Raw genomic sequence first — 230686 nt, 5'->3', positions numbered from 1 at the left:
AGGTCACCAATGATTTCCATCAGTACCAGGATGCTGGCAGGCGTCTGCTCGGCAGGCTTCAGCACGGTGCAGTTACCCGCAGCCAGACAGGGGCCCAGTTTCCAGGCCGCCATCAGAATCGGGAAGTTCCATGGAATGATCTGGCCAACGACACCCAGCGGCTCATGGAAATGGTACGCCACGGTATTGTGGTCGATCTCGCCCATGTGGCCTTCCTGGGCACGAAGACAACCCGCGAAGTAGCGGAAGTGATCAGCCGCGAGGGGAATGTCGGCGTTCAGGGTTTCGCGCACGGCCTTGCCGTTGTCCCAGGTTTCAGCGACTGCGAGCTTCTCGAGGTTGGCCTCGATGCGGTCCGCAATTTTCAGCAGGATGTTGGAACGCTCGGTGGGAGAGGTCCTGCCCCACGCAGGTGCCGCCTTGTGCGCTGCGTCCAGGGCCAGATCAATATCTTCGGCACTGGAGCGCGGAATTTCACAGATCACATTGCCAGTGACCGGTGTGATGTTCTCGAAATACTGGCCTTTTACCGGGGCAACCCACTCCCCACCGATGTAGTTCTCGTAACGGGATTTGAAAGAAACGACGGAGCCATCCTTTCCTGGTTGTGCGTAGATCATGATCTCGACCTCTTGTTGTGTTTGTCGCAGGGCAACGCGGCCTTTCGCGTTTACCCATTCAATGTAGACGCCAAACCCGGAAAGTTGAATGGTGCGATGGAGGCGAAAAACTCCTCCCTTGGTAGTAGATGGCTCGAAGGCCATGCCACCATTGGCGCGGCTCCGAAATCACTCTCCGAAAATAAATGCACAGGAAAGGCACTGCTCGATGCACAAAAACAGTGCGCTCGCCCAGGCAAGAAGCAGACCTGTCAGACACCTCAAATCCCACCACAATAAAAAACAGTAATTTAGCGATTGGCATGGACTCTGCAGAGTATCCATTACGCAGCGAGAAGTCGGTTACTGAAACCACAATCAACGCGCCACAATCTGACCAATGGTCAACTAGGGTTCCGGTCTGCCATCAATCCGTGCAGACGGCTGGTCCGAGAGTTGACGACCTTTTCCAAGGTTACACGGCGGGACAAAAGCCCGGGAGGATCGCTCAGTTACTGACGCCTCTCGCTTTTTAAATGCCCTAACCAGGAGGAAAAGGCCATGTTGCAAACCGCAACCCCCCTCTACGACGATCTGATTCCCGGCGGATCCCACTGGTCCTTTATCATGCGCCGCGGCCACGTGCTGCGCCTGATTGACGAAACCGGCGGTGCCAACGTCGGCATGTTGATGTACAACCCCGAGAACCCGCTCGAGCGGTACAACATGCCGGACACCCTGAAAAACCAGCACACCTTCCTGCTCACCAAGGGCCACGTGTTGCTCTCGGACATGGGCCGGGTATTTGCCTCCATCATCCGCGATGACCTGGGCTGGCACGACACCGTCGCCGGCACCTGCAATGCCGATCTGGTGGAAAAGCGCTGGGGCAAAAAGACCTATCAGGAAGCCCATAACCACTACCACCGAAACGGTTTCAACAGCTTTCTGAACGAACTGGCCAAGTACGGCCTTGGCAAGAAAGACCTGACCGCCAACCTGAACTGGTTCAGCAAAGTAAAAACAGATGACGACGGCAACATGGCCTTCTCCGAGGGCCACTCCCACGCCGGCGCCACAGTGGACCTTCGATTCGAGATGGACACCATCGTGGTGCTGCACACCTGCCCGCATCCGATGAATCCGGCCAGCGAATACCCCAGCCATCCGCTGCGGTACCAGTTGTTCAAGGCGGCCCCGGTGACCGATGCCGATCCGTGCAAAACCTCGTCGCCCGAGGCGACACGGGCATTTGCCAACACCGCTCTTTATCACCTGATGCAGTAATGGGAGGCCGGAGATGATCAAGCAAAGCACATTGAAGCCCGAAAATGCCGCCTTCCGTGAAACCGTACCGGCAGGCGAGTATTTCCTGAAAGTGGTGAACGCCGGCGAAACCATCCGGATTCTGGATCTGGAGGGCAACCAGGCCGCCGACACCCTGTTCTACAACGCCCATAATCCGACCGAACGCTACAGCGCCGTCGACACCATCCGCGAGCAGGGCAACGTCTACCTGACGGCTGGCTCGAAGCTGATGTCTTCTGAAAACAACGTGATGCTGGAAATCACCGCCGACACCTGCGGCCGTCACGACACCCTGGGCGGTGCATGTGCGGCCGAGAGCAACACAACCCGTTATGCCCTTGAGAAAAAGTGCATGCACGCCTGCCGGGACAGCTGGCTGGTGGCCGTCACCGAACACGAAGAACTGGGCATGAGCAAACGGGACATCACCCACAACATCAACTTCTTCATGAATGTCCCGGTCACGGCCGACGGCGGACTCACCTTCGCGGACGGGATTTCCGATGCCGGCAAATACGTGGAGCTGGAAGCGAAGATGGACGTTCTGGTGATGATCTCCAACTGCCCGCAGCTCAACAATCCGTGCAACGGCTGGAACCCGACACCGATTGAGGTGCTGGTATGGAGCTGAGCGGCAGATTCTCAAAGGTCCTGATCGCCAACCGCGGCGCCATCGCCTGCCGGGTTATTCGCACGCTGCGTGACATGGGGCTGACCTCGGTTGCCGTCTACGCCGAAGCGGATTCCGATTCGCTTCACGTACGGCAGGCGGACGAGGCGTATTCCCTGGGAGACGGCCCGGCAGCGACCACTTACCTGGATCAGGACAAACTGTTCGAGGTAATCCGCAAGAGCGGTGCCGGCGCCATCCACCCCGGCTACGGCTTCCTGAGCGAAAACGCCGATTTTGCCCGACGCTGTGACGCCGAAGGCGTGGTCTTCCTGGGCCCGACACCCGAGCAGATGGAGCAATTCGGTCTCAAGCATACGGCACGGTCACTGGCTGAAAGCGCCGGCGTACCACTGCTACCAGGCACCGGCTTGCTGACCAATCTGGAGGAAGCGCTAAAAGCCGCCGACACCATCGGCTACCCGGTGATGCTGAAAAGCACCGCCGGCGGTGGCGGCATTGGCATGTCCCGCTGCTACGGCCCGGACGATCTGGGCAAAAGCTTCGAGTCGGTCCAGCGCCTGAGCCAGAACAATTTCAGCAATAGCGGCGTGTTCCTGGAAAAATTCGTGGAACATGCCCGCCATGTGGAAGTACAGCTTTTCGGCGATGGCGGAGGGCAGGTGTTGGCCCTGGGCGAGCGTGACTGCTCGGCCCAGCGTCGCAACCAAAAAGTGATCGAGGAAGCTCCGGCGCCAGGGCTATCCGACGACGTCCGCTCCCGCATGCACGCGACAGCCCGTCAGCTGGGTGAAAGCATTGGCTACCGCAGCGCCGGCACCGTGGAGTTTATCTACGACCCGGACACCACCGAGTTCTACTTCCTGGAAGTGAATACCCGCTTACAGGTGGAGCACGGTGTGACCGAGCAGGTTTATGGCGTAGACCTGGTCCGATGGATGGTGGAACTGGGCGCAGGCACCCTGCCCGACCTGGCGAAACTGGGCAGCAACCTTGTGCCTTCCGGCCACGCCATCCAGGCCCGGATCTATGCGGAAGACCCCAACAAGGATTTCCAGCCCGGCGCCGGTCTGCTCACCAACGTGGCCTGGCCCGACGAGGATGGCCTGCGAATCGATACCTGGATTCAGCCGGGCACAGAGGTGTCGCCGCTCTATGATCCCATGCTCGCCAAGGTGATTGTGCATGAGGCCGATCGCGAGTCTGCCCGTCAGCGGTTGATGCAGGCACTCGACGACAGTCAGCTCTATGGCATCGAGACCAACCTGAAATACGTGCACCAGGTGCTGGACGACCCACGCTTTGCCGAGGGCAGACTGTTTACTCGAACCCTGAACGAATTCGATTACCAGCCGGCCACCGTGGATGTGCTCAGTGGCGGCACCCTGACCACCATCCAGGACTACCCCGGGCGCATCGGCTACTGGGAAATTGGCGTACCACCGTCGGGTCCTTTCGACAATTATTCGTTCCGGCTTGGCAATCGACTGCTGGGTAATCCGGAAGGGGCTCCAGGCCTGGAAATCACCCTTAAGGGGCCGGTGCTCACTTTCAACCGCGCCACCCAGATTGCGCTGACGGGCGCCCAGCTGGACGCCACACTGGATGATCAGCCCATGGCTTCCTGGCAGGTGATCGACGTGCCCGCTGGCGCCACCCTGAAGCTGGGCGCCACCACGGCGGACGGCGCCCGGGCCTACGTGCTGTTCCGCGGAGGGCTGGACTGCCCCGAATACCTGACCTCCTGCAGCACCTTTACGCTCGGCCAGTTCGGCGGCCATTGCGGCCGCGCCTTGCGGGCCGGCGATGTGCTGGCCCTGGCGGAGTCTGAGCCAACCGGCCTGACCACTCTCCCTGCCGACCTCAAACCGACCATCGGCAAGACCTGGAAACTGCACGTTACCTATGGGCCTCATGGCGCGCCGGACTACTTCACTGGAGAAGATATAGACACCTTCTTCGCCAGCGACTGGGAGATTCACTACAACTCGAGCCGCACCGGCGTTCGCCTGATTGGCCCGAAACCGGAATGGGCGCGCAGCGATGGCGGCGAGGCCGGTATGCATCCGTCCAACATTCACGACAACGCTTACGCCGTGGGCACCGTGGATTTCACCGGCGACATGCCGGTGATTCTCGGTCCTGATGGCCCCAGCCTGGGCGGCTTTGTCTGCCCGGTGACGGTCATCAGCGCTGACCTGTGGAAACTGGGCCAACTGAAAGCCGGTGACAAGGTCCAATTTGTTCCGGTCAGTCAGGACCAGGCCGTGGCCCTGCGGGAAGCCCTCGACGAGTCCATCGCCACCCTGACCGCAGCGACCGCCCATATCAAACCGATCACACCAACCTCCCCGGTTCTGGCGGCACTCAGTGACGATGAACACGAAACCGGCGTGGTTTATCGGGCCGCCGGCGACAACTACGTGTTGGTGGAATACGGCCCAATGGAGCTGGATATCCGCCTGCGCTTCCGCGCCCACGCGCTGATGCTGTGGCTGCGTGAGCAGAATCACGATGCCATTCTGGAGCTGACCCCCGGCATCCGATCCCTGCAGGTGCATTACGACAGCCAGAAACTGAACCAGCGCACGCTGCTGGATCTGCTGATCGGCGCCGAAAAGGAACTGGAAAAACAGCCCGAATGGGATGTGCCCGCGCGCATCGTTCATTTGCCCCTGTCCTGGGATGACGAAGCCTGCCAGACCGCCATCGCGAAATACATGCAGTCGGTGCGGAAGGATGCCCCCTGGTGCCCGAGCAACCTGGAGTTCATCCGCCGCATCAACGGACTGGACAGCATCGATGAGGTAAAAAAGACGCTTTTCGAGGCAACCTATCTGGTGATGGGCCTGGGCGACGTCTATCTGGGCGCCCCGGTCGCTACCCCGCTGGATCCCCGGCACCGGCTGGTGACCACCAAATACAACCCGGCCCGTACCTGGACCGCGGAGAACTCCGTTGGCATCGGCGGCGCCTACCTGTGCATCTACGGCATGGAAGGGCCAGGCGGCTACCAGTTTGTCGGTCGTACCCTGCAGATGTGGAATCGCTACCGCACCACCGATTTCTTCGAGCCCGGCAAGCCCTGGCTGCTCCGGTTCTTTGACCAGGTGCGCTTCTACGAGGTCAGTGCCGAAGAACTGCAGCAAATCCGACGGGACTTTCCCAATGGCGACTACCCGATAAAGGTCGAGGAAACCCGCTTCAATCTGAAGGACTACGAGCAGTTTCTGGCGAACAACGACGACGAAATTCAGACCTTCACAGCCAAGCGCAAACAGGCCTTCGATGAGGAGCTGCAGCGCTGGATCGAGTCGGGCCAGATTAACTTCAGTTCCGAAGCACCGATCGAGGACACCGGCGAAGACGACATTGCCAACCTGCCAGCAGGCCAGCACGCGGTGGAAAGCCACGTAGCCGGTAACCTCTGGGAGTGCCTGGTCAAGCCAGGCGACACCATCGATGCCCAGCGGCCGGTGGCGGTTATTGAATCCATGAAAATGGAAATCGAATTACTGAGCCCCGTAACCGGACGCGTGGTAGACGTGCGCCGGGAAGCGGGACAGGCGGTCTCGCCCGGAACGCCGGTCGTGATCGTTGAAGAGATTACCGAGTAATGCCAGCAACCCCAAAAAACTGAAGAAAGACCAAACCTGCAAACACGGGCAAGGCCCGAGGAGAGACACCATGAAAACACGCGACATCACCAAAGGTCTGGCGGCCGGTCTGTTCACGGCCTCCCTGTCCATGGGTGCAATGGCCGAGGAAAAGGACTCCTTCAGCATCGCATGGACCATCTATGCCGGCTGGGTGCCCTGGCAGTATGCCGAGGACTACGGAATCATGAAAAAGTGGGCGGACAAGTACGATATCGAAGTGGATATCGTGCAGGTGAACGACTACATCGAGTCCATTAACCAGTATACCGCCGGCCAGTTCGATGGTGTGACAGCTACCAGCATGGACGGCCTATCGATTCCCGCAGCCTCTGGTGTGGATACCACCGCGCTGATCGTCGGTGATTACTCCAACGGCAACGACGGCCTGGTTTCAAAAGATGCGTCCAGCATCGAAGAGCTGGAAGGCGAAACCGTTCATTTGGTTGAGTTGTCCGTCTCCCACTACCTCCTGGCCCGCGCCCTGGCCAGCGTTGGCCTGGAAGAACGTGACTTGAGCGTGGTCAACATTTCTGACGCTGATCTGGTCTCTGCATTCCAGACCGACGATGTTCGCCATGTGGCAACCTGGAATCCGTTGCTGAGCGAAGTGGAAGCCTATCCCGGTGCTACAAAGCTGTTTGATTCCAGCCAGATTCCGGGCCACATCAAGGATCTGACTCTGGTAAACACCGAGACCCTGGCCGACAATCCCAAGCTGGGCAAGGCATTGGTCGGAGCCTGGTACGAGACCATGAGTATTCTTGAGTCCGATACCCCAGAGGGTGCGGAGGCGCGGGCATACCTGGGCGAGCTTTCCGGCACGGACCAGGGCGGCTACGAAGCACAGCTGGCAGGCATGAAGATGTTCTGGGAGCCGCAGATGTCGGTGGACTTCATCAACAGCGACGAGGCGTCTGAAGCGATGGACAGCGTACGTGAGTTCTCCTTCGAGAAGGGCCTGCTGGGCCAGGGGGCCATGAGCCCGGACTTCGTAGGCATTGAGTTCCCCGATGGGTCGATCATGGGTGACTCTGGCAACGTGAAGCTGCGGTTTAATGATAGCTACATGGAGATGGCGGCTGACGGAGAGATCTGAACAAGCCGCACTACTGACATTGAAGCTACGGGCACGAACATTCGTGCCCGTTTTTGTTTAGACTTCGCGGGAGGGGTGGTGTGGGGGTGCCTTTCCAAAACTGTGCGGAGCCATGGATGGCGGAGCCCAAGCGTCACATGGATGTGCCGCAAGGAGCGTGTTTTGGAAAGGCACCCTCATACCACCCCGAAACTCCCAAGCCAAGTTAAGTAGACGAATCAGATGCGCCGTACCAAGGAAGATGCCGAGAAAACCCGCCAGACTGTGCTTGAGGCCGCGCTCAAGTTGTTTAGCCGGGACGGTTACTCACTAACGACTTTGAGCCGTATTGCCAAAGAAGCCGGTTGTAGCCGTGGGCCGATCTACTGGCATTTCGAGAACAAGGATGATCTGTACGAAGCTGTACTTGCCTACTCCCAGGAACCGCTGGAAGCCCTGGTCGCGGAGTGTTCTGGCATGCGGGAAACGCCCATTGAGGCCATGGATCATTTTATTGAACGCTGGCTGAGCTTGTTGGCCAATGACCGGAAGTATCGTCAGTCGTTCGAGATTCTGTTGAACAAGACCGAACTAACCGATGCCATGAGCCGAACGCTGAAGCGGGAACGGGCGTTGACCCGGTCGATTATTGCGATGTTCCGGCACCTGGTTGCCCAGGCAGCTGAGCAGGGTCTGATTTCTACACAGGAAGACCCGGAGGATCTGGGACTGCTGAGTTACACCTATCTGATGGGCATTACCCAGACCTGGCTGTTTGCGCCGAAGCTGTTTTCGTTGAAACAGGAAACGGCGTTTTTCCAGCGACAGTTCTGGGTGCTACTGGGTCGAGGCTGAGCGCTCTTTCTCCAGCAATTGCTGTTTTCGGTCGAGGCCCCAGCGGTAACCACCGAGGGAACCGTCACTGCGCAACACCCGATGGCAGGGAATCAGCACGGCGATGCGGTTCCGCCCGCAGGCGGAGGCCACCGCCCGAACGGCTCTGGGCTCACCCAGTCGCTTTGCCAACTCTGTGTAACTCACCACCTCACCTTCGCGGACGCTCAGCAGGAGTTTCCAGACGCGTGTCTGGAATGCGGTGCCACGGATATCCAGAGGGACATCCGGTCTGGGCATGTTCTGGCTCAAATGCTCATCCAGAGCCAACATCCACGCATCCAGCTCCGGCGATCCCTTTGCCCCAGACGGAGCCAGTCGAGCCTTCGGAAACTCCTTCTGTAACTGATCTCCCAGTGCCGTCTCATCATCCCCGAATTCGGCAAAACACACACCCTGATCGGTGGCGGCCATCATCAGCAGGCCGAGAGCCGTTTCCCGGCAGGCATAGGCAATGGTTTCACCTTCCCCACCCTTGCCGTAGCGGGAAGGCGGCATGCCGACCTGTCGGTCTGCCTTGCCATAGACGCGACTGACCGAACCAAAGCCGGCATCGTAGATTGCATCGGTCACGGTCCGGCCTGTTCTCAACGCCCGCTTGTAGTGGTTCAGGCGCAGTGCATCCTGATAAGCCTTTGGTGAGACACCGAAGGTTTCCTTGAACACCCGCTGTACGCGGGATGGCGACAACCCAACCACAGCGCCGAGGTCGGCAAGGCTCAACGGTTCATCTGGCCGGCTCTCGATGTACCTGGCCAGTGCGACCATTCGATCGGCAACGGGCATGGATGCTTTCGCGTCACTATCCTTCTCGTCCTGCATCGGGGTTCGGAAACTTTCCATGCTTCGGCTCCTTCATGTGCGCACAACCCATCATCCATATGATGCGCGTTTGCTTCGCCCCCTTCCATCCGATTCTTGCGGGCGCTACATTGACCGTCAATCAACAATAAAACCAACCGATTCCGAGGGGTCAGCACTATGTCCGAGCAATTGGCAATTCCATCCAAAAAGGGTGAAGTCAGTGAGGAGGAGTGGCAGCTTCGCATTGACCTTGCCGCCGCCTACCGACTGATTGCTCTCTACGGCTGGGACGACCTTATCTTCACCCATCTCTCGGTGCGAATTCCCGGTGACGAGCATCATTTCCTGATCAACCCCTACGGAATGATGTTCGAGGAAATTACGGCTTCCAGCCTGGTGCGCATTGATCAGGAAGGCAACAAGATCAATCCAGACGATTTCGACATCAACCCTGCCGGTTTCACCATTCACAGCGCCATCCATGCGGTTCGTGAGGATGCTGCCTGTGTCATGCACACCCACACGACCGCCGGTGTCGCTGTGTCAGCGCAGAAGGAAGGCTTGCTGCCCTTGTCCCAGCAAAGTCTTTTTCCGCTATCCGGACTCGCGTACCACGATTACGAAGGCGTGGCGCTGCGCGAAGACGAGAAAGCGCGCCTGCAGGCAGATCTGGGCCACGCCCGTTTCATGATCCTGCGCAACCACGGCCTGCTGACCACGGGACCCAGCGTCGCCGAGGCCTTCCTGAACATGTACATCCTGCAGCGCGCCTGCGAGGTCCAGATTCAGGCCATGTCCGGAGGCCAGCCGCTGGTACGTATTCCCGATACCATTCTCAGCTCCATTCGGGAGCAGGCCAAAAAGGTCACCAAGGGCATGGGTGGCAACCTTGCCTGGCCAGGACTTCTCCGGAAGTTGGACCGCATCGATCCAGGCTTCCGAAGCTGACATCAGGCCCTGTAGCTATCAGAACATTTTCAGATAACGGTCCACTTCCCAGGCCGACACGTGGTTCTGATAGCTCTCCCACTCCCCTTTCTTGTATTCGATGAAGCTGTTGAACATGGCTTCACCGAAGACTTCTTTCGCCAGCGGATCGGCCTCAAAAGCCTCCACGGCCTCGCCCAGGTTCCGGGGCAGATACTCGATGCCCTGCTCGGTGATCTCGGCATCGCTGTAGTTGTACATGTTCTCGTGGTGGGGTACGCCCGCGTCCAGACCTTCACGGATGCCTTCCAACCCTGCAGCGAGAATCAGCGCGCTGCCAAGATAGGGATTGCAGGCAATGTCTGCGGCACGGCATTCGATACGCCCGCCCATGCCGGGGATCCGGATCATATTCGTGCGGTTGTTGGAGCCATAACACATGAATACCGGTGCCCAGGTGGAACCGGACATGCTGCCCTGGCGAACGAGCCGTTTGTAGCTGTTCACTGTCGGTGCAATCACGGCACTGATGGCCGCGCTGTGTTTCAGCACACCGGCAGTGAAGTGATAGGCGATCTTGCTGATGCCGCAGTTGTGCAGATCGTCGCCCTTGGGCTCGAACAGGTTTTCGCCGGTTTTCAGATCCGCCAGCGACATATTGTAGTGGGCGCCACTGCCAGTGCGGTCGGCAAAGGGCTTGGGCATGAAGCTGGCGAAAGCGCCATGTTTGCGGGCAATCTCGTTGGCCATCATCCGGAAGAACACCAGGCGATCAGACATCGTCAGGGCGTCAGCGTATTTGAAGTCGGTTTCGAACTGGCCGTTGGCGTCTTCGTGATCAAACGAGTACACATCCCAGCCCAGCTCGTTCATGGCGTCTACCAGCTCATCCATGATGGGCAGGTTATCCATGAGCGTGCGGGGGTCATAACAGGGCTTGCCCAGGTTGTCGCGATCACTCAGCGGGGCAAAGCCGCCATCCTCGGTATCCCGGAACAGGAAGAACTCGGTTTCAATACCGAGATTGAAGCGATACCCCATATCGGCCGCCGCACTCAGCTGACGACGTAGAATATTCCGGGAACAGGCTTCGAAAGGCGCGCCGTTCAGGAACAGATTGCCCGGGAACCAGGCCAGCTGGCGATTCCAGGGGCAGATGGCCAGCCCATCGGCATCCGGCATGGAGGCGACCTCGTCGTCGGAGATATCCTGGGGCACGCCATCCAGGGCGGCGCCTGTGTAAAGCTCCGAGCCTTCCATCATTTGCCCCAAGTGAGCCACGGGCACGAACTTGCCTTTGGTCACACCGTGGATGTCCACGTAGCTGGCAATGGCGTATTTCACACCTTCCTCTGTGAGCTTCTCTTTCAGGGCCTGGGTGTTGGTCAATTCCGTCATCCTGTTTTTCTCCGGCCCGTCATGCGGGCAATCAGTTTGGGTTCTGGCACGTTTCTTTCTTTGTTTTTGCCATTCAACTTACATGCCAGCGTGTATATATAAGAGCGAAGGCGAGAGACTTCAGGCAAACAGTCAGCCTGAAAGAGAGGGGAAAATGGCGTCGAAGCAATGGCTTGTAGAAGATTACGAAGCAGGTGACCTGCCTCTGACTTCCGGCGAAACGTTGCACTCCGCGAGATTGCGGTACCACCGCATCGGCGAGCTGAACGCACCAAAAGACAACCTGATTATGCTGCCCACGTACTACGGTGGTGCAGCCGCGGGTAATCACCCGTGGGTTGGAGGCAACAGCCCCCTCGATCCAGACCGTTACTGCATCGTTATTCCCGCTTTGTTAGGCGCAGGCGAATCATCCTCACCCTCGAACACCGCCGGAGCGCAGCGCGGCCCGGGCTTTCCTGCCGTGTCCCTGAATGACAACGTGATGCTACAAAAGCGGTTGGTGGAGGACATCTTCGGAGACGCCCGGATCGCGCTGGTAATGGGCTGGTCCATGGGCGGGATGCAGGCACTGCAGTGGGGCTGTTTGTTTCCGACGCAGGTGCGCGCGGTGCTGGCTACCTGCTGCACCGCACGGTGCTATCCCCACAACCGGGTATTTCTTGAGGGCGTAAAGGCGGCACTGACCTGTGACCACGCCTTCGAGAATGGCCGTTACCGGAGTCCACCCGAACGCGGACTCCGGGCCTTCGGCCGGGTTTATGCGGGCTGGGCTTATTCCCAGGCGTTTTTCCGTCACGAGCTCTGGCGCGAACAGGGTTTTGGCTCCATTGAAGAGCTGCTTCGATTCTGGGAGCAGGATCATCTGGGCCAGGACGCCAATGATCTGCTCACCGTACTGAACACCTGGCAGAACGGTGATATCAGCGACAACCCCGTATTTGGCATGGATTACGAAGCGGCGCTCTCTGCCATTGCCATGCCTACCCGAATGATGCCCTGCACCACCGATCTCTACTTTACCGAGGAGGACGCCAGTGAGGATGGCCGCCGGATGCCCGGCGCAACCGTGGAATCGCTGGAATCGGACTGGGGCCACGTTGCCGGTGGTGCGGGCCGGGAGGCTGCAAGCCACAATCGCATCCTTGCGGCCGCCCGGGCCTTGCTCTCGGGAAAGGCGTCATGATCGAGCATCCGAACCTATGCCGCACCAACCCGGTGCATATTTTTGCCGATGCTTTTGCCGGGATGACCCGTTTTCGCCCGCTCTTCGGATCTGGCATGCCATCTGCACTGTTTCCGACTGACGGTTTTCAAAAACCCGATCCGTTCAAAGCACTGTTCACAACACCGCAGACAGAGCGACGGACAAAATGGGTGACTAGGGTTCCGGTCCGGGCAGTCAAGATTCCCGGATGGCTGGTCCGAGAGTTACCGACCTCTGGGGAGGTTACACGGCGGGACAAAAGCCCGGGAGACTGAATCGCAAGGGACGCTGTTACCCGCGATGACCTTGCCGTGTTGTGTAACCAGAGGAGACGATTCATGCGAATGATCAACCATCACCCCGGGCGTGTTTCCGCTACCCTCTTGGGCCTGCTGCCCTTTCTGTTGATCATGCTCATCTACAGCCTGGCCTCCCAGGAGCGCCTGGCAGACAACCCCAACGACAAACTCCTTCCCGGCCTGGAGCAGATGACCGCGGCCGTGGATCGCATGGCTTTTCAGGAGGACCGTCGCAGCGGCGACTACCTGATGTGGCAGGACACGACCGCCAGTCTGGCGCGCCTTGGAATGGGCGTCGGTATCGCCGCGTCGCTGGCGCTGGTGGTCGGTATTCTCAATGGAGTGCTGCCACTGGTCAGGGCCAACCTTGCTCCTCTGGTTTCTGCCCTTTCCATGGTGCCGCCGCTGGCCATACTACCGATTCTCTTCATTGTGTTCGGGCTGGGCGAGCTTTCCAAAGTCATGCTGATCGTAATCGGAACCGCGCCCATCATGATGCGGGATGTGGCCCAGCGGGTCCGCGAACTTCCCGGCGAGCAACTGATCAAGATCCAGACTCTGGGCGCGAATTCCTGGCAAGTAATCACCCGCATGGCCCTGCCCCAGGTGCTGCCCCGCCTGATCGACGCCGTGCGCCTGAGCCTTGGCCCCGCCTGGCTGTTCCTGATTGCTGCCGAGGCGATTGCCTCCACCGAAGGCCTCGGCTACCGGATCTTCCTGGTGCGGCGCTACCTGGCCATGGACGTGATCCTGCCCTATGTCATCTGGATCACCATTCTCGCCATTGTTATCGACCAGTGCCTGCGCCTGGCAAACCGCAGGCTGTTCCCCTGGTACAACGCAGGAGGCCACTGATGAGCTTCATTACCGTCAACAATCTCTGGAAAGAATACGGTGACCAGGTGATCCTGGAGAACCTGAACCTGAGCGTGAAACAGGGCGAATTCTGCACTCTGGTGGGCGCCTCCGGTTGTGGCAAATCCACCTTCCTGAAAATGCTGTTGGGCCAGGAAACCCAGACCCGCGGCGAACTCTTACTGGAGGGCGAGGCCTTCCCCGGCGAGCCGGACCGAAACCGGGGTATCGTATTCCAGCGCTACTCGGTGTTCCCTCACCTGACAGTGCGCCAGAACGTGCTGATGGGTCTGGAACTGGAACAGAAGCCCTGGCTGGGCAAACTGTTCGGCAGCGCCCGCCGCGAAGCCCTGGAGAAAGTGGGTGCCATGCTGGAGTCTGTGGGCCTGAGCCCATCAGCCAACAAATGGCCCCACGAACTCTCCGGCGGCATGCAACAACGCCTCGCCATCGCCCAGTCGCTGATCATGCGCCCACGAGTACTCCTGCTGGACGAGCCATTCGGCGCATTGGACCCCGGCATTCGGGGCGACATGCACGATCTGCTGTTGAAACTCTGGCAGGAAACCGGCACCACCATCTTCATGGTGACCCACGATCTGAAGGAAGGTTTTTACCTGGGTACCCGGCTGCTGGTGTTCGACAAGGTACGAAACGATCCCCACGATCCGCAGGCGTTCGGGGCCACCATCACCTACGACTTGCCGATCGGGCAGACGGATCGAAAACTGTTCGAGGACATTCATCAGTCGGTCAGTGAGACAGCCCGGAATCAGGCAGCCTGATATTTTAGAGACCAAAAAAAGACCGAATACGCGCCTTAATCGCCGGGGAACTGGGCCAGTTCCTGCAGGCAGTCGTTGAGAAAGTCTTCGGGATCGGCCATCACCGCCTCATCGGCAACGACGCCAAACTGCACCTGGCCGGCGTAGCTGACAATGCTGATACCCAGACCGATATCCCCGGCCTGGGGCACCCAGAACATCTGCTCGGTAATCCGGCAACCGGCAATGTAGCGAGGCTCCGGGGTGCCGGGCACGTTGGACACCACGGCACTGGCCTTGCGATAGAACACATCGGCCAGAGGCTCCCGCCAGGGCTCCGGAACGACCGTGGCACTGGCCGCCAGCCCCCAGGCAATGCCGGGCTGCCAGCTTTTCTTCAGGCGGCGGGTTTCATGCTTGATACGGTACAGGCGTTCCAGGGGGCTTTCGCCATCCACCGGCAATGGTACAAACACGGTGCCGAAATAGTTGCCCAGGGCGCCAGGGGCCGGCTTCAGCTCGTCGGGCAAACGGCTGCGGATATCGACGGGCACGGCCGCATGCAGCACCGCTTCATCCAGGTCCGCACCGTCAATTCCAAGTCGGGTGCGCACCGCAGCCGCGACACAGCTCAGCAGCACATCGTTGATCGTCACATTGGTGACCTGGGCAATGGCCCTGAAGCGCTCCAGGGGCACCGGTTCAGACCAGCGACAATGCCGTCGCCCCAGCAGTGGCCGCCGGAGATCGGTGTCTGAATCCTCCGGCTCCACCAGGAATTCCGAAAACTCATGGACCAGCTTGAGACTTTTCTGGGCAACCCGCTCCAGCAGGCGTCCGGCATCCTGCCACTGGTTGCCATCAGACTCGTCTACTCCGGCAACGCCATGCGCTTCTTCCGCTGACTCTCCAGAGGCCAACAGTTGCCCGAGCCAGACTTTTGCTGCAGCGGTCCACCGTGAAAGCTCCGCGGTTTCAGGTGCGCCGTATATGGCAGGATGCTGCTGGGGCGACGGTGGGCAGAGGCGTTCAAAAATGCCCAGCAGGGACAGACCATCGGCGTAACAGTGGTGAATCCGCAGCAACAGGACCGCCCCGCCCTCGGCATTGGGCGCCAACCAGAACTTCCAGCGCGGGCGATACATGGGCAGAGGCTGGTTCAGCCGCACCGACACCCACTCCTGCAGGCTTTCCGGAGTGAAGCGATCTACCACCACATCCAGGTGGTGGCGGACATCAAACATCGGGTCCTGCTCCCACCACCAGGCGGGCGAGCGCTTGACCGGCATGTACCGGAAACGCTCCCAGGCCATCCAGTACACCCGGAGGAACTCCCGGAAACGAGGCGCGGTGAGGCCATCAACCCGCAGCATCACGGTGATGGTCATGGGGTTTTCCGGGCGTTCCAGGGCCAGCCAGGCCGAATCCGCAGGTAGCAGGAGATGCGATTGTTCGTGACTCAAACCCGAACGTCCCTGGAAAAGTGGTGAAGGTAAGTAAAAACCGAACTCCGCATTGTGCCAGACAAGCCCTTCCGGCTCCATATGCGGCACCAGCGCACGCTGTTACAAAAAATTACACGTGAGTAACTGTTCAGTCCTATACTGGTTATAAGCCGTAGTGCAATGGTTATTACGCGCTGTCGATCCGTGATCGATTGGCCCTGAGGGATCAAAAATTCTTTATTCAGGGCCAGTAACACAGCGAGATGATCAGGGTACAAAAGGCTTACCAGCACACCCTAATTCCAATAACAGGTCATTGCCGTGCTGGACGGGAGAGCAGTTATGAAAGCGAGCCACGTTCGCAAACTGATAAAACCGATTGAGAGCGCCTACTCGGAAATGTTCTCCGGGCGGGTGTATCGCGTTGGCAAAGGCGCTGTGTCCGTTCGCAACCACAGCGGCAAGGCCGAGCAGACCGTTGTCGGCGTGCACGGCTTTCTGGAGAACCACTGCTACTTCACCCAGGCCTATGAAGCGCCCACCACCGAATTGATCCTGCTCACCTGTAGCAATTACCACATTCCGGTGAACGGCGTGACCCCGGAGACCCCGGACTGGGAAGTGCCGATCAAGCACCTGGAAGGCACCATCGAATACGACGCCTGCATTCTCAATCAGGCGCTTTCCAGCCTGCCAACCACTGACAACATTCGGGTTCATGGTCATTCCCGTGGCGGGGCGGTGATCCTGGAGGCCATCAAGCAATGGCCAGAGCTGTATGACGACGTGGAAGTGGTACTGGAAGCACCCGTGCTCCCCAACGGCAGGCTGTCGGCGCTGGTGACCACCATTCTGGAACCTGTAAGCCACGGTATGTGGCCCTGGCTGATACGCCTGATCAACAGCGCTCCGTCGTCCGCCTACGGTCAGACCTTCTTTGGCAAGATGAACCCGCGCAAGAAGCAACTACTGAGCAAACTGTTTTCCGCCACCAAGGATCATCTGACCATTGTTCGTAACATCGAGAACATCATGGACTGGATGGCACGGACAGACACCAGCGTCTACAGCCATGTACGCCACGGCACCTTCCTGATCCCTGCGGTCGACCGTATTCTGGATCGTTCCTCCATGCTGGCTAGCGCCCGCCAGAGCCCGACCACCATGCGAATCGTCGAAACTGAGGCGCCGAGCCACTTCATCACCCTCGACAGCAAGGAATGGGTCCCGGGGTTCGAAACGCTGCCCGCCGCCGCACAGGGTTAATGCCCGGGCATTGCCCTACTGCAAGACCGCCGTAGCTCCGCTAAACTACGCTCTTTTCCTCAGGTTTAGTGGAGCCATCGCCCATGTACCGTGAGCGCCTCGTCGCTACCGAAGCCCGCTCCGAAAGCGCTCGCCGGCTGCAACAACTGCTGCTGGACTACCATGATTTTCGGCATCTGAAGGCGGAGCACCCATTATTGGAGAACGCTTTTCACGTTGCTGACTGGCAGGCGGAGCGGCTGAAGGCGACCCATGAAGACCTCTACCATCACCCCGGCTACCATCATGGCCTGGAGTTCCTGCTGACCGATCTGTACGCGCCCGCAGGAATGACACACCGGGACGACAATATTGATCGGGTCTTCCCCAAAATGGTGAAGTGGCTGCCGGATAACCTGCTGGACACGTTTGCTGGTCTGGTGGAGCTGAACCTGATCACCCAGCGGCTGGATCTTGAGCTGGCCGAGCTGTTCCACCAGCAGGGCGTGCCCGCCGACGCAATAACCACTGAGGACTACTGCGCCGCCTTCAGGGAAAGCCGACAGCTGGACCAGAGGGAGAAGCAGATCACCCTGGTGGCTGACGTGGGCCAGCAGCTTGATCGCTATGTCCGCAACCGCACCCTTGGATGGCTGTTGTCGATGACCCGGGGTCCGGCGGAAATGGCCGATCTGAGCGACCTGCACAGTTTCCTGCACCGGGGCTATTCGGCCTTCCGGAAGATGGACGATGTGGAGTTACTGATCGACCGCCTGGTTTCCCGGGAACAACAAGTGATGCGCAATATACTCGACGGTCGTCCGGACCCGTTCAGCCTGCCGGACAATCTCTGAGTCGACGACAACCCGGCTGATCAGACCTTGATGATCTGGTCCAGCTGGGAGTGGATTTCCTGCTCGATCCGGGATTTGAAGGGCCGCAACATCATGCCCAGTTCCAGATGAATGTGCAGATCCGTCGGGGTAATGTTCAGGTGCCCCTTGACGCCGCTGCGCTTGAATTTCAGCTGGTCGCCTTGCCACTGGTAATCCACGTCGAACTGACTGGAAAGGTCTTTGGCCAGGGTTTCGGCAGCCTGTATGGCGTGTTCTTTATCCAGGGTGTGCGGGCGGTGTACATCAATAACGGACATGAAAACAATTTCTCTCGGAATTGGACGAATTTACAGTTTAGGGCGCTATTTAACGCACCGCCACCCTTGTAGCAACCCCGTCAGCGGTTAGAATACGGGGTTCAGATTCTGACAGGACATCTCCCATGAGCGAGCAGCAAACGCCAGCCAACCAGGCCGCAAACAATTCCGGCCAGGATGACGTCACCCACTTTGGCTTTCGCAATGTGCCAAAAAGCCAGAAGGCGAGCCAAGTGGCCGAGGTATTCCACAGCGTGGCGGGCAAATACGACCTCATGAACGACCTGATGTCCATGGGGATCCACCGGCTCTGGAAGCGCTTCACCATCGAGCTTTCCGGCGTGCGTCCCGGCCACCAGGTACTGGATATTGCCGGCGGCACTGGCGACCTCACCATGAAGTTTTCGGATCTGGTGGGTCCGTCCGGCAAGGTGGTGCTGGCCGACATCAATGCCTCCATGCTGCAGGTGGGCCGCAGCCGGCTGACGGATCGCGGCTACGCCGGCAACATCGAATACGTGCAGGCGGACGCCGAGCACTTGCCGTTCCCGGACAACAACTTCAATGCGGTTTCCATCGCCTTCGGCCTGCGCAATGTCACCGATAAAGATCAGGCTCTGCGCGACATGGCCCGGGTTCTCAAGCCCGGTGGCAAACTGATGATCCTGGAATTCTCCAAGCCGACCAATCCTTTGCTGAGCAAGGCCTACGACACCTACTCGTTTTCCGCTCTGCCATTGATGGGCCAGCTTATCGCCGGCGACAGCGAAAGCTACAAGTACCTGGCCGAATCCATCCGCATGCATCCGGACCAGGACACCCTCAAGGGCATGATGGAAAACGCCGGCCTGGTGAACTGCAAGTACTACAACATGACCGGCGGCATTGTCGCCCTGCATGTGGGAATCAAGCCCTGATGTTTCCCGGCCCCACCCTGCTTTCCGCTGTCTCCGCGATCCTGGAAAGCGCCCTGAACCGGGCGCTGGAACTGGATCCGGCGGGGCATCATGCCCTGATGGAAGCACTGGCGGGCCCGGTGCAGTTCAACATTACCGATCCTTTCCCCCTGACCTACACCCTGGACCGCGCCGGAAACCGCGTTCGGGTTGGCAGCCAGCCGGTCGACCAGCCTGCTCTTGAGGTTACCGGCAAACCCATCGCCTTTGCGGCACTGGCCACCGGTGATGACCGGGTCTTTGCCGATGGCCGCCTCGAAGTTACCGGCGACACGGCCCTGGCCCACCAGCTGCAACGAGCCCTGAACCAGCTTGAACCGGATTGGGAAGCCGCCATGGCCCGGCACATCGGCGATGTGCCCGCACACTTCCTCGGCCAACGGGTTCGCGGCGCTATCCGATGGAGTCGACAGGCCTTTCAGTCCCTGAATGCCAACATCGAGGAGTATGTGCACGAGGAAAGTCGCGCCCTGCCCGGTCGGCGGGAGCTGGAAGCTACGTTCGAGGATATCGACGAACTGAACCTGCGCACGGAAAGACTGGAAGCGCGGCTTAATCTGATTGAAAACCGCGGCAAGACTGACGAATCGGAGAACCTGTGACCCGCCTGCAACGCCTGTTCCGAATTGCCTGGGTATTCTGCCGTTACCGGCTGGACACGTTCCTGCCTATCGCAGAGCTGCCCGCGCCCCTGAAGGTGTTTTTCCTGCTGGCGCCCTGGCACCTGTTCCCGCAACCGAAGCTCGATCGTGGCGACCGCCTTCGGCTGGCGCTGGAGGAACTGGGCCCCGTGTTCGTAAAGTTCGGCCAGATCCTCTCTACCCGAAGGGATCTTCTGCCGGACGACATGGCGGAATCCCTGAAGAATCTCCAGGACCGGGTACCGCCGTTCCCGAGCAATGAAGCCCGGAGCATTATCGAAACCTCCCTCGGTGCCCCGGTTTCGGACCTGTTTGCCGAATTCAGTCCGGACCCGCTTGCCTCGGCATCGGTTGCCCAGGTGCATGCAGCCACCCTGCGCAACGGCCAGAAGGTAGTCGTGAAAGTTCTGCGACCGGGCATAGAGAAGGTAATCCGTCAGGATCTGGCCCTGATGTACCTGATGGCTGGCCTGCTGGAAAAATACTGGTCCGAAGGCAAGCGCCTGCACCCGGTGGAAGTGGTAGCCGACTACGATTCCACCATTCACGATGAGCTGGATCTCCAGCGCGAGGCCGCCAACGCCAGCCAGCTGCGCCGGAATTTCGAAAACTCCTCGCTGATCTACATTCCCTTTATCGACTGGGACTACACCCGCAAATCCGTGCTGGTGATGGAGCGGATTCACGGCATCCCCATTGCCGATACTGCGGCTCTGAAGGCCGCCGGCGTCGACATGAAGGTACTGGCTGAAAAAGGCGTGGAAATTTTCTTTACCCAGGTGTTCCGGGACAGCTTCTTCCATGCCGACATGCATCCGGGCAACATCTTTGTGGACACCTCGAACCCGGCGGATCCCCGATATATCGCCATCGATTTCGGCATCGTTGGCACCCTGGCACCGGATGACCAGAGCTATCTTGCCCGAAACCTTCTGGCCTTTTTCCGCCGGGATTATCGGCAGGTTGCGCAGCTGCATATTCAGTCCGGCTGGGTACCGCCCGACACGCCAGTGAACCAGTTTGAGGCGGCCATACGTACTGTTTGCGAGCCCATCTTCGAGAAGCCGTTGAAGGATATCTCGTTCGGCCACTTCCTGTTGCGCCTGTTCCAGACGGCACGGCGGTTCAATATGGAAGTGCAGCCCCAGCTCGTTCTGCTGCAGAAAACCCTCCTGAACGTTGAAGGTCTGGGCCGACAGCTGTATCCGGATCTGGATTTGTGGAGCACCGCGCAACCCTACCTCGAGACCTGGATGCGCAAACGCATTGGCCCTTCGGGGCTGATCAAGTCGCTGCAGTCGCACCTTCCCTCCTGGCTGGAACAGTCGCCGGAAATGCCCCAGCTGGTGCACGATGCGCTCTTGCAACTGCGGCAGGCGGGGCCCACCGAGCCCCAGAACCGGGCAACACTGGCGTTGCTCCGGGAGCAGCAGATCCGTACCGAGCGGCGTTGGCGGCGGGCGACATTGGCGGTACTGCTCATTGCCGGCGGCTTTCTGGGCACTCAGCCCGAGAGCCGGCAGTGGATTGAAAGCGTGCCTGCCTGGAGCTGGGCCCTGTTTGCCGTCGCCGGCGGGCTCATGCTCCGGGGCAGCCGATAACCGATAAAGATTTCAGGATTCACAAAAATGCAAAATAGCTCGGATAACGTCGAGACCCCTGACTGGCTGGATGCCATTCGCTGGACAGAGGACGGCCTGGTTCCGGCCATCGCCCAGGACGCCGACACCGGCGACATCCTGATGATGGCCTGGATGAACCGCGAGTCGCTCAGGCTGACCGCCGAAGAAGGCCACGCCGTATACTGGTCGCGCTCCCGGGGCAAGCTCTGGCGCAAAGGGGAAACCTCGGGGCACCAACAGGTCATCCGGGACATTCGACTGGACTGCGACGAGGACGTCATCCTGCTGAAAGTAGAACAAAAAGGCGGCATAGCCTGCCATACTGGCAGACGCAGCTGCTTCTACCGGACCCTGAAAGACGGTCAGTGGGTCAGTGTTGACCCGGTGATCAAGGATCCCGGCACTATCTACGGCAGCAACTGAGCTACGGCAGCAACTGAGGAGCACGGACAGTGAGCAATGTACTGGAAAACCTGGCACAGGTTCTGGAAGCCCGGAAGGAAGCAGACCCGGAAACCTCTTACGTAGCCAGTCTCCACGCCAAGGGTCTGAACAAGATTCTGGAAAAAGTCGGGGAAGAGTGCACGGAAACCCTGCTGGCCGCCAAGGACGCAGAACACTCGGGTGAAACCCGGGACGTGGTTTATGAAACCGCCGACCTGTGGTTTCACAGCATGGTGATGCTGTCGAGACTGGGCCTTGGCCCGAAAGACATCCTGGACGAGCTGGCCAGCCGGTTCGACCTGTCAGGCCTGGAAGAAAAAGCGTCGCGGGACAAGTGAGCGGTAGTACCTCCAAAGGGGTTTCCGCGTAACCGTTCTGATAACGTACAATGTCATTGAACAGAAACATTAAAACGAGGACCCCGTAATGGGTATCAGCATCTGGCAATTACTTATCGTACTCGGCATTGTCATTCTGTTGTTCGGAACCAAGAAACTCCGCAACATCGGCAGCGACCTCGGTGGCGCCATTCGCGGCTTCAAGAAGTCCATGAGCGATGAGGACTCCAAGGCCGAGAACCAGGACTCCCTGGAAGGCAAGGAAGAGGAGCAGCCGCAACAACAGGCTGCGGCCGAAGACAAGCCCCGGGACAAGTCCCACAGCTGAGACCAGGCTGAATGTTCGATATCGGCTTTCTTGAGCTGCTGATCTGCGGCGTCATCGCGCTGTTGGTACTCGGCCCCGAGCGTCTGCCCACGGCTGCCCGTGCTGCGGGCCGCTGGGTGGGTGGTGCCCGGCGCATGGTCAGCCAGTTCACCTCGGAACTGGACCGGCAGCTGAAAGCCGATGAGCTCCGTGAGGAGCTTCGCAAGGCGGGGGATGTTGGCCTGGACGACGTTCAGAAAACCGTGCGCGGCGCCCTGGACGAGGCTAAAAAATACGAGCACATGATCCTGCCCGAGAACGAGACCCAAAAGCCAAGGTCAGCACCGGCAACACGGCGTGTGTCGGGCCAGACAAAGGCCTCCGAGGCTCCGGCACAGGATCAGGCTGATACCAGTGACGCCCCGCAGACGCCAGATACAGGCGCTGCCGGGAACGAACAACCCAAAAACGAAACCCCGCAAAGTCCGCCGGATAACCGTTCATGAATGCAAAACCCGACGGCAACCAGCTGCCTCCGGAACAGCAGGAAATGCCACTGATCGAGCACCTGCTCGAGCTGCGTAATCGCCTACTGAAGATGGTTCTCGCGGTGCTGGTCTGCTTCGCGGCCATTTACCCGTTTGCCAACGAGCTGTACCTGTGGCTGTCTGAACCTATCCGTTCCCTGTTGCCCGTTGGTCAGACCATGATCGCAACGGATGTTACCTCGCCCTTCTTCGCACCACTGAAGCTGGCCCTGGTTCTGGCCGTGTTTGCCGCCATCCCGATCATTCTCTACCAACTCTGGAGTTTCATCGCCCCGGGCCTGTACGCCCATGAAAAACGACTGGCCTTTCCGCTGCTGTTTACCTCGGTAATCCTGTTCTACGCGGGGGCGGCATTCGCCTATTACGTGGTTTTCCCGCTGGTGTTCGGCTTCTTTACCGCGATAGGACCGGAAGGCATCGTCGAATTACCGGACATCACCAGCTACCTCAATTTCGTGCTCAAGATGTTCTTTGCCTTCGGTGTCGCATTTGAGATTCCCATCGCCACCGTGCTGTTGATCCTCACCGGCGCCACCACGCCGGCGGATCTGGCGGCCAAGCGCCCCTACGTGGTGGTTGGCTGCTTTATCATCGGCATGCTGCTAACGCCGCCCGACATCATCTCCCAGACCCTGCTTGCAGTACCCATGTGGATCCTGTTCGAGATCGGCATCCTGTTCGGGCGACTGGCGAAACGGGAAGTCGCAGACCCGGACAGCGATGAGCCTGCCGGCGAATGAACCTGGCGTTACTGTTTGACGAGGATTTCGTAGCGCCTGACCGGGCGGTCCTGCGTGGCCGACGTCTGGCCCACCTGCAGTCCGTGATCAAAGTGGTTGCTGGCGACACCGTGCCCGTCGGCCGCGCGGATGGCCAGTTGGGAACCGGCGAAGTGATCCGGCTTACCGATACCGAGGCGGAGCTGCGGGTGACGCTGGACCAGTCTCCCCCTCCACCACTGCCGCTCACCCTGGTGCTGGCCATGCCCCGGCCGAAGATGTTCCGCCGTATCCTGCAAACCTGCGCCGCCCTCGGCGTGAAAGACCTCTGGTTGATCAACAGCTACAAGGTAGAGAAAAGCTTCTGGCAGACGCCGTGGCTGTCAGAGGAGCAGCTCCGGGAGAACCTCACCCTGGGACTGGAGCAGGCAAAAGACACCCTGATGCCCCGGGTGCAGATCCGCAAGCTGTTCAAACCCTTTGTTGAGGACGAGTTGCCAGCTCTTATCGAGGGAAAGCAAGCGCTTGTCGCTCATCCGGGAACCAGCACGCCCTGCCCGGTGCACCTGAACCGCCCATCACTTCTGTGCATCGGCCCGGAAGGGGGGTTTATCCCCTACGAAGTTGAAAAACTGGAGGAAGCCGGATGCCAGAGCGTCCATCTGGGCCCCCGCATCCTGCGAATGGAAACCGCGGTTCCGGTTCTGGTCAGCCGGCTATTCGACGCCTGTCTCTGATAGCGGAGCTCAAGAATTCAGACCCATGGCCTCCGCAGCAATTCGGTTCTTGATCGGCCCTAACTGATTGAACCAACGCAGGCCGGTATTGCGCAGCCAGCGAACCGGCAGCTCATCACGGCCAAACAACTGCTTGAAACCCTCCATGGCGGCCATCATGGTCAGATTTTCGCCTTTGCGGCGGCGCTGGTAGCGTTGCAGAACCAGGTCATTGGCCGGTGAAAGACCGGCCTTGCGCGCCCGCGACAGCTCGTCCAGCAGGGCACGGACATCGCCGTAGCCGAGATTGGCACCCTGCCCGGCTAGCGGGTGAATCGTGTGCGCCGCATCTCCCACCAGGGCGAAGCCAGGGGCAACATAGTCCTTGGCATGGCGCTGGCGAAGCGGGAAAGCAAACCGGTCGGAAACCGCTTCAACCGACCCCAGCTCGCGCTCAATGGCACGTTCCAGCTCCGCAGCAAATTCCTGGTCGCCCAAAGACATCAGGCGCCTGGCTTCATCGGTATCCTGGGACCAGACAATGGAACAGAAATGCTCACTGCCGGACTCGGGTAACAAAGGCAGGAACGCCAGTGGTCCGGTCGTTGAAAACCGTTGCCAGGCAGTAAAGCGGTGGCTCTGGGTGGTTCGCACCGAGCTCACGATGGCTTGTTGGTCGTAGTCCCACTCGCGGGTTGGCAGCCCCACCCACTGACGCAGGCGGGAATTGGCTCCGTCACATCCCACCACCAATCCGGCAGACAAGGATCGGCCATCCTCCAGCTCAACCGTGAAGTCCTGAGACAACCGTTTGCAGCCAGTAATCCTCGCACCCTCAATCATTTCAACCGGGCTTTGTTCCAGCGCCCTGAACAGGGCACGCACGATGCTGCGGTTTTCGACAATAGTGCCAAGGGCGCGCGCCTGAAGCTCGGCTGCCTCGAACTGTATGCGCCCCGTGCCGTCACCATCCCAGACGGTCATGGTCTGATAAGGACAGTGTCGACCCGCGGTAACCTCGGACCAGACTCCGAGCTGCTCCAGCAACTGCTGGCTGGCGGCCGAAATGGCACTGACCCGCGGCTCGAAATCTGCAACGGTGGTGGCGGAGTCCGGCGCCTCAACCAGAGACTCATGGCCGGAATCTTCCACCAGCCCCACATGCCAACCCTGTCGTGACAGCCCGAGAGCCAGGGCGGAACCGATCATGCCACCGCCAGCCACAAGAATATCGAACGTTTGCGCCTCACTCATTAGCCGGCGCCTCCCGGTTCAGGTTTCCGGGCCGTTCAATCACGGCCCTGCGGCCGCCCAGGCCCATGGCCTTGCGGGCAAACCAGCGTTTTGCCCCAGGCAACAGATCAAGACCCACCAGGCCGGCATCGCGGGCCGCCGCAACCGGCAGCATGGAATGCCCGAACAAACGAACAAGCGAATCGGAGAAGCGCACCGTCTGTTGCCAGTCTTCCCGATGCAGAGCCTGGTAGCGCTTCAGGACCTCGAGATCGCCAATCGACCTGCCATGCTCTTCAGCCAGGCGGAACTGTTCGACCAGCGTCATGAGCCCTCTCAGCGCGAGATTGAAGCCCTGCCCGGCGACCGGATGCAGGGCATGGGCCGCATTGCCCACCAGGGCAACCCCAGGGCGTACCGGCTCGTCCACCGTCGTCAGGGTCAGCGGGTAATGGTGACAGGCGCCGATGCGGGTAAACCGGCCCAGACGCCAGCCAAACCGGTCCTGAAGCCAACGGCATTTCTCGTCGTCGGGCAGCGCCAGAACCTGCTGCAGAACCTCATCGGATAGCGTCCAGACCAGTGCCGATTGATGTCCGGCTCTGGTCGGTGATCCATGGGGCAAGAGAGCCATGGGACCGGCATCGGTAAATCGTTCAAAGGCAGTGAATCCGTGGCTGTCACTGGTAGAGACATTTGCGATCAGTGCGTTCTGGCCGTAGCTGTGACGATCCGGCCGGAACCCGAGCCTTTCCCGCAGACCGGAACGACCGCCATCTGCAACGACGAGGCAACGGGCCTTCAGTTCCGCGGTCTCTTCACCTTCTTCTGAGAGCTGAACACGGACGCCGCCGGGAATGGGCGTCATGTCCGTTACTTCTGCCGGCGCCCGCCACTGGACGTTGGTATCCAGAAGCTCACGCATCAGACACAGCCCCATCCAGCGATTGTCAGCCACGTACCCGAGCGCCGCCTGGCCATGCTCGGCAGCATGCAACCGTGTGGCGCCGAAATGCCCCCGATCTGAAACATGGATATGTTCGATGGGTGTGGCATGTTCGGCCAGCCTTTGCCACAGCCCCAGCTCCTCAAAGATTAACCGGGAGCCCCACGCCAGTGCGGTTGAACGGGCATCGTAACTCGGCTGGTAACTCTCCGGCAGGGCGTCGGGCGAGAGCGGGAAGGCCTCGACCACCGTCACACGGAGCGACGGCACCATCCGTGCCAACGCCAGGGCCAGGGTTGCTCCGGCAAGGCCACCACCGGCAATGATCAGATCAGTATCTGTCTTGGTCACAGGGTGTCAATCCGCCATCAGGGCTTCGATTTCGGCAATGGTTTTCGGGACCGCTTCGGTCAGCACACGGCAGCCGTCTTTAGTCACCACCACGTCGTCTTCGATGCGAATGCCGATGCCACGCCACTTCTCATCCACGTCGGTATTATCCGGCGCAATGTACAGCCCCGGTTCAACCGTCAGGGCCATTCCGGGTTCCAGCTGGCGCCAGGCATCACCGACCTTGTAATCGCCCACATCGTGCACATCCAGCCCCAGCCAGTGGCCGGTTCGGTGCATGAAGAAGGGTTTGTAGGCTTCGTTGGCAATGGCGTCTTCGAGGGTTCCGGACAATAGCCCCAGATCAATCAACCCCTGGGTCAGCACTTCCAGCGCCGCCTCATGGGGCCGGTTCCAGTGATTTTCCGGCGACACGGCCTCAATGGCCTGGTACTGGGCTGCCAGCACCACCTCATACAGGGCCCGCTGCTCATTGCTGAACTTTCCACTCACCGGGAAGGTGCGGGTAATGTCAGAGGCGTAGCACTGGTATTCACAGCCGGCATCGATCAGTACCAGATCGCCGTCTTTCAACGGTGCACTGTTCTCGATGTAATGCAGGATGCAGCCATTGGCGCCCCCGCCCACGATGGAGGGATAGGCCGTAGACCGTGCGCCATGCTCCATGAAGGTGTGGATAAGCTCGGCCTCGAGGTTGTATTCGAAGCCGCCCTTGCGGGCCCGTTTCATGGCCCGGCAATGGGCCTCGGCACTGATCTGGCCGGCCTTGGCCATGATCTTGATCTCATTGGCGCTCTTGTATAGCCGCAGGTCATGAAGCAGGTGCTCGAGGGCTACGAACTCGCCCGGCGGGTGGGCGCCATTGCGAACCTTGCTGCGAATCATCTTCACCCAGTCCATGACACGGGCGTCAAAATGATCATCCTTGCCGAGGGGATAATACACCCGGCTGCGACCCTCGATCATGCCCGGCAGGATATCGTCGATGTCTGCAATCGGAAACGCATCGTCCAGGCCGTAGCGTTCGATGGCGCCTTCCGGGCCAACCAGGAAACCGTCCCAGAGCTCCTTCTGCGGATTGCGCTCTTTGCAGAACAGTACCGATTCCCCGTGTTCACGGCCCGGAATCAGCGCCAGGACGGCCTCCGGCTCACCAAAACCGGACAGGTAATGAAAATCGCTGTCCTGGCGGAACGGATGCAGCACGTCCCGATTACGAACGCGCTCCGGGGCGGCCGGAATAATCGCAATGCTGTCTGGCGCCATACGCTCCATCAGCTTGCGACGGCGCTCGGCAAACTCCTTTACGGGAATCATGGAGTTCATAGTCTCTCCTGCAATCAGGACCCGGCTCAGTGCAGGGTCGGCGAATCAGACTTCGGTGGTTCAGGGGCGTTGAATTCAGTGAACACGGCGAACGCCCCCAGCCGGATGTATTCGGTAATCTCCAGCAACTGCTGCTCGCTTTCGTCGTCCGCTTCTTCCTCTTCGGATAGCTGGCTGATGGCCACCATATCCTCGATCAGCTCCCGGATCTCGTCCGGCGCCTGGCCGAGTGACTCGCCGGCCGAAAGTGCCATACCCTCGAGAAATCCCCGCACCCAGGAAACCAGGGCTTCCAGCCGCTGCTCAATGGCATAGTCGTCATCCGGCAGTAAAGGATGGAAACTCATGTCTGCTGATTTCAAGAGCTCGAGGGTCTGTTCATAGGCTTTGTTCATGAACGGAGCGAGATCATCGGACTCTTCGGCCGCGTTCTCGGCCAGCCCCATGTGTTCGCACACCATGGCCAGCCACTCCGGCTCTTCGATACGCGATCCGGCCGCCAGGCGACCACAGAGCGCGCCGTGCAATTCGGATGGGTGGCTGAATGCCTTGTGAGCTGTAAAAACGTTGGCCCAGCGCTCGAATTCTGCGGCGCGGGCAGCACCGGAAGTGTCGGTTTCTGACATGAAACAGGCGGATCCTGTGTTAATGGATTAGGGGTCTATCCTAGCATTCAGGCGGTGCCAAGGCACTGCCTGTTGATTTTTATCCGGCAAGCGAACAATATGTTATAATGTATCATTTCTGCCGAGAGATAAAGCCATGTCCTTACGAGCCAAAACCTGCTTCTTCCTGGCTGGCGCCGCGATTGCAAGCGCTGGCCCTGTGCTTGCCAGCGACAATCCAGGTGCGCACCAGCACGGTCATGCCGAACTACAACTGGCCATCAAGGGAGAGCAGATTGATCTCCTGTTCACATCGCCGGCCTACAACCTGGTGGGGTTCGAGCATCGTGCCCGTTCGGACGACCAGAAAGCACTGGTTAACGAAGTAACCAACTGGCTTGGACAGACTCCCCTTGCGGACACCAGTGAGGGGGGCTGCGCCGTCATGAATGCGGTAGTGCATCATCAGGCAGGTGGCGATGATCACGGACACAGCCATGGGCATGATCATCCGGACGAATCATCCCACTCGGATTTCGAAGTCACCCAGACCCTGAGCTGTCCGGGCCTGGGCTCATCCCAGGCGCTTGCAACACCCATTACAACCCGGTTTTCCGGAATAGAGCATCTCGGCGTTCAGTGGGTAAGGCCACAAGGTCAGGGATCAGCCCGTCTGGGCCACGGAGAAAGCAGGTTTGAACTCCGCAGCCGATGACAGCGTCTATTCTTCGTACGGCTCAACCCCGGTTGCGACCATAGAATAGGAAGACGTTCCGATGTCGTTTTCGGTGCGGTCAATGACCAGCTTGCCTTCGACCCACACCGGATCGTACAGGGCTTCGAGCGTGAAACCTTCCTTGTACTTGACGTGAATGATCTGATTGGGGGGCGGTGGCGGCACATGAATACAGGCGCCGTAGTAGGGCACCAGGAAGAACTCCAGGATGCGCATGTCCTCGGTTGTCTTGAGGGGCACCACGAAGCCGGGAATGCGGCCTTCAACATTGCCCATTTCCGGCACAACCCGACCGGTCATGATCTCATCCGGCAGCAGCGGCGGGCCATCGCCCTCGTGCTCAATCTCTGGCATATTCTCCAGCAGCGCCAGATCCTCGGCGGGCATCAGTTCAAGCCAGTCGATCTCCCGGGTTTCAGTCCGGCCTGTTGATGGAAGTACACACACCAGGGTAAGCGCGATGAAAAAAGGCAGCGCAAAGCGCGAACGTGCCGGGGCAGACATCATTGGACCAAAGACTCCTGAGATTACTATCCGGAAACCGCCATCATACACCGGGCCGACGGCAACCAACATGACCAGCAAGACAGACTCAGCCAGCAACAGTTCCCGAAGCACAGAAACTGCGATGGAAGTCAGCGGGCTCGCCTTTTCCTGGGATCCTGTCCAGCCCCGCCTCAGCTTTCCGGACATCATACTGAAACGCGGCGAACACCTTTTCCTCCACGGCCCGAGCGGCAGTGGCAAAAGCACGCTGCTCAGCCTGTTGGCAGGCATGCTTCGGCCGGCCTCTGGCACTGTCCGCGTACTCGGAACCGATATCCACCGGCTCGGTGCCGGCGCCCGCGACCAGTTCCGGGCCGACCACATGGGCGTGATCTTCCAGCAGTTCAATCTGGTGCCCTACCTGAGCACACGAGCCAACGTCACCCTGCCCTGCGGACTTTCTGAACTGCGCAGAGAGCGCACCGAACCGACCGTCGAAGACGAGGCTGAGAGATTGCTTGCCGCCCTGTCCATCCCCGCGGACCACTGGCAGAGGAAAGTCACCAGGCTGAGTATTGGCCAGCAGCAACGTATCGCAGCCGCCCGGGCGCTGATTGGCGCGCCCGGCCTGATTCTCGCGGACGAGCCGACTTCCGCACTGGATGCCGACAACCGGGACCGTTTCCTGGAACTGCTTCTAACTCTTGCGCACCGGCACAACACCTCGGTTCTGTTCGTCAGTCACGACCAGTCCCTGGCCCGCCATTTCGATAATCAGCTGGAACTGCAGGGTGACCGGACATGAAAGCACGCCTGGCCCTGACACTCGCCCTGGCCAGCCTCTGGCACCGGAAAAAAGTACTGGCCCTGGTGTGCCTGACCCTGACCCTGAGCGTTTCCCTGTTGCTGGGCATCCAATACCTCCGCACGGAGGTCAAGCAGTCCTTCACCAGCACCATCAGCGGTACAGACCTGATCATCGGCGCCCGAAGTGGCCAGTTGAACCTGCTGTTGTACACCGTGTTTCATATTGGCGATGCCACCAACAACATTCGCTGGTCGACCTATCAGGGCCTGAAACAGGATAACCGCCTGGCCTGGCTGATTCCGATTTCCCTGGGAGACAGCTACCGGGGTAATCGTGTGGTCGCCACAGATGAGAACTTTTTCAAGCACTTCCGCTACGGCCGCGACCTGCCCCTCGAACTGGATGAAGGCCAGTGGTTTGAAGGCGTCTTTGATGTAGTGTTGGGTGCCGGCGTTGCCCGCTCGCTGGCGCATCAGGTGGGCGAGCAGATCGTGCTATCCCATGGCGGTGGACGCACCAGTTTCTCCAACCACGAAGACACGCCGTTTACCGTCACCGGCATACTGGCGCCCACTGGCACGCCGGTGGACCAGGCCGTGTATATCAGCCTGGATGGCATGGAGGCCATGCACGTAGGCTGGGAATCCGGGGTCGCCATCCCCGGACGGACAATCACACCGGAGCAGGCAAAGGGCCGAGATTTCACACCCGATGCCATTACCGCCGTGTTCGTTGGTATCGACCGGCAAATCCTGACCTTCCGCATACAGCGGGAAATCAACCAGTTTGCCGGCGAGCCGCTCTCGGCCATACTTCCGGGAGTCGCCCTCAGTGAACTCTGGCGGCTGATGGGCCAGTTTGAGCGAGCACTGCTGGGCATAACCGGTTTTGTCGTGGTAACCAGCCTGATCGGGCTGATTGCCGTACTTCTGACCCTCCAGGCCCAGCGGGCCCATGAAATTGCGGTGCTGCGGGCAACCGGTGCCTCTCCGGCGCTGATTGCCTCACTTTACATCCTCGAGTGCGTGGTTCTTGCCCTTGCCGCCTGCGTGATGGCTTTGGCCCTTGGCATGGCGGGCCTTGCACTGGCGAGCCCATGGTTACTGGCCAACTATGGCCTGCAGATTGAGCTTCGCCCATTAACGCCCGAGGAATGGACTTTAATGGCCCTGGTTCCGGTTGCCGCCTTCACCGTGGCGCTGATACCCGCCTTCAACACATGGCGCCAGAGCCGCCGGCTGGGCTTTGGCGAGGCAGCAGATCAGTGATGGGCATCACGCAGGGAACGCAATGACAAGCCTGTAAATTGACCGACTTAGCGTCCACACTTATAGTTGAGCTTAATATCATAAAACCACTGCTGGGCACGTCATGGAACAGTCCGAAGTACAGGCATTAGCGGACAAGCTGGACAGGCTGATTGAACGCTGTCAGAAACTTGAGCGGGACAACGCCACATTGCGGGAACTGCAGGACGACTGGAACCGGGAACGGGCCCAGCTGGTGCAGAAGAACGATCACGCGAAGCACAAGATCGAAGCCATGATCAGCCGCCTTAGGGCCCTGGAGCATCACTGATGGCACAGCAATCCACCACGGTTGAGGTGAAAATCCTCGACAAGGAATACCTGGTCGCCTGCCCCGAGGAAGAACAGGAGGCACTGCTGCGTGCCGCCCGGCATCTGGACAGCAAAATGCGGGAAATCCGCGCCGGCGGCAAGGTTTTTGGTACCGAGCGCATTGCTGTAATGGCCGCTCTCAACATAACCCACGAACTGCTCGAGCGCGACACCATGTCCGATGCCACCAGCACCTTGCTGCGAGCCATGGACAACAAACTGGACGGAGCGCTGGGTGATGGCTCCGGTCGTTAAATCCCCGGAGAATCTCAGACAGGTGTTGCAATCGGCCCCGACACTGCCCGTATAATGAGAACAACTTCCTGGGCTGTTCGGGATAGTCGGATACGTCCTCGAGCCGATGCGCACTACCCAGGTGGCTACTTCAGGGCATTGTGAGCACGTCCCCGACAGGGGAAAGCCTAATATGTCACAGCGGCCACCGACCTTGAACTTTGGGTTCAAGGGCCACATCCGATAACGGCAGCCCGGGAAGCTTTATTTTGAGCCAGTTTATCGAGCCTCAACCGTTCCAGTCCCACCCTGATACCCTGTCGCGCAGTGAACTTCGCAAACGCCTGCGGCAGAATCGTCGCGACCTGAGCGCTGAAAAACAGCAACAGGCCGCCGAGCACCTGGCCCTCAATCTGCTGAAGAATCCAGACCTGCACCGGGCCCGGCACATTGCCATCTATCTGCCCAACGACGGCGAAATTGATCCCCACGTATACCTGGACATCGCCCGGCGCAAGGGCATCCGCTTCTACCTGCCGGTACTCCATCCGATTCATGAAGGCAGGCTGGTGTTCAGCCCCTACTACGATGGCGTGGAACTCACCGCCAACCGGTTTGGCATTCCCGAGCCAGGGTTCAGCAAAGGCCTGCGGCGCCCGGCCTGGGCACTGGATGCAGTACTGTTTCCGTTAGTGGGGTTTGACGAACAGGGCGGAAGACTGGGGATGGGAGGAGGCTTTTACGACAGAACATTTGCCTTCAGCCGGATACGGCCAAGGCTGGCGCCGAAGCTGATTGGCCTGGCCCACGATTTCCAGAAAGTTAAGAAGCTGCCAATAGAGCCCTGGGACGTGCCCCTTCACAGCGTAGTGACCGATAAGCGACGTTACCGGTTCAGCGGCTGATTCATGACTTGAACGGAGCCAACCAGATTGGCCGCTCGTGCGTCTTTATCTTCGGAGGCGTGGATGGATGTGAAACCAGTAATCACAAGGCCGATGGCAAAAATCAGCACAATGGCTTTGATGATGTCAGGCTTGCCGCCCATGGCTTCAGTTCCTCAAAATGCGGTTTTAAAAGTGTCGGGAAATCAGATAGCTATTCTTGACTTCAAGAATCAGAAGAAAGACTAACACCTATCTGTACTTTTACAATTTTTCACAGATTAAAATTCAGTAAGCTTTGCATTCGGGGACCGGCCAGGGTCTGGCAGGGCTTTCCAAAACACGCTGTGGATACATCCCTGTACGCTTGGCTCCGCCATCCATGGCTCCGCACAGTTTTGGAAAGCCCTGCCAGACCCTGCCCTACCCAGAGTTAACTTGAACGCGCGTTGCCCTGCCCAAGAAACAGCTGATAGGCCTCGTTGTCCGTCATGTTGTCATAGCGGAAGCCAACCTTATCCAGCATTTTCTCGAAATCCTGCACTTCATCGTCGTCCACCTGGGCGCCCAGCAGAACACGGCTGTAGGCTGCACCGTGGTTGCGGTAGTGGAACATGGAGATATTCCAGCGGGTACCAAGAGACATCAGGAACTTCAGCAACGCCCCCGGACGCTCCGGGAACTCGAACTGGAACACCTTTTCGTTGGTGATGGTCGGCGCGTGGCCGCCCACCATGTGACGGATGTGCTGCTTGGCCAGATCGCTGTCGGTTAAATCGACCACCGAGTATCCGCTCTCCCGAAGATCCTGAACCAGATCCTCGCGGCCGTGACCACCCGCGGCAATCTGGATGCCAACGAAAATCGTGGCATTGGTAGCATCGGCGTAGCGGTAATTGAACTCGGTGATGCTGCGCTTGTGCAGGGCGTTGATGAAGGTCTTGAACGCGCCCGGTTTCTCCGGAATGGTCACCGCCAGGATGGCCTCGCGTTTCTCGCCCACTTCCGTGCGTTCGGAGATGTAGCGCAGACGGTCGAAGTTCATGTTGGCACCGCTCAGGGTGGCAATCAGGTTCTCGCCCTCGACTTTCTCGCGCTCGATGTATTTCTTGATGCCGGCCACACCCAGGGCACCGGCCGGCTCGGCAATGGAGCGGGTATCCTCGAACACATCCTTGATGGCCGCGCAGATTTCGTCGGTGGATACGGTGATCACCTCGTCCACGTGGTCCTTGCAGATCTCCCAGGGGTACTTACCAATCTGCTTGACTGCCACACCATCAGCAAAGATGCCCACTTCATCGAGCACCACGCGTTTGCCCGCTTTCATGGCGGCCTGGAGGCAGTTGGAGTCCTCCGGTTCGACACCAATCACCTTGATCTCGGGGCGCAGATACTTGATGTAAGCGGCCATGCCGGCAATCAGCCCGCCGCCACCAACACAGATGAAGATGGCGTGGATCGGCTTGCTGAACTGCCACATGATTTCCATGGCCACCGTGCCCTGGCCGGCGATCACATCGGGATCATCGTACGGCGGAATGTAGGTGTAGCCGTGCTTTGCGATCAACTCCTGAGCGTGGGCCGCCGCCTCGTCGAAGGCATCGCCCTTGAGAACCACCTTGGCACCGTGATCCCGTACCGAACGCACCTTGATCTCCGGCGTGGTCTGCGGCATCACAATTACCGCCTTGATCCCGAGATTCTTGGCAGCCAGCGCCACACCCTGGGCATGATTTCCGGCCGACGCACAAATGACACCCTTGGCCTTCTGCTCCTCGGAAAGCTGCGCAATCCGGTTATAGGCACCACGAATCTTGAAGGAAAACACCGGCTGAAGGTCTTCACGCTTGAGCAGAATATTGTTGCCAAAGCGCTTGGACAGACTGCGGGCTTCAGTCAGGGGTGTTTCGATGGCCACGTCATAGACGCGCGCATCGAGAATCTTCTTGATGTAGCGTTGCGGCATAGCAGTTCCGGCTTTTGGTCGATGTGTGAGTGATGACTGGCTGAGAAAAACCCACAGTGTAGAAAGTTTGCACGGCAGCCGTCTATAAGCAGAGGGCTCTTAAGCGCTATAATGCCGGCAAAGCCAACCTGATTTACAGCCGGAGCCAATGATGAACCAGGACGAACTGAAAAAAGCCGTCGCCAAAGCCGCCATTGATTACATTGCTCCTCGTCTTGATAGCGAGAGCGTGATCGGTGTGGGCACTGGTAGCACGGCCAATTTCTTCATCGACATGCTCGCGGAACTCAAGACCGAGTTTGACGGCGCCGTTGCCAGCTCGGAGGCCACCGCCGAGCGTCTGAAAAGCCACGGCATCCCGGTTTACGACCTTAACAGTGCCGGAGAACTGGAGTTCTATGTGGACGGCGCTGACGAAACCAACGACCGCCTGGAACTGATCAAAGGCGGCGGTGCCGCGCTGACCCGGGAAAAAATCGTGGCCGCGGTTGCCAAGACCTTCATCTGCATTGCCGATGACTCCAAGATGGTCGGCGTATTGGGCAAATTCCCGCTTCCGGTCGAAGTCATTCCCATGGCCCGGAGCCATGTTGGCCGGGAAATCGTGAAACTGGGCGGTGATCCGGTCTATCGGGAAGGGGTAGTGACCGACAACGGCAACATTATCATCGACGTCCACAACATGGACATTTCCCAACCGATCCGAGTCGAAGAAAAGCTTAACAACATCGTCGGCGTGGTCACCAATGGCCTGTTCGCCCGCCGCCGCGCTGATCTCCTGCTGCTGGGAACAAAGGACGGCGTGAAAAGCATCTCCAGCGAAGGCGCCTGACCGACTTCTGTCGCTCCTCGATGTCGAAGCTGGCCTTTCGGGCCAGCTTTTTTATTGCCTGAATGAACGAACAACCAAGCGCTTGCTTGGTAATAATATTTAGGCGACACTGCTTCCCATTGATTCCGATCAGGGAGAGCCAGACCGTGTCCGAATACTTCAACGAAACCCATCAGCAGGTCCGCGCGACCGCCCGCAAGTTCATCGAAACCCACGTGTTGCCGCACATCGACGACTGGGAAGAAGCGGGTGAATTTCCCCGGGATCTCTACAAAAAAGCCGGGGATGCAGGTTTGTTGGGCATTGGCTTTCCGGAAGCATTGGGGGGCATCGGAGAGGGCGACATTTTCCTGAAAGTAGCCGTTTCTGAAGAGCTTATGCGCTCCACATCAGGCGGTCTCGTCGCTGGCCTGGGGTCTCTGGATATCGGGCTGCCGCCAGTCGCCAGATGGGCAAAAAAGGACATCCGTGAACAGATCGTGCCGCCGGTGCTGCGGGGCGAAAAAATTGCCGCCCTGGCAGTGACCGAACCCGGCGGAGGTTCCGATGTCGCCAACCTCAAAACCCGGGCCGTCCGCGATGGCGACCATTACTTTGTAAACGGCAGCAAAACCTTCATCACCAGCGGCATCCGCGCCGACCACTATACGGTTGCTGTACGCACCGGTGGAGAAGGCCACGGCGGTATCAGCCTGTTGTTGATCGACCGGGACATGCCCGGATTCTCCACCGGCAAGAAACTGCGAAAAATGGGCTGGTGGGCCAGCGATACCGCCGAGCTGTTTTTCGAGGACTGCCGCGTGCCGGCCGACCGCCTGATCGGCGCCGAAAACGCCGGCTTCATCGCCATCATGAGCAATTTCCTGTTCGAGCGTCTCAGCTTGGCCATCATGGCCTACATGACCGCCCAACTGGCCTACGAAGCGGCGCTGGAATACACCCAACAACGCACGGCGTTCGGCCGCAATATCACGGGCTTCCAGGTGACCCGCCACAAGCTTGTGGATATGGCGACCCAGATCGACGTAGCCCGGGAATACACCTACCGCTGCGCCGCCCTGATGCAGGCGGGCAAAAACCCCATCAAGGAAGTGGCGATGGCCAAGAACTTCTCGGTGGATGTCTGCGAAAAGGTCACCCGGGAAGCGGTGCAGCTGTTCGGTGGCATGGGGTATATGCGGGAAACCGTCGTCGAGCGCCTCTATCGGGATGCCAAGATTCTCTCCATCGGCGGCGGCACCACCGAGATCATGAAGGAACTCATTGCCAAGCAGATCAAGCTCTGAGCTGTGGGTTCCGCGTTCGCCCTCTTGTCCTGACCCAGCTTGCTGGGTTTTGGTGGCGGGGCATGTCAGTGGCTGTTCCAAAACACGCTACGAGCACCCGCAAGCGGGTCCAGCCAGCAATCACAGATTGCTGTCGTTCGGCTGTCGCATGAAGCTTCGCTTCATAAACGCTCGGCCTCACCCATGTGCGCTTGTTTCGGGCCATCCATGGCCCTCTACAGTTTTGGAACAGCCACTGACACGCCCCGTTCGAACACTTTGCAATCCTCGTGTTGAATATTGCGTTCTTTGTTTCGGGTTTACTTCAACGGTTTTCCTCAAAGGTTCGGGCGGGTATCTGGCGGGGCTTTCCGAAAACGTGGAGCGCCAGGGATGGCGCGACCGAGCCCTACAGGGACGTATTCACGGGCGTTTTTCGGAAAGCCCCGCCAGATAGCCGCGTGCACCCAACTCAACGACCAAGGTTTAGTTTCGAACTGCAGGATACTCCCGTATAATTGCGCCCACTTTTTAACCGCAGTTAAACGTACCTTTAACGTACCAGGAAGGATCGCACATGCAATTCGACAACATCCCCGCAGGCAAGAACCCGCCTGAAGACATCTACGTTGCTATCGAAATCCCGGCCAACAGCTCCCCGGTGAAGTACGAACTGGACAAAGACATGGGCGCCCTGCTGGTAGACCGCTTCATGGCGACCCCCATGTTCTACCCGGCCAACTACGGTTTCATCCCGCACACCCTGGCCGACGACGGTGACCCCCTGGACGTACTGGTTGTAACCCCCTACCCGATCCAGGCCGGTTCCGTGATTCGCTGCCGCCCCGTGGGTGTGCTGAACATGGAAGACGAAGCCGGTGGCGACGCCAAGCTGGTTGCAGTTCCCCATGACAAGCTGACCACCACTTACCATGACGTGAAGGAAATTGACGATCTGCCCGAGCTGCTGCGCGACCAGATCAAGCATTTCTTCGAGAACTACAAGACGCTCGAGCCCGGCAAGTGGGTAAAAGTGCAAGGCTGGGACAACGCCGACGCCGCCAGGAAAGCCATCGTGGATTCCGTTAACGCCTACAAAGGCTAAGCCGGACTCTTCTTGGTTTGATGGCATAAAAAAACCGGGCTTAGCGCCCGGTTTTTTTGTTTCTGGATCGAACTCTCCTGTCATCAGCCCCGGGACAGCAGGTCCCGCATGTCACTGATCGCCGAGTTGGCGCGGGAAAGGTAGGCGGCCATGGTCAGCGAGTGGTTGGCCAGTACGCCAAAGCCGCTGCCATTGAGAATCACCGGGCTCCACATTTCGCCCTGAGCGCCCTCAAGCTCGATGATCACCTGCCGTACGCTGGCCATGGCGTTCTTGTCCTGCAGCACTTTCCGGAAATCCACTTCAATTGCCCGGAAGATGTGCAGAAGCGCCCAGGAGCTGCCGCGGGCCTCATAGAAAACGTCATCAATTTTGGTCCAGGGTGTTTTCACATCTTCTCCGGTCGCCTCCTCGGCAAGAGGATCACCGGAGTCCATGGTAATCACCGAGTCTGATACCGAGGCCTTGCCAACGCTCTCACCAAGTGTACGGGACAGACTTCCCAGGCGAGTCTCCAGGTCCGCCAACCAGTTGCTCAGGTTATCCGCTCGGGCGAAAAACTGGGCGTCGGCCTGTTCCGGGCTCGACAGCCGGTCAAGGTAACGCTTCAGAGCGGTAATACCCCGACGGTACTCGGCCTCGGTAGACGGGATTGCCCAGCTCTCGCTGTCGAAATGGAACTGGGGCTCGGCGATCGTCAGATCCCGATCTTCCGCGGACTGACTTTGCGAGCGGCTGATGTCTTTGCGCATGGCGCGCGAAAGATCCCGAAGCTGAACCAGAACGCCGTACTCCCAGTTCGGCATGTTATCCAGCCAGAGTCCAGGCGGGAAAATGTCGTTGGAAATATAGCCACCAGGCTTGTCTAACAGGGTTTCTGCGATACGAATCATGGTGACCGTGGTGGCAAAGCCGGTAATGGGCTCCCTTTCCATCGTGTTGGCCACCGACCTCGTGTGCTCGCGCACCGAGAAGGTGTCCGGCTCGCTGCTCCAGATCATGCCGAGCACCAGCGCCACCAGCAGGTAGACCACAACCAACGCCAGAATCAGTTTGCCAATTACGCCGCTGCCGCCGGCATAATCCTGAACATCGTCTTTCTTGTCCTTGAAGTACTGTCTGATTTTGCCTGGCATATGACTTTTAATCCCCTGTCTGTTGATTGTCAGCGGCAAACGGCCTGCCCAGATGGTAACCCATGGCCCCGTCGATACCCAGTTTACAGAGTACCGAGTATTCCGCGGCAGTTTCCACTCCTGTGGCGAAGACTTTCACGCCACGACTGTGAGCGATGGCCACCACAGACTCAAGGTAGAAGCGGTTATCTTCATGGGTGTCGATATTGTGGATGAAGCTGTTGTCGATACGCAGGGCCTGAAACCTCAGATTTCTCAGGTAACTGAACGGTACGCCTCCCACCCCGAAGCGGTCGACCAGTACCGGAACACCGAGTCGCCCCAACGCCCGGACCAGTAGGCCCACCGCGGTCCGGTGGTGATGGATTGCCTGTTCTGAAATACCGATCCAGAGATTCCTTGCCGGCGAACCAGCCTGCCGCAGCTGGTCCAGCAAATCCGTGCGAAATGCCTCGCTGGCCACGGAGGCATTACCAAGCGAGACCGCCAGCGGCTGATCCGGGCTCTGTTTCAGGCAATCGAGCACCCGCTGGACCAGCAGACGATCAAGTTCCGAGATCAGCCCGAAACGCTCAGCCATTGGTACAAAAGTGCCTGCCTTCAAGGCCCCTTCGGCGGAATCGATCCGGGAAAACACCTGATGATAGACCGGCATGAGCCGGCCCTCGTTCACCATAGGCTGGAGCCACAGCGACAGGGCCTGCCGGCGGATCGCCTGACTGATAATCACCCGCCAGGTTTCGAGGTTGTGATGGCCGTCTTTCTCAGGGTCAGCCAGATGGCAGCCACTCTCGGCCCTGCTCTGGGCAGCGCGCAATGCTTCGTCCGCGGCCGCCATCAGATCCCGGGCACCACGCCCCTCAAGGGTTCTCGCCAGCCCGGCATGAACAGAGGTGTCCATCGGCGAAGCAAGATCTGCATAGACCCCATCGAGGTCCGTGACCAACTGACGACACCAGACACCGGCATCAGCCGGCATCGCACCGGGCAGAAAAATGGCAAATTCGGCGCCCGTTCGGCGCCCGGCAAACGACCCGGCATGCTGCATGACGAATTCGCCAATCCAGGTTGCTACCCTCAGCAGCAACCGGTCGGCCTCGCTCCGGCCATAGGCCTGGTTATATCCCGAAAAGTCGGCCAGTTGAATCAGCATGAGAATTCCGGGTGCCGCCTTTTCCTCGGACTCCACCTCCACCTTCAGGCGCTGGTCGAAGGCACTCCGGCTGGCCAGCCCGGTGACCGAATCCTCGTTGTTTACCCGGCGCAGGTGCTGAATGAGTTTCGCCTGGCCTTCGAAGAGCTGGCCGAGGTCATCCGCCATCCGGTTCATGGCGTCGGTCACCTGATTGATCTCGCGGGTCGACTTGATAGAGACCCGCCTCCTGAAATCCCGCTGCCCGAGGGCCTTTGCCTGATCCTCCAGTGCATGAAGCGGGCGCAGGGTACGACGAAGCAGAAGGAAAACCGCAAACAGTCCAATCCCCCCGATGACGGCAGTACTGGCAGTCAACCCGACGGTGATTCGCCAGAGGTCCTCATAGGCGCGACCGGGATGGCTGATTACCTGCACGGTTCCCAGACGGCTCCAGCCACGGACGACTTCTGCCTCGGCAACTGGCAGCGGAAGATCTGCGAGGTCGCGGAACCAGGCGGGGACAGCCACTTTATTGAGCGTCATGGCCCGACCGGCAACCTGCTCGCCCTGATGATTCAGATAGCTGACTGACAGGTAGCGGCCACTATCAAACACCGCATCAATGAGGGAGGCGGAGGCGACCGGATCGCGGCCGTCGATGGCATTGGACAGGGACAACCCGATGGCCGTGGCCCCGTCACGGGCATGACCTGCCAGCTGATCCGAGACATAGTCCCGGAAATAACCGTAGCTGGTGATAAACACCGCAACCAACAGGGTAACCAGCAGACTTCCGGTCAACACCAGAAGCAGGGTTCGCAATGTGACCGCACCCTGTTGCGTCTGCTTCAGGGGGATGTGCTTCCGTGCCATGGGGAGCTTCTCCGCATTGGCTGTGAGCCAGCCGGCCAGGTGTTTGTGACCTGCACCGCAGAGTTGACAAACATTTACATAGCGCAACCTACGCCGACAACATTAAACACTATAGACTCTGCAAAAGGACTAAGGTTGAAAAATCGTCCACACCGGGAAAGGACGACCAATAATGAAAAAGAGACAGGCCCGAGCAACATGAACGACGAAAGCCAGAAAGAAAAACTCAGGCAGCATTTCGCACGCCGTGTGACAACCCAGGCCCGGGTTGTTCTGGATACCTGGCAGAAAATTCACGAGGACCGGGACAAGGCTTCGGCCCACCGCAACGAGTTCGCCGCGGCTACGGACAAACTGGTGCGCTACGCCCAGCGGTTTGAAATGGACAGCCACGCCCGGGCCGGTCAGACCACGCTGGCGCTGATCAACCAGTGGGAACCCGGATCTGCCCTGAACGAGAGCCTCGAGCGACAACTGCAGGATGCCATCGAGACCTTGTCCCAGAGCACTCTGCGCAGGACCGACCTCAACAGTTCTGAAGCGCCCCACCAATTTCGTCGAACCCCGGTTTACATTGCCCTGGCCAACCAGGAAATGGCAGCCCGCCTGATCCGGCAGCTGGAATTCTTCGGCTTCCGGGCATCCGCTTTTGCCAATGCCGATGAACTGACCGAGGCCTGCGCACTGCACAAGCCGGAAACCATCCTGGTAGACGTCAATTTTGGCGGCTCGCCCAATGCCGGCATTACCACCATCGAACGCCTGCAGGAACGACACGATACGCCGATTCCGATTATTTTCATGAGTGACGAGGACGGTTCTATCGAGACCCGTCTGCAGGCTTCCCGCTGCGGCGGGGAAGAGTTCTTCTACCCTGCTGTCGATCCGGGGCAACTGATCGAAAAGATCGAGACCTACACCCACGGCAACACCGTGGAGCCCTACAAGGTCCTGGTTCTGGATGATTCCCGGGCCCAGGCGAAATATATGGAAACGGTTTTGAAGAAAGCGGGTATGACCGCCCACATCATCACCGACCCGATGCAGATCATCCACGCCCTGGAGGAGTTCTCGCCGGAGATCATCATCCTGGACATGTATATGCCGGGCTGTACGGGCATGGAAATCGCCCGGGTGATCCGCCAGCAGGACCGTTTTCACAGCGTGCCCATCATTTACCTCTCGGCCGAGGAAGACGTGACGAAACAGCTCCATGCCATGAGCCTGGGCGGCGACGACTTCCTGACCAAACCGATCGACCCGAAACACCTGATTGCCACGATCCACAATCGCGGGCGACGCGCCCGCTCGTTGCTGGCCCTGATGATTCGCGACAGCCTGACGGGCCTGTTCAACCACACCCACACCCTCCACCTGCTGGACCAGGAGATCGTGCGGGCGCGCCAGAAACAACAGCCGCTGTGCTTTGCGATGATCGACATCGACTATTTCAAGAAGGTGAACGATACCTTTGGCCACCCGATCGGCGACCGGGTACTGCGCAGCCTGTCGATGTTCCTCAAACAACGCCTGCGCAAGACCGACCACATCGGACGCTACGGTGGTGAGGAATTTGCCATCATCCTGCCCAACACCCGTCCGAGCGATGCCCGGAACGTTCTCAATGAAATCCGGGAGCGATTCTCCGAGTTGCAGCAACCGGCCGGCGACCGGGAATTCAATGTCACCTTCAGTTGTGGCATCGCAGCCTGGGACGACGACACTTCCCAGGCACTGTGCGAGCGGGCCGACCGTGCGCTGTACAGCTCCAAGGAGCTTGGCCGCAACTGCGTAACCCTGGCAGATTCCTGAATCCGGGCCGTGCCGCGGCCCGAATCCCTCCCCCCAGACTTTTCAGACAATTTTCGGTCGGGCATGGCTCAGTCACTGCCCGGCTGCTACCTTTTATGAAACCAACGTCGTATGGAAGTTCGTTCCGCCGTTCACGACAATGATTGTCATCAGCGGAAAGATCCCGTTTCGATTCATTTGCCGGCTTTTTACGACCAATGGACAACAGGAACGATTGTCAAAAAGTGTTGATCTGAACAAAACAAGCACGCACCATTGGGGGAACATGCCGTTAAAATCGGCGATCCTGTAAAAAGACATCAAGGCAGACAGAACCATGTCGACAATTCTCGTGCTCCACGGACCCAACCTCAACATGCTCGGTACCCGCGAGCCGGAGGTCTATGGTTACGAGACACTGGCAGACATCGACGACCGGTTGCGCTCACTGGCAGCAGAGCATGGGCATCATCTGCTGCACCTGCAATCAAATGCCGAATACGAACTGATTGAGCGGGTTCACGAGGCCCGGGCGGAAGGCGTGGACTTCATCATCATCAACCCCGCCGCCTTCACCCATACCAGCGTTGCCCTGCGCGACGCCATGCTGGCCTCGGGAATTCCATTTATAGAAGTGCATCTTTCGAACGTGCATGCCCGGGAACCGTTCCGGCATCACTCCTATTTCTCGGATATCGCCGAAGGCGTTATCTGTGGGCTGGGTAGCCAGGGGTACGACCTCGCACTCCAGGCAGCCCTGAAACGCATTCACCGATAGACCTGACAAAACGGGACTGGACTGACTATGGATATTCGTAAAATCAAGAAACTGATTGAGCTGCTCGAGGAATCTGACGTCGAGGAGCTGGAGATTCACGAGGCCGACGATTCGGTACGCATCTCCCGCCGGCGTGAACCGGCTGCCGGCACCCAGTACGTGAGCCACTACCCTGCGCCAGCGCCTGCCCAGCAGCCAGCTCCGGCGCCGGCAGCGTCCGCTCCGGCTTCGGAAGAGTCCTCTGCGCCAGCGGCCCCGGCCGGACACAGCGTGAAGTCTCCCATGGTAGGCACTTTCTATCGCTCACCCTCGCCCACCGCCAAGGCGTTTGTGGAAGTTGGCCAGACCGTCAATGTGGGTGATGTCATCTGCATCGTGGAAGCCATGAAGATGATGAACCAGATTGAGGCCGACAAGAGCGGCACCATCCAGGACATCCTGGTCGAGAATGGCCAGCCGGTTGAGTTTGACCAGCCCCTGGTCGTCATTTCCTGAACGCGGTGATAGCTACTCATGGCCATGTTAGAAAAAGTTCTGATCGCAAACCGGGGTGAAATTGCCCTCCGGATTCTGCGCGCCTGCAAGGAGCTGGGCATCAAGACAGTGGCAGTGCATTCCCAGGTCGATCGCGACCTGATGCACGTACGGCTTGCCGACGAGTCTGTCTGTATTGGCCCGAACAGCGCGACCGACAGCTACCTGAACATCCCTACCATCATCAGCGCCGCCGAGGTAACCGATTCCGTGGGTATTCACCCCGGCTACGGCTTCCTTGCCGAGAACGCCGATTTTGCCGAACAGGTGGAAAAGAGCGGGTTCCGCTTCATCGGCCCCAAGGCCGAGACTATCCGGCTGATGGGCAACAAGGTGTCCGCCATCAACGCCATGATCAAGGCCGGCGTTCCGACCGTGCCGGGCTCCGATGGCCCGCTGGACGACGATGAAGAGCGGACCCTGAGGATTGCCAAGGAAATTGGCTACCCCGTCATGATCAAGGCGGCTTCCGGTGGCGGCGGCCGCGGGATGCAGGTGGTCCATTCTGAAGCGGCCCTGCTCAAGGGTGTCCAGATCACCCAGAGCGAGGCCAAAAATGCCTTCGGCGACCCGACGGTTTACCTCGAGAAGTTCCTGGAAGCCCCGCGTCACGTGGAAGTGCAGGTACTTGCCGACATGCATGGCAACTGCATTCACCTGGGCGATCGCGACTGCTCCATGCAGCGCCGGAACCAGAAGGTAATAGAGGAAGCACCGGCTCCGAACATCAATCCGGAATCCCGGGAACGCACCCTGAAAGCCTGTACCGATGCCTGTAAGGAAATCGGTTATGTGGGCGCCGGTACGTTCGAGTTCCTGTATCAGGACGGCGAGTTCTATTTCATCGAAATGAACACCCGTGTCCAGGTAGAACATCCGGTCTCCGAGATGGTCACCGGTGTTGATATCGTCCGCGAACAGCTCCGCATTGCCAGCGGCCTTCCGCTGCAATACACCCAGGACGACATCCGGATTTCCGGCCACGCCATGGAGTGCCGGATCAACGCCGAGGATCCGAAAACCTTTATCCCCAGCCCCGGCAAGGTTAAACACTTCCATGCCCCGGGCGGTAATGGTGTGCGGGTGGATTCTCACCTGTACAGCGGTTACACGGTTCCCCCCTACTACGATTCCCTGGTGGCCAAACTGATCACCTGGGGCGACGACAGGGACATTGCCCGGCGCCGGATGAAGAACGCGCTGGACGAACTGGTGGTCGAGGGCATCAAGACCAATCAACCACTGCATCGGAAACTGGTACGCGATGGTGGCTTTAAACAGGTAGACTTCACCATCCACTACCTTGAGAAACTGATGCGGGATTAATCATGCCCTGGATACAACTCCAGATCCCGGCTGATCCGGACAACGCGGATCAGCTGGAGGATCTGCTCATGGAGATGGGCTCTGACGCCGTCTCCATGGAAGATGCCGCCGACCAGCCCCTCTATGAGCCGGACCCCGGCACCACCCCTTTATGGAGCCAGACAACGGTGACCGGGCTGTTCGATTCCGGCCGGGATATCGAGCAGCTCTGCGCCGATATCCGGGATGCCTGGCACCAGCAAACCCAGCAGGCCCTTCCGGAAATCGACGTCACTCTGGTTGAGGACAAGGATTGGGAACGGGCCTGGATGGACGATTTCCAGCCCCTGAAATTCGGCGAGCGGCTCTGGATCGTCCCGAGCTGGCATGACGCACCTGACCCGGATGCGGCGAATCTGATGCTGGACCCCGGTCTGGCCTTCGGTACCGGCACCCATCCAACCACGGCCCTCTGCCTCGAATGGCTTGATGGCCAGGATCCCCATGGCAAGCAGGTGATCGATTACGGCTGTGGCTCCGGCATTCTCGGCCTTGCGGCCCTGCTCCTTGGCGCAGACCATGTGATTGGTGTCGATACCGACCCGCAGGCCCTCGAAGCCAGCCGGGAAAACGCCCGCCGCAACGGTGTCGAAGACAGCAAGCTGGACCTGTTCCTGCCAGACAACGAGCCCGAGACCAAAGCCGACATCATGCTTGCCAACATCCTGGCCCAGCCCCTGATCGGCCTTGCTCCCCATCTTGCCTCGCGGACCAGGCCCGGCGGCGATCTGGTGCTGTCCGGCATCCTGTCTAACCAGGCCCGGGAAGTAATGGCCGCCTATGAGCCATGGTTCGTCATGGACGAGCCCGAGCAGCGGGAAGAGTGGATACGCCTCACAGGACGGCGCCACGACAGATGACGAAACCGGTCTTAACGACTAAACTCCGAAACTCGTAGCCTAGTCGCTTTCAGGAAGAAGCATGACCCAGAGCAGCCTGCAGACACAGTGCCCGAATTGCCAGACCCGCTTCCGGGTAACCGAAGAACAGCTTGGCATTGCCAAGGGCAAAGTGCGCTGCGGGAACTGCATGAAGGTGTTCAATGCCATTGAGCACCAGGTTATCCCAGGCGGTGGCGAGAAACCACGAACCCCCGCCACCCCGGCACAACCCGCAGGTGCATCATCGCCTGCCGGCTCTACCTCCGGCTCCGGCGTCAGCGAGGAGGATTTTGTCTTCGCCGATAACCCGGAAGAAGATGCGGCGGAAGGGCCTTACGCCGGCACCAAGCTGACCTTCTCCGATGACGAGTTAAGCGATAGTTTCCGCAGCTTTGATGAGCGCGACGAAACAGATTACAAAGACGCTGACACCGACGGCCCCGATGAGCAAGTCGATGAGAGCTGGGCCGAAGCCATTCTTCAGGATGACGAGCCAGCATCCCGAAAACCTTCTGCCCCCCAGCGCCCCGAGCCTGCCCCCGAACCGGAACCTGAAGACACCTCTCCCGAACCGGAGCCGAGGCCAGCACCTCGCCCTGAGCTGAGCCTGGAGGAAGAACCGGTGTTTGAGCAGACCGGAACACCCTCCTCCGCGGCGACCGGGCCGGCCAAAGATTCTGATCCGTTCGATGACTTTGTGGACGAATCCGGTTTCGATTTTGATGAGCCGGAGCGACCGGCCGACGCGTTCCATGCCGACCCGCCCTTCCGGGATCTACGCCGGGAGCCGGTTGCTGTCGATTCCGGTGGAAGTGGCGTCCGCACGATCGTGTGGAGCGTGATTGTACTGGGTCTGATCGGTGTTCTGATCGCCCAGGTAACCTGGTTCCAGTTCGATCGACTGTCGGCCATCCCCGAGCTGCGCCCCTTCTATGAGAAAGGCTGTGAACTGGCCGGCTGCGAACTCAAACCGCTGATCAATGTGGAAGCCATCCAGAGCCGGAAACTGGTGGTGCGAACCGATCCGGATAATCGCTCGCAACTGGTGGTCGATGCCGTGATCATTAACCGGGCCGACTTCGAGCAACCCTTTCCCGCCATTGCCCTCACCTTTTCCAACCTGAATGGCGATGTGGTGGCACAGAGTCTGTTCACGCCTGAGGAGTACCTGGCCGGCGAAGGTCGGGAGCTGGACGCCATGCCCACGGATACTCCCGTTCGCATTGCCATCAACATTCGGGATCCGGGCCGTGACGCGGTGAATTACAACATCCTCTTCCGCCCCCACGCACCCTGATGCCGTAAGCAAGTATTCACTCGACAGCCATTCCCGACGGTCATCGTACAGAACAAAAGTCAACCAGAAAGGGCGAAAAATAATCAGTTTTTTCACCGCCCAGCCCCTTCAATCATTGTCCACCCGGCGGTATCATTACCGCCCTTCGGATGCTGGATCGGTTACTTATTGAACAACCGCTCAGCCCGACCTTTGCTTAACCCGCTGTGACACGGACTCAGATCATGCTGCCAACGGCAAAAATCGGGCCGTACACTTTGCCCAACCCCTTGATTGTTGCGCCCATGGCTGGCGTGACAGACCGCCCTTTCCGTCTTTTGTGCCGGAGGTTGGGCGCGGGTCTGGCGGTGTCGGAGATGGTCATAGCGGACAGCAAACTCTGGCATACGCGCAAATCACAGACCCGCCTGAACCATGAAGGCGAGCCTGAGCCCCGCTCGGTGCAGATTGCCGGCGGCGATCCGCAAATGCTGGCCGATGCCGCCCGTCAGAATGCGGAATTCGGCGCCCAGATCATCGACATTAATATGGGCTGCCCGGCCAAGAAGGTCTGTAACAAGGCCGCCGGTTCCGCCCTGATGAAAGATGAAGCCCTGGTTCGCGACATTCTGGAGTCGGTGGTTCAGGCGGTTGATGTCCCAGTCACCCTCAAGATGCGAACCGGATGGGACCGGGAAAACCGCAATGCACTGGTTATTGCCCGAATGGCGGAGGATGCCGGCATTCAGGCAGTGGCCATTCACGGTCGGACCCGTGCGGACAAATACGAGGGCAATGCCGAGTACGACACCATCGCCGATGTGAAATCCCGCATCAGCATTCCGGTGTTTGCCAACGGGGATGTTACATCGCCTGAGAAAGCCCGGGACGTCCTTCGCCATACCGGCGCCGACGGCCTGCTGATTGGCCGCGCTGCCCAGGGCAGCCCCTGGATTTTCCGGGAAATCCGGCATTTCCTGGAAACCGGTAGCCACATGGCCGCACCGGAGCTTGATGAGGTCGAGGAAATTCTGACCGAGCATCTCCAGGCGTTGCATGCTTTCTATGGTGAGACCATGGGCGTGCGTATTGCCAGAAAACACGTGGGCTGGTACCTGCAGTCCCACGATCCGGGTAAACAGTTCCGCAAACGCTTCAACGCGATCGACGATGCGCTGGAGCAGAGAGACACGATTCAACGGTATTTTGCAGGCTTACGAAATGGAGAGGTATTCGCAGCATGAGCGCTGAGACTTTGGCAAACGACAACCTGAGCACCCCGGCCAACGATGATATCCATCAGTTGCAGACGGTGAACAGCAGCGGCAACACCGTCACCCTGCGCGACAGCGTTGAGGTCGCCCTGAAAAACTACTTCGCCCAACTGGACGGCGCTCCGGTGACCGAGGTCTACCAGCTGGTGCTTTCCGAAGTGGAAGCCCCGCTGCTTGAACAGGTGATGAAATACACCCGCAACAACCAGACCAAGGCCTCCACCATGCTGGGCCTGAACCGCGGGACCCTGCGCAAAAAGCTGAAGCAGTACGGTCTGCTATAATCCAGACACCCTGATTTGAAGAGGGCCTCCCGGACACCATTCGCGAGGCCCTTATTCGTTCATCTCCAGCGAAGAAAGTGACCCATGGCAAACCAGGCTAACACCTCCGTCCGTCGCGCTTTGATCAGCGTGAGTGATAAAACCGGCATCGTCGATTTCGGCCGTGCCCTGACCGAACGCGGCGTTGAGCTGCTCTCCACCGGTGGCACTTACCGGCTCCTGAAAGAAAACAGCATCCCGGTAACCGAAGTCTCCGACTACACCGGCTTTCCCGAGATGATGGATGGCCGTGTAAAAACCCTGCACCCGAAGATTCATGGCGGGATTCTCGGGCGCCGGGGCACTGACGATGCGGTGATGTCCGAGCATGGCATTAGCCCTATCGATATGGTTGTGGTCAATCTCTACCCCTTCGAGGAGACCGTTGCAAAGCCGGACTGTGATCTGGCGACCGCTATCGAGAACATTGATATCGGCGGTCCGACCATGGTTCGCGCTGCTGCCAAGAACCACAACGACGTCGCCATCGTGGTCAACGCCAGTGATTACAGCCGGGTCCTCAAGGAACTGGAGGCCAACGATGGCCAACTGACCTACAGCACCCGGTTCGATCTGGCCGTAAAAGCGTTTGAGCACACTGCTGGCTACGATGGCGCCATCGCCAACTATCTGGGCGGCCGCACGCCGGATAACGACAACGCTGATTTCCCCCGCACCTTCAACGCCCAGTACGTGAAGGTCCAGGACATGCGTTATGGCGAAAACCCGCATCAGCGCGCCGCATTCTACGCCGAGCGCAACCCCAAGGAAGCCTGCGTGGCCACGGCCAAACAGCTTCAGGGCAAGGAGCTCAGCTACAACAACGTGGCCGATACCGATGCCGCCCTGGAATGCGTGAAGCCTTTCGCGGATCCGGCCTGCGTGATCGTCAAACATGCCAATCCCTGTGGTGTGGCGATCGGCGCCGATATCCGTCAGGCCTACGACCTGGCGTTCGCCACGGACCCCACATCGGCTTTTGGTGGCATCATCGCCTTCAACCGTGAGCTGGATGCGGAAACTGCCAAAGCCATCATTGATCGCCAGTTTGTGGAAGTGATCATCGCGCCGACCGTTGCTCCGGAAGCAGTGGAACTGGTAGCCGCAAAGAAGAACGTGCGTCTGCTTGCGTGCGGCGAGTTTGACGGCGACCGTGCCCGTTCCATGGATTACAAGCGTGTAACCGGTGGTCTGCTCGTTCAGGACCGGGACCTGGGCATGGTGGCCATGGAGGACGTCAAGGTGGTCACTGAGCGCCAGCCCTCCGAGCAGGAACTCAACGACCTGTTGTTTGCCTGGGAAGTGGCTAAATACGTCAAATCCAACGCCATTGTCTATGCCAAGGCGGGTCGCACCATCGGCGTCGGCGCTGGCCAGATGAGCCGTGTTTACAGCGCGAAGATTGCCGGTATCAAGGCCGCCGACGAGGGCCTGGAAGTGAAAGGGTCGGTCATGGCGTCCGATGCCTTCTTCCCGTTCCGCGACGGCATTGACGCTGCTGCGGCGGCTGGTATCACCGCTGTCATCCAGCCTGGTGGCTCCATGCGCGATCAGGAAGTGATTGATGCGGCCAACGAACACGGCATCGCGATGGTCTTCACCGGCATGCGCCACTTCCGGCACTGAGGGGTTATCACCATGAATATTCTCGTTATTGGCTCCGGCGGCCGCGAACACGCCCTGGCCTGGAAAGCCGCGCAATCCCCCAAGGCAGACCGTGTTTTCGTGGCGCCCGGCAACGCCGGCACGGCACGGGAAACCGGCCTGGAAAATGTCGACATCGACGTGATGGACCTGGACGGTCTCGCCAACTTCGCCGCCACCAATCATGTCGGGCTTACCATCGTCGGCCCGGAGGCGCCGTTGGTTGCAGGCATCGTCGACAAATTTGAGCAGCGTGGCCTGAGGGTTTTCGGCCCGAGTGCCGGCGCTGCCCAGCTTGAGGGCTCCAAGGCTTTCACCAAGGATTTTCTGGCGCGCCACAAAATCCCGACAGCCGGCTACGGCAACTTCACTGATGTGGACGAAGCCCTGGCCTATGTTCGCCAGCAGGGCGCTCCAATCGTCGTCAAAGCCGATGGCCTGGCTGCCGGCAAAGGCGTGATCGTTGCGATGACCCTGGAAGAAGCCGAAGATGCCATCCGCGACATGCTGGCCGGGAACGCGTTTGGTGATGCCGGTAGCCGTGTCGTCATCGAAGAGTTTCTGGAAGGCGAAGAAGCCAGCTTTATCGTGATGGTGGATGGCGAGCACGTTCTGGCCATGGCCACCTCCCAGGATCACAAACGCGTGGGCGACGGCGACACCGGTCTCAATACCGGTGGCATGGGCGCCTACTCGCCGGCCCCGGTGGTGACCGCGGATGTTCATCAGCGCATCATGGATGAAGTGATCTATCCGACCGTGCGCGGCATGGCGGCCGAGGGCCATCCCTATAAGGGGTTCCTCTACGCCGGCCTGATGATTGACAACAGCGGCACCCCCAAGGTGATCGAGTTCAACTGCCGTTTTGGCGACCCGGAAACCCAGCCGATCATGCTGCGGATGAAGTCGGACCTTGTGGAACTCTGCGACGCGGCCATCGACGGCAAGCTCGACCAGTGCGATTCCGAATGGGATGACCGCGCCTCCGTCGGTATCGTGCTGGCAGCCGGGGGTTACCCGGGCAGCTATAACAAGGGCGACGCCATTTCCGGCCTGCCGGACACCGAGACCGAAGGCGAGAAAGTGTTTCACGCCGGCACCCGTCTCAACGGAGACCAGGTGGTTACCAACGGCGGTCGGGTGCTCTGCGCCACGGCTCTGGGCAATACCGTCACCGAAGCACAGAAGCGTGCGTATGAGCTGGCCTCCCGGATCCGGTGGGATGGCGTGTTTTATCGCAAGGACATCGGCCACCGCGCCATCGGCCGCGAGACCCACTGAGCCTGGCCGACCGATCCGATCCTATTCTCAATCCCCGGCCGACCGGGGATTTCTTCGCCTGACCTGACACCTGCCTGCGTCATAAGCACTGACTATTGACTTTATAGTTACGGAACCGTAAAGTTTCGCCCGAACGTAATAGTAATGATTGTCACTTACATTTCGAAAAACAAATGGTAATGGAGATTAACCACATGTTTAAACCTTCCCGCTTATCACTGGCCGTGGCTGTCAGCCTTGCCCCGGGCGCCAGTTGGGCAGTCGGCGATGATCAGCCCCAGATGCTTGAACCCATGGAAATCATTGGCGATGCGTCCGCAGCCCAGACCTTGCCAGGGTCAGGCTACGTCGTTGGTGAGGCGCAGTTGAAAACCGAGGTTGAGACCGACATCAACCAGGTGCTGAAAACCGTCCCGGGCGTCTATGTGCGGGAAGAAGAAGGCCTGGGCCTGCGCCCCAATATCGGCATCCGCGGCGCCACGGCCGAGCGCAGCAGTAATATTACCCTGATGGAAGATGGCATTCTGATCGCACCGGCGCCCTACTCCAATCCGGCCGCCTATTATTTTCCGACACTGAAGCGCATGTCCTCGCTGGAAGTACTCAAGGGTGCCCCGCTGCTGCGCTATGGCCCGCAAACCACCGGTGGTGTCATCAACCTGATTTCCACACCCATTCCCGATCAGCGGCAGGGCTATGTTGAGACAGTCACCAACGACCGCGGCTCCACCGACGTTCATGTAACCTATGGTGACACGGCCGGCGACTGGGGCTACCTGCTTGAGACCGTCCAGCGCTCCGCGAAAGGCTTCAAGGAGATTGACCGCAGTAACCGCGATACCGGCTTTGATATCGAAGACTATGTCGGCAAGCTGCGCTGGCAGGGAGAGCGCCAGAGCGTGACAGCCAAGCTGCAATACTCCGAGGAAACCTCCAACTCCAGTTACCTCGGCCTGACCGATGCGGACTTCAGCCAGGATCCGAACCGGCGTTACGGGTTGTCCAGCATCGACCAGATGAACAATACCCACTCCGGTATCAGCCTGACCCATCAGTTCGACTGGAGTAATACCGTAAGCAGCACGGCCACCCTCTATCGCAACGACTTCAAGCGGAACTGGTTCAAGCTCAGCGGCGGCGGAAGCATCATCGACTCGGCAAACGGCGGCGACGCCAATGCCCAGGGTATTCTGGACGGCACAGTTGACGCCAGCGGCCTGGATTACAAAAACAACGCCAGGGACTACCTGTCCGAGGGCGTGCAGGTAAACTTTGATGTCGACATGGGCAGCCACCAGTTTGATTTCGGCGCCCGCTACCACGAAGATGAAATGGATCGTTTCCAGCCGGTCGATGTTTATGACCAGGTCAACGGCTCTCTGGTGTTCCAGAACACTGTCGCCCCCACGGGCAGCAATAATCGCTTTGAGACCGGCGAAGCCCTGAGCTTCTGGGCGCTCGACACCTGGCAGGCGACGGACAAGCTCAGCGTTAACCTCGCCCTGCGCTACGAGGATGTACAGACCAGCCGCACCCAATACGCGGATCCCGGCCGCACAACCGTCGACAGCACCCGCGCCAATGACAGTGCTGAACTCCTGCCCGGCGCTTCCTTTACCTATGACCTGTCCCAAAGCTGGCAGGTTCTGGGTGGCGTGCACCGGGGTTTCTCCCCTCTCGGAGGTGGTGCCAAGGCAAACGAAGATCCGGAAACCAGCAAGAACTGGGAGGCCGGCCTCCGGTACTTTGGCAATGCGTTCTTCGCGGAAATGATCGGCTTCTACAGCGACTTCTCCAACAAGGCCGAAAACTGTTCCGTGGGCTCGCCGTGCAGCAATGGCGCCACCTCTGGCAGTTTTGTAACCGGCGAGGCTGAAATTTCCGGTGTTGAGTTCCAGCTCCAGACCGGCACCCGGGCAGGCGAGTTCTACCTTCCGGTCAGCCTTACCTACACCTTTACCCAGGCGGAAATCAGCAAGGACAATGCCGCTTCGGGCCTGAAAAAAGGCGAGCAGCTCAAGGACGTACCTGAAAACCAGATGAGCTTCCGGACAGGCATGGAACACCCGAGTGGCTGGGACAACTACCTTGTGGCCACCTACGTCGATGAGATGTGTGTCAGCGCGGGATGCAACAACACCGCCACGAAACTGGACGAGACCGAGTCCCTGTTCCTGGTCGATTTCATCAGCCGCTACGCACTGACCGCCAGTGCCGATGTCTTCCTGAAAGTGGACAACCTGTTCGATGAACAGCAAATTGTCTCACGTTTGCCCGATGGCGCCATGGCGAACCTGCCGCGCACCGCTTCACTGGGGTTAAGCGTTAATTTCTGACGAATGACCGGGTTGGCCTGGTTTCCGGGCGAACCCGCTGTGAATGGCCCACTGATGAGACCCGGCCCGTTGGCCGGGTCTTTTTTTATGCCGGGCAGGGGAAGCAATTCCCATTCTCCGGCCCGAGAGTAAGGTAGACTGCGGACACAAAGTTCCGACCACATCGCCCAAAGGAGTCCCTTCGATGCGCCGCCCGTCACCGGTATACCTGCTGATCATACTGGCCGCTTCCCTGCTGTTCAGTGCCTGCTCTCGTCAGGACATCTACCAGACCGCGATTGATTTTGAACGATCATCGGCGGGTCTGGAGGCGGCGAGCGTGGCAGTGGGCAACCTTGACATCGCCTATCTCAGGAACCAGGAAATGAGCGCAGGCGACACCATCGTCATGATCCATGGCTTCGGGGCCAACAAGGACAACTGGACCCGTCTGGCCGGCCACCTGACCGACGACTTCAATGTCTATGCGATCGATCTGCCGGGGCATGGTGACAGCAGCAAGCCCCTCGACATCGGCTACCGCCTGGAAGATCAGGCAGGCTACGTCGCAAAGATTCTGGAGGCACTGTCGGTCGAGGATGCCCACATCATGGGAAATTCCATGGGAGGTGCGATTACCGCACTCTATGCAGCCAACTATCCCGGCAAAGTGAAATCAGCGGTGCTGTTCGACCCCGCGGGCATTCTCGAGTATGAAAGCGAACTGGTGGATCTTGTGATGGAGGGGGACAACCCCCTGATCCCCAAAAAGCCCGGTGACTTCGAGCGGCTCATGGAGTTCGCTCTCGAGAAAGAGCCCTTTGTGCCCTGGCCGATCATGGGCGTGATGGAAGAGCGGGCCATCGCCAATCGAGACATCAACGAGGTCATTTTTGCGGCGATTCGTGATGCCGGTTTCGAGTCGGACTTCCGCAATGCCATCACCAGGATTCAGGCCCCGGTCCTGATCATCTGGGGCAAGGAAGACCGGGTGATCAACTACCGAAACGGCGAGGTGTTCGCAGCAGCAATCCCGAATGCCAGGCTGGAACTGATGGACGGTATCGGCCACGCACCGATGGTGGAGGCCCCGGCGGAATCCGCAGAACTGTTCCGGACCTTTATCGGGCAGCCGGTCGAGTGAGGCTCATTTGAGCAATAGTTTCCGCATTCCACCTTCAGCGACTACAAGGGCACCGCAAAACAGGGTAGCCTAACAACCATTGTGCTTTTGACGTCCGAACTGATATCCCATGCCTGAAGCGATCTGGATTACCTTTGCCTTCGGCCTTGGCCTGCTGGTCAAGCTTGTTGGCCTCCCCCCTCTTGTTGGCTACCTGGCTGCCGGCTTTGTGCTCAGTGGCATCGCCGAAGCCACCGGTGTGGTGATCGAGGAGACCGACGTTCTCCAGCACATTGCGCATCTTGGCGTACTCCTGTTGCTGTTTACCGTGGGGCTGAAGCTGAAGCTCCGATCCATCGTCAGTCCGGAAGTGATTGGCGGCAGCCTTCTGCACTTTGGCATCACCTGCGCGGTATTTACCCCCGGTGTCTACCTGTTGATGGACCTCGATTGGTCGACCGCGCTGATGCTGGCCATCGCCTTGTCATTCTCGAGCACGGTGCTGGCCGCCAAGGTTCTTGAATCCAAACGGGAACTGCGGGCGTTCCATGGCCGGGTCGCCATCGGCATCCTGATCATGCAGGATCTGATCGCCCTGGTTGTCATGAGCCTGGCCGCTGGTAAAACGCCCTCCGAATGGGCCCTGATTGTATTCGGACTTCCCCTGCTTCGCCCTCTGCTGTTCCGGTTGCTCGATGCCAGCGGCCACGACGAACTGCTGGTGCTCCTGGGACTGCTTCTGGCACTCGTTGTCGGCGGGCTTGGCTTTGAGGCCGTCGGCCTCAGCTCGGAGCTCGGCGCGCTGGTTTTCGGTGCCATGCTGGCCAATCACCCCCGGTCGCAGGAACTCTCCAAGTCGCTCTGGAGCGTCAAGGAAGTGTTCCTGGTGGGTTTCTTCCTACAGATTGGCATTGGCGGTCTGCCCGACGGGGATGCGCTCATTTTCGCAATCATTGCGGGGCTGGTGCTGCCACTGAAAGGCATCCTGTTCTTCTTCCTGCTGCTGGCCTTCCGTTTACGGGCCCGCAGCGGCTTCCTGAGCGCCCTGGCACTGACCAACTACAGCGAATTCGGCCTGATTGTGGCAAGCGTTGCCTTGCCGGAGTGGTTGGTCCCTCTGGCAATTTCGGTGTCGCTGTCGTTCCTGGTTTCTGCCCCGATCAACCGGTTTGCGCACGGCCTTTATGAACGTTACTCCCAGGATCTCAGCCGCTTTGAAGGCAGCAAACATCATCCCGATGAACAACCGATTTCCCTCGGGGATACCCGCGTCCTGATCATGGGCATGGGGCGGACAGGGACCGCAGCCTACGACTGGCTCTGCGAGGATCAGCCCAAACTGATGGGGCTGGATTCCGACCCTGCAAAAGCCAGTCAACACCAGAAAGAAGGCCGCAACGTGGTTTTTGCTGATGCCGAGGATGCGTCCTTCTGGAACGGGTTGCACATGCCTGCAGTGCAGTCGGTGATCCTGGCAATGGGTGACATAGAAGGCAAACTGATCGCCGCCCGAATGCTGCGCAAACTGGGTTTCAAGGGTTTTATCGTGGCCCACACCATGTATGAAGATGAGGCAAAACAGATCCGGGAAGCCGGGGCCGATGAAGCCTACCTGACCATGAGTGAAACCGGCGTGGCCCTTGCCAGTCATCTGATCGATAAAAAGCCCGCCAAACCATCCCTGGTTGTCGGCAAACCTGATTAACTGTATCGGCGATTACAGTCGACGTTCAGGGCTTTTCGAGCGCGCAGGTTCGAAAACCAGTGTATACGTCGTTCCGAAGCGGAAGATAGGCCTGCCGATAGGTACCCCGGATAAGGCAGGATGACGTTGCACAACTGCCCCCCTTGGTGACTTTGTGATCACCGAACTGCAGGGTGGACATGAAAGGGTACATATCCACTTTGAAACCGTCGTAGGGCAGGAACTGATCGCCGGTCCACTCCCAGACCGTGCCAGTCATCTGCCGGCAGCCGAACGGACTGTCACCCGCAGGAAAGTCGAACACCGGGCTCTGCGCCATGGCGCGCCCGTTGAGATCCGCCAGCTGTTCGGTCGGCGCCGAGTTGCCCCAGGGAAAGCGCCGGAAGGGCTCGCCCGGGCGATTGCCCAGAGCCGCGACTTCCCACTCGTATTCCGTCGGCAGCCGACGCCCCGCCCAACGGCACCAGGCCTCCGCCTCCCAGAATGTCACGTGAGTGACCGGTGCATCCGGATTGAGCGGCTGCCAGCGATCGAACACCCGCTCCTGCCACTGCTCATCATGCCAGCGCCAGTAAAGCGGGTGGCGGGGCGTCCGTATAAAAGGCTCGTCACTGCCGTGAACCAGGGCAACATCGGTTTCGGTCTGAAGCCATTTCCGCCCGCCAAAAGACCAGAGCTCTGGCCGCCGGTAGCCACCGTCTTCCACAAACTGCATAAACTCCCGGTTGCTGACCAGGCATTTTGAAATCGCGAACGATTCCAGCTTCACGGTAAACCATGGCTTTTCATTGTCGAAGGCAAAATCGTCACTGGCGTACTGCCCGGACTCACCCGGCATCCCGATCAGCCACTCTCCTGCCGGAACACAGGCGTCTCCCTGATGCGAGTCACCTGGCGCCGGTCGGTAAAAATCAGTACCCGGCGGAGCCGGGTAGCCGACGGTCTGACGGCACCAGATCATAGACTCGATGTGCATGTTCTGGTGGTAGATTGCGTAGCGGTAGAGGTAACGGGCCTGGTCGGTTAACGGTTGCTTCTCGATCCGCTCGGCCACTCGATCATAGATGAGATTGAAGTAGTCGAGGGTTTTCTGCCGCCCCGGAAACAACTCGCGGTTCCATCGATCCCGGTGTTCGATGTGGAACGAATCCCACAGGTCGTCCATGGCAGGATCATGGCTCGGTGTGCCATCCAGCAGGTTGAAGACGAAGACTTCGTAAAAGAAGGCCGCATGCCCCATTTCCCAGAGCGGTGGATTGACGCCCGGATGGTAGGGAACGTCCAGCGCGGTCTCGGGAAGAGAACACACGAGGGTCTCGGTTCGCTTCCTTGTCCATTCAAGCTGCTCCAGCAATTCCGACTTTGCCAGATCGATTTGCTCAATCACTGCCATCGTGCCAGTCACCCATCAAAACAGATGAGTAACAGCATAACAGAGAGTACAGACACCGGTTAAACGGCGTCACGCCCAGACCGCCAGAATGACTGGCACAGCTACCACGGTTACGAGGAGAGACAGCGGCAGCCCCAGCCGCCAGTAGTCCCCAAAGCGATAACCTCCGGGCTCCATAACCAGAGCATTGGATTGATGCCCTACCGGGGTCAGAAAGGCGCAGGAGGCGCCAACCGCCACCGCCATCAACATGGCATCGGCGGCAATGCCAAGCTGCCCGGAAAGACTCAAGGCAATCGGCGCAACCAGGATGGCCGCTGCCGCGTTGTTCACAACGTTCGACAGCAGCATTGTGCCCGTAAGGATAATCGTAACAACCACCCAGGCATCGCCTCCGGAGCCCAGCATCAGCATCCAGGACGCGATCAATTCTGCCCCACCGGTAGTCTCGAGGGCCTGCCCCACAGGAATCATGGCGGCCAGCAGAACGATAACGGGCCAGTCAATCGCCCGGTAGGCTTCCTGGTTGCTGAGAACCTTGCTGAGAACCATGACCACGGCGCAGGCGACCAGCGCGACCGGGGGAGATAACCAGCCAACCACAATCAACGCAATGGCGGCGATAAAAAGGCCGCCAGCCAGAAGGGAGTTGCGCTCCCTGCCAAACCGGAGACCCCGCTCGGCCAGGGGCAGGCAGCCGAGCCCCTGAAGCGTGACACTCAAGGTTTCCTCCTCGCCCTGGACCAGAAGGATGTCGCCAGCCTGAAAACGAATATCACCCAGACGTCGCTGCAACCGCTGACCCTGACGCGCAATCGCAACGATGTTGAGACCGTTCTGCTCGCGAAGATTGAGCCTGTTGGCGGTTTTTCCGATCAGCCCCGATTCCGGCGTGATGACCGCTTCGATCAAACGCACGTCGCCCTCAGACAGGGACTTTTCGCCCGGCTTTCCCGACTCTGGTTCTTCCTGATCGGACGCTTCTGAAGAGGCTTCCTCCACTCTCGCCAACTCGAGCCCGGTGCTGTCCAGAAAGTCCTGCAAGGCATCGGTATCCGCTTCCACCAGGAGCAGATCATCGCCGCGCAGGACGGAGAACGTAGAGGGAGCCAGCGACCGCTTGTCATCCCGGATAAGCGCCAGAACCACGACGTCCTTCTCGGCATCGGCGCGCGTCAGAAGCCCATGAAGGGTTGCCCCAACGTGGGAGGAATCCTCCGGCACCCGAAGCTCGGTAACATAGTCGCCCACACTGAACAGCTTGCCACCGTCGTCGGGCTTACCCCGCCGCGGCGTCAGCCGCCACCCGACCAGCGTGATAAAGCCAATGCCTGCCAACGTAATGGCAAGGCCCACCGGTGCGAAGTCAAACATGCCGAACGAACCAGCTTCCCGATAACTGGCAATGATGATGTTCGGAGGCGTGCCAATCAGTGTCATGGTTCCCCCGAGCAGGGAACCAAATGCCAGGGGCATCAGCAGCAGCGAGGGCGACCGCCCGGCTTCCCTGGACATCCAGACCGCCACCGGCATCAACAGTGCGAGTGCACCAACGTTGTTGATAAACCCCGAGCAAAGGGCCACCACTGAAGTCAGCATCAGCACCTGCAGCGTCGGCCTGTGCCCGACCTTTCCAAGCAGCCTGGCCAGGCGGTCAACCACACCGCCATTGACCAGTCCCTGACTGATCACCAGAACCGCCGCCACAGTCACAACCGCCGGGTGGCCAAAGCCATCGAATAGCTGATCCGCCGGCACGATCCCGGCGACGGCAACGGCGAGAAGCGCCAGCAGGGCGACCAGATCGAACCGGATTCGGTTCCAGACGAACAGCACCAGGGCGATACCCAGTATCGAAAAAACAATGGCCTGATCCGTGTTCAACACCTTCCCTCCGGTTGGCACCGAGCTTGTTTCTCTTCAGGTTACAGTATCGAACACATCACGAGCGATACACCAAATATCCTCGCCTCAACGAAAAAACCCCGCCGAGGCGGGGTTTTTGTGGCTTCCGGATTACTCCGGAAGAGACAACTGAACTGTTCTATTAACCGAACTGGTTCATGGTGTTGTCTTTACCACCGGCCTTCAGGGCCGCTTCACCAGCGAAGAATTCCTTGTGGTCGTCACCGATGTTGGAACCAGCCATGTCCTGGTGCTTAACGGTAGCGATACCCTGACGGATTTCCTTGCGCTGTACACCAGCCACGTAGGCCAGCATGCCTTCGTCACCGAAGTAACCCTTGGCCAGGTTGTCGGTAGACAGGGCCGCGGTGTGGTAAGTCGGCAGCGTGATCAGGTGGTGGAAGATACCCGCTTCGCGTGAACCGTCACGCTGGAAGTTACGGCACCACTCGTCGGCCAGCTGACCCAGCTCGGTGTTGTCGTACTCTTCGCTCATCAGCTTGTCGCGGTCGTAGGCAGAAACGTCCTTGCCTTCTTCCTTCCATGCGTCGAATACCTGCTGACGGAAGTTCAGGGTCCAGTTGAAGGACGGGCTGTTGTTGTAGACCAGCTTGGCGTCGGGCACCACTTCCTTGATGCGGTTAACCATGGCAGCGATCTGACCAACGTGCGGCTTCTCGGTTTCGATCCACAGCAGGTCGGCACCATTCTGCAGGCTGGTGATGCAGTCCAGCACAACACGGTCTTCGCCAGTGCCCGGCTTGAACTGGAACAGGCCAGAAGCCAGACGCTTCGGACGAACCAGCTGGCCCTTCTGCTTGATGACAACGTCGCCGTTGTTGATGTCTTCAGCCTTCTCGATCACTTCACCGTCGATGAAGCTGTTGTACTGGTCACCCAGATCGCCCGGCTCTTCGGTTACGGCGATCTTCTGGGTCAGGCCAGCGCCCAGGGAGTCGGTACGGGCAACGATAACACCGTCGTCCACACCCAGCTCCAGGAACGCCAGACGAACGGCGTTAATCTTGGACAGGAAGTCGGCGTGGGGAACAGTTACCTTGCCGTCCTGGTGACCACACTGCTTCTCGTCAGACACCTGGTTCTCGATCTGGATGCAGCAGGCACCGGCTTCGATCATCTGCTTGGCCAGCAGGTAGGTCGCTTCGGCGTTACCGAAACCGGCGTCGATGTCGGCAATGATCGGCACAACATGAGTTTCGTGGTTATCGATCTGCCTGATCAGCTCGTCAGCCTTGGCGTTGTCGCCGGCGTTCTCGGCTTCTTCCAGGGCACGGAACAGGTGGTTCAGTTCCCAGGCATCTGCCTGACGCAGGAAGGTGTACAGCTCTTCGATCAGGCCGGATACGGCAGTCTTCTCGTGCATGGACTGGTCAGGCAGCGGACCGAACTCGGAACGCAGGGCAGCAACCATCCAGCCAGACAGGTACAGGTAGCGACGCTTGGTGGTGCCGAAGTGCTTCTTGATGGACAGCATCTTCTGCTGACCGATAAAGCCGTGCCAGCAGCCCAGGGACTGGGTGTACTGGGCGGTGTCCTGATCGTAGTTCGCCATGTCTTCGCGCATGATCCTGGCGGTGTACTTCGCGATATCCAGACCAGTCTTGAACTTGTTCTGGGCGCGCATGCGAGCGGCGTGCTTCGGGTTGATAGCATTCCAGGTCGGGTGCTGCTTCAACAGGGAAGCAATCTGGTCAACGTCTTGTGCGTAGGGCATTGTCTCAATCCTTTCTACGTTGGTTTTCTAAGTCGATGCGGAGAAGCGTACAGCAACTTCCGAAGCCAACAACCTGCTCACTTTTTGAGCGAAGCGCTGACATTGATGGTTACTTTAGTGGTTTCAAATTTATAATTGAAATTTATATAATCTATTTTCGGCATTTTTTTGGTGAATGAAGAACAGGATCGGCTTTTGAGATGGATCAACGCTGAAACAGTAGCTATTGTTATTGTGAACAATGATCATTTCCCATCAGAACCCATCAGGCGTGAACAGTGTTCTATATGCGAGCTTTCAGTCATTCCCTTCTGCACGCCCTGAAGAACCTGTTTCCAATCATCGCTGTCGTGGCCTTCTTTCAGCTCGTCATTCTCCAGCAAGTGCCGGAGAACACATTGGCGATGGCCATTGGCTTACTGATCGTGGCCGTGGGGGTTGCCCTGTTCCTCCAGGGCCTTGAATTAAGCATTTTTCCGGTCGGCAAGAGTCTCTCCAATCAGTTTGCCCGACGGGGTTCAGTGCCCATTCTGCTTTCGTTCGGCTTTGCCATGGGTTTCTCGGCGGTGGTGGCAGAACCCGCGCTGATTGCCGTAGCCCAGCAGGCCGAGGAAATCAGCGAAGGCAGGATCAAAGCCCTGACGCTCAGGATACTGGTAGCCGTCTCTGTCGGGCTGGTGGTTGCCCTGGGCGTGTTCCGGACCATCTTCGGTTACCCGCTGCACTGGTTCATGATCATCGGCTATATCGTGGTTGTCATCATCACTGGGTTTGCGCCGCCGGAGATTGTCGGACTCGCCTACGATTCCGGCGGTGTGACCACCAATATCGTCACCGTTCCCCTGATTGCAGCCCTGGGCATTGGTCTTGCTGCCTCCATCCGCGGGCGTAATCCGCTAATGGACGGGTTCGGACTGGTCGCGCTTGCAGTCATGGTGCCCATGATCACCGTTCAGCTGTACGGGATTGTTGTCTATTCCGGGGAAACCGCGGATCCGTCCGTTTTGCCGGCTCTGGTTGCCAATGCAAATGTGGAGGACGCCCCGCTTGTGCTCGCGATGTTGCTGGACCTGGCTGAAATGGTCCGTGATGTGCTCCCGATCATTATCACCATCCTGTTCTTCCAGTACCTGGTCCTGCGCCGGGGGCTGACCAATCCCCGCAGGATTCTGTCCGGATTTGCACTGGTTGTCCTGGGGCTCTATGCCTTCGTTGTCGGCCTGAAACTGGGCCTGTTTCCCATTGGCACCAGCATGGCCGAGCAGTTGATGAGCATGGAGGGTTTCGCCTTCGTCTACCTCTTTGCGTTCATGATCGGTTTTGCCACCACCATGGCCGAACCTGCGCTGATCGCTATCGGGCACCAGGCAGAACAGGCGGCGGCCGGAACCATCAATGGCAACGCCATCAGGATCATCGTGGCGGTCGGGGTGGCCGTGGGCATAACCCTCGGAGTACACCGGATTATCAGTGGCGATTCGATACACCAGTACATCATCGGCGGCTATATTCTGGTCATCTTTCTGACCGCGCTGGCACCCAGGTACATCATTCCCCTGGCCTACGATCTCGGTGGCGTCACCACCTCCGAGGTCACCGTGCCCCTGGTGACCGCACTGGGCATTGGCCTGGCTAGCAACATAGAGGGCCGTAACGTACTGATCGACGGTTTTGGCCTGATTGCCTTCGCGTCGATCTTTCCGATTGTCACGGTGATGGGCTATGCCATCATTGTTGAAATGCTTGCTAAGCAGAGGAAAACAGAGCCATGAAATTTTCCGTACTGGTTGCCATTGTTCCCGAGGATCGGGAGCAGGACTGTGTGGATGCGGCAAGAGACCTGGGCGCCGGGGGCATAACGGTGCTGTCGGGCCGGGGCATCAGTAACGCCGCCCGGAAGACCTTCTTCGGGCTGACCTACGACGGCAGCCAGAGCGTTTTGCTGATGGTACTGGAGAAGGGCCTTTCACTTGATATTCTGAAAGCCATCCAGAAAATTCTCATGCCCGACCACACCGATTCACAGGGACTTGTGTTCACCCTGCCCCTGGAACACCTGGGAGGGATCGATATGTCACAGGTCGAGAAATTCGAACAACACCTGAAATGTTCACTGTATCCGGAGAACAACGATGAAACTGGTTAAAGATGTGATGGTCCGGGACATTATCACCATTACTCCGTTTGCCACCATCCGTGAGGCGCTCTCTCTGATGAAGAGGCACTCGGTGAAATCACTGGTGGTGGAGAAACAGAGCGAGCACGATGCCTGGGGTCTGATCACCTATACCAACGTGCTGAAAACGGTTATTGCCGAAGACGGCGACATCGACCTTCTGAACGTTTACGACGCCTGCGCCAAGCCTGTCATCAGCGTTGGCGAGAATCTGAACGTCCGACACGCTGCCAGCCTGATGAGCAAATACCGGGTAAAGCGCCTTCTGGTGCTGGCCGACAATGATCTCAAAGGCTTTGTGGTCATGGACGACATCATGGCGGCCCTGCTCGACAGCATCGACTGACCGGCATTCAGGTCATGCAAAGCACCACCAACCGGTCACCCGGCTGTAACTCAAGGTAGTCCTTGCGGGGCGGGTTCAGCTGCAGGTGGCGCCCGCTTTCATTGGCACGGTGCCGAAATATCCCGAGTGCCAGTTCACCTTCGGCCGCCACCGTTTTTTCCAGCACCTGAAACGTCGCACTGGCGGGCAAAGGGTAATCCGCCGGATCCCGGAACTGGATCTCGGCACCGCCAACGGTGAACAGTTCATCCAGCACGATGCGAAGCTCGCGCCGCAACGCCACCTGCGCCAGAACATGACTGAGAATCATGGGGCTGATCATCATCTCGCTCTGATGCCCATCCAGCAGGTGCCGGTTGTCGGGGTCGCTCAACTCCATGATCAGTTGAGGCCTCCGGGCAAAATCGGCCAGGATGTCCTCAAGCTGCAGGTACCCCACCATCGCCCGGGCATCGGCCTCTTCACCAGAAGCCAGCCGGTCACTGCTCAGCAGGATCACGGTATCGTAGCCCGCCGGCCCTATCCGGCGGAGCTCCCCCTCCACCATGTAGTCCGCCTCGATATGCCGACAGGTCAGGCGGCCCGAATTGTCGACATAGCGTGCAATGGCCTGTTCCCGTTCGGCTTTGGGAACCACGGAGACCAGATCCACCTCAAAATGACGGTGGCCATAGCTGAGGAACTCCGCGATCAGGCTGGGCACGCGTCGGTTCCAGCCTAAGACCAGAACCCGGTGATTCATCTGGTCCACGGGCCGCTCAACCCGCACCGCCTGCCCTCTCACCAAGGCAGGCAAGGGCGCCTTTTTGGGATTCGGCTCGGTCTCGGAGTAATCCCGGGCCATGATGACCACCCGATCAGCCGATGCAATGGGTGAGTCTGAGGACGCCAGCAACTGGACGTCCCATCCTGAACCGCTGGGTTTCAACAGCCCCAGCACGATGACTTCGGGCCGGGCGGCCGCCAGCTCGCCCAGCGTCATGCCTGCCAGCGACTCGCCTCCGCGGATATAGATCTCGTTACCCTCACCGGCTGTCAGCAGCTCGTTGAACACTTCAGACAGGCCAGGATGAAGGATGTTCTGCACCATCAGGCGACTGATGGTGGCATCGCCTGCCACGACCTCCACGGCCCCGGGGTAGGCCCGCTCTATCACCGGGAGTTTGCGGACGTCCTGGATCTCGGCCACCACAAACGGCAACGAGGACTGAAAATGCCTTGCCTGCGCGGCTATGGACAGCAGCGCCTTGACCGTCTCCACGTCCGATGTGACCAGGCTGCCAGCTTCGTGGGCCGCGCTGGGCACGATAACCGCCGCTGCATCCAGGCAAGCCACCCGGTGCAGGGCATCCGGCTGGATTGCGGATCCCGATCGCAGGATGATCTGGCGGGCCCGGCGCCCGATACCAGGCTCGGTGCGCAACTCATGAACCTGGGCTGCAGACGCCTCCTCAGACAACACCACGAGGTTGAGCTTCTGGGCATCGTGCTTTTCCAGAAAACGGCGCACCCGGCCACTGGAGCCCAACAGCTCGGAGAGCAACGGGAGGGTCTGGCTGGTCCAGCCCAGCACCACCACATGATTCTTCAGCGTAACCGGCGTAAGGCCTCTCTCAAGATCCGCCATTTTAGCGATCAACCACCGTGTCAGGATCGCCACCAGAGTGCCCATGAAAACCACATAGCCGCTGATAGTCAGCAGGGTCGAGACAAAGCGCTGCCAGGTGCCAACGTCGTCACCCAGGTAACCTGGATCGGTCAACCGAAGAAACGCCCACCAGATTGCCGAGCCCGGATCCTCGAAGTCGCCGCCCTGGGGAACCACAAGCAGGCCACCGATTAACGAGATCAGGCCAATGAAAACACCGACCACGAGAAGCTGAAATCCCGCGCCTTTGACGAGCTGGCGTTCCAGTATGAATTTGACTCGGTCGATCAGCCGGAAAGGCAGCATGGCAGTCCTCTTGAAGAGAGTATTTTCGTCGCGTCAGGGTAGACCATCCGGAACCGGATGAAATCAGGTTTTTATCCGGAAACCCGATCAGTTTCAGACGCAGGGCAACTGATCAGACGCAAAGCTTCATCCAGGGAGGAAGTATAGCGGCTAACGCCAGCGATCGGCGCAACGCCGGCACGAGCGAGGGTGCGCAAAGGCTGAAACTGAAGGTCGGCAATCACAATCTGGGAACCGTCCCGTTCACAGGTGGCAATAAGCTTGTTCAGGGCGGACAGCCCGCCGGCATCGAGAATCGTCACGCCGTCCATGTACAGAATGAATCCGCGGGCGTTCCGGGCGAGCACTGCCAGTTCCCCGAAAATCCGGTCCGCAGCGGCAAAAAACAGGGGGCCGTTTATCTTGAACACCTGCCAGCCATCGGGCAGCCGGGATTCTGCAATCCGTTTGCTCTGGGTGATATCTGTAACCCGGGTCATCTGGGCCATTTCCCGCATGAACAGGACCGCCGCCAACAGGACGCCGGTGGTGATGGCAATGACCATGTCGAGCAATACCGTCAGTGAAAAGCAGGTGAGAAAAACCAGGATGTCGCTGCGCGGCGCGGTTTTCAGAAGATGCAGGGACTTGGGGGCCTCACTCATATTCCAGGCCACCATCACCAGCAGGGCGGCCATGGCCGGCATGGGAAGATACGCCAGCAGGCCCGCCAGCGAAACCAGCGCCAGCAGAACGACCAGCGAATGCACCATTGCGGAGACCGGCGACTCGGCGCCGGCCCGGTAGTTGGCCGCCGAGCGGGCGATGGCGGCCGTGGCGGTAATGCCGCCGAAAAACGGCGTGATGATGTTGCCAAGGCCCTGCCCCATGAGCTCGCTGTTGGCGCTGTGGCGTTTGCCAGTCATGCCATCAAGCACCACGGCGCACAGGAGAGACTCGATGGCCCCAAGCATGGCAATGGCAAAAGCTGCCGGCAGCAGATCCCGGACCAGCGACCATGACAGCCCGACGGGCTCGCCCGATGCCCCTGCCTGCTGCCACGGCCAGGCGAATTCCGGCAAGAACGGCGGAATACCCGCTCCCTCGGTGCCGTCCGGCAGGAGATAACTGAACCTTGAACCAATGGTATCGATAGCAGCACCCTGGGCATTCAACCAGAGCGCAAGCAGGCTTCCGATCACCACCGCTGGCAGATGCGGGGGCACCGGGGTTTTCAGGCGTGGCCAGAGCAACATGCAGGCAAGGGTGACACCGGCCACCAGGGTACTCATACCATCAAATTCCGGCAGCGCACCGGTCAGCAGGGCCAGCTTGTCCCAATAATGCTCGGGCATATCGCCAACCTGAAGGCCCAGAAAATCCCGGATCTGCAGGGTGGCAATCACCACGGCGATCCCCCCGGTAAACCCGAGGGTTACCGATTCTGGAATGTATTCGATAAAACGACCCAGTCGCATCAGAGCCATCAGAATCAGCAAAACGCCCGACATCAAGGTGGCCAAAAGCAGACCGCCCAGCCCATAGCTCTGGGCGATGGGGTACAGAATGACAACGAAAGCAGCGGTGGGGCCGGAGATGCTGAACCGGCTGCCACCGGTCAATGCGATCACAAACCCGGCAATAATGGCGGTGTAGAGGCCGTACTGGGGTGCAACACCACTGGCGATCGCCAATGCCATGGCCAGGGGTATGGCAATAATGCCCACCGTCAAACCCGCCATCACATCGCGCAGGAAACGGCGGCCCCGGTAGGGCTCATCAATACACGCTTCCCGGAATGCGTGGGCCATCCGGAGAGAAAAAAGGTGGGCTCGATGCGGCATGGGTGACTCGTTAATTGCAACTTTTAACGACTAATTATATGCTCATTATATCTACATTCAATGTTAATACGGTTAACATCATCGAAAGCCACCCGAGGTAAAGAAAAACCCAATGGAAAACCGCACTGCCCGCCTGACGTTGCTGATCGATCCCGAGAAAAAGGCCGCCTTTGAAGAACTGTGCAAGCAGGAAGATGTGACGCCATCCCAGAAAGTGCGCCAGTTCATTCGGGAATACGTGGAAGAAAGACTGGGATCGGACTGGCGCGAAGATCGTAAAAAGAAATCCTGACGGGGTTCATTACGTAAAGACTATGATGAAACCTATCGCGCCAATCCTGCTGTTTGCCACTTTGTCTGTTATGAACGGATGCACTGCCATGCCTTCATTGAAAGCCCCCGACACGCTGAATTCGGCACCGCAAACCCAGTACGATGCCCTGCTCGTAAACCCGGCAAACAAGACCGCGCTGACTCCGGAAGAACTGGCGCAGCAACTAGCCGACGTCGATGTTGTGGTTGTCGGGGAATACCACGGGCACCATGGCTCACACCTTCTGCAATCCCGGCTTCAGAGCGCCCTGTTTCGGCTGCGGCCGGAGCAGATTCTCAGCATGGAGCAGTTCAACCTGGATCGTCAGGACGAACTGAACCGTTATCTGCGGGGAGAGACGGGCGAAACCGAAATGATCGAAGACGCCGAAGCCTGGGACAATTACCGTGCCTCCTATCGTCCATTGGTGGAGTTTGCACGCCGGCACGACCTTCCGGTGATCGCGTCCAATGCGCCGGCCGACGTGGTCCGCTGCGTTGGCCGCAAGGGCCCGGGCTATCTCGACCGTATTTCAGACACCTTGAGACAGAAATTACCCGCCAAACCCTTCATGGACACCCCGGAATACCGGGAAAAGTTCATGGCGGCCATCGGTGCAAGCCACCAGGCAGACGACACCATGAGCGAGCGGATGGACAACACCTACAAGGCCCAGTTGCTCAGGGACAACGCCATGGCAACACGTATTCTTCAGGCGCGGACAGAGCACCCGGAGCACCAGGTACTGCACGTGACTGGCACCTTTCACAGTGAAAATGGCCTGGGCACCGTGGCGCTTCTGAAACAGCGCGCGCCTGAAATCTCGGTCGCCATCGTAAGCCCGGCTTTCTGGCCTTGGGACGTCAACGAAGCGCCCCTGGAGAATAATCGCGCCAAGGGTGATTTCATCTACTTTATCCAGCCTCTGCCCGACGAATTCCGGGACGCCCAGCGGGAACGTGAGGCGATGACAGCCCGCTTTCGCCGCTCGACCGACAAAAGCTGTGACTGAAACGGCCGGCTACCGGCCTGACAGGCCCGATTCCAACTCAAGTGCCTGTTCAAACACCTTCCGGTCCTCGTCGCTGAACAGCACAAACCGGACAAGGCGAACAGAGTTGAGCTCCGCCAGCGTGTCAGACACCGCCTTCATGGCCACTGCCGCCGCATCCTGCAGTGGATAGCCGAAAACCCCGGTGGAGATGGCAGGAAAAGCGATGGACGTCAGCTTATGCCGATCTGCCAGCAACAGGGCATTTCTGAAACACTCAGCCAGCAAACGGTCGGATGGCTCGTCGACCCCGTAAACCGGCCCCAGACAGTGGATTACGTGTTGGTTTGGCAGCTCGTGAGCCGAGCTGATGACTGCCTGCCCCGGCCTGATCGGCGCCAGAGCCCGGCACTCCTCTGCCAGCCCCGGTCCGGCGGCGCTGTGTATGGCGCCTGCCACGCCACTCCCTGGCAAAAGTTCGGCGTTGGCGGCATTGACGATCACATCCATATCCTGCTGTTCAGCAATGTTTCCTCTGATGCACTCAACTTTCACAACCGTCATGTTTCCTTCCTTTTCGCTTGGGGCGTGAAACGCTAATCTTGACCATGACCTCAGGATAGCAGCCAGACACCGGACGCTTTCCGGAACATTCCGGTGACGTAATACAGGGACACCCCATGAAACTTTTTGCCTCAGTGATTCTCGGCGTCAGTGCCATCATTTCTGCCGCCCTGATTGGCAATGGCCTGACCGATCTGCGCACAGGCGACCGCTACGTGACCGTTAAAGGTGTGGCTGAACGGGAAGTGAATGCCGATCTGGCCCTGTGGCCGATCCGCTTTCTCGCCACCGGTGCGTCCCTGAGTGAAGCCCAGGAAAGGGCCAGAAGCAGCCGGGACGCGATCATGGCGTTCCTCAAACTGCAGGCCATTGACCAGAATGCGGTCGAACTCCAGCGCCTGGATGTCACCGATACCCGGGCCAACCCTTACCAGGCCAACAACGGAGAGCAGAAGTTCATCATCAGCCAGACGCTGATGGTACGCAGTACTGACATCGACCGAATCCGGCAGGCAGCCCAGGGTGTCAGTGAACTGGTGGACTCCGGAGTGGTGCTGTCTTCGGACTACGGCCCGTCCGGCCCGACGTACGTATTTAACGGGCTCAACGACATCAAGCCGGAGATGATTGCCGAGGCCACGGCATCGGCCCGGGAAGCTGCCGACCAGTTCGCCCAGGATGCAAAAGCGGAACTCGGGGGGCTGCGACGTGCCAATCAGGGCGTTTTCCAGATTCTGGCCCGGGATCAGGCGCCGGGCATCATGGAACAGCAACAGCCGGTAAAAACCGTCCGGGTAGTCTCAACCGTCGAATATTACCTTCGCTAGCCCAACCGCCTACTGCGTGGCCACCATCTCATCGGTCACCTGATATTCACCCGCCAGCCAGCGCAGAATCTCGTTGGCTGCAGGGTGGTCAAAGGCATCGTAGGTATGCTGAAGGCTCTGGCGCTTTTCATCACTGATCCGGCCCAGGCCAGCGTCTTGCAGCACCAGTAAATCCGCATGCAGCTGCGCTGCCAACTCCCTGCCCAGCACCTCGCGGGCGACATGGCGGAATGCCTGGCCGTATTGATAGGAGGGTCCCAGGCGGTAGGACTCCGCCAGCGTGATAGCCGGGATGGCCGTCAGCGTTGGCTGCAGGGCCGGATTGATACCATGGCCGGCAAGGTGCGCCGCGTTGGCCGCCGGTCGCCCGGTGAAGGCTCGCAGGTGCAGATGTTGCGACATCCGGTCGCCGTCGTTGACCGGGTAGTTGTCCCAGAGCACCGGCTTGCGGCCAAGCAGGTCTCCGACACGTTTCAGATGGCCGGGTGACACTTCCCGGGAACACACTTCCTCTCCGGTCCAGAACACGTTCACCGAGTGGTCCAGCTTGCGCCCGAGCGTCTCCAGATAATCCGCCGGACGCTCCCCGAACACGCGGTCGAGAACCGGATCATCGGAATAATAGCTGGGACAGACACTCAGCTGTTTGATTGAAGTACGGTCACGGACCCAGTGCACAATGTCCGTCTGGGTACCGGCAAGGTCCGGAGTGTCTGACCGCATGTCATCGAACAGAATCGCCAGCTCATCTATCCCGATGCGCTCCAGCAGGGCGAGTTTTTCTGCCAGCGACGCCCTGGCTTCGTCGTCAAACCGGTTGAACACCTCGAACGGACTCAGGCCGACACCAAAACGAACGCCTTCGTTACGGCAAAAGCGCGAGAAATCGGCCAGCTCCGCGGCCATCGCCGGCGGGTGCGGCTGCTGCCACTTCCGACGCAGAAAAACATCCGCCTTCGGGGCATAGAGATAAAATCCGTAACCATGGGGCGCCAGGGTGCGAACCAGTTGCCGCCGCTCCTGCCAGGTCCACATGGGGCCGTAAAATCCTTCAATGATGCCGAGTGTCGTTGCCATGGCCGATTTCCGCTCCGCTGGTTCCCGGGCCCGGTTCAGGTACCCTGTAATCTCCAAGTTTGACTAGACTTACCGGTAAAGCCAACTACAACCGAACTGCCCGACAAGGAGCAACTCAATGGAAATAAAAACGTTCGAGGATCTCATCGAATGGACGAGGCAACTGCACGCGCATCTTGCAAGGTGCCTGAAAGAGTCCGCCAAGCTCAACAACGACGAGCGAGCCAGCGCCCTCCTCGACTACCTGTCCAGCCACGAAACCATTCTCGAGAAAGCCGTACGGGAATTCGAGAAACAGGCTGATCCGAAGGCTCTCAATACCCGCATGTACGACTACCTGAACCACAAACCAATTAGGGCCAGTGCTGACTCCTACACGCACTACGCGTCAATGAGCTTTCAGGATATTGCCAGGGAAATCTTCCAGTTCCACGACCAGGTGATGGATCTCTACGATTCCCTGATTGGCAAGGCAGAGATTCCCGAGGCCAAGGCCTTGCTTGAGGATCTGCTTTCCCTCGAAGAGCACGAGGCCATGCGACTGTCGAGCCAGATCAGCCGCATGGACGACATCTGATCCGCCGTACGACCAAGGTCGTACACCAAGCGGTTTTTGATTTCGTTTGTTAACGATAATTGCTAACGTGAACTAGCATTAAGAGTGATTTTCCCCAAAAGGGGAGACGCTCGACCCACAAAAAAGATAAGAGGATAGAAGAGCAATGAAGATCCGTTCTGTTCTTTCCGCGGCTGTGCTGGCTGTGGCAACAACCTTTGCCTCCTCGCAGGCGCTCGCCCAAGATACCTTCACACTCCGCCTTGCAGAAACCTGGGGGCCAAACTTCCCGATTTTCGGTGACACCACCAAGCGTTTTGCCGAAACCGTCGAGAAAATGTCTGACGGACGCCTGAAAGTCCGCATCGATTCCGCCAACAAGCACAAAGCCCCGCTGGGCGTGTTTGATATGGTCAAGGCTGGTCAGTACGACATGGGCCATTCCGCATCCTACTACTGGAAAGGCAAGGTTCCAGAGACCCTGTTCTTCACCAGTATGCCGTTTGGCATGAACGCCATGGAACAGTACGCCTGGTTCTACCACGGCGGTGGCATGGAGCTGATGCAGGAAGTCTACGAGCCGCACAACATGCTGTCGTTCCCGGGCGGTAACACCGGCGTTCAGATGGGCGGCTGGTTTCGCAAGGAAATTAACTCGCTGGAAGACCTTCAGGGTCTGAAAATGCGCATCCCTGGCTTCGCTGGTGAAGTGTTCGCAGAAGTTGGCGTTAACCCGACCAACATCGCCCCGGGCGAGCTTTACACTGCTCTGGAACGCAACACCATCGATGCTGTTGAGTGGGTAGGTCCTGCCCTGGACTTGCGTCTCGGCTTCCAGCAGATCGCCGACTACTACTATACCGGCTGGCACGAGCCTGCGACCGAACTCCAGTTCCTTGTGAACAAGCGGGTTTGGGACAAGCTGCCAGCGGACCTGCAGGAGATCATGCGTGTTGCCATGCGCACTGCGTCCTACGACATGCTGGTTCACTCCCAGCACGCCAACGCAGAAGCTTGGGCTAATATTCGCGAAGAGTACCCGAATGTCCAGATCAAGCGTTTCCCAGACGAAATCTTTGACGCCATGTACGAAGCCAACAACAAGCTGCTGAAAGAAGCAGCTGCTGAAAGCGATATGGCTGCCAAGATTATCGACTCCCAGCAGAACTATCTTGAGCAGAGCCGCGCTTACACCAACATTTCTGAGCGCGCCTACCTCAACACTATGGCTGAAGTCGAGTAAGATATAGGCTTTAACGGAGCCGGGATCGCTCTCTGAGTGATCCCGGTTTTGTCGTTTATAGCAACGGATAAAAGCGCCAGTCCGTCTGGCGGGGGATCATCAATGCGGTGGATTATCAAACTGGACGACGGGCTTGCCCGGCTGTCCATCTTCTGTGGCTGGGTTGCCTGTGTCGCGATGATACTGATGGCAGCCAACGTCTTTTACGACGTAGTGGCCCGATACGCTTTTAACAACGTTTCAATCGGCATGCAGGAAATGGAGTGGCACCTCTATTCTGTGGTGTTCCTGCTGGGTATTCCCTACGCATTGCGCACGGATGGTCATGTTCGGGTCGACGTTTTCTATACCAAATGGAGCAACAAGGCCAAGGCCTGGGTCAACCTTGTTGGCGCCTTCATTTTCGTCATTCCCTTCGCTTACCTGATCGGCATTTACGGCTACGATTTCGCCCTCGACTCTTACAGCATGGGTGAAGGTAGCGGTGATCCGGGCGGGCTGCCGCACCGCTGGATTATCAAATCCGTCATCCCTGTCAGTGCCGTCTTCATCGGTATTGCCGGCCTCAATATGGCGACTTACGCCGTACGAGTGATGGCGGGGGACAAGGAGTATGAAGGTGAACACAGCGGAGGAGGCCTCGCATGATCGGTATGATTATGTTCGGTGTGGCCCTGCTGATGCTGATGCTGGGCTTCCCGGTTGCATTCACCTTCGGTGGCGTTGCGCTGTTTTTCGGAATTTTCGCCGAGGGCATGGATCTCTTTGCCTTCATGCCCTATCGCATCATGAGCGTGATGCAGAACACCGTTCTGATGGCAGTACCGCTGTTTATCTTCATGGGCGTGGTGCTCCAACGCACCAGGCTGGCGGAACAACTTCTGACCTCCATGGGCCGTCTGTTCGGTGGCCTGCCCGGTGGCCTGGCTATCTCGACGATTCTGGTCGGTGCACTGCTGGCCGCCTCTACCGGTGTTGTAGGCGCCAGCGTGGTTGCCATGGGTCTGATCTCGCTGCCGGTCATGCTGGCGCATAAATACGACAAGAGACTGGCCACCGGTACCATCTGTGCGTCCGGCACCCTCGGTCAGATCGTGCCGCCATCCATCATCCTTATTATTCTGGGCGATGTCCTTGGCCTTCCGGTTGGGGATCTGTTCAAGGCCGCGGTCTGGCCCGGCGTTGTGTTGGTGGGGCTTTACATCATCTACATCCTGGTGCTGACCAGACTGAAACCTGAAACCGCGCCGGCCATGCCGGATGAGCCAGGCGTGTCCCGTAAAAAGGAAGTCTTCAATGCGCTGTTGGCGATCATCCCGCCGCTGGCACTGATTGTGGTGGTTCTGGGCTCGATCTTCACCGGCATTGCCACGCCAACCGAGTCATCCGCTCTTGGCGGGGTTGGCGCCGTGGTTCTGGCCATCATCTACCGCCAGTTTTCCTTCAAGATGGTATGGGATGCATCCAAGGATACTGTGAAGGTGACCGCCATGGTCTTCGCGATCCTGATCGGTGCAACAGCCTTCTCCATGGTGTTCAGCTACACCGGCGGCGACTATCTGCTGGAAGAGTGGCTGCTCCAGCTGCCCGGCGAAAAGTGGGGCTTCATCATTCTGGCCATGGTGGTCATTCTGGTACTGGGTTTCTTCATCGACTTCGTTGAAATCTCTTTCATCATCGTGCCGATCCTTGCCCCGGTGGCGGAAGCTATGGGCATCAACATGCTCTGGTTCGCCATCCTGATTGCCATGAACCTGCAAACGAGCTTCCTGACGCCACCGTTCGGGTTCTCGTTGTTCTACCTCAAAGGCGTCGCACCGCCGGGAGTGCGAACGACCGATATTTATAAAGGCGTACTGCCCTTCATCCTGATACAGATGTTCGTGTTGGCGCTGATTGTGATTTTCCCTGAGTGGTTTGGTATGAGCTCCTCATACTGACCCGAATAATGCCGGGCCCCTGGGCCCGGCATTTTTTTATCCGCCTATTTTCGCTCTTCGCTATCCTTCCAATAGTTTTCCTCTATTTTCAGCCAACCTGACAAAATCTCACTGTTTTCTATACTGAACGGACAACCGGCGATTCTCAGACTGGTATTCGGGAACCCTGGCGCGCGCGCATCGACAAAAACATTGATGTTGAGGTTATCAAGGGAGAGCGGAGTCCATGAACCAGAGCACTGCCCAGAAAACCCGTGACAACGGGCAAGAATCCAAAAGCCATGTTCTGACCCTGCCACTGGAAAATACCCACGTGGACCGGTCACCGCACACTTACGAGCGCTGGCTGATCGCCAAGCTCATGCGGATGGCGGGATCACCGCCGCTGCGCTTCCGGCTCTGGAACGGCGATGTGATCGAACCGGAGGGTCAACACGCGCAGTTCACCCTGCATCTGACCGACCCCAAAGCCCTTTACGCGCTGGTAACCAATCCCAACCTGGCGTTCGGAGACCTCTACAGCGCCGGTCGCCTGGAGGTGGAAGGTGACCTGCCGGACCTGATGGAAACCCTCTACCGGTCCGTTCACCAGGCGCGTCAGAAGTGGCCGAAATGGCTGGAGGCCCTGTGGCGCAACCACAACCCCCGATCCACCGGCATCCCGGAAGCCAAGGAAAACATTCACCATCACTATGATCTGGGCAACGAGTTCTATCAGCTCTGGCTGGACAGCGCCGAAATGCAGTACACCTGCGCCTACTACGAGACGCCGGATCTGAGCCTTGAACAGGCCCAGCTAGCCAAACTCGAGCACGTTTGCCGCAAACTCCGGTTAAAGCCCGGCATGACGGTGGTCGAGGCCGGCTGCGGCTGGGGTGGCCTGGCCCGCTACATGGCCCGCAATTACGGCGTGAAGGTCCACTCCTACAACATCTCCAGGGAACAACTCGCATTTGCCCGAGAAGAAGCTCGCAAGCAGGAACTCGATCATCTGGTGGAGTATATCGAGGACGATTACCGGAACATCAGGGGGCAATACGACGCCTTCGTATCCATCGGCATGCTCGAACATGTGGGCAAGGAGAATTACGAGGCCCTGTCCGAGTTGATCAAACGCAGCCTCAAGCCTGACGGCATTGCCCTGCTGCATAGCATTGGCCGCAACCGCCCGATGCTGATGAACGCATGGATCGAGAAACGCATCTTCCCGGGTGCCTATCCGCCGAGCATCGGCGAATTCATGCAAATCTGTGAGCACGGCGATTTTTCAGTCCTGGACGTCGAGAACCTGCGCCTGCATTACGCCCAGACCCTGAGTCACTGGATGGAGCGCTTCAACCAGAACGAGGACAAGGTCACTGCCATGTACGACGGCCACTTCACCCGGGCCTGGCGCATGTATCTGGCCGGTTCCATCGCCGCCTTCCGGGCAGGTTCTCTGCAGCTGTTCCAGGTGGTCTTCAGCCATGGCGACAATAACCAACTTCCCCGGAACAGACGGGATCTTTACGACTTTCCTGCGGCACCCGAGGAGGCCTGATGGACTACTACGACCTGATCATCGTTGGGGCCGGCCCTGCCGGATCCACCCTGGCCAGCGCCCTCGAAAACAGCGGCAAAAAAGTGCTGATCATTGATAAACAGAATTTCCCCAGGGACAAAACCTGCGCAGGCTGGGTTACGCCTGCCGTGATGGAGACCCTGAGCATTGACCCGGAGGAATACTCCCGCGGGCGAACCCTGCAACCCATCCGGCGGTTTCGCATCGGGATGATGGGCCAGCCGGCCGTGGAGAACGATCACGGCGACGTAGTCAGCTATGGTATTCGCCGGTGTGAATTTGACGACTACCTGCTCAGCCGCGTCAACGCTCCGAAACAGCTGGCCACGCCGGTCAAATCCATCGTTCGTAAAGACGGCAACTGGGTCGTCAATGACACCTGGGAAGCGCCTCTTATTGTCGGTGCCGGCGGTCACTTCTGCCCGGTTGCGCGATTGTTGGGGGATGGCCCCGGTGGCCATGAAACCGTTGTGGCGGCCAAAGAGGTTGAATTTGAAATGACACCGGACCAGGCTTCAGCCTGCCTGGCCCGGGGCGATACGCCCGAACTCTGGTTCTGTCGGGACCTGAAGGGCTATGCCTGGGTGTTCCGTAAGGGCAATTTCCTGAATATTGGCCTGGGCCGGGAAGACAACCACAAGCTGACAGGGCATCTGGAAGCGTTTGTCGAGGAAATGAAATCCACCGGCCGGATTCCACAAGACCTGCCCGGACGCTTCAAGGGCCACGCCTATCTGCTCTACGCCCATGCCGACAGACCCCTGGTGGACGACGGTGTGATGCTGATTGGCGACGCCGCTGGCCTTGCCTACACCCAGAGTGGCGAGGGTATACGGCCGGCGATCGAATCCGCCCTTCTGGCAGCCGATGTGATCGGCGAGGCCACCGACTACTCAGCCTCCTCCCTGCAGATTTACGGTGATGCCATTGCCGAACGCTTCGGCACTCGCGCCTCCGAGCCAGACCAGGGCTGGCAGGTTCCTGACTGGGTCAAGATGCCTCTGGCCAGCAGCCTGATGCGCTCCCACTGGTTTACCCGCAAGGTGGTTACAGAGAAGTGGTTCCTGCACCAGGAGGTGCCACCGTTGAAAGTTGCTGTCTGAGGCGAAAAGCAAAACCCGGGAGCACCTATCATGATGCTTCCGGGTTTATTTCAGGGTCAGAACTCAGTTTGCAGTCAGTTCAATTACGTCGATGCTGTACAGCGTCGTGGTGCCGCTCACTTCGTTGCCAACCGCCAGCATTGGCTTACCGCTGGGGCTGTCATTCGCAGAAATGAACGCCAGGCCTTCCGGTCCAAGATCACCGGCCATACCCGCCTCCAGATCCGCCTGGGATACCGAAAAATCTCGATTATTCAGATATTGGACAAACTCCGGATTCTGGGGATTAGTAACGTTGTAGACCATGATGCCGCCAACTCGCTCCAATCCAATAAACGCGAAAGTCTGGCCATTGATTATGCCTACGGCCACCGCCTCCGGCTCAGGGCCCTTGTCGTCCGATCGATTGTCGAAGGAATTTTCGTCATTGTTGCCGTTGAAGTTGTCGGGGATCAGGCTAGCGGTGACTCGTTCGAATTCGCTGCCGCTGTCGAAAACACGCTGGCCTTCAGCGCTCCAGATACTGAATGAGCGTGCCCCATAGCTGTACAGGGTGTCGTATTCGCAGCTGTTTTCCACGTAGAACTTGACGTCGTCCACGTCCACATTGGTGTCACCGTTCAGGTCGCCGAGTTCAGCGGGCAGCTGTGATGGGTCGCAGCCGTTGCTGATGCCCATGGTGGAAGTGGTGTTGAGACGACCCAGGTTTTCGTCTTCCAACAGATTGGTTATGGCCGCCAGCTCACCGGCTGGGTTCAAGGTCAGGTCGCCCATGCGGAATTCTTCGGTCCAGCCATCGTAATCCCGCGAATCGCCCTCGTTGGCGGTGATGTAGTAGGTTTTACCGTTGTAGCCGTAGCTTGCGATGGCGTCGGGCATGTACATGCCTTTCACTGGCCAGTTGCGAATGTTGATACCGCTGTCACGGTTGCTGGCGTCCAGTTCGTTGCCGATGATGCCGTGGTCCTTGAAGCCAAGCGGCACGATGGCCGTGATTTCACCGGCAGCGATGTCCAGTTCGGCCACGGCGTTATTTTCCTGCAGGGCTACCCAGGCTTTGGTGTTGTCGATAGATACGGCTATGTATTCCGGCTCCATGTCCTGGGCCAGTGTGGCGCCTGGGCCGAAGACCCGCAGGCCCGCGGTTACCAGGTCCGCCTGGTCAGCATTGAAACCGGTGAAATCGGCGGTGGTCACGGTGGCAGACGCTACGCCGTTGGACAGATCAATAATGCTGACTGAGCCTTCAGGATCGACGCTATAGTCGTCACTCGGCTCGCCTTCGTTGGCAACCAGCACTTTCATGCCATCCCGCGTGAAGGTCACCATGTCGGGCAGCGCGCCAACCACAACTTCACCAACTTTGTTGAGGTCCGTGCTGTTGTAGAACACAACCTTGCCATTTGCCTGCTTGTTCTCGGCTTCAATGGCTACGGCGACAAGATCACCATAAACCGCGACGCTATTTGCAGCAGCACCCTCAGCTGTGGCGTCAATCGTGCTCAGTTTCACAGGCATCGCTGGATCATTGATATCGAGCACATCGATCGTACTGGCGAGGGCATTCACTACGAATAGTCGCTGATTCGAGGGGTCGTGGGCGACAATCTCGGCAGCACTCTCGTCAAAAACCTCTCCTTCCGCCTGATAGGAGCCCACCACATTCAGCTCAATGAGCGTCTGACTGGTGCCAGGTGCACCGTCTGTGCCGTCGTCGCCGTCACAGCCGGCAAGGCCGAGAACTGTTGCCAGTATGGCGGTACCAAGGAGGGATTTACGCAGTTCCATATTCGCCTCGTCTTTTAAAGTGTGTTGGTTCACGACACACGTTATTGAGGCAAGGTGACATAACTGCGTCAGACAGAAGACAATCTGATGACAAACGCATTGCAGCGACAAAAAAATGGCGACCCCGCAGGGTCGCCATTCATTCAGCGCACTCGGCTCAGTGACCGAGGTAGCTGCGATACATCCACACCGTCTTCTCTTGCTGGGAGATATAGTCGCTCATCAGGGCAACGGTACCCTCGTCGTCCGCTTCACCGGCCAGACTGAGCAGTGTCCGCTGTTTGCCGATCAGCTTGGCAAAACTTTCGACAATGTTGTCCATCGCTTCCTTGCCGTCGGAAACATCTTTTCGCTCCGGCACTTCCGAACGCTCTATGTAGGTACTGTAGGCATGAGCCGGGCGATGGCCGAGCGTCAGAACCCGCTCTGCGATCTCGTCGATCTTGAGTAGCAGATCGTCGTAGAGCTCCTCGAACTTTACATGCAGCTCAAAGAAGTTGTCGCCTTTGATGTTCCAGTGGTAGCCGCGAACATTCATATAAAAGATCTGATAGTTGGACAGCAGATCATTCAGGGAATCAGCAAGCTTTGCCGTTTTCTCGGTATCAAGACCAATGAAATTCTTACCCATAACGCTTCTCCTTCGCGGTTATATAACAGGTTTATATCTGAATATACGCCTGATCGGCGGTCGTCAGGAAGTTTAGTTTGCTAATCTCGATAATAGGAGCGATGCATGACCCTATAGAAGAAGAAATTCAGATAGCTCTAACCTATCAATCATCTCAATACATTTCATTTAACAATCATTCTCACCCGGCGTCTAATGATCACATTAAAGAACGACACCGGAGACAACCATGAGCGCGTTAAAACTATTCGTACACAACCATGGCACGAATGGCGACCAGTCGCTGATAAAGACGGTAACGTTCGCCCTCACCCATTTTACCGTCGCTTTTACCGTGGCTTACCTGCTCACTGGTGACCTGCTCATCGGAAGCCTCATAGCCATGGTGGAACCGGCCATCAACACGGTTGCCTATTTCTTCCACGAAAAGATCTGGGCGCGGCGCCAGCGAAATACAAGGGTTCCAGAGGGAACGCTGAGCGAGGCGAGGCCTCATATCTGTTGATTCCTTTTAAGGGCCGGTTCAGACACCCGGCCCGCAATCGGTGCAACCCTCCTCTGGCGCCGGTCCGATGCTGAGGTTGCGGTTCAGGTCCTTGAGTGCGGTCCTCAGACCTTCTTCGATAACCGGATGATAAAAGGGCATTTCCAGCATCTCGGTGACGGTCAGCCTTCGCTGGGCAGACCATGCGAGCAGGTGGGCAATATGCTCCGCGGCCGGGCCAAACATCTCTGCGCCCATGAACAGGCCGCTTCCATGCTCTCCATAAACTCTGAGTAGGCCCCGGTTCTTGCCGATAACCCGACTGCGGCCCTGATCCTCGAAGGACACCTCTCCAACGGCAAAACAGCCGCGGCAGCGCTCATCAACCTGGTGAATCGTCAGCCCCACCGTCGCAATCTGCGGATCGGTGAAGACCACGGCCAACGGCGTGCGGCGAAGCCCGGTTCGCACATCCGGGTATGACCCGGCGTTATCGCCCGCGATCCGGCCCTCGTCGGCTGCCTCATGCAACAGCGGCAGACTGTTATTGGCATCGCCTGCGATAAATATGTGGCTCTGGCCACAGCGCAGGGTATGGGGATCAAACAGGGGCCCTCCCTTTTTATCCAGCTCAATACCGGCGTTCTGGATATCCAGCCCGTCGACGTTAGGACGACGCCCGGTAGCCGCCAGCAGGTAATCGAAGGTTTCCGTCGTTGCACCGGCGTTGCCACTCTCAAAGGTAATGGCAACGCCCTCTTCAACACGTTCAACCTTCTTTACATCCGAATCCGGATCCAGAGGAAATTCTTCATTAAACGTTTTCAGCGCGTAATTCCGGATGGTTTCATCCTGGATAGGACCAACCGAACCGCCAACCCCGAACATACGGACACGCACACCCAGCCTGCTCAGGGCCTGGCCCAACTCCAGACCAATCACCCCCGGGCCAAAGACTGCCACCGAATCGGGAAGATCCTGCCATTCGAAGATATCGTCGTTTACAACCAGCCGATCCTTGGCATCTTTCAGGAACCCGGGAACATTGGGTCGGGAGCCAGTGGCGATGATGATACGCCCCGCCTCAACCTCGACATTGCCGTCGACGACCAGACGATTCGGGCTGGCAAACCGGGCGTGGCCTTCCATTCGATGCGCATCCGGAAACTTCTCGACCGAATCAATCACCGAAGCAACAAAGCGGTCCCGTTCGCTTCGCACCCTTTCCATCACCCGCTTTCCGTCGATCCTGATATCCCCGGCAGACACGCCGAAAAGCTCACCAAGCTGCATCTGATGAGCGTTATCAGCGGCCGCGATCAACAACTTGCTCGGCATACACCCGACTCTGGCGCAGGTGGTTCCATAATGGCCGCCTTCGATCAGCACAACCTTGTCGGTTAGTTTGCGCACGCGCTGGTAAGCCACCATACCGGCGGTTCCAGCTCCGATAATGGCAACGTCTACGGTTCGCTTTTCCATACAAGGGTCTCCTGACAGGCATTCCCGGAATCGGGAACAGGGAAGATTGGGACGGCTGTGCCCCCAGTATAGAAGCCGTGACAAGTTTCACCCACACGATGAAAAACGCACCGATTCCGCCTATGCTGTCAGACTTTTCAGGCAACGGACGTCTCAACGGAGGAATTGGGAAGATGCAGAGTTACTGGCCGGAATTTCTGACGGTAGCCTTTGTCCACCTGCTGGCAGTGGCCAGTCCCGGGCCGGACTTTGCCGTGATGCTCAGACAGGCTCTGTGCCAGACCCGACGAAACGCGCTGCTAAGCGCCATTGGTATCGGCGGGGGCATTCTGGTGCATGTCTGTTATTCACTGCTGGGCATTGGCCTGCTGATCCAGCAATCGATCATGCTCTTCAATGTTCTCAAGGTGCTGGGGGCACTTTACCTTGCCTGGATTGCCGTCCAGTGCCTGCAGGCAAGGGCCGGCGGCATTCATGTGGAACAGGATCCGACGGGTGGACAGTCCGGTATTGCAGCCCTGCGATTGGGCTTTCTGACCAACGCGTTGAACCCCAAGGCAACGCTGTTCTTTGTGTCCCTTTTCTCTGTTGTGATCAGCCCAGGCACACCCATTGTGCTCCAGGCCGGCTATGGCATTTACATGGCCCTGGCCACGGCACTCTGGTTCGCCATGGTTGCCATTTTCTTTACCCTGCCCCGTGTCCGCCGCGGGTTTAACCGGTTCGGGCACTGGCTCGACCGGCTGATGGGCGGCGTTCTCCTGTTGCTCGCCGGACAGCTACTGCTGTCTACAGTGAGCGGATCAGAGCCTCCGTCTGCGCCCATCCCAGACACGGATCGGTGATCGAACAGCCGTAGCGCAGATCTTCGCCGTCGTCCTGACGCCCCGGCTCCAGAAAGCTTTCCAGCATCAGACCCCGGATATGGTGGTTGCCGGCGCGGCGCTGCGCCATCACGTCCTGGGCAATATCCAGCTGTCGCTCTGACTCCTTGCAGGCGTTGTCGTGACTGCAGTCCACCATGACGGCTGTGGACAATCCTGCCTCTGCCAGGGCGCCCACAGCCTGCTCAATGCTGGACGCATCGTAATTGGTGATACCGCGGCCACCGCGCAACACCAGATGGGTGTCGGGATTGCCCCGAGTAGTAATCATGACCGGCGCGCCTGTTGCCGAAACCCCAAGATGATGATGGGGATGGGAAGCCGATTTCATGGCATTGGTGGCGACGGCGACACCACCATCGGTGCCATTCTTGAAGCCGGTCGGCATGGGTAGCCCACTGACCATCTCCCGATGCACCTGCGACTCGGTAGTTCGGGCACCAATAGCCGTCCAGCTCACCAGATCGCCCAAGTAATCCATTGCGAACGGGCTCAGGGCTTCGGTGGCCAGCGGCAGCCCCATGGCCGCCAGGTTCAGCAACAAGCGACGGGAACGAAGCAGCCCCTCATTCAGATCGCCTGATCCGGTGCGCTCCGGATCGTACAACAGCCCTTTCCAACCCACCGTGGTCCGCGGCTTTTCCAGGTAGGCCCGCATAACGACAAGGAAGCGGTCACTGACTTCATCCGCCAGCGCTTTCAGCTTTTCCCCGTATTCCAGTGCCGCCACCTCATCGTGGATGGAGCAGGGCCCCATGACGATCAACGTTCTCGTGTCGCTGCCCTGCAGAATCTGCCGGATTGCCTGCCGGTGTTTGTCGACCTGCCGGACAATGTCGTCGCTGGCCGGCATCTGAAGTTTGAGCTCCGCCGGCGTTGGCAGAACCACTTCTTCCCGGTGGGTGGCCGGTGATCCGACTACCTGGTGTGTCAGTTCAGTGTTCAAGGACATATTCATGTCAGTGCTTCCGTTTCCCTGCGTCAGAATCAAAAAAGCCCCGGCTGGTGGGCTACCAGTCGGGGCTTTTCGAGTCCGGTGGCAGCCTGGGTTTTCTGCCGGGCTGCCTTCCTCGTTATTCGTTCGATGAAGATCCTATGGGCGGCCCCGGCTCTGGCTAAAATAAAAGCCATAACCAAACCACCAGAAAAACACAGCAGCGACTGCAGCCGCCGGCTTGGCGCCGAAAGCTTGCAAAACATTCAATTGACAGGTCGCGTGTGTCGTCTTCATGCTTTTCAATATATACCCACGGTTTTCACCTTGGCAACCCGCATGCCGGAGTTTTTTCACCACCGACATCAGGGTTGGGAGCAATCAATGGTCTATTTTGTCCGACGATATCCTCTGCAGCTGGCCCTGGCGTTCTTGCTTGGGCTGATCTCCAGCCAGGTTCTGGCCCAGGCCGAGTCCCGCACCTACCAGCTCAACAACAGGCCGGGCGACGATGTGGCGGTGCAGATCCGCGAGCTCTATCAGGGCTCGCCCGTAACCGTGACTGCAAGGGGGCAACAACTGGTGGTGCGCGGCGAACCGCCCTTGCTGGAGGAAATCGGACGGCTTGTCGAAACGCTGGATGTAGCGCCAGTCCAGGTTCGGATCACCGTTCGCTCCAGAACCGACAGCGGCGGCAAGCGCTCAGGTGCCGGCATCTCCGCGTCCAACGGGCAGGCAGGAATATCCGCAGAGCGTCGCGTTACCAGTACCGGCAGCGCTCAGGAACGATCAGTGATCATGCAGGATGGCCAGTCGGCACACATCACCTCGGGCCAGGTCCGGACAATCCCCGTCGCTGTTCGTGGTGGCCGAAATCCTGCTGCCTTTCTACAGCAGGTCGAAACGCGCAGTGGCTTTCTGGTCAGCCCCCAGGTTATTTCTGATCAGGCGGTCGAACTGAGCATTGTTTCCTTCGAGGAAGAACCGGCAAACCTGAACGGCTACGAAACGGAGGCTGTAGTCACCATCCGGCGTGTGGAGCCGGGACAGTGGGTAACACTGGGAAGCACCGCAACCCGATCAACCCAGGAGCGCAGTGGCATTACCTATCAGGTGAACAGCAGTCGGTCCGAGAACCGGAGTTTTGAAGTGCGGGTCGACGTTCTGCCCTGATATCAGGCGTGGCGCTTGCCCAGCAGGACCTGCTTGGCTTCGTTCAGTTTGGCCGCCAGGTAGTCGTTCCCGCCGCGATCCGGGTGCAGTTTCTGCATGAGCCGGCGGTGGGCCATCACGATGTCCTCCTCGGCACAACCGGCTTTCACGCCGAGGATATCGCAGGCTTCGCGCTCTGACATCTGGCCGACCAGATCAGCGCCCGGACCAGCGTGATCGTTCCCCTGCGCATGCCCGTCTTCCCGCTGTTTCGACCCCATGAACCGGTTGATTTCAGGGGCAAACTTCAACAAGGCGGGGAGTTTGCGCAACAGCGGAATAACGGCCGCCACCGCCGCTGTAAGCACATGGATCCGGCCCGTTAGCACCATAAACACCAGCAGTGCGCCGCCCACGACCAGGATAACTTTCCAGGTGGCCGCCTTCTTCTTTTCGGCGGACAACGCACCCCATTGTTTCAGAATCACAAACACGGCGGCTGCCAACGCGATTCCCAGAATCCACTGCATTGTTGATCCTCACCCTGAATACCGTCGTAATTCTGTCACTGTCGCCTGTTACATTACCAGTGCCCTGCGCGGAAAACCCCCCGCCAAGAAAACGACCATGATATCTGTCAAATCTGACCAATCCGAAGTCTAGATAGAAATACTTACAACCCGGTGACATTAGCGACCCTGTTTTGTAGGATGCTATGCTTCCCAAAATCTGACACAGATCCTCAGGACCCGAATCATGCGCACTGCTTCCCGCTTTCTGATCGTCATTATATTTCTCGGCGTAGTGCTCGGAGGCATCTTCGGCTACAAATTCTACCAGTTTGGCCAGATGCAAGAGCAGATGTCCCAGCCCCAACCGCCGGCGCAGATTTCCGCCGTTGAGGCTCAGAACGAAGCCTGGACACCGGCCATCAAGGCCGTGGGCAGTGTTGAAGCCATTAACGGCATCCGGGTTGCCAATGAGGTACCCGGTGTGATTGAGGCCATCAATTTCGAATCCGGCGACGTGGTCAAACAGGGCGATGTATTGATCCGCATTGACGCCGCCATTGATGAGGCTGCCCTTCGCACTCGCCGTGCCGAGGCGCAACTGGCCGAGCAGGAATTCAAACGGGTATCCGACCTGTTACCCAAGCGCGCAGTGTCGCAGTCCCAATACGATGAAGCCAAGGCCAATTTCGACGCCGCCCGCGCGCGGGTCAATGAAGCCGAGGCCCAGTTGAGCAAGAAAATTATCCGCGCGCCCTTCGATGGCACGCTCGGTATCCGGATGGTCGACCAGGGCGAATACATTGCCACCGGCACCCCAATTGTCGAGATCAACATGCTGGATCCGATTTATGTCGACTATACCCTGTCCGAGAAAAACCTGCCGAACGTAGCAACAGGCTATCCGGTGGTCGCCACCGTCGCAGCTGTTCCGGAGCAGGATTTCGAGGGTTCCGTCAGCGCAATCAACACCTCGGTTAACCCGGAGACCCGGACTGTCCGGGTTCGCGCCACGCTGTCTAACCCGGACAACCTCTTACGCCCTGGCATGTTTGCCACCGTATTGACGCAGCAACCGGAAGACAACGAGGTAGTCACGGTGCCGCGCACCGCCATCTCCTACAACACTTACGGCGACTTTGTGTTTGTCGTTGAAGAGAATGACGACGGGAATCTGGTGGTTAATCGTCGCACGGTAACCACCGGCGAAACCCGCAACACCCGCGTAGCCGTTCTGTCCGGGCTGGAAGCCGGTGAAACCGTTGTAGAGAAGGGGTTGCTGCGCCTGCGCGCAGGTCAGAAAGTTGCCATTCAGGACGAAGAGCAGAAGCAGGGGGCGTCTGAGTAATGCGCTTCACCGACATTTTTATCCACCGTCCCGTACTGGCGACGGTGGTCAGCCTGCTGATTCTGCTTCTGGGCGCCCGCGCTGCCATGGAAATGGAAATCCGGCAGTACCCTGAGCTTGAAAGCACCACGGTGACCGTGACAACGGCCTACCCCGGTGCCAGCTCCGACCTGATCAAAGGCTTTATTACCACGCCGCTGCAGCAGGCCATTGCCGAGGCGAGTGGCATTGACTATCTCACATCCACAAGCTCGCAGGGCACTTCCACCATTGAAGCCAAAATGGTGCTGAACTATGACGCCAACGCAGCCCTTGCTGAAATCCAGGCGAAGGTGGCGAGCCAGCGCAACGTTCTGCCGGCGGAGGCCCAGGACCCGGTCATCACCTCCACCACCGGTGACTCAACCGCCCTGATGTATATCGCCTTCTACAGTAACGAGCTGGCGGTGCCCGAGATCACCGACTACCTGACCCGCGTTGTCCAGCCCCGACTGCAGGCGCTTTCCGGTGTCGGCAAGGCCGAACTGCTGGGGCGTAAATTTGCCCTTCGGGTTTGGCTGGATCCGGAGCGCCTGGCGGCCGTCGACATGACACCGCAGGAGGTAGTCGCAAAGCTCCGCGCCAACAACTACCAGGCTGCCGTAGGTAACACCAAGGGCACCTACACCGAAATCAGCATGACCAGCGACACCGACGTCGCTGATCCGGATGCGTTCCGCAACCTTGTCGTCAAACAGTCCGAAGGCACCCAGATCCGACTGCAGGACATCGCCCGAGTCGAACTGGGCTCGGAGACCTACGATCAACTGGCTCTTTACAAGGGACAGCCTGCCACTTACGTGGCGATTGAACTGGCCCCCGGAGCCAACCCGCTGACCGTCGCCGGCCTGGTGAAGGGCGAGCTGCCGGACATCGAAAGCCAACTACCTTCGGGCCTGGATGTTCGCCTGGCTTACGACGCCTCAGACTTTATCGAAGATTCCATCAACGAGGTTATCCAGACACTGCTGGAAGCCATGATCATCGTTCTGGTGGTGGTGTTCCTCTGCCTCGGCTCGGTTCGGGCTTCGATTGTTCCGTCGGTTGCGGTGCCGCTGTCACTGATTGGCGGCGCCTTCATCATGTTGATGTTCGGTTTCTCGCTGAACCTGCTTACCCTGCTGTCGATGGTTCTCGCCATCGGTCTCGTTGTGGATGACGCCATTATCATGGTAGAGAACGTTCACCGGCACATTGAGCAGGGAGAATCCCGTTTTGACGCCGCAATCAACGGTGCGCGGGAAATGGCGGTTCCCATCATTGCCATGACCACCACCCTGGTGGCGGTGTACGCCCCGATCGGCTTCATGGGCGGGCTTGTTGGCTCCCTGTTTACGGAGTTCGCCTTCACGCTGGCCGGTACCGTGGTTATTTCCGGCATTGTTGCCCTGACGCTTTCTCCGATGCTGTCGGGCAAGGTTCTCAAACCCCACGGCAACCCGGGTAAATTCGAAAACCTGGTAGAGAAAACGTTCAACGGCCTCGCCGCCACCTACAAGTCGGCCCTGAGCTCACTGATGCAAACCAAGTCGGTCGTGGTTTTCTTCGCCGTCGTGGTGCTGGGCTCAATCTATTTCATGGTCTCCATGAGCCAGAACGAGCTGGCTCCCACCGAGGACCAGGGCATTCTGTTCTATCAGGGGCTTGGCCCACAGACGTCGACACTGGATTACCTGCTGGAGCACGGCGATGAAATCCAGGAGCGTATGTCGACGGTTCCGGGCTACAACGAAGACTTCATGATCATCGGGATCACCGGCCCGAATGCCGTATTCGGTGGTTTCAAGATGGCGCCCTGGAGCGAGCGGGAAATCAGCCAGTTTGAGGCCCAGCCCAAACTTGATGCCGAGCTCAAAAACGTCACCGGGCTGCAAACCGCAGTCTTCCCGCGCCCCTCACTGCCGGGCTCCGGCGGCGGTTTGCCGTTCCAGTTCGTAATCACCACCGGCAACAACTATGAACAGCTGGACCAGGTGGCTGACGAACTGCTCGGCAAAGCCATGGGCAGCGGTAACTTCATGTTCCTGCAGAAGTCCATCAACTTTGATCGTCCGATCACGCGTATCAACGTTGATCGGGACCGGGTGGCGGACCTTGGCCTGTCCATGCAGGACGTCGGCCAGAGCCTGTCGAGCATGCTCGGAGGCGGCTACATCAACCGGTTCAGCATGGAGGGCCGTTCCTACCAGGTCATTCCGCAGGTAGATCAGCAGTTCCGGCTGGACGCCCAGGCCCTCAATGAGTACTACATTCGGGCAGACAACGGCGAACTGGTGCCGCTGGGCAGCGTCGTCAGCTTCACCCAGGACGTTGAGCCATCCAACCGGACCCAGTTCAACCAGCAGAACTCGCTGACCCTTCAGGGTGTGGTTATGCCCGGGGTGGCCGCTGGCACTGCCATGGATTTCATGGAGCAGACCGCCGCCGAAGTGTTCCCGCAGGGTTACACCTACGACTATACCGGCCAGACAAGACAGTTGGCCACCCAGGGCAGCGCATTGATGGTGACCTTCTTCCTGTCGCTGCTGGTCATCTACCTGGTTCTGGCAGCCCAGTTCGAAAGCTGGCGGGACCCGTTCATCATCCTGGTTTCGGTACCCATGTCGGTAGCCGGGGCAATGGCGTTCATCGTGCTCGGATTTGCCACCATGAACATCTATACCCAGGTGGGTCTGATCACGCTGATCGGGGTGGTGTCCAAGAACGGTATCCTGATTGTCGAGTTCGCCAACCAGTTGCAGAAGGAGCGTGGGCTTAACAAAGTGGACGCGGTCATCGAGGCTGCCGCCATTCGTCTGCGGCCAATCATCATGACATCACTGGCGCTGATCTTTGCCATGGTGCCTCTGCTGATTGCCATCGGCCCGGGTGCAGAAAGCCGCTTTGCCATCGGCCTGACCATCAGCGCAGGTCTTGGTATCGGCACCCTGTTCACTATCTTTGTCTTACCGGCGTTCTATATCCTGCTGGGCCGTGATCATCACGGCTCAGCCTCCGAGGAATACGGTAACGGCTCCGGACCTGAGGAAAAGTCAGCTCCGGCCCACTGATAGGAAGAAAGGTATCGGGCCCGGCCACGGCAACGTGCGCCGGGCCTTTTTTTGCGTGAGACAATCACGTCTCTACAAGTTCCTCCGCGGACGCAACGCTGCGTCGCAGCAGGTTACGGCGCCATTGGACGGTTTCGCTGGGCAGCTCCCCAAAATGCTCACGGTACATGGCGGCAAATCGGCCAAGGTGGGAAAACCCCTCATCCGCGGCGTACCAGGAGATGTGTGGCACCTCACACTGACAGTCAACCAACCGCTCCCGAACCCGGGTCAAACGAGCCCTCTGATAGAACCGATAAGGCGTAATACCCGTTTCCCGCTTCATCAGGTAGTAGAGATTCCGCTCGCTGACCCCGGCGTAACTTGCCAGTTCCTTGAGGTCGAACTCCCAGGCAGGATCCTGCATGATTTTTTCGACCACTCGCTGCAAACGGCGGTCAAGGTTGCGTTCCGAACACACAGCTGCCTTCCGGGGTGTCCAGGGCGTCGCCAACGTATCGAAAAAGCGGTTCGTCAACTGCCTGGCCTGTTCATCCCCCCGAACAAATGGCAAACGTTCCAGGTAACAGTCAATTATTGCTTCAAGAACGGTAAGACATTGATCAGATGATTGCGCGATCCAGTCACCCAGAGCACCAACATCTGGCCTCAGGATCATAACCTTTGTTCCAGGTGCCAGACGAAGTTCGAACCTGTCTTGTGGAACAAGTACAAGCAGTCGGTCCAGAGGCCGCCAGAGGCCTCCCCGAATGGCGATTTCCGGCACCCCTTCCCGGGGTAACAACAGGACAGATTCGGTTGAACGAAAACCCGACACGTCTATCCCTTTGCTGGCTTTGAGCGAAATAACCCGACCGCGCGCACTATCAAGAGCAGAGAGAGAACCAATACTGCCGCCGCCCGAATGCGGGCGGCATTTTATATCGTCGCAGCCAGACAGCACGCGGAGAGCGGTGATCCACTCCTCAAATGAGGCGTTATTCAGCCTCAAATACGCGTCCAGATCCGGTTTTGGAGATGTCTTTCTCATTTGAGCCCTGAAACAAAATATTGGGCTACTTCTATAGGAGGCAACACTTTCCCACTAGCCATATCTTGCAAAACCCTGTGAATTTTAGGGTTATTTGCTCTTCTCTTGACTGTGGTCAATCAGATTGGCGCTCCATACTCTCCAGGGAGCCGGCCGCGCCATCAAATATCCCTGTCCTCTCTGGCATTTCAATTCTCTCAGTTTTGCGTGCTGCTCCGCGTTCTCGATTCCCTCAGCGACCACCTCCAGTTCAAGGGCATCTGCAATTGCCAAAATCGCGGAGACGATGCGTGAATCTCGCGATTCCCCACCCAGTCTTTGAGTAAACTGACGATCAATTTTCAGCACCTGAACTGGCAACGTGTGAAGGTAGGCAAGCGAAGAGTAACCTGTGCCAAAATCATCAATGGCGACGACAACCCCCTGCTCACAGAATTCCGCCAGCCTGTCGAGACATTGACGTGAAAGATTCATTAAATGGGTTTCGGTAATCTCGATTTCAGGGCGCCACCCCACTGCTCGAATTCTCTCGAACAGTGGATTCAAGAGGGCTTCAAGACGGGAGTCCGTGATCTGCCGGGCCGAAATATTGAGAGCAAGCCGCAGACCACGGAGAAATGAGGCGGGGAATTCGGAGAGATCCGACTCAATGCAACGGACCAAATGCTCTGTGAGCTCGTGGATATGGCCTCGTTGTTCGGCGATCGGCACAAAATCAGCGGGTGACACGGCACCGAATTCGGGGTGGGTCCAGCGTAGAAGTGCCTCCAGCCCGGCCATCTTGCCGGTATCGAGGTGGTACTGTGGCTGGTAAACAACCGTGAACTCCTCCGGTGCCGTTTTCAGTGAAACAATTAACGCCTCGGATAGCAGCTCGGCCTGCCGACCCTGTTCGGTGTCGACCGCATCGTAAATCCGGAAACAGGCCCGCCCCGCAAGCTTTGCTGCGTACATGGCCCGATCCGCGTTCTGCAGAAGCTCGGATGCCTGACTGCCATGGTCCGGATAGACGGCGGCGCCAACAGATGACGACAAAAAATACTCGCGATGATCGACAATCACTGGCGCCCTGAAGCTCTGAACCATCCGCTGACACACGCTCTCAAGGTCATCATCATTCCGCAGCTCGATGATAGCGGCGAATTCGTCACCCGACAGGCGGGCCACGACATCCCCGCGGCGAAGCACACTCTGGATACATAGAGCTGCCTGCTGCAAAACCCGGTCACCACAATCATGTCCATGCAAATCGTTTACGGACTTGAAGAAATCCAGGTCGATATAGAGCACCGCAAACGCCTGACCGTCCTTTACCCTCTGTGAGACACGCGCCTTGAGGAACTCCTGAAACAGCGCGCGATTGGGCAGCTCGGTCAACGGGTCGTAATAGGCCAGCGAGGCGAGGCGCTCATCGTCAGCCGTCATATCACCGACATCCATGAAAACGCCGGCGTAAAACCGATGGTTTTCATGCTCAACCGGATAGATCATCAACCACTGTGGATAGGTCTCGCCGTTCTTGCGCCGATTCCAGACCAGTCCCTCCCAGCGCCCCTTATGACCAATGGCCCTCCACATGGATTGATAGAACTCGCGGGAGTGAAATCCCGAGCTGAGCACAGAAGGGGGTTGGCCAAGCACCTCGTCCGACCGGTAGCCGGTGACTGAACGGAATTTCTCGTTCACGTAAAGAATTCTTGGCTCCCTGGTTGCCAGCATGATGGCTTTTGGGTGGTTGTCGACGAGAGCCCTGAAATCTTGTTGTTGTAATGCCTGCATGCACTGCTCACTCCTTTTTAGCAGCCCCTGAATCATGTCCGATCAGTTCCACCCACCAGCATAAGCAGTATCTGTCGCCAACCTAGCCACATATTGCAAAAGACGAGAAACCACCAGGGGAAACAGCAAATAGATGAACATATTTTCATTTATTGCAATAACCGGATATTCAGGACAAAAGAACGGGTTGATAGTAGGCCAACAACGAGAAAAACACTGACCCGTGCAAGGAAACGCCATGCGAGTCAACGAACCGGTCACTCAGAAAGAAAAGGTTTACCCGGACCACTACCACCTGATCACCACCACCGACCTTCGCGGCAAGATCACCGCCGCAAACGAAGAGTTTGCCGAAGTCGCTGGCTATACAATTGACGAACTGGTCGGCCAGCCCCACAACCTGATACGGCATCCGGACATGCCGCCGGGGGCATTCGAAAATCTCTGGCAAACCATTAAATCCGGCGAATCCTGGCGGGGTATGGTGAAGAACCGCTGCAAGAACGGCGATCATTACTGGGTGGACGCTTTTGTTACGCCAATTCGCAAAGACGGCGAGATTGTTGAGTTCCAGTCTGTTCGCACACGCCCCCGACCAGATCAGGTTGCCAGGGCGGAGAAACTCTATTCGGTCTGGAAACAAGGCAAAGTCCCCCGCAGATACCTTGCAGTCAGTCCGCCCCTGGCATTGAAACTGGGCTGCCTGTATGGACTGCTGGCGGTTGCCCTGCTCTGGTTCGGCCTTTCAGAGCTCGCCCTGTCCCATCTAGTGACATTGCAAGGGCTGCTGCTGGCAGTATTCGCGGTACTGGTCTGGCTTACCCTTCCTGTGATGCGCAGCGCCAGATCGGCCTGTACCGAGACCCACCCGGCCATGCCCTGGATCTATACCGGGCGCAGGGATGAAGGTGCCTGGATCGAATTTGATCGCCAGAAACGGGATGCCGTTCTTCGGGCCGTTTCCGCCCGCATGCACGCCAATGTGGGCAAGCTCCACGGCCGGAAACAGCGGACCGTCGAGTGGGTCGCAAACTCTGTGGCCAGCATCCGCAGCCAGCAGGGCGATATCCAGGACATAACCCGTGCTTTTGAGGAGCTGGCGGAAAGCGTGCGGCGGGTCAGCGAACTGACCGCACGGACCCACGACGCAACGGACGACGCGCGCCAGTCAGCCAACCAGTGTCGCGGGCAGATGACATCCATGAATCAGTCGCTGTCCGAGCTTGGCGGGCAGCTCTCTGTGGCCAATGACCGCATGCAGGCGCTGTCCGAAAAAAGCGATGCCATTGGCATGGTTCTGGATGTGATCTCCGACATCGCCGAGCAGACCAATTTGCTGGCTCTCAATGCCGCCATCGAAGCGGCGCGAGCCGGCGAATCAGGTCGCGGCTTCGCCGTGGTTGCCGATGAGGTTCGGGGACTGGCCCAGCGAACCCACGAATCCACCCGCAAGATCGATGAGATGATTGCTGCCCTGCAAAGCGAAACCCGTGAGGTGGTCGAGGTGATCAACAACGGCACCCACTGCTGTCAGCAAACGGCAGGCATCGCCAATGAGGCCAGCGAGACGCTGGAAGCGACCCTCAGAGATGTGGATCTCATTACTTCCTGCACCCATGAGGTAGCCGGCGCTACCGAACAACAGGCGGCCTTGAGCGTTCAGGTGGAACGTCAGGCAGCACGACTCCTGGAACTCGGTAACCGCTCTGTCGAGAGCAGCGAAAACGCCCGGGAAGAGTCGGAACACCTCGGCAATAACGTGGATCAGGCCCAGTTGCTGACCAGCCATTTCCTGCAGATGCTGTGTGACCGACTGTTGCCGGCGCCGGAATCCGGGAAGCGTCAGCGATTCCCCGAGCCGACGCAATAGGGTAGGCTGGCGATCATCCCTTTGAGCAACCGTGGAAGATCGCTGAGACCGTGACTCTTGGAACCCTGTTCTGGCTATTCGTGGCCGGATTCGCTGTCTGGTACTGGTGGCGCGCCAAAGCCATCAAGGATTTCGTGCTCCAGGCAGCGCGTCGCTATTGCAAAAGCATGGACGTGATGCTGCTGGATGATGCGGTATTCCTCCGTGGTCTATGGTTCAAACGCGACGATCAGGGGCGGATCCGAGTCTGGCGCCGCTTCCTGTTCGATTTCACATCCACCGGTGAGGAGCGCTACACCGGCCGTATCATCATGCTGGGCCAGCGCATCCAGCATATGGAGCTGGAACCCCACCGGTTTTCCTGAATACGCAGCCTTCCTGTCCTCACCCATTTGGGCGATTCCTGATCGCTCCTGACATACCAATAATCGACAACGCATCGACGACCGTCGGCTGCCTGATGCAGCCGTCAACAAAAACAACAGGAGTCACACATGCGTATTCGATTTACCACAGCAGTTGTGCTGGGGCTGGCCTTGCTGTCCGCCTCATTTTCAAGCCACGCCGGCTACACCCAGACCCGCCACCCGATTGTCCTGGTTCACGGCGTCACCGGGTTCAACACCATCGGCGGCCTGGTGAACTACTTCCATACCATTCCCTGGAATCTTGAGCGCAGTGGCGCACAGGTCTATTCCGCCAGCGTGTCCTTCGTCAACAGCAGTGAGCAGCGGGGCCAGCAACTGGCGAACTACGTCAACAGCCTCGGCCATTCCAAAGTCAACCTGATGGCCCACAGCCAGGGCGCGCCTACCTCCCGGGTGACTGCAGCCCTGATTCCTCACCGTATTGCCTCAATCACCTCCATCGACGGCGTTAACAAGGGCTCCAAAGTGGCCGATGTGGTCCGGGGAATCCTTCCGCCGGGTAGCTATGTCGAAGGCGGCGCCAACGCCATCGCCAACGCCCTGGGCGATCTGATCAATGCCTTGTCCGGAGCAGACAACCCTCAGAACGGGCTGGCGGCGCTGGAGACCCTCACCACACCTGGTACAACCAGCCTGAACGATGCCCTTGGCTGGAAAGGCGTGAACCGGAATAGCTGCGCCGGAACCAGCGAGGATGTCTGGATAGACGGCAATCGCATCAAGTTCTTTTCCTGGACCGGCCGGGGCGTGTGGACCAATGCGTTCGACATTACCGACCCGTTCCTGGGTATCACTTCACTGGCCTTTGGCAGCGAGCCCAATGACGGGCTGGTAGGCGTCTGCTCAACCATGATGGGCCGGGTGATCGGCACCCACTACGACATGAACCACGTGGACGCCATCAACCACCTTCTCGGAGCCCGTTCTCTGTGGACCAACCCTGTCACCCTTTACCGCACCCAGGCCAACCGGCTTAAAAACCGCGGTCTGTGAGGTGACCATGAAGCGGACATCCATCGAAGCGCGTCGGTGGCTGTTCCCGGGTGCACTGGCGGCCGTCCTGGTCGCCGGTGCTCTCTGGTATGGCCTTGCCGGAACAGCCCAGACAAACGCCGAAATTTCGGCTTCAATGCCACCATCATCCGCGGCCCCGGCGAAGTCGCCAACGCCAGCATCCGAGCACAGCGCCAAAGCGGTCCCGGAAGAGCCTTCTTCTGGACAGGAGCAATCCCGAACTCCTGATTCCCTCGGGCCGACCCCGTTTGCGGCGTCGCTATCAGGGACACAAATTGACGGCGCCCTGACAGCCGATGACAACGGCGAGCTGGTTATCAATCTCCGGGTGCGTGACTTTTTCGATTACTTCCTCAGCACGGTCGGCGAGGTGACTCCGGAAACAGCCATTCAACAGATCGAAACCATGGCCAGGAACCACTTGCCTGAGCCCGCTTCCACCCAGGCGCTGGCGCTCCTCGATGAGTATCTCGCCTATAAGCAGGCGTCACTGCAAGTCCTGCAAACCCGACTCGACCCAGCCCGAACGGAGGATCCGGGCTATCAGCTGACGGCGCTGGGCGATGCCCTGGCACAGCTGAAAGAACTGCGCGCCAGCACCTTCAGCCCTGATGCCCACCGGGCTTTCTTCGGGCTTGAGGAGGCTTACAGCGAATACACACTGGCGACACTGGCCATTCAGCAGCGCACAGACCTGAGCGAACAGGGCAAACAGGCACTCGTACAGTGGCACCGCAATCAGTTGCCCGAGGAATTGAGGACAACCGAAAAACACCTTCACGCGAGCAGCCGACAACAACAGGCCCGGACAGCAGCCATTGAATCTGCCTCGTCTCCGGAAGCCGCCGGCAGGCAACTGGAAGAGCTTGGCGTGGGTCCGGACGGTGTCGAGAGCGTCGTAAAGTATCTCAAGCAGCGTAAGCGCTTCGACCAGCGCTCCGATGCGTTCCGGGACGCGATGGAACGGGAGGAATCCTCGGGTCTGACCGAGGCCGACATCCAGGAACAGCAAGAAGCTCTGCTGGAACAGCATTTCCCGGATGAGCAGGACAGAACCTGGGCACGGCTGAAGATGCTCGGTAACGGCTGACCGGAATGTGCTCGGGTTCGCGAAGCCAGTCGGCCGGGGCGGATACAATCCAGAAACCTGCCCGACACTGGAAATGGCCATGACAACCGAGCAGATCAGACAACAACAGGCCGCCGGATTTCGGAACCTGCGCTTTGCGCCCGATCTGGAGGAAGCTTACCGGCGAACCCGGTCCGGACTGATCCGACAGCGAGCCCGGCCCGTTTCAGTGGCCGGCCTGTTCCTTTTTTTGATCTACGCGGTTATGGATGCACTGACCCTGCCGCCAGAACTGGCTCAGGTCACGGTCTCCATCCGGCTCGCCGTCACCTGCCCGGTGATTGCATCAGTTGTCTGGCTCGCCTACCGCGCGTCTCCCTCGGACAGGCTCTTCGAGCGCATCTATACCCTGGCCTACCTCGTAGGTGGCCTGAGCGTGGTCGCAATCATTGCCGCCGCGCGACAGGTTGCCTTTCCGCTGCCCTACGAGGGCATGATCCTGATGCTCATGTTCGGATACTTTGCCATGGGGCTGCCGTTCTTAAGCGCGTCCATGGTCTCGCTTGTTCTGATCGTCGGCTACCTTCTGACCGAACTCTGGAGCGGTATGTCCGGCTCCGACATAGCGACCAACCTGTTTTTCCTGACCACGGCCAACCTTATCGGCATGGTTGGCGCGTGGACCAGTGAATACCGCCACCGAGCGCACTTTCTGGACCGCAAGCTGCTGGATCACATGCATCAGGCGGCCCGCGACGAGAGCCGGCGAAAAACGGAACTGATCACCGCAGCCAGCCACGACCTGCGCCAGCCTCTGAACGTGATCGACATAACGCTGGAAAGCCTGTCGCCAAGCAAAGACGGCCCCGCAGCGCACCCGGCCACCCAACAGTTGCGGGACATGATTCGTCATCTCCGGCGCCTGCTGGGCACCGTATTCGACAGCGCACGGCTCAACGAGGGCATGGTGCAAGCCGTTGTCCGACCAACCACACTGGCACCGGTATTCCGGGATCTCAACGATTTGCTGGCGGACTCGCTTGGCAATAACAAGATAGAGGTTCGGATTGACCACCCGGGTAGTGATCTTCAGGTTATGGCGGATCCATCACTGTTGTCGCGGATCCTCCAGAACCTGATATTCAATGCGGTGCAACACAGCAGCGGCACGGCCGTTACCCTGTCAGCAAAAGCCATGGGCTCACATGTGTTGCTGGAGGTCGCGGATGACGGCATCGGCCTGCCACCCGGGCTGGTGGATAACCTGTTCTCACCCTACGTGAGGGGCGCAGGCCCCAGTGAGTATCCGGGTCTGGGACTTGGCCTGACCATTGTTCAGGAATTTGTTGCGCTGATGCGGGGAGAGTGCGGCGCCGAGTCGAGGTCTGGCGGGGGGTCTGTGTTCTGGGTCCGGCTTCCCGCGGCCGTCACAACCACCCACGAGCCCGCGCCAGATTCACGCATTCTGTCCGGTTGTGAACACCAAGCTGGGTAAAAATCGCCTTGAGATGGGTTTTCACCGTGTGCTCCGTCAAATTCAGGCTCTGGCAAATCCGTTTATTGGGAAAGCCCTGGGCCAACAACAGGAGCACGTCCATTTGCCTCGGGGTCAACGACAGCCCCGGTGCCACAGGATCGTTACCGCCAGGGAAATACCTCTCACCGCGGCTTACAGAGCGGACCATGCTCACCAGCGCCGACCGCCCGGCAGATTTCGCCAGAAAGCCACTGGCACCGGCTGCCTGCGCAGCTCTTACCGTAGCTTCGTCTTCACTGCTGGAAATGATCACCACCGGAGGTGGCTCCCTGTGGCTTGCCAGCCTGGGTAACAACGCCAATCCTGTTTCGCCCTGCAAAGCGATATCGAGCAGGATCAGCTGAAAATCGTCCTGACGGACCAACAAATCCGAGGCGCCCTCAACGGTGCTGGCGATCACAACGGATTCGGCCAAGCCTTCCTGACGGATCAGGCCCGCCAACCCCTGGGAAAAAAGGGCATGGTCATCGACCAGCAACACCTTCTTCATGGGAACTGGTCGTGCGCCCGCAGCAGGGGCCTGCCCGGCTTTCGATGTTATGGCATCCATGGATGTGCCTCTGCCCGCTGTGTTTATTTTTGTTACGGCGGATGCGTCACTATAGGCCAGCCGAACGCTGCGCTCCGCGCACTGCTTAACATTTTTTTACAGGGACCTGCGGCCTTGCGTCCCAATGTGTAGGCAGTGAAACACAAATGTCATATTTCTGAAGCATCCTTCCAGCTTCTCAACCAACTGTCTGGTAAGGGTTTTTCGAAAGATGCCGCGATTCACACGGATGACTGCAACACTCCCGGGACTGCTACTGCCCGCTCTTATGGCCTTTCAGGCCCAGGCCTATGACCTGGAAATCCACGGTTCCAATACCGTTGGCGCTACCCTGGCGCCAATGCTCGTTACCGGCTACCTGGAAGAGCATGGCGGCGGGCAGGTTGCAGCCAGGGGCACGGGAGTGGAAAACGAAAAGATCCTGCGAGCGCCTGTGAACAACCGGGCGGCCGAGGTGCTGGTTGCAGCGCACGGATCAAGCACCGGCTTCAAGGCGCTGGCCGCCGGCGAGGCCGACATCTGGGCCTCTTCCCGCCCGGTCAAACCACAAGAAGCGGAGCAATTCCAGGCCCGGGCGGATCTCACTGCGCCCGAGAGCGAACACGTGATTGCCATTGATGGACTGGCCATTCTGGTACATCCATCCAACCCCGTCAGCAAGATGAGTATCGAAACCCTGGGCCGTGTGTTCTCCGGCCAGATCCGGAACTGGTCAGAGCTGGGCGGCCCGGACCGGCCGATCCACCTCTATGCCAGGGATGACCGCTCCGGCACCTGGGACACCTTCAAATCCCTGGTGCTGGGGAAACAGTTCGAACTGGACAGCAATGCCAAACGCTATGAATCCAACGACCAGCTATCGGATGATGTTAGCCGGGATCCGTCGGGCATTGGCTTCTCCGGCCTGGCCTCAGTTCGGGACAGCAAACTCCTGGCTATTTCGGAAGGCAATGCACCAGCACTGCGCCCCAACCAGCTCACCGTCGCCAGCGAGGACTACCCGCTGTCACGGCGTTTGTTCATGTACACGCCGGGAAGCGATGTCCCAGCGCTTTCCGCCGGTCTGATCGGATTCGCCCTGGGCCAGCAAGGTCAGGCACTGGTGGCCGAGTCCGGCTTTATCTCTCAGAACCCCATCGCAGTAAAGCCGGAATTCGACGACGCGACGCCCGAGAGCTTTCGCCGCCTGACCGGCAACTACCATCGCCTGACGGTCAATTTCCGCTTCTCAGAAGGCCGGACCAAGCTCGATAACAAGGCCCGCAGGGACCTGCAGCGGGTTCAGCAGTACCTGATCCAGAACGGCCGGCCCGCTGACGACCTGCTATTGATCGGGTTTGCCGACACCCAGAGTCATGAATTACGTGCCCAGATGATCTCCGAGCTCCGGGCCCTGTCCGTCCGCAAGGCGCTTCAGGAAGTGGATGTTCCTGACGTGGCCTACACCGGCTACGGCCAGTACATGCCGGTTGGTGGCAGTGGCAGCCGGCGCAATGGTCGCGTGGAAGTCTGGATCAAATCCCGCTAGTCGAGACCAAAGTCTGACGAAAAACTGCGGCAATCACCTATCCGCCACGACATCACAGATATGTTTGGGTTTCCTATACTGACGGGGTCATTTCCAACCAACAGACAGGGACAATGGACATCCAAAACGACCACCGTTACGCGATCAACCTGAACGTCCGGGGTATTCAGCCCTCGGCCACCCTTCGAATCAATGAGCTGAGCAATCACCTCAAATCCGAGGGCAAGGACATTATCAAACTCGGGCTGGGGCAGTCCCCTTTCCCGGTTCCCGATCGCGTGGTGGAGGCGCTCAAGGAGCACGCCCACGAAAAGGACTATTTGCCGGTAAAAGGGCTCAAAGGCTTACGCGAGGCAATCGCCGGCTATATTCGCCGGAGTGAGCGCATGCACTGCACCTGGGAAGACGTGCTGATTGGCCCGGGCTCCAAGGAACTGCTGTTCATGCTGCAGCTGGCCTACTATGGTGATCTGCTGATCCCGCGTCCGAGCTGGGTCTCCTATGCCCCGCAAGCCCGGATCATCGGCCGCTCGGTTCACTGGCTGCCAACCCATGCCGAGAACAACTGGCAGCTTACCGCCGAAGAGCTGGATATCATCTGTCGGGATGATCCCTCGCGGCCCCGGATTTTGATCCTGAACTACCCGTCCAACCCCACCGGCTGCACCTACACCGACGACCAGCTACTGGCCATTGCCAATGTGGCCCGAAAATACCGGCTGATCCTGCTCTCCGATGAGATCTACGGTGAGGTGCATTTCGAGGGCAGGCACAAATCCATTGCCAGGTATTACCCGGAAGGCACCATCATCAGTACCGGCCTCAGTAAATGGGCCGGTGCCGGCGGCTGGCGCCTTGGCACATTCATTTTCCCCCGGGAACTGAGGCCCCTGCAGGACGCCATGGCCATCATCGCCAGTGAAACCTACACCGCGACGAGCGCGCCGATCCAACACGCGGCCATTGCAGCGTTCAATGGCGGTGACGACATCGACGAATACCTTAAACAGTCCCGTCGGGTGCTGAAGGTTGTTGGCGAGTACATGCACCGTCGACTGAGCGACATGGGCGCGGTAGTCCAGAAACCGGAAGGCGCGTTCTACCTGTTCCCGGACTTCTCCGGCTTCCGCGAACAACTGGCCAGTAAAGACATCAAGACCAGCCAGGCCCTCTGCCAGGCCCTGCTGGAAAACACCGGCGTGGCCATCCTGCCGGCCAGCGATTTTGGCTTCGTGCCGGATCATCTGGCGGCGCGCCTGGCCTTCGTCGACTTCGACGGCGCCGAATCCCTGGAGCTCGCCGGCGGCGACTATGCCGAACAGGAACTGGGCGACGACTTCGTGAAACAGGCTTGCCCGCGGCTGGTCACCGCCATGGACAAGATGGAGCAGTGGCTGAACAGCCTCTGATCCTGCCGTGTTAGACTGGCGCCCTCATTCTCTAACGGGATATCAACGGGGGCGCCATGTCTGATTCAGTTTCTCTGCTCGAGATTACCGACTTTGCCGAAAACCTGGCCCGCGAGGCCGGCGAACTGATTCGCCGCGAGCGGGACAACAACGCCCTGCGCACCGATTACAAGCATCAAACCGAGCTGGTAACCCACGCCGACGTGATGGCGGACGAATTCATCACAGGCGCCATCCGCAAACGCTTCCCCGGTCACCGGATTCTCTCGGAAGAGACCATGCCGGACCTTAGCCAGGCCGAGGAGCTGGATACCCCCCTCTGGATCGTCGACCCCATCGATGGCACCGTGAACTATGCCTATGGCCATCCCCAGGTAGCCGTCTCCATTGCCTATGCCGAAAAAGGTCGGGTTCAGGCCGGTGTGGTGCATGCGCCCTTCCCCGGCGAAACCTTCCGGGCGACCCGCTCAGAGGGCGCCACGCTGAACAACCATCCGATCCGCCACAGCGGCGCCACCGTGCCCCGGGATGCCCTGTTTGCAACCGGCTTCCCCTACACCAAGGACGCCCTGGAACCGCTGGTCAAACGCCTGGATGCAATGATTCACCAATGCCGCGACCTGCGGCGCATCGGTTCCGCGGCACTGGATATCTGCTGGGTGGCCTGTGGCCGACTGGATATCTACTATGAAAACGTCAGCCCATGGGACTTCGCCGCCGCCCGCCTGATCGCCCTGGAAGCAGGCGCCACCGCTGGCCATTTCAGTGAAGTGCCCGACGGTTATCCTGCCGACCTCTGGGGCCGCGATATCCTGATTTCGGCCCCGGCTCTTTGGGAGCCTGTTCGGTCTATCCTGCGGTCTGCCTCTGGGTACGACTGATTGTGCTTGTGATTGCCTTCGGGGGTTGTCACTAGCCTGTTAACTTCGGGGCGGGCACAGGATGGGAACCTGCTCCCCGAAACCGCTACGAGCACATTCATGTGCTCGTAGCGGTTTCGGGAAAGCCCTTCCTGCCTTCGCCTCACCACCGGATCTATCAGGCTACCAAAAGGAGGCCAACTCCAAGCTCAGCCCCAAACACCTTCTGCAACCAACCCCCAACTCTCGTCGAAGTCAGTAGAAGGCAACCGCGAGAACGAGGAGCGGATAAACCGCTGGATCCGCCCTTCAACAAAAACCAGTACAAAGTCCGCGCCGCGAGCAGACGTCGTCCGGGGCCGCAGGCCCTGGCGGATTTCGCCTTCTTTGAGGGTTTGCCGTACCTGGGTTTCCAGGCGCTCGAAGAACTGGGAGGCACGCTTGCGCAGGGTGTCGTTCTCGCCCATCAAAGCATCACCGGTCAGCACACAACACAGCCCCGGATTGCGTTCAGCAAAGACCAGCACCAGGTGCACCAATTGCTGGAGACGAACCCGCACGTCCTCCTGCTCCTGCAGGATCACCTGACAGCGAGAGAACACGGCCTCTTCAGCAAACTCGATAAGCGCCTCGAACATTTTCCGCTTGCTGGGAAAGTGCCGATACAAAGCCGCCTCGGTAACGCCCACGGATTTGGCGAGGCCGGCGGTGGTGATTCGGGCACCCGGATCGGTCTCCAGGAGTTCCACAAGAGCATGGAGAATCGCCTCGCGGCGACTGGGTTTCTGATCAGTCATGGCAGGACAGCAGCGCTCTGATTTATCGTTGTCGGGGCCGGTCGTTCAATGCCAGCCCTCGGTTATCGTTAGTCAGGATTGTGCCCGAGATCAGAAGAAGGTGCCATCAATGGGCGAGGATGCACTGGCATAGAGTTTCTTGGGCATCCGGCCTGCCAGGTAGGCTTCACGGCCCGCTTCGATGGCAAGGCGCATGGCATTGGCCATCTTGATGGGATCTCTGGCCTGGGCAATGGCGGTGTTCATCAATACGCCATCACAGCCCAGTTCCATGGCGATGGTGGCATCCGACGCTGTGCCGACGCCCGCATCCACAAGCACCGGCACCCTGGCGTTCTCGACAATCAGGCGGATGTTGTACCGGTTCTGGATCCCCAGGCCGGAACCTATTGGCGCACCGAGGGGCATGATGGCCACACAGCCCATCTCTTCCAGACGCTTGGCCAGCAATGGATCGTCGGAGCAGTAGACCATGACCTTGAAGCCATCCTTGATCAGCTCCTCGGCCGCCACCAGCGTCTCGGTCATGTTCGGATAAAGGGTTTTCTCCTCACCGAGGACTTCCAGCTTCACCAGATCATGGCCATCCAGGAGCTCCCGGGCCAGCTTGCAGGTGCGTACGGCGTCTTTGGCGGTATAGCAGCCGGCCGTGTTGGGCAGAATGGTATAACTGCTCGGGGAAACCACATCCAGCAGGTTCGGCTCATCCGGATTCTGGCCGAGATTGGTACGACGAACCGCAACGGTGACGATCTCCGCACCGCTGGACTCAATGGCATGTCCGGTTTCCATCATGTCACGATATTTGCCAGTACCGACGAGCAAACGGGACTGGTAAACCCGTCCGGCAATTTCGAGGGGTCTGTCTTCTGGAAGCTGGAGTTCGGATGTCTCTGTCATAGTGTTCCTGAATCGTTTGAATACGGGAGGATGGAAACCGACGTGATCGGTGGGTTAGGCGGAGCGGGCTGTTCAGCCGCCGCCAATAGCGTGAACGACTTCTACACGGTCGCCATCGCTCAGGGTAAATTCCGGGTGCCGGCTGCGTGGCACGATATCCTCGTTCACCTCAACCGCCAGCCGCTTGCCCGCGAGAGCCATCTTCTCAATCAGCGTGGCAATGGTTGCACCATTTGGCAGCTCCATTGCATCGCCATTTACCTGAACCTGCATCGTGACTCCTGACCCTCTGTATTCATCTACTTGTTCCGGCGGAGACCGGAGGTTATTAACAGCGCCCAGCCCACCATGAAACACACCCCGCCGATGGGCGTGATCGGGCCGATCCAGCGGATGTCTGTCAGCACCAGCAGGTAAAGACTGCCACTGAATAACAGGATGCCGGCCAGAAAGAATCCCGCCGACCAACCCAGCAATTTCCTGGGCAGGCCCTGTCCGGCCAGCAATGCCAACAGAACCAGCGCTATGGAATGATATATTTGATATGTGACGGCAGTCTGGAAAACTTCAAGGCCCCTTTCACTGACCAGGTTGCGCAACCCGTGTGCGCCAAAAGCGCCTGCCATCACCGCCAGGAGCGCCAGGAAGGCGCCCGCAACCAGCGGAAAGCCAAGAACCCGGCCAGAGCTGTGTTGTACGGACTCAGCAGTCACAATGGATCTTTTCTCCCGAATCCAGGTTCATCATGGTCAACGTGCCTCCCCAGACACACCCGGTATCCAGGCCGATAAACCGGTCACTGCCGGTTTTTCCTTCCAGCGCCGCCCAGTGGCCGAACACAACACGGACATCGTCATTGCGAGGGAAATGAAACCACGGCTCGAAGCCCTCCGGCGCACTGTCGACGGTTTCCTTGGCAGCCAGCTCAAGGGTGCCATCCTCGGCAATAAAGCGCATGCGGGTAAAATAATTGGTAATGACCCGCCAGCGGTCCATACCCTGCAGGGTTTCGTCCCAGCGCTCGGGCTCATTCCCGTACATGTGGGCAAAGTAGTCCGCGGCCGAATCGGCGCGAATAACCGCTTCCACTTCCCGAGCGCAGTCCAGGGCCTGGCTGACCGTCCAGATGTGGGGCAAACCCGCGTGAGTCATCACGATGTTGCGGATCGGATCGTGAACGCACAGATTCTGTTGGCGGAGCCAGCTCACCAGCCGGTCCTGATCCGGTGCTTCCAGAATATCGGCCAGGGTGTCTTTGCGGCGTGTCTGATGGCCGCCCAGGGCCACCGCCAGTAGATGCAGATCGTGATTGCCGAGCACCACGACTGCCGACTGCCCCAGGCTTTCGATATACCTCAGGGTTGCCAGTGAGGACGGGCCACGGTTGATCAGATCCCCCGCCACCCAAAGACGATCCCGGGAGGGGGAGAAATCCACTTTGGCCAGTACATCTCTCAGGCGTTCGTAACAGCCCTGGATATCACCAATGGCATAGTCAGTCATCACTTACCTCGTTTGCCGTGTTGACCCCGCCCTTCTCCTCCACCAGCAGGTCGGCAATAGCCACGTAATCCGTCAGAGCCAGATTTTCCGGGCGCAGGCCATCATTGATGCCCAGATTCTGCAGTTGCGCAACCGAGACCATGCCGCCAAGGGCCTTGCGGAGGGTTTTCCGGCGCGCATTGAAAGCGGTCCGTACCACCGCCTGAAGCGTTGCCAGATCCTTTGCTGTATGCGGCAGGGTCCTGTGGGGGACTAGTCGGACAATGGCCGAATCCACTTTCGGCGCCGGGCGGAAAGCGCCGGAACCCACTTCAAACAGCGGCTGCACCCTGCAGAAATACTGGGTCATGATGCCAAGGCGACCGTAATTGTTGTCACCGGGCACCGCTGCCATCCGCTGTACCACCTCTTTCTGCAGCATGAAGTGCATGTCCTGCACGACGTCCGCCTGCGCCAGCAGGTGGAAGATCAGGGGCGTGGATATATTGTACGGCAGGTTACCGATAATCCGCAGGGGACGATCCACCATAAGCTCACTGAAATCAAACTTGAGCGCGTCCGCCTCGTGAATCCGGAATTCGGGGTAGTTAAAGAACTTGGTGCGCAGCACCGGAATCAGGTCGCGATCCAGTTCCACCACCTGAAGCCTTGGGTTCACGGCCAGTATCTCTTCGGTCAGCGCGCCCAGGCCGGGACCAATCTCCACGATGGCGTCATCGGGTTTCGGATTGATCGCGCGGATGATCTGCTCGATGACCCCCGGATCATGAAGGAAATTCTGGCCAAACCGCTTTCTGGCCTGATGGCCGGCTTTGTTACTCACGAACGGGTCTCTTCAATTGCAGATTTGCGACAACGAGCCATTTGCTCGCCCACCTTCAGGGCCGTGCGCAGACTGCCGCCATCAGCCCGGCCGGTACCAGCCAGATCCAGGGCGGTGCCATGGTCCACGGAGGTGCGGACAATGGGCAGCCCCAGGGTAATGTTCACAGCACGCCCGAAGCCCTGAAACTTCAGTACCGGCAATCCCTGGTCGTGGTACATGGCCAGAACTGCGTCGGTCTGATCGAGCCAGTGCGGCGTAAACAGAGTGTCGGCGGGAAGGGGGCCTGTCAGCGAAATGCCTTCGGCACGAAGACTCTCGAGGGTTGGCTCGATGATGTCGATTTCCTCCCGACCGAGGTGGCCGCCTTCCCCGGCATGGGGGTTCAGGCCTGCCACCAGAATTCTGGGCCGGGCAATGCCGAAGAACTTTTTCAGGTCAGCATTGAGAATGCGGGTGACCTGGGTCAGGCGCGCCGGGGTAATGGCGGCGGAAACGTCCCTGAGCGGTAAGTGGGTGGTTACCAGCGCAACCCGCAGCTCTTCGGTCGCCAGCATCATGACCACCCGTTCAACTCCGCACAGTTCCTGAAGGAACTCGGTGTGGCCGCTGAACGATATGCCGGCATTATTGATCACGCCCTTGTGGACCGGCGCCGTCACCATGCCGTCAAAATCGCCGCTCAGGCAGCCATTGGCGGCAACTTCCAGTGTTCTGAGCACATAGGCACTGCTGCCAGTGTCCAGGGTTCCCGGCTGGTGATTGGCGCAACCGTCCACGTGCAGCACCGACAACAGACCTGCTTCCATCTCCGGCGCCTCTCCGGGCTGCCAGGAACGCAGTTCAACCGCCAGATTCAGTTGCTTCGCCCGGGCCTCCAGCAGTGGCCTGCTGGCAACCACCACCACACCCCCGGTCCTGGCCTCCAGCGCCAGCTGCAGGCACAGCTCCGGACCAATGCCGGCAGGTTCGCCGGCGGTAAGTGCCAGCACCACGGGATTACTCATCAGGAGACCGGCTCTTCTTCGGCCGTTTCGTCCTTGGCGTACTCGCCCTTGAACTCGATAAAGGCCTCATCGCGGATTTCCTGGAGCCAGTTCTGCAATTCGGTTTCGAATTTGCGGCGATAGATGGCCTGGCGAGCCTCGGCGTCGCGAACATCGCCGCTGATGTCTTTCTGGCGGCGTTCCTGAACCTGCAGGATGTGCCAGCCGAACTGGGAACGGAACGGCCCGCGGAATTCGCCGATATCGGCATTCAGCATTGCCTGTTCAAACGCCGGCACCATCTGGCCAGGACTTACCCAGCCAAGGTTACCGCCGTCGGAACCGGATACAGGGTCATCGGAGTATTCCCGGGCCAGGGCACTGAAGCTGGCTCCGTTTTCAAGCTGCTGGTACAGATCCCGGATCATGGTTTCAGCCTGGCTGTCGGTGGTTGCTTCGGAAGGCCGAACCAGAATATGACGGACGCGATGCTGCTGGATAACCTGCTGCTGTTCGCCACCACGCTTGTCCATCACCATCACCAGATGGAAGCCACTGTTGTTTTCCAGCACTTCCGAAGGCTCACCCACCGGCAGCTCCGGCACAACCGGGGCGACCAGAGATGGCAGCTGGCCTTCGGCACGCCAGCCCATATCACCGCCTTCGAGGGCATTGCTGGCATCGGATTCAGCGACAGCCACTTCACGGAAATCGCGGCCACTGGCGATCTCATTGCGCAGACGCTCGGCTTTTTCCCGGGCCGCCTCCACTTCCGCCTCGTCCGACGGATCGTCAACGCTGACAAAAATATACGCCAGCCGGTATTGGGCGTTATTGCCACCCCGGGCCTCCAGGCTTTCGAGGTAGTTCTCGACTTCCCGATCAGTTACCCGAACCCGGTTGCCTACCTGACGCTGCTGAACGCGGCTGGTCAGCATTTCCTTACGGATCTGCTCGCGGGCCTGGTTATAGCTCACGCCTTCGGCCGCCAGCTGGTTTTCAAACTGCGCCAGGCTCATACCGTTGCGCTCGGCAATGTTGGCCATGGTCTCGTTCAACTCGTTATCGCTGATACGCATGCCGGCCCGGTCCGCCATCTGCATCTGGATCGAGTCGGTGATCAGTTGGTCAAGAACCCGTTCTTCCAGCACCTGTCTCGGCGGCAGTCCGGTACCCTGGGCTCTGAGCCGGCTGGCGATGGTGTTGATCCGGGCCTCCAGCTCGGTCTGAAGAATGACATCCTCATCCACGATGGCCACCACCTGATCCAGCAGTTTTCGCTCTGCCTGCACGGTCAGCGGTGCCATGACGGCGAGAAAAACCAGTAACGCTTGAACACCATGGCGAAGAGTCGCCTTCATAATCACCTCTGCAAATAGAATATGAGCCTGCATGCCAGTACGGGGCTTAGTCCCACTCCTGGTCAGGGAGTTCCGTACCGGCGACGCTCCCTTTCGTCAAACCCGTAAATCGCCTCGGAAATCCGCGCCGAGGCACCACCACTGCCACCCAGTCCTTTCAGCTGAATCTGAAACAGTATGCGCCCCTGAAGCTCCCGGTCGTAAGTCAGGTAATTCTGGTGAACCACCTGAATGCTCCAGCAGCAGTTGTTGTATTCAAGGCCGGCCAGGGACCCCACCGTACGGTCAAGGCTTGAGTCGTAGACCCAGCGGCCGATCAGACTAACACGGTCCGTCACCGGGAAAACCGTCGCAATGTCTGACTGTTCCAGTTCATCCCGGCTATAGGTGTGCCCCAGACTGGCCAGGTAGCGGTAATCACTGGAATGGAAAGTCAGCTGACTTCGACCTTCCTCGGTATCACCGGTGTCGGGATCCCACAGGCCAGACGACCGGATCTCCAGAGTATCAAGCGGGTTGAGCACCACCTCACCCGCCAGCGGAGAGCGGCTCCGGGTTCCGCCCCCCTCACCAAACAGAGTTACCTCACGGTCGTCAAAGTACTGCACCTGGCCGATACTGAACCTGGCCCGCTCGGCACCGGTGAGCAGGTCATTGAAACGGCTGGTCAGGGCCACGGTCAACTGGTTGGCGTCACCTACCCGATCACCGCCGGTAAAGCGATCCGGCTGAAACAGCTGGTCAAACCGGAACGTCTGGAGGTCGGTGTCAAAGTCAGGAATGTCATTCTGATCCGCGTCCGCATTGGCCCATACATAGTACAGCCGGGGCTCAAGGGTCTGGTTGTAGGGCACATCAAACAGACTGCCCTGACGGTCGAAATAAAGCCCGTTATCCCACTCGGCAACCGGCACCGTGCGATCAAACGCGCCATCACCGAGATCGTAATCATCGAGATCGTAGCGGGTGTAATCCACACTCACCGAGGGGCGACTGAAGCCCCACAACGCCCGCAGTGGCAGAGCCAGTTCCGGCCGGGCCCGGAACCGCTGACCGTTGGCCTGGTCCAGACCAGTCAGTCCTTCGTTATCACGGTAAAAAACGGTGTACTGACTCTCCAGATTCGCTTCCAGAATACCCGCGCCTGCCTGTCCCGCGTAGATTATTTCAGGCAGCTGGGCATAGGGCTTATCCTCATTGGCAATACTTTCACTGATGGTCTGGTAATCGTTAAGGTAGGCATCAAAATACTGCTGGTCGCTCCGGTAAGTGACCCCACCCTTTCTTTGCAGGTGGGTTGCCTGGTTAATCTCCAGGTTACGGTTCAGGTCGCTGAAATAGTCCTCGTCACTCACTACGGAAAAATCACCGTAGCCGGACCAGCCACCGCCGAACACCGCCCTCGTGGTGGCATCCAGAGCCCAGCGCTCGCCCGATTCGCCGGGATTCTCGGCCGCGAACTCCGAATCGCTGCCGATGTAGCCCAACTGCAGCGTCGTCTCGCCCAGCGAACTGAGATAGCGGCCCTCGGCCTCGTTGAACAGGCCCCGGCCATTCATGTACTGAGGCGTGAGCGTGGCGTCATAATGGGGGGCAAGATTCAGATAATAAGGTAGCGCGAGAAAGCCTCCGCTACCGGCAGTGGAAGAACCGAACTGGGGATACAGGAAACCGGACTTGCGTCGGTCATCAATGGGAAAGCTGGCCCAGGGCCAGTAGAACACCGGCACATCCAGAATCTCCAGCCGAACATGCTTTGCGGTACCAAAACCCTCGGCCCGGTCCAGCTGGATATCCAAGGCAACAATGGCCCAGTCGTTCTGCTTCGGGCCACAGGTGGTCAGAAAGCCATCTTCAATGACCACCTGCTCTTCACTGATCCGCGCCAGACGGCCTGCACGACCGCGCATTTCGGGCCCGTGCAGCAGAAACGTCGCCGTGTTGATGTCCAGCCGCCCGGTATCCACATCGTAGTTCGCGTTCTCACCGGTCAGAAGGAAGCCATCACCTCGACTGACCAGTGGCCCCTGAACCGATACCGCGCCCTGTTGCTGGCTGTAGCGGGCTTCTGAACCGGTTACCTGGAAGCCCCCCTGGCGGATCCGGACATCGCCCTGGAGAAACAGCTCGCGGTCAATTTCATACCGGGCATTCAGGCCGCTGGCCTCCAATGGCTGTTCGGCATCGCTACCACCGGCAAAGGCACTGCCAACGCCGTCGTGACTGCCGGAAGGCAAATAGCCACCATCACAGAACAGGGGCAAAGATGACCGCACCTCGGAAGGCAGTTCTGCCCTGGGGCGCCAGTCAATTTCCGCCGCTGACGGCGGTGTCTGGGCATAACCGGTGGCACCCCCCAATCCTAGAAACGCGGCCAGCAACAAACGGCCATACCGGCTCTGCCACCGGATTTCCGGCGATTGCAGTGGGCGTTCGGGACATGGCACGGTGGCTGGATCCTGTTCCGGGTGAATTGGAGGACGGGCAATATTAACCGCCGCCTAGTTTACACGGGCCCTCCGGGGTTGTTAACGGAAACTCCGCTGCAAAACCGATTTACCCTCTTTATACTCGTCTGCTAACTTTCGCTGTCAGCGACAACTTTTTTTCAGGATCGCAACCCGAGCTATGGACACCCGCCTGCAGTTGCTGACCAACTGGGTCAGACAGTTTCCCGGCTTTGAACAGAGCGAAGCCGAACCGGTTTCCGGCGATGCCAGTTTTCGCCGCTATTTCCGGGTCTGGCAGCACGCCAACCAGGCGACGGCTCCCGGCAACGGCGTGCCGTTTATCGTTATGGATGCGCCCCCGGAACACGAAGACTGCGAGCCCTTCGTGGCCATCGCACGACACTGGCACCACCAGGGCATCGCCGTGCCTGAAATCATCCAGGCCGATCTGAAGCAGGGTTTCCTGCTGTTGGAGGATTTTGGTGACCAGCTGATGCTTGGCCAACTGACCGCCGACTCCGCAGACCAGCTCTACCGGAAGGCCCTGGAAGAACTGACCCTCATTGCCCGCCAGCCCTCCCCAGAGGATTACCCGCTGCGGCCCTACGACGCCACCCTGCTTGAGCGGGAAATGGCGCTGTTTCCGGACTGGCTGCTGGAGCGGCATCTGGGCATGCGCCTGGAAAACAGCGAGCGGGCTCTGCTGGACACCACCTTTTCCATACTGCGGGAGAGCGCCCTGGCGCAACCGGAAGTGACGGTTCATCGGGACTACCACTCCCGCAACCTGTTGGTTCGCCCCAATGAACCCCGCCCCGGCGTCATCGATTTCCAGGATGCCGTCATCGGGCCGGTCACCTACGACGTTGTGTCCCTGCTGAAGGATTGCTACATCCGTTGGCCGGAGGAGCGCATCTGCGACTGGCTGGAGGTGTTTCGCCAGAGCAGCCGGGACGCCGGCCTGCACCGGGCTGATCCGGAAACCTTCCGCCAGTGGTTTGAGCTAATGGGCATGCAGCGCCACCTGAAGGCCGCCGGGATTTTCGCCCGGCTGTCGATCCGCGATGGCAAGCACGGTTATCTCAATGACATTCCCCGAACCGTGCAGTACCTGATCGTTGCCAGCAGCCGGCAGCCAGCCCTGCGTCACTTCCACGAATGGCTCAGCGACACGGTCATGCCGCGAATCGAAGCGAGCATTGGCCCGGCCCCTGGTCAGGAGCATCCGCACCCGTGAAAGCCATGATTCTCGCCGCCGGCAAAGGTGAACGCATGCGGCCACTGACTCTGGCCACACCAAAGCCCCTGCTCCGGGCCGCCGGCAAGCCTCTGATCAGCTACCATCTGGAACACCTTCGCCGGGCGGGCATCAGGGACGTGGTGATCAACCATGCCTGGCTGGGTGACCAGATTGAAGAGACCCTGGGCAACGGCAAACAGTTCGGACTGTCCATTCAATACTCCCGGGAAGGCGAGCCCCTGGAAACCGCCGGTGGCATAGTGCGCGCCCTGCCCCTGCTTGCCAATGAAGAGTCTGACTGGTTTGTGGTTATCAATGGCGACATCTGGAGCGATTTTGATCTGTCACAACTGACACCGCCGGCTGACGCGGACGCCGTGCTCGTTGTCACCGAAAACCCGCCGCACCATCCTGAAGGGGATTTTCACCTGACCGATCAGGGATGGCTCACTGGTGACGGGCCGGAGAAATTGACCTTCACCGGCATCAGCCTGTTGCGCCGGCGACTGTTCGAAGGCCTGACCGACCGGTCCGGAAAGCTCGGGCCTGTGCTGCGCAACGCCATGGGCGAAGGCCGCGTGAAAGGCCTTTATCACCGGGGACAATGGGTGGACGTCGGCACCCCGGAACGCCTCCAGGCGCTGGACAGGCAACTGGGCAACAGGGAATCTGAAAGCCATGGCAGGGAGTAAACGACAACCGGTGCTGCCGGCACGGATGGACGCCGAGTTTTCCAGCCTGATGCGGGAACTCTCAGCCTGCGGCCATCAGGCACCCGCGCTTATCGAGCGCGCCCATCTGCCCCGCTGGTGCAGGCGCCCCCTGTTCTTCTTCCTCGGTTATATCGCCAAAGCAGAGGGGCGAGTGACCGAAGCCGACATTGGCTATGCAGAATCCCTGATCAAGGCCATGAGGCTGTCGAAGCGTCAGCGGCGGCGCGCCATTGGCTGGTTCCAGGACGGCAAGTCAGCCGGGCAACTGCCTTTCATCCGCGGGTTGGCCATGCGCCTGTCCCGCCGGCTATGGCCTTCCCCGGCCCTGAAAACCGCCATCTGTCTGTGCCACGCCAGTCAACTGAACGGCCGGCCCGCCAAACCCAGGCGCTATCGCTGCGAGGATGCCATTGACCAGATTGGCCTACCGGTTAGCATCAGCGAGGACATCTTCGACAGCTATGCCAGCAAGGTATGGACCCGGCATAGCGAGAATCTCTCAAGACCCACCAGTTATCAGCAGGCCTGCGAGCTGTTGGGGGTCACCCGGCGGGATTCACTGGAGGTGATCAAGCGGGCCTACCGCAAGAAGGTATCCGAGTGCCATCCGGACAAGCTGGCCCAACAGCAGGTCAGCCCCCGCGAGCATGCACTGGCCAAGGATCGTCTGCTTCACTATCAGCAGGCCTGGGAACTGATCAAGCGCCACAACACCGTCCGCTAGTCCTGGCGGGACTCCAGCCATGCAGCAACGCGGCTGGCAATCCCATCGCCCAGGGTTCCGGGCGCTGGCGTGAGCCAGGGAATCGGTTGTCGCTCAAAGCCACTCATCCCGGCCCGGCGCAACCTCATTCCCATACTCCATTTCGTTTGATCATCAGCGGCTCCGGACGGATAAAGCTCCAGCAATTTCGTGCTCAGCGACTCCAGACGTTCGGGCAGATCTGGACGGTCAACGGGGTAAAACTGGGAAGCCACCCAGATAAGCGCAGCGGCATCAGCCCCCTCCAGTACCTGGTTGGTCACGTGTATGCTGGCTCGCCCGACTCCCAGAACAGCCGGTGTTTCATAGCCCCGCTCAGCCAACTGGGCCAGCCCTGCCTGGAGCGTCTGGCTGATCCGGCTTCGGTAGCGCGCCTCAAGATCATCGGCACTCTCTGAAGCCATGATATCGATCATGACCGATTCCGGTGCTTCCTGCTCACCCGCCTCCGTTTCCGCCGATGGTTCTTCTACCACCGGCCGCATCAGGATTTCACTCAGAACCGGTGAGGGCGACTCCAGGCCAAGGGTGAGCACGGCCCAGCCCCTGGAAGCCAGCCCCGCTGCCAGTGAGCCGGTTACCCCGGAAGCGGCAGTTTCACCTTCTTCCGACAGAACCAGCACCGCACCGCGAGCCGGCAACCTGGCTTCCGGGTAGAACAGGCCCAGCGCCCTATCACCCTCCTCAAGCTCCAGCCATACCGCTGATTCGGGAAAACGCTGGATCAGGGAGCGTTCGCCGGTGCCTGTCCAGATCAGGGCCCGACTCGCAGACTCTGACGCCTCGACGCCTTCGGCCTCACCGGCCGTCCCGCTCTCTTCCTGCCCGAGGGTGATGGACGGTGCGACACACATCAGCGCCAGGACAAAAAACCAGAACACGCCGGGCCGGTAAATCTCGAATCTCTGCACAGATACTGATCCTTTGACTGCGAAAAAACGCCACTGAGCTGTTAGACTAGCAGCCATCCTGAATGTGCGGCAGGGACCGCTGACCAAGCCATTATCCATTGTTGTGAGAGAGCCGTCATGAACCCTTACCTGATTGCCCCATCCATCCTGTCCGCCGATTTTGCCCGTCTTGGCGAGGAAGTCGATAACGTGCTGGCCGCCGGCGCCGACGTGGTGCACTTCGATGTGATGGACAATCACTACGTACCCAACCTCACCATTGGCCCCATGGTCTGCGAGGCGCTGCGCAAGCACGGCGTGACCGCCCCCATCGATGTGCACCTGATGGTGTCGCCGGTGGACGACCTCATCCGTATGTTTATCGACGCCGGGGCCAGTTACATTACCTTCCACCCGGAAGCGACCAACCACATTGATCGCTCACTGCAGCTGATCCGCGACGGTGGCTGCCAGGCGGGCCTGGTGTTCAACCCGGCCACGCCGCTGCATTATATGGATCATGTGATGGACAAACTGGACATGGTGCTGATGATGTCGGTAAACCCCGGCTTCGGTGGCCAGAAGTTCATTCCCGGCACGCTCGACAAACTCCGGGAGGCCCGCAAGCGCATCGATGCCAGTAACTACAATATCCGCCTGGAAATCGACGGTGGCGTGAAGACCGAGAACATCCGGGAAATCGCCGAGGCCGGTGCCGACACCTTCGTGGCGGGATCTGCCATCTTTAACACCGACGACTATAAAACCACCATTGATGCCATGCGCGAAGAACTGGAGCAGGCCCGCAGGGTGATCAGCCAATGAGCCTGGCAGGGCTGTTCAATCCACGCTGGCCGGGGGTTGCCCTGTTTGATCTCGACGGCACCCTGGTGGACAGTGCACCGGATCTGGCGGCCGCCGTGGACCAGATGCTGGCGCATCTTGGGCGCTCACCAGCAGGCATTGACCGGGTACGGAACTGGGTAGGCAATGGCGCCAGCGTTCTGGTGCGCCGGGCCCTGGCCGGCCAGGTGGACTGGGAACTGGCGCGACCAAAAGACGAGGCCCTGTTCAAGGATGCCCTGGCGATTTTCTATCACGCCTACGGCACGCTCAACGGACAGCATTCGGTAGTCTACGCCGGAGTCGAGGCCTGTCTCACGCACCTGAAGAACCAGGGCTGCCGGCTGGGCATCGTCACCAACAAGCCGGAACAGTTTGTGGCACCGCTGCTTGAGCAAATGGGACTGGATCACTGGTTCGACCTGACCGTGGGTGGTGACACCCTGCCGGTCAAGAAACCGGACCCCGCTCCCCTGCTTCATGCCATGGAAACCCTGGGGGGCACCCGCGGAACCACAGTCATGGTAGGCGACTCCGCAGCGGATATTAACGCGGCGCTGGCCGCGGGCATTCCCTGTGTGGCGGTGCGGTACGGGTATAACTACGGGCCTGCGGTGGATACTCTGGGCGCCGACGCGGTTGTTGATTCGCTGGCCGAGCTTTTGTAATCTCACAAGGAACTTACATTGAGCACTTCTTTACGGGAGATTCCTGCCGTGCAGGGACTGAATCTGACTGCAGCGCGAGGCATCCTGACAACCCGCGCAACACGATGGTGGCGATGGCGCACCGGCTGAGCAAGCCCGGAGGCTGACTGGCGTCTGCTGGTCGAGCCCGCAGCACCTGATGGAAGCACAGGCTTTCATCCACAATGCAGATCAGATTTCAGGAAACCGTACCATGACACCCGAGCAATTCACCGAGCTCGCCGACGCCGGCTTTAACCGTATCCCTGTGTATCGTGAGGTACTGGCCGACCTCGACACGCCCCTGAGCACCTACCTCAAACTCGCCAGCGGACCCTATTCCTACCTGTTCGAATCCGTTCAGGGCGGAGAGAAATGGGGCCGGTATTCGATCATCGGCCTGCCCAGTCACGAAGTACTGAAGGTCTTCGACCACCGGGTGGAGATCAGCCGCGGCGGCGAGGTTGTTGAGACCGAGGAAGTGGACGATCCGCTCACCTTTGTCGAAGCCTATCAGAAACGCTTCCATGCACCGGATCTGGATGAGCTGCCCCGCTTTAATGGCGGCCTGGTGGGCTACTTCGGCTACGACACCGTGCGCTACATCGAAAAACGGCTGCGCAAGAGCTGTCCGCCGGACAAAATCGGCACGCCGGACATCCTGCTGATGGTGTCCAACGAGATCGTGGTATTCGACAACCTGCGGGGCAAGCTGCATCTGATTGTCCATGCCGATCCGGCCATTGAGGGCGCCTTCGAAAAGGCGCAGAGCCGCATTGATCAGCTGGAAAACCATCTGCACAGGCAGACCGCTGACGCGCCCCGCACCCCAGAACACCTGCGCGGAAAAGCCGTGGACGAGAGCGACTTTATTTCCGGCTTTACCCAGGACAAATTCGAAGCCGCGGTAGACAAGATCAAGGGCTACGTGCTCGACGGCGATGTCATGCAGACGGTGATATCACAGCGCATGTCGATTCCCTTCGAGGCGCCACCGCTGAACCTGTATCGCTCGCTCAGGGTACTGAATCCTTCCCCTTACATGTATTTCCTGGATTTGGGTGACTTCCACATCGTGGGCTCCTCCCCGGAAATCCTGGCCCGGGTGGAAGACGAGGAAGTGACGGTTCGGCCGATCGCCGGCACCCGCAAGCGCGGCGCCACCGATGCCGAGGACAAGGCGCTGGAAGCAGAACTGCTGGCTGATCCGAAAGAAATTGCCGAGCATCTGATGCTGATCGACCTGGGCCGTAACGATGCCGGCCGGGTGTCGGAAACCGGCACGGTCCGGCTGACCGACAAGATGATCGTGGAGCGCTACTCCCACGTGATGCATATCGTCTCCAACGTGACCGGCCGGCTGAAAGACAACACCAGCTGCCTGGACGTGCTGCGCGCCACCCTGCCCGCCGGCACCCTTAGCGGTGCGCCCAAGATCCGGGCCATGGAGATTATCGACGAACTGGAGCCGGTCAAGCGTGGGGTCTACGGAGGCGCCGTTGGCTATCTGTCGTTCAACGGCAACATGGACACAGCCATTGCCATCCGTACCGCCGTGATCAAGGACAACACCCTGCATATCCAGGCAGGCGCCGGCGTGGTGGCCGATTCGGTGCCCCGCCTCGAGTGGAAGGAAACCATGAACAAGGGCCGCGCCATTTTCCGCGCGGTGGCCATGACCTACAACGATTTCGACCACTGAGGCGGAGGAACAGATTATGTTGCTGATGATCGATAACTACGATTCCTTCACCTACAACGTGGTGCAGTATCTGGCCGAACTGGGTGCCGACGTGCAGGTGCACCGCAACGATGAAATTACCATCGAACAGATTGAAGCCCTGAACCCGGAGCGGCTGGTGATTTCCCCCGGCCCCTGCACCCCGAACGAGGCTGGCATCTCCATGGCGGCCATCCGGCATTTCGCCGGCAAGGTTCCGATCCTGGGCATTTGCCTGGGCCATCAAGCAATTGGCCAGGTCTACGGTGGTGACGTCATCCGCGCCGGCCGGGTCATGCATGGCAAGGTGTCCCCGGTATTCCACAAGGACACTGGCGTGTTCCGGGGCCTGAGCAACCCGCTGCAGGCGACCCGCTACCACAGCCTGGTGATCGACAAGGCCACCCTGCCCGACTGCCTGGAAGTGACCGCCTGGACCCGCAACGACGACGGTTCCATCGAGGAAATCATGGGGGTTCGCCACAAGACCCTGCCCATCGAAGGCGTGCAGTTCCATCCGGAGTCTATTATGACGGAACAGGGCCACGAGCTGCTGCGCAACTTTCTGAGAACACAATAAGAGGCCGACACATGGACATGAAAGAAGCTCTCAACCGCATTGCCTCCAACCTGGACCTTTCCCGGGAGGAAATGAAGGACGTGATGCGTATCGTCATGAACGGCGAGGCCACAGACGCCCAGATCGGCGCTTTTCTCATGGGGTTGCGTCTGAAGAGCGAAACCATTGACGAAATCACCGGCGCCACCGAGGTTATGCGCGAACTGGCCACCAAGGTTACGGTCAAGGCCGAACCCCTGGTGGACATCGTCGGCACCGGCGGCGATGGCGCCAACCTGTTCAACGTGTCTTCCGCCGCCTCCTTCGTGGTGGCAGCAGCCGGCGGCTTTGTGGCCAAGCACGGCAACCGGGCAGTTTCCTCAAAGAGCGGCAGTGCCGACCTGTTGGAAAAGCTGGGCATCAATCTGAGCATGAAACCGGAAGAGGTGGCCCGCTGCGTCGAGGAAATTGGTGTCGGCTTCATGTTCGCTCCGGCCCACCACGGTGCCATGAAACATGCCATCGGCCCCCGCAAGGAGCTGGGCTGCCGGACCATTTTCAACATCCTGGGCCCGATGACCAACCCGGCGGGCGTTAAACGCCAATTGGTGGGCGTGTTCAACCGGGAGCTGTGTCGCCCGATGGCGGAGGTGCTGCATCGCCTTGGGGCCGAGCACATCATGGTCGTTTGCTCCAAAGACGGCCTGGACGAAATCAGTCTTGCCAGCGCGACCCATGTAGCCGAACTGAAGAACGGCGAAGTCACCGAGTACGACATCACCCCCGAGGATCTCGGCATCAAGAGCCAGGCTCTGGTGGGCCTGACCGTGGACACCGCCGACGATTCCTTAAAGCTGATCAAGGCAGCCTTCGGTCGTGGCCACGATGAAATGGCCGAGAAAGCCCGGGACCTGATTGCCCTCAATGCTGGCGCAGCGATCTATGTCGCTGGTTTGGCCAAGACGCCGAAAGAAGGTGTGGATATGGCCCTCGACGCCATGGGCTCTGGCCTCGCTGCCGGCAAGATGTCGGAGCTGGCTGATTTTTCCCAGTGCTTTTGATCCCGGCCTGCTGATTTTGCAGCCGGACGAGCCGGAGGGGAGGGAGCTTCCAAAACACGCCCGTGAATACGTCCATGTAGGGCTTGGCTGCAGCCATCCGTGGCTGCAGACAGTTTTGGAAGCTCCCTCCCCTCCGGCTCTCGCTAACTTTTTACGAGCCTGATATGACTGACAGACATCTGGATAAAACACCGACAATCCTTCGGAAAATTGTTGATCGTAAGTGGGAAGAAATTGACGAGCGCAAGCGCCAAGTCTCGATTGCAGATCTGAAGGCCAAAGCTGGTGATCAACCGGCAGCCCGAGGTTTTGCTAATGCTCTGCGCAGCCGAATTGAACAGCAGACTCCCGCTGTTATCGCAGAAATCAAAAAAGCCTCACCAAGCAAGGGCATTCTGCGGGATCCGTTCGAACCAGCGGTCATTGCCGAGAGCTACGAGAAAGGCGGCGCCGCTTGTCTTTCGGTACTGACCGACCGCGACTTCTTCCAGGGCGACGAGGACTATCTGGTCGCCGCCCGCAATGCCTGCAGTCTGCCCGTGATCCGCAAGGACTTCATGGTCGCGCCCTATCAGGTCTACGAGAGCCGGGCCATTGGCGCCGACTGCATCCTTCTGATCGCCGCCTGCCTGACCAAAGACCAGATGCAAGAGCTGGAAGGTATTGCCCATGAAATCGGTCTGGATGTGTTGGTCGAAGTGCACGATGGTGAGGAACTGGATGATGCGTTGACGCTGACGACGCCTCTGGTCGGCATCAACAACCGGAACCTGCATACCTTTGATGTGTCGTTGGAAACCACGTTTGATCTGCACGAGCGGATCTCACAGGACCGACTAACCATTACGGAAAGTGGCATCATGACCCGCAATGACGTCGAGGCCATGACCAACCGTGGGATCTACGGTTTCCTGGTCGGTGAGTCGTTCATGCGGGCGGAAGAGCCTGGTTCGAAATTGAGGGAGCTGTTTTTCCCCGCAGGCTGACTCCTTCAGATGGGGCGAGTCGGCGGGTGGAGCTTTCCAAAATCGTGCGGAGCCAGGGATGGCGGAGCCGAGCGTACAAGGATGTATTCACAGCGTATTTTGGAAAGCTCCACCCGCCGATTCGCATGCTCCCATCAGACATCAGGCTCCGCCAAAGCCTCCTGCAACAACTCCAACAAGTGCGCCGGCATCCCCTCTGCCAGCTTGAGTGCCGCCTCGTGCCCACGGGGCGACATCTTGCCCCAGGTCCGGCGCACTATGCGTAGCCACTTCTCCCGATCGTAGTCCGCTTTTTCCTCATAGAAATCTGCGAAATATCGTTCCAGGAAGACCATGCAGGCCACGTCCTCCAGCAGTTGAGTGTCGGCATCCTGCCTCAGTTCGCGCTTGGTCAGGATGGTCTCCACCCGATCGCACTCCTCCTTCGGGTAGCCACAATCCGCCATGATTTCTGCAGCACGCCGGCCATGCATACGGCCACAGGCCTGACGCCACTGGTAATAGGCTTTACGACCTTCCGGATAGTCCTTCCGCGGCATCGTCCACCGCTCAATGTGCTGGGCGCGGCAGGCGATCTGCATGCGTTCGAAAGGGTCGGATTCAAGCTCGAACAGCCAGCGGGTCATGTGCAGGCTGTAGGCGTATTCCTTCGGGAGGCGTTCGTTGTCGAAAGACTCCTGATTGGGGTCGGCCTTATTGGCTGCGTCAATAGACGCCAGCGCGCACTGGAGTCTTGAATCCGTTGTGGTCATTAAGATCTCTCTTCTGGTTTCTGACTGGCCTGTGGCTCAGACCTGGGCAGAGGGGCGTTCCTTGATGCGGTCGTACCAGGCCTGCAGATTGGCCTGCTCAGGTTTGATCCGGATGCCCACCACCCGCGCGAATGCCACTGTTGTGAAAGCGTTGATATCGGCGGCCGTAAAGCGGTCGCAGCAGATGTATTCCTTGCCTTCGAGCTGCTTGTCGAGGAAGTGCATGAACTTCTCAACGCTCTTGCCGCATTCCTCACCCCACTCCTTGATCGGGTTCATCCGGTCCTTGAAATAGCCGGTGGTGTGCTGAAAACACATGCCAGTGGGCATGAAGAAGAACAGCTCGATCCACCGGAGCCACTGCTCAAGCTGGGCTTTTTCAAGCGGGGTGTCGCCCATCAGGGTCGGCGTGTCCGGGTAGCTCTCTTCGAAATAGCGGCAGATTGCCATGGTCTCGGCAATACAGGTGCCGTCATCCAGTTCCATCACAGGCACTTTCTTCATCGGATTTCGGGCGACAAATTCAGGTGTCAGGTTTTCACCCTTCTGCAGGTCAATCTCGATGAATTCGGCCTTGTCCAACAGGCCTTTCTCGGCCATGAACATGCGCACGCGGCGGGGGTTAGGGGCGGTTTTGGTTTCGAAGATTTTCATTATTATCGGCTCCGTTCCTGATCAATGGCGGCTTTGACGGTTCAAAACGAGAAGACTGACCGGAAAGAAGAGTTGCGTCAAGCAACCGGCGTTACCGGGGCAGCCAGTTGCGGATCTGCTGGATAATCCACTCCGGATCGTCCAGTGGAAGGTCATGGCCAGCATCCGGGTGCAGTTTCATGGTCCATTGCCAGCGCTGCTCCAGCGTGGAACTGCAGCGCCAGTGAACGATGCGATCGCCGCGGCTGGCGAGAATCAGGGCATCTGGCACAGGACGCTTTTCACCGGGTTTGTAGCGGGCGGCAGCCGCCAACTGGTTGATCGCATTGCGGGTACTGACGGGGCGTTGTCGTTGTATGCTGTACCACTGTTTTGCCAGTGACAGAGGCACCTCACGGTTAGACGTGAGCCGGAGAATATCCCGCTCACGGTCAAACAACTCCTGACGGGCCAGCAGCCGCAGAATTCGCGGCCAGACCCCAGGCCGCATGCGTTTCCAGGGCGGGCTGAAGCCGGAACTGGTATTGATCAGGACCAGATTCTGGATCTGACCATCCGCAGCCTGCTGGGCCCAGTCCAGGGCCACCATACCGCCCATGGAAAGTGCCAAGATGCTGAAAGGACCGGGGATATGGCTAACGTGCCTGGAGACAGCTTCCCGAATCGCCGCTACCGTTGCCGGACTGTCTTCTCGATATCGCACGCCCGTCCCGGGCAGGTCGACCAGATGGAACTGGTGCTCGGGAAATGCCTCCCCAAGGCGAGCCGGGAAGCTGCCCCAGTGGGCGTGTTCCCGAGTCAGACCCCGCAACAGAATCCAGTGCATACGATAGTTCCGATTGATGGATGCCAGGGCCGGCTGGATCGCTAGAGAGTATCGCGATACCAGTGCATGATCGCGGCTTCTTTCAGCATGGACTCCTCATCCCGAGCCGGCAACCAGTTTTCGTGGCTGGCGGCGGCGTTAATCAGGAAGTCCATCCAGGTCAGATGGCTGCGCAGGACCCGCTTGTGCCGGTGCGGAACCAGGGGATTGAAAAAGCCGTCGAGTCTCAGCAACTGACGGGGCCGCTTGCGAATCCAGCGCCAGGAGCCCATCTCCAGGGTCAGGGGCAGGAAAACACCGGCATTTTCGCGATTGACCTGTTTGTAGAAGTAATCCCACAAGTCGCCATGGGTGAGATAGTGGCGGGACTGGGGCTCGAAACGGTAGTCGTGATTTGGGTATGACTGCTCCCAGATAAGCTTCAGCGCCATAACCGATGCGACTCGACGCATGGGTCGACGCCGGTAGGCGTAGGGAAACCAGATCTGGTCCTGCATCCCGAATCCGGAATGGCAGTCCAGTGCCACACTGAACGGCCGCCCCGGCAGCAGCTGTTTTATGACCGCCTCAAGAGCCAGGTTTTCGGGCTCCATGCCCTGTTCAGGGTCGCCGGTGTACCACGGCAATCGGGGTGAAATTCTCTGGCCGCCGAGCAGGAATGCGCTACGTTCCTGGGCCTGGATCGGCGCATTGCGCATCAGGTCCACGCCGTTGGGATTACTGCGCTGATTCAGGTACATACCGCCCGGGTTAAGGATTGGCAAAAGGGTAATTCGAACCTTCTGCAACAACCCCAGCAAATGTTCGTCCCAGGTCACTCTGGCGAGTAGCGACTTCAGCCAGGCCATCACTACCTGGCTTCCAATGCGTTCAAGCCCGTGCACGCCGCCAACAAGCAATACCGCTGGCACATCGGGCCGGGAAGATCCGATATCTACACGGTAGATGGGCAAGGAGAGGTCCTTGAGGGCGACCCGCTCCACCACTTCGGTTGTGATGAAATCCGGCGCTTCCGCCAGGATGCGCTCCAGGCCAACGAGCTCCGGCAGGAAGGTTCTCAGCAACCTTCGCTGACGCCCATCCCGGGAGGCCTGCTCGTGGCTGATTGATGTGTGAGGTGTCAGGTCGCGCAGCTCTGTCATGCTGTTCTCCGGGTTCAGGTACCCGGAGTGTATCCATCGATTACTACACCTTCTTGACAGTTCTCCCGGGGCATAATGTGTCTCTTTTAAAGACGCATTTGGAATACGCCCTTGTAACTGAGCTGAGGTTCGTTATGCTTACAGTTAAGTATTAACCGAGACCTCGTGATTTGTTCGACCTTAACAGCGACCATGAAAGAGCTGTTTTCCCGATCCTTATGGATCGCCGTCCCCTCGTATCGGCACTAACACCGACAACACCCTCCAAAAATCACAAACCCTGAAAAGGAGAAGTGACTATGCGAAAGCTTAAGTCTGCTGCACTGCTTTGCGCGCTATCCGTACCCGTCGCGGCCCAGGCCAATTGCGGCGAGGTATCCATTACCGAAATGAACTGGGCGTCCAACACGGTCGTCACCAACGTGGCCACCTTCATCATGGAGCAGGGTTACGGCTGTGACGTCACCATTGTTCCTTCCGATACCGTTCCGGCGGTAACTTCCGTTGCCGAAAACGGTGAGCCTGACATCGTCACCGAGCTGTGGCTGAACTCCGCGGGCGAGGCCTACCTGCGCCTTGAAGAACAGGGCAAAGTGGAGCGCCTTGGCAAGGTTCTGGATCCGGGCGGCGTTGAAGGCTGGTGGATTCCCACCTACCTCGCGGAAGAGCATCCGGAGCTGAAGACCATCGAGGGCATCATGGCCAATCCTGAGCTCGTTGGCGGCACCTTCAACAACTGCCCGGACGGCTGGGGCTGCCGAGTTGTGAGTGACAACCTGGTTCGTGCCCTGGATCTGGAAGAGTCCGGCATTGACGTATTCAACCATGGTTCCGGTGAGACCCTGGCGTCCTCCATGGCGTCTGCTGTCCAGAACAAAGAGCCCTGGTTCGGCTACTACTGGGGTCCGACCGTCCCGCTCGGCAAGTACGACATGACCCGGGTTGATCTCGGCGACATCAAGCCGGACGTGCACCAGAAAAACCAGACGCCGGATGTCGACAATCCGGGCGTATCCGACTTCCCGGCGGCAACGGTTCTGACGTCGATCACTACCAGCTTCAAAGAGCGCGAGCCGGAAGTGGCCGAGATGCTCAGCAAGCTGACGTTCAAGACCGAGACCATGAGCAGCATCCTGGCCTGGATGGACTCCAACAATGCCTCGGGCGAAGAAGCTGCGGTTTACTACCTCAGCAACAACAGCGACGAGTGGTCAACCTGGCTGAACGACTCCGCGCGTGAGCGTCTGGCCAACGTTCTTAACTGATTGACCTGCCCCTCCCGGGGCATCCTTCGGGATGCCCCGGGTCGTTTCCCGAAAACCGTTCTGATTCCAGACGTGCGCAGGAGAGACTGACCGCCCATGGCAACCTACGATTCCCTTTTTTCATCGCTCGGCCTTGAGCAATGGTGCTCGGAAGGCAAAAGCAGCGGCCCCATGTCGATGGCCGACCTGCTGAATAAAACCAAGGGAGAGAGCGCCGAACCGGCCTCTATATGGGAACTCCCGTTTCCGTCCATGGACGCCCTGAACGAATCCTGCTCCGCCTTCCCCCAGTCCCGGGAACTTACCAAGGGCCTGGAACAGGGATTTCTGGCAATAAAGGACAGCCTGAGTCTGGTTCTCGATCCATTGACCCAGCCTCTTAGCTGGTTCCTGGATGGCGCACTTTACGCCATGCTGAACACGCCCTGGTGGATCGTGATTCCACTGTTACTGGCGGTTGTTTACGTGGTCACCAAATCCTGGAAACTGATGCTCTTTGTAGGCGGCAGTATCGTGCTACTGGCCTTCATCGACCATTACGATTACGCCATGCAAACACTGGCGATCATTTTTGTATGTGCCTTCCTCTGTGTCTTGCTGGGGGTACCCATAGGCATCGCCATGGCACGCAGCAATTCCCTGCAACGGATGATCATACCGGTGCTGGACATGCTGCAGACGCTGCCACCTTTTGTGTATCTGATCCCGCTTATCTTCCTGTTCAGTGTTACCGAATCAAAGCTGTACGGCATCGCCATCATCCTCTACGCGATTGTTCCTGTGATCCGGCTGACGAACCTGGGCATCCGGCTGGTAGACAAGGACGTGATTGAGGCCGCAGACGCCTTTGGCATGACGCCCCGACAGAAACTCTACAAGGTGCAGATCCCGTTGGCGCTGCCCAACATCATGGCAGGGGTTAACCAGACCATCATGATGAGTCTTGCAATGGTTGTTATCGCATCCCTGGTTTCCGCGCCCGGGCTTGGCGTTCTGGTCCTGCGGGGCATCCGTAATCTGGAACTGGGTGTTGGCCTGGTATCCGGCCTTGGCATCGTGATCCTGGCGGTTATTCTCGACAGGGTAACCAAGGCGTCCCTGGCACGAATTAACGTCTCCCAGAAGCAGTGAGGAAAGCCCCCATGGCAAAAGACATCAAGATTTCGATCCGGAACCTTTACAAGATCTTCGGCCCGACCCCGGATGTTGCCCTGGAGTATGTTCGCAAGGGCATGGGCAAAGCCGATCTGCTGGAGCAGCAGCGACACGTACTCGGTCTGCGTGATATCAACGTGGACATCCACGATGGCGAGATCACGGTCATCATGGGCCTTTCCGGCTCCGGAAAGTCCACACTCATCCGGCACCTGAACCGACTGATCGACCCCACGGCCGGCGAAATCCGTGTCGATGGCGAAGACATCATGAGCTACAGCGAAGAGCAACTGCGAAAGCTTCGCCGCGAGCGGATGTCGATGGTGTTCCAGAAGTTTGCCCTGCTGCCCCACAAAACCGTGCTCGAGAACGCCGGCATGGCCAAGGACATTCGCGGCTATACGACATCGGACTTTGAGGCCGACGCCCGAAAATGGCTCGCGCGGGTTGGTCTGGAGGGTAACGAATACCAGTATCCACACCAGCTGTCCGGTGGCATGCAACAGCGGGTGGGCATCGCCCGAGCCCTGGTGTCCGACGCCCCGATCATGTTGATGGACGAAGCTTTCTCGGCACTGGATCCGCTGATTCGGTCCGATATGCAGGACCTGTTGCTGGAGCTCCAGGAAGAACTGCAGAAAACCATCGTGTTCATCACCCATGATCTTGATGAGGCCTTGAAACTGGCCGACCACCTGGTCATCCTGAAAGATGGCGAAGTAGTGCAGCAGGGAGATCCCCAGGAAATCCTGCTCAATCCCGGCGATCCCTACATCGTCGACTTCATCAGCGATATCAATCGGGCACGGGTGCTGAGGGTACGATCGGTCATGAGCCCCCCGGATGACGGTGACTCCACGTTCGCCGGTGACATCTCGGAAAAGGACAACCTTGAAACGGTACTGCTGAAATCCGACGGGGATATGTCTCTGAATTTCCGGGTAGTCCGGGACGATCAGCACGTGGGCACCCTGCACATGAAAGACCTCGCCCGAGCGCTGGTGCCGACCGCCGCGTCGGCTGACAGGAACAAAACCGCAGCCTAGGGGCTTTTAGCCATTACAAAACCGCGACCAGGGTCTATGCTTCAGGGAGAGCCGACGTCATCGGCATCCCGGTTTTATCACCATGGCAAAAACCCTGGTTCTTTCCATCGCGCTCTTTCTTGCCGCCTGCTCGCAGCCAGAGGACCCGCCACCGCTGGTTCCTGAAACAGCGGCAAAGGCAACGAAGACCGCTCCCGCTGCGCCGGCTCCCACAGAGCCGCGCCATGCCGTCGTCATTGCCGCTGATCCCTGGTGTCCTCACAATTGTGAAGCCGGCTCCGAGCACGAAGGCTATATGATAGATATTGCCAGGGAGGCGTTTGGCCTCTACGGTATCAATGTCGAGTACGTGAACATGAGCTGGGCGCGGGCCCTGCAACAGGCCCGGGACGGGTATATTGATGCGGTTGTCGGAGCCCTTCCGGGGGATGCGCCGGACTTCGTGTTTCCGGACGCCGCTACTGGTTACTCGACGATCGCGCTCTACACCCACCCTGACAACAACTGGCAGTACGCTGGCATCGACTCACTCAGCCAATCCAAGCTGCTGGCGATCAACGGCTACGCTTACTCACCGGAACTGGACAGCTATATCGAGAAGTACCAGGACGATCCGGAGCGGGTCTGGGTGCTGTCCGGGCCGGCACCACTGAGCCGGGCAATCGAACTCCTGCACCAGCAGCGCTCTGACGTATTCCCGGAAGACCGCTATGTGATGCAGTGGCAACTGGAGCAGGAGAACAACACGGAAAGCCTGCGAATGGCCGCGGTGATCCACGAGTCGCCGATCTACGTTGCATTTTCACCGGTCGGCCGTGATTCCGCCCAGCTCGCAGCGCTCCTATCAGAGGGAGCGAGAGCCCTGCAAAGCAGTGGGCGGGTGGCAGAGATCCTGACGCGCTATGGACTGTCGTGGTCAGACTGAAACGCCCGGATAGACTCACCGCCCGGTGTCGACAGCAGCAGTTGGCCCTGCTGCCCGATCCGCACTGAATTCACCTGGTCCAGCAGGTTCAGAAACCGCTCTTCCTGATTCATCAGCGCGGGCGCACAGGCCATCCGTGTTGATGCCAGTGGGCCTATAGCCATGCCCTCACCCCTGAGTTCATAGGCGCCTGTATATCGGTTGCAAGACGCCCTGCCCGCGATCCGATTGCCCTCAAGAAACTCGATCGTGATCCGGGACCGATCGATGATGCCTGCGCCCGCAAGATCCTCAACAATCCAGATTGCGCCCCGTAACAGACGCTGGCGATCACCACCACATCCCCTGAACTCATCATCACCGACCTGAAGGCGCACCTGCGCGGGATATTGAGCCCCGGACATGCTGTCGTCACAGAGCTGACGGGCGACTGTCAGGGTAATGGGGAGATCTGCCAGCGTCGCCACAAATGTCCGCCCATGCCGATTGGCTGTTTTGACTTCAACCGGTACCCGACGGGTTCCCTGTTCCTCGAAAGGCCGTGTTATCAAGAGCTCACCGCCTTCGAGCGTCGCGTGCCAGAAAGGCTCATTCCCCCGCGCCTCAAACGGCATTTCCAGATCGCCAGGCTGCAAACACTCCGGATAGGTTTGCCCCTTCACTGTCAGCGTCGCTTTTTCACCCTTGCTCCAGAACCGCGTCTGGTCGTCGCCGGGGGTTACGTACAATGCGCCCGAGGCACTTACCTCCGGCTTGAGCAGAATACGTCGATCCAGATAGTCGATGCTGATCAGATCGCTGTCGTCGGTGCCGGAGACGGAAATATCGAGTTGCCCGCAAGCATAGCTCGCGGAAACCGGCTGACTGGTTTTGGATAGAGAGGAGCAGGCGGAGATGGCAAGGCTCGCCGCAGTGACGACGGACAACATCAAAACTCGTCGTGAGTGCATGGTCAGTTCCCTTGTGAGCGTCTTTTCGGCCTACAGTTTAGAACCCAACGACCGATGAGGCCACCATGGGCATCTGATGGGTCTTCTTATACCGCCCCACCGGCAGTATGCTAGAACGCTGGACCAAGGAGACACCCCATGGCACTGAAACTTTACCAATTTGCCATTTCCCACTACTGCGAAAAAATACGCTGGGCCCTGGACTACAAGGGGCTCAACTACGAAACGGTGAACCTGCTGCCGGGACAACATGTGAAAACCATCCGGAAACTGACGGGTGAAGCCTCCTCTGTGCCGGTGCTGGACCATGACGGCCACGTGGTTCAGGGCTCAGCGGCCATTCTGGATTACCTGGACCAGACGTTTCCCGAGCACCCGCTGACACCGGCAGACCCGGACGTTCGTGAGCAGGCGCTGGCCTGGGAGCGCCGGCTTGACGAGGAAGCGGGGCCGGCTATCCGCTGCTATTCCTACCACCACTTCCTGCAGCGCCCCAAAATTGTGGTGCCCATGCTGGCCGCGGGAACGCCTTTCTATAACCGGATACTGCTCAGCCTTGCTTTCAGCCGGGTTGATGAAGTCATGCGTCAGTGGATGAAGATCAACGAAAAAACCTCTGAAAAGTCCCGCCAGGTCATGGAAGAGTTGCTCACCGAGCTGGCTGCCATCTACGCCGAAAGGCCTTTCCTGGCCGGCGACCAGTTTTCGCGCGCAGACCTGACCGCAGCCGCCCTGTTTGCACCCATGTTCCAGCCCGCACAGTATCCGGTGCCATGGCCGAAAACTGCGCGAATTCCCAAAGACATCAAACATTGGCTGGACCAGTGGCAGCCACAGATCCGGGCTCTGGAAAAAGTGTACGAAGACAACCGTCGGCCAGGCTGAGTACCGGATTGTCGGAATCCGTTAGCCAATCTGGCGTGAACCGACATTCCGGTTTCCGGGTTACGTGCCAGAATAAACGGACTTGATGAGGAAACCGGCAGAAACCCGATGGCTTTGACCGACATGATACTGGCCGTACTGGAAGACAGCGGCCTGCTTTCTCTCTGGGCGATGGCTGCGCCGTGGCTGGCGCTGGATGAACGCCAACTGATCTTTGTGATTGCAACACCGGTTTTTGTGGGCGTTACCCTGTGGGAATACCTGAAGATTCGCCACGATCCGCAGCTGATGGATACCCGTGAGGCGGTCAGAAACTTTGCCCTAGGCGCCGGCTATCAGGTGACCGAACTGCTCTTCGCCGGCCTCATTGCCTTCCCTGTCTATGCCCTGTGCTACCACTACCGGCTGTTTGATCTGGAATTGAACGGATTCACCGTGCTGCTGGCTTTTCTGGGGGTGGACTTCTGCTTCTACTGGATGCACAGGGCCAGTCACAGGGTGCGCTGGTTCTGGGCGGCCCATGTGGTTCACCATTCCTCCGAGCGGATGAACTTCTCCACTGCCATGCGCCAGAATGCCACCAACATTTTCAACGGCATGTGGGTGTTCTACCTGCCCCTGGCCCTGCTGGGACTCAATCCTGTCTGGATCGGCGTAGCCTATGCCCTGTCGCTGGTCTACCAGTTCTTTATTCACACCACACTGGTCGGGAAGCTGCCCGACTGGGTCGAACTGGTGTTCAACACGCCCAGCCATCACCGCGTCCATCATGGCCGAAATCCCGGCTACATCGACCGTAATTACGGCGGCACGCTGATAGTGTGGGATCGCCTGTTCGGCACGTTTGTCGATGAAAATGCCCAGGATCCGCCCGATTACGGCATCACCCGGCCTGTTCGCTCCAGTAACCTGATTGTGCTCTGGACCCACGAATACGTGGACCTGTTCCGCGACATGGCACAGCCCGGCGGATTATTGTCTCGCCTTACCCATCTATGGAAACCGCCGGAGTGGCAACGCCCGGCTGCGGAGAAAAACAACAAGGAACCGGGTCGTGACAACGAACGAACACCCTCTGACGCTGAGCAGTGGTGATGACCACAGTATAGCCGGAACAGTCTTTACCCCGACGGCTCCCACCGGCCTTCTGATCATCAGCCACGGCATGGCCGAGCATGGCGACCGTTACCAGTCCCTCGCTCGCTGGCTCTGCGAACGCGGCATGGCCGTTATCACCTTTCACCACCGGGGCCATGGCCCGAATTCAGGAGTCGAGAACCTGGGGCACTATGCGGACCAGAACGGCTGGGCAAGCGTATTGGCCGACCTGCACCAGGTGGTCCAGCACGCCCGTTCACAGTTTCCCGGGCTGCCGGTCAACCTGCTGGGCCACAGCATGGGCTCGTTCATTGCCCAGGGTTACGCCCAGAGATACGGTGATTCCCTGGATACCCTGATCCTGAGCGCCACCAACCGGATTGATCGGGGCCGGCTATTGGCATCCCGAACCCTGATCGGCCTGATCCGGCTGCTCCGGGGCAAGCGGCACCGCAGCCCGTTGATTGCCCGCATGACCTTTGAGCAGTTCAATCGCCGGTTCCGCCCCAACCGGACCCATGCCGATTGGCTCAGCCGCGATCCGCACCAGGTTGACGCCTACGCTGCCGATCCGCTTTGCGGGTTTCAATGCTCAACCGGGCTCTGGCTGGATTTTATCGGCGGCATGCTGGCCATCAAGCCGCCGACCTGGCGCAAAGACCTGCCTGTGCACCTGTTCTCTGGAACGGCGGACGCGGTTGGTGAAATGGGCCGCGGCGTGCGCCAGCACTTTCAGGCCATTCGAGAGGCGGGCGTTGGCCATGTGACCCTGAGGTTGTTTGAGGGCGGGCGCCATGAGATGCTCAACGAAACCAACCGGGACGAGGTGTGGCAATACTTGCATTCCCTGTGCCTGCATAGGGACAATGCGTCTGCCCAATCAACCGCCGAACAGAAAGCCCTGCTCCATGCCAGAGCCCCATGAACGCCGCACCAGAATCTGCCACCCAATAACCCGGGCTTTCGCCTGCCTGTGCGTGTTGTTCAGTTTTGCTTCCGGAGCCATCGCCGGCGAAGTCAGTATTGGTGTGGCCGCAAACTTCACCGACACCACTCGGGAACTGACTAGGCACTTTGAAGCGGAAACCGGTCACCGGGTGTCCGCCAGCTTTGGCTCAACCGGCAAACTTTACGCCCAGATCAGGAACGGCGCGCCCTTCGACGTATTCATGGCGGCCGACGTGCTCAGGCCAGAGCTGATAGAAGAGGCGCAGGCCGGGGTCAACGGAACCCGCTTTACCTATGCCCGGGGCAAGCTGGTGCTCTGGAGCCCGGCGCCCGATGCGTTTGAGGATGCCCCGCGCTATCTGGAGCAGCAGCCCTTCGCCAGGCTGGCCATCGCCAACCCGAAAACGGCACCCTATGGCCTGGCTGCCCAGCAGGTTCTTGAGCACATCGGCCAATGGCAACCGTTACAACCGAAACTGGTCCGCGGTGATTCCATAGCACAGACGTTCCAGTTTGTTGTCAGTCGCAATGCCCAGGCCGGTTTCGTGGCCGCTTCCCAGGTGAAAGTCTGGGACGAGGATGCCGGCACCCTATGGCAGGTCCCTCAGGCCTATTACCAGCCCATCGACCAGCAGGCCATCCTGCTGAACCGGGGCGCCAGTAATGAAGCAGCCCGCGCCTGGATGGATTTCCTGAAATCCGATACGGCCATCGGCATCATCCGGAGCTATGGTTACGACCAAGGACATGACGCGATCAACTGATGTTTGAAACCTACTGGGATCCAGTCTGGCTGACCCTGAAACTGGCCACGACAACCACTCTGCTGCTGTTGCTGATAGGCACGCCCATCGCTTGGTGGCTCGCCAGAACCCGGCACTGGCTGCGCCAGCCGGTGGCGGCCGTGGTCGCGCTGCCTCTGGTTCTGCCGCCAACGGTCCTTGGCTTTTACCTGCTGCTGATGATGGGGCCGGAAGGCTGGGTTGGCCAGGTCACCCAGTCGCTCGGCATCGGGCTGTTGCCCTTTACCTTCGAGGGTCTGGTGGTGGCTTCCGTGATCTATTCCCTGCCGTTTACGGTGCAACCGCTGCAGAATGCCTTCGAGTCGGTTGGCGACCGTTTCCTCGAGGTCGCTGCCACGCTCCGCGCCGCGCCCTGGGATCGCTTCCTGTTTGTTGCCGTGCCCCTTGCCCGCAACGGGTTCCTCACTGCCGCCGTACTGACCTTCGCCCATACCATTGGCGAGTTCGGCGTGATTCTGATGATCGGGGGCAATATCCCCGGAGAGACCAAGGTCCTGTCGGTGGCCATCTATGACCACGTGGAATCCCTCGAATACACCGAGGCCCACTGGCTTTCTGCCGGCATGGTGGTGTTCTCCTTCGTGGTTCTGGTCATCCTCTACGCACTGAACGGTAAGGCCCGGTCGGGAGCACTGAGATGAGCGAAAAGAAAAGCATCTCTGCCCGCTTCCGTTGCGCATTTCCCGGGTTTGGTCTGGACGTTGACCTGACCTTGCCCGGCACGGGCATCACCGCCCTGTTCGGGCATTCCGGCTGCGGCAAGACCACTGTTTTGCGCTGTATGGCGGGCCTGCACCGCGCAGAGGGAGCCATGACCGTTCTCGATGAACACTGGCAAAGCGCTGATACTTTCCTCCCGGTTCATAAACGCCCCCTCGCCTATGTATTCCAGGAAACCCACCTGTTTCCCCATCTGACCGTGCGCAAGAATCTTGAATTCGGCTACCAGCGTATTCCGGCCACGGACCGGCAGATCGGGTTTGACGAGGCTGTGAACTGGCTGGGACTCGGCGGCCACCTGGACCGTATGCCCGCAGGCCTGTCCGGGGGCGAGCGCCAGCGGGTAGCGATAGCCCGCGCGCTGCTGACCAGTCCCCGGCTGTTACTTATGGACGAACCGATGTCGGCCCTGGACAAAGCCAGCAAACACGACATCCTGCCCTATCTGGAGCGTCTTCGGGACGCCCTGGCCATCCCTATCGTATATGTCTCCCACTCCACCGCAGAGGTGGCCAGGCTCGCTGACCATCTGGTGGTCATGGAGGACGGCAAGGTGTTAGCCAGCGGGCCGACCCGGGAGACACTTGCACGCATGGATAACCCGTTCCGTCTCGAGGACGACGCGGGCGTGCTTGTGGAGGGGACAATAAGAGAACTGGATCAGCGCTGGCACCTGGCGCGCTTTGAGTTCGACGGTGGCTCCCTGTGGCTGCGCCGGGACAACGGCATGAAAATCGGGGATCGGGTCCGGATCCAGTTGCTGTCCCGGGACATCAGCCTGGCTCTGGAAGAGAACCCTGACCAGAGCATCCAGAACCTGGTTCCGGCAACCATTGACCGGATTGAGCCGGACGTTACCCCCGGCGTCAGTATCGTCCGCCTGCTCGCCGGACCCACACCGGTCATGTCCCGACTGACCACCCGGGCTGTTGACCAGCTGGCTCTGGAACCCGGCCGGCAGGTGTGGATGCAGATCAAGTCCGTGGCCCTGGCCGACTGACACCGGCGCCCCTGCCCCAACCAGAAAGGCCGCTGATATCAGCGGCCTTTCTGGTTACATCGATGCTCTGCTGTCCGGAGACTCAGCGGGTGCCGTACACCACCATCGTTTTGCCCTTGACCCGAACCAGGCCCTGATCTTCCAGGGTCTTCAGAACCCGTCCAACCATCTCCCGGGAACAACCCACGATACGGCCGATTTCCTGGCGGGTAATCTTGATCTGCATGCCGTCCGGGTGGGTCATGGCATCCGGTTCCTTGCAGAGATCCAGCAGGGTGCGGGCGACTCGACCGGTCACATCCAGGAACGCGAGATCACCCACCTTGCGCGTGGTCTGGCGGAGGCGGGAAGCCATCTGCTCACCAATGAAATACAGAACCCTGGGATCCTGCTGGGCAATCTCACGGAATTTGGTGTAGCTGATCTCCGCCACTTCGCACTCGGTCTTGGCCTTTACCCAGGCGCTGCGGGAATCCATGCTGTCGAACAGTCCCATTTCACCGAAAAAGTCACCGGCGTTCAGGTAGGCCATGATCATCTCGCGACCGTCATCGTCTTCAATGATAACCGTCACCGAGCCTTTGACGATGTAGAACAGGGAATCGCTCTTGTCCCCGGCATAGATAATCGTGCTCTTGGCTGGGTAACGGCGGCGATGGCACTGCGAAAGGAAATAGTCGAGATGCTTGGTTTTCTGCTCAACCGGCTTGACGATAGTGGCCATAATGCGAGTCGTGCCTCCTCAGATACTGGCGGGTCCCAATGTTTGTTATGCACCCGGCTTTCCTTGCGGGTTCGTTCTTTTTTACTGCAAAACTGCGCAACTTATAACAAGAAGGTCTGTTGCGGGCAACCGGAAAGAGTATACAACATGTATCCGAGATCGGCCTGCCTGGCGAAGCCGGTTGTGCTAGCATCCGGCCACAGGTCATCTTTATCGGGGCCACCACACCAGTTGGTCCCGCGTCATCACAACGGAGAGTCGTCCCATGAAAGCAACCGTAGACTGGACCGGCAACGCCAGTTTCAAAGCCACCAGCGGCAGTGGCCACAGCGTGCAGCTTGATGGCCCGCCAGACCACGGCGGTGAGAACCTGGGCCCGCGCCCCATGGAAATGCTGCTGATGGGGCTCGGAGGCTGTTCGGCGTTCGACGTCATGAGCATCCTGAAGAAAAGCCGCCAGGACGTGACCGCTTGCCACGCCGAGCTCGAAGCAGAGCGGGCCGACGCGGTTCCGGCGGTGTTTACACGCATTCACCTGCACTTCGTAGTAACCGGAAACAGCCTGAAAGACAATCTGGTCAAGCGGGCCGTAGGCCTGTCGGCAGAAAAGTACTGCTCCGCATCTATCATGCTTGAGAAGGCCGGCGTCGAGATCAGTCACAGCTACGAGGTTCACCAGGCGTCATAACACGTGTGAGAAATCTCGCCAGGGCCGCTCATGGACCGATTCCCCGGGCCGGATGCAGGGGAAATCACGAATGCTAAAATGTCATTGCGAATACTATTCAACGTCACTTGCGGTGTGCATAATACGCACCCTCTCCGCCGGTCTGCGCAAAAGGTGAACAACCCGGTCAGTAGTCGGTGGCGGCCTCGGCAGAGCTCAGCAATGCAGCTCTGCAGTCATTCATCTCCACGATCCGGAGGGGCTGAGCATGGAATCAAAACTCCAGCTGCATGGTTTCAACAACCTGACCAAATCCCTGAGCTTTAACATCTACGACATCTGTTATGCGCAGACCGAAGAACAACGCAAGGCCTATATCGACTACATCGACGAGATGTACAACGCCGAGCGCCTGACCCAGATTCTGACCGACGTCGTCAAGATTATCGGCGCCAACGTTCTTAACATCGCGCGTCAGGACTACGAGCCCCATGGCGCATCTGTCACCATGCTGATCGCCGAGCACGAGCTCACCAATGGCGAAGAGCCCGACAACGAAGAGTCTCCCGGACCGCTGCCGGATACCATCGTGGCCCACCTGGACAAGAGTCACGTCACGGTGCACACCTACCCGGAAAGCCATCCCCACGATGGCGTGAGCACCTTCCGCGCTGACATCGACGTATCCACCTGTGGCCTGATCTCTCCGCTGAAAGTGCTGAACTACCTGATCCACAGCTTTGATTCTGATGTCGTTACCGTGGACTACCGGGTTCGCGGCTTTACCCGTGATGTGGACGGCACCAAGCACTACATTGATCACGATATCAATTCGATCCAGAACTACCTGACCGAAGATACCCAGAACGCGTATCAGATGATCGATGTGAACGTGTACCAGGAGAACCTGTTCCACACCAAGATGATGCTGAAGAACTTCAACCTCGATAACTATGTGTTCGGGGTGAACGCCGGTGATCTTGATCCCGCCGAAGCGCAGTCCATCGAGGACCGTCTGCGTCGGGAAATGCTGGAAATCTTCTATTCCCGCAACGTCGAATGATCGCCTCCTGTGGCGCCCCGCCCGGGGCGTCACGGGTCCTTCAGTTTTTTTGATGTCACCCCCCAGATTTCTGCGTTTTATTCTCTCCTCCCATCCCGTTTAAATAGAGCCAAGAGCTAACGAGAGGAGGACATCATGACCCTGCGCTCCCTGAAACAGATCATACCCGCCCTGGAAACGTCCGACGGTGCCGGCGTGCGCATCAAGCGTTCCATTGGCCAGCAACAGAACATTCGCCTTGACCCGTTCCTGATGCTGGACGAGTTTGGTTCCGCCGAGGCCGCCGACTATATCGCAGGCTTCCCCTCGCACCCCCATCGGGGGTTCGAAACCGTGACCTATATGATCGAGGGGCACATGCTGCATGAAGATCATCTCGGAAACCGGGGCGACCTGCGCAATGGTGGTGTGCAATGGATGACCGCCGGTCGCGGCATCATCCATTCGGAGATGCCCCAGCAGGAAGAAGGCGTGATGCGCGGTTTTCAGCTCTGGCTGAACCTGCCAGCGGCGGAAAAAATGACGAAGGCCGGCTACCGGGACATCCAGCCGGAAGAGATTCCGGAGCTTGCCTTCGACGGTGGCAAACTGAAGCTCATTGCCGGCTCATTACAGATCGATGGCCAGGCCCATGCAGGGGCGATGCCCGATCGCACCACCCAGCCGATCTACGCGGATATTCACCTGGCATCCGATGGGAGCCTGAGACTGCTCCTTCCGGAAGGCCACAACGCCATGCTCTATCTTTACGAGGGTAGCGCGAGCCTGGGGGAAAGCTCGCTGCAGCGAAGCGCCGCCAACGTTCTTTCCGACGACGGCGACCAGATCGAACTCCATGCCGGGCAAGCCGGAGCGCGACTCCTGCTGATTGCCGGCAAACCGATCGGCGAGCCGGTGGTCCAGTATGGTCCGTTTGTGATGAATACCCGAGAAGAGATCGAACAGACGCTCCGGGATTACCGGGATGGACGCCTGACGGCCTGACGGCCTCAGGCAAACGGCTTTCTTGCCATCAGCCGCTGCACCATCGGCCGTACGATCAGGTCCATGGCCAGCGGCATTTTTGTGCCCGGAACCACCAGGGTGTCGTGTCGCGACAGGCTGCTGCCTGCAATCACCTGCAGCAGATACGGAAAGTCCACCTCTGACTGGTCCCGGAACCGGATCACCAGCATGCTTTCGTCCTCAGTGGGAACTTCCCGGACGACAAAGGGGTTGGAAGTATCGACCAGGGGAATGCGCTGGAAATTGATGTGGGTGTGCGAGAATTGGGGCACGATGTCGTGCACGTAGTCATCCATGCGGTTGATGATGGTTTCCACCACCGCCTCCTGGCTGTAGCCCCGCTTGTGTGTGTCCCGGTGGATCTTCTGGATCCATTCAAGATTCACAATCGGAACCACACCGATCAGCAGGTCCACATACTGGGCAATATTGCAGGTTTCGCTGACCACACCCCCATGAAGCCCCTCGTAGAACAGCAGATCGGTATCGGCGGGCAAAGGCCCCCAGGGCGTGAAGGTGCCGGGCTTGTGCCCGGCTTCAACCAGCCTGCGATCCTCATCGTGAACGTATTGACGATACCGACCGTTGCCGGTGTGGCCGTAGTCGTAGAACAGTGCTTCCAGCTTGTCGATGTGATTGGCGGCCAGCGCAAAGTGGTTGCGCTCACCGAACTGGCCCTTGGCCGCAAGCCTGGCCATCTGTTCACGGTTGTAGCGATGGAAACTGTCACCGCTGACCATTGCGGCGTTCAGCCCCTCACTGGCAAACATCCGGCTGAAAATCTGGCCGGTGGTCGTGGTGCCCGCTCCGGACGAACCGGTAACCGCGATGATGGGATGACGTTTTGACATAGAGGCAGGTTGCCGGAATCAGGTTAGGCTGTCGAGCAGACGGGGTTTTTCGACCACGAAGCCCTGAGCGTAGTCCACACCCAGCTGTCGGAGCATGTCCAGAACGTCCCGGGATTCAACCTGGGAGGCAATCACTTCCCGGTTCATGTAGTGGGCCATATCCACCATTGAGCGCACCATTGCCCGGTCAGTCTCGCTGGTCGACAGCTGGCCGGTAAAGGCGCTGTCGATCTTGATCAGGTCTACCGGTAACGAACGCATGAACTCGAACGAACTGGGGCCACTGCCAAAGTTGCCGAGACAGAACCGGCAGCCAAGCTCTTTCATCTCAATGATGAAGTCTGCCACTGACTGGACGTCGTTGATCGCCGAGGCCTCGGTAATCTCGAACCACAGCCGCTCGATAGGCGCGTCTTTCTCACTCAGCTTTTCGTAGATGAACTCCAGCAGCGACTGGTCATTCATGGAATAGCCGGACAGGTTGATGCAGACGCCGCCGAAATGCCTCGGGTCCGGCGCCTGCTCCCTGAGCCAGTCCAGCATGTGGCCAACAACCCAGCGATCCACGGCCTGCATTCGGTCATAACGCTCGGCCATGCGCACGAAGTCCCGACCGGTAATGAGGTTGCCTTCGTCATCGTACATGCTGATCAGCACCTCATACTGCGCAGCCATGGAGGACTTGGCATGCAGAGGGATAATCTTCTGGCAGCGCAGCAGCATGCGCTCCTCGTTCAGGTCGCTGAGGCTGGCAACCTTGGCGGCAATCTGCTCCTGACGGGCCTGATCATCGGCGTCCAGGGCATACTCCGAAACCTTCCCGTGGCCCTGCTGGCGAGACGCGGCAAGCGCCTGCTCCGACGCCCGTAACCAGCGTTCAGCACTGACCAGGGCCGGCAACGTGGGGACCACACCGGCGCTGGCTGAGAGCCGGTAGTCGCGACCACCAAAACTGAACTCGGCGGCCTCCACTGCCCGGATGAGATCTCTTGCCGCGTCGCTGGCACTCTCGGACGGCACCAGCATGGCAAACTCATTGCCCGCAAGTCTGGCCACGGGCATACCGTCACCGACGTGGCTGCGCAGGATATCGGCAACCCGCTTCAGGGTCTCATCACCGGCCTGGTAGCCGGCGGTGTCGTTCAGCAGGCGGAACCTGCGGAGATCCAGGCGCACGAGGGAGCGCTCATCCTCCCGACGGGCCAACTGCTGATCGAGCATGCGCTCGAATTCGCGACGCCCGAGAAGGCCGGTCAATTCATCATGGGTGGAGGCCCAGGACAACTGGTCATAGACCTTGCGGACCATGCGATCGATACTCTCGTCCACCAGCGGGCGTTCATACTGGCTATCAGGCACGATGATGCCTTTTCGCATCTGCCGGGCCAGGGACTCCAGCTCCAATTCCACCACTCGCATGCCCTGGTGATTCACAAAGACAAAGCGGCTGAAACCGCGGGCCACCCAGACCAGACGAATGTACTGGGGTTCGTCCGGTTTTTCCTGGTCGCGAAGCCAGTCGCCGGTTCGCAATTTCTGCGCCCGGTTGATCCAGCGCTGAAGACTTCGTTGCTCCCGGTCGGACAGTTTTCTGGCATCCGGTTGCTCCGGTTTTGCCACTGGCACTTCAACCAGTTCGGGGCTTTTTTGCGGACTGCGAACCAGGAACTGCTTGAGCTCGTCCCGGATTTGCGAAGAAGGCATGTGGTTGCTGGAAATAGAGGCCAGACCATCCTGGATTACCCGCAGCAGCTCGGGCAGATTAATGGAGCTGTTCGGATCATCAGCGAAGGATAGGAGCGAATCGATAACGGCCAGGTAATCATGCCACAGCTGGCTGTCAGGCCCCTGCCGGATCCAGGTCAGCGAAAGCAGATCCCGCCAGCCACCATCCAACAGGCTGATTACCGCCTTTGGCACCTTGCGCCCACCCAGTTTGTTGTCCAGAACATCGGCCACAGCCTTTTTTGACTCGGCTACCTTCTGGGCCCCCTCTGCGGCCGCTGTCACTCGCTCGACATTCCGGCGATAGACAAGATTCTGGCGATCAATCAGGGTGTCCAGTTCCTGGACCGTTTGCTCGAATACCCCGGTGTCCTGCTCGAAGTCCGTTGTAATGCGCTCTACCAGCTCATCCACGCGACGCTGAACCACCGGATTGATGCGCCCGCCCTTTACCCCTAGCTGGGCCAGACGGTTCATCACCCCGCGTACCGGGCTATCCTGATCGTCAAAGAACGCAGGGTCCCTCATGACAACTTTGAGAACGGGCACTTCCAGCTGCCGCATGCGCTGCTGGGCATACTCGCTGAGCTTCGGGCTTTCCACCACCGATTTGAAAAACCGGTCGACCACATCGACCGTTTCCTGCTGTTCTTCATCCAGCCGGTTATCACCGCTTGCCTTTACTTTCTCTACCACCCGCTCCTTCAGGGGAGCCAGCTCCTCGCCAGTATCCACGGGCTGAGATTGCAGCTGCTGGAGTTCTCGCTGGAATTCTCCGGACGACAGAGGCCTGGCATTGGGCTGGAACGGCAAAGGCTCCGGATCGCCCCGGGCCACACGGCTCGCGCTCAGGGTATTCAGCAGGTTACGCACCGTGGCGAACGCAGTCTGGGCCGCCTGGGCATAACCCCGAAACTCGCCCCCCAGCATGCCGGCTCTGCGACGAGACTGGGGCTGTCCGGCGTCTTCGGCACCCGCCTTCGGCTTTGACTCTGCAGCAGCACTCTCCGCGGCAACCGGCTCGGGCTCCGCGGGCTCTTGTTGTGTCTCCGGCTTTGCCCCGGCCTGCTCGCTCAGATACTTGCTGAGATCCAGGTCCGGCAGAACACCGTGACGAATCAGAATATCGTTGAGTTCTTTGTAAAGAGGTCCCAGCTGTTGCAACACGGTCTGCTCAAAGACCCGCAGACAGACTTTCTCCACCTCCCGGGTCGCCTTGAGCTGGCTGAGGCCATTATGGAAGGCTTCGCAGACCAGGGAGGGCCCGAGGGGATTGTGGTGTCCCGTGGCGTTCGCGATGCCAAGTTTGTCCAGGCGAAGCTTGAGCTGCAGCAGATCGCCCCGATACTGGGTATCCGCCTTAGTTACCATCACCCGGATCGTCAACCAGTCCTCGAATTCGCCCTTGTCGACCACGGACAGCTCGGACCCCGGAAACCCCTTGGGGGCGGGCTTAAGTGGTGATTCCAGGCTGCGAGCCATCTGATGCCAGATGACCCGTTGCCGGGCCTGAATCTGGCCCGAAGCATCCATGTATTCATTGGCCTGCTGATCATTTACGGCTCTCTGGGCCGCCAGTTTGAGACCCTCCACCATTTGCACGAAACAGGCGTCCATCAACGGCTCGATAAACTGGGTCACCGCCTTGGCGGACTGGTGCAGGACAAACTGTACGCGGTCACTGGGCGCGCGGAGCGAGGAGCGATCCTGACTTCGGGAGCCCCCGCATTGCTGCAGCATGGCATCCACGGCTACCGGGTTGGGCCTGCTGAAATTGACCCCCATGGCGCCATCGATGCGACGGACAATACTGACATGAAGCTCGTGGCGGCGCGCACCATCCAGACCCCGAAAACGTATCACCAGTTCTGGGGGTATGCCGGAAGCAAACGCCCGATCCAGCTTCTTCGAGGTTTCACCCGAATAGCGGACGAACAGACCCTCCGCACAGAAATCGGCGATCTGACACGGCCAGGCTTCACCGGTTCCCAGATCAATCTGGGCGGCAAGCTTGATTGGTTGGCGGGGGCTGCTACGACGTTCTCTCGGATCCATGAACTACCTGATATCTCGCAAAGCCGGAACGATCACCGAACACAGCGCCCGGTACCGGCTCACGTCCCTGAAACGATGGCGGATGCCACCGGCTGCTACTATAGAGACCATGATTGTACTATAGCGGCCTGGCCCCCACAGGCAAACCAATCCACTATAACATCCTGACCCATGAAACAGCTTAGTCAGATCTATCTACTTTTGCTACTGGTAACAATGCTTAACGGCTGTTCGACCATTGGCTACTATTCGCAGGCTGTCAGTGGCCATCTCTCCCTGATGATGTCGGCGGAACCGGTCGACGACATTCTCTCCGACACCTCAACGCCGGTGGACCTTCGGGGAAAACTCACGGTAGCGCAACAGGCCCGGGAATTCGCCGGTCAACGACTGGCCCTGCCGGTGGGAGAAGCCTTCAGCGACTACGTGGATCTCGACAGACCCTGGGTAGTGGTGAACCTGGTGGCTGTGCCGGAGTTCTCCCTGGAACCGCACCGCTGGTGCTATCCGGTGCTCGGCTGTCAGGCCTACCGGGGATACTACAGCCTGGCGGATGCGCGTGCCGAGGAGTCGCAGTTTCGCAACAAGGGCTTCGACACGTTTATCGGCGGCGTGACGGCCTATTCCACCCTCGGCTGGTTCGATGACCCCCTGCACACCGGCTTTACCCGACTGGCGGAGGATCGCATGGTCGCCCTGATGTTCCATGAGCTGGCACACCGGGTGGTCTACATCGCCGATGACACGGCATTTAACGAAAGCTTTGCCACCGCGGTGGAGCTGGAAGGGCTCAGGCTCTGGCTATCGGACCAGGGCAAACCCGGCCAGTTCGAGGAGGCACTGGACCGCCTGGCTCGCCGAAACCAGACGCTCTCCCTGGTCGAAGACTTCAGTGCCCGGCTGGACGTTCTTTATGCTCAGCAGGACGTCTTGCCAGACCAGCAACTGCGGAATCGCAAGGCGGCCATTTACCAAGAGCTGGCTCTTGCCTATCAGGAACTTTCCGCAGAGTGGTCCGAACCGGGCCCGTTCGGACCGGTACCAGTCAGCCTGAACAATGCCAACCTGGCGCTGTTTCGTCAGTACAACCAGCACGTACCGGCGTTCCGTCAGATGCTTCGGAATGCAGGCTACGACTTTGCGGACTTTTACAAGGCCGTCAAGACGCTGTCAGAGCAACCGGAACCCCAGAGGACTGAACATCTGGCCGCCCTGTCAGAGCGGTTTGAAGAACACCTTTGAGTTCCGCTGGGTGTTATAGGCAGCCAGCTTCGGCCCGGGCAGGGCCTGCACTGTCGAAGGCTGGAAGCCCCGCTCCCGGAACCAGTGCTCCGTCTGGGTGGTGAGCACGAACAGCTTCTGGATACCCTGCCCCCTGGCCAGCTTCTCCACCATTGCCAGAATCTCATCGCCCCGCCCGGCCCGGCGATAGGTCGGGTCTACCGCGAAGCAGGACAACTCGCCGGCACCCTCTTCAGGGTAGCTGTACAGAGCGGCACAGCCCACGATAGTGCCGTCGCGCTCCGCCACAACAAAGCGGTCAATCTCGGTTTCCAGCATCTCCCGGGAGCGGCGAACCAGAATGCCCTGCTCTTCCAGCGGCTGGATCAGCTCCAGAATCCCGCCGATGTCCTCGACCCGGGCCTGGCGGAACTGCTCGTAGTGATCACCACTGACCAACGTGCCGGCGCCATCCCGCGTGAAGAGCTCCTTCAGCAGGGCGCCGTCATCCACATAGCTGATGATGTGGGCGCGACGCACACCCTTCACACAGGCATCACAGGCAGCTCGCAGCAAGTCGGCATCGTGACCGGTCACCGCACCGGCCGCCAGACGATCGGACGCCTGGCGCGCCGACAGCTCCCGGATCAAAGTACCGTCCTCTTCCTGTAACCCGGGATCATCAATAAACACCATCAGCTTCTCGGCCTGCAGTGCCGCTGCCACCTGGCTGCCAACATCCTCGTAGGAGAGGTTGAAGGCATCCCCGGTGGGCGAATAGCCCATGGGCGGCAACAGGACAATGTGACCAAGCTCCAGCAGTTTCTCGATCCCGGCCACATCCACCCGGCGCACCTTGCCGGTATGGCCAAAATCAATACCGTCGAGCACACCCACGGGCTTGGCAGCCACATAGTTGCCGCCACTCACCCGGATACGGGCATTATGCATCGGCGAATTCACCAAACCCATGGAAAGGTGGCTCTCCAGGTAGGCACGCAGGCCACCGACGGCCTCCATCACCATGCTGAGGTGCTCTTGCGGCGTAATCCGCAAACCTTTTGAAAACGACGATTCGATTCCTGCAGCATCCAGCCGCGTCTGGATTTGCGGGCGGGCTCCAAAGGCAACGACCAGCCGCACACCAAGACTGCTCAGCAGCGCGATGTCATGGATGATGTTGATGAAATTCCCGTGTTCAATCGCATCCCCCGGAATGGTCAATACCACCGTCCGCCCGCGATGGGCGTTGATGTAAGGGGATGAATGGCGGAATCCATGCAGCCAGTCGTTTGATTTCAAACCTTTCTCCTGGTCTCTCGTTATCTTCTAAAGGCAGGTACTTTATCTTGAGGAGTTTGCCGAGTCCTGTCGAGGAGGGTGTGCCAAAACACGCCCGTAAATACGTCCCTGTAGGGCTCGGTCGCGCCATCCCTGGCGCTCCACGGTTTTGGCACACCCTCCCCGCCAGGACTCTCCGCAGGCGTCGGAAGTGCCTGCGCCACACTCAGAGACAGAACTGTCGGATCAGCCCTCGCAGTACTTTAACGGTTGGATCAAGCTGGGACAGCTCTATAAATTCATCGGGCTGGTGCGCCTGATCGATGGATCCGGGGCCCATAACAAGAGTCTCCAGGCCAAGCTTCTGGAGCCAGGGTGCTTCCGTGGCGAAAGCAACGGCGTGAGCGGTATGGCCAGTAAGCTTTTCACAGGCTTTGACCAGAGCGGCATCGGCCGGAGTTTCGAACGGTGGCACGCCGTCAAAGAGCGGCTCGAATTCCAGAGAAAGCTCCCGCCGTTCCGCGATCGGCTGAACCTTGCTCAGGATGGTCTGGCGCAGGGTTTCCATGTTCATGCCCGGCAACGGGCGCAGATCAAAGTGCAGCTCGCACTGGGCACAGATACGGTTTGGATTGTCACCACCGTGGATGCAGCCAAGGTTCAGGGTTGGAAACTGTACCTCGAAGTTCGGGTTCCGGTACTTTTCCTGCCAGCCTGACCGGAGTGCCAGCAACTCGGTAAGCGCTTCGTGCATTCCTTCCATGGCGTTGCGGCCGAGGGCCGGATTGGAGGAATGACCGGACTGGCCCTCGAATTTCAGGCGCTCCATCATGATGCCCTTGTGCATGCGCACCGGTTTCAGGCTGGTCGGCTCGCCGATGACCGCGTAGCGGGCCTTGGGCTTGCCAGCTTCTGCCAGGGCCCGGGCACCGTCCATGGAGCTCTCTTCGTCGGCAGTGGCCAGTATAATCAGGGGCTGCTTGAGATCCTCGTCCACAAAGGCCCTGGCTGCTTCAATGGCCAGCGGGAAAAAGCCTTTCATGTCGCAGGTACCCAGCCCGTACCAGCGATTGTCCCGCTCGGTCAGGGTAAAGGGGTCGCTCTGCCAGCGTTTGTCATCAAAGGGCACCGTATCGGTATGGCCGGACAACACAAGACCGCCCGGGCCGCTGCCAAGGGTTCCGATCAGGTTGAATTTTCCGGGCATGCCTGGCACTTCCAGGATTTCCACGGAAAACCCGAGGGCTTCCAGCCATTCTGCCAGGGTTCGCACCACGGGCTCGTTACTATGATCCCATTTTGCCGACGCGCTGCTGATTGAGGGCAGAGATATCAGGCGGGCAAGCATGTCACGAATGCCCGGCACCACTGCGGATTTGCTATCGGACTGCGACATAGTTTCCTCTCAGATTCCCATTGGAATCATTGTGCACGGCCACGCCGCCAGACTTCAAAGTTGGTAATCGCCCGGATCAACATCGGGTAGGCGACTTCACCGCCAGCGATAACCCGCGCCACTTCCAGCTCGCGTTCGCTGACGCTCACCAGACGCCCTTCCACCACGTTCTCGTTGGAAAGCGTTACCCGGACCTGCCGGTCAACCCATTGTTCAGCGGCTTCAAGACTCGCCGGATACCAGGTTTCGGTCTCAGGATCCTCCCGTGGCACCACCGGCTCGACGGCCACCTCTGGTGTTTCCTGAACAACCGGCTCGGCCTCGGCCAGATAGACGTCCGGCACGCCTGCACCGTTGTAACGAACTGGCCAGCTCATGCCCGCACCCTCGTTTTCAGCCGTTCTTACAGGCACTCCGAGCAGAGGCTGGGCCGGCTGCACATCTACCGTGAGCTCACCGCCCTCCAGCAGCCACTGCCGGTACAACGCTTTCAGCTGGTCACTGGCGGCCAGGCCCCGGGCCTCAAGCCCGGCAGACAGCGCCTGCACTGCGCGCCCGGCCCATTCTCCGGTTTCGATACCGGCTTCGCGGGCGCAATAGGCGGCGATGCGACGCATCAGGCCACCATCACGCAAGGTCAGCGTCATCGGCTCGGCGCCACCGGAAACGGTCAGCTCGGCATCCTGGATCCGGATTCGGGCATCACGCCAGTCCAGCTCCAGACTGCCGGTGCTGACGGTATTCAACTCAGCATGGAGATTGCCCGGAGTCTGTCGCACAAAGCCATCCCCGGCGAGTGCTGTGATGCCCATGCGGATCAGGTCACCACTACCCAGCTGTTGGCGCGGATCTGGCGCGCAGGAAAGCGCAAACAAGGCCGGATCGCCCTCGCTGTTGGCGCCTTCTGCAGTAACCCAGTTACGAAGCATTGTCGGGTCGAGGGTCAGGCCAAGGCCGTCGAGTCGCAAGGTCCATTGTTCCGGCATGCCAGCCGGGTCGAACAGGACAGAGAGCAAGCTGACAGGTGAGCCGGTATCAAGCTCCACCCTCGCCATGTCCAGAGGCTGGGTGAGCTCGAAATCCTGCCAGCTGGCGTCGTTGAGAACCAACCGGCCCTCGACGCCGGAACTGATGCTGCCCCTGTGCAGAACACCGTGGGGCTCCAGCGCCTGTCTCGCCTCGGCCATGCGCTGATCCGCCAGCCACCAGACCCCCGCCTTGAATGCGGCAAAGCCGACCAGAACCAGTATTACCAGCGTCGCAAGCAGGCGCTTCATCCGGAGACTCCTTGTCGGGTGCCGTCAGTTACGGGAAATCAGGGTGCCGACACCCTCATCAGTGAAGATCTCCAACAGACACGCATGAGCGACCCTGCCGTCGATAATATGGGACGTGCGCACGCCATTTTCGACGGCACTCAGTGCACAACGGATCTTGGGGAGCATGCCACCATGAATGGTGCCGTCCTCGATGAGATCATTGACCTGCTTGGCCGTGAGCCCGGTAAGCACCTTGTCTTCCTTGCTCTTGAGACCGGAGACGTTGGTCAGCAGCATCAGCTTCTCGGCCTTCATGGCCTCGGCCACCTTACCCGCCACCAGATCCGCATTGATGTTGTAGGAGGCGCCATCCGGTCCCACGCCAATCGGTGCAATCACGGGAATCAGGTTGCTGCGGGTAAGCATCTCAATCACATCCACGTTGACACTGGCGACCTCGCCCACATGGCCGATGTCGATAATCTCCGGGCGTTCCAGTTCGGGAGAGCGGTCGACCACCTCCAGCTTGCGGGCTCGTATCAGATTGGCGTCTTTCCCCGTGAGCCCAACGGCCATGCCACCGTGAGAATTAATCAGGGACACGATTTCCTTGTTCACCTGACCACCAAGCACCATCTCCACCACATCCATGGTTTCGGAATCGGTTACCCGCATGCCGTTGACGAATCGGGACTGGATGTTCAAACGCTCCAGCAGCTCGCCGATCTGCGGGCCACCGCCATGGACAACGATCGGGTTGATGCCTACAAGTTTCATCAGCACCACATCGCGGGCAAAACTGCTCTTCAGGTCTTCGTTTTCCATGGCGTTACCGCCGTACTTGATGACCACGGTCTTGCCGGTAAATCTCTGAATATAAGGCAGGCCCCGGCTAAGTACCGAAGCTACCTGCATTGCTGTTTCACGATCCAGCGCCATGTTTTTGCCTTGTTGATCCTGTATTGAAACTTGCCTGTGAAACTCGGTGACTGCGAATCAGAAATCCGCCACCAGATCCGGCGCTGCCTTCTGCAGCTGGTCACGGAACACAGACTTGATACGCTCCAGCGCCTCGTCGGTCTCCGCTTCAAAGCGTAAGACCAGCACCGGCGTGGTGTTTGATGCCCGGCACAGCCCCCAGCCGTCGGCGTAGTCCACCCGGATGCCGTCGATGGTGCTGATATTGCCGTCACCGAAATCCCCGGACTCGCCGAGGCGTTTGATAATGTCGAACTTGGAACTTTCCGTCACTTCGACATTCAGCTCTGGCGTACTGATGTCATCCGGGAAATCCTCGAAAACTTCATCGCTGTGACGATCCTCAATGCCCAGAATTTCCAGCAGGCGGGCCGCAGAATACAGACCGTCATCAAACCCGTACCAGCGCTCGCCAAAGAAAATATGACCACTCATTTCCCCGGCCAGCAAAGCGCCAGTCTCTTTCATTTTTGCCTTCATCAGGGAATGACCGGTTTTCCACATGATCGGTCGGCCCCCGGCTTCTGAAATCACCCCGGCCAGCCTGCGGCTGCACTTCACATCGTAAAGGACATCAGCCCCCGGATTACGTGAAACCACATCCCGGGCGAACAGCATCATCAGCCGGTCCGGCCAGATAATCTTGCCGGAATTGGTTACTACACCGAGACGGTCACCATCGCCGTCGAAGGCCAAACCGATATCGGCCCCTTCCGATTCAACCCGGGCAATCAGATCCGCCAGATTCGCTGGCTTACCTGGGTCGGGATGGTGATTCGGGAAGTCACCGTCCACCTCGCAGTAGAGCGGAATCACTTCGCAGCCCAGCTCCTCGATCAGCATGGGTGCCAGCTCCCCGGCAATGCCATTGCCGGCATCGACGACCACCTTGAGCGGTGCCGCTACCGCAATATCGCCAACAATCCTGTCCAGGTAAGCACGGCGCACATCCTCGGTGCTCTGGCTGCCCCGACCGCTGGCAAAATCTCCGGTCTGGATGCGCTGATACAGTTTCTGGATGGCCTCACCTGAAAGGGTTTCGCCACCCAACATGATTTTCAGGCCGTTATAGTTGGCCGGGTTGTGACTGCCGGTCACCATAACGCCAGAGCCAGTCTGGAGTTCGTGGGTGGCAAAATAGAGGACCGGTGTGGGCACGGCACCCACGTGAATAACGTTGCACCCGGCTGCCATGACACCGCGTGCCAGGGCATCGGCCAAATCCGGGCTGGAATGGCGGCCGTCATAACCAATGCAAAGGCTGTCGACACCGCGCTCCCGGGCCTCCGAACCGATGGCCCGACCGATGACTTCAACGCCCTCGGCGGTCAGGGTTTCGCCGACAATACCCCGAATGTCATAGGCCCGGAAAATATCCTGGGAAAGCTCCACTTGAGGCAGGGCCACCTCTTCCACGTCCGGAGTGTCGCCGGAACCAAAGACGGTATCATCGCCGCTGCCGAAGCCCAGAACGTCCTCATCGCCATCAAGCATGTCGATATCGGGCATGTCCTTGTCCTGGAACAAAGGCTCATCGCCGCCCTTGGCGGCACCACCGCCAGACTTTCCGGAACCGGCCGGCCTGGGTTTGGCGGTTTCTACAGCCTTGGCGACCCGTTTATCAACCACCTGTGACAAACGGTAGAGCACCTCACCGGTTGAGGCGACCATATCCCAACGGAAGGTCGGCAGCTTTACCCGCTCTCCGCCGAACACCTTGTGCGCCCACTGGATCAGGGCCGTCACATCCTGACGCAAGCCCTTCTGGGCCCCGCCCAGCAGTACCCAGACGATGATGGCAGCGATCAACGCGGGCACGCCGACCAGAAGCGCGATCATTACCGTATCAACCGGCGCTGCGGACGATTTTGCAGGGGTGTAGGCTACGGTCCAGTCCGGATTGGAAAGCCGGCGGGATTCCGCGTTTCCGGAGCCGCTGGCGTTACTGACCACGGTGCGGGATGAACCGGACACGGTCTGCACCAGCGCGAGCTGACCACCGAGGCTGGAGTTGACCACTTGCAGCAACGGCTGGATCTGGCCGGAGTCGAAGATAATCAGCAGGCTGCCGATGACCGCATTGCTGGTCGGATTGCGAACCGGGGCTGCCATCTGGACAAACCACCGGTTATCCCGTGGAAACGCGTCGGGAAACAGTCGCTGGCCGGTTTCAGCGCGCCGGGCCAGCTCAAGCCCGGAGAAGCCCAGCAGGCCCTCACTGCTGGAGGTGCGTGGAATGTCACGGTAGGGAAACAGATGCACCGCCTCGATGCCGGGCAGTGAATCCGCCAGCTGCACCTCGGTCGCCGGAATCTCGTTCCGGCTGCTCAGGGCCTGAACGACATGGGGCTGCGTCGCCAGACCATTGACGCTTTTCTGGACCTGGTCAAAATACTGGTTCAGTCGAAGGGCGGCGGCATCCGCTTCCAGAACTTTCAATGACTCGAAGCGTTCCTTTGCAGACGGCTGAACCACCAGAAAATGAAGCAAGGCAACGGCAATCACCCCCGCAAGGACCACGACCAGCGACTGGCTCACCGCCACGGAATTGAGTCTCTTCAGTTTGGGTCCCGAAGAACTGGTTTTTTCCTTCTTCACCGCCTTCTTCGCCGGCTTTTCATCAACGGACGCGTCGGCATCTTTCTTTTTACCCAGCTTCATAGTCCATCCTGCAGTTGTAATTTTATCGTCCTGGACAAGCAGTTATCCGCAAAGTATAGACGCCGGCACAATGTTCTGCGTGGCCGGCTTCCCGGTCACCTTGTGCCGGTGGAGCCAAAGCCGCCTTCACCGCGGGCGCTGGCGTCGAATTCCGAAACCACCTCAAAATCAGCCTGCACAACGGGTACCAGCACCAACTGTGCCAGACGCTCCCCCACATCCACGGTAAAGCTGGTGCGCCCCCGGTTCCAGCAGGACACCATTAACTCGCCCTGGTAATCCGAATCAATCAAGCCCACCAGGTTGCCAAGCACTATACCGTGCTTGTGGCCGAGCCCGCTTCGGGGCAGGATCATGGCCGCCAGCGATGGATCGGCAATGTGGATCGACAACCCTGTCCTGATCAGTTGGGTATCGCCCGGCTCGAGGGTCAGCGGCTCGTCCAGACAGGCCCGAAGATCAAGGCCTGCGGAGCCTTCGGTGGCATACTCGGGAAAGGGAATCTGGCTGCCAATGCGATCATCCAGAATACGTACCTGAAGATTTTTCCTGCTCATGAGGGGTCCTGTCGATTGTAGTGCAGGTGCGCTTCGCTGAGTCAGCGGGCGGCCTGACCAAGATGTTCACCTATCATCGCCACAAGCTGTCGGGCAATGTTCGTTTTGCTGTCGGGACCGATCGACGTCTGGCCACCCGGCCAGAATACGGTCACCGCATTGTTGTCGCTGTTAAAGCCCAGCCCGGGCGTAGACACATCGTTGGCCACGATCATGTTCAGTTTCTTGCGTTGCATTTTGTCGGTGGCGTAGCTCGCCACATCGGTGGTTTCGGCCGCGAAACCTACGCTAAAAGGCGCATCGTCGCGGCCGGCTATGGTAGCCAGGGTGTCGGGATTGCGCACCAGCGAGAGCGCCATGGCGTCACTGGACTTCTTGATCTTGTCTCCGGCACAGGTTTCCGGACGGTAATCGGCGACCGCAGCTGTCGCAATAAACAGGTCACAGCCCTCATCCACGGCGTTTGAGGCTTCCTGCAACATGTCCTCGGCCGTTAACACCGGACGAACCTCGACACCGTTAGGCGCGGAAAGCGCTACCGGACCACTGACCAGAATCACCCGGGCACCTGCCTTCTGCGCCTCGCTGGCCAGGGCATAACCCATTTTCCCGGAGCTGTGATTGCTTATATAGCGCACCGGGTCGATAGGCTCTCGGGTCGGGCCTGCAGTAATCACGACCGTCTTGCCAGCGAGCACGCCTGTGCGACCGTGATCGACAAGCGCAACAATGTCCTCCGGCTCCAACATTCTCCCTGGCCCGGTATCACCACAGGCCTGCGCTCCCTGAGCCGGCCCCCATAATTCGATCTGGGGATCCTCTTCAAGCAGCCGGATATTTCTCTGGGTACGGCCATTGCTCCACATTGCCTGATTCATCGCAGGCACCACGGCAATGGGCGCCTCGGTTGCACAACAAACGGTGGTTAACAGATCGTCGGCCATCCCCTGGGCAAGGCGGGCGATAAAATCGGCCGACGCCGGCGCAACGACCAACTGATCAGCCCACTTGGCCAGTTCAATATGCCCCATACCAGCTTCCGCCTCAGGGTCCAGCAAGGACGTCCTCACGGGCTCGCCACTGAGGGCCTGAAAGGTCAGTGGTGCCACGAACGCTTCCGCCCCGCGGGTCATAACAACCCTCACCTCATGGCCCGCTTTCTTTAACTGGCGAACCAGCTCGGCACTTTTATAGGCAGCGATACCACCGGTTACTCCCAGGAGGATTCGTCTGGCGGCCATAGGGGCTCCGTTTCCGCATAAAATGAAAGGCTTATAAGATAGCATGCTCAGGCCGCAGCGACAGCCTGCCAGACCCGGCATACGTTTACCGATTGTTAGTTTTTAAAGTAACCTTTGTAACCCTGAGATGCCCGTCGCGGTGCAGGAAGCACCAGGGCAGGAGACAACCAATGCAAGGAAGCCACGATGTCAGACCCCGCCTGGCCCACGGACGAACGTCCACGGGAACGCCTGCTCGCCCACGGACCGCAAACCCTCTCCGACGCCGAACTGCTCGCCCTGTTTTTACGCACCGGCACCACCGGCATGCCGGTCATGGCATTGGCTCGCCACCTGATTGAGGAGTTTTCCGGGCTTCGGGGGTTGCTGACGGCTTCCCGTCGCCAGTTCTGCGATGTCAAAGGTCTGGGAACCGCCAAATACGCCCAGGTTCAGGCGGCCATGGAAATGGCGCGCCGGGTCATGGATGAACCATTGCGCCAGGGTGATCCCCTGCGCTCTCCCGAAGATACCCGCCGCTTTCTTACCAGTCGGCTCGGCACCTACCCGCACGAGGTTTTCGCAGGCCTGTTTCTGGACAATCGCCATCGCGTTATTCAATACCGTGAGTTGTTCCGGGGCACCATCGATGGCGCGGCCGTCTATCCGCGGGAAGTGGTGCGACAGGCTCTGGAGGACAATGCAGCAGCGGTGATTTTCGCTCACAACCACCCGTCGGGCGTCGCCGAACCGAGCCAGGCCGACATTTCCCTCACCCGCCGCTTGAAAGAGGCCCTCGGACTGGTGGATATCAGGGTTCTTGACCATATGGTTGTTGGCCATGGTGAGGTAGTATCTCTCGCTGAACGGGGTCTGCTGTAAAGCCCGATGGTTAACCGTGCACGTCAATGCCGGAAAACTGGCCAAATTCCCAACAATTTTTTGCGTTGGGGGGGTGAGTTCTGGTATAAAAGCGTCCCTTTCTGGCGGCGTCTGGCGAGCAGCGTTCAGTTTAGAGGCGCGAATGGGGGCGTAATAGCTCCTTAGCAACCAGAGACGCATTAAAAACGAATTCGTATTATTGAGACCATTGCTCAGGTCGGAGGCAAGTATGTCCAGAGTTTGTCAGGTTACCGGTAAGCGTCCGGTATCCGGTAACAACGTTTCCCACGCGATGAACCACACTCGTCGTCGTTTTCTGCCGAATCTGCAGAACCATCGTTTCTGGGTTGAGTCCGAGAAGCGTTTCGTGAAGCTGCGCGTATCCACCAAGGGCATGCGCATCATCGACAAAAAAGGCATTGACGCTGTGCTGGCCGATCTTCGTGCCCGCGGCGAGAAATTTTAAGGAGCCGCATCATGCGCGAGAAAATCAAGCTGGTTTCATCAGCAGGTACTGGTCACTTCTACACGACCAAGAAGAACAAGCGTAACACTCCGGAAAAAATCGAGATCAAAAAGTACGATCCGGTTGTCCGCAAGCACGTTGCGTACAAGGAAGCCAAGATCAAGTAATTCCTGATCCGGCATCCAAAAAAGCCCGGCCAATGCGCCGGGCTTTTTTTTGACTTGATGCTACTCAGAACTTCTCCAGGTAGCCCTCCGGCAACGCCACATCCATGGCGATGGGCAGGTGATCCGACATCGGATAACTCACCACCTCGGACCGGCGGATCTCGAGTGAAGGACTTACCAGGATATGATCCAAAGCTTTCTCCGGCCGCCAGCTGGGGAAGCTATGGGCGGTATCCGGTAGCGGCACCAGATCGGTTTCCCTGAGGGGCGTCTGAGTCAGTAGCTGTTCGGCATGGGCGTTCATATCTCCCATCAGAACCACATGCCGGTAGTCGGCAATCAGCTCCCGGATGTAACCCAGCTGGCGTTGCTGAGCCGTCTTGCTAAGGGAAAGGTGCATCAGCACCAGCACCAGTGGATCATGCTCGGTTCCGTATCGGGCGATGATGGCGCCCCGGCCCGGAATCAGGCCCGGCAACTTGTGTTCGGTAACGTCAAGGGGCCGATACCGGCTCAGCAGGCCATTGCTGTGCTGGGCGATCTGACCAAGATTCCGGTTCAATTGCTGGTACCAGTAGGGAATGCCGGCCGCTTCGGCCAGATATTGCACCTGGTTGATATAGCCGCTGCGCAGACTGCCCCCATCGCACTCCTGCAAAGCGACCACGTCGTACCCGCGCAGCAGGGAGGCAATCCGATCCAGATTTTCGATACGGTTACGGTGAGGCAGTATGTGCTGCCAGCTTCGTGTGAGGTAATGACGGTAGGACGAGGTGTTGATCCCCACCTGAATATTGAAGGTGAGCAGGCGAATATGTCGTTGCGGCTCGAACTCGGGCACATGCTCGGTCCCGGAGCAGGCACCCCTTGGCCCGCCGGCCGGCTTCAGGATGCCATTCAACTGTTTTCGGATATGCTTGTACATAATGGGCGGTCTCGACCCGGCCGGCGGCTTGTCTTACTCGGCTCTTGCGTCCCTGGCCGGGCTCCTTACTCCACGTCGCCCCGCTCTTTGGCAACCAGGTAGTCCACCACGTCAAGAACGGCCTCATGGCTGCCGGCCATAGATGCACTAACGGTGTACTTGCCATTAACCAGCATAGTCGGAGTTCCGGTAATCCGCGCACCGCGGATTTTCGACTGGGCTTTTTGCATGCGGGCGTTCACACCAAAGCTTTTATAGGTGCTCACAAACTCATCCGGATCAACCCCATACTCCGCGACGAAATCCGCAAGGGCTTCCGGTGTATTCAACGGACGACGCTCGCCGGCAAGCGCATCAAACAGGGCATCATGCACCTTGTCCAGCTCCCCCATCGCTTCAAGCGCATAGAAGGCGTAAGCATGGGGTTCCCAGTTTCTCCCCAGGGCAGCGGGAATCTTCACGTAATTGACGTAGTCAGGCGCGCTGGCCGCCCATTCTTCAACCAGAGGCTTGAACCGGTAGCAGTGGGGGCAGCCATACCAGAAGACTTCCGCTACCTCGACTCCGGAATCGCTGTCGGTACGTACCGGGTTGTCCAACCGGTTGTAATGAACCCCTTCTTTCCACTCTGCGGCGTTGGCCAGGCCGGTGACAGACAGCGCCAAAAGAAGCAGGAAGGCCGTTCTGAAGGATCGAAACATGAAAAATCTCCGGTTATCTCTATGTCGTTTTGGGAGGATTATGACCCAGCGTACCCGAAAAGTTCCACCGGTCGGCAGTTACAGAAACGAAAGACAACAAAAAACCCCGCACAGGGCGGGGTTTTCAACAGAGTCCGGCAGCTTCAGTTCAGGCCGGAAATGTAGCTGGAGACCGCTTCGATTTCGGCATCCGTCAGCTTGGCAGCCACGTCCATCATGATCGCAGCATTGGCGCCATTATTACGATCACCATCGCGATAGGCTTGCAACTGCTTGACCAGGTACTCTGCGTTCTGGCCACCGAGCGCCGGGTAGCCGGCCGGCTCGTTGCCAACACCTTGAGGGCTATGGCAGCCGGCGCAAGCTGGGACACCCGTTGCCATGTTGCCGCCACGGTACAGGGCAGCACCCTGATCAACCAGATCCGGATCGGCCTGGCCAACAACCATGTCTTTGGAGTTGAAATAAGCCGCCAGATCCTGCAAATCCTGATCGTCCATGTTATCCAGAATACCGGTCATTTCCGCGATATTCCGCTCTTTATCCTTGATCAACACCAACTGGCGATACAGGTACTTCTCACCAAGGCCAGACAACTTCGGGTATACGCCCATCACCGGCTTGGCACCGCCTTGACCGTGACAACCAGCACATACCGCTGCGTTCTGTTCGCCTGCTTGAGGATCTCCCGCCCCGTGCGCCATCGCTGTGAGGCCAACACCGAGAACTACTCCTGCGATCAGTTTTTTCATGCTCGCTCCGCTTCTCTCATCTTTTAAGGGTATTCTTCGCTACGCAGCCGGCAGGCACTGACCAGTCAGGCTCAAAACCGGGGCTGACAGCGGTCGCGCACAGCGCGCCGCCCGGAATTGGTGTAGCATTATACATTAATCCCTGATAACTGAAATCCAAAGGAAAGCCAACCGCTGTGGACTCTGATCTGACTCAAAAAAGCCTTTCTTTTAACAGCGCCCGATTCCTCATCAGCGCTTCCCGCCTGGATGAGTGCCCGCCGGATTTCGGCGCTGAAGTCGCCTTTGCCGGCCGTTCCAACGCCGGCAAGTCCAGTGCGCTTAATGCGATCACCGCCAACAGCAAGCTGGCCCGCACCAGTAAGACCCCCGGACGCACACGGCTGATCAACTTCTTCTCTCTCAACCGCGAGAATTGCCGAATGGTCGATTTGCCCGGGTACGGCTATGCCAAAGTATCCCGGGACATGAAAGACGATTGGCAAAAGCACCTGGGCCACTATCTGAATGACCGGCGCTGTTTACGCGGCCTGGTTCTGGTGATGGACATTCGCCACCCACTGACCGATTTCGACCAAATGATGGTGGAATGGTGCGAACATAACAACCTGCCGCTGATGATTCTGGCCACCAAAGCCGACAAATTGAAATACGGCCAGGCCAAGACCGCCATGCTGGGCATTGCCAAGAACCTGAAATCGTATTCCTGCGTCGAACATCTGATCATGTTCTCTGCAACGTCAAAACGGGGCGTGGACGAATGCCGGGAGGCCTTGATCGAGTGGCTGGAAGCGGAGTAACAAGGAATTAAAGGGTGCCACCGCATTCTATCCGGTAACCGAGGTCAATCACCTGTTCGCCCATGTCCGCGCCGGACAGGCGAGCGATCAGGGCCTCAGCCGCCCTTTGGCCCACCTGCTCACGTGGCGTAATGACGCTGGCCAGCGTCGGCACCATGACCTGGCCAACATTGTGGCCGTGAAAGCCTGCTATCGCCATCTGGCCCGGCACCTCGATACCCTGCCGCTGGCACTCGAAAAAAGCGCCTATAGCCACGTCGTCGTTGGTGCAGAAGATCGCGTCAGTGTCCGGCGCTTCGATGAGTATGCGTTGCAGCAATGTGGCGCCGACACTGAATGATGAGCGCTGTTCACTGCGCAGGGTAACGGGAATCAGCCCCTGCTCCTCCATGGCGCGGGTGTAACCTTCCTGTCGTTGCAACGTGCGAGCATCCAGCCGAACCGCCAGGTACACAACATGGCGGCGACCACGGCGAATCATCTCCCGCACCATGTCATAGGCCGCACGCACATTGTCAAAACCCACCGCCTGCTCGAAGGGCGTCGTGTGGGTGTCCATGATTTCCACCGTGGGCACGCCTGCTGTTCCCAGCATTCGCAGGGTGCGGTCGGTGTGCTGGCTTTCCGACAGAATCACGCCATCAACGTTGTAGGACAGTAGCGAGGCCAGACTGCGCTCTTCCACCTCGCGGCTGTAACCGTAGTGGGCCAGCATCAGGTGATAGCCCGCCGGTTCAGTGACTGATTCGATCCCCTTGATGACATCGGCGAAGACCTGGTTGGTCAGCGATGGCAGCAGCACACCGATTGCGTGGCTGGTGGATTTGGAAAGCAGATCCGGCGCCCTGTTCGGGATGTAACCCAGCGCCTCGGCCTCGGCGAAAATCCGCTCACGCATGTGTTCAGACACATTATTGCCGCCCCGCAGGCAACGGCTCACGGTCATTTTCGTAGCACCGACCCTATCGGCAATATCCTGCAGTGTTGGGCGCTTCTTTTTAACCATTCAGTTTTTCCGCCTCCGGTCGGGTGTACTCAGCACTGCCAGGCAGCGCTCAACAATGCGGTCGGGTGGCTCGCAGACGTCGACGACAATGGCCCCTTCCCCGGGTTCCGGCTCCTCCAGCGTGCGAAACTGACTTTCGAGCATGGAACGACCATTGAAGTAGTGATCTTCCCGACTGGAATGCCGAGACCAGATGGTTTCCATGTCGCCCTTGAGATAGACAAACTGCAGTGACGGATTACCCGACCTCAGCCGGTCACGGTACGCCCGCTTGAGGGCAGAACATGCCAGCACCAGACCGCCTTGCTCACCCTGGACCAGCCCTGCCAGATCATCCAGCCAACCGCTACGGTCGGAATCTGTCAGCGGCACACCGCTGGCCATTTTGGCCACGTTGGCCGGACTGTGAAAGTCGTCGGCATCGAAAAACGGAACCTGAAGACGTTCCGCCAGCCGGGTACCAATCAGGCTTTTGCCACACCCGGACACACCCATGACGATGATTTTGGAAACGCTCATATCACTGCCACCACAAAGCCAGTTGCGGGAATGCGATCAACAGGGCCAGCGCAACAATCTGCAAGGCAATAAATGGCAGTAGCGACCGGAAAATCTCGCCGAGGGTGATGTCCTTGGGGGTTACCGTTTTCAGATAGAACGCGGCCGGGCCAAAGGGCGGTGACAGGAAGGATACCTGCATATTCATGCAGAACACCACACCGAACCAGATCGGGCTGTAGCCCAGCTCCGTGACAATGGGCACGAAAATCGGCATGGTCAGAAGAGCCACCCCGACCCAGTCCAGGAACATGCCCAGAATCAGTAGAATAAACATCATGAACAGGATGGTGGTTAGCCCATCCCCGCCACTGACTGCAAAAACCATCTCGCGGACAAACTCGATACCGCCCATCAGGTTGTAGACGCCCACAAGAGCGGTGGCGCCGATGCCGATCCAGATGATCATGCCACACACCCTCAGCGTACTGATTGTGGCTTTGCGCACCATGGCCAGAGACAGTTCTCCCCGGATCCAGGTACTGATGGCAATGCCCAGCACACCCAGGGCCGAAGCTTCGGTGACCGACGCCACACCGCCATAGATGCTGCCCAACACGACCACGACCGACAGAATCGGGAACAACAGGGCCTTGAAGAAGTTCGGCGCCGGGGTTTCCGGCTGATCCTGGTCGGAGGGGATGGGGGCCATCTCCGGCTTCAGCCAGACCCTGACCAGCACGTACCCCATATAGAGTAGCGCCAGGATCAGCGCAGGCAGGAACGCCCCCTTGAACAAATCACCAATGGAGACGTTTGCGGTCAGACCATAAATAATCAGGACAATACTCGGCGGCAACATGGTGCCCAGCGCACCACCGGCACAAGTGGTGCCAATGGCCAGCTTACGATCGTAGCCGAGGCGCAGCATCTGCGGCAGCGCCAGGATGCCGAGCAACACGGTTTCGCCACCGATCACCCCCGACATGGAAGCAAGGATCACCGCTACCACCAGAGTCTGGAGGGCGACACCACCGCGCAGTTTGCGGCCAAAACGAGCCATAGCATCAAAAAGGTCCCGGGCAATGCCGGAATGATCCAGTAGCGACGCCATCAATACGAACATCGGAACCGCCAGAAAAACGTAGTTACCGATAAAGCTGTACAGACGGCTGCTGACAATCGGCAGCGCGTCCGGGCCAAACCAGCCCAGGGCAAAGACCAGGGCCACCAGGCCAGTGGCAAAGGCCAGCTGCATGCCTGTCAGTAACAGTACAATCAGCATCAGCAGCATCAGCAGGCTGCCGTAGCCAATTCCGAGAGAAGCCAGCTCAAACATTACCTTTCTCCCCGGCCGTTGCCGGACCACGCAGATCACGAATCAGGTGCAAGACAAACTGAAGGGTCATAACAGCAATGGCCACCAGAATGATCACCTTGAGAAAGGCAGGAAACGGCGGATTCCAGGCTGACCCGGAGGTCTCCAGACGCCAGCCGCCCCAGGGGGCCCAGACAGCGCCCCTGGCCATGAACCAGCTGGCATAGAGCAGCATCGAACAGAACGCCAGCCCGAACAGATGGTGAACCACCCGCAGCCAACGCTGGATGGCCGGGGACACGGCGTCGTAGATCAGCACAATCCGCACGTGGCGATCAGTGGCCAGGGCATAGAGCCCACCCAGCACGAACAGGGTGGCACCAGCGAAGGTCACCGTTTCATGCACCCAGAGCGTCGGCGATCCGAACACATATCGACGGACAATCTCGTAGAAAGACACCAGAACAATCAACGCGAAAACCAGGCTCAGCTTTTTTCCCAGCCAGACAATGGCGCGGTCAAGGCGGGTAAAGCCGATATCCTCGTCGGTTTCGGGCAGCAGATCACCCTGGCCCGGAGTGCTCTCCGGCCCGGAAGAAAGGTTTGCAGTAGACATAATCAACTCCGCGCACTGGGCAGGCCTTGCCCACCCAGTTGCTGGTTACGGGGCATCGACTTCAGAGCAGGCCCTGAGATTCCAGATAGCCGGTTACCGACTGATAGACTTTCTCGGCATTGGGGGATTGCTCAGCGTATTTCTTCCACTGCTCCCGGGCAATGGTGCGGAACTTCCGGCGCTCTTCCGCCGACCAGTTATGAACGGTGATATCAGGATTGTCACGGGCTTCTCTGACGGCCTTCTTGTCCGCCATGGCCAGCTGGGCGCTGATATCCTGGGCGAAGTCCCGGGCCGAGACGGTCATGATCGTCTGAATATCCTCGGGAAGCTTTTCCCAATCTTCCAGGTTCATGGCAATTTCGATCAGCGGCAGCGAGTGGAAGCCCGGGTACACCGGATGCTCGGCAATCTCGTGCAAACCGGCTTCGTGGTTGGTGGAGAACACCGTGTAGTCAGCAGCATCAATAACACCCTTACTCAGTGCGGTGTAGACCTCGGAACCCGGCAGGTTCACTGGCGCCGCCCCCGCGGCGGCAAACACCGACTGCACCAGACCTTCCGGTGCACGCATCTTGAGGCCTTTCAGGTCCTCCACACCGTCCAGCGGTTTCTTCGAAACAAACGACTCCAGGCCAGTGCCACCACCGCCAACAAACTTCACGCCATAGGGCGCGTAGAGCTCGTTCATCAGCTCATAGCCACCGCCATAATTGATGTAATCGATGAGCTGGTCCGGGCTGGACCAAGCGCCCACGGTATTGCCAATGAGCCCGAACGCGGGATCCTTGCCGGAAAAATAACCGGTCACCGACACATGGCCATCCAGGACGCCCATATTCATGGCACCGAGAGTTTCGGTATGGCTTACCACGCTGCCCACAGGCAGAAGATCAATGGCAACGCGGCCACCGGTCATTTCTTCGACACGGTCAGCCCATTGCTGCTGAATCTCGAAGTTCTTGACGCCAGAGGGGTCGGAGGACTGGAACTTGAAGGTATAGTCCGCCGCGAAGGCGTTAAAGGCAAATGCAGCTGACAGTAGGCCAGTCGCGAGTCGGGTCGGGAACATAATCGCGTCTCCTGATTGTTTTTGTGCCGGCAGATGTTACCGGTAACATCAGAAGCGTATCGAATTCGGAAATCACTTACAAGGGTGTTTTTTGAGCAGGAAACAGTAGGGAATAAAAAAACCGGCCTGCCAGAAAGCAGACCGGTGAAACGTCAGGGTTTGCGACGTGCTAAAACCTGAGATCGCACTCAGGAGACGCAAGGAATATCCGAATTCCCAACGTCACCGTTATGAGTCCGATTTTCGCCAAAAGTTCCAGGCTAGATCATTTTTTGATCGATTCTTCGGATTTCACTTACACAGGGCCGCGCCCAGATCGTCCCTGTCGTGCAGTGCCGGCCGATACTTCTCTCTCAGAGCCATCACACGCTCACGATACGCTGGCGTCAGGTAGGGAATTTCCAGGGTGAGCACCTGGTAGATGCCCTGCTTCAGCTCGGTGAGCGTGAGACAGGCAGATTCCTCGGCCGCATGGGCGGTTTTCAGGAACGCCATCCAGTTGGTAATCACCAGCCACACATTCAGCGACATGGCCGATCGCAGGTCTTCCTCCTGGGGTTCAATAATCCCGGCTTCCGCCAGTTTTTCGAAAATGCGACTGATTGACGTCAGGCAGCGGTTGGTGAAATCGCGATAGTCCTGTCGCAGTCTCTTGTCGCTGTCCAGAAGGTATTCCAGATCCCGGTGGAAGAACCGGTAACTCCAGAGGCCGTCAAAGACCGACTCCAGATAGAAGGTCATGTCGTCCAGGGTCATGGCCCGGTCTTCCGGAATGTCCAGGTAGAAATCCACCAGTTTTTCGTATTCCAGGAAGATCTCGTAAATGATGTCCGACTTGTTGCGGAAATGGTAATAGAGGTTGCCCGGCGAAATGGCCAGGTGCGCCGCGATATGGTTGGTGGTGACGTTGCGCTCGCCCCGCTCGTTGAACAGCTCCAGGCTGGAGAGCAGTATCTTGTCTCTTGTCTTCATAGACCCGTCGGCGTTTGTTGTTGTATCGCTCACAGATGGCCCGATTCGCCACCCGCCTCCGCTTGACTCACTAGAGTATATACTCTAATAATACCCCCAGACGCAAATTGAACACTTTTTCGCCAGTCGTTCAATACCTGAAATAACGGGCCACCGACGAAGCATGATCGGGGCCGAAGAGGAGAAAAATCATGGGAGCCACTGTCGTTCAGCTCACCGAGAGCAAGAAACAGATCCAGCACACCCACCGCGTGTTTGAGGATCAGAAAAAGGCGTTCCGCAACAATCCCATGCCTTCCCTGGCCGAGCGGCAGGAAAACCTGAAACGCCTCAAACGGGTGCTGCTGGGTAACCAGGACCGGCTTCTGGATGCCATCGACCGGGATTTCAACTGCCGCTCGAAAGACGAATCCCTCATTGCCGAGGTCATGCCGTCGATCCAGGGCATCAATTACACCCTGAAAAATCTCAGTAGCTGGATGAAGCCATCCAAACGCCATGTATCCATGTTGTTCCAGCCTGCCAGCAACAAGGTCCACTACCAGCCCAAGGGTGTGGTGGGCGTAATCGTGCCCTGGAACTACCCTCTCTACCTCGCAGTGGGCCCCCTGGTTGCGTCTCTGGCTGCGGGCAACCGCACCATGATCAAGATGTCGGAGTACACGCCACACACCTCGGCCCTGTTCAAGGAGCTGATTGAAGCCAGCTTCCCGGAGGACCTGGTCTCGGTTATTAATGGCGAGGCCGACGTGGCTGCAGACTTCTCGTCACGTCCGTTTGATCATCTGCTGTTCACAGGTTCTACGTCGGTGGGCAAGCTGGTCATGAAGGCCGCAGCGGAAAATCTGACACCGGTCACCCTGGAGCTGGGAGGCAAATCCCCGGCCGTGGTCTCCCCGGATGTGCCCATGGAAGACGCGGCCCAGAGAATCGCCTTTGGCAAGGCTTTCAATGCCGGCCAGACCTGCGTGGCGCCCGATTACGTCCTTTGCCCCGCTGACCGGGTGCAGTCGTTTGTCGACGAGTTCCGTGCCCGTTTTTCCGAGATGTATCCCAGCCTGCGGGACAATGACGACTTCACTGCCATCATCAATGAGCGGCAGTACGATCGACTGCAAGGCTACCTTGAGGACGCCCGGGAGAAAGGCGCCGAATTGGTGGAGATCAACCCTGCCCGGGAGAATCTGAAGGACGGCACCCGAAAACTGCCCCTGACGCTGGTGCTGAACACCACTCCGGATATGAAGGTGATGCAGGATGAGATCTTCGGTCCGATTCTGCCGATCGTCAGTTACGGCAGCCTGGATGAAGCCATTCACTACATCAATGATCGTCCGCGGCCTCTGGCGCTGTATTTCTTCGGGTACGACAAGACCCAGCAGCAGCATGTGGTGGATAACACCCACTCTGGAGGCATGTGCATCAACGATTCCCTGATGCACGTAGCCCAGGATGATCTGCCTTTCGGTGGCATCGGTGATTCCGGCATGGGGCACTATCACGGCCGTGAGGGGTTCCTGACCTTCTCCCATCACCGGGCCATTTTCACCAAGCAGAAATTCAACAGCGGCAAGTTTGTCTATGCGCCCCATGGGACAACTGCGCACAAATTGGTTTACAAGTTCTTTATCCGCTGAGAACTCGGAGTCTGTCGCGGGCTGGTAGCCCCTTCCAAAACACGCCGTGAATACGTCCGTGTAGGCTTGAGCAAAACATCCCTGTTTTGCACAGTTTTGGAAGGGGCTACCAGCCCGCGACGATTCAGCATTTTCCCCGCTATCCAAAAACAATAACGAGAACACACCCATGCAGAAACAGATCCCTGATCCGTCAGGACACCCTCAATTTGCCGATCTCAACCGCCGAAGCTTTCTAAAAACCGGACTTGGCGGTGCCGTGTTTCTGGGCACCGTCAGCGTCACCGCCGGGCTTAGCGGATGCGCCACTCAGCCGGCGGGCCGGCTGAGTGCCGTTGGCACCCGGATGGACGCCAGCTACCAGTTCCGGTTTTTAAACGAGGATGACATTGCGCTGTTCGAGGCCTTGTTGCCCGCCATGATTGGGCCGGGTTTGCCAGAGCAGCCACAGGCCAGAAACCTGGCAATTGCCGGGACGATCGAGCGGATTGATGCCGGCATCCACAAGTTCGGACCAGCTAACCAGAAGGAACTGCGGCAACTGTTTGACCTGCTGAACTTCGGGCTCACCCGGGTGACCGTTGCCCGGGTCTGGTCCAGCTGGCCGAATGTGACAACGGCGGAAGCCGACGCGTTTCTGGAGCGCTGGCGCACCAGCCGTATCGGGCTGTTCAACAACGGCTACATTGCGCTGACCAAGATCAGCAACGTGGCGTTTTATGGCTATCGGGATTTCTGGCACCTGTCCGGCTATCCCGGACCACCGCAATACGCGGTCGACGCATTGCCACAATTCCAAAACGCCTGATTGCCAGCTGATCTGACGGAGCACAAACATGTCATTGACCGATCGTATTGCCCAGGGCCTGGAATCAGGCTGGAACGTCACCGATAGCGCCCTCCTGACGCAAAACCTGACCGCAGAAGCGGACGTTGTTGTTATCGGAACCGGCGCCGGTGGCGGCACCACCGCCGAGATTCTGGCCCGCAGCGGGTTGTCCGTGATACTCGTGGAGGAGGGCCGGCTTTACTATCAGAAAGACTTCAAGATGGACGAGCAGACCTCCTATGCCAACCTTTACCAGGAAGGCATGAGCCGGGTAACCCGGGACGGGGCAATCGCCATTTTGCAAGGCCGCTGCGTGGGCGGTTCCACCACGGTAAACTGGACTTCCAGTTTCCGGACACCGGCGCCCACGCTCAATTACTGGGCCGAGCAGTTTGGCCTGGACGAACTTCGGCCGGACGCCATGGCGCCCTGGTTCGATGGCCGGGAAGAACGCCACTCCATGGCCCCGTGGCAGGTCGACCCGAACGTCAACAACGACATCTTGCGCCAGGGCTGCGAAAAACTGGGTTACAGCTGGCAGATCATTCCCCGCAATGTGAAAGGCTGCTGGAACCTGGGCTATTGCGGCGTCGGCTGCCCGACCAACGCCAAACAGGGCGCCCTGATGACCACCATTCCGGGGGCGCTCGATAACAACGCCCGGCTGTTCCACAGCCTGCGCGCCGACCGCCTGGTAATGAACGAGGACAAGATCGACCACCTGGAAGCCTCTGCCTTTGCGGATGATGGCGTCACCCCGACCGGGATCAAGGTCACGCTCAAAGCCCGACACTTCGTGGTCGCCGCCAGCGCCATCGGCAGCCCCGGCCTGCTGCTCCGCTCCGACATCCCGGACCCGCACCAGCGGATCGGCAAGCGTTCGTTCATCCATCCGGTCAACGCCACCGTCGCCCAGATGCCTCAGCGCGTCGATCCGTTCTATGGCGCGCCCCAGTCCATCTACTCGGACGAATTCAACTTCCGAAACGGCGTCGACGGCCCGGTTGGTTACAAACTCGAGGTGCCACCGCTGCACCCGGGCATGTCCAGCGGCGTCATACCCGGCCACGGCGAAACCCAGATCAACAACATGGCCGGCCTGCCCCACATGCAGTCCGTCATCGCCCTGCTCCGGGACGGCTTCCACCCCGAAAGCCCCGGCGGCACAGTCTCCCTCCGCGACGACGGCAGTCCGGTACTGGACTACCCCGTCAGCGACTACCTCTGGAAGGGCATCCGCGAAGCCTTCCACACCATGGCCGAAATCCAGTTCGCCGCCGGTGCCGAAAAAGTCCGCCTGATGCACCTGGATTCCGACTGGTACACCAACTGGACCGACGCCAAAGCCGCCATCGACCAGCTCCCCATGGCACCCCACCGCGTCCGCCTGTTCACCGCCCACCAGATGGGCGGCTGCGCCATGGGAAGCAATCCGCAAAACTCGGTCGTCAACGGCTTTGGTGAACACCACCAGGTCAGCAACCTCAGCATCCACGATGCCTCGATCTTCCCCACCAGCATCGGGGCAAATCCGCAGCTGTCGGTTTACGCCCTGGCGGCACGGAACAGTACAAGGTTGGCTCAAAGACTCTCGCGAGCAGCCAGCTAGCATTGCGCGCAGATAACAGCCCCAGTTTCCTTCGGGGAGGCTCGCACGGGGATGAAAGGGCTGGCTGGAAGGGCTTGTCCGGGAATGTGAGAAGCCATGGATGGCTTCGCTCAAGCGCACATGGGTGAGACAAGCGATTATGAAGCGAAGCTTCATGCGCAGGCGAACGACAGCAATCTGTGATTGCTGGCCGGACCCCGAAGGGGTGCTTGTAGCGTTTCCCGGACAAGCCCTTCCAGTCGGCCCCACCACATAGCCGACATGCACGACCTGAAGCCCCGGACGCCTACAGAGTCTCCGAAAATGCTGCTATCCTTGGGCCTCGCAAAGAAAGGAGCTGCGCATGTCCAAAGTCATCTACCCGGGCACCTTCGATCCCATCACCAACGGCCACACCGACCTGATCGAACGGGCCGGCCGAATGTTTGATGAAATCGTCGTCGCCATCGCCTACAACCCCAAGAAACAGCCACTTCTCGATCTAGAAGAACGCTGCGAACTGGTCCGCCAGGCGACCGCGCATCTCCCCAATGTCAGCGTCACCGGATTCAGCAACCTGCTCGCCGATTTCGTCCGTGAACAGGGTGCCACCGTGATCCTCCGTGGACTCCGGGCGGTATCGGATTTCGAATACGAATTCCAGCTGGCCGACATGAACCGCCGTCTGGCTCCGGAAGTGGAAAGCGTTTTCCTGACACCGGCCAATCACCTGTCCTACATCTCCTCCACCCTGATCCGGGAAATCGCATCCCTGGGTGGCGATGTCTCGGAGTTTGTTGATCCGGCGGTAGAGGCTGCCCTGAAAAAGAAGTTCAGCTGAAGCTGAACTAACAAAAAAGCCCCGACCAGCGGGGCTTTTTTATGGCAATGAAGCAGCGGCGTCAAAGCAACGGCGGCAAAGGAATTTCCACACCGTTCACGTCCAGCACAAGATCTTTCATACTGGCATCAAGCACCAGACTGTCACCCTGCTCTACCAGCAGCCCCTGCTTTATCAGCGGTGCCAGCTGTAACCGGAATTCCGGGTATTCCTCCGCGAGCGCGACGGGCAGACTGAGATCCATTTTGCCGGTCAACTGCTGCATCACCATCAGCATTTCTGCTTTCTGATCCGCCGTCAGCTCCGGATGGGCGATCCGGGCGCTGCCTTCTATCACACCCTCCGGGGTGGTCACCGTCAGCTCTGGAAAACCAACCGAGAACCCGGCTGCTGCCAAATCCCGAACGGCGGCATTCACCTGCTGCATGGCGGCCATCTGCTGCTCAAACTGCTGGGGACCGCCAGAGGCCTGAGTGATAGCCAGCGCCTGCATGGATGAAAGGCTCTCGGTCAGGTTGCTCCAGGCCGCCACATCCAGCCCGGACAATGCGAACACCAGTCTCTGGGGACCATAACGCTCATCGGCCGTTGAAACGCCAGCGACCTCGAACGTCATTCGTGAATCCAGGCGCTCACCATCGTTGACCGGCTCGCTGCTGCTAAGAACCGAAATCCCCTGAAGCATGAAGGGGGCTTCCGCCGCCGGGGTCACAGCAACCGATTCCACCGCAATCTCGCCGGAGCCGGTCCAGACCTCACCGGTCAGATGACTCATGGTTTGCTCGAGGCGGAAGTCGCTGACCTGGATATCCAGGTCCGGACCGGACAGGGTTACTCCCGGCCAGACCATCAAGGCATCGGCCTGAGAACCGGCCTCACTGACCTCAATTCTTGCCAAGCCGCCACTTGAGGCCAGGGTCTCCCCGGTATCCGGGTCCGTCAGGGTCATCTGGGGCGCTTCGAGTTCGAGAACAGCGGTACCCCAGAGACGGGTTTCCAGGGTCAGCTTCGGCTCCTCACCGGAGAACCAGTCGCTATCGCCGGCGGCCCAGCCATCCTCGGGCTGGAAATCCATCAGGCTGCCGGTCACGCCATGGGTCACATTGGCCCGGTAGGCAAGCTTCAGGGATTCACCGGTTTCCGGATTGATCAGGTTCACCGAACCTCTGAAACGGGCCCCGAGAATACCTCTCTCATAGTTATCCGTTTCCATGCGAAGGAAGGGTTGTGCATCGTTCACCTCCGCTGTTGCCTGGTGCCACTGCTGCTCAGTTACGTATCCCACGACCCAGGGCAGGCCGCCCGCTACAGCCAGCACACCAGCGCCGGCAATCATCCATTTGGTGTTCAAACAACTTTCTCCAGTTCGGGAATCAGGTTTTTCCGGTCAGCCGTTCAAGCAACACCAATTGTGAGGCAAGGCGCTCTTCACCTTCTGCGGGCTGGTTCTGAATATAACTGCCGTCCGGTTGCAGTACCCAGGACTGGCAATTGTCGGCCAGGTAGGTATCCAGATCTTCTCTGACCCGGGCGGCAAGATCAGGATCGTCCAGGGGGAAAGCGGTTTCCACCCGGCTGAGCAGGTTCCGTTCCATACCATCGGCACTCGAACAGTACACATCCGGGCGGCCATTGTTGCCAAAGTAGTAGACACGGGTGTGCTCCAGGAAGCGGCCAATGATCGACCTCACCCGAATATTCTCCGAGAGGCCCGGCACTTCCGGACGCAGACAACAGATGCCGCGGATGATCAGATCGATTTTCACACCGGCCTGTGAAGCCCGGTAAAGCGCCTTGATCAGCTGGATTTCCGTCAATGCATTGAACTTGAAGATGATCCGGCCCTTGTCCCCAAAGCCCGCTTCCCGATCAATCAGGCTCAGTAGCCGGGGATGGAGGGTGAAGGGCGAATGAAACAGCTTCTTGATCTTCAGGGCCTTACCCATGCCGGTAAGCTGCTGGAACAGCTTGTTGACGTCATCGCTGATGGACTCATCGCAGGTCATGAAGCTGTAGTCGGTATACAGACGGGCGTTACCGGCATGGTAGTTACCGGTGCCCAGGTGCACATAGCGGCGCAGCCGTCCCTCCTCACGCCTCACAATCAGAATCATCTTGGCGTGGGTTTTGTAACCAACCACGCCGTATACCACGATCACGCCCGCTTCCTGCAGCCGACTGGCCAGCTCGAGGTTCTCGGCCTCACTGAATCGCGCCCGTAACTCGATAACCGCGGTAACCTCCTTGCCGCGGCGGGCCGCATCCGCCAGCGCCTCGACAATCTCCGAGTCTGCCCCCGTCCGATATAGGGTCTGGCGAATCGCCAGAACCTGAGGATCCTTGGCGGCCTGGCGCAACAGATCAACGACCGGGCTGAAATTTTCGTAAGGGTGCAACAATAGAATCGGGCGCTTGCGAATGGCATCGAACATCGATTCCTTGCTGCGTATCAGCTTGGGAATCGACGGCGAAAAACCGGAATAGGTGAGGTCCGGACGGTCCACCAGCCCTCCGACCGCCATCAATCGGGTCAGGTTCACCGGGCCATGGACCTGGTAAAGATCGCGCTCGGTCAGACCGAATTCCTTCAGCAGGAACTGAACCAGCTCTTCCGGGCAGTTGTCGGCAACCTCAAGGCGCACGCCGTCGCCAAACCGGCGACTGAGCAGCTCACCACGCAGGGCCGAGGCCAGGTCTTCCAGATCGTCTTCAAGCTCAAGGTCGGCGTTACGGGTCAGCCGGAACTGATAGCAGCCTTTCACCTCCATGCCGGGGAAGAGCTCGTCGGCGTGGGCGTGGATCATGGACGACAGGAACACCAGGTTTTCGCCACCATTGCAGACATCATCAGGCAGACGGACCAGGCGGGGCAGCGAACGCGGAGCCGGCACAATCGCCATGCCGGTTTCCCGCCCGAAGGCGTCCTTGCCGTCCAGCTCAACAATGAAGTTCAGGCTTTTGTTGACCAGACGCGGGAACGGGTGCGAAGGATCCAACCCGATGGGGCTGACCACCGGCAGGATCTCCTCCTCGAAATAAGTGCGCACCCACTCCGCCTGCTCCGGCGTCCACTCCCGGCGCCGGACAAAGTGAATGTTCTGCTCTTCCATCTCGGGAATCAGCACATTGTTCAGTATGTCGTACTGCTCGCGAATGTACTCGTGAGCAACACGGCTGATCTCCGCCAGGGCCTGGTCCGGTATCATGCCATCGGCACCAACGGTCTCACGGCCGTATTTCATCTGCTGCCTTAGACCGGCCACACGGATCTCGAAGAACTCGTCCATGTTGCTGCTGAAAATGCAGCAGAAAATCAGACGATTGATCAACGGGTGCGTCGTATCCAGGGCCTGCTTGAGCACGCGGTAATTAAACTGGAGCTGGCTCAGTTCCCGGTTGAAGTAATTTTCATTGGCATCCAGGTTGATCTCCTCACCAACCGGGGGCACATCCACCGGCGCAGGCACACTCCGGTCATCCCCTGCCGTCTGATTCTTCGCCGTTTCCGTTGTCATGATTCCTCGATTCCAGTGTGTTCGCCACTGCTGGCGAATGATTTTGGCCTTATCCGCGCTGACGGTCCCGCATCAGTCGGGCCGCGCGCACGGCAAAGTAGGTCAGGATTCCGTCGGCCCCGGCTCTGCGCATGGCCATCAGGCTTTCCATCATCACCGCATCCCCGTCGAGCCAGCCGTTCTGGGCTGCGGCCATATGCATGGCGTATTCGCCACTGACCTGGTAAACAAATGTTGGTACCCGCAATTCCGTCTTCACCCGGTGCACGATATCGAGATACGGCATACCGGGCTTGATCATCACCATGTCTGCGCCTTCGGCCAGGTCCATCGAGACCTCATGCAATGCCTCGTCACCGTTGGCCGGATCCATCTGGTAGGTCGCCTTGTTACCCTTGCCGAGATTGGCGGCCGAGCCTACCGCATCACGGAAAGGCCCGTAATAGCTTGATGCGTACTTGGCAGAATAGGCCAGGATCCGTGTGTTCACATGGCCGCCGTTTTCCAGGGCTTCGCGAATGGCACCAATCCGGCCATCCATCATGTCAGACGGTGCGACCACATCGGCGCCCGCATCGGCATGGGAGAGCGCCTGGTTGACCAGTGCCTCGACCGTCACGTCATTGAGGACATAACCGTCGTTATCGATGATGCCGTCCTGGCCATGGGTGGTGAAAGGGTCCAGCGCCACGTCTGTAATCACTCCGAGTTCCGGGTGGGCCGACTTGAGGGCGCGAACCGCTCTCTGCGCCAGACCATCGGAATCCCAGGCTCCGGAGCCGGAGAGATTTTTCTTCTCGGCCGGAACTACCGGAAACAGGGCAATTGCCGGGATACCCAATTCGACCAGCTCCGCAGCCTGTTCAACCAGCAGATCAATGCTCAGGCGCTCCACTCCCGGCATTGAGGGCACCTGTTCCCGCTGGCCCTCACCCTCCAGCACGAATACCGGATAGATCAGGTTGTCCGGCGTGAGCTGGTTTTCCCGAACCAGGCGACGCGAGAAATCGCTGGCCCGGTTACGGCGTAAGCGGGTGGCAGGAAAAGTACGGGGAGTCGGAATCGGCACTGACAACCTCCTGGATGGCTGAACAAAAAGTCTGATGGACCGTCTCGGCATCCGCCGGGCGCCCTTTGCGCCATCATACACGGCCGGCGCCGCTGGTTGCAGACTCCCCTGGCAGGATAGGGCGATTAAATGACAGGTTAATTACCGTATCGAATCCAGCGCCTCGGCTCGAACCTGTTCGGTTTCATTGAAGTGGCTGGCCCTCAGACGCTCCAGCGCCTGTTGACGTTCCGGCTCGGCAAGCCCGGGGGACAATAGCCGGTCCCGCTCCTGTGAATAGACTTGCCAGCGGCGGTCCCAGTTCTTTTGTTCCTCCTCAAGGCGGGCCAGCCTGTCCGCCGCGGCTTCCCCAAAGGCCTCCTGACGCCAGGCCTCGAGCGCCCGGGGATCATCCGCCAGCTCCCGGCGCACCTGTTCATAGTCTGCAAACCGTCGGGTCTCCTCCCTGGCCTTGCGGAGCGGCTCCGGCAAGGCAGACTCGGCCTGGCGAAGAGCTTCTGCTTTCTGCTCATCGGTCAGGCTGTCATTGCTTGCGATCCTGAGTTTTTCGATCTGGAAGCGGTCGACTGCCTCATCGTCAGCAAAGAAAGCGACGGCGGTATCGGCATCAAGCCAGGTCCGCCGCAGTGCCTGGATCTCTGCCATCCTTCGCTGCATCTCACCCGCGCCAAGCCCGGACACCTCACCATAGCTTTGTTCCAGCTCAGAAACCGCAAGTTTATATTCCAGGTAGTTTCCAAGGGTTACCAGGGCCTGGGATCTCGCTGGCTCTTCCAGGCCCGACAGCGCCGCTTCAATGCGCGCCACCAATGCTTGCAGCGATTCCTCTCCCAGGGCTGACAGGAAATACTCGAACAGCTGTCGCAGATGCGGGGTCGGGACAAGATTGCCGAACCTGTCCGTTCGGGCCCAACCATCCGGGACCGAGGTGCCGGCCAGCGAGGCTGGCAACTGCTCGGGAACACGGACCGTGGAAGCGTTGTTTACCAGGTCGGAGGGCGCAGAAGAGGCCGCCCCCTTGTTCAGTGATTTCAGAGACTCATCAACAGGCGCCGATACGACCGGCTCACCCTCGGCAGCCGGATATGTCGTCATCAGCCAGAAGCTGACAACAGCTGCTATGATCAGTAGCAAAACAAGGAAAAGATGGATTCGGCGCTTCATTACCACACAGGAGTCCGGATTACGGGTGACTGGCGATTTGCCCGGGCTAACGGCGCAAAATGATAATGAACGAGGATAAACGACGCTGACAGGTCATACCGAGACAGGGATCAAAAACGGAGCCGGGGCGAAGCGCCCCGGACTGCCGTCTGAACGTTCAGAGGGAGCGGTTGTTAAAACCCACTTCCACCTTGCGAGGTGTATCAGAACGGAAGGAGGTATCTACTTCCTGGATCCTTCCGCCCTGGCTCAGGAACGCTTCGATGTCTGCCTGCAACTGTGCGCGAACGCGGGCACGGCCGGCGATGGAATGGTTGTCGTCACTGTCGCTGGTCCAGCTTCCGGACTGCTCCAGGTTGCTTTCGTCGAATTCACTCATGATCTTTTCTCCATCAACGAAAACAGATGGTCGAGTGCTGCGACCCCGCAGGGAACCTCACTCCGTATCGACGAAAGACCGCCTGCGGCTTCGTCTTGGCGTCTTTATAATCTGCTTTTCGTGACCACGCTATTTATTGGCAACGACTTTTTTGTAAATTTTTGTAAATCACAACAAACAATTGAATTACATGCGAAAATTTTATATTCGTCTGTAGATCAAGAAATTGACAGAAAGAATGAATAGTGATTCACTGCTTATAGGGAGCCCGAATGGCCTATCGAGAAACGGAAAAAATGCGCCAGCGCAAGGCGGAGGCGCGCAAACGGATTGTGGACTGCACTTATCAGTGCGTGGCCGAAGGCGGTTTTCGAAGCGCGCGGGTTACCCGGATCGCCGGGCTGGCCGGCGTTGCCACAGGAACTATCTACCGGCACTTCGAGTCCAGAGAGGACCTGTTCGCCGAGATTTTCCGGCTGGCAACCCAGCGGGAGGTCGACAAGGTCGCCGAAGCTCTGGCCTCCGATGGCAACGCCGCCGAGCGGCTTGAGCGGGCACTCAGACAATTTGCCGAGCGGGCACTGAAAGGCCCGCAAATGGCCTGGTCACTGATCGCCGAGCCGGTGGACCCGAAAGTGGAAGAAGAACGACTGGCATACCGCAAGGCGTACGCCAACCTGTTCGAAAAAGCGATCCGCGAAGGCATTGAAGAAGGATGCATCCGGGATCAGGACGCTCGCCAAAGCAGCACCTGCCTGGTGGGCGCCATAGCGGAAAGCCTGGTTGGCCCCCTGTCACCGACACAGACCAGCCAGGCCACCAGCACAACAGAAGACAACAATGACCCGCTGGTCAATTCCATCATCTGCTTTTGTATGCAGGGGTTGACCGGCACCAGGAGGTAGCTATGAACGCGCGGCAGCCCGGGCCAGAGACGCCATCAAACGACCAGGAAGATCGCTACCTGGCCAGCACCCACGAGGTCTTCAACCAGCCACCGGCCCTGGAGAACTATAACCTGTTCGAACAGGACATTGCCCTGCAGGAAGCTGCCCTCCGGGAGGGCGCCGGTAAAGCTGCCGAGGACCTCAAGGCATTCGGAGCCCTGGCCGGGGCCGCGCAGACCATTGACCTGGGGTTTCGCGCCAACGCCAACAAACCGGTCTTCAACACCCATGACCGTTTCGGCCACCGCATCGACGAAGTGGACTTCCATCCGGCCTATCATGAGCTGATGCGGATTGCCTTCGACAATGGTCTCCACAGCAGCCCCTGGAGCCATCCAGGCCAGGGCGCGCATGTTGCCCGCGCAGCCAAGTACTACATGCACTCCCAGGTGGAGGCCGCCCACTGCTGCCCTGTAACCATGACCTTTGCCGCCATCCCGTCAATTCGCAAGCAGCCGGAACTGGCGGCCGACTGGGAAGCCAGGATCCTGGCCGACAGCTACGATCCCCGCAACCTGCCGGACAGCCAGAAAAGTTCCGTGACCATTGGCATGGCCATGACCGAGAAACAGGGTGGCAGCGACGTTCGCGCCAACAGCACCAGGGCCTACCCGATCGGCGCGGGAGGCCCGGGCCAGGCCTATGAGCTGGTGGGTCACAAATGGTTTGTCTCTGCTCCCATGTGCGACGCTTTCCTGGTACTGGCTCAGACACAGTCAGGACTGTCGTGCTTCCTGATGCCCCGCTGGCGCCCGGACGGCACCAAGAACCCCTGGCAGGTCCAGCGCCTCAAGAACAAAATGGGCAACGTTGCCAACGCCTCCAGCGAAGCCGAACTGCGCGGCGCCCTTGCATGGATGGTTGGCGAGGAAGGCCGCGGCGTGCCCACCATCATTGAAATGGTGGCCATGACCCGCTTCGACTGCATGATCGGCAGCTCCGCCGGCATGCGTCAGGCCATCGCCCAGGCCAGCCACCACTGCCGTCACCGCAGCGCCTTCGGTGCCCGCCTGATCGATCAGCCTCTGATGCAGAATGTCCTGGCCGACCTGGCCCTGGAAAGCGAAGCGGCACTGGCCTATACCATGCGCATTGCCCGCGCCCTGGATAACCAGGACAAAGAACACGAACGACTGTTGGCACGCCTCGCGACACCGGTCGGCAAATACTGGATCTGCAAACGCACCCCGAACCATGCCTATGAGGCCATGGAATGCATCGGCGGCAGCGGCGTGATGGAAGACTGCATCATGCCCCGGCTGTTCCGGGAATCCCCCGTCAACGCCATCTGGGAAGGCAGCGGCAACGTTCAGTGCCTGGACACCCTACGCGCCCTGCAAAAAGAGCCTGAAACCCTAGACGCCTTCTTCAAGGAAGCCGCTGAAGCCAAAGGCGCCGATCGCCGCTTCGACCAGTTCCTGGCGCAGCTGCAACACGACTTCGCCGACATCAGCGATTTCCAGTACCGCGCCCGAAACCTGGTCGATCGCATGGCCCTGGCCCTGCAGGGCTCCCTGCTGCTCCGCCACTCGGATGCCGCCGTCGCCGACGCCTTCTGCGCCTCGAGACTCGAGTCCAGTGGCGGCATGAACTACGGCAACCTGCCCTCGGGCACCGATCCGGCAGCCATTATCAAACGGGCAACGCCTGTAGTAGGCTAAGTTGCTATTGGAAGCCCACTGAGAACTCTGAGAGTCGATGGGGAATCCCCTCCCAAAAATGTGCGGAGCCATGGATGGCGGAGCCCAAGCGCCACAGGGATGTGCCGCAAGGAGCGTTTTTTGGGAGGGGATTTCTCATCGACTCCAGCACGGAATCAAAGATGTCAGAAGCCCTGAGAAAACTCCTGCGGGAAGGCCAAAAGCCCCAGCAGCCGGTTATCACGCCCCACGTGGGCGTACTGACCCTGCACTTCCAGCTCTACGGCTGCGACGACCTCAAAGCCAAACGCAAAGTCTTCACCGCCCTGAAGGCCGTCTGGGGCAAAGAACCCGACCTGGCCGTTGCCGAAACCGCCGACCAGGAGGCCCTCGACTGCGCCACCTGGACCATTGCCGCCCTGGGTACCTCCTCCCAGCAGATTACCCAGCGTCTGGATCAGATCGAAAAAGCCATCGAAGAACGCGTGGATGCTGCCATACTTGATATACACCGGGAAATACTCTGACCGGGACGCAATAACCTGAGCAGGGGCCGTGTGGCGTAACCTGTCGCCAGGCCGTATACTACGCCCCCTCAGGGATGCCAGTGCGCCTGCCAGAGGCGGGTGACCAGAAACCAATGCCGGACATGAATGCCGGCCGTATCCGCAGGGCATCCGGAACCGGCCCTTCGGATGACCACTGAATGTGAGTGGGCGCCTATGACCGGAAAGAAGAAATCCGCACAGGCCTCGGTAGAGGCCATGTATCGCGTGTTCACGGTGCCCGAGGCACCGGAATCGACGCTGAGCCGGATTGACCAGAACATCTCCCGCAATCTTGCAGGCTTCTTGCAGGAACACATCGTTGCGGTTGAACGGGACCTCTCGGATGTGGAGAAAGACTTCTCCGACTACAGCATTCCCGAGAAGCCCGTCTTCGTATCTGAACAGGCCCAGTTCCTGCTCGACAAACTGGTGGCAAATTCCGTTCACACCGCCTCTCCGGCCTTTATCGGGCACATGACCTCTGCGTTGCCGTACTTCATGCTGCCGCTTTCGAAGATCATGATTGCCCTGAACCAGAACCTGGTCAAAACCGAAACCTCCAAGGCGTTCACGCCCATGGAACGCCAGGTACTGGGCATGATTCACCGGCTGGTGTACCAGGAAGACGGCGCCTTCTACCGCAAGTGGATGCACGATCCCCGTTACGCCCTGGGTGCCATGTGCTCCGGCGGCACCGTCGCAAACCTGACCGCCCTATGGGTCGCCCGTAACCGGGCGTTCCCGGCTGAAGGCAGCTTCCGGGGCCTGCACCAGGAAGGTCTGTTCCGGGCGCTGAAATACTACGGCCACGAAGGCGCCGCCATCGTCGTTTCCCGCCGCGGCCACTACTCCCTGCGCAAGGCCGCCGACGTACTCGGCCTGGGCCGCGAGTCCCTGATACCGGTGGATACCGACGACGAAAACCGCATCAATACCGATGCCCTGCGGGACAAGTGCCTGGAATTGCAGCGCCAGAAAATCAAAGTCATGGCCATCTGCGGCGTGGCCGGCACCACCGAAACCGGCAACGTCGACCCCCTGGACGCCATGGCCGACATCGCCCGGGAATTCGGCGCCCACTTCCACGTGGACGCCGCCTGGGGCGGGCCCACGCTGTTCTCCCGCACCTACAAACACCTGCTGCGGGGCATCGAGAAGGCCGACTCCGTCACCTTCGACGCCCACAAGCAGCTCTACGTACCCATGGGCGTGGGCCTCGTGGTATTCCGCGACCCGAGCCTGGCCAGTGCCGTTGAACACCACGCCCAGTACATCATCCGTAAGGGCTCCCGGGATCTTGGCAGCACCACCCTGGAAGGCTCACGGCCCGGCATGTCCATGCTGATCCACTCCGGCCTGAAAATCCTGGCCCGGGAAGGCTACGAGATCCTGATAGACCAGGGCATCGACAAGGCCAAAACCTTCGCGGAAATGATCGAAGCAGAACCGGATTTCGAGCTGGTTACCAGGCCCGAACTGAACATCCTGACCTACCGCTACTGCCCGGAAAACGTCCAGGAAGCCCTGGCCATTGCCGATCCCCTGCAGGCGGAAAAGCTCAACACCTGCCTGAACCGGATCACCAAGTTCATCCAGAAAACCCAGCGGGAAAGGGGCAAGGCGTTTGTGTCACGGACCCGGCTGGAGCCGGCCCGCTACTTCAATTTCCCGTGCATCGTGTTCCGGGTGGTACTGGCCAACCCGCTGACCACCAAAGAAATCCTGGCGGACATTCTTGCCGAGCAGAGAGAGTTGTCCCGGGATGAAGGTATCGAGGATGAGATTAGTATTCTGCACCAGATGGCAGATGCTGTCCTGAAGCAGGCGACGCCGAACGCGAGACAGGCCTGAAGAGTCCAAAAGACTTAGCCATGGCGATTTTAGGCCACAACCATGGCTCAGGTGAGCCGGGCGGGGGATGGTTCAAAAACTGTGCGGAGCCAGGGATGGCGGAGCCAAGCGTACAGGGACGTATTCACAGCGTGTTTTTGAACCATCCCCCGCCCGGCTCGCTTCTCCCAAGCCTGCAGACAAGGCCTTAGTACAGGGCCTCTTCATCATCCAGAACATCATGGATGATATCCAGGAACATCTTATCCGCCTCACTCCAGTTCTCCGGAATCCGGATATTGGTGCTGGCACTGATCTCCTGTGCAATCAGCTCCTCGGCATTCGGCTGACCACGATGCTTGCGGGCGATCTCCATGGATTTAACGGCAATGGTCGGATCGCTCAGAACCTTCTTGATAAAGGTCCTCAGCTCATCAATCATCTTCGCCTGACGGCTTTCAACGGATGAACTCATACTTCACTCCATGGACAAATAGGCTTGAGGGGTGAAACACCCCTTTTTACAGATAGTATGACCAAACTCGGTTTATACAACCAGCCCGGTCAGATCAACAAGCCCCGGAGCGTAAAGAACAGCGTCGCCGCCATGATGGCAGATGCCGGCACCGTAATGATCCACGCTGCAGCAATTCGCACAAGGTGCGAACGCTTGACCATCTCTTCCCGATAAATCCTCTTCAGGCGCTTGCGCTCGGACTTGGACAGAGGCACCTGCTTTTTCTTCTTGGCCTGCTTGAGCAGGTTCTCCATTTCCTCCACCGAGGCATTACGGAAATCATCCAGGAAAGGCTTGAGACGCTCCTGCTCGGCGGGATCATGGTGCTCCATGATCTTGTGCAGTTGGGTAGCGTAGTTCGACTTCAGGTACTCCCGCAGAAAGCCAACGCCGAACACACCACCAATGGCAATGTGGGTGGAGCTGACCGGCAGGCCCAATTGAGACGCAAGAATCACCGTGAGGGCTGCCGACAGGGCAATACAGAAGGCCCGGGTCTTGTCCAGTTCGGTGATTTCACTGCCAACGGTCTTGATCAGTCGCGGCCCGAACAGCATCAGGCCAACAGCCAGACCCAGGGCGCCCACCATCATCACCCACATCGGTATGCTCGCCGACATGACAACCGAATCAGCAGAAAGGGCATCATTGATCGCCGCCAGCGGACCAATGGCGTTGGCGACGTCGTTGGCCCCGTGCGCAAAACTCAGCAGTGCCGCGGCAAAGATCAACGGCCAGGTAAACAGGGTATTCACGCCTGCCGAGCTGTTCTCCATGGTCGATGCCATGCGGCCCACCAGGGTGCGCATAACGAAGAACACCACGGCGGCCGCGGCAAGCCCGATCAGCGTCGCCTCGAGAAAATCGACTTTGACGATCTTCTTGACGCCCTTGATCATCAGGTAGGTGCCAAAGGCCCAGGCCATGATCGCCACCAGCCAGGGAACAAAGGTCCTCGCGGCCGGAATGACCTCTCTTCGATAGAGCACAGTCTTCTTGATCGCAAACAGGAACAGGGCTGCCAGAGCACCGCCCAGCACCGGCGAAATCACCCAGCTGGCGGCAATTTTGCCCATCACCGCCCAATCAGCAATACCCCAGCCACCGGCGGCGATACCGGCACCCAGAACGCCGCCAACAATGGAATGGGTTGTAGACACAGGCGCGCCCATCCAGGTGGCCAGATTCAGCCAGAGGGCGCCAGCCAGGAGGGCGGCGGTCATCAGCCACACGAACGCCCTGCTCTCTTCCAGATTGGAGGGATCAATGATGCCACCCTTGATGGTGGAGACCACATCTCCGCCGGCGATGATCGCGCCACCGGCCTCGAAAACGGCTGCGATGAGCACAGCGGCACCCAGGGACAGGGCACCAGAACCCACCGCTGGCCCCACGTTGTTGGCAACGTCATTGGCGCCAATGTTGATCGCCATGTACCCGCCAATCACCGCGGCGGCCATCAGCAACATACTGTTGGGCATTCCCTGGCTGAATGATCCGACAGTCAGCCACACGCCAAGTAAGAAAAGCAGGCTGATGCCGACCCTGTATCGTTCCGTGGTAGGGCTGGTGAGAAGGGTATCCAGGAATCCGCTCGAACGGGCCATAACAGATCAGGTCTCGTTTAGTCTGTGAGGATTGGGGGCGAACGCTGTCGCGCGGCAACTATAATTTTTTTGACATGAAAATGAAATAAAACGGTCACAATTCACACAGACTAAACACATCACAGACTCGAGTGCAAAAACGCACTAAATTGACTCATAATCCCGGACATAAGCGCCAAAATTACAAAAACAGCAAAAAAAGGTTCCCATGCCTCATTCAACTTCCTCCGGACAGCTCGCTGCCGGCGAACGGGAAGACGGCCAGGTCTCGCGTCTGCTCACCTGGCTCTCGGCAACCGCTATCGCTTTTCTGGTTGGCATCGGTACCAAGGCCTGGTTCGCCGGACACGAGACCCATGCCTGGGTGCTCTGGTCCTTCATCGGTCTGATTGCCGTGAACATGCTGCACTTTGCCAGCACCGGCAACCGGGCACGCCAGAAAGCCGGGATGATCGTTATTGTCGGCCTGCTTTTCACCTACCTGATTGCGTCCGGCGGCGAGAGCAACACCGGGCCACTCTGGTTCTACGTCTTCCCGCCTCTGCTCTTTTACCTGACTGACCTGAAAACCGGCACGGCGGTGTTGCTGTTCTGCTACCTGGTCGCGGTAGTGGTGTTCCAGTTTCCCGGGCTACCGCTGGTCTCGGCGGAATACAGCATGGATTTCAAGATCCGCTTTTTTGCGGCCCTGACCTTCGAATCGATTTTCTGTTTCGTCCTCGAGGCCAGCCGACTGAAAGCACGTAATGAACTTCTGGCGCTGGCCGAAACCCATGAGCACGCCGCCCGCACCGACGAGCTCACCGGGCTGGCCAACCGTCGTGAAATGCAGAACCGCCTGACCATGGAGTTTTCCCGCTACCAGCGCTCCGGCCACCATTTCTCCATTGCCCTGATCGATCTCGACCTTTTCAAACAGATCAACGACCAGTTCGGACACGACGCGGGCGACGATGTCCTGCGGGAGTTCGCTGCATTGATGCGAACCGTGATTCGGCAGGCGGATGTCGCGGCCCGATGGGGCGGTGAAGAATTTCTGGTGTTATTGCCTGACACTTCCCTGCTGCAGGCCCTGAGCCTGGCTGAAAGACTGCGCTCTCAAGTTGCCAGGCACCCGTTCCGGTTCAGGGATCAGGCATTACCGGTAACCATCAGCGCCGGTGTCTGCTCCATAGCCAAGGCCCGGTCGCTTGACGATCTTCTCAAACAGGCCGACCTGAACCTCTACAATGCCAAGGAATCCGGGCGCAACCGGATAGCACCGCGGGTTCGAAGCCAGGAAAGCGAACCCTGCCCCACCCACTCGCCTTGAGGCGAGAAAGCACTCCCGCTATGATCGTGCGCCACCGAACGACCGTATGAACAGTGCCAAGTCAGCGAGCAGGTAACCTATGACATCAATCAGAATCCTGGTGGGCAGCGTCTATGGCGGCGCGCTCCTGACGGCCAGAACGCTCAAGAAAGAGCTTGAGGGGGAAGGTCACCACGTGACCGTGTTGGAAAATCCGGCACTGGATGACATCACGTCGAACAACGATGCGCTACTGGTATGCACATCGACAACCGGACAGGGCGAGCTTCCGGCCAATCTGCTGCCCTTCTACCTGGACCTGAGGGACCAGTTGCCACAACAACCCGGCCGGCCGTTTGGCATCATCGTCCTGGGTGACAGCTCCTACGGAGATACTTTCTGTGGCGCTGGCGACCTCATGGAGGAAGCGCTTTACGAAACCGCTGCCCGTAAGGTTGGTGACACGCTTCGGATTGATGCCCTGGAAACCATGGAACCGGAGGCCGAAGCGCTGCCCTGGGTCCGGGGGTGGCTGGAGCAGATCTGAGACACGGCTACAAAAATTTGCCAATCAGGCTCTGCCAGCGACTTGAGCCGCCAAAGACGACACGCCATACTCCCAGAGACAATGACAATTAAGCGGTACGACGTGGCATCCACCCTCTGGCTTCGTTTACTGATAACACTTTTGCTGTTATCCGGCCTGTCCGCCCCATCCTTCGGGGCCGAGGATTCCTATGTTCCGCAAATCGAGTACCTGCGCGTTGCCCCCGACAACAAGCTGACGGTCAGTGAAGCCCTGGCCTCCGACAGCTGGCAAACTCTCGAGGAAAAAAGTCCGAATTTTGGCTATATCCGCGATACCGTCTGGCTTCGGTTTCCGGTATCGCAGCCGGCGACCATCAACCTTCTTGAAGTTCGCTACTCGCAATTGGATAAAGTGACCTTCCACCTGATTGAGAACGGCCGAATCGCACGGCGGGTGGAGACCGGAGACCACGTTCCGTTTGAACAGCGCCCGATACTGCACCGCCATTTCCTGTTCCCCTTCGAGCAAAGCATAGCCAGCGAGTACCAGATTCTGCTGGAGGTGCGCACCGAGGGGGCCATGCAGATTCCGGTTCGTCTCTGGAACGCCCAGGCGTTCTTCGAGCATTCTTCCACCGAAGACCAGATGCACGCGCTTTACTACGGCATCCTGATCACGGTGATTTTCTTCAACCTGTTTATTTTTGCCGCGCTACGAGAGCCGGTATACCTGCTCTACGTGCTCTCGACACTCGGCTATCTATTACTTATCGGAAGCCTGAATGGCTCAACTTATCAGTTTCTCTGGCCTGACAGCCCTGCCCTACAGAATCAGATCATGTTGCTGGCTGTGCCTTTCTCTCTTTTCTTCACCCTGGTGTTCTCCCGCTCATTCCTGAAACTTGAACACACCGGGCCTGTTCTGAACCGGCTCGTACTGTTCATGATCTCACTGAATGCAGTGGTTGGTCTGATGACATTCTTTCTGGACTACAGCACGGGCAGCCGACTGACCGTGGCCCTGGCAATACCCAGCTGCCTTTTGCTCACTGTTCTGGGGCCCGTGCAATGGTGGAAGGGGAACCCGCAAGCCGGTTATTACACGGTGGCCTGGGCGGCACTGACACTGGGCAGCGCAATAACCGCGGCCAACAAGTACGGCCTGCTGCCAAACAATTTTGTGACCACCTACGGTATGCAGATTGGGTCGGCACTGGAGGCCATTCTGCTCACGCTGGCCCTCGCGGCGCGAATTTATCAGGAACGCCAGGACAAGGTTGACGCCCGGGAAGCCGAACTGAATGCTCTGGCAGCACGACGGTCAGCAGAGCTGAAACTGATGGATCATGCGCTGCATAATCCCCTTACCGGCCTCCCCAATCGGAGCAGCCTGGAAATGATGCTGAACGACCTGATGCTGCGCAGCCCCGAGCGACGCTATGGCGTCGCCGTCATCCACCTGAATAACCTGCAGTCGGTCACGAAGACGCTGGGGCATCGCAACAGCGACCGCATTCTGGCGCTGGCATCCAAGCACTACAATGCCGTGGCGAGGGAGCTCCCGGGCGCCTTGCCGATTGAGCAGAGTGATCAGCGCAATTTCTACCTGGCGTCACTGGACCCACAGACATTCGCCTTTGTTGTCGACGCCGATGCAACCGGCCACGTTCCCAGAGCCATTCTGAAGGCGCTGGAGGGCATACGCTACCCGATCGACTATCTGGGCATGCAGATACCTCTGGACCCCGCCCTGGGAGTGGCAATTTTTCCCGAGCACGGCACCGATGCCAATACCCTGATACGTCGGGCAGTGATCGCTGAAGGATCCGACTCTGCGCGGGAACGTGGCATAGCCTATTACAAATCCAAAAAGGACTCCTACAGCGCCGACCGATTGACCCTGGTGTCGGAGCTACGGCATGCGCTCAATACCAACGAGCTCGCTCTGTTCATGCAACCCAAGCAGAGCCTGAAAACGGGTCGAATCGTCGGAATTGAGGTTCTGATCCGGTGGCCCGGCCGGGCAACCCCCATCCGCGCCGATGAGATTGTCAGTCTGGCGGAACAGACCGGTCTAATTAAACCTCTGACCCGGTGGGTCATTGAGCAATCACTGGAATTGCGCTCACACTTACTGGAGCGCGGCTGGCCCCTGAACATATCCATCAATATTTCGCCCAACAACCTGCGGGAACCGGACTTTCCCATCTTTGTTCAGCGTCTGATGAACAGCTATCACAGCCATCAGGGCTCGATTATTTTCGAGGTAACGGAAACGTCCATGATGCAGGACCCGGGCAACTCCCTGCGAGCGCTGAACTCACTCAGCGCCACCGGCATTCCGGTTTCGATCGATGACTTCGGGTCCGGTTATTCCTCACTGTCCTACATCAAACAGCTCCCAGCGAGCGAGGTCAAAATCGATCGGTCGCTGGTCACCGAGCTGAACACCGAGGCGGAGGACCGCGTGATCGTCCAGACCACGATAGACATGTGCCATAGCCTCGGCTATCAGGTGGTGGCCGAAGGCGTCGAGGATGAGGTCACCGCCAATCTGCTCAGGGACATGGGTTGCGACATGATCCAGGGCTACCTGCTGACACCGCCACTACCCTTCGACGAAATGATGGATTGGCTGGATAAGAATCACCAGCAGCCGGACCAGCGTAAGCTGGGCTAGCCGGCTAGGACCTCTGACGAATCAGTGCTTCCTGGGTAGTGGATGCCACCAGCACACCGTCCTGATTGAAGAAATTACCCCGATTGAATCCCCGTCCGGCCGAAGCGCTGGGGCTATCCTTGTCGTACAACAGCCATTCGTCCATGCGGAAATCCCGGTGGAACCAGATCGAGTGATCAAGGCTGGCCACCTGCAGCCCCTTGCTCATGAATGTCAGGCCGTGCGGGTTCAGGGAAGTCCCGAGGAACTGGAAATCCGATGCGTAAGTGAGCAGGCAACGGTGAAGTACGGGATCGTCTGGCAGATGCCCCTGGGCCCGGAACCAGCTCTGCTTGTGGGGCGGCCGCTTCTCCGGTTTCAGGGGATTGACCGGATTCACCGGGCGGATCTCGATCGGGCGGTCCCGGGTCAGAATCGGGCGCATCTTCTCGGGTACCTGGGGTGCCAGCAGTTCGCCCCATTCCTGTTCCGAGCGAAGTGTTTCCGGGTCCGGCGCATCCGGCATGGTCAGCTGATGCTCGAATCCTTCCTCGGCTACCTGGAACGACATGGAACCGGTCAGGATTTCCTTGCCGTCCTGGCGGGCAATCACCCGACGTACCGAGAAACTGCCACCATCACGGACCCGCTGGACCTCGTAGTCGATGGGCATGTCCTGATTGCCGGGGCGCAAAAAGTAGGCATGAAGGGAGTGGCAAAGGCGACCTTCAACAGTTCGGCTGGCCGCCATCAACGCCTGACCAAGAACCTGCCCGCCAAACACGTTTGGAAAGCCCAGATCCTCGCTGTCCCCCTGGAAATGGTCGTCACCGATGGGCGAGAGATCCAGCAACTCCACCAGTTTCTTGGTTACCTCAAGCATGCCTGCTCCTGTGATTTCGTTAGCACACGAAGGAGTTTTCTACCGCAAGCGGCGAAATTTCGCAATGAAAAGCCGTCGCCGGCCAAGAGAAAGCAGCCCCGTGGTATCGGGGCTGCGGATTGGAGTCCGGCTAATCAGCCGTGTATCGGAGGCACTTCCTTGGACAGGGCCTGTTTCTCCACGGCATAGCTGCCGGTTACCGCAAACCCCAGTACATCGCCCCCGGCGCTCTTGAACAGCGCCTTGACGCTGGTGCCATCCTGCTCAACTTCCCAGTTGCCCTCGGCTTCCGACGGTGGTGGACAGACGGCGGTCGGGCAGCAGGGGGTCTTGATCATCACCGGCATGGTGCCATAGCTCACTTCGGTGCGCTCACCGAGCAAGGTTTTTGCAAGCGCCCGGGAACAGGCCATCAGCGGCAGGACATAAAGCAGCACGTGGCCGTCGACTTCGGCGCAATCACCGAGTGCGTAGACATCCGGCGCGGAAGTCTCGAGCGCGCGATTCACTACGATGCCCCTGGCCGTCTCCAGCCCGGCAGCCCGGGCCAGATCGGTCCTCGGGCGCAGGCCCACAGCGGACAGTACCAGATCAGCGTCCAGAGTCTCGCCATTGGCCAGGGTCAGACTGACCCCGTCACCCCTGCGGTCGATCCGATCAACCACGGTTCCGAGATGAAACCCGACCCCCAGGTTCTCGAGCTCCTGCTGGACAGCATGAGCGGCCGCCTCCGGCAGCAGCCCCGGCATGACCTCCTCGGAAGGAGCAATCACGTCAACCTCGTAACCGCCATTGCGCAGGTCGTTGGCAAACTCACAACCAATCAGACCGGCTCCCATGATCGCCACCCGCTTGCCGTCGCCCAGGGCGTCCCGGAAGGCACGGTAATCCATCAGGTCATTGATCGAAAACACATGCTCCTGGCCATCACCGTCCAGGCCAAGCCGGATCACATCGGCGCCCCAGGCCAGAACCAGCTTGCTGTAGGCAAGTCGTTCATCACCGAGAATCAGTTCGTGGGCCTCGGTATCAATGCCGGTGACCGTGGCAAATGTGCGAATCCGGACATTCAGCTGATCCGCCATGGCGTCGGTACCGCCCTGGGCCAGGCCATCGGCGTCCTTGCCCTTGGTAAAGCCGGTGGACAACATGGGCTTGGAGTAGCTCACGCCATCGTCGGCGGTAACCATCAGAACCGGGGTCTCCTTGTCCTGCTTCCGGATTTCCCGCGCCAGGGAATAACCGGACAAACCGGTACCGACAATAATGATGGGGGCCTGTTCAGTCATAACCGTGTTCCTGTATTTAACTCACCTGGGCGGGTTTTACCGGCCGTGCCGGGTGCTATCAACCGATCTCGATCATTTCAAAATCTTCCTTGCCGACACCGCAATCCGGGCATACCCAGTCTTCCGGTACGTCTTCCCACTTGGTGCCCGGCTCAATGCCGTCCTCGGGCCAGCCTTCGGCTTCATCGTAAATCAAACCACACACCACACACTGCCACTTCTTCATAACGTTCTCCCAACATCAGACGGGCGCAATAATAATTGTCGGACAATATTACACGCAAGTGTTTTATTCAGTTAACAGATACGAACAACTGTCGAAACAGGCCATCATACCCATCGCCCCGGTATTGACCAATGCCAATGCCGACGGTCCGGTCAGGGGATTTCTGCCAATAGCCACAAATACAGATCTGACAACCGGGGTGGCCCCTCCCTTCTGCAGGCCCTGTCCGGTATAATCGCCCGTTTTACGACAGGACCGACCGATATGACCGATACCGTCGCCGAAATGAACCAGGTTATGGCCGAAGCCGACTGCCTCGTGGATGAACAGCAGGTACAGACTGCAATCGGCAACCTGGCCGACGATATTACCGCCCGCCTGAAAGACAGCAACCCCCTGTTGTTCTGCGTGATGAACGGCGGGCTGATCCTGACCGGACAACTGCTACCCCGGCTCCGGTTTCCGGTCCAGGCCGAATACCTGCATGCCACCCGCTACCGTCAGGAAACTACCGGCGGCATTCTCGAGTGGAAACTGCAGCCCGAAGCCGATATGAACGGCCGTACCATCCTGATTATCGATGACATTCTGGATGAGGGGACGACCCTGTGCGCCATCGCCGACTACTGCCGCGCTCACGGTGCCAGTGAGGTACTGACGGCCGTTCTGGTCGACAAGCAACATGACCGGAAGGCCCGTCCGGATCTGAAGGCCGATTTCACCGGCCTGGAAGTGGAAGACCGCTTCCTGTTCGGTTACGGCATGGACTACAAAGGCTACTGGCGCAATGCCCCCGGCATCTATGCAGTCAAGGGTCTCTGACATCGACAGTCACCTGACCATACCCCCGACGGACTGGTACCAATCGCTGACGGCCGCCGGCCTCCTGAACCCGGCGGTTCACGGGCCTGCCCGCTATTGGTTGCAGGTAGAGGGTTCGTTTACACGAGCCCTGCAGAAACAGTGCAGCCGTTCCTTTCACGTTGAGGTCCGCCGGGAGGGCTTTGCAACGCCGACACAGGAAGAGGCCCGGCGCCTGCGCATTCCCCACCGTCAACACGCCTGGATACGGGAAGTCAGCCTGTGCGGCGACAACCAGCCCTGGGTATTGGCCAGGACGGTCATTCCCCTGAAGTGTCTGGAGGGCGAGGGGCGCCGGCTGCTTCACCTGGGCAATCGACCTTTGGGCGCCTACCTGTTCACCAGCCCCCACTGGCAACGGGGCCCTCTGGAAACCGGCCTCTGCAGACCGGTAATCCCGGGACAGCCGGAACTGGCAAGGCGCTCCCTGTTCAGTGGCCACAACAGCTCCCTGCTGGTTGGTGAATACCTGCTACCGGCGCTGTTTCAGCGGAACACGCTTTAACCGGCCTCCTGCGACTGGCTATAATCCCAGCACTCATTCAATTCGAAGAACACCAGACGGACGCGCGCCATGCTGCCTGACGCTGTGCCAGAACCTATCCAGCGCCGGTTGGCCGACTACGCCAGCCTGCTCAGAATCGACCGCCCGATCGGAACCCTGCTCCTGCTGTGGCCGACCTACTGGGCCCTGTGGCTGGCCGGAGACGGCAGCCCCGCATTGGCTAATGTCATCATTTTCACCCTGGGCGTGTTCTTCATGCGGGCGGCTGGCTGCGCCATCAACGATTTCGCTGACCGGGACTGGGACAAGCATGTCAAACGCACCAAGGACCGGCCACTGACCGCGGGCCGGGTAAAACCCTGGGAAGCGGTGGCGCTGTTCGCGGGACTGTGCCTGGTTTCCTTCCTGATGGTGGTTCTGTTCACCAACCCGCTGACCCTGTATCTGTCGTTCGGCGGTGCCCTGCTGGCATTCATTTACCCGTTCATGAAGCGTTACACCCATTTGCCTCAGCTGTTTCTGGGCGCGGCCTTTTCCTGGGCCATTCCCATGGCCTGGGCGGCGGAGGCCGGCGAACTGAGTCAGCTCACCTGGCTGCTGTTCACCGCCAACGTGCTATGGACCGTTGCCTACGACACCCTGTATGCCATGGTGGATCGGGATGACGATCTGAAAGTGGGCATCAAGTCTACGGCCATCCTGTTCGGAGAAGCCGACAAGGCGATCATTGGCATGCTGCAGGCCATGGTTGTACTAATCCTGATCATGGTGGGCCATCGTGCCGAGCTGGGCACCTTCTACTATCTGGGCGTCGTGGCCATGGCCTGCCTGTTCATTTACCACCAGTACCTGGCGCGGGAACGTGAACGGGACGGCTGCTTCAAGGCGTTTCTGAACAACAACTGGGCCGGCTTTGCCGTTTTTGCCGGCCTTGTAATTGATCTCATGGTCAGCTGAACCTGTCATATACTTGTAACACTTGAGCGTTGTAATGAGGCAGCAACAAATCAAGGTCTGACACAGGTTAAAAGCTCATGACTGGAAAAACTGTCCTGATCGTCGATGATGAGGCCCCGATCCGCGAGATGATCGCGGTGGCCCTCGAAATGGCGGATTATGACTATCTGGAGGCAGCGGACGCCCGGGAAGCCCATGCCCTGATTGTCGACAAACACCCGGATCTCGTACTCCTCGACTGGATGCTGCCCGGCACCAGCGGCGTGGAACTGGCACGCCGCCTCAAGAAAGAAGAAGCGACCGCCGACATTCCCATCATCATGCTCACCGCCAAGGTCGAGGAAGACAACAAGATCCAGGGCCTGGAAGTTGGTGCCGATGATTACATCACCAAACCGTTCAGCCCCCGGGAACTGGTCGCCCGCCTGAAAGCCGTGCTTCGGCGTGCGACGCCGCCGGGCGTAGACAGCCCGATTGAAGTGGAAGGCCTGACGCTGGATCCGGTCGGGCATCGGGTCACCACCCAGAATGGCGCCCTTACCATGGGCCCGACAGAATACCGACTGCTTCAGTTCTTCATGACGCACCAGGAACGGGTATATACTCGCTCCCAACTCTTGGACCAGGTCTGGGGTGGCAATGTCTATGTTGAGGAGCGGACCGTGGATGTGCATATCCGCAGGCTCCGCAAGGCGCTTGGCGACCAGTACGACCACCTGATCCAGACCGTACGCGGAACCGGTTACCGCTTCTCGACCAGAGCCGCGTAAGTAACTCCGGCCAGCTGAGCATCAGCCCCGGAACGGACACAAGGCAGTTTTTGATGCAGCACAACTGGTCACGATACCTGCGCTACATTATCGGTGGCCTGATTGGCTCCACCCTGGTTGGCCTCTATTTCGGTGAGCCCGTTTACGGCCTTACCCTCGGGCTGATCGTCTATCTCTGGTGGACGCTGCTTCAGGCCAGGCGTCTCTACCAGTGGCTGTCCAACCCCAGCGCCACCGACGAAGCCCCGCAGAGCATCGGCCTGTGGGGCGATATTTTCGACAACCTTCACAAACTGCATCAGACCCACCTGAGAACCCAGGACCGGTTGAGGGCCCAGATCAATCGGGTGCAGGAATCCACCAACGCCATGCGCGATGGCGTGATCATGACCGATTCCCGCGGCGCCATGGAATGGTGGAACGGCTCCGCCGAGTATCTGCTGGGTTTCCGGCGCAACACCGATCAGGGCCAGTACATCCATAACCTGATCCGCACGCCGGCCTTCAAGACCTATTTCGATTCACGGGATTACCGCGAGCCCCTGGAGATACATTCGCCGGCCAGACCTCACATTCACCTTCAGATCCAGATCAGCCTGTTTGGTGACGACGACCGCCTGATTGTCGCCAAGGACGTAACACGGCTGTACCAGCTCGAACAGATGCGCCGGGACTTTGTCGGCAATGTGTCCCACGAGATGCGCACGCCCCTCACGGTCATAAGCGGCTACCTCGAAACCCTGGTGGACAATGCTGCCGACCTGCCGCCTAAGTGGCGCCGGGCCATTAACACCATGGCTGCCCAGTCATCCCGGATGGAAGCCCTGATCACCGATCTGATCCTGCTCTCACGTATTGAAACCGGGGAGCAAACGGTCAACGACACCCTCACGGACGTCGACCAGTTGCTGACCCAGATCTGTCATGACGCCCGGGCGCTCAGTGGCGAAAAACAGCACGAGATTACCGTGCATATCGGCGACCACCGCCTGCTGAAAGGCGATGAAAGCCAGCTGCGCAGCGCTTTCTCGAACCTGATATTCAATGCGGTGAAGTACACCCCTGCAAATGGCCAGATTATCGTGTCCTGGTCCACCAACCGGGAAGGCGCACACCTGTCAGTCAGGGATACCGGCATCGGTATCGACCCGGTCCATATCCCCCGTCTGACAGAACGCTTCTATCGGGCCGATCCCAGCCGCCACAAGGACACCGGCGGCACCGGCCTTGGCCTGGCAATCGTCAAACACGTGTTGCTCAACCACGATGGCAATCTGGAGATTCGCAGCCGGATTGGCGAGGGCAGTGAATTTATCTGTCATTTCCCGCGGGAGCGACTGGTCGAGCGGATCCCCGAGAGGGCAGAGAGCTAGCGCATACCCGCGCGGAAGCGGGCGACAAACCTCGACAGGTCCTCCAGCTTTTTCGGGTCTTCATCGACAAAACGAATGGTAACGCTGACAAAGTCCGTGTCCTGGCGTTTGTCCACCGCCTGCAACTGGTGCACGTAGCCGTTCAACCTCGCCATCTGGCCCTCGGCGATCTCGATGTCCACTACCGCCTGGTCGAGAATCCCCGGGAATACCTGGTCCCGCTTCGCGATCACCCGCACCTCCGTCAGATTGATATCCTTGACCACCGATTTCAGGGTGCTCTCGGCGAAGCGTACCGAGGCCAGGCTCATGGGCGCCCGGGCCGAGGTCGGCCTTGTCGGTGCCAAAGGCTCGGGCCCGGGGGAAGAGGACGGTGACTCGGCGGAAACCTCCGCCGCGGCTTCGGGCTTGCGGGTCAGCAGGTTGGCCGACTCTTTGAAGGCATCGGCAGGGCTGGCCATGGATTTGCCGCTCCGGTCCATGGCATCTTTCAGTTTGCGGCCCATCACCTTGATAATTTTCTTGCTCAACCCCTCGGGGCTGAACGGTTTGCCAAGGTATTCGGAAACGCCGCCTTTGACCGCTTCGATCACGTGATCCTTGTCGCCCCGGCTGGTGATCATGATAAAAGGCACGTTTTCGTACTGGGGCTGCTGGCGCATCCATTGCAACAATTCCAGCCCGGACATTTCTGGCATCTCCCAGTCGCACAGAATCAGGTCAAACGCGGTCCTCGACATCAATGACTGCGCTCGCCGGCCGTTCTGGGCGTCGGTAGTCTCGATGACCGGGAAACGCTGGCGCACGGTTCGCTTGACCAGATCACGTACAAAGCTGGCGTCATCCACCACCAGCGCTTTCAGCATTGCCATAGTTCAGACCTTCCCCTATCCACAACCCGGTTCTATGTTGCAACTATAGAACAAACACCCACGCCAGAAACCTGTCGGCAACAAAAAGACCACAATCGCCGTTTTTCAGGAACCGTCAGGTTAAAGAATTGTCACTCCACGGGAGCCAGGACAGTGTTTCTCCGGCTGGAAAACGCGCTAACATGGGCTCAGGATACTCCACGATCATCAGCCTGATAGAGGTTTTGTGTGCTGACCAAACCTGCAAGGATTCTTCGCCAGGGCGGCGTTACTCGCGGCTTATTGTTTTCCGGTTTTCTGTCATGTCTGTCACTGCCCGCCATTGCCCAGGACAGCGCTGAAGTTGAGCCAGCGGGATTTGCCGAATGCAAGGCCCGGCTTCAGGAGCAGGCCATTGCCGCCGGGGTCAGCAGCAAGACCGCCAGCGAGGTGATGTCCGAGGTCCAGCATCTGGCACGGGTGATCGAACTGGACCGGCGGCAACCGGAGTTCACCACTACCTTTGCCGATTACCTGAACCGGCGGGTTAACGATGCCCGGGTCAACACCGGCCGCGAACTGTTGCAGGAACATCAGGAGCTGCTGGCAAGAGTCACCCGGGAAACCGGCGTGCCCGCGCCTTATTTGGTGGCCTTCTGGGGCCTGGAAACCAATTTTGGCAGCTATTTCGGCAAGATGCCGGTACCCAGCTCCCTGACAACACTGGCCTGCGATCCTCGCCGCAGCACTTTCTTTACCGAGCAGTTGATCGCGGCCCTGCGCATTATTGACGAGGGCGCCATACCGGCAGACCAGATGGAAGGTTCCTGGGCCGGCGCCATGGGCCACGTTCAGTTCATGCCGACGGTTTTCCTGAAACACGCGGTGGATGCCGATGGTGATGGCCGCAGGGATCTGTGGAACAGCCTTCCGGATGCCATGATGTCTGCGGGCCGGTTTCTCGAATCCATGAACTGGGACGGCGACTACCGTTGGGGCCGAGAGGTCCTGTTACCCGAGAATTTCGACTATTCCCTTGCGGACGGACGACGTCTGCCACTGGAGCAGTGGCGCGAAATGGGCATTACGGATGCCTTCGGCAAGCCACTGGCCCGCGAACCGATTAATGCCGCCCTCGTGGTGCCGGCAGGACACCGCGGGCCCGCGTTTCTTGCCTATCACAACTTCCGCGTGATCATGGGCTGGAACCGCTCCGAGTTCTACGCCATCGCGGTTGGTCATCTGGCTGACCGGATTGCCGGCGCAGGTAAACTGCAAAATCCGCCGCCCGAAGACGCGCCTGCGCTGTCCCGCGCCAACATCATCAACCTCCAGAAAGCCCTGCAGCAACGGGGGTATGAGCCAGGCAACCCAGATGGCATCATGGGCCCGGCAACGCGGTCTGCCATCCGTCAGTTCCAGGCTGCCAACAACCTGGTGGCTGATGGCTACCCCGGTGAATCGGTGTTGGCGGCGCTGGAAATACCTGCAGGACAGTGATCCGCCGGGGAGTCGGCGGCCTACTACTGCAGGACACCGTTTTGATGCGAGACTGATCTGACATGGATTCACTCACCCAGGCCGCCCTGGGCGCCTCCCTGGCCGGCGCCGTAGCCGGCAAGACCCTTGGCCGCTCGGTTTTGCTGACAGGCGCAGTTCTGGGCACCCTCCCGGATCTGGATGTCGTCATCGATTACGGCACCGCAGTGGCCAATTTCACCCAACACCGTGGATTCAGCCATTCGTTGTTCGTTCTGGCCCCTCTGGCAGTGGCCCTTGCCTGGCTGCTCTGGCGCTGGAAACCACAACTGAGTTTTCAGCGGTGGCTCGCCCTGACGGGGCTGATCCTGATTACCCATCCTTTGCTGGATGCCTTCACAACCTATGGCACCCAGCTGTTCTGGCCCATCGGGCCACCCGTAGCCGTCAGCAGCATTTTTATCATCGACCCGCTATACACCCTGCCCCTGCTGGCCGGCTGCCTGTTTTTTCTCGCCCGGCCGCCCGCCAAAACAGCGATAGTTGCGGGCCTGGCAGTGTCCACCCTGTACCTGGGCTGGAGTGTTCTGGCCCAGCAAGTGATGACACAGCGAGTTCAACCCGCGCTTGCGGCCGCCGGCCTGGAAAACCCTGACCTGCTGGTTCAGCCCATGCCATTCAGCACACTGTTGTGGCGGGCAACGGCTCTGCAGGGTGATCAGCGGGTAGAAATCGTCACCGGCTTTCTGGATGGCGACACGCCGCTGAATCTTGAATACTTTCCACGCCGCCCGGAGCTGGCGAGCGAAGTCTCGGACCTGCCCGAGGCCCGGCGACTTGAATGGTTCACCCGGGGCTTCCTGGATTACGACCAGGCCGGCGACCGCATCACGGCCACCGATATCCGGCTGGGCATTCCCGGCGCGCACCCGTTTACCTTTGTTCTGGCGACCCGCAATGGCAGCAGCATCGACCCCACGGCGAGCTTTCGGACTCCACGCCCACCAGTAAGCTCCGAAGCCCTCGGGCTGCTCTGGTCCCGGATGATTGCCGAAACGCCGGTGCTCTGCCTGGCCAGTCTGAGCTCCCCGGCACCCGGACAACGCTGCTGAACACCATGCGACTGGACCAGTTTATTGCCAACAGCACCGAGCTTTCCCGAAAAGAGGCCAAGCGGGCCATCGGCCGCGGAGAAGTAACGATCAATGAGCAAATCTGCAAGGGCGCCAACACCCGGTTGGCCGGGGATGAACGGGTGGCCTTGTCAGGCACCCCTCTGAGCCTCCCGGGCGAGCGCTATCTGATGATGAACAAACCAGCAGGCGTGGTGAGCGCGACGACCGACAGCGACCATCCAACAGCGCTGGACCTGTTGCCAGCAGACATCACCCGACATCTCCATATTGCCGGGCGCCTCGATGCAGATACAACCGGCCTCCTGTTACTGACCACCGATGGACAGTGGTCTCACCGGGTCACCTCACCGCGAACCGACTGCCCCAAGACTTACCGGGTAACCCTGAACGAACCTCTGAGCGACGCCGCGGCACAGCAACTGGAACGTGGTGTGGACCTGCATAATGATCCCAGGCCGACGCGACCGGCCCGGGTGCATTTTCTGGAAGAAAGGATCATTGAGCTGACGATTTCGGAGGGGCGCTATCATCAGGTCAAGCGCATGATGGCAGCCGTTGGCAACCACGTGGAAGCCCTTCATCGTGTCCGCATTGGACAGGTCGAACTGGACGATGCGCTGATGCCCGGCGAATACCGGGAACTGACCGCCGAGGAAAGAGACAGCCTGGCGTGATACTCAGGTGCGCTCGAAACGTTGCGCCTTGAGATTCTTGCGCACTGCACCGGCCTCGAACACTTCACCATTCATAGCAATATACACACCCGGCGGCAGCAGCTGCACCGCAGCCCAGGCAAACCCGACATTGAATACCGCATCGGTTCGGCGCATACGGGCCGGCTGCATCGCGCCGGTCAATACGATGGTCTTGTCCTTCAGGCCGGACAGCACCGCCGCAGTATCGGCCATGGTGTCCGTGCCGTGGGTGATAATGATTCGGCCACAATCGCATTCACTGGCCGCCGCCAGTACCTGCTGGCGATCATCATCGGTCATCTCCAGGCTGTCCTTGCGCAGCAGTTCCCGCAGGCGATAGCCCTCGTGGATGTTGGATTCAGACAGCAGCTCCGGCAGCAGGCTGTGCCCTACCTCGAACTCGCTGTTGGCATCGAAGTAGACCTTGTCGATGGTGCCACCGGTCGTGAATATCTGGATCATAACGGGATTCCTTTCAGTGTCAGTTCACACTGACCGTACTGTTACCAGCGGTCGCGTATGACGCGTTCTTTTCCTGTTCGTAACGCCGGGCGGCAGCGGCCACCGAGCCCCTGGCTCCGGTATCAAGCCAGCGCTTTATCCGTCCGGCATCGCCCAGCGGCGAGCGGGTACCGAGGGAATCAAGCAGCACGGTCACCACCTCTTTGCCGTTCATCTTCGAAATCATCACCAGGCAGCGCCCGGCCTCGGAGAGATAGCCGGTCTTGCTGAGGGCCACCCCCCAGCTATCCCGATGCACCAGGGCATTGGTATTCCCGAACGACAGGCTGTAACGGGGCTGCCGGAATTGCCCACGGAAATAACCGGTGGTGGAGTACTCCCGGATTTCCGGGTAATCAGCCGCAGCGTTTACCAGCTTTACAAGATCCGCGGCGGTTGAAAGGTTCTCCGACGACAGCCCGGTCGGATCAACAAACCGGGTACCGGTCATTCCCAGGGCCGCGGCCTTGGCGTTCATCGCCTCGATAAAGGCATCGAACCCGCCCGGGTGGCTACGGGCAAGGGTGTAGGCGGCAAAATTTTCGGAGGACATCAGTGCAATGCGCAGGACATCTTTACGCCGCATCTCCGAGTCGATGCGAATCCGACTGTAGGCGTTGGCGGCGGCGGGCGTATGCCGCTCATGAAAAGTCAGCCACTCATCCAGCGGCTCGCCGGATTCCAGCACGACCAGCGCGGTCATGACCTTGGTGACAGAGGCAATGGGTACGGACCGGTCGGCATTCTTGCCGAAAATCAGCTCGTTATCACCAGCCACGGCAACCGCGGCATTCACCGAAGCGAGCCTGGGTCCACTGTCTGTTTCTGCCTCCCGCTTTTGGGATTCACCCCCCGTTTGATGGGCCAAAAGCGATCCTGGCAGCCAGAGCAACATCAAGATCACGAAAGGGGAAAAGCCGGCGAGTCTCATTTGTACAGATCCTGTGGTTTATTCATGCATCGCGCAACCGGTCCGGAAACAGGCTTCTACAGATAGGATGGTCAGGGTTAACTATACCAGCGAATGTCTTGTTTGATCAGGTGAAAAGTTTCTTGCGCCAATTTCACCTGGCAAATGCAAGTGAGCTGAAAACCATTAAAATTCGACCAGATTCTTCGAGTCAGAAAACACCACTTAGCGGGACCGTCGCTTCATATGGATGACAGCACACATCAGACCGAAAAAGCCGTGCTGTCACAACTCCGAGCCCAGTCCGGGCTGACACCTTTTCGGCGGTGGATGCCCTTCCTGTTCCTGATGGCTGCCATGGCATACGGTCTGCTCGCAAGCCTCCTTCACGCGCCTGAAAATCCGCTTTCCGCGCTGTCGCACGTCGACTCTCCCGGGTCAGCGTCCCAGTCCTCCCGCATTGTGCAGATCGACTATCTGGTTGCGCCTCTGGAGCAGGTTATAGAAGACGAAAACTGGCGGCAGAAAAACTGGCAGGCGGCCCCGTCAGAGAACTCCGGCATTGGCTATTACAACGGACCTGTCACCTTCAAGGTGACGGTGGAGAACCTTGGAGCCACAAACGCCGAACAGTGGGTCCTTGTATCCGCCCCCTACATCGACCGGCTCAGACCCGCCATTCTCGATGAAAATGGCGCTTTCCAGCGGCTTCGTGACATGGGAGACCTTTACCCATTCGGTAACCGGCTGATTTCGCTACCACCGTGGATCTGGCCAGTTTCATTACCGGCGGGTACGACCACACTGTTGTTCGAGGTTCAGAATGCCGGCCCCACGCTACTACCCATTAGCATTCTGGAACCTGACAATGTTGTAAGCGACATCGCAGGAACCATGACCTGGAAGGCGTTCATCACTGGCCTCCTCGTCTTTGCGCTGTTGCTGAACCTCAGCTTCATGATGAAATTCAGACTCCCGGGGCTGGCCTGGTTGGGCGTTCTCACGCTATCCGTTATTCACGTGCAACTTGTCATGGAGGGCTTCGGGCTCTGGCTGATTTGGCCAGACTTCCCGGAAATAAACGCATTACTGAACATCAGCCTCTGTCTTTGCCTCATCTCACTTTGCCAAATCACGCCAAACTTTATCCAGGTCTCCAGACTCCCGAGACTGCTACTGAATGCAGCGAGTGTTCTTGGCCTTTTACATCTGCTGGCCATGCCACTGCGGCTACCGTTGCTCGGTCAGGACTCCTTCCTGATACTGGCCCTGACCGGTGGTTCAATGATTCTGGCCCTGACGCTAAAACAGGCCCGACACGAGGTGTATGCCCGCTATTTTGCGTTATCACTGCTCTTCATTCTCCTGGGTACAGTTATCTCGGCGGCGCGGACCGTCGGCTGGGTCCCGGTGAACAGCTTTACCGATTCCGCCTTCTTTATCGGTGCAGCAGCCGCATCTCTGATCCTGACCAGCGGCATTGGCCGTCAGATATTGGAAGAGCGCAAAAAAAGGCTGGCTTCTGATATTCGGGCTCGCCAGGAACAAACACTGCGATCTCACGTAGAGCAAAATTACAAGCAACTCCTCAAAACCCACAGTGTTACCGGCAAACCCAACCGGGCCATGCTGGAGGAGTCGTTGGATCAACTTGATAGCCACCAACAGCCCTACACCGTCGCCATGATTCAGTTGACCCGGTTTAACGAAATCGAGCAGGCTCTCGGCTATCGGACGGCAGAGGATCTGCTCAGAAGTTATCTGTGGGAGCTCGACGGATTCCTGAAACGGATCATGGGTGATCAGTTGATCATGATTGACGGCTATGCCCTCGCCAGCATTGATACCAGCAATCATGCCTTTGCCTTTTTCCATAGTGACGCCCCGGACACTTACCCGGAAAAACTGAAAACGCTCATGAACTGGTTGGGAGAGAACTTCCGCGAGGGCCGGTTCTCGCTATCGTGGAGTTCATCGGTGGGTATCGCCCATTCTCCGGAGCATGGGGTCGACGCGTCAGATATCCTTTCATCAGCTGGCTTTGCTGCCCTGGATACGCATCAGCCCCTGACGGTTTACGACCCGGCTATCGCGGACTGGCAGTACCAGCAGCAAATGCTGATGCTGGATATCGAAGAGGCACTGGGTAATGGCTGCATATGGCTGGAATACCAACCAACCGTGCGAATACAGGACGCACCTATCGCTTCATTGGAAGCCCTGATCCGCTGGCAACACCCGGACTTCGGCACGGTTGCTCCGGATCGGTGGATCCCGTTAGCCGAACAGGTCGGGATGATTCACCACGTTACGCTCTGGGTGGTGGACCGCGTCTGTGAAGATATGAGCGCGCTGAAGGCCCGTCACGGGGACCACATTGCCGTTGCGGTCAATATTTCTGCAAACGATCTCACCCACCCGGACTTTGTGGAAAAGGTGAAGGCAATTGTGCAGCACCATGGGGCACAACCTTCCGATCTTATTCTGGAGATTACCGAAACAGCGATGATGGCTGACACAGCCTTGGCAAAAGTCGTTATTCGGACCCTGAGCCAAAGCGGGTTCCGAATTGCCGTCGATGATTTTGGAACCGGGCACTCGTCGTTGGGAACCCTTGCCACATTCGAGCTGGACGAGTTAAAAATCGACCGGAGTTTTCTCAGCGACATACTCACCCAACCCGCCCGACAGCGAATATTCCGAGCGGCGCTTGACCTGGGTGAGGCTCTGGACCTGGATGTTGTGGTCGAAGGTGTGGAGGAGGAAGCTATCGCCGCCTGGCTACAGCAGTTCCCCGGCCTGTATGGCCAGGGATACTACTGGGGCAGGCCAGAACAGCTGAAGACCTGAGCTCCGATCAGATCAGGGCAAATCGGTCACAGCCCCTTTCGAGGCAGAACTTACGGTTCGCGAATACTTCGCCAGCGTGCCTCGGGTGAAACGGGGGGGTGGAGCCTGCCAGGCCTGCCGACGACGTTCCAGTTCCTGATCCGAGACATCCAGCTCAATCCGGTTACTGACGGCATCAATGGTAATGGTGTCGCCATCCTCGACCAGCGCAATCGGGCCGCCCTCGGCCGCTTCCGGTGTAATATGACCAACCACGAAACCGTGGCTGCCCCCTGAGAACCGGCCATCGGTAATCAACGCGACATCGCTGCCCAGGCCCTTGCCCATGATCGCGGAGGTGGGGCTCAGCATCTCCCGCATGCCCGGTCCGCCTTTGGGGCCTTCGTAGCGGATGACCAGCACATCGCCGGCCACCACCGTGCCGTCGAGAATCCGCTCCTGGGCTTCTTCTTCCGAATGGAATACCCGGGCACGGCCGGTAAAGTGAGTACCTTCCTTGCCGGTAATCTTCGCCACCGCACCCGTTGGTGCGAGATTGCCAAACAGGATCCGCAGATGGCTGTCAGCCTTGATCGGGTTGTCGAAGGCGTGAATGATGTCCTGCCCTTCCGGATAGGGGGCAACATCGGCCAGGTTCTCGGCCAGAGTCTGGCCGGTTACGGTCAGACAGTCGCCATGCAGCAGCCCGCGGTCCAGCAACATTTTCATCAGCGGCTGGATACCGCCGATGGCCACCAGCTCCGACATCATGTAGTGGCCGCTCGGGCGCAGATCCGCCAGCACCGGCACCCGCTTGCCAATCTCGACAAAGTCTTCCAGCTCCAGATCGACACCGACGGTGCTGGCCATGGCCAGCAGGTGCAGTACCGCATTGGTGGAACCGCCCAGGGCGATGACGACCGTAATGGCGTTTTCGAAGGCTTTCCGGGTCATGATGTCGCTGGGCTTGATGTCTTTCTCCAGCAGGTTCAGCACCGCAGCACCGGCACCTCGACAATCCTCCGCCTTGGTCTCCGACACAGCGTTCTGGGCGGAGCTGCCCGGCAGGCTCATGCCCATGGCCTCGATGGCCGACGCCATGGTATTGGCGGTATACATGCCACCACAGGACCCTGGCCCCGGAATCGCGGTTTCCTCTATCTGCTTCACCTCAATCAGATCCAGATCACCACGGGCGTGGGCACCCACGGCTTCAAACACGGAAATAATATCGGTGTGGTTCTCGCCAGGCATGATGGTGCCGCCATACACGAACACAGATGGCCGGTTCAGACGCGCCAGGCCCATCATGCAACCGGGCATGTTCTTGTCGCAGCCACCGATCGCCACCAGGCCATCGAACCCTTCACAACCGGCCACGGTCTCGATGGAATCGGCGATCACCTCCCGAGACACCAGGGAATACTTCATGCCCTCGGTACCATTGGCAATGCCGTCCGATATGGTAATGGTATTAAAAATCAGCGACTTGCCGCCTGCCTCATCGGCTCCGGCAGCCGACTCCTCGGCCAGTTGGTTGATGTGCATGTTGCACGGCGTGAGGTTACTCCATGTGGACGCAATGCCGATCTGGGGCTTTTTGAAATCCTCATCGGTAAACCCGACGGCCCGAAGCATGGCACGGCTGGCGGATTTGCCAATGCCATCAACAACGGGGGCCGAATATTTCCGGCGCTTGTCCTGATTCTTGTCTTGCGTCATGGGAGTCTCCTTATCAGGTGGCTTATTCGAACAGACTCTCAGAAACCATGGCTTTCGGCAACGGGCAGGCGAGCAAGCCTGTACGCGGGCGGGTGGAACGCTTGGCTTGGGGCAGTCTGCAGAAAGATGCAGTTTCGACTGACCTGCATCAATGGCAGTTCACAGCGGTGGTTTTAAAATTCGCGGACACACTGACGCCATGGAGGCATCTCATGCCATTTCCCATTCAAACAGCAGCGGTGAATCACGCCGCTTCAGACTGCCCGGATTTCCGGCGCTGGTGCGATGGTTATGGCGTCATCCAGCACAGTGAAGCCACGCAACATCAGGTCAGCCTACTGGCAGAGCACCTGGTTGCTGCAGGCCACCAGCCCGATGCTGCCGCGGTCTATCGTAAACTCGCCGACCTGGACAGGCTGACCAGTGCCGGTCTCTGGCTGGTAGTCCACATGACCTACGCCCGCCGGGTTGATGTCTCCGGCCAGCCGCTGGCGCCTCAGGACTTCAAGACCAATCCGGAAGGCCACACCGGCGGGGCACTGAACATGGTGCCGGCCTATGCCGGCTATCTGGCTCTGAACAATCTGACCGGACGCACTCGGAGCTGGCTGATGGGCCAGGGGCACTGCGTGGCAGCCGTGGACGCCCTGAACGTCCTCACCGGAAACCTTCATCCGGAACAGGCGGAACGTTATCGAGGGCCGGACGGGCTCTCAACTCTGGTTTCCGATTTCTACAGCTACCGCCAGAAGCCGGACGGTACCATGGCCGCGCCCCTTGGCAGCCACGTCAATCCGCACACCGCCGGTGGTATTCTCGAAGGGGGCTACCTCGGGTTTGCCGAGCTGCAATACGCCCATATGCCCCTGCCGGGTGAGTCTCTGGTGGCCTTTCTGTCTGATGGGGCCGCCGAGGAGCAGCGCGGCAGCGACTGGATCCCCCGCTGGTGGCGCGCCGAGGACTGCGGCGCAGTGATGCCGGTTATGATTGCCAATGGACGGCGCATTGAACAGCGAACCGAGCTGGGCACCCGCGAAGGTCTCGAACGTTTTGAAGCGCATCTCGAACACAGGGGCTTTGTGCCCTTCCGTTTTGATGGCCGCGATCCTGCCGGCTTTGTCTGTGCTCTCTATGAAATGGAGCAGGCACTCGCCACCAATGGCGAGGCGGCGCTACGGGGAGAGAGCGGCTATCCCGTTCGGGTACCCTATGGCATTGCGGAGACCACCAAGGGGTATGGTTTTTATGGCGCCAGCAGCAATGCAGCCCACAACCTGCCACTGCCCGGAAACCCGCGAATGGATGCCCGGGCCAGGGAGCTGTTTAACGAGCATGCCGCCAGATTGTGGGTGGCTCCGGATCAGCTTCAAAACGCTATCACTCATCTTAACCAGCACGCCGGGCAATCTCGCCCACTTGAGCGTGATCATGCTCTCGCGACCCGCAATCCACCGGACCCGATAATCCCCCGGCTTCCGGCCTGTCGGGAATGCACCTCGCCGATGAAGGCTGTGGATGATTTTTTCCGGGCGCTGGTAGCCCAGAACCCGGACCTCAGGGCCAGAGTGGGCAATCCGGACGAGCTGGCAAGCAATCGTCTTGGCGGAGTGCTGGACGATCTGAAGCACCGGGTGAACGATCCCGAGAACGATCAGGAGTCGGTGCACGGCAAGATCATCACGGCACTGAACGAAGAATCTGTGGTATCGGCTTGCCTGGCCAATAAGGCCGGGCTGAATCTGGTCGCCAGCTATGAGGCCTTCTGCGTGAAAATGCTTGGCGCCATCCGCCAGGAGCTGATTTTTGCCCGGCACCAGAAAGAAATCGGGCGGCCTGCCCGCTGGCTCGGCTTGCCGGTTATTGCCACCTCCCACACCTGGGAAAATGGCAAGAACGAGCAGTCCCATCAGGACACCACCTTCTGCGAAAGCATGCTCGCGGAGATGAACGACGTCTCCCGGGTGCTGTTTCCGGCCGACTACAACAGCACTCTGGCAACATTGCCATCTGTATTCCGTGAAAGGGGCACGATCAGTTGCATGGTGATCCCGAAACGGGAACGCCCCTGCGTCTTCGACACCCGGGAAGCGGAACTGCTGGCGAGGCACGGGGCCCTGGTGGTGGATGAAGATACCTCGTCCGGTGAACCATTGCTGCTCATCGCCAATGGCGCCTACCAGTTATCCGAGTCAATCAGAGCCTGTGAACGCCTGAGGGAGACCGGCACCCCCTTTCGCCTGGTCTATATCCAGGAACCCGGCAGATTCCGCCAACCGAGGGACACCATGGAAGCCCAGGTATGCCTGTCCGAATTCGAGCGGGAGCGCCTGTTCCCCCACCGCATTCGCCGACGGGTTGCTCTCACGCACATGCGCCCGGAGGTCTTCCGGGGCCATCTCCATCCGCTGTTCCCGGAACCGTCGCAGGCCCGGGTTCTTGGCTACATCAACCGCGGCGGGACATTGAATGAAGCCGGCATGCTGTTTGCCAACGGCTGTTCCTGGGGCCATGCCCTGGCTGCCTGTGCCAGCGTGATGGACAAGCCGCCGGGCGAATGGCTGTCCAGTGCGGAGCTGGCAGCGGTAGAAGGCCGGGGGGGACCCGGCGGTGATTACCCGGGGCCTGCCCTGAGCCAACGCCTTCTGACAACCGTTTCGATTTCGAGGATCACCAGAACCACCACACCGGAAACCGCTGCAAACGCGAGCATTTCAACGCTCAACGCCTGCGTGCCAAAGGTCTCGTTGAACCAGGGCGTATAGGTAAACAGCAGTTGCAATGCAATAACCGCGGCGACTGCCAACAGGACGATCGGCGTACCCAACACCCCGCGCAGGGTAATTGACGCTGAATCCAGGTATCGCACCGCAAACAGGTAAAACATTTCCATTGCCACAAGCGTGTTAACCGCAAGGGTCCGGGCAGTGCTCTCATCACCATGATGATGCATGGCCCAGTACCAGGCAGCAAAAATGCCACCAAGGAACAGAAGTGAAACGAAGACCACACGCCAGACCACGAATCCCCGAAGCAGGGACTCATTCCGCCCCCTTGGCGGATGCTTCATAACATCGGGTTCCGCGGGCTCAAACGCCAGTGTCATGGCCAGAACCACAGAGCTGACCATGTTGACCCAGAGAATCTGCAGTGCCGAAATGGGCAGGGTCAGCCCAAGCAACAGGGCGGTAACGAGACTGATAGACTCCCCACCGTTAATGGGCAGCATAAAGGCAATGCCTTTTTTGAGATTGGTGTAAACAGTTCGCCCCTCGCGCACGGCTGCCGCAATACTGGCGAAATTGTCGTCCAGCAACACCACCGAAGACGCTTCCCTCGCAGCCTCCGAGCCCTTCACCCCCATGGCAATACCCACATCCGCCCGCTTGAGGGCCGGTGCGTCATTGACCCCGTCCCCGGTCATGGCGACAACTCCATGCAGGGCCTGCAGCGCAGTGACCAGCCTCAATTTGTGTTCGGGACTGGTCCGGGCAAAGACATCCACTTCACCAACAAGATCCCGAAGTTGATCATCATCCAGCTGGTCCAATTCCTTACCAGTCAGAACCCGCCCGGTATTGTTCAGGCCCAGCTTGCGGGCAATAGCGCCTGCCGTGATCCCATGATCACCGGTAATCATCTTCACCCGGATTCCGGCATCGTGGCACTCGGCAATGGCCCGAATGGCTTCCTGCCTTGGCGGATCCAGCAAACCAACCAGTCCAAGCAGTTCTGCACCCTGTTCAAGATCTTCAATGGCCAGTTCGCCAATGCCACGTTCTGCGGGCTTCCGGGCAAGGGCCAGCACTCTGAGACCATCGGATGCCATTTCGGTGATAACCCGCTCCCAGAAATCCCGGCGCAGTTCGCTGGTTTCCCCGGATTCGGCAACCTCGCTGTTACACATATCCAGGATCCGCTCCGGCGCGCCTTTGAGGTAGATCACGCTGTGGCCGTGGTGGTCATGATTCAGCGTGGCCATGAAGCGATTCTCGGTATCGAAAGGGATCTCATCTTTCCGGGGCCAGTCGGCGGCGCTGCCATCAACATCAAACCCGGCTTTGCGGGCAAACACGGAGAGCGCGGCCTCCATTGGATCGCCGGCGATTCGGATTCTGCCTGAGTCATGGTGAACATGGGCGTCGTTACAAAGGGCGGCGGCCCGGGCAAGTTCGTCCAGCAGAGTGGAGTCCGACGGGTGACCATTTTCGGCGTTTACCGCACCATCAAGATCGTAGCCTTCGCCAGTCACCTCGAGCTGAACCCCGGATAACACCGCCCGAGTGACCATCATTTCGTTCCGGGTGAGCGTTCCGGTTTTATCCGAACAGATTACCGACACCGCGCCCAGGGTTTCGATAACCGGCATTCGGCGAACCACGGCCTGCCGGCGTGCCATCTGGCGCACACCGATGGCCAGGGTAATGGTGAGAATTGCTGGTAAGCCCTCGGGTATCGCGGCAACGGTGAGCCCAACCACTGCCATAAACAGTTCCCGGAATGGCAGACCGCTGAATGCAGCTCCGCCAACAAAAATCGCAATGCCGGCGGCAATCACGATGATGGAAAGGATTCGGGCGAACCTGTCCATTTGCTCCAATAAGGGGGTTTTCAGAGTTGTGGTCTGAGCGAGGAGTCCGGAAATGCGACCGATCTCAGTGCGCGCGCCGGTTCGAACCACAACGCCACGGCCGGTCCCGGTCGCAACCATGGTGCCGGAGAAGGCCATCCCGGACTGGTCCCCCAACGGAGCATCTGGAGCCACCGACCCTGTTGATTTATCAACAGCCTCGGACTCACCCGTGAGAATGGCCTCATCGATTTTCAGGTTGTGGGACTTTTCCAGACGCAGATCGGCGGGCACCCGGTCTCCGGGCTCCAACAGTACCGTATCGCCCGGAACCAGATTGGCAGCATCTATCTGATGCTGGCCATCAGAACGCATGACCCGTGCTTTGGGCGCAAGCATGTGGCGAATGGCCGACAGGGCCTGCTCGGCCTTGCCCTCCTGAACGAAGCCCACCAGCGTCTGGATAACAACAACAGCGAGAATGACGCCAGCATCCACCCAGTGGCCCAGGCTCGCCGTGATTACGGCGGCCCCTGCCAGTACGTAAATCAGGAAATTCTTGAGTTGCCGTCCCAGTCTCGCCCAAGGCCCCTTTGCACGAGCCTCCGGCAAAGCATTTGGGCCATGGCGGGCCAGGCGCTGGCGAACCTCATCCTCAGACAGGGGCTCCTTTGCTTTGAGCTCCTGCCTTGCTTCCGCGGACTGAAGCACATGCCACTCCGGCTCCCGCTGCTCGCACTCGCCGTTTTTCAAGACCACCGATTCCGACATCCCCTGAGAGCTCCCTGCCATTGCAACACCCCATTAAACCCCGGAAAGCACCCGGGGTGGTTTGCGCTGCATCAAAGACAGAATAGTCAGGGGACCGGTCGGACTTCTTATCCTATGCTTGTGTCCTGCACCGTACGATTTCCGGGACCGGGCAATACCCGCCGGGAAGCGGTGCGGCTCGCGTCGATCTGATAATCCTTTGACTTGATGGTGTCCACGAAATACCAGTCGGCCCGGGCTTCTTCGGGCGTAAAGGTCACCAGCATGTAGCCACGCTGATTCACGTTCAGGTAATCCAGGTCATCCACCAGCAGACCAATGGCCTGTTCCGCGCCCTGAATCATGTCATCCGGAATGCCCAGATACTCCTCCAGGCCGGGTGATGTAACCGACGCTGTAGCGAACTCCACGCCAATCTGGTCGCCCTGGATGTCTTTCAGGTTGTTGGCCCAGGCGTTATGGGTATCCCCCGCCAGTACAACCAGGTTCTTGTTCAGCGCCTTGGCCGTTCCCAGAACCACTTCCCGTTCATATTGGTAGCCATCCCAGGCGTCCAGATTGTAGGGGGCAACTGTATTGATGCGAGCCAATTCCTCTGGAGTCAGGGACGGATCCCCCTGGAGCTCCCGGCCTTTGAGCTGGGCCAGTTCCGCCAGTTTTTCCGGCAGACCGTCAAACTGCTCAGTAGCAATGGCCACCAGCAGCTCCGCAGGCAGATTCATTCGGCCCATGAGGACTTGTTGCCCCAGCACCTGCCATGTGGCGGTGGAGTAGTTCAGGGAAGACTGCAGCCAGAGCAGTTGCTCCGCACCTAGCAGGGTACGGTTCTCACTGCCAACATCCGCAGTAAAGCGGACAGCATCGAGGCCTTCTCCCGTGAAATAGTCCATGTAGTCCAGTTGCTGGTCGCGACCGATAATGCGGGTATCCAGCATGTGCAGGTCCACCAGATTGCCGAACCGGAAGGTCCGGAAGATGGCCTCGTCGCTGCCCTCGATCACAGGGCGGATCGGCATCCATTCGAAATAGGCCTTCAGGGCATTGAGCTTACGCTGGGTGAAATCGCCCTCGCCCTCGTTGTGGTTTTCAGCTCCCTCTTCCCAGGCGTCGTTCGCCACCTCGTGGTCGTCCCACACCACGATGAACGGCACTCTCGCATGCAGGGACTGAAGATCCGGGTCCGCACGATACGCAGCGTAACGTCTGCGATAGTCCACCAGTTCAATCAGCTCAAGATTGTTGTCCTCAGAAAAGGTCCTCCCCAGCGCCTGGGCATCCTGTGCCGCATAACTGCCGCTGTCGGAGCTGTATTCGTAGATGTAGTCGCCCAGATGGACCACGGCATCCAGGTCATTCTGTTTACTGATTTCCCCGTAGACGTTGAAATAGCCGGCCGGATAATTCGCGCAGGAGACCACGGCCAGGCGCACTGAGTCGATACTGCCTTCCGGTAAGGTCCGGGTTACGCCCACCGGTGACTGCCGATCGGTCGTCTGAAAGCGATAATAGTAGCTCTGCCCCGGTGCCAGGCCGCGGACATCCACCTTGACGGTGAAGTCATGGGCTTCAGTCGCCTCTGCCGTGCCGGAGTGCACAAGGTTCTCGAAACCCTCATCCGTCGACACCTCCCAGGCGACACCGACGGGTGCCGAACCGGTCGCCGGTGCAGCCCTGGTCCAGAGCATGACACCATCGGCAAGCGGGTCGCCGCTGGCCACTCCATGGGTAAAGCTGATTGTTCGCTTGTCGGAGCTGTCCAGTACACAGCCTGCGAGGCCGGTCGAAATCACCACGGCGCCCATACCCATGGCTGATGCCTTCAGAAAATCCCGTCGTGTCAGTCGTTTCATTGTTATATCTTCCCCTGCATTCGTCCCTTGTAGTCTCGACGTTCTGCACCTTTCGCCGTTTCTACTCCAAATGAAGAAGCTAATCGGGCTTGGTTAAGAACGCATTGCCAATTTGCGACAGGGGGATGGCAAATCACGACAAATCTTTTGCAAGAACCAGAAACCATAAAAAAAGGGAGCCAGTGGTTCCCCTTTTGCGGTCCGTTTAAACCCGGTCTATCCGCTGATAAATACCGGACCAACTCCGAAGTTCCAGAGAATGACGGAACCCACGCGAGTGGATACCAGGATCACCAGGGCGACGGTCAGCAACGCTCCGGCGTACATGACCGCCCGCTCCTTTTCGATGCCCATGACAATCGGCAGCCCGTCATACATGAGATAGGCGCCATAGCAGGCGGCGGCCAGGAAGACGATGGCGTTGAACCAGGGCACTGGATACAACAGGGCAAATCCTGCCAGGAACAGAGGAGTGCAGGAGTAGGCTGCCAGGGCAATACCGTTCGAGGGTACGTGTTCTTCCTTGGCGCCGTAGGTTCTTGCCATCCAGTTGATGGCATAACCCAGCGCAAAAACGCCGACCAGCATTGCCAGATAGGTCAACACGCTGAGCTGCATTGCACTGATCTCGGTTAACTTGATCAGCCGCTCATTGCCAACCGTCCAGCCGAAATAGGCAGTCGATATATAGGCACAAATGGGAGCTATCGCCGCCAGAATCAGAACATAGGCAACATAGACCCGGCGCGGAGTTTCATGTTCTTTTCGTATGGAAGCCCACTCTTCATCAGGATGGGTAAAGAGACCGAACGCATGTGACAGGAGCATGGATGACCCCCTCTCTCTTCTATTGTTGGTATTTATACGTACGGAACGCGGTAACCGGCAGATCAGACGCTGTTCCTTAATCTTAACTATAGTCAAGAACAGCGATTGCGAAAGCAAAATGACGCAGGATGATCGGGCAAGTTTTTTTCAGCCTTGGCTGGAGGCGGCGGCCGGCGATTGCCGGCCGCGCGGAGTCAGGAATTGCGCGGATCAGTCTCGGCAACCCAGGGGTAATCCCTGTGGCTGTCGCGGAAGGATAACAGGCTCTCTACACCGGAAAAGTCCACCAGGTCCCTGAAATCCAGCCAGTCCACCAGGCAATAAAGACAGATGGCCGGATAATTCCATTCCTCGAACTGGCCCTCTTCCGCCATTGCCGACAGCGTGCGCAAAGTTGTCATGATGCGTTCACGTTGAAGGTTGTAGAACATCAGGTCGGCGCCGGTATCGATTCCGGACTTCTCCGAGAGCAGCAAGGTGACCGCGGAGTCATTGGCGCCATCGATCATGGTCAGCTGGTTTTCCTGATCCCAGGTCAGCGGATCGCGGCCCTGTTTGGCACTGATGTAACGGGCGATAATCCGGGAATCATAGATTTCCTTGCCACCGTCTTCGAGTACCGGAATTTTCAGGGTCGGATTGTTTCGCCGCAGCTCGTCCCGGCCTTCACCATAGATATTGAGATTGAGGAATTCATAGGGCTCTTCGTCCAGCAGGATACGAATGCGCCGAACGTAAGGTGAAGTAGTGGATCCGATCAGTTTCATGGTTTCTCCGGGGATTTCACACTCAGGATCCCAACAGGGATTCAGGGTTGGTGTATGGGTGCCCGGTCGCTTCTGCCACTTCCCTGTAGGTCACCTTGCCCGCGGCCACGTTCAGCCCGGCCCTGAGGTGTTGATCTTCCTTCATCGCCCGATCCGGACCCTTATTGGCCAGGGCCGCCACAAAAGGCAAGGTGACGTTATTCAACGCCAGAGTCGACGTGCGCGCAACGGCACCCGGCATATTCGCCACGCAGTAATGTACCACACCATCAACAATATACGTGGGATCGTCGTGCGTCGTGGCCCGGGAGGTTTCGGCACAGCCACCCTGATCAATGGCAACGTCCACGATAACGCTTCCCTCCGGCATCCGGCGGATCATGTCGCGGGTGATCAGCTTTGGCGCAGAGGCCCCTGGAATGAGCACACTGCCGATGACAAGATCGGATTCCGTCACCGCCTGATCGAGAGTCTGGGCCGTTGAAAACAGGGTTGTGATGCGGTTGCCGTAGAGATGGTCCAGGTTTCTGAGTACGTCCATGTTGCGGTCCAGAACCGTGACCTGGGCACCCAATCTGACCGCCATGGCAATCGCATTCTGGCCGACAACTCCGCCACCAACGACCGCTACTCGCGCCGGACTGACACCGGGTACGCCGCCCAATAGCACGCCGCGACCGCCCATGGCTTTCTCCATGCAATGGGCACCGGCCTGGATCGACATGCGCCCGGCGACTTCCGACATCGGCGCCAGCAGGGGCAAGTGCCCTCCACGGTCGGTCACTGTCTCATAGGCAATGCAGGTAGCGCCGGACTTCACCAGGTCGTCCGTCTGCGCTTTGTCCGGGGCCAGATGCAGATAGGTGAAAAGCGTGTGCTCCGGCTTCAGCATGGCCCGCTCTTCGGCCTGGGGCTCCTTGACCTTGACGATCAACTCTGCGGTATCGAAAACCTCCCCGGCCGTCTCAAGAATTCGCGCTCCGGCCTGCCGATAATCCTCGTCGGAAAAGCCAATGGCGAGGCCAGCTCCGGTTTCCACAAACACCTCATGATTGTGGCCGCACAGCTCATGAACGGCAGCGGGTGTCATGCCTACACGGTATTCGCGGTTCTTGATTTCCCGGGGCACGCCGATTTTCATACACAACCTCCTGACAGTCCGGATTTGTGAGTATCCATGCATAGTCTAGTCAATGAAGCTTTTCGGTGCGGCCATCGAGGCTACCGAAAATAACGATCTACCCCATCCCAAAGCTCTACAGACTCACGAATCTCCGACAGCTTGTTCCACAAGATCTCGCTAAATTCTGGATATTGATGGTAGAAGCTTTTCGATAAAACCAAATAGCTTGATTCCGTGGAGACCGATGCCGCTACCTTTCGGATTTTTCCAGCAAACTCTGGCCGACTTCTTATGAGATGATCGGCGTGCAACGCATCTGCGAGGGCTGTTTTCGCATGCCCACGCAGCAACATGTTCAACTGCCGCTCTACACTGCCGATGACGTGGGTTTCGAGGCCTTGGAGTTCTGTCAGATTGTCCGTTCCCGATCCCGGAGGTATCGTTAAGGGTGGCTGCAACATGGAAGCATCTACAACGCCTTGATTGATCAGTTGAAAAGCTGCCAGATCCCAGGTCATTAAAGCCCTGTCTTCATCAGCGTTACCGTCCCGCATCGGGAAGACTCCACGCGCCTCAGTGTCGTCACTGTGCGAGATCGCTATAAAACCGTCGACCGACTCCCCAAGCGAATAGACGCCTCGTCGAGTCGGCAAAACCCGGTACTCGAATTCCACGCCCAATTGCCGACTAACCATACTGAGAGCATCTATGGCGATTCCGGTTATCCCGGATTCATCAGCTTGAATAAATGGAAATCGGACCTCCTCAGGAACGGCCACTGTCAGAGACTGCGGCTTTGCAATGTCTTGATCGACGCCGTCGGTGTCCCCCGCCAGGCCGGTCGATTCCGCTAAAAGCCGGCTCCGATTCTTCTGGAGTTCCTCAATAATGTCCTGGGACAACAGCGGCTGATTGTTTTCATCAATACTGATGGACACACCCCCTTGAGCAAGACCCAATCTTTTGACATGTGAACGCCATAGTTGCCAGCGTTCACTGATTAACGCCACATAAACGGCCCTATCCAGGTGTTTTACAACAGAGGTAAGAACATGACCGGGATACAGATGGTTCTGATTCCGGTCGACACCAATCGCAAGTTTGTCAGCTTCGGCGGCTGCTGCTAACGCTCCTTTGCCACTGCCACCCGCAGCAGCAAACACGATGTCATTCCCACTGCTGAAAAGCTGCCTCCCGAGCTCTCTGGCCTTATTTTCGTCGTCCCATGGGCGCTCAGTATATTCAGACAGATAAAGGCTAGTGACCTGCCCGTCCGGCAGTACACGGTTAAATCCGGCGCGGAACCCAGCCTCCAGCTCTTTGACCGAACGGACCGGGAGCCCACCTAAGAACGCCACTTTCCGGTTCGGGCTATGGTAGGCAGCCAGAACCCCGGCGAGATAAGCACCGCCCCACTCTCTGAAAATAATTGACCGCACGTTGGGCGCATCTACCTGATAACCAATCGAAATAAAGGTCGTTTGAGGGAAGGATGGCGCTACAGTCTCGACAATTGACTGGGTTCCACCACCGGGCACGATGATTGGCGAATGCCCCGCTACCGCGAGAGATTCAAGAGACTGGCGGTAATGATCTGGGTCAGCAGTCGCAACCTGAGCAAACGGAACACCTTTTTCTTGTTCAAACTGTTCCATTCCGGCCAGAAGGCTTTCATTGTAGGAGCCGTCGAGAACAATCGCCGAATTGAACAGAATGGCAGGTGCAAACGAATCAGAAGGTAATACATCCGCAAAAAGACCGGGGGTCGCGAGCCACAAAAAAAGGATCCATTGTCTCATCAGTCTTACCTCCAATACTGCTCTGCAAGGCCTAAACTATGCAGCTACGCCACGACGACAATTCACATGCGTAACTCGGACTGGATTTCCTTCCAGAGCTTTCTGTAGCTTTGGGCCGGATTGGATCGGGGACTTAAGATTTCGAGGGGTAACCCTTCCTCGCCCATGCGCTCGACGGCGCTTGAATAGGGAATCATCGCTTCCATGTGCCGATCAAATAGATCTGGAGCTTGCTCGCAGAGCTCCCGGTGGAGTTTCTTACGACGGTCAACCAGAGTAAAAAAAGGTCTCAATTTTTTTTGACCAAGTTTTTTATCACGAACAAAATCCCGAAACTGAAGCCAGCTATTCATAGAAAGCCAAGTCGGTACCAGCGGTACATAGACGACATCAGCCACCCTCAAAACCTGCTCGGTAAGACGAGACTGGCCGGGTGGGCAATCCAGCACAACGAGGCTCGTTTCCTCGGCAAGAGGCGCGAGCATGGATTTTAATGGCAATGAACGCTCGTCTTCTTCGATACGAATATCCAGGTTCCGAAAACTCTTGTGGGCTGGGATAAAATCCAGACCGGGGTATACGTTCGCTTCGATGAACTCCGCAATGGGTACTTTGCCCTCCAGAAGCTTTGAAATCTTTTTTCCTTTCCCGGGCTCACCTCCAGAGAGGTAGAAACTTGCAGCACCTTGGGAATCCAGGTCCCAAAGCAACGTGGAGCAGCCACTTCTGCTGGCCAGATATGCAATATTGACGGCGGAGGCGGTTTTGCCGACACCGCCTTTCGGACTATAGAAGGCGATAATTCTCATGGGTCAGAGGCCCCGTTGAATCAGAGTTGTGTTTCATAGTTTACGAAGGCACTCAGAGGTCGCTCAAACCCAACGCTTGCAAAGCGCATGCTACCTTTGGCTAATCCGATAGACTTATCCAGGTCAACTAGACGCTTCCGCCCTGATGTCGCAGCTTTCTTGCCGAAGCGACGCAAGCAAATACGGGTCATCAGCGAAAAACCATTGGGCTCTTTGAGGATCCAGACGTTGGCTGAGGGAGAGCATTTAACGTTACAGATAAATGCTGGCGTTAGAGAAGCCAGTTTGAAGTGTTTTCTCGAATCTCGAGACTGCGGGCAAAGCAATGGGAAAGTAGCGGTAACTAGACCGCTACTTTCTGCCTTTTCAGGGCACTTACAGGGTGCTAATCCGTGAGTCAGTCGCTGAATCATCAGCAATCGTATCCGAATTACTGAACGGTGCCGAATCATCTGGATGGAATTGCTTCAGATATTCTGCGAGTGCATCTTGCTCAGAACCAGTCTCAGCAAAACTTGCCTGGCCTGGATCATTGGCGCTCATATCAACGCTTGTTGACAGAGAGGCATCAAGCACCAGATCTTCGCGATTCGTTGCTGGAATTGGGTATCCGTCGCCTCCACCGGCAAGAAAGTTCAGGGTGACCATTCTGAACGGGCCAGCAGCCTGCACCACACCGGAACTCACTACAGCAGTGCCACCAACACTCAGGTCTGTAACCCGACTTCCCACGGCTGCGCCAGGATCATAGCTGAAGCTCAGACCACCGACTTGCGGGAAGCGACCGCCACCGATGTCTGATACGCCATGCTCAACAATCGCTTTGAGCTCGGCTGCTGATACATCAACCAGGGTTAGCCCATTGTTGAATGCCAATGCGCTTTGGATATCGAACTGTGAGATATCGCCAGTCTCTTTGCCGGCAGCAGGAAAAGACTCTGGTGGGAAGTACTCAATATCCTCGACATCGGTTGAGCCGGGAGGGAAGGCGAAACTGCCGATATCAGCGCGAATTCCGCCACCATTTTTCAGCGAAATATCTACACTGGCATCATATTCCTGAGCGTACCAGAGGTTGGCATCTGCTGTCAGATTACCCAGGTTTGTCTCTTCGGAACGAACAGATGAACGCTGACCGTTCAGGTAAACCGAGGTGTTACCCAGAATGTTGCTCTCTTGAGCAACAAGAACATCGTTTACAGCCGTAACAATATTATCCACGGTACTGTTTGCGCTGCCATTCACGGCGCTAACCGTCTCATCTTCCGCAGAGTAGACGCCGCTGACGAGCGGATTGATGCTACTCAAAATAATGCGGCCAGCGGCGTCAAATTCCACCATCAGGCGACCAAGGTACTTGTAATCGCCATCTACGTTTACCAGGACAACTGGCTCGTTACTGGCACTGTTGTAGATCAACGGGTAAGAGTCAGCCGCGGTATCGCCAGGAAGCAAACGATCATTGTAATCGGCAAGCAGCGTATTAGATCCACCTCCGACAATGATATCAACCTCGGACAAAAGTGAGGCGAGCTGCTTTTCAACAGCAAGCTGTTGCATATGCGCGAGCAAGATAATCTTATCTACGCCTGAATCTGTCAGCTCATTGACCGATACCTGAATCTCTGCAGCAAGGTCAGTGATACTGTCATTTGCAGGCAAAACATTAATATCACCGGTCGAGGTAATGTTTTCCAGCGTCGGCGTTGATGCACCGACCAGGCCAATTTGCTCACCATCTACAGTCACCACTGCATATGCTGCGAGACTGTTAGGCATCGCACTAGCCTCCTGTCCATCCGAGACTTCAAGGCCGCTAACACTGGTATCGGCTGAAAAATCAAGGTTAGCGCTCAAGTAAGGAAATTGCGCGCCGGACCAGTTGCCATCCGCGGCGATCAGACCGGCGAATGCTGAGGTTCCGCTATCCAGATCATGGTTACCCACTGCAGATGCTTCGAGCCCCATTGCATTAAGAAAAGCGATATCAGCCCGACCATCTCCCGGCGTTGCCACTCCAGTAACCGTGGAAAACGAATCATCACTTGAAGCCGTGTAACGGGAACCCGGGATGTAGTTGTCGCCGGAGCTCACAAAAAGGGTTTTTTCTGGATGCTGGTTGCGCAGGCCATTGACGATCGCAGCGATGTTACCAACATTGGCCAGCGCGTCGACGTTGGAGCCATCCATATCCGCCAGGTGCAACAACTGCAGCTCGAAGGTCTCTTCGTTATTGACCTGATCAGTCAGGTTATTCAAATCATCGCGCAGTGCATTTACATCACTTTCGTCAGCCGTGTCTGTGCAGGCCGTTAAACCAAGCGCCAGGAATATCAGGCCAGCTTTCGTTGAATTGAGGTATCGCATCTTTTTCTCCAGTGGCTTTCAGTTTTTGCATGGCGTTTGAAGTCGAACAGCGCCAACTTGGAGCTTATGAATGCGACATGTACTTGCTATGACGAAAAGATGTTCGTTTCGTGACCTTCTTAACGTGACTGGTTTGACAGTTGTGCAGTTCTTCTATGTGCAGGCTATTTCCAGGGTTTCGAAAGCATGGCTTACAACGGGCATTCTGAACAAAATCAAAGTCAGTCACGCCATTGTCATGATGACTTGCTAGGGTTTGCGGTGGAGCAACCTGACTGTAACCCCGTTTGCACTCGGGACTGGTTCAGCGCTCGAAATCCTGTTCGTTACCTGCCCATGATCCTCCAGGTCCTCATTTGATGTCCTTGAAGTCCCATACATCCTTGAGCAACGTCCAGCTCACCATGTTGGTGCTGGCTTTTATCGTCGTTCTGTTCTTATGGGCGCTGTTCATCTGGCAAAACTCAACTAAGAGAACGGAAGCTCTCGATTCCCAAATATCGGAAAACCGCAATCTGGCATTGATAGTTTCAGAAAGCCTCAAACAAATGACGGTTCGAGGCAAGGTGATGGGGCGCCTGCTCCATGGAAATCTCGTATCCAAAAGTGAAGATGAATCCGGTTTTCTCACGCTGCTTGCAGAGGATCCGGTGTTCAACCGATTCAGCATTTATGACGCGTCCGGTGATCTGCTCTACGCGAGCCACACGGAGTCAGCCAGATCGAATCTGCAATCCTGGTTAACAGAGGCCGAAACGCATTTTGCCCATTCAGGCCTTGCACCGCTCCTACCCAACCGCTTGGACGACCCGGCCTATACGCCCGGGGATCCCGCCTGGAGACTGCCGTTTCTGGTACCGCTGAGCGATTCGGGCTCTTCGCAGCCTAACCTGCTGGTATTGATTGAATTGGACATTGGCTACCTCGCCAGCTTGATGCAAAACGTCGAATTGGGTTCTGGCTTCATTCAGATATTGGACTCCGCTGGCAACGAATGGATGCGCGCGAGCGAAAGTGGAATTGTTATCGGCGGTCCAGCGTTACCAAAGATGTCCCGGCCACAAGAAGGTCGAGTGATCACCAGCGATGCTGTGATCAATTTGCCAGAAGGGCGCTACCAATACGTTTCTGTTTCGAGGCCAATAAATGGCTTTACTATAGCCGTGGCACAACCCCTTGAAGAGGTTCTTGCCCCCTTGGCACTCGGCCAGGCAAAGCAACTGGCTGCCAATACCTTGATGACAGCCCTGGTTGTGGGAATCGTGATCTGGTTGATCCACGGCCTGAAGAAACAGCAACAAGTGCTCGAAGCTTTGCGGACGTCGGAGCAAAGCAACCGAAAGCTGATTGAACGACTCGAAACCGAGAACGCCCGCAGCAATCGCGCGGCTACCATTGATCACCTCAGCGGACTTCTGAATCGACGGCAATTTCTGGACGAAGCAAAGACCTCGGTGCTGGAACAACGCCGTGCACGCCGATTGAGCTCGATGCTTTTTATCGATCTGGATCGTTTCAAGTCCATCAACGATTCTCTGGGTCATCATGTTGGGGATATGTTGCTGCAAGCCGTCGCTGGCAGGATCCAGAGAATGCTGGCTCCTGGCGATATCGCGGCCCGTTTTGGTGGTGACGAGTTTGTTGTCTTGCTGCTAGGTGATCGTACTGAGGCCGGTATCGAACAATGGGCCTCCGCGTTAACCGATCACTTATCAGCGCCGTATATGCTTGAAGGTACTGAACTCAATACCAGTTCAAGTATCGGTATCGCGATCAGCCCGAGGGATGGCCAGAGTGTCGATCAACTGACGCGTTGTGCCGATGCGGCCATGTACTCTGCCAAAAAAGCTGGCCGTGGCCAGTACCGTTTTTTCGACCAATCTCTGAACGTTACAGACGTAGAGGAGTTTCATCTCGAGCAGGCCTTTACCGAATCTCTCCGAAATCGAGACTTCCTGCTTCACTACCAACCGCAAGTTTGCCTCGACAGCATGGAAGTGATTGGTTATGAAGCCCTGGTGCGTTGGCAGCACCCCAGTTTCGGTTTGCTTTACCCGGACAAATTCATTCCGTTATCAGAAAAAACCGGTTTCGTTGTGAAGCTTGGGATGGAGGTGCTTCGACTCGCTTGCGTTCAAATCTCCGAATGGCAACAGATGCTTGGTGTCTCAAAACCTATCGCTGTGAACGTCTCCCCTATTCAGCTTTCTCAACCGGATTTCTGCGCGAATGTGCTCACTATGTTATCCGATATGGGCTTGAATCCGGACTTACTGGAACTGGAGATCACTGAAACAGCCATGCTGGAGAGCCGAGCAGTTGAGACACTCCACCGCCTCAAACAGGCAGGCATTCGTCTCAGTCTCGACGACTTCGGAACTGGTTACGCCGGCTTTGCCCACCTGGAGGCTGTACCTGTTGATAAGTTGAAAATTGACCGCAGCTTGATCAACCGCATATCCAACAGCCACGACGACAGTCCGATTGTCTCCTCAACCATCATCCTTGCCAGACGGATGGCGATTCAGGTAGTGGCTGAAGGCGTGGAGACCCATGATCAATTGGTACACCTGAAAGTGGCGGGCTGCCATATTGCTCAGGGTTATTTCTTGGGCAGGCCTATGCCGGCGGAAAAGATACTGGATTTCGAGAGAGCTTTTACGGAAAAGGAGAACGTAGTGTGAATCCAGTTTCGCTTCTGGCTTTTCTCGCATTGACGCTCCTATCAACTTGGGCCACCGCATCAGAGACCCTGAAAAGTGAGAACTGCGGAATAGATCGCCTGAAATTCACGATGGTTCCCAAGACGGACTTCGATGAGCAGGTACTCGAATACCAACCATTACTTGAGCTTCTGGAAGAGGGTCTCGGGATACCTGTTGACCTGGTGCGGGCGAGTTCATACGAAAGCGTGATTGATGGCATAGTTGCGGGCAGTGTCGATCTGGCAGTGATGGGGCCGGCATCTTACATCCTTGCCCATCGAGATGACCCGGACATCCAAGCATTTGCCTCTTTGATCACGGAAAAGGGCGAATTAACACCGGAGGGAAGCTTCTACTATTCAGTGCTGCTCGTTCCCACTTCCAGCGATGTTGACCGGATTGAAGACCTTCGCTCAGCGCGTGTGCTGCTAACAGACCCTTCGAGTACATCGGGCGCCCTGATGCCAAAGCACGCATTTGCCGCTGAACTCAAAGAATCATTCTCTGATTTCTTCGGCGCAGAGATCTATGCAGGAAGTCACGATAAGGCCCTTCTATTTCTGGCAGACAACAAAGCCGAAGCTGCATTCGTATCCAGCGCTAGAGCAGATGAACTTTTCAGGCGTGGACTCATCAGGAAGAACGCTTTTAAAGTGCTGTGGCGATCTCCAGCGCTTCACTATGACCCTTTTGTCTTCAGGAGCGGAATCTGCCCTACTCTTCGAGAAACGGTGATGGAATTGCTGAAAACGCCTTCAGCAAAACTCACGGCTTATCTGGACACACAGCAAGCGGTGGGCGTCAACAGCGTTTCCCACAGTGACTACGAAGCGATCGATGCAATCCTTCCAGACTGATCGATTCGGGAGAAGAACTTTTCGTCTAATCCATAGCCCAACGCTGAATTGCCTGATTCCAGTGTCTGGATTCTCAAAAACACTTAGCGATGTAAAAAAATGTTCATAAGACTGCAACACGTCTTCTCGACATTAATAAAGTGAGCATTGTCTGTTCAGCCTCGATTACAGAATCCAAGACGGCACCGACAAGCAGGCCCGCCGCCAGAGGTGACGCATGAGTGAACTTTCGAATTCTGGATTGACTTCGATGCAGATCGAGGAAATTGGAGACCTTCTCGAAGCTCTCGTGAGCCTTCGTAAAACCATCGTTAAAGATGCAGCTGGTCATGGTAATCTACTGGAAACCATGCACCCCGCCTATGAAAATAGCGCTAGCAATCTTCTCCACTACCTTGCACTCAGACAGCACGACATTCGGCCTTTGCAACAAAGACTTGCGCTGGTAGGGCTGTCATCTCTCGGTCGCTCTGAATCGTGTGTGCTCGCGACCCTCTCCGCAGTCATTAGAGTATTAGAGGCCATTCTCGGACAACGGCATCACGTTTCGGAAAAAAAGGATGGTGCAACTCCTGCAATCGAGGACGGCTTCAAGCTTCTCAATGATCACGCCGATCAGCTGCTGGGCAGCGCAAATAGCGAAAGGACAGTTCGCATCATGGTCACCATGCCGACTGAGGCCGCCCACGACCCAGCCATCATTCATCAGTTGATGGCAAGGGGGATGGATTGCATGAGGATCAACTGTGCGCACGACAGCCCGGAGATCTGGCAAGCCATGATCGGCCATCTTCGAACCGCAGAGCAGAGTCTGGGCCAAAAGTGCCGGATTTTCATGGATCTTGGCGGGCCCAAGATCAGAACCGGAGACATTGAGCCGGGCCCCAAAGTCATCCACATTCGTCCCACAAGGGATGACTATGGAATTACAGTGATCCCTGCCCGGATCTGGCTAACCTCTTCCGAAAACCCTTCTTCTGTCCCAGACGACTGTGCAGCTCAATTCCGGGTCTCTGAGAGCTTTTTAAAATGCCTCAACCGTTGTGACGAAATCACACTGACAGACGCGCGAAAAAAATCCCGCAAATGGACGGTGGTGGACATTACTGAGTCTGGCTGCTGCGTGGAAAGCATTAAGGCTTGCTACGTTAGACCCGGCACAGCCATACAGCTCAAGAACGGAAAGCAGACCCCAAGGGTGCAAACGGAAATCCAGGACTTTCTTCCCCAAGAGGGCATCTTATGCCTAAGGAAGGACGACATGGTTCTGGTTACCTCTGATTCCGTGCAGGGAACCAATGAAGAAAGGGACTCTGCAGGTAACATCATCAAACCAGCGACTATCAGTTGCACAATGCCTGCCGTAGTTACACAGGTTAAGGCTGGCGAAAGCATCTGGTTTGATGATGGTAAAATCGGCGGCGTTATTGAAAAGGTTGAACCAGAACACTTTTGGGTGCGGATTCACCATGCGCGCCCGGAAGGGAGCAAACTTCGCAGCGCCAAAGGTATAAACCTTCCTGACAGCCAACTGAACATCGCCGCATTGACAGGGGAAGACCTCAGGAACCTGTCGTTTATTGCAGAACATGCCGACGTCGTAGAGATGTCGTTTGCCAATTCAGTTACAGACGTTCAATTGTTGCAAGAACAACTCAAGCGCCTGAACGCAGAAACTCTGCCAATCGTGCTCAAAGTCGAGACTCGAAAAGGGTTCGAAAACCTGCCAAGGATGCTGCTGACCGCCATGCGCTGGCCATGCTGTGGCGTGATGATTGCCCGGGGGGATTTGGCCGTGGAGTGCGGCTACGAACGTCTGGCCGAGGTGCAGGAAGAGATTCTGTCGGTCTGTGAAGCGGCCCACGTGCCTGTCATCTGGGCAACGCAGGTGCTTGAGAATCTCGCCCGAAAGGGCGTGCCATCACGAGCCGAGATATCAGACGCTGTTATGGCGCACAGAGCGGAGTGCGTAATGCTCAACAAAGGTCCTCACATCACTGAGGCGGTGGAGGCTCTGGACAATATTTTAAAGCGCATGCAAAGCCATCAAAGAAAGCGACGGCCAATGCTCAGGGAGTTGAGGTTGGCCCATCTGACCACTTGAATACAACCACACCTCTCACAAGCTGGTCACTTTTTGGTCACTCAATCGTCACAACAGTCCAACATCCTTGGAGTTGAATCAAGGAGAATGAGGCCAGTGGCATATGGAAGGTCTGGACCCGGGATTAGAAGCCCTTTACCAGCAAAAGAAAAGACAGCCTTACGAAGCGGCAGCGACACTCGCCAATTGTAAAAATCTTATTCTGGGCATGAGCGCTGCCCAACCACCGGCCCTGATGGCGGCAACCGCAGACGCGCTGAGGGATCGACTGATAGGCCCCTTTGCCTTTTACTACCTTCATGGTACCGAAGCTCTGCGCAAAACTCTGTTGGCGCCAGACCTGAGAGAATTGGTAACTCCCCGTCCGTTGTTTCTGAGCCATTCGGACAGAGACGCGATTGCGCAATCCGGATCCCGGAACTGGATCGAATTTGTGCCGGCCATGCTGCACCAGGCTGGTCGTCTGCTAACTGAACATATCGATCCCGAGTGCTTTCTCGTGACGGTTTCTCCGATGGATCGCCATGGTTATTTCAGCCTGGGCACCAACGCCGATTACGGCGCCTCGGTGATCCGAAAAGCCAGGAACGTCATTGTCGAGGTCAATCGTTACATGCCTCGAACCTTCGGTGAGTGTTCTGTCCACATTTCGGAAATTGACTTGATCGTGGAGCACGATCAGCCGCTGGTTGAAGCCACTCCCAACCCTCCAACTGATGTCGACTTGAGAATTGCTGACCAGATCATCGACCAGATCCACAACGGTGACACTCTCCAAATAGGCGTGGGAGGCGTTCCCAATGCGGTTTTGGCCGGCCTCACGAACCACCACGATCTGGGCTTACACAGTGAGTTATTCTCCCCGGCGATGATGCCGCTGATTCAGTCTGGAGCTATGAACGGCAGGCGTAAAACCTGGATGCAGCACAAGCACGTGTTCACCTTTGCCCTCGGCGACCGGAAACTCTACGACTTCCTCGACGATAACCCCTCCATCGTTGGCTATCCGGCCTCTTGGGTTAACAACCCCGACATTATCCGTTTAAACGAAAACATGGTTTCCGTGAATTCTGCGCTGGAAATTGATCTGACCGGCCAGATCAACTCAGAGCAACTCGGGGACAAGCCGTTCTCTGGGAGCGGCGGGCAACTGGACTTCGTTCGCGGGGCCTACGCGGCCAGAAACGGTCGTTCATTCGTGGCCCTTCGCTCAACTGCGCAGGAGGGAAACGTCAGCCGTGTCGTGCCAAAGCTTCGGGGCGGCACCGTTACGGACCCCAGGAACGACGTCCACATGGTTGTGACAGAACATGGCTGCGTGAATCTCAAAGGTCTCTCGATTCCCCAGAGGGCAAAAGCACTTATCAGTATTGCAGATCCCAAGTTTCGAGAATTCTTGGAAAGTGAGGCGAATTCAATCGGACTCATCTAGAACCATCTCTGACCACACATATACCTACAAGGAGGACAACAAATGACAACTGGGAAAACCTCAAGAGTAGCGCTGGTTACCGGCGGAACCAGAGGAATCGGAGAAGCGATTTGCAAGGCACTCGTTGGTCAGGGCTATCAGGTCGTGACGACGTTCAGAAATGCAGACCGCAAACCACAGGCTTTGGAATGGCAAAACCGCCTCGCCGCAGAAGGTCTGGAAATCGACCTGGTGCAAATGGATGTTGCGGATACCCAGAGCTGTGAAACGGCTGCCAACGAACTGCTGGGCCGTTACGGTCGACTGGATGTGTTGGTTAATAACGCTGGCATTACGCGGGATTCGGTCATGAAGAAAATGCCAGTTGAGGCGTGGCGAGAAGTGATTCACACCAATCTCGACAGCGTCTTCAATGTAACCCATTGCTTCCTGGATACGCTCATCGCCCAGAATTATGGTCGCGTCATCAACATTTCGTCCATCAACGCGCAAAAAGGCCAATTTGGCCAGGTGAATTATTCCGCCGCCAAAGCCGGCATTCATGGCTTCACCAAGGCTCTGGCCCAGGAAACCGCTCGCAAAGGCATTACAGTGAACACCGTGTCGCCCGGTTACGTTGAGACCGACATGGTTCTGGCTATTGATGAAAAAATTCGCGAGCAAATAAAAGCGCAGATTCCAGTTGGGCGATTCGGTCAGCCCGATGAGATTGCCAGAGTAGTGTCCTTTCTGGCTGATGAACAGTCCTCGTTCATTACCGGTGCAGATTTTTCGATTAACGGTGGCATGTTCATGCATTGATGGCGGACCGCATCGTCAGATCGGCAAGCGCCCGGGCAAGCATCTCGACTACAGGTTTAATCAGACCTTAATGGTTGCACGCTAGAGTCTGGATTCCACTTCAACGAAGAGTAGTTCCCCATGTCTGGCGATTCTTCCCTGTTGGTCGAAAAGTTATGGCGATTAAAACGTCGTATCGATAAAGGTGCCTGCCCCGGCGTCGAATTCGTTCACCTTAATACGCTCCTCAGAGAGCCCGCGTATCGGGCGGATGTGCTCAGGAGGGTTGAGTTATCTGGTACGCCGGAACTCAAGGCGCTCGCCAGGGAGATCCAACTCAACGACGACGGGCAACCGCTGATGGCGAAAGAAACCACTGCCCGCTTTGAAGCAACAGAGGAACCTCGTATTGCTCAAAAGAGCTGGCTGCGACGCAACTCTCTCATTGTTTTCCCGATGCTTGCCATTGGTTCAACTGCGGTCGGGTTCACTGCATTTGAAGATCGTTCTGTACGCGTTGATTCTGACATTCTGGTTGATACCACATGGGAATCTGGCAAGCGTTACATCCTTGAGAAAACTATTTACGTTGAGAACTCCAATCTCAACATTGAACCGGGTGTCACCATTGAGGGTGAACACGGGTCAGCACTTGTCGTGACTGCAGATTCAAAGCTTTTCTCCAGAGGCTCATCGGACAAGCCGATTGTATTTACGAGTGCCCAGACTGAGGGCAACCGGGCGCGTGGCGACTGGGGCGGTGTTGTTTTGCTTGGCAAGGCGCCGGTGAACCAGCCCGGAGCCTCCATCGAAGGTCTTCCTGAAGGTGAGACACGGGGCGCATTTGGCGGTACCAACGCCGAAGATTCCTGTGGGGTTGTAGAATTTACCCGCATCGAATTCGCTGGCTTCGAAGTCTACAAAGACAACGAACTGAACGGTCTGACGCTCGGCGGCTGTGGAAGCAACACGATTGTCAGAAATGTGCAGGTTCACCGTTCTCTCGACGATGGCATTGAGATGTTTGGCGGCAATGTCGATCTCAAAAACATCGTCATCACCGGTGCAGGAGACGACAGCATTGACTGGGACTGGGGCTGGACCGGAAACGTCCAGTTCGCTGTTATCCAGCAGCATCCTGATGCCGGCGACAACGCGTTTGAGGGTGATAACAACGGTAATGATCACGAGGCAATGCCCCGCTCGGAACCCACCTTTTACAATGTCACGCTTGTGGGCGGCGGCAACAGCCAGAAGAAACATCGCGGCATGGTGCTGCGCGAGGGTTCAGGTGGCCATTTTCACAATATGCTGATCGACAGCTACGCAATTGAGGCTATCGATACCCGCGACAACGTGCTTTCGCTGGTCAACCGCGACAGGCTGACATTTGGCAACAACCTGTTGACCAACCTCGGACATCTGGGCCAAGTCACCCGAGAATCCGGCAAGGATGACGATGACTTTGGCTTCAGCGAGCAAGACTGGATGGAAGAGCCACGGAATCACAATGTATTCCGTGTAGAAACGGCCCTGTTCCCAAACGCCAAAGATCTCACCAACCCGGTTTTCATGCCCAGGGTCCAGCTTCGGCAAATGAACGCGACACGCCCGCCACAAAGTGAATTCTTTGATGAGTCGGCCAACTTTGTCGGTGCTGTGAGTCCGGTATCCGCCCAGAGCTGGCTAGACGGTTGGACTGACTTCCCTGCAAATTAATCATCAGGACGAGTTCTCGGGCCATGGACGGCCCATTCAGAGCTGGTGGCTATATGACCGTAACATTGGAGTTTC

206 protein-coding genes, 1 other RNA gene, 1 pseudogene and 2 riboswitches (2 of these 210 cut by a window edge) are annotated in these 230686 nt (G+C 58.5%); of the genes and pseudogenes, 123 read left to right on the top strand and 85 right to left on the bottom strand.

All coding sequences use genetic code 11. From position 1 onward, the window contains the following. Nucleotides 1-620 carry the 5' portion of an acetaldehyde dehydrogenase ExaC gene (gene exaC, locus AC13E3_RS15170; RefSeq protein ID WP_008171025.1) on the bottom strand. 901 nt of this gene lie to the left of the window's left edge, so 620 of the gene's 1521 nt are visible here — the first part of the coding sequence; the start codon lies at nucleotides 618-620; its stop codon lies off the left edge, out of view. 376 nt (nucleotides 621-996) lie between these two features. Further along, a riboswitch (guanidine-I (ykkC/yxkD leader) is annotated at nucleotides 997-1103 on the top strand. A 57-nt stretch (nucleotides 1104-1160) separates the two neighbouring features. Between exaC and AC13E3_RS15165 the strand changes: the two genes are divergently transcribed. The 5 genes from AC13E3_RS15165 to AC13E3_RS15145 all read left to right on the top strand — a co-directional run bounded on the left by AC13E3_RS15165 (nucleotide 1161) and on the right by AC13E3_RS15145 (nucleotide 8127). After that, the gene (locus tag AC13E3_RS15165) at nucleotides 1161-1886 is read left to right on the top strand and encodes an urea amidolyase associated protein UAAP1 (protein WP_008171023.1); all 726 of its coding nucleotides are present in this window, start codon (nucleotides 1161-1163) and stop codon (nucleotides 1884-1886) included. Between the two features lie 13 nt (nucleotides 1887-1899). Beyond that, complete coding sequence (locus AC13E3_RS15160) at nucleotides 1900-2538, top strand: urea amidolyase associated protein UAAP2 (protein ID WP_008171021.1); 639 nt, start codon at nucleotides 1900-1902, stop codon at nucleotides 2536-2538. After that, nucleotides 2529-6155, top strand: a complete 3627-nt coding sequence (gene uca, locus AC13E3_RS15155) for an urea carboxylase (RefSeq protein ID WP_405417197.1) — start codon at nucleotides 2529-2531, stop codon at nucleotides 6153-6155. The genes AC13E3_RS15160 and uca overlap by 10 nt, the downstream gene beginning before the upstream one ends. Nucleotides 6156-6225: 70 nt before the next feature. Then, nucleotides 6226-7293 carry a putative urea ABC transporter substrate-binding protein gene (locus tag AC13E3_RS15150; protein ID WP_008171012.1) on the top strand — a complete coding sequence of 356 codons (1068 nt, stop codon included), beginning with the start codon at nucleotides 6226-6228 and terminating at the stop codon, nucleotides 7291-7293. A gap of 222 nt (nucleotides 7294-7515) precedes the next feature. Beyond that, a complete protein-coding gene (locus AC13E3_RS15145) occupies nucleotides 7516-8127 on the top strand; it encodes a TetR family transcriptional regulator (RefSeq protein WP_008171010.1) in 612 nt (203 codons plus the stop codon). Here the strand turns inward: AC13E3_RS15145 and AC13E3_RS15140 are convergent. After that, entirely contained in the window at nucleotides 8110-9009 is a 900-nt protein-coding gene (locus tag AC13E3_RS15140; RefSeq protein ID WP_008171007.1) for a bifunctional transcriptional activator/DNA repair enzyme AdaA, read from the bottom strand. The genes AC13E3_RS15145 and AC13E3_RS15140 overlap by 18 nt on opposite strands. Nucleotides 9010-9147: 138 nt before the next feature. On the opposite strand from AC13E3_RS15140, the gene AC13E3_RS15135 reads away from it, so the two are divergent. After that, complete coding sequence (locus AC13E3_RS15135; protein WP_008171006.1) at nucleotides 9148-9918, top strand: class II aldolase/adducin family protein; 771 nt, start codon at nucleotides 9148-9150, stop codon at nucleotides 9916-9918. Between the two features lie 18 nt (nucleotides 9919-9936). Here AC13E3_RS15135 and glnT read toward each other — a convergent pair whose 3' ends face one another. Further along, the gene (gene glnT / locus AC13E3_RS15130; RefSeq protein ID WP_405417200.1) at nucleotides 9937-11295 is read right to left on the bottom strand and encodes a type III glutamate--ammonia ligase; all 1359 of its coding nucleotides are present in this window, start codon (nucleotides 11293-11295) and stop codon (nucleotides 9937-9939) included. 154 nt (nucleotides 11296-11449) lie between these two features. On the opposite strand from glnT, the gene AC13E3_RS15125 reads away from it, so the two are divergent. The 3 genes from AC13E3_RS15125 to AC13E3_RS15115 all read left to right on the top strand — a co-directional run bounded on the left by AC13E3_RS15125 (nucleotide 11450) and on the right by AC13E3_RS15115 (nucleotide 14441). Continuing rightward, complete coding sequence (locus tag AC13E3_RS15125; RefSeq protein ID WP_008171004.1) at nucleotides 11450-12481, top strand: alpha/beta fold hydrolase; 1032 nt, start codon at nucleotides 11450-11452, stop codon at nucleotides 12479-12481. A gap of 184 nt (nucleotides 12482-12665) precedes the next feature. Next, nucleotides 12666-12774: riboswitch (guanidine-I (ykkC/yxkD leader) on the top strand. A 66-nt stretch (nucleotides 12775-12840) separates the two neighbouring features. Then, on the top strand, nucleotides 12841-13656 hold the full coding sequence (locus AC13E3_RS15120) for an ABC transporter permease (RefSeq protein ID WP_008171002.1): 816 nt from the start codon (nucleotides 12841-12843) through the stop codon (nucleotides 13654-13656). Continuing rightward, on the top strand, nucleotides 13656-14441 hold the full coding sequence (locus AC13E3_RS15115; protein WP_008171001.1) for an ABC transporter ATP-binding protein: 786 nt from the start codon (nucleotides 13656-13658) through the stop codon (nucleotides 14439-14441). Before AC13E3_RS15120 ends, AC13E3_RS15115 begins: the two co-directional genes overlap by 1 nt. 35 nt (nucleotides 14442-14476) lie before the next feature. Here AC13E3_RS15115 and AC13E3_RS15110 read toward each other — a convergent pair whose 3' ends face one another. Continuing rightward, nucleotides 14477-15883, bottom strand: coding sequence for a WS/DGAT domain-containing protein (locus AC13E3_RS15110; RefSeq protein ID WP_039881856.1), 1407 nt, complete (start codon nucleotides 15881-15883; stop codon nucleotides 14477-14479). 324 nt (nucleotides 15884-16207) lie between these two features. Here AC13E3_RS15110 and AC13E3_RS15105 point away from each other — a divergent pair, with 324 nt between their 5' ends. Both AC13E3_RS15105 and AC13E3_RS15100 read left to right on the top strand, forming a co-directional pair. Further along, nucleotides 16208-17131: an alpha/beta hydrolase gene (locus AC13E3_RS15105; RefSeq protein ID WP_008170999.1), complete on the top strand. Its 924-nt coding sequence runs from the start codon at nucleotides 16208-16210 to the stop codon at nucleotides 17129-17131. Nucleotides 17132-17214: 83 nt separating this feature from the next. Continuing rightward, the gene (locus AC13E3_RS15100) at nucleotides 17215-17964 is read left to right on the top strand and encodes a DUF8198 family protein (RefSeq protein ID WP_008170996.1); all 750 of its coding nucleotides are present in this window, start codon (nucleotides 17215-17217) and stop codon (nucleotides 17962-17964) included. A 20-nt stretch (nucleotides 17965-17984) separates the two neighbouring features. Here AC13E3_RS15100 and AC13E3_RS15095 read toward each other — a convergent pair whose 3' ends face one another. After that, on the bottom strand, nucleotides 17985-18263 hold the full coding sequence (locus AC13E3_RS15095) for a polyhydroxyalkanoic acid system family protein (RefSeq protein WP_008170993.1): 279 nt from the start codon (nucleotides 18261-18263) through the stop codon (nucleotides 17985-17987). A 125-nt stretch (nucleotides 18264-18388) separates the two neighbouring features. Between AC13E3_RS15095 and ubiE the strand changes: the two genes are divergently transcribed. From ubiE to AC13E3_RS15050, 9 genes are all read left to right on the top strand, one after another. Further along, complete coding sequence (gene ubiE / locus AC13E3_RS15090; protein WP_008170991.1) at nucleotides 18389-19180, top strand: bifunctional demethylmenaquinone methyltransferase/2-methoxy-6-polyprenyl-1,4-benzoquinol methylase UbiE; 792 nt, start codon at nucleotides 18389-18391, stop codon at nucleotides 19178-19180. Beyond that, on the top strand, nucleotides 19180-19821 hold the full coding sequence (locus AC13E3_RS15085; protein WP_008170990.1) for a ubiquinone biosynthesis accessory factor UbiJ: 642 nt from the start codon (nucleotides 19180-19182) through the stop codon (nucleotides 19819-19821). Before ubiE ends, AC13E3_RS15085 begins: the two co-directional genes overlap by 1 nt. Beyond that, nucleotides 19818-21461 carry a ubiquinone biosynthesis regulatory protein kinase UbiB gene (gene ubiB, locus AC13E3_RS15080; protein WP_008170989.1) on the top strand — a complete coding sequence of 548 codons (1644 nt, stop codon included), beginning with the start codon at nucleotides 19818-19820 and terminating at the stop codon, nucleotides 21459-21461. The genes AC13E3_RS15085 and ubiB overlap by 4 nt, the downstream gene beginning before the upstream one ends. 27 nt (nucleotides 21462-21488) lie before the next feature. Then, nucleotides 21489-21905 (top strand): phosphoribosyl-AMP cyclohydrolase, encoded by a 417-nt coding sequence (gene hisI, locus AC13E3_RS15075; RefSeq protein ID WP_008170988.1) that lies wholly within the window; start codon nucleotides 21489-21491, stop codon nucleotides 21903-21905. Nucleotides 21906-21934: 29 nt separating this feature from the next. Next, on the top strand, nucleotides 21935-22264 hold the full coding sequence (locus tag AC13E3_RS15070) for a phosphoribosyl-ATP diphosphatase (protein ID WP_008170987.1): 330 nt from the start codon (nucleotides 21935-21937) through the stop codon (nucleotides 22262-22264). 88 nt (nucleotides 22265-22352) lie between these two features. Then, nucleotides 22353-22592: a Sec-independent protein translocase subunit TatA gene (tatA, locus tag AC13E3_RS15065; RefSeq protein WP_008170986.1), complete on the top strand. Its 240-nt coding sequence runs from the start codon at nucleotides 22353-22355 to the stop codon at nucleotides 22590-22592. An 11-nt stretch (nucleotides 22593-22603) separates the two neighbouring features. Continuing rightward, a complete protein-coding gene (gene tatB / locus AC13E3_RS15060; protein ID WP_008170985.1) occupies nucleotides 22604-23077 on the top strand; it encodes a Sec-independent protein translocase protein TatB in 474 nt (157 codons plus the stop codon). After that, on the top strand, nucleotides 23074-23859 hold the full coding sequence (tatC, locus tag AC13E3_RS15055; RefSeq protein WP_008170984.1) for a twin-arginine translocase subunit TatC: 786 nt from the start codon (nucleotides 23074-23076) through the stop codon (nucleotides 23857-23859). The genes tatB and tatC overlap by 4 nt, the downstream gene beginning before the upstream one ends. Further along, entirely contained in the window at nucleotides 23856-24575 is a 720-nt protein-coding gene (locus tag AC13E3_RS15050; protein ID WP_008170983.1) for a 16S rRNA (uracil(1498)-N(3))-methyltransferase, read from the top strand. The genes tatC and AC13E3_RS15050 overlap by 4 nt, the downstream gene beginning before the upstream one ends. 9 nt (nucleotides 24576-24584) lie before the next feature. Here AC13E3_RS15050 and AC13E3_RS15045 read toward each other — a convergent pair whose 3' ends face one another. From AC13E3_RS15045 to AC13E3_RS15030, 4 genes are read right to left on the bottom strand one after another with little or no spacing between them, the layout of a single operon-like run. Continuing rightward, entirely contained in the window at nucleotides 24585-25808 is a 1224-nt protein-coding gene (locus AC13E3_RS15045; protein ID WP_008170982.1) for an FAD-dependent monooxygenase, read from the bottom strand. Next, nucleotides 25801-27084, bottom strand: coding sequence for a 2-octaprenyl-6-methoxyphenyl hydroxylase (gene ubiH / locus AC13E3_RS15040; RefSeq protein ID WP_008170981.1), 1284 nt, complete (start codon nucleotides 27082-27084; stop codon nucleotides 25801-25803). Before ubiH ends, AC13E3_RS15045 begins: the two co-directional genes overlap by 8 nt. A gap of 6 nt (nucleotides 27085-27090) precedes the next feature. Then, nucleotides 27091-28410: a Xaa-Pro aminopeptidase gene (pepP, locus tag AC13E3_RS15035; protein ID WP_008170980.1), complete on the bottom strand. Its 1320-nt coding sequence runs from the start codon at nucleotides 28408-28410 to the stop codon at nucleotides 27091-27093. Between the two features lie 26 nt (nucleotides 28411-28436). Next, nucleotides 28437-29036, bottom strand: a complete 600-nt coding sequence (locus AC13E3_RS15030) for a UPF0149 family protein (protein WP_008170979.1) — start codon at nucleotides 29034-29036, stop codon at nucleotides 28437-28439. Between the two features lie 136 nt (nucleotides 29037-29172). On the opposite strand from AC13E3_RS15030, the gene AC13E3_RS15025 reads away from it, so the two are divergent. Next, nucleotides 29173-29730 (top strand): ZrgA family zinc uptake protein, encoded by a 558-nt coding sequence (locus AC13E3_RS15025; RefSeq protein WP_008170978.1) that lies wholly within the window; start codon nucleotides 29173-29175, stop codon nucleotides 29728-29730. A 6-nt stretch (nucleotides 29731-29736) separates the two neighbouring features. Here the strand turns inward: AC13E3_RS15025 and AC13E3_RS15020 are convergent, their stop codons facing one another. Then, nucleotides 29737-30258 (bottom strand): DUF3299 domain-containing protein, encoded by a 522-nt coding sequence (locus AC13E3_RS15020; protein ID WP_008170977.1) that lies wholly within the window; start codon nucleotides 30256-30258, stop codon nucleotides 29737-29739. Between the two features lie 67 nt (nucleotides 30259-30325). Between AC13E3_RS15020 and AC13E3_RS15015 the strand changes: the two genes are divergently transcribed. The 6 genes from AC13E3_RS15015 to AC13E3_RS14990 all read left to right on the top strand — a co-directional run bounded on the left by AC13E3_RS15015 (nucleotide 30326) and on the right by AC13E3_RS14990 (nucleotide 33803). Then, on the top strand, nucleotides 30326-31042 hold the full coding sequence (locus AC13E3_RS15015; RefSeq protein ID WP_053113128.1) for an ABC transporter ATP-binding protein: 717 nt from the start codon (nucleotides 30326-30328) through the stop codon (nucleotides 31040-31042). Beyond that, nucleotides 31039-32313 carry an ABC transporter permease gene (locus AC13E3_RS15010; protein ID WP_092030455.1) on the top strand — a complete coding sequence of 425 codons (1275 nt, stop codon included), beginning with the start codon at nucleotides 31039-31041 and terminating at the stop codon, nucleotides 32311-32313. The genes AC13E3_RS15015 and AC13E3_RS15010 overlap by 4 nt, the downstream gene beginning before the upstream one ends. Nucleotides 32314-32416: 103 nt before the next feature. Next, complete coding sequence (locus AC13E3_RS15005; protein WP_008170964.1) at nucleotides 32417-32623, top strand: TIGR02449 family protein; 207 nt, start codon at nucleotides 32417-32419, stop codon at nucleotides 32621-32623. Next, a complete protein-coding gene (locus AC13E3_RS15000; protein WP_014578418.1) occupies nucleotides 32623-32919 on the top strand; it encodes a cell division protein ZapA in 297 nt (98 codons plus the stop codon). Before AC13E3_RS15005 ends, AC13E3_RS15000 begins: the two co-directional genes overlap by 1 nt. A gap of 62 nt (nucleotides 32920-32981) precedes the next feature. Beyond that, nucleotides 32982-33163, top strand: a non-coding RNA gene (ssrS, locus tag AC13E3_RS14995) — 6S RNA. A 4-nt stretch (nucleotides 33164-33167) separates the two neighbouring features. Continuing rightward, nucleotides 33168-33803: a 5-formyltetrahydrofolate cyclo-ligase gene (locus AC13E3_RS14990; protein ID WP_008170954.1), complete on the top strand. Its 636-nt coding sequence runs from the start codon at nucleotides 33168-33170 to the stop codon at nucleotides 33801-33803. On the opposite strand, the gene AC13E3_RS14985 is transcribed toward AC13E3_RS14990, so the two are convergent. Next, complete coding sequence (locus AC13E3_RS14985; RefSeq protein ID WP_008170953.1) at nucleotides 33785-33946, bottom strand: hypothetical protein; 162 nt, start codon at nucleotides 33944-33946, stop codon at nucleotides 33785-33787. The genes AC13E3_RS14990 and AC13E3_RS14985 overlap by 19 nt on opposite strands. A 269-nt stretch (nucleotides 33947-34215) precedes the next feature. Next, a complete protein-coding gene (ilvA, locus tag AC13E3_RS14980; RefSeq protein WP_008170952.1) occupies nucleotides 34216-35751 on the bottom strand; it encodes a threonine ammonia-lyase, biosynthetic in 1536 nt (511 codons plus the stop codon). Between the two features lie 151 nt (nucleotides 35752-35902). Here ilvA and rpiA point away from each other — a divergent pair, with 151 nt between their 5' ends. The 3 genes from rpiA to ppa all read left to right on the top strand — a co-directional run bounded on the left by rpiA (nucleotide 35903) and on the right by ppa (nucleotide 38953). After that, nucleotides 35903-36583, top strand: a complete 681-nt coding sequence (rpiA, locus tag AC13E3_RS14975) for a ribose-5-phosphate isomerase RpiA (protein ID WP_053113131.1) — start codon at nucleotides 35903-35905, stop codon at nucleotides 36581-36583. 146 nt (nucleotides 36584-36729) lie between these two features. Next, nucleotides 36730-37869 carry an acyl-CoA dehydrogenase family protein gene (locus AC13E3_RS14970; RefSeq protein ID WP_482902189.1) on the top strand — a complete coding sequence of 380 codons (1140 nt, stop codon included), beginning with the start codon at nucleotides 36730-36732 and terminating at the stop codon, nucleotides 37867-37869. Nucleotides 37870-38425: 556 nt separating this feature from the next. After that, on the top strand, nucleotides 38426-38953 hold the full coding sequence (gene ppa / locus AC13E3_RS14965; protein ID WP_008170949.1) for an inorganic diphosphatase: 528 nt from the start codon (nucleotides 38426-38428) through the stop codon (nucleotides 38951-38953). Between the two features lie 83 nt (nucleotides 38954-39036). Here ppa and AC13E3_RS14960 read toward each other — a convergent pair whose 3' ends face one another. After that, nucleotides 39037-40089, bottom strand: a complete 1053-nt coding sequence (locus AC13E3_RS14960; protein ID WP_482902188.1) for a DUF2333 family protein — start codon at nucleotides 40087-40089, stop codon at nucleotides 39037-39039. Between the two features lie 7 nt (nucleotides 40090-40096). After that, on the bottom strand, nucleotides 40097-42097 hold the full coding sequence (locus tag AC13E3_RS14955) for a bifunctional diguanylate cyclase/phosphodiesterase (RefSeq protein WP_092030461.1): 2001 nt from the start codon (nucleotides 42095-42097) through the stop codon (nucleotides 40097-40099). Nucleotides 42098-42295: 198 nt separating this feature from the next. Here AC13E3_RS14955 and AC13E3_RS14950 point away from each other — a divergent pair, with 198 nt between their 5' ends. From AC13E3_RS14950 to AC13E3_RS14890, 13 genes are all read left to right on the top strand, one after another. Continuing rightward, nucleotides 42296-43909 (top strand): diguanylate cyclase, encoded by a 1614-nt coding sequence (locus AC13E3_RS14950; protein ID WP_008170942.1) that lies wholly within the window; start codon nucleotides 42296-42298, stop codon nucleotides 43907-43909. A gap of 316 nt (nucleotides 43910-44225) precedes the next feature. Further along, nucleotides 44226-44666 carry a type II 3-dehydroquinate dehydratase gene (gene aroQ / locus AC13E3_RS14945; RefSeq protein ID WP_008170941.1) on the top strand — a complete coding sequence of 147 codons (441 nt, stop codon included), beginning with the start codon at nucleotides 44226-44228 and terminating at the stop codon, nucleotides 44664-44666. A 27-nt stretch (nucleotides 44667-44693) separates the two neighbouring features. Continuing rightward, entirely contained in the window at nucleotides 44694-45161 is a 468-nt protein-coding gene (accB, locus tag AC13E3_RS14940; protein WP_008170940.1) for an acetyl-CoA carboxylase biotin carboxyl carrier protein, read from the top strand. Between the two features lie 18 nt (nucleotides 45162-45179). Further along, a complete protein-coding gene (gene accC / locus AC13E3_RS14935; RefSeq protein ID WP_014578428.1) occupies nucleotides 45180-46526 on the top strand; it encodes an acetyl-CoA carboxylase biotin carboxylase subunit in 1347 nt (448 codons plus the stop codon). 2 nt (nucleotides 46527-46528) lie between these two features. Next, nucleotides 46529-47425 carry a 50S ribosomal protein L11 methyltransferase gene (gene prmA, locus AC13E3_RS14930; RefSeq protein WP_008170937.1) on the top strand — a complete coding sequence of 299 codons (897 nt, stop codon included), beginning with the start codon at nucleotides 46529-46531 and terminating at the stop codon, nucleotides 47423-47425. Between the two features lie 61 nt (nucleotides 47426-47486). Then, complete coding sequence (locus AC13E3_RS14925) at nucleotides 47487-48743, top strand: DUF3426 domain-containing protein (protein WP_092030463.1); 1257 nt, start codon at nucleotides 47487-47489, stop codon at nucleotides 48741-48743. A 224-nt stretch (nucleotides 48744-48967) separates the two neighbouring features. Next, nucleotides 48968-49966: a tRNA dihydrouridine synthase DusB gene (dusB, locus tag AC13E3_RS14920; protein WP_008170935.1), complete on the top strand. Its 999-nt coding sequence runs from the start codon at nucleotides 48968-48970 to the stop codon at nucleotides 49964-49966. Beyond that, the gene (gene fis / locus AC13E3_RS14915; protein ID WP_008170934.1) at nucleotides 49963-50280 is read left to right on the top strand and encodes a DNA-binding transcriptional regulator Fis; all 318 of its coding nucleotides are present in this window, start codon (nucleotides 49963-49965) and stop codon (nucleotides 50278-50280) included. Before dusB ends, fis begins: the two co-directional genes overlap by 4 nt. 84 nt (nucleotides 50281-50364) lie before the next feature. Next, nucleotides 50365-51945, top strand: coding sequence for a bifunctional phosphoribosylaminoimidazolecarboxamide formyltransferase/IMP cyclohydrolase (gene purH / locus AC13E3_RS14910; RefSeq protein WP_008170932.1), 1581 nt, complete (start codon nucleotides 50365-50367; stop codon nucleotides 51943-51945). A gap of 12 nt (nucleotides 51946-51957) precedes the next feature. Next, nucleotides 51958-53244, top strand: coding sequence for a phosphoribosylamine--glycine ligase (gene purD, locus AC13E3_RS14905; RefSeq protein WP_008170931.1), 1287 nt, complete (start codon nucleotides 51958-51960; stop codon nucleotides 53242-53244). 194 nt (nucleotides 53245-53438) lie between these two features. Continuing rightward, the gene (locus tag AC13E3_RS14900) at nucleotides 53439-55580 is read left to right on the top strand and encodes a TonB-dependent receptor family protein (protein ID WP_053113137.1); all 2142 of its coding nucleotides are present in this window, start codon (nucleotides 53439-53441) and stop codon (nucleotides 55578-55580) included. Between the two features lie 184 nt (nucleotides 55581-55764). Further along, a complete protein-coding gene (locus tag AC13E3_RS14895) occupies nucleotides 55765-56703 on the top strand; it encodes an alpha/beta fold hydrolase (RefSeq protein ID WP_008170928.1) in 939 nt (312 codons plus the stop codon). Nucleotides 56704-56812: 109 nt separating this feature from the next. Continuing rightward, entirely contained in the window at nucleotides 56813-58387 is a 1575-nt protein-coding gene (locus AC13E3_RS14890; RefSeq protein WP_008170927.1) for a cation:proton antiporter family protein, read from the top strand. 25 nt (nucleotides 58388-58412) lie between these two features. Here AC13E3_RS14890 and senA read toward each other — a convergent pair whose 3' ends face one another. From senA to AC13E3_RS14875, 3 genes are all read right to left on the bottom strand, one after another. Next, nucleotides 58413-59780 carry a selenoneine synthase SenA gene (gene senA / locus AC13E3_RS14885; RefSeq protein ID WP_008170926.1) on the bottom strand — a complete coding sequence of 456 codons (1368 nt, stop codon included), beginning with the start codon at nucleotides 59778-59780 and terminating at the stop codon, nucleotides 58413-58415. Nucleotides 59781-59849: 69 nt separating this feature from the next. After that, on the bottom strand, nucleotides 59850-61664 hold the full coding sequence (locus AC13E3_RS14880) for an SLC13 family permease (protein WP_482902196.1): 1815 nt from the start codon (nucleotides 61662-61664) through the stop codon (nucleotides 59850-59852). A 163-nt stretch (nucleotides 61665-61827) separates the two neighbouring features. Next, the gene (locus AC13E3_RS14875; protein WP_405417234.1) at nucleotides 61828-63420 is read right to left on the bottom strand and encodes an isocitrate lyase; all 1593 of its coding nucleotides are present in this window, start codon (nucleotides 63418-63420) and stop codon (nucleotides 61828-61830) included. Nucleotides 63421-63707: 287 nt separating this feature from the next. Here AC13E3_RS14875 and AC13E3_RS14870 point away from each other — a divergent pair, with 287 nt between their 5' ends. The 3 genes from AC13E3_RS14870 to AC13E3_RS14860 are packed head-to-tail and all read left to right on the top strand — an operon-like array spanning nucleotide 63708 to nucleotide 65942. Further along, on the top strand, nucleotides 63708-65192 hold the full coding sequence (locus AC13E3_RS14870; RefSeq protein ID WP_405421079.1) for a DUF1538 domain-containing protein: 1485 nt from the start codon (nucleotides 63708-63710) through the stop codon (nucleotides 65190-65192). Beyond that, complete coding sequence (locus AC13E3_RS14865; protein WP_008170920.1) at nucleotides 65189-65566, top strand: P-II family nitrogen regulator; 378 nt, start codon at nucleotides 65189-65191, stop codon at nucleotides 65564-65566. Before AC13E3_RS14870 ends, AC13E3_RS14865 begins: the two co-directional genes overlap by 4 nt. Continuing rightward, nucleotides 65553-65942 (top strand): CBS domain-containing protein, encoded by a 390-nt coding sequence (locus AC13E3_RS14860; RefSeq protein WP_008170919.1) that lies wholly within the window; start codon nucleotides 65553-65555, stop codon nucleotides 65940-65942. Before AC13E3_RS14865 ends, AC13E3_RS14860 begins: the two co-directional genes overlap by 14 nt. Nucleotides 65943-65949: 7 nt before the next feature. On the opposite strand, the gene AC13E3_RS14855 is transcribed toward AC13E3_RS14860, so the two are convergent. Together AC13E3_RS14855 and dauA are read right to left on the bottom strand one after the other, a co-directional pair. Further along, nucleotides 65950-67896, bottom strand: a complete 1947-nt coding sequence (locus tag AC13E3_RS14855) for a CASTOR/POLLUX-related putative ion channel (RefSeq protein WP_405417235.1) — start codon at nucleotides 67894-67896, stop codon at nucleotides 65950-65952. A 71-nt stretch (nucleotides 67897-67967) separates the two neighbouring features. Next, nucleotides 67968-69719: a C4-dicarboxylic acid transporter DauA gene (dauA, locus tag AC13E3_RS14850; protein ID WP_405417237.1), complete on the bottom strand. Its 1752-nt coding sequence runs from the start codon at nucleotides 69717-69719 to the stop codon at nucleotides 67968-67970. A gap of 112 nt (nucleotides 69720-69831) precedes the next feature. On the opposite strand from dauA, the gene AC13E3_RS14845 reads away from it, so the two are divergent. Together AC13E3_RS14845 and AC13E3_RS14840 are read left to right on the top strand one after the other, a co-directional pair. Further along, nucleotides 69832-70011, top strand: a complete 180-nt coding sequence (locus tag AC13E3_RS14845; protein ID WP_008173301.1) for a hypothetical protein — start codon at nucleotides 69832-69834, stop codon at nucleotides 70009-70011. Nucleotides 70012-70099: 88 nt separating this feature from the next. Then, nucleotides 70100-71044: a ChaN family lipoprotein gene (locus tag AC13E3_RS14840; RefSeq protein WP_405417239.1), complete on the top strand. Its 945-nt coding sequence runs from the start codon at nucleotides 70100-70102 to the stop codon at nucleotides 71042-71044. Nucleotides 71045-71053: 9 nt separating this feature from the next. Here the strand turns inward: AC13E3_RS14840 and AC13E3_RS14835 are convergent, their stop codons facing one another. Continuing rightward, nucleotides 71054-71587, bottom strand: a complete 534-nt coding sequence (locus AC13E3_RS14835; RefSeq protein ID WP_008173304.1) for a macro domain-containing protein — start codon at nucleotides 71585-71587, stop codon at nucleotides 71054-71056. A gap of 116 nt (nucleotides 71588-71703) precedes the next feature. On the opposite strand from AC13E3_RS14835, the gene AC13E3_RS14830 reads away from it, so the two are divergent. Then, nucleotides 71704-72414, top strand: coding sequence for an SIMPL domain-containing protein (locus AC13E3_RS14830; protein WP_053113143.1), 711 nt, complete (start codon nucleotides 71704-71706; stop codon nucleotides 72412-72414). Between the two features lie 9 nt (nucleotides 72415-72423). Here the strand turns inward: AC13E3_RS14830 and AC13E3_RS14825 are convergent, their stop codons facing one another. Further along, on the bottom strand, nucleotides 72424-73491 hold the full coding sequence (locus tag AC13E3_RS14825) for a beta-N-acetylglucosaminidase domain-containing protein (RefSeq protein ID WP_008173310.1): 1068 nt from the start codon (nucleotides 73489-73491) through the stop codon (nucleotides 72424-72426). A 118-nt stretch (nucleotides 73492-73609) separates the two neighbouring features. Between AC13E3_RS14825 and AC13E3_RS14820 the strand changes: the two genes are divergently transcribed. The 6 genes from AC13E3_RS14820 (at nucleotide 73610) to AC13E3_RS14795 (ending at nucleotide 79894) form a co-directional block, all read left to right on the top strand. Next, nucleotides 73610-74068: a hypothetical protein gene (locus AC13E3_RS14820; RefSeq protein WP_008173312.1), complete on the top strand. Its 459-nt coding sequence runs from the start codon at nucleotides 73610-73612 to the stop codon at nucleotides 74066-74068. Nucleotides 74069-74213: 145 nt separating this feature from the next. Then, nucleotides 74214-75290, top strand: coding sequence for a TRAP transporter substrate-binding protein (locus tag AC13E3_RS14815; protein WP_008173314.1), 1077 nt, complete (start codon nucleotides 74214-74216; stop codon nucleotides 75288-75290). Nucleotides 75291-75392: 102 nt separating this feature from the next. Further along, nucleotides 75393-75938 carry a TRAP transporter small permease subunit gene (locus tag AC13E3_RS14810; protein ID WP_008173316.1) on the top strand — a complete coding sequence of 182 codons (546 nt, stop codon included), beginning with the start codon at nucleotides 75393-75395 and terminating at the stop codon, nucleotides 75936-75938. Further along, nucleotides 75935-77230 (top strand): TRAP transporter large permease, encoded by a 1296-nt coding sequence (locus tag AC13E3_RS14805; protein WP_053113144.1) that lies wholly within the window; start codon nucleotides 75935-75937, stop codon nucleotides 77228-77230. Before AC13E3_RS14810 ends, AC13E3_RS14805 begins: the two co-directional genes overlap by 4 nt. 226 nt (nucleotides 77231-77456) lie before the next feature. Further along, complete coding sequence (locus tag AC13E3_RS14800; RefSeq protein ID WP_053113145.1) at nucleotides 77457-78770, top strand: SAM-dependent methyltransferase; 1314 nt, start codon at nucleotides 77457-77459, stop codon at nucleotides 78768-78770. After that, the gene (locus AC13E3_RS14795) at nucleotides 78770-79894 is read left to right on the top strand and encodes an NAD(P)/FAD-dependent oxidoreductase (RefSeq protein WP_053113146.1); all 1125 of its coding nucleotides are present in this window, start codon (nucleotides 78770-78772) and stop codon (nucleotides 79892-79894) included. The genes AC13E3_RS14800 and AC13E3_RS14795 overlap by 1 nt, the downstream gene beginning before the upstream one ends. 63 nt (nucleotides 79895-79957) lie before the next feature. Here the strand turns inward: AC13E3_RS14795 and AC13E3_RS14790 are convergent, their stop codons facing one another. Then, the gene (locus tag AC13E3_RS14790; RefSeq protein WP_008173325.1) at nucleotides 79958-81682 is read right to left on the bottom strand and encodes a choice-of-anchor I family protein; all 1725 of its coding nucleotides are present in this window, start codon (nucleotides 81680-81682) and stop codon (nucleotides 79958-79960) included. Nucleotides 81683-81839: 157 nt separating this feature from the next. Then, nucleotides 81840-82313, bottom strand: coding sequence for a Dps family protein (locus AC13E3_RS14785; RefSeq protein WP_014578457.1), 474 nt, complete (start codon nucleotides 82311-82313; stop codon nucleotides 81840-81842). Between the two features lie 229 nt (nucleotides 82314-82542). Between AC13E3_RS14785 and AC13E3_RS14780 the strand changes: the two genes are divergently transcribed. Next, nucleotides 82543-82818, top strand: coding sequence for a DUF2061 domain-containing protein (locus tag AC13E3_RS14780; protein WP_202945859.1), 276 nt, complete (start codon nucleotides 82543-82545; stop codon nucleotides 82816-82818). 18 nt (nucleotides 82819-82836) lie between these two features. Here AC13E3_RS14780 and AC13E3_RS14775 read toward each other — a convergent pair whose 3' ends face one another. Continuing rightward, on the bottom strand, nucleotides 82837-84279 hold the full coding sequence (locus AC13E3_RS14775; RefSeq protein ID WP_008173330.1) for a dihydrolipoyl dehydrogenase: 1443 nt from the start codon (nucleotides 84277-84279) through the stop codon (nucleotides 82837-82839). 173 nt (nucleotides 84280-84452) lie between these two features. Between AC13E3_RS14775 and AC13E3_RS14770 the strand changes: the two genes are divergently transcribed. After that, nucleotides 84453-85124, top strand: coding sequence for a LysE family translocator (locus AC13E3_RS14770; protein WP_405417245.1), 672 nt, complete (start codon nucleotides 84453-84455; stop codon nucleotides 85122-85124). Here AC13E3_RS14770 and AC13E3_RS14765 read toward each other — a convergent pair. Next, nucleotides 85069-86121, bottom strand: coding sequence for a 3-deoxy-7-phosphoheptulonate synthase (locus AC13E3_RS14765; protein WP_008173334.1), 1053 nt, complete (start codon nucleotides 86119-86121; stop codon nucleotides 85069-85071). The two genes, AC13E3_RS14770 and AC13E3_RS14765, sit on opposite strands and share 56 nt — an antisense overlap. 360 nt (nucleotides 86122-86481) lie before the next feature. Between AC13E3_RS14765 and AC13E3_RS14760 the strand changes: the two genes are divergently transcribed. Next, nucleotides 86482-87270 (top strand): secretin N-terminal domain-containing protein, encoded by a 789-nt coding sequence (locus tag AC13E3_RS14760; protein WP_008173336.1) that lies wholly within the window; start codon nucleotides 86482-86484, stop codon nucleotides 87268-87270. A 2-nt stretch (nucleotides 87271-87272) separates the two neighbouring features. Here the strand turns inward: AC13E3_RS14760 and AC13E3_RS14755 are convergent, their stop codons facing one another. After that, a complete protein-coding gene (locus AC13E3_RS14755) occupies nucleotides 87273-87779 on the bottom strand; it encodes a J domain-containing protein (protein ID WP_008173338.1) in 507 nt (168 codons plus the stop codon). A 226-nt stretch (nucleotides 87780-88005) separates the two neighbouring features. On the opposite strand from AC13E3_RS14755, the gene AC13E3_RS14750 reads away from it, so the two are divergent. Together AC13E3_RS14750 and AC13E3_RS14745 are read left to right on the top strand one after the other, a co-directional pair. Continuing rightward, nucleotides 88006-89106, top strand: a complete 1101-nt coding sequence (locus AC13E3_RS14750) for an efflux RND transporter periplasmic adaptor subunit (RefSeq protein WP_008173339.1) — start codon at nucleotides 88006-88008, stop codon at nucleotides 89104-89106. Beyond that, nucleotides 89106-92195 carry an efflux RND transporter permease subunit gene (locus tag AC13E3_RS14745; protein ID WP_014578464.1) on the top strand — a complete coding sequence of 1030 codons (3090 nt, stop codon included), beginning with the start codon at nucleotides 89106-89108 and terminating at the stop codon, nucleotides 92193-92195. Before AC13E3_RS14750 ends, AC13E3_RS14745 begins: the two co-directional genes overlap by 1 nt. A 64-nt stretch (nucleotides 92196-92259) precedes the next feature. Here the strand turns inward: AC13E3_RS14745 and AC13E3_RS14740 are convergent, their stop codons facing one another. Continuing rightward, nucleotides 92260-92853 carry an AraC family transcriptional regulator gene (locus tag AC13E3_RS14740; RefSeq protein WP_227497821.1) on the bottom strand — a complete coding sequence of 198 codons (594 nt, stop codon included), beginning with the start codon at nucleotides 92851-92853 and terminating at the stop codon, nucleotides 92260-92262. Nucleotides 92854-93315: 462 nt separating this feature from the next. Then, nucleotides 93316-95004, bottom strand: coding sequence for a putative bifunctional diguanylate cyclase/phosphodiesterase (locus tag AC13E3_RS14735; protein WP_008173342.1), 1689 nt, complete (start codon nucleotides 95002-95004; stop codon nucleotides 93316-93318). Nucleotides 95005-95242: 238 nt separating this feature from the next. On the opposite strand from AC13E3_RS14735, the gene AC13E3_RS14730 reads away from it, so the two are divergent. The 5 genes from AC13E3_RS14730 to AC13E3_RS14710 all read left to right on the top strand — a co-directional run bounded on the left by AC13E3_RS14730 (nucleotide 95243) and on the right by AC13E3_RS14710 (nucleotide 100880). After that, complete coding sequence (locus tag AC13E3_RS14730; protein WP_273069947.1) at nucleotides 95243-96874, top strand: methyl-accepting chemotaxis protein; 1632 nt, start codon at nucleotides 95243-95245, stop codon at nucleotides 96872-96874. Nucleotides 96875-96924: 50 nt separating this feature from the next. Continuing rightward, nucleotides 96925-97239 carry a DUF3301 domain-containing protein gene (locus AC13E3_RS14725; RefSeq protein WP_008173344.1) on the top strand — a complete coding sequence of 105 codons (315 nt, stop codon included), beginning with the start codon at nucleotides 96925-96927 and terminating at the stop codon, nucleotides 97237-97239. Nucleotides 97240-97368: 129 nt separating this feature from the next. Beyond that, complete coding sequence (locus tag AC13E3_RS14720; protein WP_008173346.1) at nucleotides 97369-98295, top strand: esterase/lipase family protein; 927 nt, start codon at nucleotides 97369-97371, stop codon at nucleotides 98293-98295. 7 nt (nucleotides 98296-98302) lie between these two features. After that, nucleotides 98303-99406, top strand: coding sequence for a lipase secretion chaperone (locus tag AC13E3_RS14715; RefSeq protein ID WP_008173349.1), 1104 nt, complete (start codon nucleotides 98303-98305; stop codon nucleotides 99404-99406). 79 nt (nucleotides 99407-99485) lie between these two features. Further along, nucleotides 99486-100880: a sensor histidine kinase gene (locus tag AC13E3_RS14710; RefSeq protein WP_008173352.1), complete on the top strand. Its 1395-nt coding sequence runs from the start codon at nucleotides 99486-99488 to the stop codon at nucleotides 100878-100880. Here the strand turns inward: AC13E3_RS14710 and AC13E3_RS14705 are convergent. After that, entirely contained in the window at nucleotides 100813-101472 is a 660-nt protein-coding gene (locus AC13E3_RS14705) for a response regulator transcription factor (protein WP_008173353.1), read from the bottom strand. The genes AC13E3_RS14710 and AC13E3_RS14705 overlap by 68 nt on opposite strands. Before the next feature lie 229 nt (nucleotides 101473-101701). On the opposite strand from AC13E3_RS14705, the gene AC13E3_RS14700 reads away from it, so the two are divergent. The 3 genes from AC13E3_RS14700 (at nucleotide 101702) to AC13E3_RS14690 (ending at nucleotide 105290) form a co-directional block, all read left to right on the top strand. Then, nucleotides 101702-103000: a substrate-binding domain-containing protein gene (locus AC13E3_RS14700; RefSeq protein WP_227497822.1), complete on the top strand. Its 1299-nt coding sequence runs from the start codon at nucleotides 101702-101704 to the stop codon at nucleotides 102998-103000. A 113-nt stretch (nucleotides 103001-103113) separates the two neighbouring features. Continuing rightward, nucleotides 103114-104409 (top strand): pyridoxal phosphate-dependent aminotransferase, encoded by a 1296-nt coding sequence (locus AC13E3_RS14695; protein WP_008173357.1) that lies wholly within the window; start codon nucleotides 103114-103116, stop codon nucleotides 104407-104409. Between the two features lie 56 nt (nucleotides 104410-104465). Continuing rightward, nucleotides 104466-105290: an inositol monophosphatase family protein gene (locus AC13E3_RS14690; protein ID WP_008173359.1), complete on the top strand. Its 825-nt coding sequence runs from the start codon at nucleotides 104466-104468 to the stop codon at nucleotides 105288-105290. 188 nt (nucleotides 105291-105478) lie between these two features. Here AC13E3_RS14690 and slmA read toward each other — a convergent pair whose 3' ends face one another. From slmA to AC13E3_RS14645, 9 genes are all read right to left on the bottom strand, one after another. Beyond that, entirely contained in the window at nucleotides 105479-106066 is a 588-nt protein-coding gene (gene slmA / locus AC13E3_RS14685) for a nucleoid occlusion factor SlmA (protein WP_008173360.1), read from the bottom strand. A 90-nt stretch (nucleotides 106067-106156) separates the two neighbouring features. Further along, a complete protein-coding gene (locus AC13E3_RS14680) occupies nucleotides 106157-106966 on the bottom strand; it encodes a thiazole synthase (protein ID WP_092030486.1) in 810 nt (269 codons plus the stop codon). 72 nt (nucleotides 106967-107038) lie between these two features. Next, nucleotides 107039-107239, bottom strand: coding sequence for a sulfur carrier protein ThiS (thiS, locus tag AC13E3_RS14675; protein WP_064229836.1), 201 nt, complete (start codon nucleotides 107237-107239; stop codon nucleotides 107039-107041). Nucleotides 107240-107265: 26 nt separating this feature from the next. Beyond that, nucleotides 107266-107592 carry a DUF423 domain-containing protein gene (locus AC13E3_RS14670; RefSeq protein WP_482902195.1) on the bottom strand — a complete coding sequence of 109 codons (327 nt, stop codon included), beginning with the start codon at nucleotides 107590-107592 and terminating at the stop codon, nucleotides 107266-107268. A 76-nt stretch (nucleotides 107593-107668) separates the two neighbouring features. Further along, a complete protein-coding gene (locus AC13E3_RS14665; protein WP_482902187.1) occupies nucleotides 107669-108469 on the bottom strand; it encodes a symmetrical bis(5'-nucleosyl)-tetraphosphatase in 801 nt (266 codons plus the stop codon). Continuing rightward, nucleotides 108462-109292, bottom strand: a complete 831-nt coding sequence (rsmA, locus tag AC13E3_RS14660; protein WP_482902186.1) for a 16S rRNA (adenine(1518)-N(6)/adenine(1519)-N(6))-dimethyltransferase RsmA — start codon at nucleotides 109290-109292, stop codon at nucleotides 108462-108464. The genes AC13E3_RS14665 and rsmA overlap by 8 nt, the downstream gene beginning before the upstream one ends. Continuing rightward, entirely contained in the window at nucleotides 109289-110299 is a 1011-nt protein-coding gene (gene pdxA, locus AC13E3_RS14655; RefSeq protein ID WP_482902185.1) for a 4-hydroxythreonine-4-phosphate dehydrogenase PdxA, read from the bottom strand. The genes rsmA and pdxA overlap by 4 nt, the downstream gene beginning before the upstream one ends. Continuing rightward, the gene (locus AC13E3_RS14650) at nucleotides 110299-111639 is read right to left on the bottom strand and encodes a peptidylprolyl isomerase (RefSeq protein ID WP_482902184.1); all 1341 of its coding nucleotides are present in this window, start codon (nucleotides 111637-111639) and stop codon (nucleotides 110299-110301) included. The genes pdxA and AC13E3_RS14650 overlap by 1 nt, the downstream gene beginning before the upstream one ends. A 62-nt stretch (nucleotides 111640-111701) precedes the next feature. Next, nucleotides 111702-114023, bottom strand: coding sequence for an LPS-assembly protein LptD (locus AC13E3_RS14645; protein WP_482902194.1), 2322 nt, complete (start codon nucleotides 114021-114023; stop codon nucleotides 111702-111704). A gap of 244 nt (nucleotides 114024-114267) precedes the next feature. Here AC13E3_RS14645 and AC13E3_RS14640 point away from each other — a divergent pair, with 244 nt between their 5' ends. Genes AC13E3_RS14640 through AC13E3_RS14630 form a run of 3 tightly spaced genes read left to right on the top strand, consistent with a single transcriptional unit; the run spans nucleotide 114268 to nucleotide 116766 of the window. Further along, the gene (locus AC13E3_RS14640; RefSeq protein ID WP_482902183.1) at nucleotides 114268-115326 is read left to right on the top strand and encodes an aminoglycoside phosphotransferase family protein; all 1059 of its coding nucleotides are present in this window, start codon (nucleotides 114268-114270) and stop codon (nucleotides 115324-115326) included. Further along, on the top strand, nucleotides 115323-116021 hold the full coding sequence (murU, locus tag AC13E3_RS14635) for an N-acetylmuramate alpha-1-phosphate uridylyltransferase MurU (RefSeq protein ID WP_482902182.1): 699 nt from the start codon (nucleotides 115323-115325) through the stop codon (nucleotides 116019-116021). The genes AC13E3_RS14640 and murU overlap by 4 nt, the downstream gene beginning before the upstream one ends. After that, entirely contained in the window at nucleotides 116008-116766 is a 759-nt protein-coding gene (locus tag AC13E3_RS14630; RefSeq protein WP_039881998.1) for a DnaJ domain-containing protein, read from the top strand. The genes murU and AC13E3_RS14630 overlap by 14 nt, the downstream gene beginning before the upstream one ends. Here the strand turns inward: AC13E3_RS14630 and AC13E3_RS14625 are convergent. Further along, a complete protein-coding gene (locus tag AC13E3_RS14625; RefSeq protein WP_008173383.1) occupies nucleotides 116763-117716 on the bottom strand; it encodes a DUF3530 family protein in 954 nt (317 codons plus the stop codon). The two genes, AC13E3_RS14630 and AC13E3_RS14625, sit on opposite strands and share 4 nt — an antisense overlap. A gap of 117 nt (nucleotides 117717-117833) precedes the next feature. On the opposite strand from AC13E3_RS14625, the gene rpe reads away from it, so the two are divergent. The 6 genes from rpe (at nucleotide 117834) to trpC (ending at nucleotide 123550) form a co-directional block, all read left to right on the top strand. Next, on the top strand, nucleotides 117834-118520 hold the full coding sequence (gene rpe, locus AC13E3_RS14620) for a ribulose-phosphate 3-epimerase (RefSeq protein WP_008173385.1): 687 nt from the start codon (nucleotides 117834-117836) through the stop codon (nucleotides 118518-118520). Continuing rightward, nucleotides 118517-119206: a phosphoglycolate phosphatase gene (locus AC13E3_RS14615; protein WP_482902181.1), complete on the top strand. Its 690-nt coding sequence runs from the start codon at nucleotides 118517-118519 to the stop codon at nucleotides 119204-119206. Before rpe ends, AC13E3_RS14615 begins: the two co-directional genes overlap by 4 nt. 232 nt (nucleotides 119207-119438) lie before the next feature. After that, nucleotides 119439-120926: an anthranilate synthase component I gene (gene trpE, locus AC13E3_RS14610; RefSeq protein ID WP_039882005.1), complete on the top strand. Its 1488-nt coding sequence runs from the start codon at nucleotides 119439-119441 to the stop codon at nucleotides 120924-120926. Nucleotides 120927-120942: 16 nt separating this feature from the next. Next, nucleotides 120943-121524: an aminodeoxychorismate/anthranilate synthase component II gene (locus tag AC13E3_RS14605; RefSeq protein WP_008173393.1), complete on the top strand. Its 582-nt coding sequence runs from the start codon at nucleotides 120943-120945 to the stop codon at nucleotides 121522-121524. 11 nt (nucleotides 121525-121535) lie between these two features. Then, nucleotides 121536-122564 (top strand): anthranilate phosphoribosyltransferase, encoded by a 1029-nt coding sequence (trpD, locus tag AC13E3_RS14600; protein ID WP_008173396.1) that lies wholly within the window; start codon nucleotides 121536-121538, stop codon nucleotides 122562-122564. Nucleotides 122565-122728: 164 nt separating this feature from the next. Then, nucleotides 122729-123550: an indole-3-glycerol phosphate synthase TrpC gene (trpC, locus tag AC13E3_RS14595; RefSeq protein ID WP_008173398.1), complete on the top strand. Its 822-nt coding sequence runs from the start codon at nucleotides 122729-122731 to the stop codon at nucleotides 123548-123550. A 134-nt stretch (nucleotides 123551-123684) separates the two neighbouring features. On the opposite strand, the gene AC13E3_RS14590 is transcribed toward trpC, so the two are convergent. From AC13E3_RS14590 to AC13E3_RS14575, 4 genes are all read right to left on the bottom strand, one after another. After that, nucleotides 123685-124302: a DUF4202 domain-containing protein gene (locus AC13E3_RS14590; protein WP_008173400.1), complete on the bottom strand. Its 618-nt coding sequence runs from the start codon at nucleotides 124300-124302 to the stop codon at nucleotides 123685-123687. Between the two features lie 36 nt (nucleotides 124303-124338). Then, nucleotides 124339-124956, bottom strand: coding sequence for a glutathione S-transferase family protein (locus AC13E3_RS14585; protein ID WP_008173402.1), 618 nt, complete (start codon nucleotides 124954-124956; stop codon nucleotides 124339-124341). A 91-nt stretch (nucleotides 124957-125047) separates the two neighbouring features. Then, complete coding sequence (locus AC13E3_RS14580; RefSeq protein ID WP_008173405.1) at nucleotides 125048-125782, bottom strand: alpha/beta fold hydrolase; 735 nt, start codon at nucleotides 125780-125782, stop codon at nucleotides 125048-125050. A 41-nt stretch (nucleotides 125783-125823) separates the two neighbouring features. Continuing rightward, nucleotides 125824-126924 (bottom strand): M14 family zinc carboxypeptidase, encoded by a 1101-nt coding sequence (locus AC13E3_RS14575; RefSeq protein WP_008173407.1) that lies wholly within the window; start codon nucleotides 126922-126924, stop codon nucleotides 125824-125826. A 299-nt stretch (nucleotides 126925-127223) separates the two neighbouring features. Here AC13E3_RS14575 and AC13E3_RS14570 point away from each other — a divergent pair, with 299 nt between their 5' ends. The 4 genes from AC13E3_RS14570 to AC13E3_RS14555 all read left to right on the top strand — a co-directional run bounded on the left by AC13E3_RS14570 (nucleotide 127224) and on the right by AC13E3_RS14555 (nucleotide 131315). Then, nucleotides 127224-128189, top strand: a complete 966-nt coding sequence (locus AC13E3_RS14570; protein WP_008173409.1) for an ABC transporter substrate-binding protein — start codon at nucleotides 127224-127226, stop codon at nucleotides 128187-128189. A gap of 96 nt (nucleotides 128190-128285) precedes the next feature. Beyond that, nucleotides 128286-129320: an ABC transporter permease gene (locus AC13E3_RS14565; protein ID WP_008173411.1), complete on the top strand. Its 1035-nt coding sequence runs from the start codon at nucleotides 128286-128288 to the stop codon at nucleotides 129318-129320. Between the two features lie 11 nt (nucleotides 129321-129331). Further along, entirely contained in the window at nucleotides 129332-130390 is a 1059-nt protein-coding gene (locus tag AC13E3_RS14560; RefSeq protein WP_008173413.1) for a quaternary amine ABC transporter ATP-binding protein, read from the top strand. 82 nt (nucleotides 130391-130472) lie between these two features. Continuing rightward, nucleotides 130473-131315 (top strand): substrate-binding periplasmic protein, encoded by an 843-nt coding sequence (locus tag AC13E3_RS14555; protein ID WP_482902180.1) that lies wholly within the window; start codon nucleotides 130473-130475, stop codon nucleotides 131313-131315. Here the strand turns inward: AC13E3_RS14555 and AC13E3_RS14550 are convergent. Continuing rightward, a complete protein-coding gene (locus AC13E3_RS14550) occupies nucleotides 131291-132265 on the bottom strand; it encodes an META domain-containing protein (protein ID WP_482902179.1) in 975 nt (324 codons plus the stop codon). The two genes, AC13E3_RS14555 and AC13E3_RS14550, sit on opposite strands and share 25 nt — an antisense overlap. 138 nt (nucleotides 132266-132403) lie before the next feature. Between AC13E3_RS14550 and AC13E3_RS14545 the strand changes: the two genes are divergently transcribed. The 6 genes from AC13E3_RS14545 to modC all read left to right on the top strand — a co-directional run bounded on the left by AC13E3_RS14545 (nucleotide 132404) and on the right by modC (nucleotide 137719). Further along, nucleotides 132404-133150 (top strand): glutathione S-transferase family protein, encoded by a 747-nt coding sequence (locus tag AC13E3_RS14545; RefSeq protein ID WP_053113161.1) that lies wholly within the window; start codon nucleotides 132404-132406, stop codon nucleotides 133148-133150. Between the two features lie 108 nt (nucleotides 133151-133258). Further along, nucleotides 133259-134245: a sterol desaturase family protein gene (locus AC13E3_RS14540; protein WP_482902178.1), complete on the top strand. Its 987-nt coding sequence runs from the start codon at nucleotides 133259-133261 to the stop codon at nucleotides 134243-134245. Beyond that, on the top strand, nucleotides 134205-135173 hold the full coding sequence (locus tag AC13E3_RS14535) for a lysophospholipase (RefSeq protein ID WP_482902177.1): 969 nt from the start codon (nucleotides 134205-134207) through the stop codon (nucleotides 135171-135173). Before AC13E3_RS14540 ends, AC13E3_RS14535 begins: the two co-directional genes overlap by 41 nt. Next, nucleotides 135157-135960, top strand: a complete 804-nt coding sequence (modA, locus tag AC13E3_RS14530; protein WP_482902176.1) for a molybdate ABC transporter substrate-binding protein — start codon at nucleotides 135157-135159, stop codon at nucleotides 135958-135960. Before AC13E3_RS14535 ends, modA begins: the two co-directional genes overlap by 17 nt. Then, nucleotides 135960-136640, top strand: coding sequence for a molybdate ABC transporter permease subunit (gene modB, locus AC13E3_RS14525; RefSeq protein WP_439531596.1), 681 nt, complete (start codon nucleotides 135960-135962; stop codon nucleotides 136638-136640). The genes modA and modB overlap by 1 nt, the downstream gene beginning before the upstream one ends. Continuing rightward, nucleotides 136637-137719: a molybdenum ABC transporter ATP-binding protein gene (modC, locus tag AC13E3_RS14520; protein ID WP_482902175.1), complete on the top strand. Its 1083-nt coding sequence runs from the start codon at nucleotides 136637-136639 to the stop codon at nucleotides 137717-137719. The genes modB and modC overlap by 4 nt, the downstream gene beginning before the upstream one ends. A gap of 82 nt (nucleotides 137720-137801) precedes the next feature. Here modC and crp read toward each other — a convergent pair whose 3' ends face one another. After that, nucleotides 137802-138443 (bottom strand): cAMP-activated global transcriptional regulator CRP, encoded by a 642-nt coding sequence (gene crp, locus AC13E3_RS14515; RefSeq protein ID WP_482902174.1) that lies wholly within the window; start codon nucleotides 138441-138443, stop codon nucleotides 137802-137804. Nucleotides 138444-138708: 265 nt separating this feature from the next. Between crp and AC13E3_RS14510 the strand changes: the two genes are divergently transcribed. From AC13E3_RS14510 to AC13E3_RS14500, 3 genes are all read left to right on the top strand, one after another. Further along, nucleotides 138709-139131: an OsmC family protein gene (locus AC13E3_RS14510; RefSeq protein WP_008173433.1), complete on the top strand. Its 423-nt coding sequence runs from the start codon at nucleotides 138709-138711 to the stop codon at nucleotides 139129-139131. A gap of 247 nt (nucleotides 139132-139378) precedes the next feature. After that, a complete protein-coding gene (speD, locus tag AC13E3_RS14505; RefSeq protein WP_008173437.1) occupies nucleotides 139379-140173 on the top strand; it encodes an adenosylmethionine decarboxylase in 795 nt (264 codons plus the stop codon). Nucleotides 140174-140308: 135 nt separating this feature from the next. Then, entirely contained in the window at nucleotides 140309-141157 is an 849-nt protein-coding gene (locus tag AC13E3_RS14500; protein WP_008173439.1) for a pirin family protein, read from the top strand. 5 nt (nucleotides 141158-141162) lie between these two features. Here AC13E3_RS14500 and AC13E3_RS14495 read toward each other — a convergent pair whose 3' ends face one another. Both AC13E3_RS14495 and AC13E3_RS14490 read right to left on the bottom strand, forming a co-directional pair. Beyond that, complete coding sequence (locus AC13E3_RS14495; RefSeq protein WP_008173441.1) at nucleotides 141163-142029, bottom strand: phosphoribulokinase; 867 nt, start codon at nucleotides 142027-142029, stop codon at nucleotides 141163-141165. A gap of 18 nt (nucleotides 142030-142047) precedes the next feature. Further along, nucleotides 142048-145809, bottom strand: coding sequence for a DUF1631 family protein (locus AC13E3_RS14490; protein WP_008173443.1), 3762 nt, complete (start codon nucleotides 145807-145809; stop codon nucleotides 142048-142050). Between the two features lie 171 nt (nucleotides 145810-145980). Here AC13E3_RS14490 and AC13E3_RS14485 point away from each other — a divergent pair, with 171 nt between their 5' ends. Then, nucleotides 145981-147051 (top strand): aminopeptidase, encoded by a 1071-nt coding sequence (locus AC13E3_RS14485; protein ID WP_039881999.1) that lies wholly within the window; start codon nucleotides 145981-145983, stop codon nucleotides 147049-147051. On the opposite strand, the gene argA is transcribed toward AC13E3_RS14485, so the two are convergent. The 7 genes from argA to coaBC all read right to left on the bottom strand — a co-directional run bounded on the left by argA (nucleotide 147025) and on the right by coaBC (nucleotide 156403). Next, entirely contained in the window at nucleotides 147025-148332 is a 1308-nt protein-coding gene (argA, locus tag AC13E3_RS14480) for an amino-acid N-acetyltransferase (RefSeq protein ID WP_008173448.1), read from the bottom strand. The genes AC13E3_RS14485 and argA overlap by 27 nt on opposite strands. A 205-nt stretch (nucleotides 148333-148537) precedes the next feature. Beyond that, entirely contained in the window at nucleotides 148538-149707 is a 1170-nt protein-coding gene (gene argE / locus AC13E3_RS14475; RefSeq protein ID WP_108018440.1) for an acetylornithine deacetylase, read from the bottom strand. Nucleotides 149708-149733: 26 nt separating this feature from the next. Next, nucleotides 149734-150984, bottom strand: a complete 1251-nt coding sequence (locus AC13E3_RS14470; RefSeq protein ID WP_273068928.1) for an acetylornithine deacetylase — start codon at nucleotides 150982-150984, stop codon at nucleotides 149734-149736. Between the two features lie 24 nt (nucleotides 150985-151008). Then, complete coding sequence (gene argB / locus AC13E3_RS14465) at nucleotides 151009-151905, bottom strand: acetylglutamate kinase (RefSeq protein ID WP_008173452.1); 897 nt, start codon at nucleotides 151903-151905, stop codon at nucleotides 151009-151011. A gap of 57 nt (nucleotides 151906-151962) precedes the next feature. Continuing rightward, the gene (locus AC13E3_RS14460; protein ID WP_482902173.1) at nucleotides 151963-154605 is read right to left on the bottom strand and encodes a phosphomannomutase/phosphoglucomutase; all 2643 of its coding nucleotides are present in this window, start codon (nucleotides 154603-154605) and stop codon (nucleotides 151963-151965) included. Nucleotides 154606-154700: 95 nt separating this feature from the next. Continuing rightward, complete coding sequence (gene dut, locus AC13E3_RS14455; RefSeq protein WP_008173456.1) at nucleotides 154701-155162, bottom strand: dUTP diphosphatase; 462 nt, start codon at nucleotides 155160-155162, stop codon at nucleotides 154701-154703. Nucleotides 155163-155203: 41 nt separating this feature from the next. Then, entirely contained in the window at nucleotides 155204-156403 is a 1200-nt protein-coding gene (coaBC, locus tag AC13E3_RS14450; protein WP_273083390.1) for a bifunctional phosphopantothenoylcysteine decarboxylase/phosphopantothenate--cysteine ligase CoaBC, read from the bottom strand. Between the two features lie 186 nt (nucleotides 156404-156589). Here coaBC and radC point away from each other — a divergent pair, with 186 nt between their 5' ends. From radC to rpmG, 3 genes are all read left to right on the top strand, one after another. After that, entirely contained in the window at nucleotides 156590-157264 is a 675-nt protein-coding gene (radC, locus tag AC13E3_RS14445; RefSeq protein WP_008173460.1) for a RadC family protein, read from the top strand. Nucleotides 157265-157493: 229 nt separating this feature from the next. Then, entirely contained in the window at nucleotides 157494-157730 is a 237-nt protein-coding gene (gene rpmB, locus AC13E3_RS14440; protein WP_008173462.1) for a 50S ribosomal protein L28, read from the top strand. An 11-nt stretch (nucleotides 157731-157741) separates the two neighbouring features. Next, nucleotides 157742-157897, top strand: coding sequence for a 50S ribosomal protein L33 (gene rpmG, locus AC13E3_RS14435; protein WP_008173465.1), 156 nt, complete (start codon nucleotides 157742-157744; stop codon nucleotides 157895-157897). Between the two features lie 64 nt (nucleotides 157898-157961). On the opposite strand, the gene AC13E3_RS14430 is transcribed toward rpmG, so the two are convergent. The 3 genes from AC13E3_RS14430 to AC13E3_RS14420 form a co-directional block, all read right to left on the bottom strand. Continuing rightward, complete coding sequence (locus AC13E3_RS14430; protein WP_062786030.1) at nucleotides 157962-158822, bottom strand: endonuclease/exonuclease/phosphatase family protein; 861 nt, start codon at nucleotides 158820-158822, stop codon at nucleotides 157962-157964. Between the two features lie 65 nt (nucleotides 158823-158887). Next, nucleotides 158888-159523 (bottom strand): thiol:disulfide interchange protein DsbA/DsbL, encoded by a 636-nt coding sequence (locus AC13E3_RS14425; RefSeq protein WP_273085080.1) that lies wholly within the window; start codon nucleotides 159521-159523, stop codon nucleotides 158888-158890. A gap of 143 nt (nucleotides 159524-159666) precedes the next feature. After that, entirely contained in the window at nucleotides 159667-160275 is a 609-nt protein-coding gene (locus tag AC13E3_RS14420; protein ID WP_482902172.1) for a c-type cytochrome, read from the bottom strand. 176 nt (nucleotides 160276-160451) lie between these two features. Here AC13E3_RS14420 and yihA point away from each other — a divergent pair, with 176 nt between their 5' ends. After that, nucleotides 160452-161075, top strand: coding sequence for a ribosome biogenesis GTP-binding protein YihA/YsxC (gene yihA, locus AC13E3_RS14415; RefSeq protein ID WP_008173473.1), 624 nt, complete (start codon nucleotides 160452-160454; stop codon nucleotides 161073-161075). 7 nt (nucleotides 161076-161082) lie between these two features. Here yihA and gntR read toward each other — a convergent pair whose 3' ends face one another. From gntR to AC13E3_RS14385, 6 genes are all read right to left on the bottom strand, one after another. Then, the gene (gntR, locus tag AC13E3_RS14410; RefSeq protein ID WP_339621538.1) at nucleotides 161083-162081 is read right to left on the bottom strand and encodes a gluconate operon transcriptional repressor GntR; all 999 of its coding nucleotides are present in this window, start codon (nucleotides 162079-162081) and stop codon (nucleotides 161083-161085) included. Beyond that, nucleotides 162082-162600, bottom strand: coding sequence for a gluconokinase (locus tag AC13E3_RS14405; RefSeq protein ID WP_482902171.1), 519 nt, complete (start codon nucleotides 162598-162600; stop codon nucleotides 162082-162084). It abuts the gene before it with no gap. A 1-nt stretch (nucleotide 162601) separates the two neighbouring features. Beyond that, complete coding sequence (locus tag AC13E3_RS14400; protein WP_008173480.1) at nucleotides 162602-163918, bottom strand: TRAP transporter large permease; 1317 nt, start codon at nucleotides 163916-163918, stop codon at nucleotides 162602-162604. Further along, the gene (locus tag AC13E3_RS14395; protein WP_008173482.1) at nucleotides 163911-164513 is read right to left on the bottom strand and encodes a TRAP transporter small permease subunit; all 603 of its coding nucleotides are present in this window, start codon (nucleotides 164511-164513) and stop codon (nucleotides 163911-163913) included. Before AC13E3_RS14395 ends, AC13E3_RS14400 begins: the two co-directional genes overlap by 8 nt. A 61-nt stretch (nucleotides 164514-164574) precedes the next feature. Next, nucleotides 164575-165585 (bottom strand): TRAP transporter substrate-binding protein, encoded by a 1011-nt coding sequence (locus AC13E3_RS14390; protein WP_008173484.1) that lies wholly within the window; start codon nucleotides 165583-165585, stop codon nucleotides 164575-164577. Between the two features lie 291 nt (nucleotides 165586-165876). Continuing rightward, nucleotides 165877-166557, bottom strand: a complete 681-nt coding sequence (locus AC13E3_RS14385; protein ID WP_008173486.1) for a TetR/AcrR family transcriptional regulator — start codon at nucleotides 166555-166557, stop codon at nucleotides 165877-165879. 191 nt (nucleotides 166558-166748) lie between these two features. On the opposite strand from AC13E3_RS14385, the gene AC13E3_RS14380 reads away from it, so the two are divergent. From AC13E3_RS14380 to coaD, 4 genes are all read left to right on the top strand, one after another. Further along, nucleotides 166749-168194 carry a coniferyl aldehyde dehydrogenase gene (locus tag AC13E3_RS14380; protein WP_008173488.1) on the top strand — a complete coding sequence of 482 codons (1446 nt, stop codon included), beginning with the start codon at nucleotides 166749-166751 and terminating at the stop codon, nucleotides 168192-168194. 169 nt (nucleotides 168195-168363) lie between these two features. Next, on the top strand, nucleotides 168364-169002 hold the full coding sequence (locus tag AC13E3_RS14375; protein ID WP_008173490.1) for a hypothetical protein: 639 nt from the start codon (nucleotides 168364-168366) through the stop codon (nucleotides 169000-169002). A gap of 28 nt (nucleotides 169003-169030) precedes the next feature. Beyond that, a complete protein-coding gene (locus AC13E3_RS14370; RefSeq protein WP_008173492.1) occupies nucleotides 169031-170632 on the top strand; it encodes a GMC family oxidoreductase in 1602 nt (533 codons plus the stop codon). Between the two features lie 343 nt (nucleotides 170633-170975). Next, on the top strand, nucleotides 170976-171452 hold the full coding sequence (coaD, locus tag AC13E3_RS14365) for a pantetheine-phosphate adenylyltransferase (RefSeq protein ID WP_008173494.1): 477 nt from the start codon (nucleotides 170976-170978) through the stop codon (nucleotides 171450-171452). Nucleotides 171453-171513: 61 nt separating this feature from the next. On the opposite strand, the gene AC13E3_RS14360 is transcribed toward coaD, so the two are convergent. From AC13E3_RS14360 to AC13E3_RS14340, 5 genes are all read right to left on the bottom strand, one after another. After that, the gene (locus AC13E3_RS14360) at nucleotides 171514-172803 is read right to left on the bottom strand and encodes a DUF945 family protein (RefSeq protein ID WP_273085089.1); all 1290 of its coding nucleotides are present in this window, start codon (nucleotides 172801-172803) and stop codon (nucleotides 171514-171516) included. A gap of 22 nt (nucleotides 172804-172825) precedes the next feature. Beyond that, entirely contained in the window at nucleotides 172826-174967 is a 2142-nt protein-coding gene (gene ppk1, locus AC13E3_RS14355) for a polyphosphate kinase 1 (RefSeq protein WP_482902170.1), read from the bottom strand. Nucleotides 174968-175016: 49 nt separating this feature from the next. Continuing rightward, a complete protein-coding gene (gene hemB, locus AC13E3_RS14350; RefSeq protein ID WP_008173501.1) occupies nucleotides 175017-176036 on the bottom strand; it encodes a porphobilinogen synthase in 1020 nt (339 codons plus the stop codon). Between the two features lie 141 nt (nucleotides 176037-176177). Further along, a complete protein-coding gene (locus tag AC13E3_RS14345; RefSeq protein WP_482902169.1) occupies nucleotides 176178-177131 on the bottom strand; it encodes a lipase secretion chaperone in 954 nt (317 codons plus the stop codon). Between the two features lie 226 nt (nucleotides 177132-177357). Then, the gene (locus tag AC13E3_RS14340) at nucleotides 177358-177579 is read right to left on the bottom strand and encodes a hypothetical protein (protein ID WP_008173503.1); all 222 of its coding nucleotides are present in this window, start codon (nucleotides 177577-177579) and stop codon (nucleotides 177358-177360) included. Nucleotides 177580-177851: 272 nt separating this feature from the next. On the opposite strand from AC13E3_RS14340, the gene AC13E3_RS14335 reads away from it, so the two are divergent. From AC13E3_RS14335 to panP, 4 genes are all read left to right on the top strand, one after another. Beyond that, nucleotides 177852-178484, top strand: a complete 633-nt coding sequence (locus AC13E3_RS14335) for a TetR/AcrR family transcriptional regulator (RefSeq protein ID WP_482902168.1) — start codon at nucleotides 177852-177854, stop codon at nucleotides 178482-178484. A 2-nt stretch (nucleotides 178485-178486) separates the two neighbouring features. Continuing rightward, entirely contained in the window at nucleotides 178487-180187 is a 1701-nt protein-coding gene (locus AC13E3_RS14330; RefSeq protein WP_008173507.1) for an isovaleryl-CoA dehydrogenase, read from the top strand. Between the two features lie 161 nt (nucleotides 180188-180348). Then, nucleotides 180349-180693 (top strand): DUF503 domain-containing protein, encoded by a 345-nt coding sequence (locus AC13E3_RS14325; protein WP_053113183.1) that lies wholly within the window; start codon nucleotides 180349-180351, stop codon nucleotides 180691-180693. Nucleotides 180694-180888: 195 nt separating this feature from the next. Beyond that, on the top strand, nucleotides 180889-182565 hold the full coding sequence (gene panP / locus AC13E3_RS14320) for a pyridoxal-dependent aspartate 1-decarboxylase PanP (protein WP_286811280.1): 1677 nt from the start codon (nucleotides 180889-180891) through the stop codon (nucleotides 182563-182565). Nucleotides 182566-182752: 187 nt separating this feature from the next. Here the strand turns inward: panP and AC13E3_RS14315 are convergent, their stop codons facing one another. Further along, nucleotides 182753-183019 (bottom strand): hypothetical protein, encoded by a 267-nt coding sequence (locus tag AC13E3_RS14315; RefSeq protein ID WP_069182143.1) that lies wholly within the window; start codon nucleotides 183017-183019, stop codon nucleotides 182753-182755. Between the two features lie 89 nt (nucleotides 183020-183108). Next, nucleotides 183109-184668: an inorganic phosphate transporter gene (locus AC13E3_RS14310; protein ID WP_482902167.1), complete on the bottom strand. Its 1560-nt coding sequence runs from the start codon at nucleotides 184666-184668 to the stop codon at nucleotides 183109-183111. Between the two features lie 208 nt (nucleotides 184669-184876). Between AC13E3_RS14310 and AC13E3_RS14305 the strand changes: the two genes are divergently transcribed. From AC13E3_RS14305 to AC13E3_RS14295, 3 genes are all read left to right on the top strand, one after another. Beyond that, a complete protein-coding gene (locus AC13E3_RS14305; RefSeq protein WP_288367240.1) occupies nucleotides 184877-185980 on the top strand; it encodes a GGDEF domain-containing protein in 1104 nt (367 codons plus the stop codon). Nucleotides 185981-186059: 79 nt separating this feature from the next. After that, nucleotides 186060-186506, top strand: a complete 447-nt coding sequence (locus AC13E3_RS14300; protein ID WP_008173520.1) for a flavodoxin — start codon at nucleotides 186060-186062, stop codon at nucleotides 186504-186506. 81 nt (nucleotides 186507-186587) lie between these two features. Continuing rightward, a complete protein-coding gene (locus tag AC13E3_RS14295; RefSeq protein ID WP_482902166.1) occupies nucleotides 186588-189167 on the top strand; it encodes an EAL domain-containing protein in 2580 nt (859 codons plus the stop codon). Between the two features lie 4 nt (nucleotides 189168-189171). Here AC13E3_RS14295 and tesB read toward each other — a convergent pair whose 3' ends face one another. The 3 genes from tesB to AC13E3_RS14280 form a co-directional block, all read right to left on the bottom strand. Beyond that, nucleotides 189172-190029, bottom strand: a complete 858-nt coding sequence (tesB, locus tag AC13E3_RS14290) for an acyl-CoA thioesterase II (protein WP_053113187.1) — start codon at nucleotides 190027-190029, stop codon at nucleotides 189172-189174. Nucleotides 190030-190163: 134 nt separating this feature from the next. Further along, nucleotides 190164-191318: an NAD(P)/FAD-dependent oxidoreductase gene (locus AC13E3_RS14285; RefSeq protein WP_405417314.1), complete on the bottom strand. Its 1155-nt coding sequence runs from the start codon at nucleotides 191316-191318 to the stop codon at nucleotides 190164-190166. 58 nt (nucleotides 191319-191376) lie between these two features. Further along, the gene (locus AC13E3_RS14280; protein WP_008173532.1) at nucleotides 191377-191544 is read right to left on the bottom strand and encodes a rubredoxin; all 168 of its coding nucleotides are present in this window, start codon (nucleotides 191542-191544) and stop codon (nucleotides 191377-191379) included. 264 nt (nucleotides 191545-191808) lie between these two features. On the opposite strand from AC13E3_RS14280, the gene AC13E3_RS14275 reads away from it, so the two are divergent. The 5 genes from AC13E3_RS14275 to phoR all read left to right on the top strand — a co-directional run bounded on the left by AC13E3_RS14275 (nucleotide 191809) and on the right by phoR (nucleotide 196010). Continuing rightward, entirely contained in the window at nucleotides 191809-192366 is a 558-nt protein-coding gene (locus AC13E3_RS14275; RefSeq protein ID WP_405417317.1) for a hypoxanthine-guanine phosphoribosyltransferase, read from the top strand. Further along, complete coding sequence (locus AC13E3_RS14270) at nucleotides 192347-192910, top strand: chorismate--pyruvate lyase family protein (RefSeq protein WP_053113189.1); 564 nt, start codon at nucleotides 192347-192349, stop codon at nucleotides 192908-192910. The genes AC13E3_RS14275 and AC13E3_RS14270 overlap by 20 nt, the downstream gene beginning before the upstream one ends. Nucleotides 192911-192979: 69 nt before the next feature. Then, entirely contained in the window at nucleotides 192980-193867 is an 888-nt protein-coding gene (ubiA, locus tag AC13E3_RS14265; protein ID WP_008173537.1) for a 4-hydroxybenzoate octaprenyltransferase, read from the top strand. Nucleotides 193868-193944: 77 nt separating this feature from the next. After that, nucleotides 193945-194637 (top strand): phosphate regulon transcriptional regulator PhoB, encoded by a 693-nt coding sequence (gene phoB, locus AC13E3_RS14260; RefSeq protein ID WP_104270801.1) that lies wholly within the window; start codon nucleotides 193945-193947, stop codon nucleotides 194635-194637. A gap of 53 nt (nucleotides 194638-194690) precedes the next feature. Then, nucleotides 194691-196010, top strand: a complete 1320-nt coding sequence (gene phoR, locus AC13E3_RS14255) for a phosphate regulon sensor histidine kinase PhoR (RefSeq protein WP_104270800.1) — start codon at nucleotides 194691-194693, stop codon at nucleotides 196008-196010. Here phoR and AC13E3_RS14250 read toward each other — a convergent pair. Continuing rightward, nucleotides 196007-196882 (bottom strand): response regulator, encoded by an 876-nt coding sequence (locus AC13E3_RS14250; protein ID WP_008173544.1) that lies wholly within the window; start codon nucleotides 196880-196882, stop codon nucleotides 196007-196009. The two genes, phoR and AC13E3_RS14250, sit on opposite strands and share 4 nt — an antisense overlap. 228 nt (nucleotides 196883-197110) lie before the next feature. Here AC13E3_RS14250 and AC13E3_RS14245 point away from each other — a divergent pair, with 228 nt between their 5' ends. The 3 genes from AC13E3_RS14245 to rsuA all read left to right on the top strand — a co-directional run bounded on the left by AC13E3_RS14245 (nucleotide 197111) and on the right by rsuA (nucleotide 200150). Continuing rightward, complete coding sequence (locus AC13E3_RS14245; protein WP_482902165.1) at nucleotides 197111-198361, top strand: lytic murein transglycosylase; 1251 nt, start codon at nucleotides 197111-197113, stop codon at nucleotides 198359-198361. Between the two features lie 62 nt (nucleotides 198362-198423). Continuing rightward, nucleotides 198424-199452 (top strand): metal-dependent hydrolase, encoded by a 1029-nt coding sequence (locus AC13E3_RS14240; protein WP_421866114.1) that lies wholly within the window; start codon nucleotides 198424-198426, stop codon nucleotides 199450-199452. A 5-nt stretch (nucleotides 199453-199457) separates the two neighbouring features. Then, entirely contained in the window at nucleotides 199458-200150 is a 693-nt protein-coding gene (gene rsuA, locus AC13E3_RS14235) for a 16S rRNA pseudouridine(516) synthase RsuA (RefSeq protein WP_482902164.1), read from the top strand. 3 nt (nucleotides 200151-200153) lie between these two features. Here the strand turns inward: rsuA and AC13E3_RS14230 are convergent, their stop codons facing one another. Together AC13E3_RS14230 and pbpG are read right to left on the bottom strand one after the other, a co-directional pair. Then, on the bottom strand, nucleotides 200154-200633 hold the full coding sequence (locus tag AC13E3_RS14230; protein WP_008173551.1) for an asparaginase domain-containing protein: 480 nt from the start codon (nucleotides 200631-200633) through the stop codon (nucleotides 200154-200156). A 19-nt stretch (nucleotides 200634-200652) separates the two neighbouring features. Then, nucleotides 200653-201540: a D-alanyl-D-alanine endopeptidase gene (gene pbpG, locus AC13E3_RS14225; protein ID WP_264622617.1), complete on the bottom strand. Its 888-nt coding sequence runs from the start codon at nucleotides 201538-201540 to the stop codon at nucleotides 200653-200655. Nucleotides 201541-201828: 288 nt separating this feature from the next. Here pbpG and AC13E3_RS14220 point away from each other — a divergent pair, with 288 nt between their 5' ends. Next, nucleotides 201829-204432: an EAL domain-containing protein gene (locus AC13E3_RS14220; RefSeq protein ID WP_482902163.1), complete on the top strand. Its 2604-nt coding sequence runs from the start codon at nucleotides 201829-201831 to the stop codon at nucleotides 204430-204432. Nucleotides 204433-204444: 12 nt separating this feature from the next. Here the strand turns inward: AC13E3_RS14220 and ilvD are convergent, their stop codons facing one another. After that, the gene (gene ilvD / locus AC13E3_RS14215; protein WP_008173555.1) at nucleotides 204445-206133 is read right to left on the bottom strand and encodes a dihydroxy-acid dehydratase; all 1689 of its coding nucleotides are present in this window, start codon (nucleotides 206131-206133) and stop codon (nucleotides 204445-204447) included. Between the two features lie 212 nt (nucleotides 206134-206345). Here ilvD and AC13E3_RS14210 point away from each other — a divergent pair. Further along, a pseudogene (locus AC13E3_RS14210) lies at nucleotides 206346-208736 on the top strand (phosphoketolase family protein); the annotation flags it as partial. 8 nt (nucleotides 208737-208744) lie between these two features. Here AC13E3_RS14210 and AC13E3_RS14205 read toward each other — a convergent pair. From AC13E3_RS14205 to AC13E3_RS14170, 8 genes are all read right to left on the bottom strand, one after another. Further along, a complete protein-coding gene (locus AC13E3_RS14205; RefSeq protein WP_482902193.1) occupies nucleotides 208745-211471 on the bottom strand; it encodes a cation-translocating P-type ATPase in 2727 nt (908 codons plus the stop codon). 107 nt (nucleotides 211472-211578) lie between these two features. Next, a complete protein-coding gene (locus tag AC13E3_RS14200; protein ID WP_430415920.1) occupies nucleotides 211579-213321 on the bottom strand; it encodes an alkaline phosphatase D family protein in 1743 nt (580 codons plus the stop codon). Between the two features lie 216 nt (nucleotides 213322-213537). Then, on the bottom strand, nucleotides 213538-214149 hold the full coding sequence (locus AC13E3_RS14195; RefSeq protein WP_008173563.1) for a Yip1 family protein: 612 nt from the start codon (nucleotides 214147-214149) through the stop codon (nucleotides 213538-213540). Nucleotides 214150-214343: 194 nt separating this feature from the next. Further along, nucleotides 214344-214916, bottom strand: a complete 573-nt coding sequence (locus AC13E3_RS14190; RefSeq protein WP_008173565.1) for a glutathione S-transferase family protein — start codon at nucleotides 214914-214916, stop codon at nucleotides 214344-214346. 22 nt (nucleotides 214917-214938) lie between these two features. Next, nucleotides 214939-216057, bottom strand: a complete 1119-nt coding sequence (gene ald / locus AC13E3_RS14185) for an alanine dehydrogenase (RefSeq protein WP_008173568.1) — start codon at nucleotides 216055-216057, stop codon at nucleotides 214939-214941. An 80-nt stretch (nucleotides 216058-216137) separates the two neighbouring features. Further along, on the bottom strand, nucleotides 216138-217838 hold the full coding sequence (locus tag AC13E3_RS14180; RefSeq protein ID WP_008173570.1) for a BMP family ABC transporter substrate-binding protein: 1701 nt from the start codon (nucleotides 217836-217838) through the stop codon (nucleotides 216138-216140). Nucleotides 217839-217900: 62 nt separating this feature from the next. Beyond that, the gene (locus tag AC13E3_RS14175) at nucleotides 217901-218647 is read right to left on the bottom strand and encodes a ParA family protein (RefSeq protein ID WP_008173572.1); all 747 of its coding nucleotides are present in this window, start codon (nucleotides 218645-218647) and stop codon (nucleotides 217901-217903) included. A gap of 375 nt (nucleotides 218648-219022) precedes the next feature. Next, nucleotides 219023-221014, bottom strand: a complete 1992-nt coding sequence (locus AC13E3_RS14170; RefSeq protein WP_008173574.1) for a bifunctional metallophosphatase/5'-nucleotidase — start codon at nucleotides 221012-221014, stop codon at nucleotides 219023-219025. 359 nt (nucleotides 221015-221373) lie between these two features. On the opposite strand from AC13E3_RS14170, the gene AC13E3_RS14165 reads away from it, so the two are divergent. From AC13E3_RS14165 to AC13E3_RS14135, 7 genes are all read left to right on the top strand, one after another. Further along, complete coding sequence (locus AC13E3_RS14165) at nucleotides 221374-223698, top strand: bifunctional diguanylate cyclase/phosphodiesterase (RefSeq protein ID WP_008173576.1); 2325 nt, start codon at nucleotides 221374-221376, stop codon at nucleotides 223696-223698. Next, nucleotides 223695-224576: a phosphate/phosphite/phosphonate ABC transporter substrate-binding protein gene (locus AC13E3_RS14160; RefSeq protein ID WP_008173578.1), complete on the top strand. Its 882-nt coding sequence runs from the start codon at nucleotides 223695-223697 to the stop codon at nucleotides 224574-224576. The genes AC13E3_RS14165 and AC13E3_RS14160 overlap by 4 nt, the downstream gene beginning before the upstream one ends. A 217-nt stretch (nucleotides 224577-224793) precedes the next feature. After that, nucleotides 224794-226680: a pyruvate kinase gene (locus tag AC13E3_RS14155; RefSeq protein ID WP_050898302.1), complete on the top strand. Its 1887-nt coding sequence runs from the start codon at nucleotides 224794-224796 to the stop codon at nucleotides 226678-226680. Nucleotides 226681-226783: 103 nt separating this feature from the next. Further along, a complete protein-coding gene (locus AC13E3_RS14150; protein WP_008173582.1) occupies nucleotides 226784-228112 on the top strand; it encodes an acetyl-CoA hydrolase/transferase family protein in 1329 nt (442 codons plus the stop codon). 42 nt (nucleotides 228113-228154) lie between these two features. Beyond that, a complete protein-coding gene (phbB, locus tag AC13E3_RS14145; protein WP_008173585.1) occupies nucleotides 228155-228913 on the top strand; it encodes an acetoacetyl-CoA reductase in 759 nt (252 codons plus the stop codon). A gap of 120 nt (nucleotides 228914-229033) precedes the next feature. Further along, complete coding sequence (locus tag AC13E3_RS14140) at nucleotides 229034-230611, top strand: hypothetical protein (protein WP_008173586.1); 1578 nt, start codon at nucleotides 229034-229036, stop codon at nucleotides 230609-230611. Nucleotides 230612-230664: 53 nt separating this feature from the next. Continuing rightward, nucleotides 230665-230686: the start of an MBL fold metallo-hydrolase gene (locus tag AC13E3_RS14135; protein ID WP_008173589.1), read on the top strand. The gene runs 779 nt beyond the window's last position; 22 of the gene's 801 nt are visible here — the first part of the coding sequence; it begins with the start codon at nucleotides 230665-230667; its stop codon lies off the right edge, out of view.

It is taken from the genome of Marinobacter sp. L-80 (assembly GCF_056859395.1).
Note: the sequence above shows the minus strand (reverse complement) of the source record. Positions and strands in the feature narration are given on the sequence as shown.

Coding starts and splice junctions, on each gene's coding strand:
- AC13E3_RS15165 (WP_008171023.1), top strand. CDS start 1,161: ATGTTGCAAACCGCAACCCCCCTCTACGACGATCTGATTCCCGGCGGA.
- AC13E3_RS15160 (WP_008171021.1), top strand. CDS start 1,900: ATGATCAAGCAAAGCACATTGAAGCCCGAAAATGCCGCCTTCCGTGAA.
- uca (WP_405417197.1), top strand. CDS start 2,529: ATGGAGCTGAGCGGCAGATTCTCAAAGGTCCTGATCGCCAACCGCGGC.
- AC13E3_RS15150 (WP_008171012.1), top strand. CDS start 6,226: ATGAAAACACGCGACATCACCAAAGGTCTGGCGGCCGGTCTGTTCACG.
- AC13E3_RS15145 (WP_008171010.1), top strand. CDS start 7,516: ATGCGCCGTACCAAGGAAGATGCCGAGAAAACCCGCCAGACTGTGCTT.
- AC13E3_RS15140 (WP_008171007.1), bottom strand. CDS start 9,009: ATGGAAAGTTTCCGAACCCCGATGCAGGACGAGAAGGATAGTGACGCG.
- AC13E3_RS15135 (WP_008171006.1), top strand. CDS start 9,148: ATGTCCGAGCAATTGGCAATTCCATCCAAAAAGGGTGAAGTCAGTGAG.
- glnT (WP_405417200.1), bottom strand. CDS start 11,295: ATGACGGAATTGACCAACACCCAGGCCCTGAAAGAGAAGCTCACAGAG.
- AC13E3_RS15125 (WP_008171004.1), top strand. CDS start 11,450: ATGGCGTCGAAGCAATGGCTTGTAGAAGATTACGAAGCAGGTGACCTG.
- AC13E3_RS15120 (WP_008171002.1), top strand. CDS start 12,841: ATGCGAATGATCAACCATCACCCCGGGCGTGTTTCCGCTACCCTCTTG.
- AC13E3_RS15115 (WP_008171001.1), top strand. CDS start 13,656: ATGAGCTTCATTACCGTCAACAATCTCTGGAAAGAATACGGTGACCAG.
- AC13E3_RS15105 (WP_008170999.1), top strand. CDS start 16,208: ATGAAAGCGAGCCACGTTCGCAAACTGATAAAACCGATTGAGAGCGCC.
- AC13E3_RS15100 (WP_008170996.1), top strand. CDS start 17,215: ATGTACCGTGAGCGCCTCGTCGCTACCGAAGCCCGCTCCGAAAGCGCT.
- AC13E3_RS15095 (WP_008170993.1), bottom strand. CDS start 18,263: ATGTCCGTTATTGATGTACACCGCCCGCACACCCTGGATAAAGAACAC.
- ubiE (WP_008170991.1), top strand. CDS start 18,389: ATGAGCGAGCAGCAAACGCCAGCCAACCAGGCCGCAAACAATTCCGGC.
- AC13E3_RS15085 (WP_008170990.1), top strand. CDS start 19,180: ATGTTTCCCGGCCCCACCCTGCTTTCCGCTGTCTCCGCGATCCTGGAA.
- hisI (WP_008170988.1), top strand. CDS start 21,489: ATGCAAAATAGCTCGGATAACGTCGAGACCCCTGACTGGCTGGATGCC.
- tatA (WP_008170986.1), top strand. CDS start 22,353: ATGGGTATCAGCATCTGGCAATTACTTATCGTACTCGGCATTGTCATT.
- tatB (WP_008170985.1), top strand. CDS start 22,604: ATGTTCGATATCGGCTTTCTTGAGCTGCTGATCTGCGGCGTCATCGCG.
- tatC (WP_008170984.1), top strand. CDS start 23,074: ATGAATGCAAAACCCGACGGCAACCAGCTGCCTCCGGAACAGCAGGAA.
- AC13E3_RS15050 (WP_008170983.1), top strand. CDS start 23,856: ATGAACCTGGCGTTACTGTTTGACGAGGATTTCGTAGCGCCTGACCGG.
- AC13E3_RS15045 (WP_008170982.1), bottom strand. CDS start 25,808: ATGAGTGAGGCGCAAACGTTCGATATTCTTGTGGCTGGCGGTGGCATG.
- pepP (WP_008170980.1), bottom strand. CDS start 28,410: ATGAACTCCATGATTCCCGTAAAGGAGTTTGCCGAGCGCCGTCGCAAG.
- AC13E3_RS15030 (WP_008170979.1), bottom strand. CDS start 29,036: ATGTCAGAAACCGACACTTCCGGTGCTGCCCGCGCCGCAGAATTCGAG.
- AC13E3_RS15025 (WP_008170978.1), top strand. CDS start 29,173: ATGTCCTTACGAGCCAAAACCTGCTTCTTCCTGGCTGGCGCCGCGATT.
- AC13E3_RS15020 (WP_008170977.1), bottom strand. CDS start 30,258: ATGATGTCTGCCCCGGCACGTTCGCGCTTTGCGCTGCCTTTTTTCATC.
- AC13E3_RS15015 (WP_053113128.1), top strand. CDS start 30,326: ATGACCAGCAAGACAGACTCAGCCAGCAACAGTTCCCGAAGCACAGAA.
- AC13E3_RS15010 (WP_092030455.1), top strand. CDS start 31,039: ATGAAAGCACGCCTGGCCCTGACACTCGCCCTGGCCAGCCTCTGGCAC.
- AC13E3_RS15005 (WP_008170964.1), top strand. CDS start 32,417: ATGGAACAGTCCGAAGTACAGGCATTAGCGGACAAGCTGGACAGGCTG.
- AC13E3_RS15000 (WP_014578418.1), top strand. CDS start 32,623: ATGGCACAGCAATCCACCACGGTTGAGGTGAAAATCCTCGACAAGGAA.
- AC13E3_RS14985 (WP_008170953.1), bottom strand. CDS start 33,946: ATGGGCGGCAAGCCTGACATCATCAAAGCCATTGTGCTGATTTTTGCC.
- ilvA (WP_008170952.1), bottom strand. CDS start 35,751: ATGCCGCAACGCTACATCAAGAAGATTCTCGATGCGCGCGTCTATGAC.
- rpiA (WP_053113131.1), top strand. CDS start 35,903: ATGAACCAGGACGAACTGAAAAAAGCCGTCGCCAAAGCCGCCATTGAT.
- ppa (WP_008170949.1), top strand. CDS start 38,426: ATGCAATTCGACAACATCCCCGCAGGCAAGAACCCGCCTGAAGACATC.
- AC13E3_RS14960 (WP_482902188.1), bottom strand. CDS start 40,089: ATGCCAGGCAAAATCAGACAGTACTTCAAGGACAAGAAAGACGATGTT.
- AC13E3_RS14955 (WP_092030461.1), bottom strand. CDS start 42,097: ATGGCACGGAAGCACATCCCCCTGAAGCAGACGCAACAGGGTGCGGTC.
- AC13E3_RS14950 (WP_008170942.1), top strand. CDS start 42,296: ATGAACGACGAAAGCCAGAAAGAAAAACTCAGGCAGCATTTCGCACGC.
- aroQ (WP_008170941.1), top strand. CDS start 44,226: ATGTCGACAATTCTCGTGCTCCACGGACCCAACCTCAACATGCTCGGT.
- accB (WP_008170940.1), top strand. CDS start 44,694: ATGGATATTCGTAAAATCAAGAAACTGATTGAGCTGCTCGAGGAATCT.
- accC (WP_014578428.1), top strand. CDS start 45,180: ATGGCCATGTTAGAAAAAGTTCTGATCGCAAACCGGGGTGAAATTGCC.
- prmA (WP_008170937.1), top strand. CDS start 46,529: ATGCCCTGGATACAACTCCAGATCCCGGCTGATCCGGACAACGCGGAT.
- AC13E3_RS14925 (WP_092030463.1), top strand. CDS start 47,487: ATGACCCAGAGCAGCCTGCAGACACAGTGCCCGAATTGCCAGACCCGC.
- dusB (WP_008170935.1), top strand. CDS start 48,968: ATGCTGCCAACGGCAAAAATCGGGCCGTACACTTTGCCCAACCCCTTG.
- fis (WP_008170934.1), top strand. CDS start 49,963: ATGAGCGCTGAGACTTTGGCAAACGACAACCTGAGCACCCCGGCCAAC.
- purH (WP_008170932.1), top strand. CDS start 50,365: ATGGCAAACCAGGCTAACACCTCCGTCCGTCGCGCTTTGATCAGCGTG.
- purD (WP_008170931.1), top strand. CDS start 51,958: ATGAATATTCTCGTTATTGGCTCCGGCGGCCGCGAACACGCCCTGGCC.
- AC13E3_RS14900 (WP_053113137.1), top strand. CDS start 53,439: ATGTTTAAACCTTCCCGCTTATCACTGGCCGTGGCTGTCAGCCTTGCC.
- AC13E3_RS14895 (WP_008170928.1), top strand. CDS start 55,765: ATGCGCCGCCCGTCACCGGTATACCTGCTGATCATACTGGCCGCTTCC.
- AC13E3_RS14890 (WP_008170927.1), top strand. CDS start 56,813: ATGCCTGAAGCGATCTGGATTACCTTTGCCTTCGGCCTTGGCCTGCTG.
- senA (WP_008170926.1), bottom strand. CDS start 59,780: ATGGCAGTGATTGAGCAAATCGATCTGGCAAAGTCGGAATTGCTGGAG.
- AC13E3_RS14875 (WP_405417234.1), bottom strand. CDS start 63,420: ATGCCCTACGCACAAGACGTTGACCAGATTGCTTCCCTGTTGAAGCAG.
- AC13E3_RS14870 (WP_405421079.1), top strand. CDS start 63,708: ATGCGAGCTTTCAGTCATTCCCTTCTGCACGCCCTGAAGAACCTGTTT.
- AC13E3_RS14865 (WP_008170920.1), top strand. CDS start 65,189: ATGAAATTTTCCGTACTGGTTGCCATTGTTCCCGAGGATCGGGAGCAG.
- AC13E3_RS14860 (WP_008170919.1), top strand. CDS start 65,553: ATGAAACTGGTTAAAGATGTGATGGTCCGGGACATTATCACCATTACT.
- AC13E3_RS14855 (WP_405417235.1), bottom strand. CDS start 67,896: ATGCTGCCTTTCCGGCTGATCGACCGAGTCAAATTCATACTGGAACGC.
- dauA (WP_405417237.1), bottom strand. CDS start 69,719: ATGCCGCATCGAGCCCACCTTTTTTCTCTCCGGATGGCCCACGCATTC.
- AC13E3_RS14845 (WP_008173301.1), top strand. CDS start 69,832: ATGGAAAACCGCACTGCCCGCCTGACGTTGCTGATCGATCCCGAGAAA.
- AC13E3_RS14840 (WP_405417239.1), top strand. CDS start 70,100: ATGCCTTCATTGAAAGCCCCCGACACGCTGAATTCGGCACCGCAAACC.
- AC13E3_RS14835 (WP_008173304.1), bottom strand. CDS start 71,587: ATGACGGTTGTGAAAGTTGAGTGCATCAGAGGAAACATTGCTGAACAG.
- AC13E3_RS14830 (WP_053113143.1), top strand. CDS start 71,704: ATGAAACTTTTTGCCTCAGTGATTCTCGGCGTCAGTGCCATCATTTCT.
- AC13E3_RS14825 (WP_008173310.1), bottom strand. CDS start 73,491: ATGGCAACGACACTCGGCATCATTGAAGGATTTTACGGCCCCATGTGG.
- AC13E3_RS14820 (WP_008173312.1), top strand. CDS start 73,610: ATGGAAATAAAAACGTTCGAGGATCTCATCGAATGGACGAGGCAACTG.
- AC13E3_RS14815 (WP_008173314.1), top strand. CDS start 74,214: ATGAAGATCCGTTCTGTTCTTTCCGCGGCTGTGCTGGCTGTGGCAACA.
- AC13E3_RS14810 (WP_008173316.1), top strand. CDS start 75,393: ATGCGGTGGATTATCAAACTGGACGACGGGCTTGCCCGGCTGTCCATC.
- AC13E3_RS14805 (WP_053113144.1), top strand. CDS start 75,935: ATGATCGGTATGATTATGTTCGGTGTGGCCCTGCTGATGCTGATGCTG.
- AC13E3_RS14800 (WP_053113145.1), top strand. CDS start 77,457: ATGAACCAGAGCACTGCCCAGAAAACCCGTGACAACGGGCAAGAATCC.
- AC13E3_RS14795 (WP_053113146.1), top strand. CDS start 78,770: ATGGACTACTACGACCTGATCATCGTTGGGGCCGGCCCTGCCGGATCC.
- AC13E3_RS14790 (WP_008173325.1), bottom strand. CDS start 81,682: ATGGAACTGCGTAAATCCCTCCTTGGTACCGCCATACTGGCAACAGTT.
- AC13E3_RS14785 (WP_014578457.1), bottom strand. CDS start 82,313: ATGGGTAAGAATTTCATTGGTCTTGATACCGAGAAAACGGCAAAGCTT.
- AC13E3_RS14780 (WP_202945859.1), top strand. CDS start 82,543: ATGAGCGCGTTAAAACTATTCGTACACAACCATGGCACGAATGGCGAC.
- AC13E3_RS14775 (WP_008173330.1), bottom strand. CDS start 84,279: ATGGAAAAGCGAACCGTAGACGTTGCCATTATCGGAGCTGGAACCGCC.
- AC13E3_RS14770 (WP_405417245.1), top strand. CDS start 84,453: ATGCAGAGTTACTGGCCGGAATTTCTGACGGTAGCCTTTGTCCACCTG.
- AC13E3_RS14765 (WP_008173334.1), bottom strand. CDS start 86,121: ATGAATATGTCCTTGAACACTGAACTGACACACCAGGTAGTCGGATCA.
- AC13E3_RS14760 (WP_008173336.1), top strand. CDS start 86,482: ATGGTCTATTTTGTCCGACGATATCCTCTGCAGCTGGCCCTGGCGTTC.
- AC13E3_RS14755 (WP_008173338.1), bottom strand. CDS start 87,779: ATGCAGTGGATTCTGGGAATCGCGTTGGCAGCCGCCGTGTTTGTGATT.
- AC13E3_RS14750 (WP_008173339.1), top strand. CDS start 88,006: ATGCGCACTGCTTCCCGCTTTCTGATCGTCATTATATTTCTCGGCGTA.
- AC13E3_RS14745 (WP_014578464.1), top strand. CDS start 89,106: ATGCGCTTCACCGACATTTTTATCCACCGTCCCGTACTGGCGACGGTG.
- AC13E3_RS14740 (WP_227497821.1), bottom strand. CDS start 92,853: ATGATCCTGAGGCCAGATGTTGGTGCTCTGGGTGACTGGATCGCGCAA.
- AC13E3_RS14735 (WP_008173342.1), bottom strand. CDS start 95,004: ATGCAGGCATTACAACAACAAGATTTCAGGGCTCTCGTCGACAACCAC.
- AC13E3_RS14730 (WP_273069947.1), top strand. CDS start 95,243: ATGCGAGTCAACGAACCGGTCACTCAGAAAGAAAAGGTTTACCCGGAC.
- AC13E3_RS14720 (WP_008173346.1), top strand. CDS start 97,369: ATGCGTATTCGATTTACCACAGCAGTTGTGCTGGGGCTGGCCTTGCTG.
- AC13E3_RS14715 (WP_008173349.1), top strand. CDS start 98,303: ATGAAGCGGACATCCATCGAAGCGCGTCGGTGGCTGTTCCCGGGTGCA.
- AC13E3_RS14710 (WP_008173352.1), top strand. CDS start 99,486: ATGACAACCGAGCAGATCAGACAACAACAGGCCGCCGGATTTCGGAAC.
- AC13E3_RS14705 (WP_008173353.1), bottom strand. CDS start 101,472: ATGGATGCCATAACATCGAAAGCCGGGCAGGCCCCTGCTGCGGGCGCA.
- AC13E3_RS14700 (WP_227497822.1), top strand. CDS start 101,702: ATGACTGCAACACTCCCGGGACTGCTACTGCCCGCTCTTATGGCCTTT.
- AC13E3_RS14695 (WP_008173357.1), top strand. CDS start 103,114: ATGGACATCCAAAACGACCACCGTTACGCGATCAACCTGAACGTCCGG.
- AC13E3_RS14690 (WP_008173359.1), top strand. CDS start 104,466: ATGTCTGATTCAGTTTCTCTGCTCGAGATTACCGACTTTGCCGAAAAC.
- slmA (WP_008173360.1), bottom strand. CDS start 106,066: ATGACTGATCAGAAACCCAGTCGCCGCGAGGCGATTCTCCATGCTCTT.
- AC13E3_RS14680 (WP_092030486.1), bottom strand. CDS start 106,966: ATGACAGAGACATCCGAACTCCAGCTTCCAGAAGACAGACCCCTCGAA.
- thiS (WP_064229836.1), bottom strand. CDS start 107,239: ATGCAGGTTCAGGTAAATGGCGATGCAATGGAGCTGCCAAATGGTGCA.
- AC13E3_RS14670 (WP_482902195.1), bottom strand. CDS start 107,592: ATGGCAGGCGCTTTTGGCGCACACGGGTTGCGCAACCTGGTCAGTGAA.
- AC13E3_RS14665 (WP_482902187.1), bottom strand. CDS start 108,469: ATGACTGACTATGCCATTGGTGATATCCAGGGCTGTTACGAACGCCTG.
- pdxA (WP_482902185.1), bottom strand. CDS start 110,299: ATGAGTAATCCCGTGGTGCTGGCACTTACCGCCGGCGAACCTGCCGGC.
- AC13E3_RS14650 (WP_482902184.1), bottom strand. CDS start 111,639: ATGAAGGCGACTCTTCGCCATGGTGTTCAAGCGTTACTGGTTTTTCTC.
- AC13E3_RS14640 (WP_482902183.1), top strand. CDS start 114,268: ATGGACACCCGCCTGCAGTTGCTGACCAACTGGGTCAGACAGTTTCCC.
- AC13E3_RS14630 (WP_039881998.1), top strand. CDS start 116,008: ATGGCAGGGAGTAAACGACAACCGGTGCTGCCGGCACGGATGGACGCC.
- rpe (WP_008173385.1), top strand. CDS start 117,834: ATGAACCCTTACCTGATTGCCCCATCCATCCTGTCCGCCGATTTTGCC.
- AC13E3_RS14615 (WP_482902181.1), top strand. CDS start 118,517: ATGAGCCTGGCAGGGCTGTTCAATCCACGCTGGCCGGGGGTTGCCCTG.
- trpE (WP_039882005.1), top strand. CDS start 119,439: ATGACACCCGAGCAATTCACCGAGCTCGCCGACGCCGGCTTTAACCGT.
- AC13E3_RS14605 (WP_008173393.1), top strand. CDS start 120,943: ATGTTGCTGATGATCGATAACTACGATTCCTTCACCTACAACGTGGTG.
- trpD (WP_008173396.1), top strand. CDS start 121,536: ATGGACATGAAAGAAGCTCTCAACCGCATTGCCTCCAACCTGGACCTT.
- trpC (WP_008173398.1), top strand. CDS start 122,729: ATGACTGACAGACATCTGGATAAAACACCGACAATCCTTCGGAAAATT.
- AC13E3_RS14590 (WP_008173400.1), bottom strand. CDS start 124,302: ATGACCACAACGGATTCAAGACTCCAGTGCGCGCTGGCGTCTATTGAC.
- AC13E3_RS14585 (WP_008173402.1), bottom strand. CDS start 124,956: ATGAAAATCTTCGAAACCAAAACCGCCCCTAACCCCCGCCGCGTGCGC.
- AC13E3_RS14580 (WP_008173405.1), bottom strand. CDS start 125,782: ATGCACTGGATTCTGTTGCGGGGTCTGACTCGGGAACACGCCCACTGG.
- AC13E3_RS14575 (WP_008173407.1), bottom strand. CDS start 126,924: ATGACAGAGCTGCGCGACCTGACACCTCACACATCAATCAGCCACGAG.
- AC13E3_RS14570 (WP_008173409.1), top strand. CDS start 127,224: ATGCGAAAGCTTAAGTCTGCTGCACTGCTTTGCGCGCTATCCGTACCC.
- AC13E3_RS14565 (WP_008173411.1), top strand. CDS start 128,286: ATGGCAACCTACGATTCCCTTTTTTCATCGCTCGGCCTTGAGCAATGG.
- AC13E3_RS14560 (WP_008173413.1), top strand. CDS start 129,332: ATGGCAAAAGACATCAAGATTTCGATCCGGAACCTTTACAAGATCTTC.
- AC13E3_RS14555 (WP_482902180.1), top strand. CDS start 130,473: ATGGCAAAAACCCTGGTTCTTTCCATCGCGCTCTTTCTTGCCGCCTGC.
- AC13E3_RS14550 (WP_482902179.1), bottom strand. CDS start 132,265: ATGCACTCACGACGAGTTTTGATGTTGTCCGTCGTCACTGCGGCGAGC.
- AC13E3_RS14545 (WP_053113161.1), top strand. CDS start 132,404: ATGGCACTGAAACTTTACCAATTTGCCATTTCCCACTACTGCGAAAAA.
- AC13E3_RS14540 (WP_482902178.1), top strand. CDS start 133,259: ATGGCTTTGACCGACATGATACTGGCCGTACTGGAAGACAGCGGCCTG.
- modA (WP_482902176.1), top strand. CDS start 135,157: ATGCCAGAGCCCCATGAACGCCGCACCAGAATCTGCCACCCAATAACC.
- modB (WP_439531596.1), top strand. CDS start 135,960: ATGTTTGAAACCTACTGGGATCCAGTCTGGCTGACCCTGAAACTGGCC.
- modC (WP_482902175.1), top strand. CDS start 136,637: ATGAGCGAAAAGAAAAGCATCTCTGCCCGCTTCCGTTGCGCATTTCCC.
- crp (WP_482902174.1), bottom strand. CDS start 138,443: ATGGCCACTATCGTCAAGCCGGTTGAGCAGAAAACCAAGCATCTCGAC.
- AC13E3_RS14510 (WP_008173433.1), top strand. CDS start 138,709: ATGAAAGCAACCGTAGACTGGACCGGCAACGCCAGTTTCAAAGCCACC.
- speD (WP_008173437.1), top strand. CDS start 139,379: ATGGAATCAAAACTCCAGCTGCATGGTTTCAACAACCTGACCAAATCC.
- AC13E3_RS14500 (WP_008173439.1), top strand. CDS start 140,309: ATGACCCTGCGCTCCCTGAAACAGATCATACCCGCCCTGGAAACGTCC.
- AC13E3_RS14495 (WP_008173441.1), bottom strand. CDS start 142,029: ATGTCAAAACGTCATCCCATCATCGCGGTTACCGGTTCGTCCGGAGCG.
- AC13E3_RS14490 (WP_008173443.1), bottom strand. CDS start 145,809: ATGGATCCGAGAGAACGTCGTAGCAGCCCCCGCCAACCAATCAAGCTT.
- AC13E3_RS14485 (WP_039881999.1), top strand. CDS start 145,981: ATGAAACAGCTTAGTCAGATCTATCTACTTTTGCTACTGGTAACAATG.
- argE (WP_108018440.1), bottom strand. CDS start 149,707: ATGTCGCAGTCCGATAGCAAATCCGCAGTGGTGCCGGGCATTCGTGAC.
- AC13E3_RS14470 (WP_273068928.1), bottom strand. CDS start 150,984: ATGAAGCGCCTGCTTGCGACGCTGGTAATACTGGTTCTGGTCGGCTTT.
- argB (WP_008173452.1), bottom strand. CDS start 151,905: ATGGCGCTGGATCGTGAAACAGCAATGCAGGTAGCTTCGGTACTTAGC.
- AC13E3_RS14460 (WP_482902173.1), bottom strand. CDS start 154,605: ATGAAGCTGGGTAAAAAGAAAGATGCCGACGCGTCCGTTGATGAAAAG.
- dut (WP_008173456.1), bottom strand. CDS start 155,162: ATGAGCAGGAAAAATCTTCAGGTACGTATTCTGGATGATCGCATTGGC.
- coaBC (WP_273083390.1), bottom strand. CDS start 156,403: ATGGCCGCCAGACGAATCCTCCTGGGAGTAACCGGTGGTATCGCTGCC.
- radC (WP_008173460.1), top strand. CDS start 156,590: ATGTCAGACCCCGCCTGGCCCACGGACGAACGTCCACGGGAACGCCTG.
- rpmB (WP_008173462.1), top strand. CDS start 157,494: ATGTCCAGAGTTTGTCAGGTTACCGGTAAGCGTCCGGTATCCGGTAAC.
- rpmG (WP_008173465.1), top strand. CDS start 157,742: ATGCGCGAGAAAATCAAGCTGGTTTCATCAGCAGGTACTGGTCACTTC.
- AC13E3_RS14430 (WP_062786030.1), bottom strand. CDS start 158,822: ATGTACAAGCATATCCGAAAACAGTTGAATGGCATCCTGAAGCCGGCC.
- AC13E3_RS14425 (WP_273085080.1), bottom strand. CDS start 159,523: ATGTTTCGATCCTTCAGAACGGCCTTCCTGCTTCTTTTGGCGCTGTCT.
- AC13E3_RS14420 (WP_482902172.1), bottom strand. CDS start 160,275: ATGAAAAAACTGATCGCAGGAGTAGTTCTCGGTGTTGGCCTCACAGCG.
- gntR (WP_339621538.1), bottom strand. CDS start 162,081: ATGGTTAAAAAGAAGCGCCCAACACTGCAGGATATTGCCGATAGGGTC.
- AC13E3_RS14405 (WP_482902171.1), bottom strand. CDS start 162,600: ATGAGCGTTTCCAAAATCATCGTCATGGGTGTGTCCGGGTGTGGCAAA.
- AC13E3_RS14400 (WP_008173480.1), bottom strand. CDS start 163,918: ATGTTTGAGCTGGCTTCTCTCGGAATTGGCTACGGCAGCCTGCTGATG.
- AC13E3_RS14395 (WP_008173482.1), bottom strand. CDS start 164,513: ATGTCTACTGCAAACCTTTCTTCCGGGCCGGAGAGCACTCCGGGCCAG.
- AC13E3_RS14390 (WP_008173484.1), bottom strand. CDS start 165,585: ATGTTCCCGACCCGACTCGCGACTGGCCTACTGTCAGCTGCATTTGCC.
- AC13E3_RS14385 (WP_008173486.1), bottom strand. CDS start 166,557: ATGAAGACAAGAGACAAGATACTGCTCTCCAGCCTGGAGCTGTTCAAC.
- AC13E3_RS14380 (WP_008173488.1), top strand. CDS start 166,749: ATGGGAGCCACTGTCGTTCAGCTCACCGAGAGCAAGAAACAGATCCAG.
- AC13E3_RS14375 (WP_008173490.1), top strand. CDS start 168,364: ATGCAGAAACAGATCCCTGATCCGTCAGGACACCCTCAATTTGCCGAT.
- AC13E3_RS14370 (WP_008173492.1), top strand. CDS start 169,031: ATGTCATTGACCGATCGTATTGCCCAGGGCCTGGAATCAGGCTGGAAC.
- coaD (WP_008173494.1), top strand. CDS start 170,976: ATGTCCAAAGTCATCTACCCGGGCACCTTCGATCCCATCACCAACGGC.
- ppk1 (WP_482902170.1), bottom strand. CDS start 174,967: ATGACAACGGAAACGGCGAAGAATCAGACGGCAGGGGATGACCGGAGT.
- AC13E3_RS14345 (WP_482902169.1), bottom strand. CDS start 177,131: ATGACGACATATCCGGCTGCCGAGGGTGAGCCGGTCGTATCGGCGCCT.
- AC13E3_RS14340 (WP_008173503.1), bottom strand. CDS start 177,579: ATGAGTGAATTCGACGAAAGCAACCTGGAGCAGTCCGGAAGCTGGACC.
- AC13E3_RS14335 (WP_482902168.1), top strand. CDS start 177,852: ATGGCCTATCGAGAAACGGAAAAAATGCGCCAGCGCAAGGCGGAGGCG.
- AC13E3_RS14330 (WP_008173507.1), top strand. CDS start 178,487: ATGAACGCGCGGCAGCCCGGGCCAGAGACGCCATCAAACGACCAGGAA.
- AC13E3_RS14325 (WP_053113183.1), top strand. CDS start 180,349: ATGTCAGAAGCCCTGAGAAAACTCCTGCGGGAAGGCCAAAAGCCCCAG.
- panP (WP_286811280.1), top strand. CDS start 180,889: ATGACCGGAAAGAAGAAATCCGCACAGGCCTCGGTAGAGGCCATGTAT.
- AC13E3_RS14315 (WP_069182143.1), bottom strand. CDS start 183,019: ATGAGTTCATCCGTTGAAAGCCGTCAGGCGAAGATGATTGATGAGCTG.
- AC13E3_RS14310 (WP_482902167.1), bottom strand. CDS start 184,668: ATGGCCCGTTCGAGCGGATTCCTGGATACCCTTCTCACCAGCCCTACC.
- AC13E3_RS14305 (WP_288367240.1), top strand. CDS start 184,877: ATGCCTCATTCAACTTCCTCCGGACAGCTCGCTGCCGGCGAACGGGAA.
- AC13E3_RS14300 (WP_008173520.1), top strand. CDS start 186,060: ATGACATCAATCAGAATCCTGGTGGGCAGCGTCTATGGCGGCGCGCTC.
- AC13E3_RS14295 (WP_482902166.1), top strand. CDS start 186,588: ATGACAATTAAGCGGTACGACGTGGCATCCACCCTCTGGCTTCGTTTA.
- tesB (WP_053113187.1), bottom strand. CDS start 190,029: ATGCTTGAGGTAACCAAGAAACTGGTGGAGTTGCTGGATCTCTCGCCC.
- AC13E3_RS14285 (WP_405417314.1), bottom strand. CDS start 191,318: ATGACTGAACAGGCCCCCATCATTATTGTCGGTACCGGTTTGTCCGGT.
- AC13E3_RS14280 (WP_008173532.1), bottom strand. CDS start 191,544: ATGAAGAAGTGGCAGTGTGTGGTGTGTGGTTTGATTTACGATGAAGCC.
- AC13E3_RS14275 (WP_405417317.1), top strand. CDS start 191,809: ATGACCGATACCGTCGCCGAAATGAACCAGGTTATGGCCGAAGCCGAC.
- AC13E3_RS14270 (WP_053113189.1), top strand. CDS start 192,347: ATGCAGTCAAGGGTCTCTGACATCGACAGTCACCTGACCATACCCCCG.
- ubiA (WP_008173537.1), top strand. CDS start 192,980: ATGCTGCCTGACGCTGTGCCAGAACCTATCCAGCGCCGGTTGGCCGAC.
- phoB (WP_104270801.1), top strand. CDS start 193,945: ATGACTGGAAAAACTGTCCTGATCGTCGATGATGAGGCCCCGATCCGC.
- phoR (WP_104270800.1), top strand. CDS start 194,691: ATGCAGCACAACTGGTCACGATACCTGCGCTACATTATCGGTGGCCTG.
- AC13E3_RS14250 (WP_008173544.1), bottom strand. CDS start 196,882: ATGGCAATGCTGAAAGCGCTGGTGGTGGATGACGCCAGCTTTGTACGT.
- AC13E3_RS14240 (WP_421866114.1), top strand. CDS start 198,424: ATGGATTCACTCACCCAGGCCGCCCTGGGCGCCTCCCTGGCCGGCGCC.
- rsuA (WP_482902164.1), top strand. CDS start 199,458: ATGCGACTGGACCAGTTTATTGCCAACAGCACCGAGCTTTCCCGAAAA.
- AC13E3_RS14230 (WP_008173551.1), bottom strand. CDS start 200,633: ATGATCCAGATATTCACGACCGGTGGCACCATCGACAAGGTCTACTTC.
- AC13E3_RS14220 (WP_482902163.1), top strand. CDS start 201,829: ATGGATGACAGCACACATCAGACCGAAAAAGCCGTGCTGTCACAACTC.
- ilvD (WP_008173555.1), bottom strand. CDS start 206,133: ATGACGCAAGACAAGAATCAGGACAAGCGCCGGAAATATTCGGCCCCC.
- AC13E3_RS14205 (WP_482902193.1), bottom strand. CDS start 211,471: ATGTCGGAATCGGTGGTCTTGAAAAACGGCGAGTGCGAGCAGCGGGAG.
- AC13E3_RS14200 (WP_430415920.1), bottom strand. CDS start 213,321: ATGAAACGACTGACACGACGGGATTTTCTGAAGGCATCAGCCATGGGT.
- AC13E3_RS14195 (WP_008173563.1), bottom strand. CDS start 214,149: ATGCTCCTGTCACATGCGTTCGGTCTCTTTACCCATCCTGATGAAGAG.
- AC13E3_RS14190 (WP_008173565.1), bottom strand. CDS start 214,916: ATGAAACTGATCGGATCCACTACTTCACCTTACGTTCGGCGCATTCGT.
- ald (WP_008173568.1), bottom strand. CDS start 216,057: ATGAAAATCGGCGTGCCCCGGGAAATCAAGAACCGCGAATACCGTGTA.
- AC13E3_RS14180 (WP_008173570.1), bottom strand. CDS start 217,838: ATGAGACAATGGATCCTTTTTTTGTGGCTCGCGACCCCCGGTCTTTTT.
- AC13E3_RS14175 (WP_008173572.1), bottom strand. CDS start 218,647: ATGAGAATTATCGCCTTCTATAGTCCGAAAGGCGGTGTCGGCAAAACC.
- AC13E3_RS14170 (WP_008173574.1), bottom strand. CDS start 221,014: ATGCGATACCTCAATTCAACGAAAGCTGGCCTGATATTCCTGGCGCTT.
- AC13E3_RS14165 (WP_008173576.1), top strand. CDS start 221,374: ATGTCCTTGAAGTCCCATACATCCTTGAGCAACGTCCAGCTCACCATG.
- AC13E3_RS14155 (WP_050898302.1), top strand. CDS start 224,794: ATGAGTGAACTTTCGAATTCTGGATTGACTTCGATGCAGATCGAGGAA.
- AC13E3_RS14150 (WP_008173582.1), top strand. CDS start 226,784: ATGGAAGGTCTGGACCCGGGATTAGAAGCCCTTTACCAGCAAAAGAAA.
- phbB (WP_008173585.1), top strand. CDS start 228,155: ATGACAACTGGGAAAACCTCAAGAGTAGCGCTGGTTACCGGCGGAACC.
- AC13E3_RS14140 (WP_008173586.1), top strand. CDS start 229,034: ATGTCTGGCGATTCTTCCCTGTTGGTCGAAAAGTTATGGCGATTAAAA.